Annotated in this window: 187 protein-coding genes (1 of these 187 running past the window's edge); 79 read left to right on the top strand and 108 right to left on the bottom strand. The window is 58.9% G+C overall.

Annotated features, from left to right (window positions below):
- Positions 1-380: 380 nt before the first annotated feature.
- Positions 381-1,577: a Zn-dependent hydrolase gene (locus ACR0FG_RS12585; protein ID WP_480893364.1), complete on the bottom strand. Its 1,197-nt coding sequence runs from the start codon at positions 1,575-1,577 to the stop codon at positions 381-383.
- Between the two features lie 147 nt (positions 1,578-1,724).
- On the opposite strand from ACR0FG_RS12585, the gene ACR0FG_RS12580 reads away from it, so the two are divergent.
- Genes ACR0FG_RS12580 through ACR0FG_RS12565 form a run of 4 tightly spaced genes read left to right on the top strand, consistent with a single transcriptional unit; the run spans position 1,725 to position 5,217 of the window.
- A complete protein-coding gene (locus tag ACR0FG_RS12580) occupies positions 1,725-2,375 on the top strand; it encodes a histidine phosphatase family protein (RefSeq protein ID WP_480893363.1) in 651 nt (216 codons plus the stop codon).
- 11 nt (positions 2,376-2,386) lie between these two features.
- Positions 2,387-3,001, top strand: coding sequence for a glutathione S-transferase family protein (locus tag ACR0FG_RS12575; RefSeq protein ID WP_480893362.1), 615 nt, complete (start codon positions 2,387-2,389; stop codon positions 2,999-3,001).
- 14 nt (positions 3,002-3,015) lie between these two features.
- The gene (locus ACR0FG_RS12570; protein WP_480893361.1) at positions 3,016-4,068 is read left to right on the top strand and encodes a saccharopine dehydrogenase; all 1,053 of its coding nucleotides are present in this window, start codon (positions 3,016-3,018) and stop codon (positions 4,066-4,068) included.
- A gap of 3 nt (positions 4,069-4,071) precedes the next feature.
- Positions 4,072-5,217, top strand: a complete 1,146-nt coding sequence (locus ACR0FG_RS12565) for a saccharopine dehydrogenase family protein (RefSeq protein WP_480893360.1) — start codon at positions 4,072-4,074, stop codon at positions 5,215-5,217.
- On the opposite strand, the gene ACR0FG_RS12560 is transcribed toward ACR0FG_RS12565, so the two are convergent.
- The 5 genes from ACR0FG_RS12560 to ACR0FG_RS12540 all read right to left on the bottom strand — a co-directional run bounded on the left by ACR0FG_RS12560 (position 5,214) and on the right by ACR0FG_RS12540 (position 8,286).
- Complete coding sequence (locus ACR0FG_RS12560) at positions 5,214-6,269, bottom strand: tetratricopeptide repeat protein (RefSeq protein ID WP_480893359.1); 1,056 nt, start codon at positions 6,267-6,269, stop codon at positions 5,214-5,216. The genes ACR0FG_RS12565 and ACR0FG_RS12560 overlap by 4 nt on opposite strands.
- A gap of 234 nt (positions 6,270-6,503) precedes the next feature.
- Entirely contained in the window at positions 6,504-6,704 is a 201-nt protein-coding gene (locus ACR0FG_RS12555) for a DUF1127 domain-containing protein (protein WP_170710920.1), read from the bottom strand.
- A 50-nt stretch (positions 6,705-6,754) separates the two neighbouring features.
- Entirely contained in the window at positions 6,755-6,988 is a 234-nt protein-coding gene (locus tag ACR0FG_RS12550) for a DUF1127 domain-containing protein (protein WP_170710921.1), read from the bottom strand.
- Between the two features lie 122 nt (positions 6,989-7,110).
- Positions 7,111-7,428 carry a DUF3775 domain-containing protein gene (locus ACR0FG_RS12545; protein WP_480893358.1) on the bottom strand — a complete coding sequence of 106 codons (318 nt, stop codon included), beginning with the start codon at positions 7,426-7,428 and terminating at the stop codon, positions 7,111-7,113.
- Between the two features lie 84 nt (positions 7,429-7,512).
- Entirely contained in the window at positions 7,513-8,286 is a 774-nt protein-coding gene (locus tag ACR0FG_RS12540; RefSeq protein ID WP_480893357.1) for a DUF1365 domain-containing protein, read from the bottom strand.
- A 147-nt stretch (positions 8,287-8,433) separates the two neighbouring features.
- On the opposite strand from ACR0FG_RS12540, the gene ACR0FG_RS12535 reads away from it, so the two are divergent.
- Together ACR0FG_RS12535 and ACR0FG_RS12530 are read left to right on the top strand one after the other, a co-directional pair.
- On the top strand, positions 8,434-9,090 hold the full coding sequence (locus ACR0FG_RS12535) for a sigma-70 family RNA polymerase sigma factor (protein WP_480893356.1): 657 nt from the start codon (positions 8,434-8,436) through the stop codon (positions 9,088-9,090).
- A gap of 10 nt (positions 9,091-9,100) precedes the next feature.
- Positions 9,101-9,751, top strand: a complete 651-nt coding sequence (locus ACR0FG_RS12530) for a ChrR family anti-sigma-E factor (RefSeq protein WP_170710925.1) — start codon at positions 9,101-9,103, stop codon at positions 9,749-9,751.
- A 3-nt stretch (positions 9,752-9,754) separates the two neighbouring features.
- On the opposite strand, the gene ACR0FG_RS12525 is transcribed toward ACR0FG_RS12530, so the two are convergent.
- The 6 genes from ACR0FG_RS12525 to ACR0FG_RS12500 all read right to left on the bottom strand — a co-directional run bounded on the left by ACR0FG_RS12525 (position 9,755) and on the right by ACR0FG_RS12500 (position 17,065).
- Positions 9,755-10,984 (bottom strand): DNA recombination protein RmuC, encoded by a 1,230-nt coding sequence (locus ACR0FG_RS12525; protein WP_480893355.1) that lies wholly within the window; start codon positions 10,982-10,984, stop codon positions 9,755-9,757.
- Positions 10,985-11,036: 52 nt separating this feature from the next.
- Positions 11,037-12,887, bottom strand: coding sequence for a DNA mismatch repair endonuclease MutL (gene mutL / locus ACR0FG_RS12520; protein ID WP_480893354.1), 1,851 nt, complete (start codon positions 12,885-12,887; stop codon positions 11,037-11,039).
- A 282-nt stretch (positions 12,888-13,169) separates the two neighbouring features.
- Entirely contained in the window at positions 13,170-14,099 is a 930-nt protein-coding gene (locus ACR0FG_RS12515) for a metal ABC transporter permease (protein WP_480893353.1), read from the bottom strand.
- Positions 14,096-15,301: a metal ABC transporter permease gene (locus ACR0FG_RS12510; RefSeq protein WP_480893352.1), complete on the bottom strand. Its 1,206-nt coding sequence runs from the start codon at positions 15,299-15,301 to the stop codon at positions 14,096-14,098. Before ACR0FG_RS12510 ends, ACR0FG_RS12515 begins: the two co-directional genes overlap by 4 nt.
- Before the next feature lie 3 nt (positions 15,302-15,304).
- Positions 15,305-16,108 (bottom strand): metal ABC transporter ATP-binding protein, encoded by an 804-nt coding sequence (locus ACR0FG_RS12505; RefSeq protein ID WP_480893351.1) that lies wholly within the window; start codon positions 16,106-16,108, stop codon positions 15,305-15,307.
- A gap of 3 nt (positions 16,109-16,111) precedes the next feature.
- Positions 16,112-17,065 carry a metal ABC transporter solute-binding protein, Zn/Mn family gene (locus tag ACR0FG_RS12500; protein WP_480893350.1) on the bottom strand — a complete coding sequence of 318 codons (954 nt, stop codon included), beginning with the start codon at positions 17,063-17,065 and terminating at the stop codon, positions 16,112-16,114.
- Between the two features lie 200 nt (positions 17,066-17,265).
- Between ACR0FG_RS12500 and deoC the strand changes: the two genes are divergently transcribed.
- Genes deoC through ACR0FG_RS12485 form a run of 3 tightly spaced genes read left to right on the top strand, consistent with a single transcriptional unit; the run spans position 17,266 to position 21,470 of the window.
- Positions 17,266-18,255, top strand: coding sequence for a deoxyribose-phosphate aldolase (gene deoC / locus ACR0FG_RS12495; protein WP_480893349.1), 990 nt, complete (start codon positions 17,266-17,268; stop codon positions 18,253-18,255).
- A gap of 48 nt (positions 18,256-18,303) precedes the next feature.
- Positions 18,304-20,637: an aldehyde dehydrogenase family protein gene (locus ACR0FG_RS12490; RefSeq protein ID WP_480893348.1), complete on the top strand. Its 2,334-nt coding sequence runs from the start codon at positions 18,304-18,306 to the stop codon at positions 20,635-20,637.
- A gap of 23 nt (positions 20,638-20,660) precedes the next feature.
- A complete protein-coding gene (locus ACR0FG_RS12485; protein WP_480893347.1) occupies positions 20,661-21,470 on the top strand; it encodes an SDR family oxidoreductase in 810 nt (269 codons plus the stop codon).
- A gap of 20 nt (positions 21,471-21,490) precedes the next feature.
- Here ACR0FG_RS12485 and ACR0FG_RS12480 read toward each other — a convergent pair whose 3' ends face one another.
- The 7 genes from ACR0FG_RS12480 to ACR0FG_RS12450 form a co-directional block, all read right to left on the bottom strand.
- Complete coding sequence (locus tag ACR0FG_RS12480; RefSeq protein ID WP_170710935.1) at positions 21,491-22,801, bottom strand: M16 family metallopeptidase; 1,311 nt, start codon at positions 22,799-22,801, stop codon at positions 21,491-21,493.
- Complete coding sequence (locus tag ACR0FG_RS12475; protein ID WP_480893346.1) at positions 22,798-24,138, bottom strand: M16 family metallopeptidase; 1,341 nt, start codon at positions 24,136-24,138, stop codon at positions 22,798-22,800. Before ACR0FG_RS12475 ends, ACR0FG_RS12480 begins: the two co-directional genes overlap by 4 nt.
- Before the next feature lie 80 nt (positions 24,139-24,218).
- Positions 24,219-24,737 carry a DUF3035 domain-containing protein gene (locus tag ACR0FG_RS12470; RefSeq protein WP_170710937.1) on the bottom strand — a complete coding sequence of 173 codons (519 nt, stop codon included), beginning with the start codon at positions 24,735-24,737 and terminating at the stop codon, positions 24,219-24,221.
- Positions 24,738-24,787: 50 nt separating this feature from the next.
- Positions 24,788-25,258, bottom strand: coding sequence for a signal peptidase II (lspA, locus tag ACR0FG_RS12465; protein ID WP_480893345.1), 471 nt, complete (start codon positions 25,256-25,258; stop codon positions 24,788-24,790).
- Positions 25,258-26,847 carry a bifunctional phosphoribosylaminoimidazolecarboxamide formyltransferase/IMP cyclohydrolase gene (gene purH / locus ACR0FG_RS12460; protein ID WP_480893344.1) on the bottom strand — a complete coding sequence of 530 codons (1,590 nt, stop codon included), beginning with the start codon at positions 26,845-26,847 and terminating at the stop codon, positions 25,258-25,260. Before purH ends, lspA begins: the two co-directional genes overlap by 1 nt.
- A 22-nt stretch (positions 26,848-26,869) precedes the next feature.
- Positions 26,870-28,609, bottom strand: coding sequence for a heparinase II/III family protein (locus tag ACR0FG_RS12455; protein WP_480893343.1), 1,740 nt, complete (start codon positions 28,607-28,609; stop codon positions 26,870-26,872).
- A gap of 88 nt (positions 28,610-28,697) precedes the next feature.
- On the bottom strand, positions 28,698-29,957 hold the full coding sequence (locus ACR0FG_RS12450; RefSeq protein ID WP_480893342.1) for an RsmB/NOP family class I SAM-dependent RNA methyltransferase: 1,260 nt from the start codon (positions 29,955-29,957) through the stop codon (positions 28,698-28,700).
- A gap of 90 nt (positions 29,958-30,047) precedes the next feature.
- Between ACR0FG_RS12450 and ACR0FG_RS12445 the strand changes: the two genes are divergently transcribed.
- Positions 30,048-30,230, top strand: coding sequence for a DUF1674 domain-containing protein (locus ACR0FG_RS12445; protein ID WP_480893341.1), 183 nt, complete (start codon positions 30,048-30,050; stop codon positions 30,228-30,230).
- Here ACR0FG_RS12445 and ACR0FG_RS12440 read toward each other — a convergent pair whose 3' ends face one another.
- The gene (locus ACR0FG_RS12440; RefSeq protein ID WP_480893340.1) at positions 30,231-31,091 is read right to left on the bottom strand and encodes a LysR family transcriptional regulator; all 861 of its coding nucleotides are present in this window, start codon (positions 31,089-31,091) and stop codon (positions 30,231-30,233) included.
- A 99-nt stretch (positions 31,092-31,190) separates the two neighbouring features.
- On the opposite strand from ACR0FG_RS12440, the gene tmpA reads away from it, so the two are divergent.
- From tmpA to ACR0FG_RS12420, 4 genes are all read left to right on the top strand, one after another.
- Entirely contained in the window at positions 31,191-32,327 is a 1,137-nt protein-coding gene (tmpA, locus tag ACR0FG_RS12435; RefSeq protein ID WP_480893339.1) for a 2-trimethylaminoethylphosphonate dioxygenase, read from the top strand.
- Positions 32,324-32,914: a (R)-1-hydroxy-2-trimethylaminoethylphosphonate oxygenase gene (gene tmpB, locus ACR0FG_RS12430; protein ID WP_480893338.1), complete on the top strand. Its 591-nt coding sequence runs from the start codon at positions 32,324-32,326 to the stop codon at positions 32,912-32,914. The genes tmpA and tmpB overlap by 4 nt, the downstream gene beginning before the upstream one ends.
- Positions 32,911-33,579 (top strand): ureidoglycolate lyase, encoded by a 669-nt coding sequence (locus ACR0FG_RS12425; RefSeq protein WP_480893337.1) that lies wholly within the window; start codon positions 32,911-32,913, stop codon positions 33,577-33,579. Before tmpB ends, ACR0FG_RS12425 begins: the two co-directional genes overlap by 4 nt.
- 93 nt (positions 33,580-33,672) lie before the next feature.
- Entirely contained in the window at positions 33,673-34,530 is an 858-nt protein-coding gene (locus ACR0FG_RS12420; protein ID WP_480893336.1) for a hypothetical protein, read from the top strand.
- A gap of 6 nt (positions 34,531-34,536) precedes the next feature.
- On the opposite strand, the gene dapB is transcribed toward ACR0FG_RS12420, so the two are convergent.
- Positions 34,537-35,346, bottom strand: a complete 810-nt coding sequence (dapB, locus tag ACR0FG_RS12415) for a 4-hydroxy-tetrahydrodipicolinate reductase (protein ID WP_480893335.1) — start codon at positions 35,344-35,346, stop codon at positions 34,537-34,539.
- A 91-nt stretch (positions 35,347-35,437) separates the two neighbouring features.
- Here dapB and rbfA point away from each other — a divergent pair, with 91 nt between their 5' ends.
- The 3 genes from rbfA to truB are packed head-to-tail and all read left to right on the top strand — an operon-like array spanning position 35,438 to position 37,533.
- A complete protein-coding gene (gene rbfA / locus ACR0FG_RS12410; protein ID WP_010438628.1) occupies positions 35,438-35,833 on the top strand; it encodes a 30S ribosome-binding factor RbfA in 396 nt (131 codons plus the stop codon).
- On the top strand, positions 35,830-36,570 hold the full coding sequence (locus ACR0FG_RS12405) for a phosphodiester glycosidase family protein (protein WP_480893334.1): 741 nt from the start codon (positions 35,830-35,832) through the stop codon (positions 36,568-36,570). The genes rbfA and ACR0FG_RS12405 overlap by 4 nt, the downstream gene beginning before the upstream one ends.
- A 54-nt stretch (positions 36,571-36,624) precedes the next feature.
- The gene (truB, locus tag ACR0FG_RS12400) at positions 36,625-37,533 is read left to right on the top strand and encodes a tRNA pseudouridine(55) synthase TruB (RefSeq protein ID WP_480893333.1); all 909 of its coding nucleotides are present in this window, start codon (positions 36,625-36,627) and stop codon (positions 37,531-37,533) included.
- Here truB and ACR0FG_RS12395 read toward each other — a convergent pair.
- Positions 37,523-37,678, bottom strand: a complete 156-nt coding sequence (locus ACR0FG_RS12395) for a hypothetical protein (RefSeq protein WP_480893332.1) — start codon at positions 37,676-37,678, stop codon at positions 37,523-37,525. The two genes, truB and ACR0FG_RS12395, sit on opposite strands and share 11 nt — an antisense overlap.
- A 100-nt stretch (positions 37,679-37,778) precedes the next feature.
- On the opposite strand from ACR0FG_RS12395, the gene ACR0FG_RS12390 reads away from it, so the two are divergent.
- The 3 genes from ACR0FG_RS12390 (at position 37,779) to rpsO (ending at position 39,791) form a co-directional block, all read left to right on the top strand.
- On the top strand, positions 37,779-38,282 hold the full coding sequence (locus ACR0FG_RS12390) for a DUF1643 domain-containing protein (RefSeq protein WP_480893331.1): 504 nt from the start codon (positions 37,779-37,781) through the stop codon (positions 38,280-38,282).
- A 95-nt stretch (positions 38,283-38,377) separates the two neighbouring features.
- On the top strand, positions 38,378-39,376 hold the full coding sequence (locus tag ACR0FG_RS12385) for a calcium-binding protein (protein ID WP_480893330.1): 999 nt from the start codon (positions 38,378-38,380) through the stop codon (positions 39,374-39,376).
- Positions 39,377-39,521: 145 nt separating this feature from the next.
- On the top strand, positions 39,522-39,791 hold the full coding sequence (rpsO, locus tag ACR0FG_RS12380) for a 30S ribosomal protein S15 (RefSeq protein WP_008757925.1): 270 nt from the start codon (positions 39,522-39,524) through the stop codon (positions 39,789-39,791).
- A gap of 125 nt (positions 39,792-39,916) precedes the next feature.
- Here the strand turns inward: rpsO and ACR0FG_RS12375 are convergent, their stop codons facing one another.
- A complete protein-coding gene (locus ACR0FG_RS12375) occupies positions 39,917-40,294 on the bottom strand; it encodes a winged helix-turn-helix transcriptional regulator (protein WP_480893329.1) in 378 nt (125 codons plus the stop codon).
- A 181-nt stretch (positions 40,295-40,475) separates the two neighbouring features.
- Between ACR0FG_RS12375 and ACR0FG_RS12370 the strand changes: the two genes are divergently transcribed.
- Entirely contained in the window at positions 40,476-41,246 is a 771-nt protein-coding gene (locus ACR0FG_RS12370; RefSeq protein ID WP_480893328.1) for a nuclear transport factor 2 family protein, read from the top strand.
- 295 nt (positions 41,247-41,541) lie between these two features.
- On the top strand, positions 41,542-42,876 hold the full coding sequence (locus tag ACR0FG_RS12365; protein ID WP_480893327.1) for a tetratricopeptide repeat protein: 1,335 nt from the start codon (positions 41,542-41,544) through the stop codon (positions 42,874-42,876).
- 219 nt (positions 42,877-43,095) lie between these two features.
- Here the strand turns inward: ACR0FG_RS12365 and ACR0FG_RS12360 are convergent, their stop codons facing one another.
- The gene (locus tag ACR0FG_RS12360; RefSeq protein ID WP_480893326.1) at positions 43,096-44,808 is read right to left on the bottom strand and encodes an adenylate/guanylate cyclase domain-containing protein; all 1,713 of its coding nucleotides are present in this window, start codon (positions 44,806-44,808) and stop codon (positions 43,096-43,098) included.
- Positions 44,809-45,007: 199 nt separating this feature from the next.
- On the opposite strand from ACR0FG_RS12360, the gene ACR0FG_RS12355 reads away from it, so the two are divergent.
- Positions 45,008-45,622: a dimethylsulfonioproprionate lyase family protein gene (locus tag ACR0FG_RS12355; protein WP_480893325.1), complete on the top strand. Its 615-nt coding sequence runs from the start codon at positions 45,008-45,010 to the stop codon at positions 45,620-45,622.
- A 65-nt stretch (positions 45,623-45,687) separates the two neighbouring features.
- On the opposite strand, the gene ACR0FG_RS12350 is transcribed toward ACR0FG_RS12355, so the two are convergent.
- A complete protein-coding gene (locus ACR0FG_RS12350; protein ID WP_480893324.1) occupies positions 45,688-47,289 on the bottom strand; it encodes a BCCT family transporter in 1,602 nt (533 codons plus the stop codon).
- 269 nt (positions 47,290-47,558) lie between these two features.
- On the opposite strand from ACR0FG_RS12350, the gene ACR0FG_RS12345 reads away from it, so the two are divergent.
- The 3 genes from ACR0FG_RS12345 to ACR0FG_RS12335 are packed head-to-tail and all read left to right on the top strand — an operon-like array spanning position 47,559 to position 48,680.
- On the top strand, positions 47,559-47,912 hold the full coding sequence (locus ACR0FG_RS12345; RefSeq protein ID WP_480893323.1) for an ArsR/SmtB family transcription factor: 354 nt from the start codon (positions 47,559-47,561) through the stop codon (positions 47,910-47,912).
- On the top strand, positions 47,893-48,315 hold the full coding sequence (locus ACR0FG_RS12340; RefSeq protein ID WP_480893322.1) for an SRPBCC family protein: 423 nt from the start codon (positions 47,893-47,895) through the stop codon (positions 48,313-48,315). The genes ACR0FG_RS12345 and ACR0FG_RS12340 overlap by 20 nt, the downstream gene beginning before the upstream one ends.
- Complete coding sequence (locus tag ACR0FG_RS12335; protein ID WP_480893321.1) at positions 48,312-48,680, top strand: DUF1761 family protein; 369 nt, start codon at positions 48,312-48,314, stop codon at positions 48,678-48,680. Before ACR0FG_RS12340 ends, ACR0FG_RS12335 begins: the two co-directional genes overlap by 4 nt.
- A 1-nt stretch (position 48,681) precedes the next feature.
- On the opposite strand, the gene ACR0FG_RS12330 is transcribed toward ACR0FG_RS12335, so the two are convergent.
- Positions 48,682-49,440, bottom strand: coding sequence for a DUF3299 domain-containing protein (locus tag ACR0FG_RS12330; protein ID WP_480893320.1), 759 nt, complete (start codon positions 49,438-49,440; stop codon positions 48,682-48,684).
- A gap of 266 nt (positions 49,441-49,706) precedes the next feature.
- Between ACR0FG_RS12330 and pnp the strand changes: the two genes are divergently transcribed.
- Positions 49,707-51,857: a polyribonucleotide nucleotidyltransferase gene (pnp, locus tag ACR0FG_RS12325; protein ID WP_480893319.1), complete on the top strand. Its 2,151-nt coding sequence runs from the start codon at positions 49,707-49,709 to the stop codon at positions 51,855-51,857.
- A 232-nt stretch (positions 51,858-52,089) separates the two neighbouring features.
- The gene (locus ACR0FG_RS12320) at positions 52,090-53,220 is read left to right on the top strand and encodes a Fic family protein (protein WP_480893318.1); all 1,131 of its coding nucleotides are present in this window, start codon (positions 52,090-52,092) and stop codon (positions 53,218-53,220) included.
- A gap of 97 nt (positions 53,221-53,317) precedes the next feature.
- Here ACR0FG_RS12320 and ACR0FG_RS12315 read toward each other — a convergent pair whose 3' ends face one another.
- Positions 53,318-53,968: a peroxiredoxin gene (locus tag ACR0FG_RS12315; protein WP_170684281.1), complete on the bottom strand. Its 651-nt coding sequence runs from the start codon at positions 53,966-53,968 to the stop codon at positions 53,318-53,320.
- Between the two features lie 214 nt (positions 53,969-54,182).
- Between ACR0FG_RS12315 and ACR0FG_RS12310 the strand changes: the two genes are divergently transcribed.
- The gene (locus ACR0FG_RS12310; protein ID WP_480893317.1) at positions 54,183-55,622 is read left to right on the top strand and encodes an aldehyde dehydrogenase family protein; all 1,440 of its coding nucleotides are present in this window, start codon (positions 54,183-54,185) and stop codon (positions 55,620-55,622) included.
- 50 nt (positions 55,623-55,672) lie between these two features.
- Here the strand turns inward: ACR0FG_RS12310 and ACR0FG_RS12305 are convergent, their stop codons facing one another.
- Together ACR0FG_RS12305 and ACR0FG_RS12300 are read right to left on the bottom strand one after the other, a co-directional pair.
- Positions 55,673-56,107 (bottom strand): glyoxalase superfamily protein, encoded by a 435-nt coding sequence (locus tag ACR0FG_RS12305; RefSeq protein ID WP_480893316.1) that lies wholly within the window; start codon positions 56,105-56,107, stop codon positions 55,673-55,675.
- 178 nt (positions 56,108-56,285) lie between these two features.
- Positions 56,286-57,128: a bifunctional helix-turn-helix domain-containing protein/methylated-DNA--[protein]-cysteine S-methyltransferase gene (locus tag ACR0FG_RS12300; protein ID WP_480893315.1), complete on the bottom strand. Its 843-nt coding sequence runs from the start codon at positions 57,126-57,128 to the stop codon at positions 56,286-56,288.
- Positions 57,129-57,246: 118 nt separating this feature from the next.
- On the opposite strand from ACR0FG_RS12300, the gene nth reads away from it, so the two are divergent.
- Together nth and ACR0FG_RS12290 are read left to right on the top strand one after the other, a co-directional pair.
- The gene (gene nth / locus ACR0FG_RS12295; protein WP_480893314.1) at positions 57,247-57,891 is read left to right on the top strand and encodes an endonuclease III; all 645 of its coding nucleotides are present in this window, start codon (positions 57,247-57,249) and stop codon (positions 57,889-57,891) included.
- Positions 57,888-58,877 carry an adenosine kinase gene (locus ACR0FG_RS12290; RefSeq protein ID WP_480893312.1) on the top strand — a complete coding sequence of 330 codons (990 nt, stop codon included), beginning with the start codon at positions 57,888-57,890 and terminating at the stop codon, positions 58,875-58,877. The genes nth and ACR0FG_RS12290 overlap by 4 nt, the downstream gene beginning before the upstream one ends.
- A gap of 212 nt (positions 58,878-59,089) precedes the next feature.
- Here ACR0FG_RS12290 and ACR0FG_RS12285 read toward each other — a convergent pair whose 3' ends face one another.
- Together ACR0FG_RS12285 and ACR0FG_RS12280 are read right to left on the bottom strand one after the other, a co-directional pair.
- On the bottom strand, positions 59,090-59,929 hold the full coding sequence (locus tag ACR0FG_RS12285) for a DUF547 domain-containing protein (RefSeq protein WP_480893310.1): 840 nt from the start codon (positions 59,927-59,929) through the stop codon (positions 59,090-59,092).
- Positions 59,926-61,302 (bottom strand): radical SAM protein, encoded by a 1,377-nt coding sequence (locus tag ACR0FG_RS12280; RefSeq protein ID WP_480893308.1) that lies wholly within the window; start codon positions 61,300-61,302, stop codon positions 59,926-59,928. The genes ACR0FG_RS12285 and ACR0FG_RS12280 overlap by 4 nt, the downstream gene beginning before the upstream one ends.
- A gap of 157 nt (positions 61,303-61,459) precedes the next feature.
- Here ACR0FG_RS12280 and ACR0FG_RS12275 point away from each other — a divergent pair, with 157 nt between their 5' ends.
- On the top strand, positions 61,460-62,125 hold the full coding sequence (locus tag ACR0FG_RS12275; protein ID WP_480893306.1) for an NYN domain-containing protein: 666 nt from the start codon (positions 61,460-61,462) through the stop codon (positions 62,123-62,125).
- A 27-nt stretch (positions 62,126-62,152) separates the two neighbouring features.
- Here the strand turns inward: ACR0FG_RS12275 and ACR0FG_RS12270 are convergent, their stop codons facing one another.
- Positions 62,153-62,638 carry an RNA pyrophosphohydrolase gene (locus tag ACR0FG_RS12270; protein WP_480893303.1) on the bottom strand — a complete coding sequence of 162 codons (486 nt, stop codon included), beginning with the start codon at positions 62,636-62,638 and terminating at the stop codon, positions 62,153-62,155.
- Between the two features lie 131 nt (positions 62,639-62,769).
- Here ACR0FG_RS12270 and ACR0FG_RS12265 point away from each other — a divergent pair, with 131 nt between their 5' ends.
- Positions 62,770-64,797, top strand: coding sequence for an FAD-dependent oxidoreductase (locus ACR0FG_RS12265; protein ID WP_480893301.1), 2,028 nt, complete (start codon positions 62,770-62,772; stop codon positions 64,795-64,797).
- A 92-nt stretch (positions 64,798-64,889) separates the two neighbouring features.
- Positions 64,890-65,801 (top strand): AEC family transporter, encoded by a 912-nt coding sequence (locus ACR0FG_RS12260; RefSeq protein ID WP_480893300.1) that lies wholly within the window; start codon positions 64,890-64,892, stop codon positions 65,799-65,801.
- A gap of 11 nt (positions 65,802-65,812) precedes the next feature.
- On the opposite strand, the gene ACR0FG_RS12255 is transcribed toward ACR0FG_RS12260, so the two are convergent.
- Positions 65,813-66,253 carry a DUF4399 domain-containing protein gene (locus tag ACR0FG_RS12255; protein ID WP_480893298.1) on the bottom strand — a complete coding sequence of 147 codons (441 nt, stop codon included), beginning with the start codon at positions 66,251-66,253 and terminating at the stop codon, positions 65,813-65,815.
- Positions 66,254-66,482: 229 nt separating this feature from the next.
- Between ACR0FG_RS12255 and ACR0FG_RS12250 the strand changes: the two genes are divergently transcribed.
- Complete coding sequence (locus ACR0FG_RS12250) at positions 66,483-67,388, top strand: LysR family transcriptional regulator (protein WP_480893296.1); 906 nt, start codon at positions 66,483-66,485, stop codon at positions 67,386-67,388.
- A 70-nt stretch (positions 67,389-67,458) separates the two neighbouring features.
- Here the strand turns inward: ACR0FG_RS12250 and ACR0FG_RS12245 are convergent, their stop codons facing one another.
- The 3 genes from ACR0FG_RS12245 to ACR0FG_RS12235 all read right to left on the bottom strand — a co-directional run bounded on the left by ACR0FG_RS12245 (position 67,459) and on the right by ACR0FG_RS12235 (position 69,815).
- Positions 67,459-68,340: a cation diffusion facilitator family transporter gene (locus ACR0FG_RS12245; RefSeq protein ID WP_480893294.1), complete on the bottom strand. Its 882-nt coding sequence runs from the start codon at positions 68,338-68,340 to the stop codon at positions 67,459-67,461.
- Between the two features lie 96 nt (positions 68,341-68,436).
- Positions 68,437-69,333: a c-type cytochrome gene (locus ACR0FG_RS12240; RefSeq protein ID WP_480893292.1), complete on the bottom strand. Its 897-nt coding sequence runs from the start codon at positions 69,331-69,333 to the stop codon at positions 68,437-68,439.
- Between the two features lie 14 nt (positions 69,334-69,347).
- A complete protein-coding gene (locus ACR0FG_RS12235; RefSeq protein WP_480893290.1) occupies positions 69,348-69,815 on the bottom strand; it encodes a c-type cytochrome in 468 nt (155 codons plus the stop codon).
- Positions 69,816-69,901: 86 nt separating this feature from the next.
- Here ACR0FG_RS12235 and ACR0FG_RS12230 point away from each other — a divergent pair, with 86 nt between their 5' ends.
- Positions 69,902-70,750 (top strand): LysR family transcriptional regulator, encoded by an 849-nt coding sequence (locus ACR0FG_RS12230; RefSeq protein WP_170710978.1) that lies wholly within the window; start codon positions 69,902-69,904, stop codon positions 70,748-70,750.
- Positions 70,751-70,778: 28 nt separating this feature from the next.
- On the opposite strand, the gene ACR0FG_RS12225 is transcribed toward ACR0FG_RS12230, so the two are convergent.
- Positions 70,779-71,165 (bottom strand): hypothetical protein, encoded by a 387-nt coding sequence (locus tag ACR0FG_RS12225; protein WP_480893287.1) that lies wholly within the window; start codon positions 71,163-71,165, stop codon positions 70,779-70,781.
- A 248-nt stretch (positions 71,166-71,413) separates the two neighbouring features.
- On the opposite strand from ACR0FG_RS12225, the gene ACR0FG_RS12220 reads away from it, so the two are divergent.
- Positions 71,414-71,602, top strand: coding sequence for a hypothetical protein (locus ACR0FG_RS12220; RefSeq protein WP_480893285.1), 189 nt, complete (start codon positions 71,414-71,416; stop codon positions 71,600-71,602).
- A 259-nt stretch (positions 71,603-71,861) separates the two neighbouring features.
- Here the strand turns inward: ACR0FG_RS12220 and ACR0FG_RS12215 are convergent, their stop codons facing one another.
- Positions 71,862-72,938: a hypothetical protein gene (locus ACR0FG_RS12215; protein WP_480893283.1), complete on the bottom strand. Its 1,077-nt coding sequence runs from the start codon at positions 72,936-72,938 to the stop codon at positions 71,862-71,864.
- 187 nt (positions 72,939-73,125) lie between these two features.
- On the opposite strand from ACR0FG_RS12215, the gene ACR0FG_RS12210 reads away from it, so the two are divergent.
- Genes ACR0FG_RS12210 through ACR0FG_RS12200 form a run of 3 tightly spaced genes read left to right on the top strand, consistent with a single transcriptional unit; the run spans position 73,126 to position 75,790 of the window.
- Entirely contained in the window at positions 73,126-73,764 is a 639-nt protein-coding gene (locus tag ACR0FG_RS12210) for a PepSY domain-containing protein (RefSeq protein WP_480893281.1), read from the top strand.
- Between the two features lie 38 nt (positions 73,765-73,802).
- Positions 73,803-74,462 (top strand): response regulator transcription factor, encoded by a 660-nt coding sequence (locus ACR0FG_RS12205; RefSeq protein WP_170710982.1) that lies wholly within the window; start codon positions 73,803-73,805, stop codon positions 74,460-74,462.
- The gene (locus ACR0FG_RS12200) at positions 74,462-75,790 is read left to right on the top strand and encodes an ATP-binding protein (RefSeq protein WP_480893279.1); all 1,329 of its coding nucleotides are present in this window, start codon (positions 74,462-74,464) and stop codon (positions 75,788-75,790) included. Before ACR0FG_RS12205 ends, ACR0FG_RS12200 begins: the two co-directional genes overlap by 1 nt.
- A gap of 142 nt (positions 75,791-75,932) precedes the next feature.
- Here ACR0FG_RS12200 and ACR0FG_RS12195 read toward each other — a convergent pair whose 3' ends face one another.
- From ACR0FG_RS12195 to ACR0FG_RS12180, 4 genes are all read right to left on the bottom strand, one after another.
- Positions 75,933-76,958, bottom strand: a complete 1,026-nt coding sequence (locus ACR0FG_RS12195; RefSeq protein WP_480893277.1) for an adenylate/guanylate cyclase domain-containing protein — start codon at positions 76,956-76,958, stop codon at positions 75,933-75,935.
- A complete protein-coding gene (locus ACR0FG_RS12190; RefSeq protein ID WP_170710993.1) occupies positions 76,951-77,292 on the bottom strand; it encodes an Hpt domain-containing protein in 342 nt (113 codons plus the stop codon). Before ACR0FG_RS12190 ends, ACR0FG_RS12195 begins: the two co-directional genes overlap by 8 nt.
- 3 nt (positions 77,293-77,295) lie before the next feature.
- A complete protein-coding gene (locus ACR0FG_RS12185; protein WP_480893275.1) occupies positions 77,296-84,306 on the bottom strand; it encodes a GAF domain-containing protein in 7,011 nt (2,336 codons plus the stop codon).
- A 305-nt stretch (positions 84,307-84,611) separates the two neighbouring features.
- Positions 84,612-85,793 carry an adenylate/guanylate cyclase domain-containing protein gene (locus ACR0FG_RS12180; RefSeq protein WP_480893274.1) on the bottom strand — a complete coding sequence of 394 codons (1,182 nt, stop codon included), beginning with the start codon at positions 85,791-85,793 and terminating at the stop codon, positions 84,612-84,614.
- Positions 85,794-85,932: 139 nt separating this feature from the next.
- On the opposite strand from ACR0FG_RS12180, the gene ACR0FG_RS12175 reads away from it, so the two are divergent.
- Complete coding sequence (locus tag ACR0FG_RS12175) at positions 85,933-87,519, top strand: phospholipase D family protein (RefSeq protein WP_480893272.1); 1,587 nt, start codon at positions 85,933-85,935, stop codon at positions 87,517-87,519.
- Positions 87,520-87,572: 53 nt separating this feature from the next.
- Here ACR0FG_RS12175 and gyrB read toward each other — a convergent pair whose 3' ends face one another.
- The gene (gyrB, locus tag ACR0FG_RS12170; protein ID WP_480893270.1) at positions 87,573-89,990 is read right to left on the bottom strand and encodes a DNA topoisomerase (ATP-hydrolyzing) subunit B; all 2,418 of its coding nucleotides are present in this window, start codon (positions 89,988-89,990) and stop codon (positions 87,573-87,575) included.
- A 102-nt stretch (positions 89,991-90,092) separates the two neighbouring features.
- Positions 90,093-90,665: a TetR/AcrR family transcriptional regulator gene (locus ACR0FG_RS12165; protein ID WP_480893268.1), complete on the bottom strand. Its 573-nt coding sequence runs from the start codon at positions 90,663-90,665 to the stop codon at positions 90,093-90,095.
- A 99-nt stretch (positions 90,666-90,764) separates the two neighbouring features.
- On the opposite strand from ACR0FG_RS12165, the gene ACR0FG_RS12160 reads away from it, so the two are divergent.
- A complete protein-coding gene (locus ACR0FG_RS12160) occupies positions 90,765-91,331 on the top strand; it encodes a carboxymuconolactone decarboxylase family protein (RefSeq protein WP_170710999.1) in 567 nt (188 codons plus the stop codon).
- Here ACR0FG_RS12160 and recF read toward each other — a convergent pair.
- The 6 genes from recF to mutM form a co-directional block, all read right to left on the bottom strand.
- Positions 91,328-92,422 carry a DNA replication/repair protein RecF gene (gene recF, locus ACR0FG_RS12155; protein WP_480893266.1) on the bottom strand — a complete coding sequence of 365 codons (1,095 nt, stop codon included), beginning with the start codon at positions 92,420-92,422 and terminating at the stop codon, positions 91,328-91,330. The two genes, ACR0FG_RS12160 and recF, sit on opposite strands and share 4 nt — an antisense overlap.
- A gap of 59 nt (positions 92,423-92,481) precedes the next feature.
- Positions 92,482-93,603: a DNA polymerase III subunit beta gene (dnaN, locus tag ACR0FG_RS12150; protein WP_170711000.1), complete on the bottom strand. Its 1,122-nt coding sequence runs from the start codon at positions 93,601-93,603 to the stop codon at positions 92,482-92,484.
- Between the two features lie 222 nt (positions 93,604-93,825).
- Entirely contained in the window at positions 93,826-95,208 is a 1,383-nt protein-coding gene (dnaA, locus tag ACR0FG_RS12145) for a chromosomal replication initiator protein DnaA (protein ID WP_170711001.1), read from the bottom strand.
- 546 nt (positions 95,209-95,754) lie between these two features.
- Complete coding sequence (gene rpsT, locus ACR0FG_RS12140) at positions 95,755-96,018, bottom strand: 30S ribosomal protein S20 (protein ID WP_142638226.1); 264 nt, start codon at positions 96,016-96,018, stop codon at positions 95,755-95,757.
- Between the two features lie 229 nt (positions 96,019-96,247).
- A complete protein-coding gene (locus ACR0FG_RS12135; RefSeq protein ID WP_480893263.1) occupies positions 96,248-97,024 on the bottom strand; it encodes an enoyl-CoA hydratase in 777 nt (258 codons plus the stop codon).
- 66 nt (positions 97,025-97,090) lie between these two features.
- Positions 97,091-97,942, bottom strand: a complete 852-nt coding sequence (gene mutM / locus ACR0FG_RS12130; RefSeq protein ID WP_480893262.1) for a bifunctional DNA-formamidopyrimidine glycosylase/DNA-(apurinic or apyrimidinic site) lyase — start codon at positions 97,940-97,942, stop codon at positions 97,091-97,093.
- Between the two features lie 86 nt (positions 97,943-98,028).
- On the opposite strand from mutM, the gene ubiE reads away from it, so the two are divergent.
- Positions 98,029-98,781, top strand: a complete 753-nt coding sequence (gene ubiE / locus ACR0FG_RS12125; RefSeq protein WP_480893260.1) for a bifunctional demethylmenaquinone methyltransferase/2-methoxy-6-polyprenyl-1,4-benzoquinol methylase UbiE — start codon at positions 98,029-98,031, stop codon at positions 98,779-98,781.
- Positions 98,782-100,311 (top strand): 2-polyprenylphenol 6-hydroxylase, encoded by a 1,530-nt coding sequence (gene ubiB / locus ACR0FG_RS12120; protein WP_480893258.1) that lies wholly within the window; start codon positions 98,782-98,784, stop codon positions 100,309-100,311.
- A gap of 97 nt (positions 100,312-100,408) precedes the next feature.
- On the opposite strand, the gene ACR0FG_RS12115 is transcribed toward ubiB, so the two are convergent.
- Entirely contained in the window at positions 100,409-101,584 is a 1,176-nt protein-coding gene (locus ACR0FG_RS12115) for an acetyl-CoA C-acyltransferase family protein (protein WP_170711007.1), read from the bottom strand.
- A gap of 115 nt (positions 101,585-101,699) precedes the next feature.
- Between ACR0FG_RS12115 and ACR0FG_RS12110 the strand changes: the two genes are divergently transcribed.
- From ACR0FG_RS12110 to ACR0FG_RS12095, 4 genes are all read left to right on the top strand, one after another.
- Entirely contained in the window at positions 101,700-102,263 is a 564-nt protein-coding gene (locus ACR0FG_RS12110) for a helix-turn-helix domain-containing protein (protein WP_480893256.1), read from the top strand.
- Between the two features lie 111 nt (positions 102,264-102,374).
- Positions 102,375-103,559 (top strand): glycine C-acetyltransferase, encoded by a 1,185-nt coding sequence (locus ACR0FG_RS12105; protein WP_480893254.1) that lies wholly within the window; start codon positions 102,375-102,377, stop codon positions 103,557-103,559.
- Between the two features lie 14 nt (positions 103,560-103,573).
- The gene (gene tdh / locus ACR0FG_RS12100) at positions 103,574-104,602 is read left to right on the top strand and encodes an L-threonine 3-dehydrogenase (RefSeq protein WP_480893368.1); all 1,029 of its coding nucleotides are present in this window, start codon (positions 103,574-103,576) and stop codon (positions 104,600-104,602) included.
- A 62-nt stretch (positions 104,603-104,664) separates the two neighbouring features.
- Positions 104,665-105,492, top strand: coding sequence for an alpha/beta hydrolase (locus tag ACR0FG_RS12095; RefSeq protein WP_480893252.1), 828 nt, complete (start codon positions 104,665-104,667; stop codon positions 105,490-105,492).
- A gap of 92 nt (positions 105,493-105,584) precedes the next feature.
- On the opposite strand, the gene sigJ is transcribed toward ACR0FG_RS12095, so the two are convergent.
- The 9 genes from sigJ to pip form a co-directional block, all read right to left on the bottom strand.
- Positions 105,585-106,460 (bottom strand): RNA polymerase sigma factor SigJ, encoded by an 876-nt coding sequence (gene sigJ / locus ACR0FG_RS12090; RefSeq protein ID WP_480893250.1) that lies wholly within the window; start codon positions 106,458-106,460, stop codon positions 105,585-105,587.
- Positions 106,457-106,999, bottom strand: a complete 543-nt coding sequence (locus ACR0FG_RS12085; RefSeq protein ID WP_480893248.1) for a hypothetical protein — start codon at positions 106,997-106,999, stop codon at positions 106,457-106,459. The genes sigJ and ACR0FG_RS12085 overlap by 4 nt, the downstream gene beginning before the upstream one ends.
- On the bottom strand, positions 106,996-107,382 hold the full coding sequence (locus ACR0FG_RS12080; protein WP_480893246.1) for a hypothetical protein: 387 nt from the start codon (positions 107,380-107,382) through the stop codon (positions 106,996-106,998). Before ACR0FG_RS12080 ends, ACR0FG_RS12085 begins: the two co-directional genes overlap by 4 nt.
- A gap of 257 nt (positions 107,383-107,639) precedes the next feature.
- Positions 107,640-110,114 (bottom strand): translation initiation factor IF-2, encoded by a 2,475-nt coding sequence (infB, locus tag ACR0FG_RS12075; RefSeq protein WP_480893244.1) that lies wholly within the window; start codon positions 110,112-110,114, stop codon positions 107,640-107,642.
- Positions 110,115-110,122: 8 nt separating this feature from the next.
- Complete coding sequence (locus tag ACR0FG_RS12070; protein WP_480893242.1) at positions 110,123-110,746, bottom strand: RNA-binding protein; 624 nt, start codon at positions 110,744-110,746, stop codon at positions 110,123-110,125.
- Between the two features lie 22 nt (positions 110,747-110,768).
- Positions 110,769-112,379: a transcription termination factor NusA gene (gene nusA, locus ACR0FG_RS12065; protein WP_170711015.1), complete on the bottom strand. Its 1,611-nt coding sequence runs from the start codon at positions 112,377-112,379 to the stop codon at positions 110,769-110,771.
- Complete coding sequence (gene rimP / locus ACR0FG_RS12060; RefSeq protein ID WP_010442531.1) at positions 112,379-112,969, bottom strand: ribosome maturation factor RimP; 591 nt, start codon at positions 112,967-112,969, stop codon at positions 112,379-112,381. The genes nusA and rimP overlap by 1 nt, the downstream gene beginning before the upstream one ends.
- Positions 112,970-113,129: 160 nt before the next feature.
- Positions 113,130-113,951 (bottom strand): ABC transporter substrate-binding protein, encoded by an 822-nt coding sequence (locus ACR0FG_RS12055; protein WP_480893240.1) that lies wholly within the window; start codon positions 113,949-113,951, stop codon positions 113,130-113,132.
- Complete coding sequence (gene pip, locus ACR0FG_RS12050) at positions 113,948-114,925, bottom strand: prolyl aminopeptidase (protein WP_480893238.1); 978 nt, start codon at positions 114,923-114,925, stop codon at positions 113,948-113,950. The genes ACR0FG_RS12055 and pip overlap by 4 nt, the downstream gene beginning before the upstream one ends.
- Before the next feature lie 49 nt (positions 114,926-114,974).
- On the opposite strand from pip, the gene ubiG reads away from it, so the two are divergent.
- Together ubiG and ACR0FG_RS12040 are read left to right on the top strand one after the other, a co-directional pair.
- Complete coding sequence (ubiG, locus tag ACR0FG_RS12045) at positions 114,975-115,721, top strand: bifunctional 2-polyprenyl-6-hydroxyphenol methylase/3-demethylubiquinol 3-O-methyltransferase UbiG (RefSeq protein WP_480893236.1); 747 nt, start codon at positions 114,975-114,977, stop codon at positions 115,719-115,721.
- Positions 115,652-116,251: a hypothetical protein gene (locus ACR0FG_RS12040; RefSeq protein WP_480893369.1), complete on the top strand. Its 600-nt coding sequence runs from the start codon at positions 115,652-115,654 to the stop codon at positions 116,249-116,251. Before ubiG ends, ACR0FG_RS12040 begins: the two co-directional genes overlap by 70 nt.
- A 7-nt stretch (positions 116,252-116,258) precedes the next feature.
- Here ACR0FG_RS12040 and ACR0FG_RS12035 read toward each other — a convergent pair whose 3' ends face one another.
- Genes ACR0FG_RS12035 through ACR0FG_RS12020 form a run of 4 tightly spaced genes read right to left on the bottom strand, consistent with a single transcriptional unit; the run spans position 116,259 to position 118,601 of the window.
- A complete protein-coding gene (locus tag ACR0FG_RS12035) occupies positions 116,259-116,699 on the bottom strand; it encodes a MarR family winged helix-turn-helix transcriptional regulator (protein ID WP_010442526.1) in 441 nt (146 codons plus the stop codon).
- A gap of 15 nt (positions 116,700-116,714) precedes the next feature.
- Entirely contained in the window at positions 116,715-117,545 is an 831-nt protein-coding gene (locus ACR0FG_RS12030; protein WP_480893234.1) for a carbon-nitrogen hydrolase family protein, read from the bottom strand.
- A complete protein-coding gene (gene grxC / locus ACR0FG_RS12025; protein WP_170711021.1) occupies positions 117,542-117,799 on the bottom strand; it encodes a glutaredoxin 3 in 258 nt (85 codons plus the stop codon). The genes ACR0FG_RS12030 and grxC overlap by 4 nt, the downstream gene beginning before the upstream one ends.
- A gap of 37 nt (positions 117,800-117,836) precedes the next feature.
- Positions 117,837-118,601, bottom strand: coding sequence for a double zinc ribbon domain-containing protein (locus ACR0FG_RS12020; protein WP_480893231.1), 765 nt, complete (start codon positions 118,599-118,601; stop codon positions 117,837-117,839).
- Between ACR0FG_RS12020 and ACR0FG_RS12015 the strand changes: the two genes are divergently transcribed.
- Both ACR0FG_RS12015 and hemH read left to right on the top strand, forming a co-directional pair.
- Entirely contained in the window at positions 118,582-119,412 is an 831-nt protein-coding gene (locus tag ACR0FG_RS12015) for a methyltransferase domain-containing protein (RefSeq protein ID WP_480893229.1), read from the top strand. The two genes, ACR0FG_RS12020 and ACR0FG_RS12015, sit on opposite strands and share 20 nt — an antisense overlap.
- A gap of 55 nt (positions 119,413-119,467) precedes the next feature.
- Complete coding sequence (hemH, locus tag ACR0FG_RS12010) at positions 119,468-120,517, top strand: ferrochelatase (RefSeq protein ID WP_480893227.1); 1,050 nt, start codon at positions 119,468-119,470, stop codon at positions 120,515-120,517.
- A gap of 70 nt (positions 120,518-120,587) precedes the next feature.
- Here hemH and ACR0FG_RS12005 read toward each other — a convergent pair whose 3' ends face one another.
- Positions 120,588-120,770 (bottom strand): hypothetical protein, encoded by a 183-nt coding sequence (locus ACR0FG_RS12005; RefSeq protein WP_010442520.1) that lies wholly within the window; start codon positions 120,768-120,770, stop codon positions 120,588-120,590.
- Positions 120,771-120,910: 140 nt separating this feature from the next.
- The gene (locus tag ACR0FG_RS12000) at positions 120,911-121,510 is read right to left on the bottom strand and encodes a L,D-transpeptidase (protein WP_170711025.1); all 600 of its coding nucleotides are present in this window, start codon (positions 121,508-121,510) and stop codon (positions 120,911-120,913) included.
- 168 nt (positions 121,511-121,678) lie between these two features.
- Between ACR0FG_RS12000 and dalA the strand changes: the two genes are divergently transcribed.
- Both dalA and ACR0FG_RS11990 read left to right on the top strand, forming a co-directional pair.
- A complete protein-coding gene (gene dalA / locus ACR0FG_RS11995; RefSeq protein ID WP_170711026.1) occupies positions 121,679-122,194 on the top strand; it encodes a divisome-associated lipoprotein DalA in 516 nt (171 codons plus the stop codon).
- Between the two features lie 210 nt (positions 122,195-122,404).
- Positions 122,405-122,917, top strand: a complete 513-nt coding sequence (locus ACR0FG_RS11990) for a carboxymuconolactone decarboxylase family protein (protein ID WP_170711027.1) — start codon at positions 122,405-122,407, stop codon at positions 122,915-122,917.
- Positions 122,918-122,988: 71 nt separating this feature from the next.
- Here the strand turns inward: ACR0FG_RS11990 and ACR0FG_RS11985 are convergent, their stop codons facing one another.
- The 7 genes from ACR0FG_RS11985 to ACR0FG_RS11955 all read right to left on the bottom strand — a co-directional run bounded on the left by ACR0FG_RS11985 (position 122,989) and on the right by ACR0FG_RS11955 (position 127,765).
- The gene (locus ACR0FG_RS11985) at positions 122,989-123,453 is read right to left on the bottom strand and encodes a PTS sugar transporter subunit IIA (RefSeq protein ID WP_170711028.1); all 465 of its coding nucleotides are present in this window, start codon (positions 123,451-123,453) and stop codon (positions 122,989-122,991) included.
- A 58-nt stretch (positions 123,454-123,511) separates the two neighbouring features.
- Positions 123,512-124,075 carry a ribosome hibernation-promoting factor, HPF/YfiA family gene (gene hpf, locus ACR0FG_RS11980; protein WP_170711029.1) on the bottom strand — a complete coding sequence of 188 codons (564 nt, stop codon included), beginning with the start codon at positions 124,073-124,075 and terminating at the stop codon, positions 123,512-123,514.
- A gap of 252 nt (positions 124,076-124,327) precedes the next feature.
- Entirely contained in the window at positions 124,328-125,086 is a 759-nt protein-coding gene (lptB, locus tag ACR0FG_RS11975; protein ID WP_480893224.1) for an LPS export ABC transporter ATP-binding protein, read from the bottom strand.
- Positions 125,086-125,577, bottom strand: a complete 492-nt coding sequence (locus ACR0FG_RS11970) for an LptA/OstA family protein (RefSeq protein ID WP_480893222.1) — start codon at positions 125,575-125,577, stop codon at positions 125,086-125,088. Before ACR0FG_RS11970 ends, lptB begins: the two co-directional genes overlap by 1 nt.
- 3 nt (positions 125,578-125,580) lie before the next feature.
- Positions 125,581-126,180, bottom strand: coding sequence for an LptA/OstA family protein (locus ACR0FG_RS11965; protein WP_170711259.1), 600 nt, complete (start codon positions 126,178-126,180; stop codon positions 125,581-125,583).
- Between the two features lie 11 nt (positions 126,181-126,191).
- Positions 126,192-127,154, bottom strand: coding sequence for a KpsF/GutQ family sugar-phosphate isomerase (locus tag ACR0FG_RS11960; protein ID WP_480893219.1), 963 nt, complete (start codon positions 127,152-127,154; stop codon positions 126,192-126,194).
- Positions 127,151-127,765, bottom strand: coding sequence for a ribonuclease D (locus ACR0FG_RS11955; protein ID WP_480893218.1), 615 nt, complete (start codon positions 127,763-127,765; stop codon positions 127,151-127,153). Before ACR0FG_RS11955 ends, ACR0FG_RS11960 begins: the two co-directional genes overlap by 4 nt.
- Positions 127,766-127,899: 134 nt before the next feature.
- On the opposite strand from ACR0FG_RS11955, the gene ACR0FG_RS11950 reads away from it, so the two are divergent.
- The 8 genes from ACR0FG_RS11950 (at position 127,900) to ACR0FG_RS11915 (ending at position 134,901) form a co-directional block, all read left to right on the top strand.
- Complete coding sequence (locus tag ACR0FG_RS11950) at positions 127,900-128,163, top strand: metal-sensing transcriptional repressor (protein ID WP_170711034.1); 264 nt, start codon at positions 127,900-127,902, stop codon at positions 128,161-128,163.
- A 3-nt stretch (positions 128,164-128,166) separates the two neighbouring features.
- Positions 128,167-129,396, top strand: a complete 1,230-nt coding sequence (locus ACR0FG_RS11945; protein ID WP_480893216.1) for an MFS transporter — start codon at positions 128,167-128,169, stop codon at positions 129,394-129,396.
- Between the two features lie 35 nt (positions 129,397-129,431).
- Complete coding sequence (locus ACR0FG_RS11940) at positions 129,432-129,860, top strand: Lrp/AsnC family transcriptional regulator (RefSeq protein ID WP_480893214.1); 429 nt, start codon at positions 129,432-129,434, stop codon at positions 129,858-129,860.
- Between the two features lie 72 nt (positions 129,861-129,932).
- On the top strand, positions 129,933-130,589 hold the full coding sequence (locus tag ACR0FG_RS11935; RefSeq protein WP_480893212.1) for a lytic transglycosylase domain-containing protein: 657 nt from the start codon (positions 129,933-129,935) through the stop codon (positions 130,587-130,589).
- A 10-nt stretch (positions 130,590-130,599) separates the two neighbouring features.
- On the top strand, positions 130,600-132,681 hold the full coding sequence (flhA, locus tag ACR0FG_RS11930; protein ID WP_480893210.1) for a flagellar biosynthesis protein FlhA: 2,082 nt from the start codon (positions 130,600-130,602) through the stop codon (positions 132,679-132,681).
- Entirely contained in the window at positions 132,678-133,451 is a 774-nt protein-coding gene (locus tag ACR0FG_RS11925) for a flagellar biosynthetic protein FliR (protein WP_480893208.1), read from the top strand. Before flhA ends, ACR0FG_RS11925 begins: the two co-directional genes overlap by 4 nt.
- Positions 133,448-134,536: a flagellar type III secretion system protein FlhB gene (gene flhB, locus ACR0FG_RS11920; RefSeq protein WP_480893206.1), complete on the top strand. Its 1,089-nt coding sequence runs from the start codon at positions 133,448-133,450 to the stop codon at positions 134,534-134,536. The genes ACR0FG_RS11925 and flhB overlap by 4 nt, the downstream gene beginning before the upstream one ends.
- Complete coding sequence (locus ACR0FG_RS11915; protein ID WP_480893204.1) at positions 134,533-134,901, top strand: hypothetical protein; 369 nt, start codon at positions 134,533-134,535, stop codon at positions 134,899-134,901. Before flhB ends, ACR0FG_RS11915 begins: the two co-directional genes overlap by 4 nt.
- Positions 134,902-134,925: 24 nt before the next feature.
- On the opposite strand, the gene ACR0FG_RS11910 is transcribed toward ACR0FG_RS11915, so the two are convergent.
- Genes ACR0FG_RS11910 through ACR0FG_RS11870 form a run of 9 tightly spaced genes read right to left on the bottom strand, consistent with a single transcriptional unit; the run spans position 134,926 to position 139,452 of the window.
- A complete protein-coding gene (locus tag ACR0FG_RS11910) occupies positions 134,926-135,420 on the bottom strand; it encodes a flagellar basal body-associated protein FliL (RefSeq protein WP_480893202.1) in 495 nt (164 codons plus the stop codon).
- A 9-nt stretch (positions 135,421-135,429) separates the two neighbouring features.
- Entirely contained in the window at positions 135,430-136,149 is a 720-nt protein-coding gene (flgH, locus tag ACR0FG_RS11905) for a flagellar basal body L-ring protein FlgH (RefSeq protein WP_480893201.1), read from the bottom strand.
- A gap of 11 nt (positions 136,150-136,160) precedes the next feature.
- Positions 136,161-136,577 carry a flagellar basal body P-ring formation chaperone FlgA gene (gene flgA, locus ACR0FG_RS11900; RefSeq protein ID WP_480893199.1) on the bottom strand — a complete coding sequence of 139 codons (417 nt, stop codon included), beginning with the start codon at positions 136,575-136,577 and terminating at the stop codon, positions 136,161-136,163.
- Positions 136,574-137,359, bottom strand: a complete 786-nt coding sequence (gene flgG, locus ACR0FG_RS11895) for a flagellar basal-body rod protein FlgG (RefSeq protein WP_480893197.1) — start codon at positions 137,357-137,359, stop codon at positions 136,574-136,576. Before flgG ends, flgA begins: the two co-directional genes overlap by 4 nt.
- Positions 137,360-137,381: 22 nt before the next feature.
- Positions 137,382-138,092 (bottom strand): flagellar hook-basal body complex protein, encoded by a 711-nt coding sequence (locus tag ACR0FG_RS11890; protein ID WP_480893195.1) that lies wholly within the window; start codon positions 138,090-138,092, stop codon positions 137,382-137,384.
- Positions 138,092-138,364, bottom strand: coding sequence for a flagellar biosynthetic protein FliQ (locus ACR0FG_RS11885; protein WP_170711047.1), 273 nt, complete (start codon positions 138,362-138,364; stop codon positions 138,092-138,094). Before ACR0FG_RS11885 ends, ACR0FG_RS11890 begins: the two co-directional genes overlap by 1 nt.
- A 4-nt stretch (positions 138,365-138,368) precedes the next feature.
- On the bottom strand, positions 138,369-138,659 hold the full coding sequence (gene fliE / locus ACR0FG_RS11880; protein ID WP_480893193.1) for a flagellar hook-basal body complex protein FliE: 291 nt from the start codon (positions 138,657-138,659) through the stop codon (positions 138,369-138,371).
- Between the two features lie 11 nt (positions 138,660-138,670).
- Positions 138,671-139,057: a flagellar basal body rod protein FlgC gene (gene flgC, locus ACR0FG_RS11875; protein WP_170711049.1), complete on the bottom strand. Its 387-nt coding sequence runs from the start codon at positions 139,055-139,057 to the stop codon at positions 138,671-138,673.
- Between the two features lie 11 nt (positions 139,058-139,068).
- The gene (locus tag ACR0FG_RS11870) at positions 139,069-139,452 is read right to left on the bottom strand and encodes a FlgB family protein (RefSeq protein WP_480893191.1); all 384 of its coding nucleotides are present in this window, start codon (positions 139,450-139,452) and stop codon (positions 139,069-139,071) included.
- 88 nt (positions 139,453-139,540) lie between these two features.
- Between ACR0FG_RS11870 and ACR0FG_RS11865 the strand changes: the two genes are divergently transcribed.
- The 6 genes from ACR0FG_RS11865 to ACR0FG_RS11840 all read left to right on the top strand — a co-directional run bounded on the left by ACR0FG_RS11865 (position 139,541) and on the right by ACR0FG_RS11840 (position 146,766).
- The gene (locus ACR0FG_RS11865) at positions 139,541-140,887 is read left to right on the top strand and encodes a FliI/YscN family ATPase (RefSeq protein WP_480893189.1); all 1,347 of its coding nucleotides are present in this window, start codon (positions 139,541-139,543) and stop codon (positions 140,885-140,887) included.
- An 82-nt stretch (positions 140,888-140,969) separates the two neighbouring features.
- Positions 140,970-141,809, top strand: a complete 840-nt coding sequence (locus ACR0FG_RS11860) for a flagellar motor protein MotB (protein WP_480893187.1) — start codon at positions 140,970-140,972, stop codon at positions 141,807-141,809.
- An 87-nt stretch (positions 141,810-141,896) separates the two neighbouring features.
- Complete coding sequence (locus ACR0FG_RS11855; RefSeq protein WP_480893185.1) at positions 141,897-143,192, top strand: flagellar hook protein FlgE; 1,296 nt, start codon at positions 141,897-141,899, stop codon at positions 143,190-143,192.
- Positions 143,193-143,213: 21 nt separating this feature from the next.
- On the top strand, positions 143,214-144,665 hold the full coding sequence (gene flgK, locus ACR0FG_RS11850; RefSeq protein WP_480893183.1) for a flagellar hook-associated protein FlgK: 1,452 nt from the start codon (positions 143,214-143,216) through the stop codon (positions 144,663-144,665).
- The gene (locus ACR0FG_RS11845) at positions 144,665-145,675 is read left to right on the top strand and encodes a flagellin (RefSeq protein ID WP_480893182.1); all 1,011 of its coding nucleotides are present in this window, start codon (positions 144,665-144,667) and stop codon (positions 145,673-145,675) included. Before flgK ends, ACR0FG_RS11845 begins: the two co-directional genes overlap by 1 nt.
- Positions 145,672-146,766 carry a flagellar basal body P-ring protein FlgI gene (locus tag ACR0FG_RS11840; RefSeq protein WP_480893180.1) on the top strand — a complete coding sequence of 365 codons (1,095 nt, stop codon included), beginning with the start codon at positions 145,672-145,674 and terminating at the stop codon, positions 146,764-146,766. Before ACR0FG_RS11845 ends, ACR0FG_RS11840 begins: the two co-directional genes overlap by 4 nt.
- 65 nt (positions 146,767-146,831) lie before the next feature.
- Here ACR0FG_RS11840 and ACR0FG_RS11835 read toward each other — a convergent pair whose 3' ends face one another.
- From ACR0FG_RS11835 to ACR0FG_RS11765, 15 genes are all read right to left on the bottom strand, one after another.
- Positions 146,832-147,479, bottom strand: coding sequence for a DUF1523 family protein (locus ACR0FG_RS11835; RefSeq protein ID WP_480893179.1), 648 nt, complete (start codon positions 147,477-147,479; stop codon positions 146,832-146,834).
- Between the two features lie 11 nt (positions 147,480-147,490).
- Complete coding sequence (locus ACR0FG_RS11830; protein ID WP_480893177.1) at positions 147,491-147,757, bottom strand: hypothetical protein; 267 nt, start codon at positions 147,755-147,757, stop codon at positions 147,491-147,493.
- Complete coding sequence (locus tag ACR0FG_RS11825) at positions 147,758-149,095, bottom strand: DUF6638 family protein (protein WP_480893175.1); 1,338 nt, start codon at positions 149,093-149,095, stop codon at positions 147,758-147,760.
- The gene (locus tag ACR0FG_RS11820) at positions 149,092-149,547 is read right to left on the bottom strand and encodes a hypothetical protein (protein WP_480893173.1); all 456 of its coding nucleotides are present in this window, start codon (positions 149,545-149,547) and stop codon (positions 149,092-149,094) included. Before ACR0FG_RS11820 ends, ACR0FG_RS11825 begins: the two co-directional genes overlap by 4 nt.
- 1 nt (position 149,548) lies before the next feature.
- Positions 149,549-151,477 (bottom strand): AAA family ATPase, encoded by a 1,929-nt coding sequence (locus ACR0FG_RS11815; RefSeq protein WP_480893171.1) that lies wholly within the window; start codon positions 151,475-151,477, stop codon positions 149,549-149,551.
- A gap of 54 nt (positions 151,478-151,531) precedes the next feature.
- Complete coding sequence (locus ACR0FG_RS11810; RefSeq protein ID WP_480893169.1) at positions 151,532-152,653, bottom strand: hypothetical protein; 1,122 nt, start codon at positions 152,651-152,653, stop codon at positions 151,532-151,534.
- The gene (locus ACR0FG_RS11805; protein ID WP_480893167.1) at positions 152,643-153,065 is read right to left on the bottom strand and encodes a hypothetical protein; all 423 of its coding nucleotides are present in this window, start codon (positions 153,063-153,065) and stop codon (positions 152,643-152,645) included. The genes ACR0FG_RS11810 and ACR0FG_RS11805 overlap by 11 nt, the downstream gene beginning before the upstream one ends.
- 2 nt (positions 153,066-153,067) lie before the next feature.
- Positions 153,068-154,147 carry a coiled-coil domain-containing protein gene (locus ACR0FG_RS11800; protein WP_170711063.1) on the bottom strand — a complete coding sequence of 360 codons (1,080 nt, stop codon included), beginning with the start codon at positions 154,145-154,147 and terminating at the stop codon, positions 153,068-153,070.
- Positions 154,148-154,343: 196 nt separating this feature from the next.
- Positions 154,344-154,775, bottom strand: coding sequence for a hypothetical protein (locus ACR0FG_RS11795; protein ID WP_170711064.1), 432 nt, complete (start codon positions 154,773-154,775; stop codon positions 154,344-154,346).
- A 205-nt stretch (positions 154,776-154,980) separates the two neighbouring features.
- The gene (locus tag ACR0FG_RS11790; protein ID WP_480893164.1) at positions 154,981-155,448 is read right to left on the bottom strand and encodes an Hsp20 family protein; all 468 of its coding nucleotides are present in this window, start codon (positions 155,446-155,448) and stop codon (positions 154,981-154,983) included.
- Between the two features lie 124 nt (positions 155,449-155,572).
- Positions 155,573-156,391 carry a trypsin-like serine peptidase gene (locus tag ACR0FG_RS11785; RefSeq protein WP_480893162.1) on the bottom strand — a complete coding sequence of 273 codons (819 nt, stop codon included), beginning with the start codon at positions 156,389-156,391 and terminating at the stop codon, positions 155,573-155,575.
- Complete coding sequence (locus tag ACR0FG_RS11780; RefSeq protein ID WP_480893160.1) at positions 156,388-157,173, bottom strand: trypsin-like serine peptidase; 786 nt, start codon at positions 157,171-157,173, stop codon at positions 156,388-156,390. The genes ACR0FG_RS11785 and ACR0FG_RS11780 overlap by 4 nt, the downstream gene beginning before the upstream one ends.
- Positions 157,174-157,290: 117 nt before the next feature.
- Positions 157,291-158,586, bottom strand: a complete 1,296-nt coding sequence (glcF, locus tag ACR0FG_RS11775; RefSeq protein ID WP_480893159.1) for a glycolate oxidase subunit GlcF — start codon at positions 158,584-158,586, stop codon at positions 157,291-157,293.
- A 4-nt stretch (positions 158,587-158,590) separates the two neighbouring features.
- Entirely contained in the window at positions 158,591-159,691 is a 1,101-nt protein-coding gene (gene glcE, locus ACR0FG_RS11770) for a glycolate oxidase subunit GlcE (protein ID WP_480893157.1), read from the bottom strand.
- A 69-nt stretch (positions 159,692-159,760) separates the two neighbouring features.
- Positions 159,761-161,197 carry an FAD-linked oxidase C-terminal domain-containing protein gene (locus ACR0FG_RS11765; RefSeq protein WP_480893155.1) on the bottom strand — a complete coding sequence of 479 codons (1,437 nt, stop codon included), beginning with the start codon at positions 161,195-161,197 and terminating at the stop codon, positions 159,761-159,763.
- A gap of 166 nt (positions 161,198-161,363) precedes the next feature.
- Between ACR0FG_RS11765 and ACR0FG_RS11760 the strand changes: the two genes are divergently transcribed.
- Complete coding sequence (locus tag ACR0FG_RS11760; protein WP_480893154.1) at positions 161,364-161,711, top strand: hypothetical protein; 348 nt, start codon at positions 161,364-161,366, stop codon at positions 161,709-161,711.
- Between the two features lie 3 nt (positions 161,712-161,714).
- Here the strand turns inward: ACR0FG_RS11760 and ACR0FG_RS11755 are convergent, their stop codons facing one another.
- The 4 genes from ACR0FG_RS11755 to ACR0FG_RS11740 all read right to left on the bottom strand — a co-directional run bounded on the left by ACR0FG_RS11755 (position 161,715) and on the right by ACR0FG_RS11740 (position 164,590).
- Complete coding sequence (locus ACR0FG_RS11755; RefSeq protein ID WP_170711071.1) at positions 161,715-162,200, bottom strand: NAD(P)H-dependent oxidoreductase; 486 nt, start codon at positions 162,198-162,200, stop codon at positions 161,715-161,717.
- Position 162,201: 1 nt separating this feature from the next.
- Positions 162,202-162,672 carry a 23S rRNA (pseudouridine(1915)-N(3))-methyltransferase RlmH gene (gene rlmH, locus ACR0FG_RS11750; protein ID WP_480893152.1) on the bottom strand — a complete coding sequence of 157 codons (471 nt, stop codon included), beginning with the start codon at positions 162,670-162,672 and terminating at the stop codon, positions 162,202-162,204.
- 44 nt (positions 162,673-162,716) lie between these two features.
- Positions 162,717-163,076 (bottom strand): ribosome silencing factor, encoded by a 360-nt coding sequence (gene rsfS / locus ACR0FG_RS11745; RefSeq protein WP_480893367.1) that lies wholly within the window; start codon positions 163,074-163,076, stop codon positions 162,717-162,719.
- A gap of 164 nt (positions 163,077-163,240) precedes the next feature.
- Complete coding sequence (locus ACR0FG_RS11740) at positions 163,241-164,590, bottom strand: mechanosensitive ion channel family protein (RefSeq protein WP_480893150.1); 1,350 nt, start codon at positions 164,588-164,590, stop codon at positions 163,241-163,243.
- A gap of 102 nt (positions 164,591-164,692) precedes the next feature.
- Between ACR0FG_RS11740 and ACR0FG_RS11735 the strand changes: the two genes are divergently transcribed.
- From ACR0FG_RS11735 to ACR0FG_RS11710, 6 genes are all read left to right on the top strand, one after another.
- The gene (locus tag ACR0FG_RS11735) at positions 164,693-164,788 is read left to right on the top strand and encodes an isopropylmalate isomerase (RefSeq protein WP_254438069.1); all 96 of its coding nucleotides are present in this window, start codon (positions 164,693-164,695) and stop codon (positions 164,786-164,788) included.
- Positions 164,789-164,832: 44 nt separating this feature from the next.
- The gene (gene leuC / locus ACR0FG_RS11730) at positions 164,833-166,236 is read left to right on the top strand and encodes a 3-isopropylmalate dehydratase large subunit (protein ID WP_170711074.1); all 1,404 of its coding nucleotides are present in this window, start codon (positions 164,833-164,835) and stop codon (positions 166,234-166,236) included.
- A gap of 37 nt (positions 166,237-166,273) precedes the next feature.
- Positions 166,274-166,819, top strand: coding sequence for an HdeD family acid-resistance protein (locus ACR0FG_RS11725; RefSeq protein WP_480893148.1), 546 nt, complete (start codon positions 166,274-166,276; stop codon positions 166,817-166,819).
- 42 nt (positions 166,820-166,861) lie between these two features.
- Positions 166,862-167,467, top strand: coding sequence for a 3-isopropylmalate dehydratase small subunit (gene leuD / locus ACR0FG_RS11720; RefSeq protein WP_480893146.1), 606 nt, complete (start codon positions 166,862-166,864; stop codon positions 167,465-167,467).
- Positions 167,468-167,797: 330 nt separating this feature from the next.
- Positions 167,798-168,628 carry a hypothetical protein gene (locus tag ACR0FG_RS11715; RefSeq protein WP_170711077.1) on the top strand — a complete coding sequence of 277 codons (831 nt, stop codon included), beginning with the start codon at positions 167,798-167,800 and terminating at the stop codon, positions 168,626-168,628.
- Positions 168,625-169,647, top strand: coding sequence for an endonuclease/exonuclease/phosphatase family protein (locus tag ACR0FG_RS11710; RefSeq protein ID WP_480893144.1), 1,023 nt, complete (start codon positions 168,625-168,627; stop codon positions 169,645-169,647). The genes ACR0FG_RS11715 and ACR0FG_RS11710 overlap by 4 nt, the downstream gene beginning before the upstream one ends.
- A 22-nt stretch (positions 169,648-169,669) precedes the next feature.
- Here ACR0FG_RS11710 and ACR0FG_RS11705 read toward each other — a convergent pair whose 3' ends face one another.
- Entirely contained in the window at positions 169,670-170,197 is a 528-nt protein-coding gene (locus ACR0FG_RS11705) for a redoxin domain-containing protein (RefSeq protein WP_480893142.1), read from the bottom strand.
- A gap of 91 nt (positions 170,198-170,288) precedes the next feature.
- Here ACR0FG_RS11705 and leuB point away from each other — a divergent pair, with 91 nt between their 5' ends.
- Entirely contained in the window at positions 170,289-171,392 is a 1,104-nt protein-coding gene (gene leuB, locus ACR0FG_RS11700) for a 3-isopropylmalate dehydrogenase (protein WP_480893141.1), read from the top strand.
- 49 nt (positions 171,393-171,441) lie between these two features.
- Here the strand turns inward: leuB and ACR0FG_RS11695 are convergent, their stop codons facing one another.
- Complete coding sequence (locus ACR0FG_RS11695; RefSeq protein ID WP_480893139.1) at positions 171,442-173,628, bottom strand: transglycosylase domain-containing protein; 2,187 nt, start codon at positions 173,626-173,628, stop codon at positions 171,442-171,444.
- Between the two features lie 259 nt (positions 173,629-173,887).
- Here ACR0FG_RS11695 and ACR0FG_RS11690 point away from each other — a divergent pair, with 259 nt between their 5' ends.
- Positions 173,888-174,226: a P-II family nitrogen regulator gene (locus tag ACR0FG_RS11690; protein WP_170711082.1), complete on the top strand. Its 339-nt coding sequence runs from the start codon at positions 173,888-173,890 to the stop codon at positions 174,224-174,226.
- 30 nt (positions 174,227-174,256) lie between these two features.
- Entirely contained in the window at positions 174,257-175,573 is a 1,317-nt protein-coding gene (locus ACR0FG_RS11685) for an ammonium transporter (protein ID WP_480893138.1), read from the top strand.
- A gap of 66 nt (positions 175,574-175,639) precedes the next feature.
- Here ACR0FG_RS11685 and ACR0FG_RS11680 read toward each other — a convergent pair whose 3' ends face one another.
- The 4 genes from ACR0FG_RS11680 to ACR0FG_RS11665 form a co-directional block, all read right to left on the bottom strand.
- Positions 175,640-176,824 (bottom strand): amino acid aminotransferase, encoded by a 1,185-nt coding sequence (locus ACR0FG_RS11680; protein ID WP_480893136.1) that lies wholly within the window; start codon positions 176,822-176,824, stop codon positions 175,640-175,642.
- Complete coding sequence (gene sseA, locus ACR0FG_RS11675; protein WP_480893134.1) at positions 176,824-177,678, bottom strand: 3-mercaptopyruvate sulfurtransferase; 855 nt, start codon at positions 177,676-177,678, stop codon at positions 176,824-176,826. The genes ACR0FG_RS11680 and sseA overlap by 1 nt, the downstream gene beginning before the upstream one ends.
- Positions 177,679-177,771: 93 nt before the next feature.
- Entirely contained in the window at positions 177,772-178,041 is a 270-nt protein-coding gene (locus tag ACR0FG_RS11670) for a CBU_0592 family membrane protein (protein ID WP_480893132.1), read from the bottom strand.
- Between the two features lie 12 nt (positions 178,042-178,053).
- The gene (locus tag ACR0FG_RS11665) at positions 178,054-178,617 is read right to left on the bottom strand and encodes a helix-turn-helix domain-containing protein (protein ID WP_480893130.1); all 564 of its coding nucleotides are present in this window, start codon (positions 178,615-178,617) and stop codon (positions 178,054-178,056) included.
- 106 nt (positions 178,618-178,723) lie between these two features.
- Here ACR0FG_RS11665 and ilvD point away from each other — a divergent pair, with 106 nt between their 5' ends.
- The gene (gene ilvD / locus ACR0FG_RS11660) at positions 178,724-180,556 is read left to right on the top strand and encodes a dihydroxy-acid dehydratase (protein ID WP_480893128.1); all 1,833 of its coding nucleotides are present in this window, start codon (positions 178,724-178,726) and stop codon (positions 180,554-180,556) included.
- Positions 180,557-180,720: 164 nt separating this feature from the next.
- On the opposite strand, the gene ACR0FG_RS11655 is transcribed toward ilvD, so the two are convergent.
- Positions 180,721-180,871, bottom strand: the end of a protein-coding gene (locus ACR0FG_RS11655) for a sulfotransferase family protein (protein WP_480893126.1). 668 nt of this gene lie beyond the right edge of the window; only the last 151 of its 819 coding nucleotides appear in the window; its start codon lies off the right edge, out of view; it ends in the stop codon at positions 180,721-180,723.

Raw genomic sequence — 180,871 nt, 5'->3', positions numbered from 1 at the left:
GAACCGGCATCTCCCAACCAGCAAAATCAACCAGCTTACCGCCGAGCTCAACGTGAAGATCATACAAAGGCGTGCGTTTGGCGTCAGTCATGGCAGATACCTTCTTTTGTTTCTAGTGGTCGGGACGCATGCCCGTCAGTCTGACCCAAGCAGCATATATTGCAACGATTCAGCCTGGAATTTTAGCAATTCAGTTTCACCGGAACAGACCTGTATACGAGCGTATGCACCAACAATGTTCCTATAGGAAACTTTTTTCCGTTAGGCAACATCCCCTTTTCAGAGCCCCGACAAACACGTTACACTCGAAAACGTCGGACAAACTTGAACGCCGCTTACTGAAGGTCAAAGCCTTGGTAAACCAGTATTTTTGCCATGCCTTATTGCGCAGATTGACCCAAAGATCGAACGGCTTGATCCAGAACGTTCAGACCAGCGATCAAGTCGTTTTCAGAGGTGTCCTCGGCGAAATTGTGGCTGATTCCATCAATTGACGGCACAAACAGCATGGCAACCGGTATCAGGCAGGCCACGTTTGTTGCATCGTGCAATGCGCCCGACGGCATATTTCGCCATTTGCCCGGCGCGACATCTTCAGCAGCCGATTCCAGAGCCGCGCGCAGGGTCTGATCCATTGCAATCGGCTCCAGCCCCAGCAGCCGACCGTAAGACACGGTCTGGCCCATTTCCTGAGCGATCTCTTGCGCGGTTGCGCGAATGATCTCCTCCATGCGTGCTAAACGATCACTGTCGCCATCGCGCCACTGCATCGAGAACCGCGCCCGCCCCGGTACAATCGAGGACGCGTTTGGGTGCAGATCGACACGCCCAATGGTCCAGACAGTCTGCGGTGTCACTACGTTCCGGAACCGGTCATTGATCCGGCTGTTGAATGCCGAGACCGCCTGAAACGCGTCTTTGCGCAGGTGCATGGGCGTGGTGCCTGCATGGTTTTGCTGGCCCTCAAAGGTGATGGTCATATCGCGGATGCCGACGATTTCCGTCACTACGCCGATCTGATCGCCCTGCGCGTCCAAGGCGGGGCCCTGTTCGATATGCATCTCGATATAGCCTGTGAACCGATCCGGGTCGATGAACTCACCGGACAGATCGCTCATCGCTGCCCGCGCATCGCTGAACGTCATGCCGGACGCATCGGTCAGCGTATCGGCACGGTCCAGCGGCAGGGTTCCAGACCAGATGGCCGACCCTGTTGTGACGCCAAAGCGCCCCTCTTCATCCTGAAAACTGACGACCGAGACGGGCCTGTCGCTTGCGCGTGCCACTTCCAGCGCGGCGATGACACCCAGCGCGCCATCCAGCCAGCCGCCTTCGGGTTGGCTGTCGGAATGTGATCCCATCAGCAAAGAGGGTCCATTTGCCAGCCCGAACAGGTTGCCAACAGGGTCATAATGCGGCGTCAGGCCAGCCTCGGCCATGCGACCCGCCAGCCAGCGACGCGCGGCGATATCAGCGTCCGAATAGGCGGGACGGACAACCCCCTTGCCAACTCCTGATGCGCCGAAGCGGCGCAATTCATGCAGGTCTGCAAGAAAACGGTTCGGGTTTAATGTCATGGCAATCCTCGTGTCAGTGCGTCTGACCATAGCGGCAACAGGGTTCGAGGCAATCGGTATGCGAGGGGCTTTTTGCCTTTCCGGTGCGAAACCCCTCTGGTCCCGGCCCGGAACCTGCCCTAAGACTTCGGCGCAAGAGGGACCGACATGTCACATATTACACTGGTGCGCCACGGGCAGGCCAATACTGCGGCGCGCGACGAAAAGAACTATGACAAGCTTAGCGATCTGGGGCATCAGCAGGCGCGGTGGCTGGGCGGGCATCTGCGCGACACCCAAGCGTTTTACCCGCGTGTCTATTGCGGCACCCTGACCCGCCATGTGGAAACCGCCGCCAGCATGGGGCTGAGCGAACCGGTTCGTGACGCGCGGCTGAACGAGATCGAGTATTTCACGCTGGCGCAGCTTTATCAGGACCAGCACGATGTTCCGATCCCAACCGACCGCAAGGGGTTTGTCGACCATCTGCCCAAGACATTCAACGCCTGGGCCAACGGGGACATCCGCAACACGCCCGAGACCTTTGAGCAGTTCGAGACCCGCGTGTCCGATGCCCTGCGCGAGATCGGGACCGAGGGCGGGCCGGCGATTGTTGTGACCTCGGGCGGTTTGATTTCGATGGTGGTGCGGCAGGCGATGGGTCTGGATATCCCTTCAATGGCCCGCGTCGCCCTTGCCATCATGAACACATCGCTGCATCGTCTGCATCCGATTGGCGCACAACTCAGCCCAGTTTTGTTCAACGCCGTGCCCCATCTGGAAGCGCCCGACCGGCACTTTGCGCAAACCCATCTGTAAGGAGGCCCCCGATGCAGCTTTATTACGCCCCTCGCACGATCTCGGTCGCTGTGGCAATCGCGCTGGAAGAGGCCAATCTGGAATACGAGGCAATCAAGCTGGATTTTGCCGGGGGTGAGCAGACCAAACCCGCCTATAAGCAGATCAATCCCAAGGGCCGTGTTCCGGCATTGGCGGTGGATGGTGGCATTCTGACCGAAACTGGTGCTTTGCTGGATTATGTTGCCGCGATTGCTCCGCAAGCCGGGCTGGTGTCCAGTGACCCGGTTCTGGCTGCGCGGATGCGTGAGGTGATGTATTACCTCGCCTCGACCATGCATGTGAACCACGCGCACCGGTTGCGCGGGCACCGCTGGGCCGACAAGAAATCCAGCTGGAAGGATATGAAAGACAAGGTGGCGCAGACGATGACCGCGTCATGCGACTATATCTCGTCCAACGGTCTGCGCGGACCGTTTGTACTGGGCGAGGCCTTCTCGCTGGCCGACGCCTATCTGTATGTCGTCTGCAGTTGGCTGGAAGGTGACGGCGTAGATGTATCAGCCTTTCCAAAGATCCTTGCCTTCCGCGACGCGATGGAGGCGCGACCTTCGGTGCAGGCGGTGCGCGCTGCCGGGATGCTCTGACAAAAGGAATGACAATGACACATCTCTGGGTCCGGGCAGAACAGCGCCCGAACGAGGAACGGGTCGGGCTGACCCCCGAAGGCGCTGCCGCGCTGATCTCGGCAGGCATCCGCGTGACGGTCGAGGAAAGCTCGGTGCGTGCCATCCCGCTGGACGGTTACAAGGACGCTGGGTGCGAAATCGCAGCTGAGAACACATGGCCCGACGCCCCGCGCGATGCGATCATTTTCGGCCTCAAGGAATTGCCCGAGGACGGCACGCCTTTGCCCCACCGCCACATCATGTTCGGCCACGCCTATAAGGGCCAGCATTCGGGCCGCGCTCTGTTGCAGAGGTTCAAGGCGGGCGGCGGAACGCTCTATGATCTGGAATATCTGGTGGACGAAGATGGCCGCCGGGTTGCGGCCTTCGGCTATTGGGCCGGGTATGCAGGCGCGGCTGTGACGTTGAAAACATGGGCTGCGCAACAACGTGGACAGGAATGCCCTTCGGTCGGTGTGTATCCGAGCAAAGACGCCCTGAACTCTGAACTGCTGGGTGAACTGGACGCCACCGGCACGCGCCCAACCGCCATTGTCATCGGTGCGCTGGGGCGGGTGGGCACCGGGGCTGCCGATCTGTGCGAAGCGATGGGCATCAACGTCACGAAATGGGATATGGCCGAAACTGCCAGCGGTGGCCCCTTTCCCGAAATCCTGAACCACGATCTGTTCCTGAACTGCATCTTCGCGCGTCCCGGCACGCCGGTCTTTGTCCCGCGCGAGGCTCTTACTGGCCCGCGCAAACTGACCGCCATTGGCGACGTGGCTTGCGACCCGGACAGCGATTACAACCCGGTGCCGGTCTATGACCGCGCAACAACGTGGGATGCACCCGCCTTGCGCGTGGCTACCGATCCGGTGCTGGACGTCATGGCCATCGACAACCTGCCCTCTATGCTGCCGGTCGAAAGTTCGGAAGATTATGCCGCGCAACTGCTGCCCTCGCTACTGACGCTGACCGATCTGGAAAGCGGCGTCTGGGGACGCGCCGACGCAACCTACAAAACACATATCGAAGGGATCTGAGCGATGACGATTCACTGGTGTGGCACCGGCCTCTCGGCCATTCCCGGCCTGCGCCGTCTGATCGAAAGCGGGCATAATGTCGTTGTCTGGAACCGGACCATTGAAAAGGCAAAGACCGAGGTCGGAGACCTGACTGACGACATCCACGCCTTTAACATCGACGCGCTTAGCGCGGTGTTGAACAAGGGCGACGTGATCGTATCCATGCTGCCCGGCGACTGGCACGTCCCGCTGGCAGAGCTGGCGATCTCCAACGGCGCGAACTTCGTCTCATCCTCCTACATCGCGCCCGAAATGCGCGCGCTGGACGACAAGGCCCGCGAGGCTGGCGTGGCGCTGGTCAACGAGGTTGGGCTGGACCCCGGCATCGACCACCTGATGGCCCATGCGCTGGTCGCCGATTATCGCGCCTCGGATGCGTTCGATGCGCAAAACCACCTGAGCTTCATTTCCTATTGCGGTGGCATTCCCAAGAACCCCAACCCGTTCCGCTACAAGTTCAGCTGGTCACCGCTGGGTGTTCTCAAGGCACTGCGGTCCCCGTCCAAATCCATCCGCGACTATGCCCCGCTGGACGTCGCGCGCCCGTGGGACGCGATCAGCAGCTATATCGCTCCGCTTCCAACACCCGAAAGCTTTGAGGTTTATCCCAACCGCGATTCCCTGCCTTTCATGGTAGAATACCAGTTCGAGGATCACTGGACCGTCAAAGAATTCGTTCGCGGCACCCTGCGCCTGAACGGCTGGGCCGATGCGTGGTCGGATGTCTTTACCGAGATCGAAACCCTGTCCGGCCCGGAAGGTGACACCCGACTGAAAGAAATGTCGGATCAGTTCTGGGCCGAGAACGCCTATGACGAAGGCGAACCCGACCGCGTGGTTCTGTGCGTGGGGCTGAAGGCCGAGCGCGACGGCATCCCGGTCTGGCACAAAACCTATGTCATGGATGCATGGGGCGACGCGCGCGGCAGCGCGATGGCCCGTCTGGTATCGATCCCCGTCTCACTGGCCGTCGAAGCCGTCCTGAACCGCGCCATCCCGGCAGGAGTTCACGCAGCCCCCAGCGATCCGAAACTGGTTCAGGGCTGGATGGCCGAGATCGACACGCTGGCGCAGCACTTGCAGGTGGTGGATCATCTGAGCAGCTAGGAACCACTGTTTTGAGTCAAGACCAACTCGGCCCATTGTAGTTGGTTTTGGCGCACATATTCAGGAAACATGCGGTCCAGATCGGACCTAACCCGCTCTTCCAGTCTACCTTTAGGCGACCCATCACTTTGCAAGCTGATGCAGTCCAACGCGCGGCTCAACACGATGGCTTTTGAGGCAAGATTGCTGGCGTTGCGCCCGTCTTCTATGGTGCTTAGGGCATCTAGGTACCGTAGGTAGATCGTGAACTTCACATTGTGTTTGGTATAGATGTTTTCTTGCGGCGCGCTGGCTTCAGGCTCGGTGGACTGAATTTCACGCCAGTCCGGGAATAGTTCTACCAGGGAAATACCTGTGTCTTCACAGCTGGGCATTTCTTTCGCGCCATAGTCATCGGCAAGCATTCGGGGACACTCAGATCCCGCGGCGCGGCAGGCTTCAAAAAACTTCCTGCGGTCATACGTGTTATTGGGCTCAAGCCGCAGCGCTTGCGCAAAGGCAAGGGCAGAGGCGCGATATTCGTGGTCTTGCAATCTGAAATAACCCGCATAGCTCCACGCCCAACGACCTACAGAGTAGTTGTCGACAGCCTCAAACACCAACTGCCTGAGCCCGCCCCATCGACCCTGACTGCGAAACAGCTTGGCTTTGGTTTCCAGTGAATAGTCATTGCCGGGATCAAGTGTCAGCGCCTGATCTATCATATTCAGCGCATCCGGAAAATTCTTCGTGCGGGCCAGGATCAAAGCCTTCCACTGCCACGGGACAGGGCTTTCGGGATCGGCTGCAACCGCCAGATCCGCCTCGTCCAGCGCGGCATCCCAGTCTTCCTGCAGCATATGCACCCGCATCTTGTGCCGGTGGATCAGCGACCGGGTAGACGGTTCATGCGCTGTCCATGTCAGCAGAACATCGCAAGCGGCGAGTTTCTCCTGTGGGTCAGCTTTGCGGAAATTGCAGGTCTCGATCAGTTTTTTGTGCTCGGCGCTCAGGAAGAACACGCCACCAATGGCCAGAAGAACCAAAACGGTTAGCCAACGGATAAGTTTCAATCTGCGTTTCGGGGAACCAGAGGAGTCTTCGGACGTCATTTAATCAACCAAAAGAATATATGCGCCCAACCCTAGGCAGATTGGTTGAAAACTGTCCATGCCATCGCGAACCGATGGCGGAGAAATCCGGACCTGTGTCATCCCTGCCTGTGATCCCTCAGACCCAACTTACTAAAAGGGCCACTCCGCCCATGCGGAATGGCCCTGTGGGATTGGTCCACCGATAGTGCGAAATCAGATGTAACGCTCGATGGTTTCCTCGATTTCGCTGCGGTTCAGCCCAAGCTCTGCCAGATGTTTGTCAGACAGGCTGTTAAGCTGTTGGGCGGCGCGGACGATATCCTCTTTGATCGAGTTGATCCGCCGTGCCCGGTCAAACAGTTGCAGCGCACTGGGTGGCGGGCTTTGGTCAATGAACTGGGGGACATCCAGCATGGGTGCTACCTCGTAAAACTGGTTGCGTTTTGGCCTTTCGCGGAACGCGATCAAGCCTGTGACGGATAGGGGGCGTTGTGATAAACGCTCTGATAGGCGCGCTGCTTGATCTCGTCGCGCGGGATGCCGATATCCTCAAGCTGGTCGTCGCTAAGCCGTTCGAGGTCGCGGACCGTTTTGGAATAGATCCGACGGCGAAACTGCTCGACCTTGGCGTCGGCGTAATTCGAGAACAGTCCGAAAAATGGGGCTTTCCGGGCGGGTGCTGTGTGGGCGTATGCCATGTCGTTTTCCTCCAAGTTTCAGCGTCTGTGCTGATGATGAACTTGATAAAAGAAGTCGACATTAACGCCGCCCGAGAGCGGGATTAACGTTTATTAATGTTGGCTGAATGACCCGATGGCCCTTACATCAGGTCGCTTTCGACGTCCTCTGCCGAAATGCCCAGCGCATCCAGACCGTTTTCCAGATGGTCCGACAAATGCGGTGTTCCTATCAGGTAGTCAGCGCAAGGGGTCGACGCTTCGGTTTTGGCGGTGGCGATAGCCTCGGCCAGATCCTCGGCAAAAAAGCTTTCACGCCCGACCCACATGACGGCAACCAATTCGGCCTGTTCATCCTCGCTCATGCGGTCGATAAAGGCGCGCAGCTCGCCCTCGGCGCGGTCCAGTTCACGCCCCATCATGGCGACCTGAGCGACTTTTCTTACCGAGATTTCCAGCATTCGACCAACTCCTTGCATTCGCGGTTCGGATCCATCCAAACCACCCCGCAAGGGTGCCGTCTTTGATCTTACGCAAACGCGTGCTCATTGCTGCCGCGACCGGGATAAGAGGCGTGCCGGAGCCGGGACCGAACGAAAGGGCACGAAACGCGCTTTTTTGAACCACAATCTGGCGGCCTGCCACAGGATCAGGGTAAAGGCCCGGCGCGCACCAAAGGGCCGTCGCACCAAAGCCCACAGGATCGCGCGATTGCCAAACTTGTGACGCGTGCCGATCAGGGTCGCGATCAAACCGCCATTGTCCCGAGTGTAGTCGATCCAGACGCCAACCCTGTCGGCGCGGTAGTCAAAACGGAACGTATAGGTTCCCTCGATCTTTTGAAACGGCGACACATGCATCAGTTTGTCGGCGACGATCCGGTTGGAAGGATCGATGGGTGACAGATCGGGTTTGTGGCACAGATAGCTGTGCCTTGTGCCAAAGGTATTCGTTACTTCGGCGACGACGGCATATAGCCGTTCTTTTTCGTCGAAGCAGAACCAGAAACTGACCGGATTGAACACATGGCCAAGAACGCGGGGCTGCGTCAGCAGCATGATGCGGGCGGGTTGGGGCAGCTTCATTTCGTCAAATTGCGCCCGCACCCATGCGACCCCGACCCCCTTGCCCGGTTCACCACCATGATCCCGGCTTCGCCAATTGGTTACATTGGTCCGATTGATCGAGAACAACAGCGGTGTACTCGGCTCTGCCTCGGGATCAAAAAGCACATAGTCCACCGAATAGCGAAAAGCGTTTTCGATCGCGCCTTTCCGCCCGTGATAGGTATGGCCTGCGATATGATCCACCTTGTTCATCTTGTTCTGTTCCAATCGCCCCGTAAGATACTCAGGCGCTTTGATTTTCCTTGAGGTAACGTATCAGAGAATACGCGCTCTGGCGCGTCCCGGATTAAAAGTTTTATTGAAAGTGATCCATGCTTGGGCGCGCCGCGTAATGCGGTTATGTTTATCGAAACGGACAGTGCGACCCTGGATATACCGTCGGCCGATCCCGGTCGTGCGAGCCCGCGGACCGCAAAGACACCTTTCAGGGGTAAATCGGTGAACGGATCGAAGAAATCCTGCGATGCGCGGCAAGAGTGGGTTCAACACATCAGGCGTATCCGGGACACGCAGGATCAGGCGGCGTTTGCCGAGTTGTTTCAGCATTTCGCGCCACGGGTCAAAGCGTTTCTGATCAAATCTGGATCAGACGCGACCACGGCTGAAGAATGCGCGCAAGAGGTGATGGCGACCTTGTGGCACAAGTCGCATCTGTTCGATCCGACCCGCGCGACCGTGGCGACCTGGGTGTTTACGATCGCCCGAAACAAACGCATCGACGTTTTGCGAAAGCAACGCCGGCCCGAACCCGAAGAATTGGGATGGGGCCCCGAGGCCGAGCCGGACCAGGACGACGTCATTGCGCTGCAACAGGAAACCGCGCAGCTGCGCACCGCTTTGACAGCGTTGCCAGAGGCGCAAAGAGAACTGATCGAGAAAGCCTATTTTGGTGATCTGAGCCATCGCGAGATTGCATCGCAGACCGGATTGCCACTGGGCACGATCAAATCACGGATAAGGCTGGCGCTGGACCGCTTGCGCCATGCGATGAACTGAGATGACGAAGATGAGCAAGGAAATCAAACATCACCTGACAGACGACCTACTGATGGCCTATGCCGCAGGATCGCTGCCCGAAGCGTTCGATCTAATGGTCGCCACGCACCTGTCGCTGTGCGACCATTGCCGTGCCCGGGCCGAAAGTTTTGATGCCGTCGGCGGTCATGTTCTGGAAGATCAGGCTGCTTCGTCCCGGATGGACGAAGGCTCACTGGCCGCCACAATGGCATTGATTGCAAAGGGTGCTCCGACTGCCAAACCTGCAAGGCCGTCCTGCTCGGTCCTGCCCGCTCCGCTGCAGGATTATGTGGGTGGCGATGTGAATGCGATCCGTTGGAAATCCATTGGCATGGGGGTCAAACAAGCGATCCTGCCAACAACGCGTGAGGCCACGGCGCGGCTTTTGTTCATCCCTGCCGGATGCGCTGTTCCTGATCACTCGCACAACGGCACTGAACTGACCATGGTTCTGCAAGGTGCGTTTTCGGATGAGGTGGATCATTTTTCCCGCGGTGATGTCGAGATCGCCGATCAGGATCTGCATCACACGCCAACGGCTGACATATCCGAGGATTGTATATGTCTTGCCGTTACCGATGCCCCGCTGAAATTCACCAAGCTGATGCCGCGCCTGTTTCAGCCCTTTCTACGGATCTGAGGCTCAGCCCTCGGTCTTGCCCAAAGGTACGACATTGCTGTGATCGTCGGGAGCGAGCTCCTCGAAATCAAAATTATCCAGCCGTTGCGCCCGACGGCCAGCTTTTTCAGCGCTGATCTTGATTTCCGAGATATCTTTGGCCGCCTGCCCAAAATGGCGGTCGAGGTTCGATACGCGATCCCCCAGTCGATCCACATCCTTGTGCAGCATCCCCAGTTCCTTGCGGATCGCGCCCGCCTGTTCACGCATCCGCGCGTCTTTCAGGATCGCGCGCATGGTGTTCAGCGTTGCCATGCAGGTGGTGGGTGAGACGATCCAGACGCGTTTGGAAAAACTCTCCTGCACCAGTTCGGGGAATTTGGCGTGTAGCTCGGCATAAACCGCCTCGGACGGCAGAAACATCAGTGCCCCATCGGCGGTTTCGCCGTCCAGAATGTACTTCTCGGCAATGTCGTTGATATGCTTGCGCACTGTGCTGCGGAACATCTGCACCGCCGCTTTCAACTCCATATCATTGGTCGACCCGATCAGCGCCTCATAGGCTTCCAATGGGAACTTGCTGTCGATCACGATCGGCCCCGGAGGGTTCGGCAGGTTGATCAAGCAATCCGCCCGCCGCCCGTTCGACAGCGTCGCCTGCAGCTGAAAGCTGTCCGAGGGCAGCGCCTTTGACACGATGTCATTCAGCTGAATCTCTCCGAACGCCCCGCGCGTCTGCTTGTTCGACAGGATATCCTGCAGCGACAGCACATCGCCCGACAGTTTGGTGATGTTGTCCTGCGCCTTGTCGATGGCCGCCAGACGTTCCTGCAATTGCGTCAGCGAGGTCGCGGTCTGCTTTGATGAGCCATGCAGAGATTCCTTCATCCGTTCCTGCATCTCGGCCAGCGCACGCGCAGACTTCATAGCGTTGTCCGCCAGCCGGTCATTCATCTGCTGCTGCACCGAGGACAGGCGGGATTCGACTGTCTGGATCACCTGCACCTGTGCGTTGGCCTGCGTGTCCGAGACATGCTGCAACCCGCCCCGCAACTGCTCCTGACCCTGCCCCAACTGCTGCACGTGCTGGCCCAGATGTGCCATTTGACGGGTCAGCGGCTCGGCCATCCGGGCAGATCGTTGCGATGCGCGCAGAGACAGAAACAACAGCAGCAGGATCAGTGCGACCACACCGCCCACGGTCAGAACCACGGGGTCATTTAGCGCATATTGGGTGCCAGCAATCTCGATCATGTCGCCTCGAATGTTCTTGTTTTATTCTTCATAGCGCCTGCGCGCAAAGGGATCAACTCCGCCCGAACAGACGTTCGATATCGGCCAGTTTCAGTTCCACATATGTCGGTCGCCCGTGATTGCATTGGCCGGAATGGGGCGTCGCCTCCATCTCGCGCAGCAGGGCGTTCATCTCTTCGGCCCGCATCCGGCGACCTGACCGGACCGAGCCATGACAGGCCACGCGACTAAGGATCGCCTCGATCCGCGCCTGTACTGTCTGGCTTTCGCCCTGATCGGCCAGTTCGTCGAGGATATCGAGGATCATCGCCCGTGCATCGACCTCGCCCAGAATGGCCGGAGTTTCGCGCACGGCAATGGCACCTCCGCCGAAGGGCTCCAACGTCAGCCCAAGGCGCGACAAGTCTTCAGCAACGGCCATCAGGCGGGTGCAATCGCCGTCGGACAGATCGACAATCTCGGGGATTAGCAGCGCCTGCGCGGCGACACCATTCTCAGCCATCTGCCGTTTCAGCTTTTCATAGACCAGCCGCTCATGCGCTGCGTGCTGGTCCACAATCACCATGCCATCTGCCGTCTGGGCGATGATGTAATTCTCGTGCACCTGCCCGCGCGCTGCGCCCAAGGGCAAGTCAACCGCCGGGGTTTCGGGCGTGGGGTCAGACACAGGTTCGACAACGCGACCGCTATAGTCTTGAGACATCTCCGCAAAGCCCGGTGCCTGCGCCCGATACGCCACCTGCCGCGCCGCAGGCGAAGGGCGGTCCATCTGATAGACCCGCGCCGGTGCAGGTTGCGCCGGTTCGGGCCGCATCGCGCCCAGCGTCGCATTGGCCACGGTCGAAGACGCCCGGTGCCCCGCCTCGGCCAGCGCGTGACGCAGGGCCGAGACAATCAGCCCGCGCGCAACCCCGGGGTCGCGGAACCGAACTTCGGATTTCGCGGGATGCACGTTCACATCCACCAAGGTCGGATCGCAATCAATGAACAACGCCGCCGCCGGGTGGCGGTCGCGGCTGAGGAAATCGAAATACGCCGCGCGCAAAGCCCCTGTCAGCATCTTGTCCCGCACCGGGCGGCCATTCACGAACAGATACTGCGCAACCGCAGCACCGCGTGAATAGGTCGGCAATGCGGCATAGCCATACAGACGGATGCCTTCTCGGGTGGCATCGATCCGCAGCGCATTCTCGGCAAATTCGCGCCCGATCACGCGCGCAAGTCGAGCGTGCAGAGCATCAAACAGATCACCGTTCTCACGGTCGGCGCGGAAGGTTACGCGACCCTCGCCCCCGCCTGACACATCGCGCAGGGTAAAAGTGATGGCGGGCTCTGCCATCGCCAGACGTTTCACGGTGTCACTGATCGCCTGCGCCTCGGCCCGGTCGGTGCGCATGAATTTCAACCGCGCTGGTGTCGCAAAGAACAGATCGCGCAGTTCGACAACGGTGCCCGCGCGCAGGGCTGCCGGTTTGACCGCCTCCATCTTGCCGCCCGCCACAAGCACCTGCGCCGCCTCGGAACCGGGCACGCGGCTGGTGATGGTCAGGCGACCCACCGCGCCCAGCGACGGCAGCGCCTCGCCCCGGAAACCAAAAGTGTGGATATTCAGCAGATCCGAGCCATCGATCTTGGACGTGGCGTGGCGGGACAAGGCCAGGGGCAGATCTTCGGGTGCGATACCACAGCCATTATCCGTGACGCGAATCAGCGTCTTGCCCCCATCGGCAATGTCGATGGCGATCCGATCGGCCCCCGCATCAATGGCGTTTTCCACCAGTTCCTTGACCGCTGAAGCCGGACGCTCAACAACTTCGCCAGCTGCGATCCGGTTGATCGCCGCATCATCAAGTTGCCGTATCACCGGTCGATTTTCGCCGATATTGGGGTTCGCCTGCGCCATACCCCCAAACCTAGCATGAGCGTGAGCGATTCTGCCACCGAATTGAGATAAAGGCTGCGGTAAAAAACAAGATGTCCGGTCGCTGTAATCACGTCGACAAGGGGGAAGCGAACGTGATGATCAGCGACCGGACATTCCAGTGTGAGTGGTGGTCGTCCTGTTAACAATTGAACAATGGTTAACACGTGCCTGGGAATAAATCTCATTAAGAATGAAAGATTGTTTCTGTTTGGCGAAGTTCAGCCGAGGCTCTGCGGAAGCGATTGGCGTGAATATGCCAAGTCAAGTGGTGCTTGGCGCACCAGAGCGGGTTCGGCAGGGCCCAAACAGGGCAGTCAGCGCAAGAATCACTCCCGACATGGTCGCGATCATGCCCGCAGCGCTGACCGCATCGACGCCACCCAGCCACAACGGCCCGTAACCTGCCAGAACATAGCCTGACACAGCAGAGGTGATCGCAAATACCACGCTCCAGCCGATCTGCGCCTCAAGCCGGTTGGTCATCATCCGTGCGGCGGCCGGGGGGCAGATGAACATGGCGATCACAATGATCGATCCGACCGCGTCAAACGCAGCAACGGCGGCGATGGCTGCGGTGACGACCAGCCCCATGCCCAGCGCCCCGGTGCGAATGCCCATGGTGCGGGCAAAGCCTTCGTCAAAGGTCGATATCTTCAGCGGTCGCCAGAACAGCCATGTAAACAGGACAACCCCAAGCAAGGTCACAGCGATGCGGGGCAGTTCCGGCGGCAAGCCTGCTAGGGCAACCGGGTCCAGCAGCGAGGGCCAACCGGTCGCATCCAGCCAGATCAGGCTTTCAAGATTGCCGTAGAGCGCATGTTCCACGTCCAGATGCACGGTCGAAGTATCGGTTTGTTCCAATAACAGAACACCGCCTGCGAACATCGTGGTAAAGACGACGCCCATCGCGGCCCCGGGTTCGATCTTGCCCAGACGCCGGATCGCCTCGATCATCACCACCGCAACAATGGCCGCCCCGGCTGCGCCCAGCATCATCGGCCAGGTTGAGATTGCCCCGGTCAGCAGGAAGGCCAACACAATTCCCGGCAGCACCACATGGCTGATCGCATCCCCGATTAGGGCCTGTTTGCGCAGCACCAGAAAGTTACCCGGCAGGGCACAGGCGATTGCCGCGAAGGTCCCGATCAGCAAAGGCGTCAGGGACAGAGGGACAAATTCCGCGCCACTCATGTCGCAACTCCTTGCGGGCTGCCGATGCGGCGGTCGACCTCGGCGATCTGGTCTCGGGTCAGGACGGTCTCTATATCGCGTAGCCCGTCATACAGCACAGCGGTTGCCTCATGCGTCTGGTCGGCGCGCACGACGGCCCATCGTCTTTCGTCCCGCAGGGCTTTGGCCGCACGGGCCCGTCCCGCTTCGGTTGGCATGCCATCGGCGCGCAGCAGACCGGCGCGCCGCAGCAGACGCAGGGTCAGTGGTTCATAGATCGTCTGCCCCTGTGCCAGCGCCAGCAACCCCTGTCGGATATGCACCCGTCGCTGAAAGCGCAGGTGGCGCAGAACGGCGGCCAGAACACCCCGCACCGGAGCCAGCAACAGCGAGATCGCAAAAAAGCCAAAGCTGACCAGCACAATGATCGGCCCTGTCGGCAGGTTGGGCGCTGACGCGGACAACGCCGCGCCCAGATAACCCGATAGCCCGCCGGTCAAACCCGCCAGCAAAACCACCCGATCCGCGCGTTCGGACCAGAAACGCGCCGTCACCGGTGGGATGATCAAAAGCGCTACGATCAGGATCAGACCCACGATCTTGAGGCCGACAACGGTAACGGCCATGACCAGCCCCATGATCGCCAGATCGACCCGATTGACCGGCACGCCCCGTGCGGCGGCGTATTCAGGGTCAAAGGCCACCATCATCATCGGACGGCGAATGATCATCACCAGAGCCAGCGTCGCGGCCCCTCCGACCGCGATGATCATCGCATCAGCCCAAAGCATTCCTGCGGTTGAGCCCAGCAAAAAACCCTCGAGCCCGGCCTGCCGACCAACGCCCATGGTTTGAATGACCGTCAGAAGAACGATGCCAAAGCCGAAGAATACAGACAGCACCGCACCGATGGCGGCATCCTCGGCCAGTCGCGTGTTGCGGGTCAGCCAGTTCATGCAAAGCAGCCCGACCCAAGCCGAGATCGCCGACCCCGCGAGCAGGCCCAGAAGATTGCGCCCGTCGCCTCCCAGCGCGACCAGCACCATGAAGGCAAGACAGACACCCGGCAGGGTTGCATGACTGATGGCGTCGCTGACCAACGCGCGTTTGCGCAGAAACAGGAATGTCCCCGTCACCCCGGCAGATATGCCCAGCAACGTCGCACCGATGGCGACCAGCGTGGCGTTATAGCCAAGCTGCAGGGTCAGAGCGTCCCACACCATGTGCTATCCCAATGCGCGCGAAATCTGGTCGATCTGAGCGGTTGCCAGACGACCTCCGTAGGCGGCTTGCAGGGTTTCGGCGGTAAAGGCCTCAGCCACCGGCCCCTCGGCCACTTTGTGCGTGTTGATCAGGAACACATGGTCGAAATAATCAGTGACTGTCGCCAGATCATGATGCACGGCAACCACGGTCTTGCCGGACTCTTTCAGGGATTTGAGCACGGCAATGATCGCCTTTTCGGTCGCGGCATCGACCCCGGCAAAGGGTTCGTCCAGCAGATAAAGGTCTGCGTCCTGCGCCAACGCACGGGCCAGAAACACCCGTTGCTGTTGGCCACCGGATAGTTGCCCGATCTGCCGGTTGGCAAAATCGCGCATTCCCACCCGGTTCAGGCAGTCCATCGCGCAGGACATGTGCCGCGCACGGACACGACCCAGCAAGCCAAGCTGTCGCGACAGCCCCATCAGGACCACATCGATCACGCGGGTTGGGAAATCCCAGTCGACACTGGCCCGCTGAGGCACATAGGCGATCCGCGCGCGCTGCTGCTCCAGCGGCTGACCAAAGACCGTCACCTGGCCCGATAAGGGCTTCACAATTCCCAGCGCAGCCTTGAGCAGCGTCGATTTACCTGCTCCGTTCGGCCCGATAATCGCTGTCATCGCGCCGGGTTCCACGGTCATATCCACCGAGAAGACAGCAGGCTTTTGCCCGTAGGAAACAGTCAGCCCGCGGATGGCCAGCGGGCTGGTCTCGGGCCGCTGGTCTTCGACAGGTTCGCCCAGATCACTGACCAGATCCAGCATCCGTCAAAACCCCACTGACAGTTTTGCATCCATTCCGGCGGCGGGAACATCTCCGCCCAGCGCCCTGGCTATGGTGGTGATGTTGTGATCAAGCATCCCGACATAGGTGCCCTCATAGGTACCCGCCTCGCCCATCGCGTCCGAGAACAGCTCGCCGCCCACTTTGACCTCGTGGCCTTTGGCTGCGGCCCCTTCGATCAGCGCCCGCATGGATCGATCCGAGACCGAACTTTCGACAAACACCGCCGAGATTTGACGGTCGACCAGCAGATCAACCAGTTCACCGATCCGGTTCAGGCCCGCTTCGGACTGCGTCGAGATGCCCTGAATGCCCAGAACCTCGAATCCGAAACTGTCACCGAAGTAGCCAAATGCGTCATGCGCAGTGACCAGCACCTTGTTGTGTTCAGGCACGCTGCCCAGCGTTTGCTGCGCATAAGCTGTCAGCCGGTCCAGATCGGTCAAATGCGCCTCAGCGTTGGCCGCAAAGGTCTCGGCGGCTTCGGGCCGCGCCTCGGTCAGGGCTTCCTGCACTTCGGCCACCACATCGCGCCACAGATCCGGCGTCATCCAGACATGGGGATCGTATTTGTCGGCATAGTCGTCATGGGCGCGCAGGTTCGCCGGATCGATCCCTTCGGCCACCGCAACGACGCTGCGTTTTTCGGCGAGATTGTGGAAAAAACCCTCCATCTGTGCCTCGAGATACAGACCGTGCCACAGAACCAGATCGGCACGGGTCATGGCCACGATGTCGCTGCGGGTCTGGCGATAGGCATGGGGATCGACGCCCGGGCCCATAAGCCCCCTGACCTCGACCTGATCTCCGCCGACTTGACGTGCGGCGTCGGCAATCATGCCGGTCGTGGCAACAACCTGCAAAGGTGCCTGAGCCCAGGCAGCGACGGGCAAGGTTGCCGCAATTGCCATAGCCGCAAGAAAACTGCGCCGAATCATGTTCGACCCTTTCTCTGAGTGACGTCTTTGGAATGAATATGCGAACCATTCGCAACTAAGTCAATGCTATTGAGAATAATTCGCAAGAAGGCGCCTATTTTGTCCATTTGGTCAAAAAATTTTCCGATCCAGCGCCTGCGCATCTTCCATTCGGACGCGTCCCGTGCGATTTTGGCGCAAATCTCCCAAAGGACGCGATGATGGAAACGCAGAGCCCCGTGCGCACCGCGCATCTGCCACAAGTGACCGAACCCCGGAACCCGGGCATGGATCTGGACCTGGACTGGGTGCGCGCCGTGCAGGCCAACACCTCAGCCATCGAACGCAGGGCTGCGACACTGCCCGGTCGTCGGTCGGTAAAGAAGGACTATCAGGCCGCGTGGCTGCTGAAGGCGATCACGATGATCGACCTGACGACACTGGCAGGCGATGACACAGTAGGCCGCGTGCGCCGCCTGTGCGCTAAGGCACGCCAACCGGTTTCGCCCGCAGTGTTGCAGGCTCTGGATATGCCGCCGATTACGACCGGAGCCGTCTGCGTGTATCACGACATGATCGAAACTGCGGTCGAGGTGCTGAAAGGCACCGGCATCCCAGTGGCGGCTGTGTCCACCGGGTTCCCGGCGGGCCTGTCGCCCTTTCACCTGCGCGTGGCCGAGATTGAGGAAAGCGTAAAGGCCGGGGCCGAGGAAATCGACATCGTGATCTCGCGCCGCCATGTCCTGTCGGGTGATTGGCAGGCATTGTACGATGAGATGAAGGCCTTTCGCGCCGCCTGCGGCGACGCCCATGTCAAGGCAATCCTCGCCACCGGAGAGCTGGGCAGTCTGCGCAACGTCGCCCGCGCCTCGGTCGTGTGCATGATGGCAGGGGCGGATTTCATCAAGACCTCAACCGGCAAGGAAAGCGTCAATGCAACTTTGCCCGTGTCGCTGGTAATGATCCGCGCGATCCGCGATTTCTATGATCGCACCGGGTACCGCGTCGGCTACAAACCGGCGGGTGGGATTTCAAAGGCCAAGGACGCGCTGGTTTACCTGTCGCTGATCAAGGATGAACTGGGCGACCGTTGGCTGGAACCGGACCTGTTCCGCTTTGGCGCGTCGTCTCTGCTGGGCGATATCGAGCGGCAGTTGGAGCATTATGTGACGGGCGCGTATTCCGCCGGTCATCGTCATTCACTCGGCTGAGCCTCTGACAAACGTCAGGACAGTGAGTATTTGGGAAAAGATGAAGTCATGAGCGTTAAAGAAATCTTCGAAACCATGGACTATGGTCCTGCCCCCGAAAGCGCTGCCGAGGCTCTGGCCTGGCTGGTCGATCAGGGTGACAAGTTCGGTCACTATATCGACGGGGCGTTCACCAAGCCCGGCAAAGGCTTCGAAAGCCGCAACCCTGCGACCGGTGAGGTTCTGGCCAAGTTGACCCAGGCCAAGCAGGGTGATGTGGACACCGCCGTGGCTGCAGCGCGTAAGGCGCAACCCAAATGGGCGAAGCTGGGCGGTGCAGGGCGGGCGCGGTATCTTTATGCCATTGCACGGCTCTTGCAGAAGTATTCCCGCCTGTTTGCTGTGCTGGAAAGCATGGACAATGGCAAGCCGATCCGTGAGGCACGGGATATAGATATCCCGCTGGCGCAGCGGCATTTCTACTACCACGCGGGCATGGCACAGTTGATGGAGAGCGAGTTGCCTGACGCTGAGGCTTTGGGCGTGTGCGGGCAGATCATCCCGTGGAACTTCCCCCTGCTGATGCTGGCCTGGAAGATCGCGCCTGCAATTGCGATGGGGAACACGGTGGTTTTGAAACCGGCCGAGTATACCTCGCTGACCGCCCTGCTGTTCGCTGATATCTGCTCGCAGGCCGGGCTGCCCAAGGGCGTGGTCAACATCGTCACTGGCGACGGCGCGGTGGGTGAGATGATCGTAAACGCGGACGTGGACAAGATCGCCTTTACAGGCTCGACCACCGTAGGTCGGCGTATACGTGAGGCGACCGCAGGCTCGGGCAAAGAGTTGACCTTGGAGTTGGGCGGCAAGTCGGCATACATCGTGTTCGACGATGCTGATATTGACTCAGCCATCGAAGGTCTGGTCGACGCGATCTGGTTCAATCAGGGGCAGGTTTGCTGCGCAGGCTCGCGCTTGTTGGTGCAGGAAGGCATCGCTGATCACTTCCACGACAAGCTGCGCGCGCGCATGGACAAGCTGCGCGTTGGCGATCCGCTGGATAAATGCATTGATGTGGGTGCGGTTGTGGACCCGGTGCAATTGCAAACCATCAAGGGCATGGTTGACAGCAACACCGCTGGCCATGTGCATCAGGCGGCCTGCGATCTGCCCGAGAACGGCTGCTACTACCCGCCTACGCTGATCTCGGGCCTCGAAACGTCCGATCCGCTGATGCAGGAGGAGATTTTTGGCCCTGTTCTGGTGTCCTCCACCTTTCGCACGCCGGAGGAAGCGGTCGAACTGGCCAACAACACCCGCTATGGACTGGCCGCGACGGTCTGGACCGAGAATGTGAACCTCGCGCTGGATATCGCGCCCAAGCTGGTTGCCGGTGTGGTCTGGGTGAACGCGACCAACCTGTTCGACGCTGCAGCCGGATTTGGCGGTGTGCGCGAAAGCGGCTTTGGTCGCGAAGGCGGCTGGGAAGGGCTGGCGGCCTATACCAAGCCCAAAGGCAAGGCCAAGCCGTTGGCGCGGGTGGAAGCGGTGATGGGCGAAGGTGCCCCAGTCGATCCCATCGATCGTACCGCCAAGATGTATGTCGGCGGCAAGCAGGCGCGGCCCGATGGCGGCTATTCGAAGCCTGTCTGGGGCAAATCTGGCCTGTTGGGCCATGTCGGTCTTGGCAACCGCAAAGACGTGCGCAACGCGGTTGAGGCTGCGGCGGGCGCCAGGGGTTGGTCCAAGACTACAGGCCATCTGCGAGCGCAGATCCTGTACTACATCGGCGAGAATCTCTCGGCCCGCGCGGGTGAGTTTGCTGCGCGTATCGATGCCATGACCGGCAAGAAGGGCGGTGCCAAAGAGGTAGAGGCCTCGATCCAGCGCCTGTTCACCGCTGCGGCCTGGGCCGACAAAAATGACGGTCAGGTCCACGGCGTGCCGATCCGGGGCGTGGCGATTGCGATGAAGGAACCGGTGGGCGTTATCGGCGCGTTATGTGCGGATGAGGCACCTTTGCTGGGTCTGGTTTCGGCCATGGCACCCGCGATTGCGATGGGCAACCGGGTGGTGCTGGTGGCATCCGAGCCCTATCCGCTGGCCGCAACCGATTTCTATCAGATCCTTGAGACCTCGGACGTGCCTGCGGGTGTGGTCAACATCCTGACCGGCACTCATGCGGAACTGGCGAAACCGCTGGCCTCGCATCTGAACGTGGATGCGGTCTGGTCCTTCTCTTCCACAGATCTGTCGAAAGAGATCGAAGCCGTATCTGCCGGGAACCTCAAGCGCACATGGGTCAATAACGCGACGGCAATTGACTGGAGCATGGACCATTCCCGCCGCTTCCTGCAGGCTGCGACCGAGGTTAAAAACATCTGGGTGCCCTACGGCGAGTAGGGCTCCCGTCAGCGGAGGCCCACATGGATTTCTCAGGAAAAACCGTCATCGTCATCGGCGGCACCAGCGGTATCAATCGCGGCATTGCCGAGGGTTTTGCGGCCTCGGGTGCAAAGCTGGCGGTGGCAAGCCGGTCGCAGGAAAAGGTCGATGACACCATTGCCGCGCTGAAAGCCGCAGGCGCAGAGGACGCGATCGGGGCGGCGTTTGATGTACGGGATCCTGAGGCTGTCGCTAAGGGCCTCAAGCAATTTCACGATGCATTTGGTGACTTCGACGTATTGATCTCGGGCGCGGCGGGGAACTTTCCGGCACTGGCCGCCGAGATGTCGGTCAATGCGTTCAAGACGGTGATCGATATCGACCTGATGGGCACAATTCATGTGATGAAGGGGGCCTATCCCTATCTGAAACGCCCCGGCGCCAGCATCATCAATATCTCGGCCCCGCAGTCTTATCTGCCTTACGAAGGTCAGGCCCATGTCTGCGCCGCCAAGGCAGGGGTTGATCAGATCACCCGTACGCTGTCGATGGAATGGGGCGTTGAAGGCATTCGTGTGAACTCGGTCGTGCCGGGGTTCATCGAAGGGACCGAAGGGGCCAAACGCCTTGCGCCCACACCCGATGCCGGAGAAGCCCTACGCCGCGATGTGCCATTGGGCCGCTGGGGGCAGCCCCAAGACGTGGCCAATGCGTGCCTGTTTCTAAGCTCTGATCTGGCGAGCTATATCAGCGGCACGGTTCTGGCCGTGGACGGCGCGCTCTATCAGCGTGGATCGGGCAAATTTGGCCAGATGATGGGACAAATGCTGCGGGATATGAAAAAGGGCTGAGCAACGCTCAGCCCCCCTGTTCAATTTGTGGTCTCAAGACCCACCGGTTTGCCTACCACGGTGAAATGCAGCCCATCCGGATCCAGTAGTTCAGAGGCGACGCGATTTACGTCATCCAGAGTTACCGCATTCACCTTGTCGTTGCGGGTGGCGATGTAGTCGATGGGCAGGCCCTGCATCTGCATTCCAACCATGATGCCAGCGATTTGTCCGTTGCCATCAAACCGCAGCGGATAGGCCCCGGTCAGATAGGTCTTGGCATCGTCCAACTCCTTCTGTGTCACACCTTCGGTCGCGGCGCGCGCCCATTCGGCGCGGATCACCTCGACCGCGTCGGCGATCCGGTCATTGGCGGAAGACACCGACCCCAGATAGACCGAGGCCAGATCTTTGGGCACCAGAAATGTCGAAACGCCATAGGTCAGGCCGCGCTTTTCGCGCACTTCCTGCATCAGGCGGCTTTCGAAACCGCCGCCGCCCAGGATGTGGTTCAGGATGAACGCGGGAAAGAAATCGGGATCGTCGCGATCAATGCCTGCGTGCCCGAACAGCGCGACCGATTGCGGTGTATCGAATTCGACAACACTGACACCGCCCGGGATGGTAACGTCAGCCTTGCCGGGGATCGGTTTGCCCGCTGCGGGCAGGTCGGCCAGCAATTCGTCCAGCAACACGCCAAGCTCCTCGGCGGTAATATCGCCAACAGCACCGACATACATGCGGTCGCGGGCAAAGACACCGTCATAAGCGGCCACCACATCCTCGCGCGTCAGGGCCGATACGCTTTCGATCGTGCCCTTTCCTTCGGTGCCGTAGGGATGATCGCCATAAGCCATTTCCGCGAAATGACGCCCCGCGATGTCATTCGGATCGGTCTGATCGGACCGTAAGCCAGACACGACCTGCGCCTTCACCCGGTCCACAGCGTCCTGATCAAAACGCGGCTCGTGTATCGTTGTGCGCAGCAGATCAACTACCTCATCGCGGTTTTCAGTCAGGAACCGGGCAGAGATCGACACTGTGTCATCTGTCGCGTTATACCGGAACGACGCCGCAAGCGATTCCAGCTCGCGCGCATAGGTCCGGGCGTCCATGTCGCCCGCGCCTTCTTCGATCAGGCCGCTCATCAAATAGACCGCCCCGCGCTTGTCCGGATCATCCAACGAGGTACCCCCGCGGAACCGCAACTCGAGCGCGGTGAAGGGGATCGAGTGATCTTCGACCAGCCACGCTTTGATACCTGCAGGCGAAGTGACCTCTTGGATTTCGATCTCGGCCCATGCGGGCAGAGCAATGACGAAAGCAATCAGCGTTACGAAAAGCCGTTTCATTGAGTCACCTCATCATCGCGCATCAACCATCCGGTGACGGATGTTTCGGGCTGGATCACCTCGCGGGCGGCGGCGATGATATCCTCGCCCGTCACCGCCTGCAGGATATCCGGCCAGGCCTGCACATCCTCGACCGTCAGGCCGCTGGTCAGCGCGCGGCCATAGCGGTTGCCGATGCCGTCCACGTTATCGCGGGCATAGGTCTGGGCTGCGCGCAACTGCATCTTGATCCGGTTCAGATCGTCTTCGTTGACGCCCTCAGCGATGAAATCGGCCACAACCTGATCCATCGCATCCTCCGCCTCTTGTAGCGACACACCCTCGGCAGGGACGACGATCAGGTCAAACGTGGTGTCATCCAGCGAAACGCCGCGATAGAAGGCACCGGCATAGACGACCTTTTGCTGCTCGAATTGCAGCTTTTCGTTCAGGTAGGATGTGGTGCTGCCGCCCAGAAGGTCAGCCAGCAGGAACAAGGCGGCGGCTTTTTCCTGCGCGCCTGCGTCACGCTCGGGAGCCAGATAGCTGCGCTGCACGTAAGGCTGCGCCACGCGCGGGTCTTTATAGGTCAGGCGGCGTTCAGCAGTTTGCGGCGGCTCTTGCGAGCGGACGCGTTCGGGCAGGTCCGGATTGGCCGGGATCACGCCGTAATACTGTTCCGCCAGCGCCTTGACCGCATCCGGTTCGACATCACCCGTCACAACAAGAATGGCGTTATTGGGCGCGTAATGGGTCTGGTAGAACGACAGGGCGTCATCCATGTCCAGTGTTTCCATCTCGTGCCGCCAGCCGATGATTGGCACCCCATAACGGTGATTGAGGTATTGTGCCGCGCTCATCTGCTCACCGAACAGGGCACGCGGGTTGTTTTCGGTGCGCTGGTTGCGTTCCTCAAGGATCACATCCCGCTCGGTCACGATGTCGCTTTCGGTCAGACGGATGTTGCGCATCCGGTCCGCCTCCATCCGCATCATCAACTCAAGCCGGTCGGCGGCGACACGCTGAAAATAGGCGGTGTAGTCATACGAGGTGAACGCGTTGTCATTACCGCCGTTGGCCGCGACGGTTGCTGAGAACTCGCCTGCTTCCAGATCATCGGTGGCCTTGAACAGCAGGTGTTCCAGAAAATGTGCCACTCCGGACGAACCGATAGGTTCATCTGCCGAACCTGCCCGATACCAGACCATATGCTGCACGACGGGGGCGCGGTGATCTTCGATCACCACCACATCCATGCCGTTGTCCAGCGTAAAGGTCGTGACCGCCTCGTGCCCCTCTTTGGCGAAGACAGGCGTCGCGGCCATCAGGGCGGCCGTCAATGCAAGGGCCCGAACCATGGGGCTTCCTCCGTTTCGTTTCAGGTTTCAAACTACGGTGGTGCGGCCGGTGTTCAAGGGCGATGACGGAAAGTTAAGAATTATTCATCGGGAGGAGATGACGGAGTCTCGATCCCCCGTGCCCGCGCGGCGTCTGTCTGTGCATTCGGATCAATCGACTGACGTTGATAGACCTGCTCATACCTGTCGACCGGGAACAGGCGCAGGCCGGTCCAGCGTCCGCGGCGTTTGCGGAAATCTGCATCGTCCTGTTCAACCACCTGCCGCGTGTTGGCAGGCACACCATACCGGCTTGAGGCCGTGACCAGCGCTGCGTCGCTTGACGGTATAGCCGCATTTGGGTTCAGCGCGGCTTCGCTTCCGCCCAATGCAACAACTGCATCGGCCTTGGGCGTCGGGTCGGTCAGATTGCCGCCACCCGGCGTGGGTGCCGGTAGGAATGCATAATCCTTGGGTTGAGTCAGTGGCTTGACCGGCAGCACCGAAAACTCATCCGGTCCTGCGCCCGGCGGCTGCAAATCCCGCAAGCTGCGCTTGGAACAGCCCGCAACAGCAACGGCTGCAAGTGTCAGAACAAGGATGGCGTGCGGCATACGCATTGCAGTCTCCGGCCAGTTTCAGGCGCTTTTATCGCATATATGCGGACAGGTCACGAGGGCTTTTTGCCGTCAAACAGCACCAGACCCAAAGCTCCCGCAAAAATGAACACATCGGCCAGATTGAACACAAACGGGTTGTTAATGCCGCAGCAGGACATGTTCAGGAAATCCAGAACATAGCCGTAAAGCAATCGATCCACGACATTTCCCAAGGCACCGCCGATCAATAGCCCACCACAGATCTGCATGAATCTGTTCGGCGTATTCCGGCCAAGCCAAATCAGAACGCCGACGCAGATGGCGAGGGAAACGCCAATCAGAACCCACCGCGCTGCATCGCTGTTGCCCTGGAACAAGCCGAAATTGATTCCACGATTCTCGCCGTATTTGAACACCAAAAGCGGCGGCAAAACGTCGATATCCCCCTGCGCCACACGCAGGACATGAACGACCAGATACTTGCTGATCTGGTCGATCAGAAACGCGACCAATCCGGCCCAGAGGAGGAGCGGGCTGCGCATCAGTGCCGGAAATGCCGCATACCGGTGAAGACCATAGCCAATCCGGCCTCATCGGCGGCGGCAATCACCTCATCATCGCGCATCGAGCCACCGGGCTGGATAACACAGGTTGCGCCAGCCTCGGCCGCTTCCATCAGGCCGTCGGGGAAGGGAAAGAAAGCGTCCGAAGCGACAGCCGAACCGATGGTCAGCGGTTGCGGCAGGTTTAGCACGTCTGCCATGCGCTCGGCCTTTTTGGCGGCGATCAGGGCAGAATCCACGCGGCTCATCTGGCCCGCGCCGACGCCAACGGTTGCGCCATCCTTAACGTAGACGATGGCGTTGGATTTGACGTGTTTCGCCACTTTCCATGCGAAAAGCAGGTCACGCATTTGTTCGTCTGTCGGGGCTTTTTGGGTGACGACTTTCAGATCATCCAAACCAACAAAACCATTGTCTTTGTCCTGCACCAGCAGCCCACCCGCCACTTGCCGGACGGTTTTGCCGCCGATGGTCACATCGGGCAGGCCATCGGTTGTCAGCAGGCGCAGGTTCTTTTTGGCAGCAAAGATCGCCTTGGCCTCGTCCGAAGCACCGGGGGCAATCACAACCTCGGTGAAAATCCCCGTGATCTCCTGCGCGGTTTCCGCGTCCAAAGGCTGGTTCAGCGCCACGATCCCGCCAAAGGCCGAGGTGCGGTCGCAATCAAATGCGGCTTTGTAGGCCTCAATCAGCGTCGCGCCTTTGGCCACACCGCTGGGATTGGCATGTTTGATAATGGCGCAGGCTGCACCTTCAGCCGGGTCGAACTCGGCCACCAGTTCAAACGCTGCGTCGGTGTCGTTGATGTTGTTATAGCTCAGTTCCTTGCCCTGATGCTGCACCGCGGTCGCCACGCCGGGGCGGCCAGAGCCGTCCACGTAAAACGCCGCCTGTTGGTGGCTGTTCTCGCCATAGCGCAGGGTCTGTTTCAGCTCTCCGGCAAAGGCGCGGCGGCGCGGGGCCTCGGCGGCCAGAGCATCGGCCATCCAGTTCGACACCGCCGCGTCATAGGCGGCAGTACGTGCATAGGCCGTCTGAGCCAAACGTTGACGGAACGCGTACGAGGTCTGACCCTCATTCGCCGCAAGTTCGGACAGCAGCGCGTCATAATCCTGAACATCTACGACTACGTTTACAAAAGCATGGTTCTTTGACGCCGCGCGGATCATCGCGGGCCCACCGATGTCAATGTTCTCGATACAGGTGTCGTAGTCAGCGCCTTTGGCGACCGTCGCCTCGAACGGATAGAGGTTCACGACCAGCAGATCGATCGCGCCGATGCCGTGTTCGTCCATCGCGGCCACATGAGCATCATTGTCGCGCAGCGCCAGCAACCCGCCATGTACCATCGGATGCAGGGTTTTGACCCGGCCATCCATCATCTCGGGGAATCCGGTGATCTCGGCGACGTCCTTGACCTCAAGCCCCGCATCCCGCAGCGCGTGTGCCGTTCCGCCTGTCGACAGCAACTCGACCCCGCGCTCGGCCAGCGCCTTTCCCAGCTCGGTCAATCCGGTCTTGTCGGAAACGGAAAGCAACGCGCGGCGCACGGGGTGAAGGTCGGTCATGGGTCCAAAGGTCCTTTTGGCGTCAGTCGAAATCAGGCTCGTCCCGGTGCAGATCCCGCACAGCATAGGCTGTATCCTGAGCCTTGCTGAGCGTCCACCGGATGCGCGTCGCATACTCCATTGCGCGGCCAGAGAGAACGATCTGTTTTGTCGCGCGTGGCTTCAAGCGACCTTTTTCAAGATAAACGCTTGGTTCGACTGATAACTTTCCGATGTTGTCATGGCGGAAAACCCAGATCTCACCGCTTTTCAACGCCATCGACACCGCAGCCCCCCCCAGATCCAGCGCCGCATCCACGTCGGGATGCAGGTGAAACCGGATATCAAACGCGATGCCTTTGAGGCCGGTTGCATTCATCGCCTTGTCAAACTGCCGCTTGGCCTTGTCGGTCGCAGTCAGCAGAATATCCTCGCCAATCAACTCGCGCCCGTCAAAACGCAGTTCCAGCGTGCGCGCGTGGGTCAGGCCGAACACCTTGGCATAGCCGTCATGCCCCACCATGAACCGCTGACCTTCAAATGCATCTTCGGTGTCGACCGGCACGCTTTGCGGGCCATCGATCATCGCCTCATGTGCGGACCCTTTGACAGGGTTTGAAAGCCGCGCGCTGGAATATCCATCCACGCAGAGGGTCGAATGCGATGGCGTCGCCCGCCCTGCGCGCCGCCAGTCGGCACCAAAACTGTCCCCCGATCCACAGTTCACGATCAAAGGGCGCCGCCCCGAGGTCAATTCGAACGCCACTGTCGAGGCGTGGGCATTATATGACGCTACGCCTGTCGGCGGCGCGCTGGCATCCACGATCACCGTGGTGCGGGCGGCAGTCATACGGGCAAAGCCCATCGCCAAGCCTTCGGACGGCTTGGGCTTGACCCCGCTTTGGGCCAGCGCCTGATCCAGCCTCCCGTCGACCCCGCGCCCGCCGCCATGGAACCGGGCTAGTGCCCCATCCGCATGACGCAGATCGCGCAAGGTCGGGGCAATACGCTTGATCGCCTCGGTCTGCGCGGCTGGGGTGCCCCGACCAACCTCACTCAGCGCCGCAGATGTCCACGACAACAGTGTAAAGACTTCAAGCAACTCTTCAGGGTTTCGGGTCGGGATGCCGCCTTGCGCGTCCACCTGTTTGTCGCATTCCCGCGCCAGCCCCCGCAGGGCTGGGTCGGCCATGGCTTCCAGACCCTCAAGTGCCAAACCAGCTTGAACCAGACCCGCCAGCGCCTCGAACCGGGGCAAACCCGGCGTCGCAGCGGACCAGCGTTTCGACAGGAACCAGGTTTGCTGCGCCAGTGACCGGAAGAACAGCTTGCTTTGCGCTTCATCCGCGCCGCGCAGCAGAAACAAAGCGTGGTTGATCCAGCGCGTCACCCGGCGACCCGTCAGATCGGGGGCCCATCCCGGCCCCTGCCCGCCGCCATGCGCCGCAATCCAGCCCCAGACCCATCGCTGCGCCTTTTCCCGCGCGCGCATGTCACCAACAGCGGCCAGATCGTCCAGCCAGGCAAACCCGTGGCGTTCCTGATCAAACGCGTCGCTGGGGGCTGAAACATCCCAAAGGTCGGTATCCTCGGCCTCGACCAGAAAGCCCGCAAACAACAGGTTGCCGGCTACCAGTTGCCGACCCCGCGCAAACGAGCCGACCGTGCGCGGCTCGGGCTGGCCGACAAAACCGGCCACGGCGCGCCGGCGCTGGCTGAGCCGCGCGTATAGCCGGTTCTGAAACCGGCCCCATCGGTTAGCCATGGTGTCTGATTGTGACATGCCGCTCGTTACTCTGCCCCTGACGCTCTGCTGGCGCCTGAACCAACGATAGACGGGTCCAAAGGTCAAGTCATCGAAAAGCGTGCATTCAGGCGCTTTTGTTCAGGCAAGCGATGTAGAACCCGTCCATTCCACCCTGATCGGGCCAATAATCCGGGCGCAGGCGCAAGCCGCCCTCGTTGGTGGTCCAACCCTTGTCGACGCCTGCAATCCCCAGCGCTGCGCGATTCACTTGCATGTCAGTATGGTGTTCCAGCGCCTCTTCGATCTGAACCTCGCCCTCATCCGGAAGCAGGGAACAGGTGCAATACACCAGCCGCCCGCCGGGTTTCAGCAATGTCCAGGCGTGCGCCAGCATCTGTGCCTGCAACGCGATCAACCCACCAAATTCGGACCCATCCTTCGCAAAGGGCAGGTCGGGATGGCGGCGGATCGTACCTGTGGCCGAACAGGGCGCATCCAGAAGGATCGCATCGTATTGCCCCTGATGCTCAAGCGCATCCCCGGCAATCACATTGGCTGTCAAACCCGTGCGGGCGAGGTTCTCGCGCACGCGCGTCAGCCGGTTTTCCGAGATATCCAGCGCCGCCACCTTGGCCCCGGCCGCCGCCAGTTGCAGCGTCTTGCCACCGGGGGCGGCACATAGGTCCAGAATGCTCTCACCCGCCTTGGGTGCAAGAACCTGCACCGGCAACGCAGCGGCAGCGTCCTGCACCCACCAGTCCCCGCTTTGGTACCCCGGCAAGGCCGAGACCTGTCCTGCGTCCTGCAAGCGCGACGAACCTGTCGGCAGATGATCACCACCCGGTGCCTGACCGCCCGGTTTCACCGTTACATCCAGCGCAGCACCTGCAAAATGCGCAGCCTCCATACCTGTAACGGCATCGCCACCCCATGCCATGATCAGCGGGTCACGCAGCCAATCCGGCAGGCGCGGGATGCGCATTTTGGGCCATGCCTCGGGCCCTTCTGCCGCGACTTTGCGCAACACGGCATTCACCAGCCCCTTGAGCCGACCATGCTTGCGCGACCGTCCGACAATCTCGACCATCGAGTTTACGACACCATGCGCTGCCGCCCCCTGACACAGCTCAACCGCACCCACACGCAACGCGTTGTGGACCGTCAGAGCGGGTGTCCGGTTCAGATGATTTGCCAACAGGCGATCCGCCCGCTCCAACCCGCGCAGGGTTTCCAGCGCCAGACGTTGCGCCCGCGCGCGATCCTCGGGGTCCAGCCGATCCAAAGCTCCGGCGGCAAGGCATTCGGACAGCAAACGCCCCTCACCCAGAATCTGATCCAGCAGATAGATCGCGCTGCGTCGCGCCGCTGTCGCGCTATCGGACATGTGGTTCGCCTTTCCTGTGACCCGCGCCCGCATTGCCAAAGGCGGACGCGGGCGTATATCAAGCGTGTGCCCGGAAAGGAACCCGATGTCATGAGTGATGACCGCAAAGACCTGCCCCCCGCCGCGCAGCGCGCTTTGGCCGAGGCGGAAGAGCGTCGCCGCAAGGCTGAGGCCGAAGCAAAGGCGATGCCCAAAGAGCTGGGCGGTCGTGACGGACCCGATCCCGCGCGCTATGGCGATTGGGAGAAGAAAGGCATCGCCATCGATTTCTGATCAATGCGACGCCTTCAACGCGGTCAGGAAATCCTCGACAAGGGCCCGTTGCTTTTTCGAACGCACCCGATCCTCGGGCCATGTCAGCCAATAGCCGTCACGGGTTTCAAGTTGCGGCAGGTCCAACCGGCATAACTGCCCTGTTCGCAAATGCCCCGAGGCCAGCGGCACCGATCCCAGCACGACCCCCATACCCTGCCGCGCCGCTGCAATTGCGTGGCCCACCGAATCAAAGCTGACACGAGCCGGGGGCAGGTCTGCTATGTCCGCAACCTGCGCCCAGTCGCGCCAACCCGGACGCTCACCGCGCTGGTCAATCAGCGATGCACCCCAATCCGTGCCCGGAGCAGCCATAGGTGCCAATACTTCCCGTGCGATCAGCGCCGCCTCTCGTCCCGGCCACGTCCCGCGGCCATATCGGATTTGCAGCCACGTCTTTTCTTCATCCAGCGAAGATCGACGGGCGACAGAATCCGTCATGACCTGCACCTTGGGCCGCATCTGCAGAAATTGCGGCAGGCAGGGCAGCACCAAGGCGTAGATATGCGAAGACAGTCCTGCGACCCGCAACTCGCGCGGCGCCTTGCCGAACAGGTCTTCGGTGTTGCGTTCCAGTGTTTGCAAACTGTCCTGCACCAGCGGCAGATAGCTTTCACCTTCTACCGTCAGTGATACGCCCCGCGCCTCGCGTACAAACAGGGTGCGGCCCAGCCATGCCTCAAGATTTCCGATGCGTTGACTGACAGCGGCCTGCGTCAGACCGAACTCCCGTGCCGCAGCCGAGAAGCCACCCAATCGCCCGGCGGCCTCGAACACGCGCAGCCAATCCAATGGTGGCAGTCCGATCTTTTTCTTAGCCATAAGATTTTCCAAGCCTCAGTCGAAATAAGGATTAATTGTGTTAATGCCATGAACGGCATATCTCTTCAACCAAAGCCCGCGCTGAACAGGAGAACCCCGATGCTGCGCACCGCCACCTTCGACCCGTCCGTCGTTACCGTTGAATTCGCCGACGGCACCCAATCCCGCTTTCACGCCATCTGGCTGCGCGACAACGCGCTGGACCCCGAAACCCGTGCGCCGGGCAATGGCCAGCGCCTGATCACCATCGGCGACATTCCCGCCGATATCTCGGTCAGCGCGGCACAGGTGATTGATGGCGATCTGACCGTCACGTTCCAGCCCGAGAACAAGACCGTCACCTTCCCCGGCCCATGGCTGGCGGATCACAGCTATGATCGCGAGACGAGCGCCGAATTCGGCCGCATCGCCCCCGGTATTACCACCTGGGAACGCGGCATCGGCGCGCCCAGCGGGGATTGGAACGAGGTTCATGCCTCGGACTCGGCCAAGCGGAATTGGCTGGCCGCAGTGGCCGAATACGGCTTTGCCAAGCTGACGAACGGCCCGACCGAACCCGAGTCGCTGCTGAACGTTGCGGACCTGTTCGGCTATGTGCGCGAAACCAACTATGGCCCCTATTTTGAGGTCCGCACCGAAGTAAACCCCACCAACCTTGCTTATACCGGGCTGGGTTTGCAGGCCCATACTGACAACCCCTATCGCGATCCGGTGCCGACATTGCAGATCCTCTACTGCCTTGAGAATTCAGCTGAGGGCGGCGATTCCATCGTGGTTGACGGCTTTCGCGCCGCGGAACGTCTGCGTGCTGACAATCCCGAGGGCTTTGCCCTGTTGGCCGGCTATCCCGCGCGGTTCGAATACAAAGGCTCGGACGGCGTCTGGCTACGTTCGCGCCGCCCAATGATCGAATTGTCGCCCGATGGCGAGCTGATCGGCATCCGGTTCAACAACCGCTCCTCCGCCCCGTTCGTCGATGTGCCCTTCGACAAGATGGAGGCGTATTACGCCGCCTACCGCCAATTGGGCGACTATATCGACGATCCGGCCATGGGCGTATCGTTCAAACTGGAACCGGGTGAGAGCTTTATTGTCGACAATACCCGTGTCCTGCACGCCCGTCTGGGTTATTCCGGCGCGGGTTCCCGCTGGTTGCAGGGCTGTTACGCTGACAAGGACGGGTTGCTCTCTACGCTTGCAGCGATGGACGCCCAGCAGCAGGAGGCGGCGGAATGAAACCGGATTTCTCGACCCTGAACCGCGATAATATCGTGGCCTTCATCGGTGACATCTTCGCGCGCCGGGGTGGCGAGGAATATCTGGGCGAGCCCGTGACCATGGCTCAGCACATGCTGCAAGGTGCCACCATCGCCGAGCAGAACGGCCAGTCCGAGGAAATCATCGTTGGCGCGTTGCTGCACGATATCGGTCATTTCACGTCCGAGTTCGGCACCTATCACCCCGACGACACCGAGGACCGTCATCACGAGGATGCGGGTGCTGAGGTGCTGGAACAATTCTTCCCCTCGGTCATCACCGATTGCTGCCGGTATCATGTAGCAGCCAAACGGTATCTCTGCGCGACCAAGCCCGAGTATTTCAACCGATTGTCCGCAGCCTCGGTCCATACGCTTGAACTGCAGGGCGGCCCGATGAATGCCAACGAAGTGGCCGAATTCGAAGCCAATCCAAACCTGAGCGAGATCATTCAGGTGCGCTATCTGGACGAAGCAGGCAAACGTGCGGATATGGAGACCCCTGATTTCGCGCATTTCGCGCCGATGGTACAGCGCATGGTCGACAAACATCTGGGGGTCTCATGAACGCGCCCGAATATATCTTTGAAGCCAGCAGCAAACCTTCGCTGCCCTGGCATGAGGTTCCCCTGATCCGCGCCACGGATGCGTCAGTCAAAGGCTATGGCTGTCTGGTTGATGACCCAGATGGATTTGAGATCGAGATCACCCGATGGCCACAACAAGGCTGGCGACCCATCGACGAAGGTACCGGCGATGAAGGCGGCTGGGTCCAAGGCACCTTTAGCGGTGATTGGAAGGGCGATGTTCTTTATGGCGAGAACGAAGCGGTGGGTGGCCACTACGTCCTTGGCTGGTCCACCGATCCGCAAAAAGCACAGGCTGACCGGCAGACCGCACCTCGCGATCAGGTCTTGCTGTGGCACATGAACTACCACCCGGATGGAGGGCAGTTGTTTTACCCCCTCGACAACAAGCCCTTCATCATCCCCGCCGCCCTGCCCGGTGACAATCTGACCCCCGACAAGGTTGTGGCGTTCTGGTGCGACGGCTCAAAGGGGCTCTATATCCATCCCGGTATCTGGCACGAGGGGATTTTCCCGGTCGAAGACAATCAGCGTTTTCTTGACCGTCAGGGAAAGGTTCATGCCCGCGTCAGTGCCGACATCGGCCAGGAATTTGGTGTCTACCTCGCCTGCCCACTGCGCGCGGACAAGATCAAGGATCTCTGAAGATATCCCATTCTGATCGCGCTTTCAGATTCCCTTAACCTTTGCGTCAAACATCTGCGATACTCTCCTTATGGCTGTATGAGGGAGGCGCAGATGGCATTGAACAGACGGAAACTGGTACAGCTGGGAACCGCAGCCACAGCTGGCCTTGTGCTGCCGCGATTTGCCCTTGGTGCAACCGGTCAGAATGAAGCGTTCGAGGCGCAGTTTGCGCAAACCATCCTGGACCTGCAATCTGCCTTTGCCGAGTTTGGTTTCTCGCGATCCAGCCCCCTGTCGATTGTCACCGGGAATGCCGACTACAACGGCGGCCTGCGGCATGATTTCGACCAGAATGCGCTGTCCACCAACGCATTCGTTATCCAGCCGCTTGCCCGTGTCGGCGATGTGGATGAGAAGACCCGCCCCGACGTTCTACCCTTGTTTCACGAAGTCGGCTGCCACCCCGGCGTGGCCAGTGGTCGTGACACAACCGAACTTATGGTGCGCCTTTTGACGGATGAGTTCGGCCTCGATCTATCCCGCATCGCCTTTGTCAGCGTCCCGCAGGCCGATGATATGCGCCCCGTTCTGGACGCCATGAACCTGCCCTTCACCGAAAAAGTCCTGCTGCGTGACGAGGCCGAAGCGCTGGCCGCCCGCGACGCCTCGGGCTTTTTCTTTCCTGACCCTTTGGGTGAGGATTATCTGGTGACAATGGGCGTCTACTACCGCATCGGCGATCAGATGGAGCCCGCGCCCACCGCCTATCCCCCTTCGGCCAACTGGACCGAGATCGGAGAGATCATCATCGGCGGCGAGGTCGCACCGTTGGGTATTTCAATCGGAGCCGAACGGCTGACCTATGCGCTGACGGGGCAGTTCCCGACATGGGATGAACGTCTGGGCGCGCTGTTTGCGCAGGTTGACCAGGACGGTGCGGAACCACCTGGGCTAGCCGCGTTTCGCTAGAAGGATTTACAACCCCAGCACATCCACCATGTCATACTGACCCGGAGCTTTCCCCTGCCCCCACAGCGCCGCTTTCAGCGCGCCGCGGGCAAAGATGGCGCGGTCGGTGGCCAGATGGCGCAGGACGATGCGTTCTCCTGGCGCGGCAAACAAAACATCGTGTTCGCCGACGATGTCGCCTCCGCGAATGGCGTGAAAGCCGATATGGCCACGCTGGCGCGCGCCAGTGATGCCGTCGCGTGCTCGGTCGGAAACGTCTGCCAGATTGACCCCGCGCCCTTCGGCGGCGGCCTCACCCAACATCAACGCCGTGCCCGAGGGCGCATCGACCTTGTGGTGGTGGTGGCCTTCGATCACCTCGATATCGAAATCTTCGTCCAGTGCAGCAGCGACCTTTTTGGTCAGTTGCACCAGCAGGTTGACCCCAAGGCTCATGTTGCCTGCCCGAATGATCACCGCATGACGCGCGGCAGGTTCCAGCGCCGCAATCTGTTCATCCGTCATGCCGGTGGTGCCAATCACATGCACACAGCGCGCCTGCGCAGCCAGTGCGGCGAACTCCAGCGTTGCCTCGGGCGCGGTGAAATCGATGACCGCCTGCGCCTGCGCAAATGCCTCCAAAGGGTCGTCAGTGACCATAACGCCCAATGCCTGCCCGCCCATAGCCGTGCCCACATCCTGACCGATCCAGTCATGGCCCACACGCTCGACCACGCCAACTAAACGCGCCTTGTCGCTGTCGGACACGGTCTTGATCAGCATCTGCCCCATACGGCCCGAAGCCCCTGTGATGACGATCCCCGGAATATGGGTCATTGCTTTCTTCCCCTGTTGCAGTCGGCTCAAAGCCTCCTACCCGGTTCGCGCCCGCTTGGCAAAGCCCCGCTTTGCGCTTAGATCGGGGTTTATGGCAAAGAACAAATTCCACGATGGCCCCGGCCCGTCCCAGCGGCAACTACGTGTCGGCGAACTGATCCGCCGCACCCTGTCCGAGGTTCTGGCGCGCGGAGATGTCCACGACCCCGACCTGAACCGCATGTCGATCACCGTGGGCGAGGTCCGCACCTCGCCTGATCTGAAAATCGCCACCGCCTATGTGCTGCCATTGGGTGGCAAGGGGCAGGAGGACGTGATCGAATTGCTCGCTCGCAACAAGGGTGAGCTGCGGCGGATGGTCGGCAAGAAGGTCGGCCTGAAATTCTCGCCTGATCTGCGGTTTCGGCTGGATGACACGTTTGACCGTCTGGACGACACCCGCCGCATGTTCGAACAGGACGCGGTGCGCCGCGATCTGGACGAGTGATCCGGACAATCGCCACGCTGTGCGCGGTTCTTTGGGCCGCGCAAGCCGGTGCAGTGACCTGCGAGAAGGTCACCCATGAGGACAAACGCTATACTGTTTGTGAAGCCGATGCGTCTGAGGACCTGCGCCTGTTCCTGAACGATGCGGATGGCGATGTGCTTGGGCATTTTTCCTCGGTTAACGAAGTGCTGGCCGCACAGGGCAAACGTCTGGCCTTTGCGATGAATGCGGGCATGTATCATGACGACCGCTCGCCCGTTGGGCACTATGTCGAGGACGGTCAGGAACAGATGCGCGTCATCTCGAACCCCGGTCCCGGTAATTTCGGTCTGCTGCCCAATGGCGTGTTCTGCATCCGCGAGGGGCGCGCTGATGTGTTCGAAACGCTTGATTTCGTCGAACAGGCCCCAGATTGCCGCTTTGCTACGCAATCCGGGCCCATGCTGGTGATCGATGGCGAATTGCATCCGCGGTTTCTGCCCGATTCGACCTCGCGCTATGTGCGCAACGGGGTGGGCACCAGCGCGGATGGCAGCCGGGTGATCTTTGCGATCTCGGATGACTATGTCACATTCCATGAATTCGGCAGTCTGTTTCGGGATGTGCTGGGCACCCCGAATGCGCTGTTTCTGGATGGCAATATCTCTCGCATGTATGACCGGGCGGGCAATCGGTCGGACCTAGGCTTTTCACTGGGGCCGATTGTGGGCGTTGTCGAAGACACCCCCGCAAATTGACAGCGGTAGAGTGATCCGCTAACTCGCGCGCCTTGGCAAGATTCTGGGTGTTATATGGGACGCAAACGCAAGGGCCGCGATATCTCGGGCTGGCTGGTGGTGGACAAGCCTGCGGGCCTGACCTCAACCGCTGTGGTCAACAAGGTCCGCTGGGCGATGGATGCGAAGAAAGCGGGCCATGCAGGCACTCTGGACCCCGAGGCGACAGGTGTCCTGGCTGTGGCTTTGGGTGAGGCGACCAAGACGGTTCCCTATATCACCGATGCCTTGAAAGCCTACACGTTCACTGTGCGTCTGGGGCAGGCCACCAATACCGACGATGCCGAGGGCGAGGTGATTGCCTCAAGCGAAGCGCGCCCTTCGGATGACGACATCAAACAGGCGCTCGGCCCGTTTCTGGGCGAGATCATGCAGGTTCCGCCCAAGTTTTCCGCCGTCAAGATCGACGGCCAACGCGCCTATAAACTCGCCCGCGACGGCGAGGATGTGGAACTGTCCGCGCGGCCTTTGTGGGTTGAGGAACTGATCCTCGTCGACCGTCCCGACGCTGATCACGTCGTGCTGGAAATGACCTGCGGCAAAGGCGGTTATGTGCGGTCCATCGCGCGCGATTTGGGTGCAGCGTTGGGCTGCCACGGTCACGTCAAGGAACTGCGCCGCATCTGGTCCGGCCCGTTCGAGGCCGAGGATGGTCTGACCATCGAGCAGATCGACGACATGGCCAAGACCACCGCTTTGGACGATTATCTGCATCCGCTGGAAACAGGCCTGTCGGACCTGCCCGAGCTGAAATGCACCGCCGAAGGCGCCACCCGCCTGCGCAATGGCAACCCCGGCATGGTGCTGGCCTCGGACGTGGAATACGGCGATGAGGCCTGGGCTTCATTCGATGGCAGGGCTGTGGCTGTGGGCATCTACAAATCCGGCGAATTGCACCCTAGCCGGGTGTTCGTCACCTTGTAGACCTGCGCTTACCTTTGGTTTCGTCCTGAGACAACACAGAAGCCGCCAAAGATTTAATTTCCCTTTGCGTCGGTTTCTTTTTGCCCGAAAGCACTTTTGAAGCCAAAGTTGAAGTTTTGTTGCCTGATTGCTTTTTCGCTGGCATGTCAGTCTCCTATGGAATCACTACCTCATTTCTAATTAGCACAAAACGAGAACATGATCCACATATCGCGGTATCAAAACGAGAGTTGTATAAATCTAGTATGATCACCCGAACCCATACCAAGGGCGATGCGCCCTCGACCGCGATCTACTCCGATTGCGAAAAGTACCGCTATAGCCTGACCCGCGTGTGGGATACGGGCGGGCGCAAGGCGCTGTTTGTGATGCTGAACCCCTCGACGGCGACCGAAGTGCAGAACGACCCTACGGTCGAACGCTGCGAACGCCGCGCGCGGGCGCTGGGGTTCGGGGCGTTTCAAGTCACCAACATCTTTGCCTGGCGCGACACTGATCCGCGCAAGATGCGCGCCGCTGCGGACCCGGTGGGCCCCGAGAACGACGCGGCCATTCTGGATGGCGTTGCATGGGCGGATCAGGTCATTGCCGCATGGGGAACCCACGGCGCGCATCTGGACCGGGGCCCGGTGGTGGAAAGCCTGCTGCGCGGCACCGGGCAGCCTCTATTCCATCTGGGGCTGACCAAGGACGGGCACCCGAAACACCCGCTTTACATCGCCTATACGCAACAACCCGAGCCGTGGTGACAAAGGGTTAACCACGGCAGCAGGTTGCCTTTGACCAACCCGTTGAGACCATGGGATATTTCACACTCGGAGCACCATGCGTTCGGAGGGATCCCATGTTTCTGATCAGCCTGTTTGGACTGGCAGCAGTTGGCGGCGCGGCTTATGCGATAAGCGATGTTTTTACCGTTGAAGATGGCGATGCTGAGGACGAGGAAGAGCAAAGCGAAGAGGCCGAGGAGATACCAACCGGCAACCTACTGGACCCCGGTGAGAATCTCGATGAGCCGCCCGAGCCAGAGCAGGTTTCCGAGGATGAAATCGATGCGGATCCAGAGCCTGTCGAAGACCTTGTTATCGCCGGGCAGGACGGGCCCGATCACCTGAGCGGACAAGGCGGGGATGATCAGATCAGCGGCGGGGGCGGCAAGGATATACTGCTGGGCGGTGCCGGCGACGACCTTATGTCCGGTGATGACGGGCATGATGTGCTGCATGGCGAAGACGGGGACGACATTTTGACGGGCAATGCCGGGGATGACGCCCTGTTCGGTCATTTTGGCGATGACAAGCTGGCCGGTGGCGACGGCGATGACAAGCTGAACGGTGGTCAGGGGGAGGATCAACTGACCGGAGATGACGGCGATGACGCCCTGCGCGGCGGCGGTGGCGAAGACTATCTGACGGGTGGCGCGGGCAAGGATGTGCTGTTTGGGGGCGATGGCGATGACGTGCTGATCGGAACCGATGATCCAGAGGGACCGGGTGCGGATTTCCTGAACGGCGGTGAGGGCGATGATTTCATCCTTGCAGACAGTAGCGATACCGTCACAGGCGGCGAAGGGGCCGATGACATCGCCATCGGCACGCCGTCAGAGGCCGATCCGGTGACAATCATGGACTTCCAGATCGGGCAAGATAAACTGTTGATTACATGGGATAATCATGATGATCCCGAGATCGATATCGAACCCGCTGACGATCAAGACAACCTGACCCGGGTCATGGTCGACGGGCACGAAGTTGCCCGGCTGCTGGGGGCTGAAGATTTAAGTCTGGCCGACATTCAGCTTGTGACCGAGGCGCAGCTGGCACAATTTGCTGCCACGGGATAAGCCCGCAGAAACCCTTTGCCATTCATGCCAAAAGCGCCTATACGCGCCCATCCGCATCGGAATCGGTGCGGTTTTCTCCATGGGCCTGTGCTGGACGACATCCCGGCCTGCGCCATTAACCTTAACCTTTTACAAGGAGACCCCGATGTCGATTACTGCCGCTGAAAAAGCACGCGTCATGAAAGAATTCGCAACCAAGGACGGCGACACCGGTTCGCCTGAAGTTCAGGTTGCCATCCTGACCTCGCGCATCACCACCCTGACCGAGCACTTCAAGACCCACAAGAAAGACAATCACGGTCGTCGTGGTCTGCTGAAGATGGTTGCCCAGCGCCGCAAGCTGCTGGACTATCTGAAGGGCAAGGAAGAGGCCCGCTACCAGGACCTGATCAAAAAGCTGGGCATCCGCCGCTAAGCGCGTTTTGTCCGTTTTGTACAGGGTCTGAGGACCGTTTCTTCCAATTTGTACATCTCTTGCGCCCGCCAACCCGGCGGGCGTTTTTTGTTGGGGCACGTCAATCCGCCAAATCTCGGGCACCCTTAGTCCGGGTGGGCGCGTTCGTATTCCATGCGGGCGGTTTTGACCTGATCCATCTGCTCGTGCGACCAGTAGACCAGCGGCTTGAGCAAGTCCAACAGGCTGCGGCCCAGAGGGGTCAGCGCATAGGACACCGCAACCGGCGGGCCGGGGTCGACGGTGCGGGTCAGATAGCCATCCCGTTGCAGCCCCCGCAGGTTTTCCGTCAGCACCCGCTGGGTGACGTCACCGATACAGCGCTTGATCTCTCCGAACCGTTTGGGCTCATCCTCAAGCGCCAGAATGATGATCATCCGCCATTTGCCCGTGACGTTCGACAGAACGGAACGGATCGAGCAGTTCGAGGCTTCGGCCTTGCTGATGACGCCGATAGGAAGCATTAGGACCTCTAGTGCGATTTGGATACCTGAGGTGATCATACTACCGAACATGGACGACACAAGGGGTTGTTTTATTGGCGGTATCCTCAAAGTAACTTCGTGACTTACAAGTGCGTAATTGCAACATGGTGCGCTTTGAATACTTACTATCACCACAACACGAATCATCAGGAATTGACCCATGACCCCCAAAGAGCTTGTCCTCGCCCTGTTCTCGGCCGCCTTCATCGACCACGACCCCGAGGCCGCGCGCCAGATGGTGAGCGCCGATTACATCCAGCATAACCCGCAGGTGCCAACCGGGGCCGAGGGGCTGATGGGCCTGATCCCGCTGGTCGCACAGTCTGGCATGACCGCCACAACCCATCGCGTGATCACCGAGGGCGACATGGTTGTGCTGCACAACACCTATGACAATGCGGATGCATTTGGCGCATCCTCGCTGGCTGCGTTTGACATCTTTCGCGTAGAAGGCGGAAAGGTTGTCGAACATTGGGACAACCTGCAGCCCGTTCCCGAAACAACCGCGTCCGGGCGCGGCATGACGGACGGACCAACCGAGATCACCGATCTGGACAAGACGCAGGAAAACAAGGCGCTGGTGCTGGGCTTTGTGCGCGATGTGCTGGGCGGTGCCGCGCCCGAGAACGTCGCCAATTACATGGACCCCGAGGTCTACATGCAGCACAACCCGTCGATCGAGGACGGGCTGTCGGGCCTGATGGCGGCAATCGAGGCCTTTGCCGCGCAGGGTATGGTGATCACCAAGTTCGAGCCTCAATTCGCGGTCGCCGAGGGCAATTTCGTCTTTGTGGCGACGGATGCGATCATGGGCGGTGAGCCTTGGGCCTTCTTCGACCTGTGGCGGGTCGAGGACGGCAAGATCGTCGAACATTGGGACGTTGTTTCGCCCATTCCAGCGGAGATGGCGCATGGGAACGGCAAGTTCTGAGGGGTGGATGCTGAGGCAGACCTGCCACCCCTGACAATTTGGGAAAACGCCTGCCGATCCGGCGGGCGTTTTTTTGTTCCATGCGCGCGATAAGGCACCAAGCCCGGACCGGATGCCACGCGCGGGGAGGCTTGTGAAACGAGAGAAGAGACCAGATAGCGGTAGAACAAATGCTGGGTTTGCCGGGTTTGATCTGCGCGGCCTTACTTCGACCATACTTTGCCCGCAGCAATGAGCCCTGAGTTACAATCCCTTTAGTTACAGTTCTTCCCGACAAATGATTCTGCGCCATAAAATGCGTTTGTTTGCCCTGATTGTCGCCGCCTGCATCGTCGGGATGGTTGTTTTTGAACCTTTCAAGAGGTTGGCTTTTGAGAATGCAAACGCGACCTTTGAAGCTTGTGAAAACGCGCGGAAGACCGAAACCGAAGCCGAAGCCTGCGGTGATGCGCTGGATGCGCTCGACACTGCGATATCGCGCTATGGCAACGATGATCAGGCACCAGTTCTTCTAAGAAACCGGGCATGGGTGAAATACCTGCTGGATGATCTGGAAGGATCGCTGTCGGACACCAACGAGTCGGTGAAACTTGATCCGAATTCTGCCTGGGCCTGGTATTGGCGCGGACGTCTGAGCATGCTGGCCGGGGATGTTGAAACGGCGATTGCTGACTATCGGATGTCTTCGAAGGTAGACCCGCTCTATTGCTGGACAGACGCACGATTGAGAAAGATGGCGTATGTGCTGTGGAGAGTTGGAAGGACCGGTCCGTCAGCGTTGAATGAAATTCTAGAGAAACGGAAATACGTTTCACACGTCGCAGATCTGGCTTTCGTCGAATACTTGGCGAACCACGCAGATGGGCCATACAACGCCTCAGAAGAGGTATTGGATCAGTTGACACAATCAACAGATCGCCCTGAGCACCTGACGCTGCTGCTCGCTCGGATCAATGCCCGCTCGGGTCGACAAGATGTTGCGCTCGAACAGCTTGATACTCTGACAGAACACCCGGATCTTTATGACATAATCAGCGAGCAGATGAGAACTCGGCTGTATGAATTGGAGGCCGCCGGGAAGTCGTGCGAAACAGAACAGTTTTCTTTTCTGAACCGAAAGTACCTTTTTCTGTATCAAGATTCACTGGAACTAGAATTCGACATATTGAAGGATCTAGAGAAGTGGGAGAGCGCTTTGGTTTCCTTGGACGAGCTTATCGTTCACCGACCCACCCGACATGTTTATTGGACCAACCGGGGTGAGGTTCTCGACCGGCTCGGACGAGAAGACGATGCATTAGCTAGCTATTTGGAAAATATCCGTTTGGCGAGGCCCGAGAACGACGGTGCCCTAAGAGGCTCTGCGCCAGAGCTTTTGCAAGCCTTATTCCGCGTAGCGTCCATTTACGAAACGCAAGGCCGATCTGCTGAGGCGCTTGTTATTTGGGACGAGTCTCTGTCTGTAGCCCGGACAAGCGTGATCGGATACGTTCAGGAAATGATGGAACTTGCGGGTCACTATGAAGGTGATCACACCAGAATCTACGATGATGAAACCAAAACCGCCGTGCGCGTGTGCCTTGCCGATGCCGAGTGCAACCGGGTGCGACTTCGTCCTCTGACGCGCTGATCGGCGCAAGCGGCACTTGGTGTCGGGCACGCCACTTTGACCATCGGGTGCGGGTCAAAGGTGAGACGCAAAAAAGTCCTCCATTTTGGTGGGCGTTTTCATTTTCTTGATCCGTCGCAGAAACCCAAAGCTGCGATGCGACCTGTGGTGAACCTGATGCCGTCCCGTTAAAGCCGCCCAACCGAACCGGCTGAGCAGATATTTCATAGCGTCGAGGTATTAGTCAGGCAGGCCAGCTTTTCGCCAACCTTCGCGCCAGTTTTCTGAATTGTTCGGGACGGTGAATACGGGCAGCCTGGCCTGTGGCGAAGACGCGGTGATATCCGGACGCAGTGTTTTCAGGTCGTTTACCGCCATCTGCGCAGCATCCGCATCGGGTAAATGGCCAAGGGCTGCGATGAGCATGAGGTGGCTCATGACAAAGCCAGAGCGAACGGCAAGCGCTTCGCGCGCGGCGGCGGCGGCTTCCTCGTATTCGCCAAGCAGAAACAAGGCGCTGGCGCGCGAGATATGCGCCGCGTGTCGCATCGGATCTTTGGGGCTAAGGTCGACCGAATGGGTTGCGTGTTTCAATGCTTCATCGGGACGGTTCAACATACAAAGATTGATCGAAGCCAGCATGTGAACATTTGCGGCGTTCGGATTTTCGGCCAAAGCCTGTTCAAAAGCCGCTCGCGCGCGCGGCAGATCTCGTGCCAGCATCGAGATCGAATGTGCTGCATAAGCCGTGGCGATCCCATCAGCCCGATCACTTAAAAGCACACGCTCTGCGGCGGCCACGGCGGCTTTGGGCCCGTCGCCGATAGGGTCCAACCCCTGCACAAGCCGTTGAATGTGAAGCCACGCCAACAGCCCGGCTGCAGCGGCGTAGTCGGGATCGCGGTCCAGCGCCAGCGTCGCCAGCCGGATGGCTTCGCGGTTGTCCTCATCCGTCAGAAGATGAAAATGCGACTGCGCCTGAAGGTAAAGCTCATAGGCTTCTAGGTTTTTGGTCGGCTTCGTACGGGACCGTTTTGTTTCGGCGTGACGCAAGGATGGCTCAATCGCGGTGATGACCTCTTGCGTGACCTTGTCCTGAAGATCGAAGATGTCATCCAGCACCCCATCGAAGCGATCCGCCCAGATATGGCTGCCGTTTTCTGCATCGATCAACTGACCCGTTATCCTGACGCGCTGACCGGCGCGCCTGATCGATCCTTCAAGCACATAGCGCACGCCAAGGGTCCGGCCGACCTCGCGGATATCGGTGCTTTTTCCTTTGAAAATAAACGATGAGTTTCTGGCAACCACCATCAGCCAGCGAAACCGGGACAGCTCGGTTATGATGTCTTCGGTGATCCCGTCGGCAAAAAATTCCTGCTCGGGATCGCCTGACATGTTGTCAAACGGCAGAACCGCAATGCCGGGGCGCACATCTGCGAGTGTTGAAAGATTGGCGTTCGATCCTTTGGGCCAGCACCAAACACCAACGCGGCGCGTGATGTTTTTCAGTTCTGCCTTGCCGCCTTCGTCGAACCTGGCGGCATCGCTTCGGTCAAGGCTGTGATGGGATATGTCCGAGATAAGTATCTGATCCGGTTCGGCCAGCGCCTCGAGCCGTGCGGCAACATTGATACCGTCGCCAAAGATATCTTCGCCTTCCGTGACCACCTCGCCGGTGTGGATACCGATGCGCAGCCGAAGGTTTCCGGGTTTTTGGCAGGATTGCAGCGCGATTGCGCAGTCAGATGCGTCAGAGGTTGACGGGAATTCAGCGATCCAGCCGTCGCCCATGCTTTTGATCAGGGTTCCCTGATTGGCATCCAACAGCGGCAACAGCGTATTTTCGCGGAAAGTTTTCAAGGCTGCAAGCGTGGCCGGGCGGTCCTGATCCATCAGCGCCGAATACCCTACCACATCCGCCGCCAGCACCGTCGTAAGCCGTCGTTCCATCGAATTCCCCCATCTGACCGCAGGTTAACGCAGCGCTGACGTTCTGTCAGGTCTCTTTGAGCCATGGCCCCGCGCACAGGTTGGCCTGCAATTCGATCGGTATTTTCGGGCTGTTCAATTCCGACCCGCCCCAGTCGCAAATCTTGCAGATTCTCAGAGATCGAGGCGTCAAATGGGCGTGGTATCGGAGTGCGCGAACATGGATCACGACCAACTGTTTCAGAACATGCTGCGGGCGATTGCCGAGGTCTATCAGGCCGAGGAGAACCCGTTCGGCCCTCATACAGCAAGGACGCTGGTTCAGACACCCGCCCCGCGGGTCTTTTCGGCGACGGTTCCGTGCCTTTTGGATGACGGGATCCGCGCGGTTCTTTCTAACAGCCCCCACCCCGCCGCTGCGGCGGCGCTTGGTGCACAGGAGCTGCTGCCCTGGGGGTCCAACCCGGTTGAACAGAACACCGAGACAAATGTCGCCGCGATGATCAGCGTTGCCACCCTGATGGGCCCGGAAGGGCCGATACCGGCCCCGGATGTTCGGCTGGGTTTGGTTTATATGAGGCCCAACAGCTATTACCCGCTGCATCTTCATGACGCGGATGAAACCTATGCGTTGATCGCGGGTCGGGCGCTTTGGACCGCTGGTGATGATGTCAGGATGCGCGAGCCGGGGGATATGATCCACCACCCCAGCCTGATGCCCCATGCGTTTCGCACCGGTCCCGAAGGGTTCGTGGCGTTATGGCGCTGGAGCGGCGATATCAACACACATTCGTACACGTTCATCGAAGCGTCCGAGACGGAATTGCTGGCCTGACATCGACACGGATCAAACGAAAACGCCCGCCAAATGGCGGGCGTTTGAGGTTTATGGTGATCCGTTTACATCTTTGAGCGTTCCGATTTCAGCGCCAGCCACAGGCAATAGCACATGATCAGAACCACCAGCGTAAACGGGATACCGGTCGAGACCGCCGCACCCTGAAGCGCCGCAAGACCGCCACCCAGAAGCAGGGCAATGGCAACCAGACCTTCGAGCGTGCACCAGAACACGCGCTGGATCACCGGAGCGTCCATTTTGCCGCCTGCCGTAATCGTGTCGATCACCAGCGAGCCGGAATCGGACGAGGTGACAAAGAACACCACGATCAGGACCAACGCGATGGGGGCAACGATGCCATAGAGCGGCAGTTCCTTCAGGAAGCCGAACAGCGCGCCTTCGGGGGCATAGCTGTCGATCACCGTGGCGCGAACGCCGTCTGCTCCGCCTGCGTTCAGCATGTCGATGGCGGCACCGCCAAAGGTCGACATCCACAGCGCACAGACCGCCGTGGGGGCCAGCAGGGCGCAGAGAATGAACTCACGCACCGTGCGGCCCTTGGAAATGCGGGCGATGAACATGCCGACAAAGGGCGACCACGCGATCCACCACGCCCAGTAGAACGTCGTCCAGCCGTGGAAGTAACTGGTGTCTTCACGCCCGAACGGGTTCGACAGTGCAGGCAGATGCAGCACATAATCCGTCATCACGTTGAAGTAGCGCGCGATGGCTGTACCGACGCCGGTGACAACGATGACGAATATGAACAGGCCCACGGCCATGATCATGTTGATCTCACTCAGCCGCTTGACGCCTGCATCCATGCCCATCAGGACCGAGCCCAGCGCGATCAGCGTGATGCCGATGATCAGCAGGACCGTGACGGTCGGGCTGGGTTCGATGCCGAACACCTCATTCAGGCCAGCCGCAACCTGTTGCGCGCCCAGACCCAACGAGGTGGTCAGACCGAACAATGTGGCAAACACCGCTAGCGTATCGATGAGATGGCCCCACCAGCCCCAGACACGCTCGCCCAGGATCGGGTAAAACGCAGACCGCAAAGTCAGCGGCAGGTCGAGGTTATAGGCAAAGATCGCAAGGCTCAGGCCAACGGCCGCATAGACCGCCCAGCCTTCGAGGCCCCAGTGGTGAATCGTACCGACGATGCCGATATATTCATTGCCCGGAACCGCGATATCGATGCCCAGCGGGCGTGCGTTGCCACCTTCGGCAAAGTTGTAATAAACCGGCTCCATCACACCGAAGAACAACAGCCCGATGCCGATACCGGCGGCGAACATCATCGCGATCCAGCCGGCATAGGAATAATCGGGCTTGGCGTCCTTGCCACCGATCCGCACCTTGCCCACCGGCAGGACGATCAGGACCAGACAGAACAGGGTGATTGCATCAACCGACAGGACCAGGAACCAGTCAAACGTGCTGGTCAGCCAGGGCCGGAGCCAGCCAAAGAATGTGGCCGCTGCCTCCTGATTGGCCAGTGCGATCAGGACGAACGCAAAGATCAGGATGCTTGAGATCAAAAAGACCGGGTTGTGGATATCCAGACCGAAGGGCCGGACATTGTCTTGCCCCAGCTCGTATTCGGTCTCGAAATCATAAATCCGGGGATCCGGATCCAGCATTTTCTTGGTTTGTGTCATTCGCTTGCCCCTCTGTTCGCGCAGTGCAAGCGCCAGGGAATTCGACCAGCGGACGGGAAGAGTATGTTATCCCTTGGCGCAGTTCCGTCATGTCGTCCGCGGGTTTCGTGGTAACAGCCTACACGGGCATCGAAATTTCGCAAAATGCATTCCGTGTCACGAATGTTAGCGGCTTAAGCAGGTGCGTCTTGTGTCTGGGCAAATGCGGGGGAAGCGTGTTATTCACCCATATGGTTGACTGAAGCAGTAAAAGGATATAATTCATCCAAATGGTTGAACGAGAGACTCGTCCTGACCTGAGCGCCATACTCAAGGCTGCATCCGACCCGACCCGCCGCGCGATCCTGACGATGCTGGCGCAGCAAGGGCCGTTGCGGGTGACGGATATCGCGCGGCGGTTCGAGATCAGCCTCAACTCGGTCTCGAAGCACATCAAGGTGCTTGAGAATGCCGGGCTGGTGCAGCGCCGGACGGAATGGCGCGAGCATCTGATCGAGGTGCAGATGGGACCCTTGTCAGCCGTGGATGACTGGTTCGCCGGACTGCGTTCGATCTGGGCGCTTCGGCTGGACGCTCTGGAAACCGCTTTGGAGGACCCTGACGATGACGGAACTGTCCCTTGAGATCACCCGCGCCATCCCGCACCCGCCGGAAAAGGTGTTTGATGCGTGGCTGGACCCGAACATGCTGGCCCGTTTCATGCTGCCCGGACCGGGCATGTCGGTGCCCGAGGCGCAATCGGATGCAAAGGTGGGCGGACGGTTCAGGATCATCATGCGCGCGCCCGAGGCCGGAGACCTGCCGCATGAGGGCGAATACAAGGTGATCGACCGGCCCAACCGGCTGCAATTCACCTGGAATTCCCCATACAGTCAGGACGATTCCACCGTCACGCTGGATTTTATCCCCACCGGCAATGGCACCGAGTTGCGGCTGCACCACATCCGCTTTCCATCGCAGGAAAGCCGCGACAATCACGAGGGCGGCTGGACCCGCATTCTTGAGGCACTGGAGGGCGCGCTATGATCAACTGGCTGGCCCTTGGAGCCGGGGTGATCGCGGCATTTCTGCTGGGATGGCTGGTTTATGGCCCCGTCGGATTCCAGAAACGCTGGGCCGAGGGCACGCGGATCGATCCGACCCCGCCGGATGCCCCGCCTTTGCCACAGATGGCGGCGCAAATCGTTTTCCTGATCCTGCTGGCTGCGGTGATCGCGGTGTCCGAGACGACCAACAGTCTGGGTCTGGCAGTGCTGGCCATATTGGCGGTCGCGGCACAGGCGGCCTCGGTCGGGGCGTGGGCGCAGAAAAGCGGTTTCGCCATCGCGGTCGATGCGGGCTATGCGCTGGGCTGTGGCGTGGTGATGATCCTGGCGCAGGCGATTCTGTAAGTCAGTCGGCCCGCACCGCACCGCCGGTCTTGTTGTGGCCTGCGGCAAGGATGCGGTCGATCAGGCGGCGCTGGGCTGCTTCGGCATCCTCGGCGCTACCCAGATCTTCGGCCGCGGTGGCATCCAGTTGGAACGTCGCACGCATCGGCATCAGCCCGTCGACCACGACCATGCTCTGTTCCGACGGCGCAATCGACAGCACGCCGGTCAGGCGCACCGGAGCGTGGATGGCCGGGGGTGTCCAATCGTCGGTCAGCCGGACCCGGATCATCTGGTTTGGCGGCGGCGGAGGCATATGACTGCACATGCCGCGTTCGGGCACCAGATAGGCAACCGGGCGTCCATCTGCATCGGGCGGCGCGGGGATTGCATAGCCTGTCACCGAGACAACCTGCCCGTCATGGGCCGGATTCCCCGCCTGCCCTGCACGTTCCCGCCGGTCGATCACCGCCTGACGCTGATCCAGAAGCCAGTCGACATCGATCCGGTCCTGCGCCAGCGCGTCTTCGGTTTCAAACAGCAGATCCTGCCATTTGCGGCGTTCTTCATGACTGCCCGCTTCTTTTTGCAGACGCGCGCGCAGACGAACCACGAACAGGACATCATCAAACTGTTCAGGGCTGAGATCGCGGAACGGATCGTCAAAGCTCTGCACCGCAGGATCGGGCAGGTCGGACCAGTCGAGCGGCACCGGCGTCGTCGCCAGTGCGGTTCCGCTGGCCAGCAGCATTACTGAAACGATCCATAGCCAAAGAGTCATCCCGTTCCCCTGCACATTTCAACGAGAATTGTAGAGGGATTCACACGCGCCCGTCCACCGCTGGCAGATCACAAGCGGGACAGCCGCTTGGCCGTGTTCGCTTCCCCTTTCCTTCCTGCGCATTCTCATGTATGCGCGCGGTATCTGAGAGGTTGTGCCCTGACCCCGGCACTCAGACGAAAGTAAAAATGGGGTCGGCGGCAATGGGGCCGCCATGCAAACCGGAGACCCGCAGGGGCGGGAGTGCTCCGTTCTAGGATACGCATATGTTTGATGTAACGAAGAAATCAATGCAGTGGGGCGAAGAGACGCTGACACTGGAAACCGGCAAGGTTGCCCGTCAGGCTGACGGCAGCGTGATTGCCACGCTGGGCGAAACCAGCGTCATGGCGAACGTGACCTTTGCACGGGCTCAAAAACCGGGTCAGGACTTTTTCCCGCTGACCGTTCACTACCAAGAGAAATACTATGCTGCCGGCAAAGTTCCGGGTGGCTTCTTCAAGCGCGAGGCGCGCCCGACCGAGAAAGAGACGCTGACCGCGCGTCTGATCGACCGTCCGATCCGCCCGCTGTTTGTTGACGGCTTCAAGAACGAAGTTCTGGTCATGTGCACCGTGCTGTCGCACGATCTGGTCAATGATCCCGACATCGTTGCGATGATCGCGGCATCCGCTGCTCTGACAATTTCCGGCGCGCCGTTCATGGGCCCGATCGCCGGCGCTCGCGTTGGTTTCGTGGATGGCGAATACGTCCTGAACCCGACCGTGGACGATATGCAGGACCTGCGCCTGAACCCAGAACAGCGTCTGGACCTGGTTGTTGCAGGTACCAAAGACGCCGTGATGATGGTGGAATCCGAAGCCTATGAGCTGTCCGAGGCCGAAATGCTGGGCGCGGTGAACTTCGCGCACGCGCAGATTCAGCCGGTGATCGACCTGATCATCTCGCTGGCAGAAGACGCCGCGAAAGAGCCGTTTGAGTTTGAAGCGCCCGACTATTCGGATCTCTACGCAGCCGTCAAAGCCGCCGGTGAAGAGCAGATGCGCGCCGCGTTCGCAATCACCGACAAGCAAGAGCGCACTGCCGCTGTTGCCGCTGCCCGTGAAGCGATCAAGGAAGCGCTGACCGAAGAACAGCTGGAAGACGGCAACCTGGGTTCCGCGATGAAAAAGCTGGAAGCTGGCATTCTGCGCGGCGATGTCGTCAAAGGCGGCAAGCGGATCGATGGTCGTTCGACCACCGATATCCGTTCGATCGTTGCAGAAACCTCGATGCTGCCGCGGACCCACGGTTCCGCCCTGTTCACCCGTGGTGAAACGCAGGCGCTGGCCGTGACCACGCTGGGCACGGGTGACGATGAGCAATTCATCGACGCGCTGCATGGCAACTTCAAATCGAACTTCCTGCTGCACTACAACTTCCCTCCGTATTCGGTTGGTGAAGTTGGCCGTGTGGGTGGCCCGGGCCGTCGTGAGATCGGCCACGGCAAGCTGGCATGGCGCGCGCTGCAGGCGGTTCTGCCTGCGGCGACCGACTTCCCCTACACGATCCGCATCGTATCCGAGATCACCGAATCCAACGGCTCCAGCTCGATGGCGTCGGTCTGCGGCGGTTCGCTGTCGATGATGGACGCAGGCGTTCCGCTGAAAGCACCGGTTGCCGGTGTGGCCATGGGTCTGATCCTGGAAGATGACGGCGATTATGCCATCCTGTCCGACATTCTGGGTGACGAAGATCACCTGGGCGATATGGACTTCAAAGTGGCGGGTACCGAAAACGGCATCACCTCGCTGCAGATGGACATCAAGGTTGCGGGCATCACGCCCGAGATCATGGAGAAAGCCCTGGCGCAAGCCAAGGACGGCCGGATGCACATCCTGGGCGAGATGGGCAAAGCCCTGTCCGAGACCAACGAGTTCTCGGTCCACGCCCCGCGCATCGAGACCATGAACATCCCGACCGACAAGATCCGCGAAGTGATCGGTTCGGGCGGTAAGGTCATCCGCGAAATCGTCGAGGTTTCGGGTGCCAAGGTCGACATCAACGACGACGGCGTGATCAAGATCGCCTCGCCCGATGGTGAATCGATCAAGAAGGCCTATGAGATGATCCACTCGATCGTCGCCGAGCCGGAAGAGGGTCAGATCTATACTGGTAAAGTGGTCAAGATCGTCGACTTCGGTGCGTTCGTGAACTTCTTTGGCAAGCGCGACGGTCTGGTCCACGTGTCCCAGATCGAAAACCGCCGCCTGAACCATCCGTCGGATGTTCTGAAGGAAGGTCAGGAAGTAAAGGTCAAGCTGCTGGGCTTTGACGATCGCGGCAAGGTCCGCCTGTCGATGAAAGTGGTCGATCAGGAAACCGGCGAAGAGATCGTGCCTGAGAAGAAAGAAAAGAAAGAGGAAAGCGCAGAGTAATCTGAGCTTTCATCGCTAAGACGAAAGACCCCGGTGGAAACGCCGGGGTCTTTTTTTGTTGTGCTCGTAAACCGCTCTTGTACACAACAAGCTCGCTTGATGTTTCTTCATACCTCCCAAAACGGCTTGTTGTTCAAAACAGCCCACTTTGGGCACAACAAGCTTGATTGACGGAGTCACATCAACTACAAACCCTTTTGACGTATTCAATCGGGCATTTCGAGCACAACAAATGCAATTCATATCCACAGAAGATGCGATTCAATACCACTACGGGCGATTTCCGCCCGCAGAATTGGATTTCGCCAAACTGATAGACCCTGTTTTCGAGGCAACCGGGGCTCTTGCACGCTATGACCAGATGCTGGCGGCCATGCACAACAGCGAAATTTTATTGGCCCCGCTCCGAAATCAGGAGGCCATCGTCTCATCGCGTATGGAAGGCACCATCTCGACATTGGACGAGATACTTCAGATCGAAGCCGATCAGGAAGCGGGCGATACCGATGCGTTTAATCGTTATCGGGCGGATGCGGTTGAAACCCTGTTGTATGCGCGTGCCATGCGCATGGTCCAACGTAAGATGAACGATGGGCAAGCCTTGTCACCTTTCTTGATCCGGTCGGCCCACCAAATGCTTTTGTCATTTGGCAGAGGTGCAGCCAAATCACCTGGAAGCTACAAATCGGAACAGAACTACATCGGAGAGAAGAGGCGGCAATCCGTCTCTTTTGTCCCGATCAGCCCGGACCGGCTTGAGAATGGGATGAACGATCTGTTTACCTACATCCGGAACGACACGGTCACACCGCTGATCCGGACTGCGGTGGCTCATGTCGAATTCGAGGCGCTACACCCGTTCGAAGACGGAAACGGCCGGATTGGCCGCATCCTCATAACACTGATGTTATGGGAACTTGGGATAATCCGCCAACCGCACTTTTACGTCTCGGCTGTATTGGAAGAGTACAGGGACGATTACATCGACATGATGCGGGATGTATCGGCACACAACGCCTGGACCGAATGGGTCAGGTTTTTTCTGGAATCCCTGCGCGAACAGGCCGAGCGCAACATTTCCACAGCCGAAAGCATCTTCTCACTCTATGACGAGATGAAAGAGCGCTTCCGGCACGAATTGAACAGCCCGTGGGCCATGAACGCCCTTGATTTTATGTTCACTAACCCGCAGTTCAGAAACAATCGCTTCACCAACATGAGCGAGATACCCTCGCATGTTGCGATGAACTTCACGCGCAAATTGCGTGACGCCGATCTTATTCGACAAGTGATACCCGCATCCGGTCGGCGCCCCGCCATGTATGCATTTGAACCACTTATCGAAATTGTCAGACAAGCCTGACACGATCCCCCGCTTCATCTGTCTAAAAATATCCTCGGGGGGAATCGCGCCCTCAGGGCGCGATGGGGGGCAGACAGCCCCCCTGACCCGGTCCAACTCAGGACGGCGCCTTGGTTTTGCGCAGGTATGGAAAGATCGTCTCGAACTCGCCGAATTTTTCCTTGGCTTCGTCATTCGATACCGCAGGCGGAATGATGACATCCTCGCCCGGCACCCAGTTGGCGGGTGTTGCAACGCCCTTAGCGCTCATCTGCAAGCCGTCCAGTGCGCGCAGGATCTCGGCAAAGTTTCGGCCCACGGTCATCGGATAGGTCATCGACAGTTTCAACTGCTTGTCCGGCCCGATGATGAACACGGATCGCACGGTGGCGCTGTCGGCAGGGGTACGGCCATCGGGCAGGTAGGCCTCGGCAGGCAGCATGTCGAAGGCTTTCGACACGGCCAGACCATCGTCGGCGATGATCGGAAAGCCGGGGTTGGCGTTTCCGTAAGCCTCGATGTCTTTCTTCCACTTCTTGTGATCCTCAACCCCATCAACCGAAACGCCGATCACCTTGGTGCCCCGCGCGGCCCATTCGTCGTTCAGTTGCGCCACGGCCGAGAACTCGGTGGTGCAGACGGGGGTGAAATCCTTGGGATGCGAGAACAGGATGGCCCAGCTATCGCCAATCCAGTCATGGAACTGGATTGTTCCCTGATCGGTTTCGGCGGTGAAATTTGGAACGGTGTCATTGATGCGCAAACCCATGGGGCATCTCCTCTGCTGGTATGTGGACCGAGTCGGTTGCTGCAAACTTAGTCACTTTGGCGCTGGGTTAAAGCTTTCAGTCCTGACGTAGGGTAAATTCATATATCGCGATGCCCGGATCAAAGCTTTCCCTTGCCGCGCCCTTGCAGCGGTGACAGAGTGTCCGGTAAAACCGACCGATCGGTCGAATGTAATGTGATGCGGAGGCTCTCTCATGATTGAAAAACGTGATTTCTACATCAACGGCCAATGGGTCTCACCCGCCGCGGCCAACGACTTTCAGGTTATCAACCCGTCGACCGAAGAACCCTGTGCAGTGATTTCGTTGGGCGCGCAGGCCGATACCGATGCGGCCGTGGCAGCAGCCAAAGCGGCATTGCCCGGCTGGATGGCGACCCCGGTCGAAGACCGTATCGCGCTGATGGAAAAGCTGGTCGATATCTACAAGACCCGTTCCGACGATCTGGCACAAGCGATGTCGCTTGAGATGGGCGCGCCGATTGACATGGCCCGCACGCAACAATCGGGCGCGGGTATTTATCACCTGAAAAACTTCATCCGCGCCGCCAAAGCGTTTCAATTCGAGCGCCCCTTGGGCGATCACGCGCCAAACGACCGGATCATTTATGAGGCCGTGGGTGTGGCTGCCCTGATCACACCGTGGAACTGGCCGATGAATCAGGTCACGCTCAAGGTGGGTGCGGCGGCGATTGCGGGCTGCACGATGGTTCTGAAACCGTCCGAGCAAAGCCCGCTGAATGCGATGATCTTTGCCGAGATGATGGATGAGGCGGGTTTCCCCGCTGGTGTGTTCAATCTGGTCAATGGTGACGGTGTGGGCGTGGGCTCGCAGCTATCCGGTCATCCGGATGTGGATATGGTCAGCTTCACCGGCTCGACCCGCGCGGGTACGGCGATTTCCAAGAATGCTGCCGATACGCTGAAGAAAGTGCATCTGGAACTGGGCGGCAAGGGCGCCAATGTGGTCTTTGCCGATGCCGACGAAAAGGCCGTCAAGCGCGGTGTGCTGCACATGATGAACAACACCGGCCAAAGCTGTAACGCCCCCAGCCGGATGCTGGTGCAGCGTCCGATCTATGATCGGGCGGTCGAGACCGCGGCGGAGGTGGCCAACAAGGTCTCGGTCGGGTCTGCCATGGAGGAAGGTCGCCATATCGGTCCGGTGGTGAACGAGGTGCAGTGGACCAAGATTCAAGACCTGATCCAGAAGGGCATCGACGAAGGCGCGCGTCTGGTCGCAGGCGGCACCGGGCGGCCCGAAGGTCTGAACAAGGGTTATTATGTGCGCCCTACGGTTTTTGCCGATGCCAACAACCAGATGACCATCGCGCGCGAGGAGATCTTTGGCCCGGTCCTGACCATGATCCCGTTCGATACCGAAGAAGAGGCGATCGAGATCGCCAATGACACGCCCTATGGGCTGACCAACTATGTCCAGACGCAGGACGGCACGCGCGCCAACCGCATGGCGCGGCATCTGCGGTCGGGCATGGTTGAAATGAACGGCCAATCGCGCAGCGCGGGCTCTCCGTTCGGGGGGATGAAACAATCGGGCAACGGGCGCGAGGGCGGTGTTTTCGGGCTTGAGGATTTCCTTGAGGTCAAGGCCGTCGGTGGCTGGGCTGCGGAATAATTCTTGACCTCAAATGGTGAAAAGGGTGGGGCCAAAAACCCCGCCCTTTGTCATTCGGGGCGCACGATCAGGTGCGGCTCACCATCCGACGTGTGCCGGACCGAGCGGCCATCCCAGCCAACCTCACCTGTGACACGCTGCCGATAAGACGAGAAGCTGTCAAAACGCACAACGTCCACCGGCGTATCAAATTGCAGCGTGATCCTGCGATGGGCACCATCGCCCAGAACCGTCAGTCCCCGGATCTCGGCCTTGAATGGCTGACCCAGATAGCGGCCCGAAACCCGGTCACCGACGCGCAATTGCATCCGGTTACCGGCTTGGGCGTGCAGCGTGTTCCAGTCGCGTGCACCGTATTGATGGGCCAGCATCTCGAGCGCCTCACTGTGGGACAGCTTTACCCCGGTGTTACGCAGGGTGTCCCGCAGCCTTTTGGCCTGCGATTTCAGATCGCCTAGTGGCGGTATGTGGTTTGGTTTCGTCATCATTTGCCTCGTTTCTTAAAACGGGCGCGAATTCAGGACGGGGTTCGCATTGCCATCCGCGCGCCGGGAAGGGGCAACAGATGTAGTGTTCAACCGGGTTTCACCAAAGCCAGAGGCCGCGAACGGCAGGAGACCCGAACCTGCGGCGGCTTCTGACACCAAGGGCCGTCTTTGTCAATCAGGCGTCGGCCTGCGCTGCCTCATAGGCCAGCATCGCGCGCTTCACTGGCAAGCCCCAGTGATAGCCGCCTAAACCACCGGATTTGCGCAAGGCGCGGTGGCACGGGATCAGCCAGCTGACCGGGTTGCGGCCCACTGCCGTTCCCACTGCACGCACGGCCTGCGGGGAACCCACCCTCTGCGCGATCTCGGAATAGGTCGTGACCTGTCCCGAGGGGATGTGCATCAGCGCCTCCCACACCTTGATCTGAAGGGGCGAGCCGATCAGATGCAGAGGTGTCTCGGACCGGTCGGTGCCAAACGCGCCTTGCACCCATGGGTGCAGGCGCGCGGAATTTTCCAAAAATTCCGCTTTCGGCCAACGTGAAACCATATCCTCCATCGCCGCCGCTTCGCCGGTCTCGGACCCGAAGGCGATACCGCAGATGCCCTTGTCAGTGCCCATGACCAGAGCGGGGCCAAAGGGGCAATCGAACCAGCCCCAATAGATCCTGAGGCCTTCGCCCCTGCGGGCATATTCTCCGGGGCTCATGGATTCCCATTTCAGGAACAGATCATGCAGCCGTCCACTGCCCGACAGCCCGACGTTATGCGCGGTTTCCAGCGTCGTGAACCGTTCGCGCAGCAGTGCCTTGGCGTGGCCCAGTGTCAGGTATTGCTGATACCGCTTGGGCGACACGCCCGTCCAGCGCGAGAACAGGCGCTGGAAATGGGCGGGGCTCATGTCCATCTGGCGGGCCAGTTCATCGAGGCTGAGCCCCTCGCCGCCCTGATCGATCAGATCAATAGCCCGGCGCATGACGTTGTAGTGGTATCCGCTTTCGGGGGTCTGGACGTTCATCGGTCTCACCTCTTTGTCTGGGGTAAACCATAGCGCGCGGGTCACGGCCCCGCGACCCGGAACTTGCGCATTGGCTTTGGGCTTGTGTCATGGCCCCTTGGTCGGCATTAAGGCGCGGATGGCAAAGCAACTTGATTACCACACGATCCGCGAGATCTTTACGCGTTTTCACGACGCCGACCCCGAACCCAAGGGGGAGCTGGATCACGTGAACGTCTACACTCTGGTCGTTGCCGTGGCGCTGTCGGCGCAGGCCACCGATGCAGGCGTCAACAAGGCCACGAAAGAGCTGTTCAAGATCGCCGACACCCCGCAAAAGATGCTGGATCTGGGCGAGGAAGGTCTGACCGAACATATCAAGACCATCGGCCTGTTCCGCCAGAAGGCGAAGAACGTGATCAAGCTGAGCCGTATTCTGGTCGAGGACTATGGCGGCGAGGTGCCAAATTCACGCGCGGCGCTGCAATCGCTGCCCGGTGTCGGACGCAAGACCGCCAATGTGGTGCTGAACATGTGGTGGCGCTATCCGGCGCAGGCGGTGGATACGCATATCTTTCGCGTCGGCAACCGATCGGGCATTTGTCCCGGCAAGACCGTGGATGCGGTGGAGCGCGCCATCGAGGATAACATCCCAACCGATTTTCAGCTTCATGCGCATCACTGGCTGATCCTGCATGGACGCTATCACTGCAAGGCACGCAAACCGCAGTGCCCGACCTGTATCATCCGCGATCTCTGCGAATTTGAGGATAAGACCCAATGAAAACCTACCAGCTTGTCGGCATCGGAAATGCCGTGGTGGACGTGATTTCCCAGGCCGATGACAGCTTTCTTGAGCTGATGGGCATCGAAAAGGGCATCATGCAACTGATCGAGCAGGAGCGCGGCGAGGTGCTGTATGCCTCGATGGAAGGCCGGGTACAGACGCCAGGCGGCTCGGTCGCCAACACCATCGCCGGGGCCGGTGCGCTGGGACTGGATGCCGCGTTCATCGGGCGGGTGCATGATGACGCTTTGGGCCGGTTCTATGCGGATGCGATGAACGAGGACGGGGTCGATTTCGTGAACCCGCCGGTCCCGGGGGGAGAGCTGCCGACATCGCGCTCGATGATCTTTGTCTCGCCCGATGGCGAGCGGTCGATGAACACTTATCTTGGGATTTCGTCGGAACTGTCGTCGCAAGACGTTTCCGCGGAAGTGGCGGGCAACAGTCAGATCATGTTCCTTGAGGGCTATTTGTTCGACAAGGAAAAGGGCAAGGCCGCGTTTCTAGAGGCGGCGCGCACCTGTCACAAGGGTGGCGGCAAGGCGGGGATCGCGATTTCCGATCCGTTCTGCGTGGAACGCCACCGGACGGATTTCCTGTTGCTGATCGAGAACGAATTGGATTTTGTCATCGGCAACGAGGCCGAGATCAAGTCGCTGTTCGAAACCGATGATCTGGAAGAGGCTTTGGCGAAGACTGCGGGGATCTGTCCGTTGGTTGTGTGTACGCGGTCGGGTGATGGCGTGACCGTTTTGCATGACGGCCAGCGTGTTGACGTGCCGGTGCAAAAGGTGGTGCCGGTGGATGCGACCGGCGCGGGCGATCAGTTTGCCGCCGGTTTCCTGTATGGCATGGCCACCGGGCGCGACTACGAGACCTGCGCGAAGATCGGCAATGTCTGCGCCCGCGAAGTGATCAGCCATATCGGGCCGAGGCCCGAGGCGAATATGCAGGAATTGCTGCGGGCGGAAAGCTTGCTGTAAAAAGCTGAGCCGCGCGATTGCCAGACCGTGGGATGGCGACCAACCGGCTGAGCGAGGCGCTTTATGCCAGCCAAACACTGCCACGATATTGCTGTTTGCGACGGTGCAAAATCGCCAGCCCGTGCGGGCGGTGTCGTCCATTGGGCTCGAACCAATGGCGCCGCAATGAACGACCGATCGCGCGGCGGCCTGACGGCCTTGATTCCGCGCGTTTATGACCCCGTCGCCGCGTCGTTTAGGGCCCAATCGTATTCATAGGCACTAACCCAAGGCGTTTGCTGCAACCGCACCCGCAGTTCCGGCTCGGCCGCTGTTTCCAGATAGGCAATCACCGCCTTTTGGTTCATCCCAAAATCCTCGCGGAACCAGATGTAGATTTTGGACAGGATCAACCGCCCGCGATCATCGAACCGCACCCCGCGCGGATCGTTGACATAGGCGCGCTCGGCGTTGGCTAGGTCGCGTTCCAGCGTCTGCGCCTGCCATGCTCGGTCCATCAGGTTGGGGCACCCCACTGCGGCACAGTTCAGGGCATAGTGAATGCGTGGCTCGTTGAATGTGGGGCGGATGATGCGGTGTTCGATCTCGTTGAGCGTCAGCGTCTGCCCGGCAACCGTTGCCAGAGGCCGGTCCCATGGACCAAAGGAAAACGCCCCATCGGTGATGTCGCGGATCGAGGCCACGGGGTAGTTCTCGAGGATCAGATCCACCGTCAGCGCATTATAAAGGTTGATCCAATAGGCCAGCTGCTGATTGCGGCCGAGCGTGGCGGGATCAACCGATTGCAGGTCGCTTAAATAGCGGTCCAGCCGCGCGCGGTCGGTTTGCGACACCTGCCCATAGGCCACCCGGTTCACACCCTGCGCATCCGGCGCGACATAGCGGTTCAGAAAGACGCTCCAATCGCGATGATCAACCCGCTCGCCCGGCGGCGGCGCGGCGCGGGTCAGGGCGGCGTTTTCAAGGGGGGCGGCGGCGGGAAGGGCCAAACGCTCGACACTGGCGCAGGCGGCTAGCAGGGGCAAAAGCAGAAGGATCAGCAGGGGTCTCATGAAGCGGCCTTTCGTTTGGCACGGCGCGCGCGCAACTGGCCCTTGAGCTTTTTCAGCGGGGCCTGCGCGGGATCGTTCAGGTCAGGCAGATCCGGGCTTTGGGACAGGTCTTGCGCGGCGGCGTTCCACCAGCGCGGACCATCTGCGCCATCCACCCGGTCGGAGGCCGCAAGATGCAGGTCGCGCTGCGCGTTGTGGGCGCACATCGACAGTGGACCGTTGGCGGTGGCGACCATAAACACGCATGAGGCGCAGCGGTCATCCTCGAGCGCGTCAGCGGCCATGAAGTTATGAATGAACACCGCCTGCCGTCGCACCGGGCCGCGTAGCAAACCAGTGCCCAGCGTCAAGGCGCAGCCCACCAGATGCACAGCGGCGCGCAGGGCCAGAGCCGGATGGCGCAAGACCAGCCGCCGCAGACTGTCGCGGATATCAAGATGACCATCCTTCGATTTTTCCTCTTGCTGCAGCGCGTCGATCACCCGGTGCACCAGACGGCGGTTCGAGAGAACCGATTTTGCCCGGCCCCCGGCGGTCAGCACGCTGGCATAGCGGTTGCAGCGCGAATGGCCCACAGCGGCGGTGTCGAAATGCAGCGGGGTCTCGTACCCCGCTTCGACCGCGCGCATCACGCTGTCCTGCGTGATCGCATCGGGGCGCGCGCGCAACACGCCGCGCCCGGTATCGGCCTGCATCTGGAACGAAACAAAGGCGACCTCGGGCCGGTCGCGCAAGAACCGCGCCAGCGCGGGCAGTTCGTCGAAATTGCCTGCAAAGACGGTGGTATTGAACAGGATGCGCAGACCCAAACCGCGCGCGCGGCGGATATAGGCGCGGCGGACGGTGTTCAGATCCGCCTCGGTTTCGAACCCGCTTCGTTCCTGTGTCAGATCGACGTGAAAGGCCACATCGTCCAGCCCCGCCGCCGCCAGCCGGGTCAGGGCGGCGCGGCTGGCGCGGATACCGTTGGTCATCAGGCATGACCGCATCCCCAGACGGCGGATTTCGCGGCACAGCGCCTCAAGATCCTCGACCTTGCGCAGGGTCGGATCGCCGCCCGTCAACTGCACCGAGACGCCCGGGCCATAGTGGCTGTGGATCGTGGCCAGCCGCGCGAACAGGACCGAGAGGGGGGGATCATAGGTCATCTCGGCCCGGTCCGAGAGGTAGCAGAGCGTGCAATCCAGATTACAGCGCTGCGTTACCTCAAGCGCGACGCAGGCGATGGGATAGAACCGGCCAGCGGTCTGGCCGGGGCCGTATTCGCCTGCGGATGTCAGCCCGCCGCGCAAAGGCGCACGGCGGTCGGTGCCGTGAAACCGGCGGCCGGAGGGGGTGCAGTGGGTGAAAAGGTGATCTGAGGTGTCCTTCATAGGTCATGAGGCTAGGGGCAGGCCCGCTCTCGCGCCACGGCCCCTCACGGCGATTTGTCAGATCATGAGGTCGGGGTGATCAAAGCCGCCCGGGTCAAAATTCTGCCTCAAAACGAGACTAGAAAGCCGAAATTGAATCAAGAGATTGAGATCGCGGATGACAAGACGGGCCGCTTTGCTGGTTGACGGGGATAACCTGAGCCCAACCTATCAGACCCAAATTTTGAAGACGGGACGGCAGTTCGGTCAGATCGATATCGCGCGCGTCTACATGAACGCTCAGCGGTGTTCAGGCTGGCATGACGCGCCCGCCTTTCGCCTGTTTCACAGCGGCACGGGGAAGAATGCCACCGATATCTTGCTGGCGATCGACGCAATCGAGCTTGCCTTGCAAAAGAGTATCGATGTCATTCTGATCGCCAGTTCGGACGGCGATTTCACGCACCTGCATAGCAGGCTGCGCGAGCATGGGCTGACCACCGTGGGCATTGGCGAGGAAAAGACGCCGCAGGCGCTGCGGGTCAACTGCTCGGAATTTGTCGCGTTAGGCCCCGACCGAGGTGCCAAGCCGATTTGCAACGCGGTGCAGCCGCCATCCGATCTGGACAGAAATATCCGGGGTGTGATTGCCGCCAACAGCAAGAACGGAAAAGGCATTCCAATCGCGGACCTGAACATCCGGATGCGTCGTCAGCATGACATCAGGATCAGCACTTACCCCGAGAAGACATGGCACGGCTATCTGGCTGCCCGCAAGGACCTGTATGATCTGGACCCAAAAGGGCCGGACGCGCATGTGCGTTTCAAACCCGGTGGGTTTTAGGGGCAAAGACAACGGCTGCGCGGTAACTCAGCCCAAATATTCCGCAAACGCCGCAACCACTTGCTGATATACCTCGCGCTTGAACGGCACGATTTCGGCGATCAGACGGTCGGGCTCCTGCCATTTCCAGTGGGTGAATTCGGGGTGGTCAGTGGCGATGTTGATTTGGTCGTCGCGGCCTGTAAAGCGCATCAGGAACCATTTCTGTTCCTGCCCGCGATAGCGGCCTTTCCAGATTTTGGGCACGATGTCATGGGGTAGGTCATAGGGCAGCCAGCCGGGGGTCTCGGCGATGATCTGGACAAGGTCAGCGGTCACGCCGGTCTCCTCGTACAGCTCACGCAGGGCGGCGTCGCGCGGGTCTTCGCCCTTGTCCACGCCGCCCTGAGGCATTTGCCACGCGTCCTTGTGGCGGTCGTTGCGCTGGCCCACGAAAATCCGACCGTCGGCATTCATCAGCATCAGGCCGACGCAGGGACGATAGGGCAGTTTGGCGATCTGGTCGGGGGTCATGCGGGGCCTCATGGGTTGTTCGGCCCTTCTGTATCAAGCCCCACCCCGGCGGCAAAGGGTATGACGTTAGGTTTCGCGTGACAAAGGTAATGCGCCCGTCAATCTTGGCCGAAATTCAGGGAGAGTTCGTCATGACCGCGTACCCAAATATGCTGGCCCCGCTGGATCTGGGCTTTACCACGCTGAAAAACCGCGTGCTGATGGGGTCCATGCATACAGGGCTTGAGGAAACCGGCGACTGGAACCGGGTGGCCGAGTTCTATGCCGACCGGGCGCGGGGCGGCGTGGCGCTGATGGTGACGGGTGGGATTGGTCCGAACCTTGAGGGCTCGGTTCTGCCGGGGGCGTCGATGATGACGAATGACACCGAGGTCGCGAACCACTCGATCGTAACGCAGCGGGTGCATGAGGCGGGTGGCAAGATCGCGATGCAGATTCTGCACGCGGGTCGCTATGCCTATGGGCCGAAATGCGTGGCGCCCAGCCCGGTGAAATCCCCGATCTCTCCGTTTCCGCCGCATGAGCTGGATGAGGAAGGGATCGAGAAGCAGATCAGCGATATCGTCAACGCCGCCGTGCTGGCGCAGCAGGCAGGGTATGACGGGGTCGAGATCATGGGGTCTGAGGGGTATTTCCTGAACCAGTTCCTTGTCACTCATACCAATAAGCGTACCGATCGCTGGGGTGGGTCTTATGAGAACCGGATGCGCCTGCCCATCGAGGTGGTGCGGCGGGTGCGCGAAGCCGTGGGCACGGATTTCATTATCATCTATCGGCTGTCGATGATTGATCTGGTGCCCAATGGCTCGACCCATGACGAGGTAGTGGAACTGGCGCAACGGATTGAACAGGCCGGGGCAACGATCATCAATACCGGCATCGGATGGCACGAGGCGCGGATACCGACGATTGCCACATCCGTGCCCCGTGCGGCGTTCGCATGGGTGACGAAAAAGCTGATGGGCAAGGTGTCGATCCCGGTGATCACATCCAACCGGATCAACACGCCTGAGGTTGCCGAAGAGGTTCTGGCGACCGGCTGTGCCGACATGGTCTCGCTGGCGCGCCCGATGCTGGCGGATGCGGATTTTGTGAACAAGGCGATGGCCGGTGAGGCGGCAAAGATCGCGCCTTGCATTGCCTGCAATCAGGCTTGTCTGGATCATACGTTCAGCGGCAAGCTGACATCCTGTCTGGTCAATCCGCGCGCCTGTCATGAGACCGAATTGGTGATTGGCAAAGCCGAGGTTGCCAAGACTGTCGCCATCGTTGGCGCTGGTCCGGCTGGCCTGTCCACCGCGATGACAGCGGCCCAGCGCGGGCACGACGTGACCCTGTTTGATCGCGCCGATGAGATTGGCGGACAGTTGAACATGGCCAAGCAGGTTCCGGGCAAAGAAGAGTTCTGGGGTCTGGTCGATTGGTATCGGGCCATGATCCGCGACCTTGGTGTCCGGCTGGAATTGGGGCGCGCCGTGGGGGCCGATGATCTGATCGGGTTTGACGAGGTGATCGTTGCGACGGGCGTAACTCCCCGCGACCCCGGGATCCCCGGTCAGGATCGCGACAATGTTCTGAGCTATATTGACGTGCTGCGCGGTGGGGCACAGGTTGGCAACTCCGTCGCCGTGATCGGCGCGGGTGGCATCGGCTTTGACGTGTCGGAATTTCTGCTGGAGGACGGCCATAGCGCGACCACCGATCTGCCGTTGTGGATGAAGGAATGGGGTGTGAGCGACCCGGCCGAACATCGTTCGGGTCTGGCCCCGGAAGGTCCGCAACCAGCGGCACCGGCCCGTCAGGTCACGCTGCTGCAGCGCAAGGCGCAGCGGCACGGCAAGGGGCTGGGCAAGACGACCGGATGGATCCACCGCGCGACGCTGAAGATGAAGAACGTCAATTTTGTCGGCGGCGTGAATTACGAGCGGATCGACGATGACGGCCTGCATGTCAGCTTTGGTGAAGCCCGCGAAAACCCGACTGTGATCGCGGCGGATACGATTGTGCTTTGCGCCGGACAGGTCTCGGATCGCGGCCTTGCGGATGATCTGACGGCGCGCGGGATCGCCTGCCATGTGATCGGCGGTGCAGATGTCGCCGCTGAGCTGGATGCCAAGCGCGCGATTGATCAGGGTACCCGGCTGGCGGCGCAGCTATAGCCCCTTTTTCAGCCGCTCCGTGTCGGTATTTGCTTTGAACACGGATGCAGAGAGCTTAGACACATGCAGGTTGATCTGAGGAAAAACCTGCCATGGTGTTCACCACCATCCTGACCGGACTTGCGCCAAGTTTTCTGATGGTTGCGCTGGGCGGATTGATCCGGGCGCGGCTGTCGGACAGTGCATGGCAGGGTCTGGACAAGCTGAACTTTGAAATCCTGTTCCCTGCGTTGCTGTTTGTGGCCGCCAGTCAGCGACCCATTGCCGTATCGGACGTTTTGCAGATCGGTCCGGCGGTCTGGGCGATCCTGATTGTCGCCATGCTGCTGGGATGGCTGGCGCGTCCGCTTGGGCCGCCGCGGTTTCTGGACTTTGCCGGAGCGTGGCAGACCACCTGGCGGTTCAACTCGGCCATCGCGTTGGTGGCGTCCCAGACGATTGCCCCGGGCACGCTGGGCGAAATGGCGGTGGCGATCGGGATGGCGGTACCGGTTGCAAATATGCTGGCGGTGATCGTGCTGTCGCGCGGCGGAAGCCTTGGGTTCGTTCAGACCGTCCTGAAGGTCGTCCTGAACCCGTTTTTGCTGGCGAGTGTGCTGGGCGTCACCGTCGGGTTGACCGGGATCACCATCCCTGCCCCTGTGCTTGCGCCGCTGGACATGGTTGCGGCGGCCGCCATCCCGATTGCCCTGATTTCCATCGGAGCGACCATGAACTGGAGCGCGCTGGCAAAGGTGGATCGGTTCAGTGGGTATGTCTGCCTGACGCAACTGGTGCTGGTACCCGGGGTGACATTGCTGGGCTGCCTGATCATTGGCGGCACCAATGAGCTGGCCCCGGTTCTGGTTCTGTTTGCAGCCCTACCAACGGCGTCCGCTGCACATATTCTGGCGTCCGGGTTCGGGGCCGACAGACAACTGGTTGCGACGCTAATCGCGCAATCAACGCTGCTGAGCGCGGTGACATTGCCGTTCTGGATACTCGGCCTCAAAACCCTGTTCTGAAAGATCCGCGCTTATTCGACGTTGATCGTAATCACATCGGACACAATGGGCGTGGCGTGCGGGACATGTCCGGCGTCGCCCAGCACCAACTGCAGCGTGTGCGGGCCCGGGCTCAGGTCCAACGTTACCTCGGTCTGCCCACCGCCGAAATGCAGGTGATTGTCATCCGAAGGCAGCCCATAGGCCAGTTCATCGGCGCCGTCTTCGCCCTGACCCAGCGGTGGGCGATCAACCAGAAGGTGATGATGACCGGTGTTTTCGGCCTCGGTCCCGGCGGGGGCCACGCCCATGCCGCTGAGGCCAAAGACCACTGTGACAGGCGATGTCACGGTGTCGCCATCAGACAAATTCACGAAATAGACCTTTGCATCCGGATTCGAGGGCGTTTCGCCCCCGGCCCAGGCAAACGGGGCGGCCAGGATCATCGCCAGAGCTATCAGAATTGTTCTCATCATCTCCTCCGTGGTCACAAAAATGCCATTCTCAACATAACACAATTGGGGCGCGGGTTTGAAATTTCAGCCTTTTTTCCGAGCAGGCCCCAATGTTTTCTGCCGCTTTTGCCGTTTCCCAACCGCAAACGATCCGATTCAAAACCCTGATATTATCCCATGTCTGCCCTGTTCTCGCCCAGATTGATCGCGAAAGTGAGACAACGAACAGAAGACCTGGGGTACGAGAATGGATCGACTGACTGAAATGGAGGCCTTTTCCAACGTGGTGGACCAGGGTGGCTTCACCGACGCGGCCAAGAAAATGGGCATCTCCAAATCAGCCGTGTCCAAACACGTCTCAAGTCTTGAGGCGCGATTGGGTGCGAGGCTGCTGAACCGGACCACACGGCGGGTATCCCCGACCGAGATCGGGCTGGCCTATTACGACCGTGCGCGGCGCGTTCTGAACGACGCCGGTGAGGCGGATGCGCTGGTGACGTCGATGCAATCCGCCCCGTCGGGCCTGCTGCGGATCAGTGTTGCGACGGATTTCGGGGTCAATCACCTGTCGCCGGTTCTGTCGGATTTCCTGTCGGCTTACCCCGAGATCACCGTCAACATGGTGCTGAACAACCGCTATGTTGAATTGATTTCCGAAGGGTTTGATGTGGCCGTGCGCATTGGTGAGCTGGAAGACAGCACGCTGCGTGCCCGCAAACTGACCGAAACGGTCAAGCGCATGGTAGCGTCGCCGAAATACATCGAACAATTCGGCCATCCGCAAAAGATCGACGATCTGAACGAACACAAACTGCTTCATTATTCCAGCCAGTCCTCGGGCAGTGTCTGGAAGCTGACAGCACCGTCCGGCGAAAAGCGTCAGGTGCGCACCGCCGGCTGGCTGAGTGTGAATGACGGCCAATCGCTGCTGAACGCTGCAATCTCGGGGCTGGGGATCGCTTATTTGCCCAGCTACCTCTATGCCGAGGCGCTGAAATCGGGCGAGGTTGTGGACGCGATGCCGTCGCTGCCCGACGAAGTACAGGGCGTCTATGCGGTATACCCGCCGGGTCGCTTTACACAGCCAAAGGTCCGGGCCTTCATTGATTTCCTCGTCGAGTCCTTTGCCGAAAAAGGCCCGATGAACTGGTAGAGTTCTCCCACGGCAACTGTAACCCGCGCGGACTTGCGCGGGTTTTTTTTGGACTAGCGCCAGATAGGGTTCAGGGCGCGCCGCCCCCGTCGCCCTGCAGTTCGTCATCGGGTTCAAGGTGAATGACAAAGACCGAGCCCGGGTACAACTTCCCCAGTGCGTCTTCGATATCGTTACAGATATCATGCGCTGCACTGACTGACATTTTGCCGTCGACGACCAGATGAAACTCGACAAAGATCACATTCGCGGATCTGCGTCCCTTGAGGTCATGATATTCCAGCGCAGATCCCAGATTGGCCTCGATAGCACCCGAGACGATCTGCAGGTCATGATCGGACAGGCTGGCATCCATCAGCCCGTCGACTGATGCGCGGATAACCTTCCATCCCTCCCACAGGATGTTGAGCGCAACCAGAATCGCCAGGATCGGGTCCAGGATCAGCCAGCCGGTGGCCAGTGCAAGCAAAAGCCCCACAACAACCCCCACCGAGGTCATCACATCGGTGAAGATATGCCGCGCGCTTGCCTGCAGGGCGGGTGATCCGGCGCGCCTGCCGGTCTTGAGCAACAGATAGGCCCATGTGCCGTTCACGCCTGTCGCGATGATATTGACGGCGATCCCCGCCAGCGGCATGTCATCAAGATGCGGGTTCGGAAGCGCAAGCACCGCCTCGCGGATAATCAGAAACGCCGCAAGGACGATCAGCGCGCCTTCGACTACGGCGGACAGGTATTCTGCCTTTTTGTGCCCGAACGGGTGGTTTTCGTCAGGCGGAATGCTGGCCACCCGCACCGCGAAATAGGCCAGCAGGGCCGCGGCGACGTTGACCGTGGATTCCATCGCATCCGACAGCAGCGCGACCGAGCCTGTCAGCCACCAGGCCAGCAGTTTCAGCGCCAGCACCGCGAGGGACACGGGGATGGACCAAAGGGCAAATTTCTGTGTCATCTGGCCATGCGCCTTGATCCAAGCTTTTGAAGACTGTGCAGACGTTTTGGTGAATGCGTTTTTTAGCAGCCTAACACAAGAGGTCAGGGAAACAGGCTAGGGGCGCTGACCGGGCTGTGCAGGAACGGCTTTCAGATAAGCGGCGATGGCCAGACGATCATCATCACTCAGCCGCGACGTGTTTTCAATCACCTCGGCCATTTCTCCTCCGGCGCTGTCGTAGTCGGGGGTAAAACCGGATTTCAGGTATTCGGCTATGTCAGCCTCGGACCAGTCGAGTTGTTCGGGGGTCAGGCCGGGGATACGCCCCTGCCCGCTGGGGTTTGGGGCGCCAGTCAGCCAGAGGTCACGTTTCAGCCCGCCAAGAGCGTTTCGCGGCGTATGGCATTCGGCGCAATGGCCCAGCGCCTCGACCAGATAGCGGCCCCTGAGTTGTTGGTCGGTCAGATCGCCATCAACCACCCAGTCCGGTTGCAGATGCAACAGCTTCCATCCCCCCAGCCCGCGCCGGATGTTGAAGGGAAAGCCGACCTCATGCGGATCCGCTTTGGCGGCTACGGCAGGCAGGGTGCCGAGGAAGGCGTGGAGCGAGACAATGTCGGCCATCGCCATGTTGGCGTAGGAGGTATAGGGAAAGGCCGGGTAATAGTGCTGCCCGTTGGGCCCGGTTCCGTGGATCAGCGCATTGGCCAGATCCTGCGCGGACCATGCGCCAATTCCTGCATCAGGATCGCTGGAGATATTGGGGGCGATGAAGGTACCGAACTCGGTCGCGAACCGGTGACCACCGGCAAGTGCCAATTTGTCCTCGGCCTTAGGTGCGGAATGGCACGAGGCGCAACCTGCGGCGTAGAATACCGCCTCACCCCGTTCGAGATCCGGGGTGAGACCTGCAAGCTGCGCCTGATCCACGCGCTGAGGTCGGGTCAATACCAGACCGGTCAGAACGATCAGACCTGCAACACTGGCGGCGAACAGTAAAAAGCGCCGCACGGGTCAGTCCCTTTTTAGTTTTTCGGGGCTCTGTAGGCCTTGTGACATGATGAACAGCTTCCACCCAGATCGCCCATTGCCGCTTTGAGGGCATCAACATCCTGCCCTGCGGCAGCCTGCATCGCAAGTGCGGCGTCCGCCATGGCCTGCCCCTTGGCACCGACATCGGCGAAATTTTCCCAGATCGCGGGCAGCGCGCGCGAGGATGGATCAGATACGTTGTCGGACCCAGCTGGCCACATGGCGGATTGGTCAAGCTGCGTCAGAACCACCAGATTGTTGGCCGCCTGAGTTGCCGCTTCGGCGTTATAGTCTACCTCGCCCTTGGCCATGCCGCCAAGCGTGCCCAGATTGAATGCATAAAGCTGCATGATCGAGGTGCGGGCTTTCACGGCTGCATTTTCACTTTCATGCGCGATGGCGGTTCCGATTGCGGCAATCGACAACAGACTTGCCGCGAAGATCAAAGATTTCTTCATCATAGTATGTCTCCCTGCTGAATAACCGGAAGTGTAGCTTGAACGAATTTTCTTGTAATTGTTTGTTATTCGGCATTGCCTGTTAATTTATGAACAATCGCAACTGGGATGACATCCGCTATGTGCTTGCCGTCAGCAAACACGGATCGCTGAATGCGGCGGCGGCGGCGTTGGGTGTGACACATGCCACGGTCCTGCGCCGGGTGGCCGCGTTTGAGGCGCGCAATGACTGCGTGATGTTCCACAAAAGCACAACGGGATATACCCCCCTGCCCGAAGGTCGCGCCATTCTGTCAGCGATGGAAAGCGTCGAGGATGCGGTTCTTTCGGTGGACCGCGCGATTGTGGGGGCAAACCGCGCGCCCGCGGGTCATGTACGGATTGCGTCTACGGACAGTCTTTGCCAGCTTGTCCTGCCTCGCATCCTGACCGAGATTTCCCGGCTGTATCCCGACCTGGAGCTGACCTTGTTAAGCGGCAACAGCCATCATGACCTGTCGCGGCTGACCGCCGATATCGCCGTGCGTCCCTCGGCCCAGTTGGACGAGGGTCTGGTCGGGGAACGTGCGGGCGCGTTGTTGATCGGGGCCTATGATGACGGCCACCCGGACCGCCCCTGGCTTCGCCTTGACGGGGCACTGAACCGCTCGCTTCCGGCGAAATGGCTGGCCGAGCATGTGGATGCCGCAGAAATGGCCAGCGGGGCGGACAGTTTTCTGGTGCTGCAGGAGATGGCGGCGTCTGGCGTGGGTAAGACGTTTTTGCCCAGATTCATTGGCGATGCAGACCCCCGGCTGCGCAGATCGCGCGGGGCGGACCCCGATATCGAGGTGCCCCTGTGGGTCGCGACCCTTGAGGAAATCGCCCGCACGCCCAGATTTGCCATCGTTCAGCGGGCTTTGGCCGAGCGCATCCCCAAGGCGCTGGCCGAGGCGTAGGGCTGGATCGTTTGACGGGCGCGTGCGGTCAGTTCAGCACATCCGCGATGGCACCGATCAGGTTCAGCACCTCGTGCGTTTCGCGGTTCACCTCGTAAACATAATCTCCGGCCCGAACGTAATATCCGTTGCGACGCAGGCCCCAGCGCCCGGGATTGTCGATCGGAAAATATCCATCATAGATGTAGTCGCCCCGGCGATACTTTTTCGCCTGACCGGGCGGAACGCACGGGACCGCCTTTTTCGCCAGACCCGGTGGGCAGTGTCCGGCTTTGGATTTCACCTGAATCGGAGTCATCATACGCGCCTGATCGGCGGCCCCGAGGGTCAAATCCCGGAACCCGCCCCCTGCGCTTGCCACCGACGCGACCTGCGCAGTCAGTGCTATCGTCAAAATCCCAACGGTCTTTTTCATCGTGAACGCCTTCCTGAGTTTCGTGCTCCAGATATGCTTTTGCGCGGGCATTGGCGAGCGCATAGGCGGGGGACCGCCTGCGGACTGGAGCCACCCGATCATCGATCGATCCGTTTGTCCTTATTTCGCGAACAACATTAACTGAACGTGAACAATGTATTCTCAGAGTGTTCAACCAGACTAGTGCATAGTGATCTTGTTGGATTGAACGGGCGATGCCCGATTTGATTGCAAACAAGGGGAAAAGCATGATCAAGCCTGCCTTTGTGACTGAAGACTCCAGCACATCCGCTGTGATGCAGACATCCGGGAAAATTGACCTGGATCGTTTGCCGACAACGACCAAATCGAGCAGTGGTCGCTTCCCTCCTATCGAAAATGCATTAGCAGAGATCGTTACCAATACGCGGCTTTTTGAGGCACAAAAAAACGTCTGAAGGCAGTTCAGCAAACCCCCGCACAATTCCCGATATTCGTCCTAGATACCGGAATTGAAGACTAAACCCCGCCCTGTCCCAGGGGCGGGGTTTCTTTATGTGGAAGGCTGATTGGGGATTCCGAAAGCCATAGCCCGGAAATGATCCGGGCCAGCCGCTTCCCACCCCTGTGAAGCATATGGCTGGCCCGGTTTTCAGCACGTCCGTGAGCAGTCAGCACTGAAAGGTGATATCGATCCCGTGGTCCGTTGACCTGTGGTTACAGGCCCAGAAGCGATCTGACTTCTGCCTCGACGGCATCGGTGACCGGTTTGTTGGCCGCAGCTTCCAGCGCCTCGCGCTCGGCCAGGTTCTGTTCTTCAACCTGATCGGCCAGATCCTGAACCTCTTGCTTTGCGTCTTCGTAGTCGACCGCAGCCTGTCTTTCGTCATTCAGGTTCTGCGCTTCTTCAACCGAGCTATCCAGTTCGGCGCGCGCATCGGCGAGTTGCTCTTCGATCTCGGGGTTGGTTCCACCGGCGTCTTCCAGCGCCTGCTCAAGCTCATTCACCTTTTCCTGATTGTCCTGAACATCGTTCAGAGCGGTTTCCAGTTCCTGTTCGATCTCGGGAATCGTCCGCTCGGGTGGCTCAAGTCCGGTGAGTTCTTCCAACTGCTTGGCAAGTTCTTCGCGCAGGGGCTCTCCGTCCAGAACCGTGTCGCGGTAGTTGGCAATGCGCCCGACGCGCGAGTTTGGCGATGCATTGGCCAGCGCGGTCTCGCTTGCATTGGCGGCATTCAGAGCACCCAACTCTGATGGATGGGCCCCTAGCAGTGCAGCCATCTTATTGCCTTTGGTCCGGATTGCCGGGCGCACCGATTCTTCGACGATCACGGTTTTCGAGGGCGCCTTGCGCGTTGTCGTCTTTTGCTTCGAGCTTTTCCCCGAGGTCGTCGCGGTGCGCGTTTTGCCCTTGCCGTTGAAGAATTCCTTTAGCGAAAAGCCACCGGATTTACCGGATGCGGACCGCGAGGATTTGGATTTGGACCGCCCGCCGCCGGATTTACCCGCTTTGCGCCCCCCGCGGCTTTTGTCGGCCCCGTTTCCGCCACCTTTCTTACCGGCCGAGCTGTGATCGCCGCCACCGCCCTTGCCACCACTATTGCCATTGCCGCCGCCATTGCCCTTGCCGCCGCCGTTACCTTTTTCGCCGCCATTGCCCTTTCCTCCGCCATTGCCCTTGCCTTCTTTGGCAAAAGCAACGTCCGGAGCGGCGATGGTGGCAACAATTGCAGCCGAGCCCAGCAAGGCGATGGCCACGGTCGAAGCTCTCAGCAATCCCAAAGTGGTTTTCATATCGATCTCCTTGTCGGAACGGGCTCGCCGTCCGACGCATTGTGTTCAAGTGTCTCGATTCGCAAACGAATCGACCATCCTTGCCCTCATTTAACTTGAGGGTGCTTGAACGCAGGGCTAACTGCTTGTTCATCGTCGGTTCACGTCAAACAACGTAGTCTTGAGCGCGAAGATTATGAGGGTTCTCATGCGTGCAATGGCATTTCTGATGGCTGCAAGCCTGCTTGCTGCTCTGCCCGGTGGGCAGGCGGCTGCCGACGCGCGCGAACTGAAGCAGGGCGAATTGCGCAGGGCGACGCTGACGGGCAACACCATCGGGCTTAAGCGGGTCATCAAAGGCGTCGAGAAAGCCTATGGCGGCACCCCGGTCGATGCCCGCGCGTTTCAGTCCGATGAGATCTATTATCGCATCCTGGTCAAGAAACCGAACGGGAAGATCGTCAGCGTGATCGTGAACGCGCAAACCGGGGCGGTTGTTTCCAACCGATCCAGCGTGGGCCGCGAGATATCGAAAGCGGCCCGGTCCAGTTCTGCCAAATCCACGAACAATCGCAACACCAACGCTGCGCGCGGGGCTTCGTCCAACCGCGGCAATGCCGGCGGCAACAGCAATCGCGGCGGCAATGGCAATGGCAACGGTGGCGGTGGCAACAGTGGCGGCAACGGTAACGGTGGTGGCAACGGCGGCGGTAACGGGAATGGCGGCGGTAACGGTGGTGGCAACAGTGGCGGTAACGGCGGCGGCAATTCCGGTGGTAATGGGGGCGGAAACTCCGGCGGCAATGGCGGCGGAAATTCCGGTGGCAATGGTAAGGGCAAAAAATAGGGCTTAAACCAGAGCGGTTGTGACTGTAGCTTTTAGAAATGAGAGTACTTCTAGCTGAAGATGAACCGCAGCTTTGCGAGCAGATCAAAAAGCTACTGGGGGCTGAGGGTCGCGTGGTCGACGTTGCCCAGAACGGAACCGACGCCCTGCACATGGGGGCCACCGAACCTTATGACATGATCATACTCGATATCGGTTTGCCCGAGCGCGACGGTATTTCCGTTCTGCGCGAATGGCGCAGTGCGGGCGTCAAGACGCCGGTTCTGATCCTTACCGCCCGGGACGGCTGGAGCGAACGCGTGGACGGGCTTGACGCGGGCGCGGATGATTACATGACCAAGCCCTTTCATATGCCGGAACTGGCGGCGCGCGTCCGGGCAATTCTGCGTCGGCAAAGCGGTCAGATGAACCCGGTTATCGAAATGGGAGAGGTTTCGCTGGATACGCGGAACGGGCGCGTCAGCGTTGGTGGAATCCCTGTCGATCTGACCGCGCAGGAGATCGCGGTTCTGACCTATCTTGCGCATAATATCGGGCGCATGGTGTCCCGGACCGAACTGTCCGAACATATTTACGAGTACGACGGCGACAGGGACTCGAACACGATTGCCGTTTTCATAACCCGCCTGCGCAAGAAGCTGGGCCCCGACCTGATCACGACGGTTCGAGGACGCGGTTACATGATCGATACCGCCTGATGCTATCGCTGCGCCATCGTGCCTTGCTTGGCGGTCTGGCCACTGGTGCACTGTCTGTCGGCGTTGGTACGCTGGTCGTGTTTTCCTATATCAATACGCGCGTTCTGGAACAGTTCGACGAGACTCTGCGCGACAGACACACCCAGCTTGTCGTCGGGTTGAGTGCCACCACGGATGCCCCTGATGCGTTGCGCGACCTGATGTTTGACCCGGCCTATGGCACGCCCTATTCCGGCAGGTACTGGCAGGTTACAGATGGCAACGGGGCCACGTTCACCTCGGCGTCCCTGTTTGACGAAACGATCGCCGAGCCCGTGCGGGCGGGCCAGGACGTTACGGTCTGGAATACCACAGGCCCCGATCGCGAGGCTGTGCGCAGCGCCTTTCAGAAAATCACGTTTGAGGACGGAACCGAATGGGGCGTCACCGTCGCCGAAAGCCGGCTTGAACTGATCAGCGAGCGGCGTGCGGCGCAAAGCAACCTTCTTCCGGTCTTTGGTCTGGTTGGTCTGATTGGTGTCGCAGGTTCGCTTTTGCTGATGTCGGCCATTATCGGCCCCCTGCGAAAGCTGCGCGCGGACGTGATGCATCGCTGGGATAAAGGCGACGATCTGCGGCCCGAAGACTATCCGGAAGAGGTTTCGCCGCTGGTGGAGGATCTGAACCAGTTGCTGACTCGAAATCGCGAGATTGTCACCGGCTCGCGGCGACAGGCGGCAGACCTGGCGCACGCGCTCAAGACACCGACCGCAATACTGCGAAACGAGTTGACCAGCCTGTCTGAGACCGGAGCAGATACCAAGCCGGCCGAGGACGCTCTGGCCCGGATCGACGCACAGCTTACACGTTCGCTTGCGCGGATGCGTGCATCAAACACCGGCGAACTGACCCATTCCAGAACGGACCTGTCGCATTCGGTCGAAAGACTGTCGAGACTGTTTTCCGTCATGACCGAGCGGGAGGGGAAAACGCTTGTTACAGAAAGCGAGGCCGGTCTTTGGGTCAGGATGGATACTCAGGACATCGAAGAAGTGATCGGAAACCTTCTGGACAACGCGCTCAAATGGTGTCGGTCAACCATTCGCATCGCCGCAAAACGCGGCGCAAGCGGCATCGAGATCTGTATCGAGGATGACGGGCCCGGAGTTCCGGAGGAAGCGCGAAAAGGGGTGCTTCGGTCCGGCGAGCGGCTGGATACCTCAGTCAGCGGCACCGGATTGGGTCTGGCCATATCCGTTGACCTGTTGAACGCTTATGGTGGCAAGCTGAAATTAGGCACATCTGCAGATCTTGGCGGTCTGGCTTGCCGGGTCCAAATCCCGACATGAGCTGACCGGGGATTTGCGGCAACAGGCCCGCCCGGTTCCAACGATACGGCCTGGTGTCACGGGGCTTCAAAGGACTGATTTTTGCGCTACAATCGTGAAACTGATCAAACTTATGGGTGCCTGCATAACATTGCATGAATGGTCATAGCGCATGGATGTCGAACGGATCGGAGAAACCTTTGATCATGGTTCCACCAAATGTCTCCAACACGGTTGCCCCTTCCAGCAGGCCGAACGTTTCTTGATCAATCAATATCCGGCTTCCTGTTTTCTGTGTTTCTGACTCAAGGCGCGCAGCTAGGTTTACGGTTGATCCGATACAAGTATACGTGGCCCGATTGTCCGTTCCGGCATAGCCGGCCACGACTTCACCCGTCGCTATTCCGATGCCGATTTTCAAGTCGCTTTTCCCTTCAGTACGCCGTTCGAGATTTAACATCTCGATCATGTTGTGCATTTCATGACCTGCCGCCACCGCGCTTTGCGCAGTATTGGGCAGTGGTTGCGGAACTCCAAAGAGAGCCATCAAACCGTCACCCAACATCAGGCTGACAATTCCGCCATTGCTGGTAACTGCCTCGAACATCAACGTGTAGAACGTGTTGAGCAGGTCAATTGTTTCCTCTGGCGCGAGATTTTCAGACAAGGTCGTGAAACCGCGAATGTCACAGAAGAGGACTGAAGCATTGGCACGCTTGCCACCTATGGCAAAGCCGGACTCTTGCAGGTCTTGTGCGACCTCCGTTGTTGCAAAGCGCTCTAGCAGACGCTTCTGCTCGTCCCGGAGTCTTTTCTTTTCAAGGCCGCTGGAGACGCGCGCACCAAGAAGTGTCTTATTGACCGGTTTTGGCAGGTAGTCTTCCGCACCCAATTCGATACAGCGCACGACATTGTCGAGCCCCTCAACAGATGACGTCACGATCACCGGCAGATCACGCAGGTCGGTGTCTGATTTGATGGCTTCCAGAACCTGAAAGCCGTCCATTTCAGGCATTTCGATATCCAGCAGAAGCAAATCAAACGGCTGGCTAGACAACATCTCCATTGCGACCCGGCCGTTTTCCGCAACCGATGCCTGGTGACCCAAAAGCTCAACGCTGCGCGACAACAGCAAGCGGTTCACCTTGTTGTCATCGACGATGAGCAAATGACCGGGGGCGTCAGACATCAATCAGGCTCCGTAAAGCAGCTGCAGCAATGGTAAGGTCGGTTTCCAACGCCGTCGCGTCTGTAAGGTCTCCGACCTCAGGCAGCTCTCCGAGCTCGATTTTCCTGGCCCGTTCGGCAAGAGCAATCGCCCCAAAGGTATTGGCATTCGACTTGATGGAATGCGCAGCACGGCGGTATCGGTCGGCATCAGCCGCGCCCGCAGCCGCTTTCAATTCGTCAATCATGCCAGGCGCTTCGTCGAGAAAGGTGTTCACAAGCTCGGCTGCAAAATCTTCGCCTGTAGCGTCTTTCAGCTCCATGAAGATTTCATGATCAATTGGGCTGTTTGTCATGGATCACCTTCTTATTCTGGGGGAATTTAACAGGGCTTCAATGAGGACCGGTACGCGGATCGGTTTGGTGATATAGTCGTCCATCCCTGCTTTCAGGCACATCTCACGGTCGCCCTGCATGGCGTTCGCGGTCATCGCAACTATGCGAGGACGACTGCCATCCGGATGCGCTTTGTTGATACGGCGAGACGCCTCAAGCCCGTCCATCTCAGGCATCTGCACATCCATGAAAACGATATCGTATGTTTGCCGGTTGACGCTTTCGACCGCTTCAACACCATTGCTGGCCAAATCCGCGCGATATCCCATCTGTTCCAGCAGTCGCAGCGCAAGTTTCTGGTTCACCAAATTATCCTCGGCCAGCAAAATCCGCAGCGGATGTCGCGTTGCCATATCCGGATCTGTTTGGGGTTTGCCCTGAGGTTTGGACGGCTTCACGCGCACCTTTTCAGTCGCGAACAATGTGACCAGGGTATCGAACAGGTGGGATTGGCGCAGAGGTTTGGCAAGGTTGGCGGCAAAGAGCCCATCTTCCAGATCTATGTCGCGCGGGCCGAGTGAACTGAAAAGGATGAGTGGCAAGCCTGGTTTCTTGGCGCGAACCCTTTTGGCGAGCTCTTCTCCATCCATGTCAGGCATATGCATGTCGAGAATGGCCAAATCGAACTCGACGCCTTCTTCAAGTATGCGCAGCGCCTCTGACGGAGATCCACACGTCGTGGTCTGCGTGCCCCATTTCTCGGTTTGCAGAGAAAGGATTTTACGATTGGTGGCATTGTCGTCCACCATCAAAATTCGCTTGCCTTCGAGTTCTGGCTGAACGCCAACAAGACTGCGAGAAGACGATTTAACTGGCTTTGCAGGTTTGGCCTGGATCTTGAAAACGAAGGTGGACCCGCTCCCTTCGCCATCGCTTTCGGCCCACATGGTCCCGCCCATAAGTTCCGCAAGACGCTTCGAGATCGCAAGACCCAGACCAGTGCCGCCATATTTTCTGGTCGTTGAACTATCTGCCTGGCTGAATGACTGAAATAATCGGCTCATACCTTTTTTTGATAGGCCGATTCCAGTGTCTCGGACTTTGAACATCAGTTCGAGCGATCCCTGCACCTTCGCAGATTGTTCAACAGACAGAACCACTTCGCCGCTCTCGGTGAACTTCACTGCGTTAGAAAGCAGGTTCAGCAGAATTTGCCGCAATCTGGTCAGATCCGCGCTAATCGCCAGCGGTAGAGCGTCATCGAACTCATAGGCTAAATCCAGCTGTTTCTCGGCGGCTTTACCGCTGACTAAGTCGAGTGCGCTTTCTATGCATTCGCGCAGGTCGAACGGATGGTTTTCGATATCCATCTGCCCCGCTTCAATTTTCGAGAAGTCGAGGATCTCATTGATGATACCCAACAGCGCGTCACCACTATCGCGGATGGTGTTTGCATAGTCGCTTTGCTCGGCATCCAACTCTGTGTCCATCAACAGGCCGCTCATCCCGATTACCGCATTCATCGGCGTGCGGATCTCGTGTGACATGGTGGCCAGGAATGCGCTTTTTGCTTCGTTGGCAGTTTCAGCAGCCTCGCGCGCTTCCTCAGCTTCGCGGAAAAGGCGTACGTTTTCGATGGCAATAACAGATTGATCGGCAAATGACTCGGCCATTGCAACATCGTCATCCGAGAAGGGTGTTTTGGATTTCCTGATGAAATAGAGGCCGCCCAGACACTTGCCTCCGCGCATCAATGGTACGCCAAGGAAAGCTTCAAAACCGCTTTCTTCGTGAAGCTTCTTTGCCAACCGCGGCAGGTCACCCGACGACAAATCATGCACATGCATGGTTTTTCCAGACAGCAATACGGACGACAAAAAATTGTCATGCGGATCCAGCGGGTGCCGGGTTCTTCCGAAATCACGTATCAGCCCCTTGGGCGAGGCCAAAGCCACTTGCCACCAGAAACTCTCATCCGACAACGCCGCACCGGCCATGTCGCACGAAACAAGCCGTGTCGCGGAATCTACGATCACCTCAAAAACAGGCGTCGTATCCGTCGGCGATTGACTGATCACCCGCAATACATCAGCGCTCGCAGTCTGACGTGCCAAGGACGCCTGAGTTTCATTAAACAGGCGAACATTTTCCAGCGCGATGATGGCCTGATCCGCGAAGGACTCGGCAATGGCGACTTCATCTTCGCTGAAAACTTTGGCCGTCTTTCGGATGAACACCAAGGCACCGAAACATTCCGTCCCCCGCATCAGAGGCACTGTCAGCGAAGACTTGAACCCTTTCCTGCGGATGATTTCCTGATCGCGTGGGGGTAGCTCATCGGACCGCCACTCGGGCAAATGCAAGGTCTTGCCGTTCTTGATTGCCTTGGACGGCAAATTGTCTTCGGGATCAATTGGCAGGCGCTCGGTCCACGTGATTTCTTCGACGCCATCTGGTGTCGCGGCGGCGATTTGCCAGAGTTCAGTCTTGTTCGCCTGAATAGCAATCGACAGGTCGCAATCTATGAGGGTCGTCGCCAGCGCGACAATCTTCTCGAAAACCGGCTTGGTATCGGTTGGGGATTCAGAAATAACTCTTAGAACGTCCGCACTGGCGGTTTGGCGGGCAAGCGCGGTTTGCGTATCGTTGAAGAGTTGCGAGTTCTGAATGGCGATAATCGCTTGGGACGCGAACGTCTCCATCTGCTTGATTTGCTTTTCGTCAAAAGCCGCAGTGGTTCGGCTTCCCATGCTGATAACGCCAATTGTGTCACCATCTCGGATCAGTGGCACGGAAAGGACGGATCGATAGCCTTCGAGATTGGATTTGAGCAGCGGATCGTAATTGGGGTCAGCTTGCGTATCTTCAACATAGTCGGCCCGTCCATGCAGAAGCGCACGTGCCGTGGCTGAAGTTTCCCCGGGCTCAAAAGGATGCGCCTTCAAAAAATCCGCGAATTTGCCCGACAAATTGTGCCCGGCAAAATAATGGTACTTCCCGTCTTCGGGTGTCTTAAGCGCCACGAAGGCATCCTGCAGGCGACAAATGCGGGACGAAACGGCCAGCAACGCCTCCAGTACGGGCTCCAATGCGTCAGGAGATCGGGAAATAACTTCGAGTACCTCGCTTGTGGCTTTCTGGTACGCTAACGATTCCTCAACTTCCTCGGTTCGGGCCGTCACCTCATCGAAAAGATGCGCATTTCCAAGCGCAATTACCGCTTGCGAGGCGAAGGTTTCAACCAAAGCTATCTGCTTGTCCGAGAACGCCCCAATTTTTGAATGAGCAAGTGAAATCACGCCGAGCGTGATCCCATCCTTTACCAGCGGAACCCCTAAAGCCGAACGAAATCCGGCACCCAGTGCTTCTTCTTTCCAAGCATAATCCGGGTCGTGCTCAAAATCTTCAATATACACCGTCTTGCCTGTCAGCGCGGCGCGTCCCGTGGTCGTGCCCTTGTCTGGAACAAGCACCTGACGGGTTATGACGTCGTAATGAGCTGCGGCAGAATTATGGGTCGCAGCAATGTCGTAGACTCCGGTTTCTTCATTCAGCAGTGCGACGTAAGACGCCTCGGGTTTGCAGATGCGAACCGCCACTTGCAATATAGCTTTGAGTACGGGATCGAGTTCGTTTGGCGAGCGCGAGATCACTCCCAGCACTTCAGACGTGGCTGTTTGATAGTCGAGCGCCTCTTCGACCTCTGCAGTGCGCGCCTGCACTTCTTTGAACAACCGGGTGTTGTTGATGGCGATCACGGCCTGGGACGCGAATGTCTCTAACAGGTTGATCTGTTTTTCACTAAACGCCCCGGATTTCCGGTGTGCCATGACGATAACACCAACGGTCACGCCATCGCTGACCAAGGGGACGCCCAGCGTGGTGAGGTAATCGCCGATCTCTGCCGCCACTTTCCATGTGTAGGTCGGATCCTTGCGCGTGTCTTTGATATAGACGGTCTTGCCATGAAGGGCCGTGCGGCCGATGCACGAACCTTCCTCTGGGGCTATGGGGTTGTCTGATAAATAGCTTAAAAACGCATCGCTCACGTTGTGGGACATGGCCACACGGTACAACCCATCGTCAGCATCCCGCATTGCGAAGAATGCATATTCCGGGTCGCAGATACGTGAGGAAACTTCCAGGATCGCATCCAGAACCCGTGGAAGATCGTTAGGCGAGCGAGAGATGACATCCAATACTTCGGACGTGGCAGTCTGGTATTCCAGTGACTGCACGACTTCGGCAGTGCGTTCCTCGACTTCGCGGAACAGGTTGGCATTCGTAATGGCGATAATCGCTTGGTCGGCGAATGTTTCTAATAACTGAATCTGCTTGGTGGAAAATCCCGAAACCTCGGTTGACCCGACTGAAATTACACCTACGACAACGCCATTCTTGACCAACGGGACGCCGAGCACGGACCTGTATTCCCCGACGCCGCTTTCTTCCATCCAAGTATAAGACGTCTCGGTTTCGACATCTTCGATATAGGTGGTGCGTTTCGACAGAATGGCACGCCCGCTTACACCGCTTTCATCAGGTGAAATAGGATGCGCTTTGACGTATTCCGCAAAAGTCGTGTCCTGCGTAAGTATCGCATGAACATGAAAGAGCTGATCGTCGGGGTTCAGCATCGCTACATAGGCATCCTGCAATTCGCAGATGCGCGACGCTTCTTTGAGGATAGCGTCGAGAACGGGCGCCAACTCATTTGGTGACGCCGAGATCACCCGCAGCACTTCGGATGTAGAGGTCTGGTATTCCAAAGCTTGCGTTACTTCGGCTGTCCGATCCTGAACTTCGCGGAACTGGCGGACGTTTTCCATTGCGATCACGGCTTGAGCCGCGAAGGTTTGGACCAGCGCCACATCATCATCTGAGAAAGGCGCAACCTCACGGCGATAGAGGACAATTACACCGAGACCCAGGCCATCCTTCATCAACGGAACCGCCAGAACCGAGCGGGCCCCTTCAATCTCGACCATCTGAACCCGTTTCGGGTCACGATCCCTGAGGTAAAGGGGATCGTTCGCGATATCGTCCTGGCGAATGACCTCGCCATCGATCATCGGTTTGATCGCAATTAATTCAGTGCGCGTAAGCGGCTCCTCAAAATTTTTGAGCGCTTCGTCAAAATCGGTTCTCGCACCAATATTGGCTGGGATCGTTGCGATTCCGCGTTCGTGATCAGCCACACATAAGAAGGCGAGCGGCGCTTTGCACAATCGGCTGGAGTTTTCGAGAATGCTTTGGAAGACCGGCCCTTCGTCGTCGCGGCTGCGGCTGATGACTTCGAGGATTTCTCGGGAGGCTTTTTCCCGCTCAAGTCGTTCCTGAACCTCGCGAAACTGGCGCGTGTTCTCGATGGCAATGACGGCGTGTTTGGCGAACTCTTCAATGAATTGTACGTCGGGATCAGAAAACGGGCGGACTTCGCGGCGGCTGACCGCAATCGCACCAATCGCCTGTTCCCCTTGCATCAACGGGACTACAACCCGTGACCTGATGCCTTCGACCTCGACCATTTTAACGGCGGTAGGATCACCCGAACGGTAGAAATCGGTGTCAACAATATCGGCAACGCGTACGACCTTACAATTTCGTATCGCTGCGGCAGCCGTGATGGAACCATCAAGCGGCCACTCTTCTCCTAATTGGAGGTCGGTTCTGTTGTGACCCCATGCTCCTGCCAGTCGAATATGGGTTCCAGCAGTGTTGACCAAAAGAAGTGCCGCCTGATCCGCGTCACAGATTTCCGTAGCCTGCTGCAGCACCGCTTCAAAGACGCGTGCATCGTTGTCCCGGCTTTTGCTGATGACACTCAGAACCTCCTGCGTCGCCGCTTGGCGTTCCAACTGGGTGTGCAGCTCTTTCATTTGACGGGTATTGTCGATTGCGATCACAGCCTGGGCCGCAAAGCCCTCGACCAAGGAAATCTCGTCGTCGGTAAAGGGTCGCACCTCACGCCGGTAAATCCCGATGACGCCTACCGGATCACCATTCGACGACATCAAAGGAACTGTCAGAAACGAACGGACGCCTTCCTCGTCAACCAATTGCCGGCGCCAAGGATCCCCGTTGATATAGTGATCAGTCTGGCGCAAATCGACATTGTGAATGACCCGCGCTTTCCGCACGGATTCGGCGATCTGTAAATTTGAGTCCAAAGACCAGCGATCCACGCCGACCTCGTAAGTCGCCAATTGCTCGCCAAAATGGGCCGCATATTCAAGATGCGTTCCTGCCTCATTTAGCAGGCTCAACGTGGCTACGTCTGTTTCGCAAAGCCGGGCCGTGTTTTCCAGGATCGTCTGAAAGACCGGCGCTTCATCGTCCCGAGACCGACTGATCGTCTCAAGCACATCGCGCGTTGCCCCCTCACGAGCCAGACGGACCTGCAACTTGCTAAACTGGCGAACATTTTCAATTGCAATGACCGCCTGCGCGGCGAAGGTTTCAACCAGCTGAACTTGATCGTCGGAGTAAGGTCGCACCTCATCCCGTGCCAGCATCAGACATCCGATTGCACTGCCCGCCACTTTCAAAGGAACAAACAGATTGCTTCTGCACCCATGCGTGTCGACAATGAGCTTAAAGCGCTCATCGCCCGATTTGTGGAAATCGGTGTCGCCCATGTCGACAACACGCCTGGTCTTACCGCTGAGAATAGTGTCCGTCACGATGGAGTTGCCTGGCTCCATCGTGTATTTGCCGTCGAGCCATAGCTGCTGAATATCCGGGTGCAGATTGACGCTGGCAATCAGTTGCTGACGCGCATCCCCTTCTTGCCCGAGAACCAGACCTGCAAAAATGGCATCGCAGAGATCTTTTGCCAGCGTTACAATCAGGTCGCATACTGGCTGAATGTCATCCTTGGTCTCAGAGATCGCCTGCATGATCCGCGCAGTAGCTTCGAACCGCGCCTGCTGATCATCTGCGCTGAGCCCCCCACTTTGCGCAGACGACGCCGAGCTTTTCGTCTCTTCCGATGTCCTCTTTCCACCCACCTGCGTTCGCAGCTCCTGCGCCAACTAATGAAACACACACAAGACCAGAGTTTACTGGGCATAAGATATAAGTCACAGAGTTTCTTTGCAGGCAGTATTCAATGCGCTTCGGGCGATCAGGATATTCTGGCTAGACCCATCGACCCTGCGCCAGCAAACCAGAACTCAATGATCTGTTAATCCGCAACCGGGTTGGACACGACGCAGATCAATAAGGCTACGGTCCTCGCGATCGAACAGGATGCCCCTAACAGCTGCCTCAGATAGGTGGGTCGATAGTGCAGCGGGGCACTGCAAGGATTGAATTAGCTCCTGAAAACAAAAGCACATCAATTTGCCTGATCAGAGAGACTGAGAACACGAAAAATCTGCACAGGATTGCCGATGCCCTTCAGTTCCCGTTCTCCCAGTTCTTCGGTCTCGACATAATCTTCTATGTCCAGAAGCGCCCGTTGGTTTAATAGGATCTGCCCGTCGCTGGCAAAATCGCAAAGCCTTGATGCAGTGATCACCACACCGCCGATAGCGGTGTAGTCGGCACGACCATGAAACCCAATAAGCCCAAGCGTCGCGTAACCGCTGCTGATCCCGATACCCAGGCCCATCGCATGACCAAGTTTCTGCCAGGGTGCTCGTATTCCTTCGAAGGCTTCGTTTATTGCTGTGGCCAACCGCACGGCTTGCAGGACGGGTTTATCGCAGGGAACCGGATCATTGAAGAACACCATCAACCCATCTCCGGCTCGGTATCCAATTGTTCCTTTGTGCCGGGCAACAAGTTGACCAACCTCATCGTGGAATTGCTGCAGAAGAGTTATGACATCTTCCGGCTCAATCGCTTCGGAAATGGCGGTGAAATTCCGGATATCGCAGAAAAGGCAAGAGATATACTGACGATGCGTTTTGAGAAGCTCGTCAGAGTTTTCTTCGACGACAAGCTCTGCCACCTGAGGAGCAAGGAATTGTTTGAGTCGCCCCAGCCTGTCAATCTCGCCTTCCTGGCGCCTTACCTTCTCGGTCAGTCTTTCGTTCAAAGCTTCTATTTCATGCGTCTGGTTTCGAACCGTGTGGTTTAACGCATCGAGAATGAAGTTCTGATTCAGCAATGCCGCAATCACCAAAAGCACATAGGCGAGTGCTTCGACGCGTTCGTCATAGCCGAAATACAGCGTGACAATCAGGATAGCAGCAGCAATCCCACCGAGGACGAGTGGAAGCTCTTTGGCATGTCGTTTCCGATCTCTCCATAAGAAACTAACCGCCAGCAATGCAAACACCCACATGAGCACCGCTTGCGCATGTGGGTTTATGGAAAGTGCATCGTAGCCAATCAGATAGGTCAGCAATATCCCGGAATAGCACGTAGCCAAAGAAGCGAGTGCAGCCACAACGGCTCCGATCCCGATTGGCATCGAAATTCTGAATTCCTCTGTTGCCACACCCATACCATCGGCTACAGCACGCGACGAAGGTTCCGCGGCAGAGTTATTTCTGTATTCGGGTTCAGGCATGGTCCTCGTTTGCGCTTGGTTGCCGATAGAGTACGTTTGAATTGAGGTTGCGTCAAAAAACAAACCTGCATGAGGCAGTTGAGGGTTTCATCAAATCAACAACGACCAGCGAAACGACTTCAAGCTTCACAGAACAAACTTGCAATCACCCGTCTCGGCGTTGTCACCTAGGACATGGGGACGGAGGAAGCTGATGGTCCGATGGAAGTTCGTGGTTTGTATTTTATGCGCGTTGACCCTTGTTGCTTGCGCTCCCAAAACGCGCACCTATGAAAAGACGGCATCGGTTTCGCTGCCTGCAGACTCGCGCTCAGCTCTTGGTCGGGCAGCCAACCGGCTTGGCGATCCCAAAGACGGTCGGTCGGGGGTCAAGCTGATCAGTGACGGCGAGGAAGCTCTTGTCTCAAGGCTTTTGCTGGCTGCCGCGGCCGAGAGAACGATAGACGCCCAATACTACCTTCTGCACGACGACCCCACCGGTCACCTGTTTGCCGCCAGTCTTTTGCAAGCGGCAGATCGGGGTGTTCGTGTCAGGTTGTTGCTGGACGACATGGATACGTCCAGCTACGACGCGATGACCGCGGCGTTGGACAATCACAAGAATATTGAGATCAGGTTGTTCAATCCGTTCTGGCGGGAACAAAGCCTGTTGATCGCGGGGCTGACGGATTTCAAACGCATCAATCGAAGAATGCACAACAAATCCATGACAGCCGACAACGTGTTCACGATTGTGGGTGGGCGAAATATCGGCGCCGAGTATTTTCTTGCACGGGAAGAAATGAACTACGCTGATCTGGATGTGCTGGCCGCAGGCCCCGTTGTACGCGAGGTGTCGCGCAGCTTTGACTCTTACTGGAACAGCGAGTTCGCGGTTCCGGCTCGTGTGGTCGTTGGAGAACCTCAGGATTTTGACCTTGGCGATGCGCGCAGCAGGTTGAACGAACTGGTCGAGGAAGCGAAGCAAACCCAGTACGGTGCGGCCCTCAGAAAGTCTGCACAAGAAAACTTTTCAGATGGTGCCCTGTCACTGGATTGGCTGCCTGCGAAACTTTATGCTGATCCACCTTCAAAAGCCGCGGGGATTGAGAATTCTGGTCCTGTTCTTGCATCTCAACTACTTCCGTATTTTGAGAATGCCAGCAGTGAGGTGAATATCGTCTCTGCCTATTTCGTGCCGCGCAACGACGGTGTGAAATGGCTGACCGAACTGGAAAGCCGCGGGGTCAACGTAAAAGTCGTAACCAATTCGCTTGCATCCAACGATGTTGCACCCGTTTACGCGCATTATGCCAAGAAACGCCGAGCACTTCTGCGCGGTGGAGTAGAACTCTATGAGCTGCGACCGGACGCCTATCAGGTCCAACGCCGAGGTATTAACTGGGCTCAATCCAGGTCAGGCCTGCATTCCAAGGCATTTGCAGTTGATGGCCGATACTTGTTCGTCGGGTCATTCAACTGGGACCCGCGGTCTGTCAACATTAACACCGAGATGGGAATTTTGATTGACTCGCCAGCTTTGACTGCACAGTCCATGGGTGCCTTGGACGACGCGCTACCCGCATACACATATAACGTGACGCTCGAGAATGCGGGTCAGCTTAAATGGGCGACAAGAGGCGACGATGGCAACGTTATCGTATATCACTCAGAGCCGACAGGCTCGACCTGGGATCAAATAGTTGCAGGATTTCTAGGTATTTTGCCTATTGGTTCACAGCTTTAGGTTTTTGGCGGATATGGGGTGCGCGAAGTGGTATGCGCGCACCTACAACGGCTTCAGAAATCGAGATTCTCGACGCTTAATGCATTCTGTTGAATGAACTCGCGTCTTGGTTCCACGACGTCGCCCATCAGCTTGGTGAACAGGTCATCAGCCTCGACCATGTCATCGACGCGCACCTGTAGCAGGGTGCGGGCGTCGGGGTCGAGGGTGGTTTCCCACAATTGATCGGGGTTCATTTCGCCCAGACCCTTGTAGCGCTGCAGCGACAGGCCCTTTTCGCCCTCTTCCAGAATGGCACGCAGCAGGTCCAGCGGGCCGTGGATGATCTGGCTGCGGTCGCGGCGGATCAGGGTGGCCGAGGTGCTGTAGACCTCTTGCAGGCTTTGGGTGAAGCTGCCGGTCTTGCGCGCCTCGCCCGAGCGCAGCATGGGGCCGTCCAGCGTGCGGACCTCTTCAACGCCGCGCAGGATGCGGGCCAGTCGGATGCCATGGTCCTGCGTGATCCGACCTTGCCAGCCGCGCTCGTACTCCAATGCGATCAGGTCAAGCCGGGCGGCAACCTTGTCAGCGACACCTTGCAGGTCGGCATCCACGGCACCGGGCACGAAGGCGCCGGCGACGGCGGCCTGCTCCAGAATGTGACGCGGGTAATGGGTTGGGAAGGCGTCCAGAACCCGTTTCAACTGGCGTGCCTCGTCGACCACGCGGGTCAGGTCCTGCCCGATGATTTCCTCGCCCGAACCCAATTTCAGTACTGCGCCCTCGACGCCCTGATTGATCAGGTAGTCATCCAAAGCGGCTTGGTCTTTCAGATAAACCTCTGACTTCCCACGAGAAACCTTATAGAGCGGCGGCTGCGCGATATAGAGATACCCGCCCTCGATCAGTTCCGGCATCTGGCGATAGAAGAAGGTCAGCAACAGGGTGCGAATGTGCGCGCCGTCCACATCCGCATCGGTCATGATGACGATCTTGTGGTAGCGCAGTTTCTCGATATTGAACTCATCGCGGCCAATGCCGGTGCCCAGCGCCATGACCAGATTGCCGATCTCCTGCGAGGACAGCATCCGGTCGAACCGCGCCCGTTCAACGTTCAGGATTTTACCACGCAGGGGCAGAACCGCCTGAGTCAGACGGTCTCGGCCTGTTTGGGCGGAGCCACCTGCCGAGTCCCCCTCGACCAGAAAGACCTCGGTTTTCGAGGGGTCTTTCTCAGAACAATCCTTCAGCTTCCCGGCCAGATAGTTCACATCCATCGCCGTTTTGCGGCGGGTCAGTTCGCGGGCCTTGCGGGCAGCCTCGCGGGCCAGCGCTGCCTCGATGATCTTGCCGACGATGGTTTTGGCCTCGTTGGGGTTTTCCTCGAACCACTCGGCCAGTTTCTCGTTCATCAGACCTTCGACCGCCGGGCGTACCTCAGAGCTGACCAGCTTGTCCTTGGTCTGGGATGAGAATTTCGGATCGGGTACTTTCACCGACAACACGCAGGTCAGACCTTCGCGCGCGTCATCGCCGGTGAAACTGACCTTTTCCTTTTTCGCGATCCCACTGGATTGCGCATAGTTGTTGATCGTGCGGGTTAGTGCACCCCGGAAACCGGCCACATGCGTACCGCCATCACGTTGTGGGATGTTGTTGGTAAAAGGCAGCACCGTCTCGTGATAGCTGTCATTCCACCACATGGCGATTTCGACACCAATCTCGTCGCGCTCGCCTTTGATATAGATCGGCTCGGGCATCGCAGCCGTCTTGGACCGGTCGAGATATTTGACGAATTCCTTAACGCCGCCTTCGTAGAACAGCTCAGTCTCCAGCCGTTCTGCGGGGCGTTCGTCGATCAGGATGATCCGCACACCCGAGTTCAGGAAGGCCAGTTCGCGCAGACGCTTTTCCAATGTCTCGAAGGAATACTCAAGGTTCGAGAATGTGTTGGTCGAGGCCAGAAACCGCACCTCGGTTCCGGTGCGGTCGCCGCATTCGCCCACAACTTTCAAATGCTCGGCGGTTTCGCCACCTTCGAACCGCGCCACGTGCTCCTTGCCATTGCGCCAAATGCGCAGTTCCAGCCAATCGGACAGGGCGTTCACAACCGAAACGCCAACCCCGTGCAGACCGCCTGAGACCTTGTACGAGTTGCTGTCGAACTTCCCGCCCGCATGTAGCTGGGTCATGATAACCTCAGCCGCGGAAACGCCCTCTTCGGGGTGGGTATCCACCGGAATTCCACGCCCATTGTCGCTGACCGAGACGCTGGAATCGGCGTGGATTTTCACCGTCACATGGTCGGCGTGACCGGCCAGAGCCTCATCAATTCCGTTGTCGACAACCTCGTAAACCATATGGTGCAGACCCGAGCCATCGTCGGTGTCCCCGATATACATGCCTGGGCGTTTGCGAACCGCCTCTAACCCTTTGAGAACTTTAATGGAATCTGCGCCGTATTCCTGGGGTGCCTGTGCGTCTTCGGACATTCCGTCAGTACCTATATTATTTTGGTAACTTATACGTTTTCTGGTGGGGATTGTCACGCTATCCCCCAAGATTTTGTGCCACTTGTCGTCTTTTCCGGCAGATCACAGCCGGTCAAGGTCTGCGGCGATATCAGCGGCGATTTCGGCGGCGTTCACGTCCTTGCGTTCGGCTGACAAACGCAGGCCCAGAAGGTCCGACTGATACCGCGCGGCCAGTCGGTCGGGGTCGTGATCCGGACCAATTTCACTTGCCTGCTGCGCGCGGCGAAACAGGGTGGCAAAGCAGGCTTTCATCTCGGCCATATGTCCGCTGGCCTTGTCCGCCAGATCATGCCCTTTGGCCTGCAATTCCGCATATGTCTTCGCTAGCATACAGGCCCGTGCCGGCATTTCGGCCTCATCAATCACCACATGCGGCTGCGCCTTTAGCGCGTCAAGCGGCCCCAGCGCATCCGCCATTGCCATCAACCGCGCCACTCCGTCCTGCGCATAGCGTTCAAGCGTCAACGCATAGAGCGCATCTTTTGACCCGAAAGCCGCGTAGAAGCTGCCCGGTTTCAGCTTCAATTCCCACTCAAGATCCTTCAGCGAGGTTCCGGCCCACCCCTGACGCCAGAAGATATCCCGCGCCTGCGCAATCAGCGCGTCTCGGTCATAGGTCGGTTTTCGCGGCATCAATTTCACCAATTCTTGAACGATTGCTCAAATATATACTTGAGTGATCGCTCAAGAAAGATTAAATCTGCCTCACCGCGCCAGAAAAGGAGTTCCCACATGGCTGATTTTCCTTCGCACGACCTGACAACCGCACCCGAAGGGTCCAAACCGTTGCTGCAAAAGTCACAGGCCGCGTTTGGCCGTCTGCCCGGCCTGCACAAGGTCATGGCCGAAAGCCCCCAGCACCTTGAAGGCTATCAGGTTCTGCATCACCTGTTCCTGCAGACCGATTTTGACAATGACGAAAAAACTGTCGTCTGGCAGACGATCAATGTCGAAAATGAATGCCACTATTGCGTCCCCGCCCATACCGGTATCGCCAAGATGATGAAGGTCTCGGACGACATCTCCGAGGCCCTGCGCAACGAAACCCCGTTGCCGTCAGCCAAGCTTGAAGCTCTGCGCACCTTTACCCTGCAAGTGATGGAAACCCGCGGCAACCCGACCGACGCCCAACTGCAAGCCTTCTTTGACGCAGGCTATTCTCACCGCGCCGTTCTGGACGTGGTTCTGGGCCTGGCGCAAAAAACCATGTCGAACTACGTCAACCACATGGCACAAACTCCGGTCGACGAGGTGATGCGCGGTTTCATGTGGGAACGCAAAGTCGGCGAACCCGCCTAAGAGACGACCGAGCCTTCGCCGCTGTCATTGACAGTCAGCGTCTGGACCCGGTCCCCCAATTCCGCAAACAGCTCAGGCCCGGTGCCCGTCATCCAGGCCTGAGCGCCCAGCGCGCAAATCTCATCGTACAGCGCCGCCCGCCGTCCCGCATCAAGATGCGCGGCCACCTCATCCAACAGCACAATCGGCGGCGCGCCCACCATCCCAGCCAGCGCCCGCGCATTGGACAGGATCAACGAGACCAGCAGCGCCTTCTGTTCCCCGGTCGAGCAATCCTTGGCCGGAACTCCCTTGGCGGCAAAGACCCCATACAAATCCGACCGATGCGGCCCCACCAAAGTGCGCCCTGCCGCCAGATCGCGAAACCGGCTTTCATCCAAGGCTTCACGCAAGTCCTCTGCTGTTTCAGGCATCGCACCTTCGGTCTGCACCAATTCCAGGTCCGCAGCCGGAAACGCGGTTTCGGCCTGCTCCTGAGCCATCTGCAGATGCTCCAACGCCGTCAGACGGGCTCTATGGATGCGATACCCGGTTTCGGCCATCTGCCCCTCCAATGCCGCATACCAATGCGCATCCCGGACCTGTTCCTTCAGCAGTCGGTTCCGTTCGCGCATCGCCTTTTCATAGGTCAACGATGCCTCGGCGTGCGACGGATCGAAACTCAGCGCAATCCTGTCCAAGAACCGCCGCCGCCCCTCAGCCCCTTCAATCCAGAGCCGGTCCATCGACGGGATCAGCCAAACGACCCGCGCCAGCTTCCCCAGATCGATCTGTGTCGCAGACTTCTCATCAATCCGAACCTGCCGCGCCGCGCCGCCTTCAGACCAGGTCTCGATCTCATAGGCCTGCCCCTGCACGTGCAACAGTCCCGACAGTTTCCAGCCCAGCGCTTCGGGCCGCCGAGTCATTTCCGCCGCGCTGGCCCGCCGCATCCCGCGCCCTGGTGAAAACAGCGACACGGCTTCCAGAATATTGGTCTTACCGGCCCCGTTCGGCCCATGGATCGCCACCGGCCGACCATCCAAAGACAATCGCGCCAGCTTATGAGACCGAAAATGCGAGACCGTAAGTTCGGTCAGGGCCAATCCCATGACCCCTCCCTTCATCTTTTCAAAAATACTCCCGCCGGAGGCATCGCGCGCCAGCGCGATCAGACGCGCATCGGCATGACCACATACACCGCGCTCTGATCATTGCCTTCACGCATCAGGGTCGGATCACCGGCCGAGTTGAACATGAATACCGCATTCTCACGATCGACCTGAGACGCAATCTCCAGCAGATATTTGGCGTTGAACCCGATCTCCAACCGCTCATCGCCATAGGCCACGGCCAGTTCTTCTTCCGCGGCACCACTGTCCGGTGCATTGACCGACAACACCAATTTGTCTGCGTCCAACTGCAGCTTGACCGCGCGCGAGCGTTCCGAGGAAACCGTCGCAACGCGATCAACGGCCTGCGCAAATTCGGCGGCATCTACCTCCAGCTTGCGGGTGTTACCCTGCGGGATAACGCGGGTGTAGTCCGGGAAGGTGCCGTCGATCACCTTGGATGTCAGCGTGATATCGGGCGTCGCAAAGCGCACTTTGGTTTCGCTGACCGAAACGGCGATGTCCATCTCATCGTCTTCCAGCAGCTTGCGCAGTTCACCCACGGTTTTGCGTGGCACGATCACCCCCGGCATGTCCGCGGCGCCATCCGGGCAATCCGCATCGATGCGCGCCAGACGGTGGCCGTCGGTGGCCACACAGCGCAGCACTTTGCCACCATCCGAACCGTCGGTGACATGCATATAAACGCCGTTCAGGTAGTACCGTGTTTCTTCCGTGGAAATCGCGAATTTCGACTTGTCGAACAACCGCCGCAGCAGCGCAGCCGAGGCGGTGAAGTTCGATTGATATTCCGAGGACGCCATCACCGGGAAATCTTCCTTAGGCAGCGTCGCCAGCGAGAAGTTCGAGCGCCCGGCCTCAACCGTCAAACGCCCTGCCGCGCTGTCGGCGGTCAGCGTCACAAGCGCACCGTCGGGCAGTTTGCGGACAATCTCGTGCAGCGTCGTCGCCGCCACGGTTGTCGAACCCGCTTTCTCGACCTGAGCAGGGGCCTTGTCGACCACTTCGATATCCAGATCGGTGGCGCGAAACTGCACCTGATCGCCTTCGGCCTCGATCAGCACATTTGCGAGGATCGGAATTGTATTGCGCCGTTCAACAACCGATTGGGCCTGCGAAACGGCCTTGAGAAGGGTGCCGCGTTCAATGCTGATCTTCATACCCTCAATTCCTCTGACTTGCGTGCCGAAACAGGCGGGACTGGCACGTTAGCGGTTCCACCCTGAGGCACAAGGATTTTTTACGGATTTCTGGGTTGGAATGCCCGATGCGTCAAGAGGCGCGTGGTCCTTCCGACACAGTTCACGGCGGACCGTGGGCTATAGCGCACAAAAAACGCCCCAGGCATCAGACCCGGGGCGCGTTCGCTTTGAGGCGGCGTTTTAGGCTTCCAATGCCCGGCGCAGCATCTCGACATCTTCGGCGATCTGGCCATCGGTCAGCTTCAGTTCCTCGATGCGTTTGACGCCGTGCATGACCGTGGTGTGATCACGCCCGCCAAAACGGCGACCGATTTCCGGCAGCGAGCGGCTGGTCAATTGCTTGCACAGATACATCGCCACCTGTCGCGGGCGCGCATAGGACCGCAGGCGTTTCGGGCCGATAATGTCGGACATGCGGATGTTGTAATACTCCGAGACCTTGCGCTGGATTTCCTCGACGGTGATCTTGCGCTCGGACATGCGCAACACGTCGGCCAGACAATCCTGCGTCAGGTCCATATCGATCTCGCGGCCCACCAGCGAGGCAAAGGCGAACAGACGGGTCAGCGCGCCCTCGAGCACGCGAACATTGGTCGAGATCCGCTGCGCCAGATATTCCAGCACGCCGTCCGAGATGGTCAGGCCGGGATAGGTGCTGCTGTATTGCTGTACCTTGTTCTGCAGGATGCCCAGACGCAATTCGTAGTCGGTTGGGTGCAGATCAACGACCAGACCACATTGCAGGCGCGATTTCACGCGGTCTTCAAGGTCCTTGATTTCACCCGGCGCGCGGTCGGCCGAGATGATGATCTGCTTGTTCTGGTCCACCAACGCGTTGAAGGTGTGAAAGAACTCTTCCTGCGTCGAATCCTTGCCCGCGATGAACTGCACGTCATCGACCATCAGCACATCGACCGAGCGGAACAGATGTTTGAAATCCATCATACGGCGTTCACGCAGCGCCTGCACAAAGCGGTACATGAACTGCTCCGCCGACAGGTACAGAACGTTCAGTTCGGGATGGCGGGTTTTCAGCTCCCACGCGATGGCGTGCATCAGGTGCGTCTTACCCAGACCGACGCCCCCATACAGCACCAGTGGGTTGAACGTCACGGGACCACCTTCGGACACGCGGCGCGCAGCAGCATGTGCCAGTTCGTTGGGTTTACCAACAACAAAACTGTCAAAGGTAAAGCGCGCGTCCAGCGGGGCCGCCTGCAGCGCCTCAAGCGCGTTGCCGGCCATATCCGATGCAGGCCGCGCAGGTGCCGCTTCGGGGGCAGGTTGCGGTGACTCGGTCTGCGCTGGCCGTGTCGCGGAATTGGCCGCGGTTTTGAAGGATAGGCGCTGGACGGATTCGCCTGCCGTGTTCAATTCATACAGAATCAGATCAGCAAAATTCTGACTGACATAGTTGCCCATGAAATTGGTCGGAACCGAAAAGATAGCGACGCCATCCTGCAGTTCCTCGAATTCAAGAGGTTCGATCCAGGTTGTAAAGTTGTTCTGTCCCACGGTCTTCAACAACTTGGTTCGAAGTTTTCCCCATTTCTCTTGTGTCATACGGCGCCTCACGCATCCCATTCTTTATTAGCCTGTCGGCCTTATTGATATGGCCCGGTTTCCCGGTTCTATTGCGTTCACGCACAAGGCTATCCTGTCGCCAGACCGAATTATGTCTGGCGGGCGGATAGGTGATGATGACGCAGACAACAGTCTTTGCAGCCCCGCAGCAGGACCGCACCCGAAACACGGGCGACGCGTTACCATCCAAATTGTCGACAGGGCCAAGATCACCGGAAACCCGAGACCCGTAGCAGATCGTCCGTCCGGCCAAGGCCGGTTATCGAACATTCGTCCCTGCGATCATCCTGATGCCCGTCAGTCAGATCACCGGAACAGCCTGTCCCCCCAAGCGAGTGAATCGCTGAAACAGTGGTAGCAAGAGGCTACCCGTCGCGGCAATGAAACTCTGATATTGACTCGGGGTTCGGGCCGAAAGAATCTCTCGGTTTCGTGAAGGCGCGGTATTCTGGCAACAATGAAAAAGGCGCCGCACATGGCGACGCCTTTTTCGAAGATCAACGCTTGACGCGTTTTCCCACAGAATCAGCCCAGCGCTTTGACGCGCGCCGACAGGCGCGACATTTTCCGCGACGCGGTGTTCTTGTGGAAAACGCCCTTGGTGACGCCGCGCATCAGTTCAGGCTGAGCTGCGCGCAGGGCCGCGGTTGCTGCGTCCTTGTCGCCAGATGCGATCGCTTCTTCAACTTTACGCAAATAGGTGCGGATGCGCGAACGGCGCGCTTTGTTTACGGCGAAACGCTTTTCGTTCTGACGGGCGCGTTTTTTTGCCTGGGGCGAATTTGCCATGTGACTTTGACCTTTGTTCGGTACGGTTATCTTGGGTTGCGCGCCACGGGAAATATCCGCACCGGATCAGTAATCACGAGTGTGAGTCGGGCCAGGCGGGCCGCACGCGCATGTATAGCGGCGCTTACTATCCAAGTTGTCCGGGTTTGCCAAGCCGATTCTTCTGCAGCATATGGCGGGTATGAAAAAGGCAGGCAAAAGCCCGCCTGATTGCCTGCCCTGCCGACGTCTACTTGTCGCGGAACTGAGCCGCGCGTTTTTCCAGAAATGCGGCCATACCCTCTTTCTGGTCTTCTGTAGCAAACATCGAGTGGAACACCCGGCGCTCGAACAGCATCCCCTCGCTCAGCGGCAGTTCATAGCTGCGGTTGACAGCCTCTTTGGCGGCCATCGCAGTCAGCTGGGATTTCTCGGCAATCTTCTGCGCTACACCGGTGGCCTCATCAATCAGCTTCTTCGAGGGTACGACCCGGCTGACCAGTCCTGCGCGTTCCGCTTCGTCGGCATCCATAAAACGGCCCGTCAGATTCATGTCCATCGCTTTGGACTTGCCCACGAACCGTGTCAGGCGCTGGCTGCCACCAAGGCCTGCGATCACCCCCAGATTAATCTCGGGTTGACCGAACTTGGCCGAATCCGCCGCAATGATGAAATCGCACAGCATCGCCAGTTCACAGCCACCACCCAGTGCGTAACCAGCCACCGCCGCGATGATCGGCTTGCGGATGGCAGTGATCCGATCATTGGCGTCGGCAAACAGGTTGATGTTGAACACATCGACATAGCTCATCTCGGACATCTCTTTGATGTCCGCCCCTGCCGCAAACGCCTTGTCCGAGCCGGTGATGACGATGCAGCGCACCTTGTCATTGCTGTCAGCCTCTTCCAGCGCGGTGCACAATTCTCCCAGCAACTGGGTGTTCAGCGCGTTCATCGCATCGGGTCGGTTGAGCTTGATAAGGGCGACGTGGTTTTCGATTTCGACGATGATCGTCTCAAAAGCCATGGACTGAGAGCTTTCGGTTGTTCCGTTCAGATACGATTCCTTACCACGCGCATAGGCTGGATCAAGTTATCTTTGGCATTGCGCGCAATAGAAAGATGAGCGACCGGATTGGGTGATTCTCTTGATCGATGCACCACAACCTTCGGTCCGACAGGGTTCGCCTTCGCGCCCATAGACGTCGAAGCTGTGCTGAAAATATCCAAGTTCTCCATCGGCTTGGCGGAAATCGCGCAGGGACGAGCCACCCGCCTCAATGGCATCTTGCAGCACTTGTCGGATGATCGGCACCAGCGCCGCAACACGGGGCGCAGAAATCTGTCCGGCCTTGCGGCGAGGCGACACACGGCCACGATAAAGTGCCTCACAAACGTAGATATTGCCCAATCCCGCAACGATTCCCTGATCCAAAAGCGCGGATTTGACCGGAGTGTTCTTGCCTTTGAACGCATCAATCAGGTGCTGTTCGTGAAAGTCATTGCCCAAGGGTTCGGGTCCCAGAACCGCGAGCAGCTTGTGCTGCTCCGCCGATTCCGTCGTCAACAAATCCATCGCGCCGAACCGGCGCGGGTCATTGAAGGTGACCCGCGCACCGTTGGCCATGTGAAACACCACATGGTCGTGCTTTTGCACCGCCGGGTGGTCGTGCACAAACTGCCCCAATGGGTCACCAGACACCGTCATCCGCCCCGACATACCCAGATGGATCAGCAATGTTTCTCCACTGCTGAGATCGGCCAGAATATATTTCGACCGCCGCCGCAGGCGCAGAACCTGCTGTCCGGTCAGCCGCTCGGCCATTCGTTCAGGAAACGGCCAGCGCAGATCCGGGCGGTTCACATCCGCCCTTTCGATCACCACCCCTTCCATCGCAGGGGACAGGCCGCGTCTTACTGTCTCGACCTCGGGCAATTCGGGCATTACTTGGCTCCCATTCCAAAGGGCCGCATTGTGCCCGCCTCTCATGGCCCTATAACAGAGGCGAAATTCGACGAACGGCAAGGCAAATGTCCGACTACAGCGACAAGACAACTCATTTCGGGTTCGAAACCGTGCGCGAGGCTGAAAAGGCCGGGCGTGTTCAGGGCGTGTTCAACTCGGTCGCCTCGAAATACGACGTGATGAACGATGTCATGTCGATGGGCATCCACCGGGTCTGGAAAGACGCGATGATGGACTGGCTCGCCCCGCGCCCCGGTCAGCGGCTGCTGGACGTAGCAGGGGGGACCGGAGACATTTCCTTCCGCTTCCTCAAGCGCGCGGGTCATGGTCATGCTACCGTTCTTGACCTGACCGAGCCGATGCTGGTCGAAGGCCGCCAACGGGCCGAAGCCGATCAGATGGCCGACAGCCTGAACTGGGTTGTCGGCGATGCGATGTCCCTGCCCTTCGAGGACAACACATTCGACGTCTACACCATTTCCTTCGGCATCCGGAACGTGACCCGCCCGCAAGAGGCGTTGAACGAGGCCTACCGCGTGTTGAAACCCGGTGGCCGCCTGATGGTGCTGGAATTCAGCCAGCTACCCAATGACGGGCTGCAAAAGCTCTATGACCTCTACAGCTTCAACGTCATCCCGCGCATGGGCAAGCTGATCGCGAATGACTATGACAGCTATCAGTATCTGGTCGAATCGATTCGCAAATTTCCCGATCAGGAGACTTTCCTGAACATGATCCGCTCCGCCGGGTTCGAAAACGCCAAATACCGCAACCTGAGCATGGGTATCGCCGCACTGCATTCGGGCTGGAAAATCTAGATGCGCGGCCCTCACAACATTATCCGCCTGATCCGCACGGGTGCCACGTTCGAACGCACAGGCGCGATGAATGTGGTGTTGGACGCGTTCGAAGCTCCGCGCGCCGTTCGCATTTTGGCCCATGTTCTGGGAAAGCCCTTCCAATGGCTGGGCTATAAGGGCGACCCCACAATGCCGCCCGCAACACGCGCGCTGACGGCTTTGGGTCCGGCCTATATCAAGTTCGGCCAGATCCTGTCGACACGGCCTGACGTCGTGGGCAACGAACTTGCCGAACAACTGCGCGTGCTGCAGGACAAGTTGCCCCCCTTTTCCCGCGACGAGGCCATGACCGAGGTTGAAAAAGAACTTGGACAGCCTGTTGCAGACATGTTCTCGGAATTCAGCGAGCCGATTGCTGCGGCGTCCATCGCACAGGTTCACAAGGCAAAACTGACCAGCACCGGCGAAGACGTGGCCGTCAAAGTCCTGCGCCCCGGAATCGAGCGCGCGTTTCGCAAAGACGTTGATGCGTTCTATTTCGCGGCCCGCATCGTGTCCCTCTGCGCCCCCGGCGCGCGCCGGCTGCGCCCGATGGAGGTGATCGAACATTTCGACGGCGTGGTGCGCGGCGAGCTGGACCTGCGACTCGAAAGCGCCGCCGCGTCGGAATACGCCGCCAACACCAGGGACGACGCCGGATTCTGGCTGCCGCCCGTCGTCTGGTCCCTGTCTGCCCGCCGCGTCATGACCCTCAGCTGGGCCGATGGTATTCCTCTGGGCGAGAATGACGCGCTGGATGCCGCAGGCCACAATCGCCGCGATCTGGCGGAACGGGTCCTGCGCCTGTTCCTGCTGCACGCCCTACGCGACGGCTATTTCCACGCCGATATGCATCAGGGTAACCTCAAGGTCGCCGCGAACGGCGATATCATCGCCTATGACTACGGCATCATGGGCCATATCGACGAATACACCCGCCGGGTCTATGCCGAGATCCTGTTCGGCTTCATCCGCCGCGACTACAAACGCGTGGCCGAAGTGCATTTCGAAGCAGGATACGTTCCTGCAAACCAGGACGTCGACGAATTCGCCCGCGCCCTGCGTGCGGTCGGAGAGCCCATCTTTGGCATGGACGCCTCTCACATCTCGATGGGCCGCCTGCTGAACTACCTGTTCGAAGTGACCGAGCGTTTCGGCATGGAAACCCGCACCGAGTTGATCCTGCTACAACGCACCATGGTGGTGGTCGAAGGCGTCGCCCGTTCGCTCGATCCGCATATGAACATCTGGGAAGTCGCGCGCCCGGTGGTCGAGGATTACATCAAGCAATCCATCGGTCCCCGCGCCGCCCTGCGGGACTTTGGCAAAACCGCTTTGGTGCTGGCCCGGTTCGGCCCGCGCCTGCCCGCGCTGGTGGAAAACGCCCTGATCGCTCAAACCCAAAAGGAAGAACCAAGGGGCAACACGCTACTCTCAGCAATCCTGCCCGCGGCAATCGGCGCAACCGTCGGGGCGGCCGTCGTCCTTCTGATCGCCGCCCTCAGCTAATCCCGATCCGCCCCTTCATCTGTCTATAAGTATCCTCGGGGGGAATCGCGGCCTGCCGCGATGGGGGGCAGACAGCCCCCCCCTGCAACGGTTCAGGTCAGAGCCGCTCGATGGCAAGGGCGATCCCTTGCCCGCCGCCGATACACATTGTCACCAAAGCTTTCGACCCGCCAACACGCTCCAGTTCATACAACGCCTTGAGTGTGATGATCGCCCCCGTGGCGCCAACCGGATGTCCAAGGGCAATCGCGCCCCCGTTGGGGTTCACCTTTGCCGCATCCAGACCCAGTTCCTGATTGACCGCCAAAGCCTGCGCCGCGAAGGCTTCATTGCTTTCGATCACATCAAAATCCTCTGCCGACAGGCCCGTCTTGGCAAACAGGTTCTGCACCGCCGGAACGGGGCCGATCCCCATCACCTCGGGGCGCACTCCGGCATGGGCATATCCCAGCACACGCGCTTTTGGCTTCAAACCGGCTTTCTCAGCTGCATCCGCCGTCGCCAAAACCATCGCCGCCGCACCATCGTTGATGCCCGAGGCATTGCCCGCCGTCACACGCCCGTCCTTCTTGAACACCGGACGCAACCCGGCCAGCGCTTCGGCAGTCGTGGCCTTGGGGTGCTCATCAACCTTGAAATCCACCATGTCCCGCTTGACCTTGACCTGCACCGGCGCGATCTGGCTGTCGAAATGCCCTGCCTCAATCGCCGCCGCTGCGCGTGTCTGGCTGGTCATGGCAAACTCGTCCATCTGCGCGCGGCTGATCTGATGCTCGTCGGCCACATTCTCGGCCGTCACGCCCATATGCCCTGTCCCAAACGGACAGTTCAGCGCCCCCAGCATCATATCCAGCGATGTGACATCGCCCATCTTGGCGCCCCATCGTGCCTGAGGCACGATATAGGGGCTACGCGACATGCTCTCGGCCCCGCCTGCCACGGCAAAATCCGCATCGCCCAGCATCAGGGCCTGCACCGCTGACACAATCGCCTGCGCGCCTGACCCGCACAGACGGTTCACATTCATTGCAGGGGTACCGTTCGGAATTCCCGCCTGCATCGCCGCGACGCGGGACAGATACATATCGCGCGGCTCGGTATTGATCACATGACCAAACACTACATGCCCGATCTGCGCGCCCTCAACCCCGGAGCGCTCCAGCGCTGCTTCGGTCGCCACGGTGGCCAGATCAATCGGCGCGGTCGAGGCCAGCGCACCGCCAAAGGTGCCAATCGCGGTGCGCGCACCATCGAGAATAACGATATCGGTCATGTCTTTCTCCTCCAGGATTCGGCAACAGTATGCACCTGCAGCATCTCCTGTCCTATGGGACGTCCCGTCACGGACGGAATTGACATCTGCTCCGGCAACCCGCATGGATTCCGTCATGACGGACAATTCAGACGATATCCTGACACGCCTGCCCGCCCGCTTGAAAGAGGCCCGCCGCGCCAAGGGCCTGTCGCTTGAGGCCGTGGCCAACCTCAGCGGCGTGTCACGATCCATGGTCAGTCAGATCGAGCGGGGCGAAAGCAGCCCCACAATCTCGACCTTGTGGAACCTGACCCGCGCCCTGCAGGTGGACTTCGCCGGGTTGCTTGAGGATGGCGAAAGCGTCGACCGGATCGAAGTGCTGCGCAGCGCCGAAGTCCCGAGCATCGACAATATGGGCGAAAAGTGCCGGATTCGCATCCTCTCCCCCCCGGAAGAGGCCGGTGGGCACGAGGTCTATGACATTCAGTTCAACGCCGGCGGAGCGCTGAACAGCCAGCCCCATGCCCGCGGTGCGCGCGAACAGCTGACCGTGCTTGAGGGGACGGTGCGTGTCACCTCGGGCAGCGCCGTGTCCGAGCTTGGGCAGGGCGACACTGCCCGCTATGCGGCGGATATCGCACATTCCATTTGCGCCGACGGCCCGGCGCGGGTGTTTTTGATTGTCAAAAACGCCTGACACCGGCAAATATCCGCCTTCACGGAAATTTTTCCTCCATACTGTAATTCTTCTATTTGGGAATTATATCCGCTATGTTAGATACGCGACTCAGACAAACCGGAGGCCGCCATGGCAGATGCATTCCTGTCCCACATCACGGACACCCTCGCGCAGATCGAAGCGGAAGGGCTTTATAAGCGCGAACGCATGATCACCTCGCCTCAAGGCGGTGAGATTACGGTGGGCGACAAGCAGGTTATCAACCTGTGCGCCAACAACTATCTGGGCCTGGCCGATCACCCCGCGCTGATCGAGGCCGCCAAGGGCGCTATGGGACCGAAAGGGTTCGGCATGGCCTCGGTCCGGTTTATCTGCGGCACGCAGGATATTCACCGCGAACTGGAGCAAAAACTGGCGCAATTCCTGAACAAGGACGATGCTATCCTGTTCGCCGCCTGTTTCGATGCGAATGGCGGGCTTTTCGAGCCGCTGCTGGGACCCGAGGACGCCATCGTCTCGGACAGTCTGAACCACGCTTCGATCATCGATGGGGTTCGCTTGTGCAAGGCGAAACGCTATCGCTATGCCAATAACGACATGGACGATCTTGAGGCGCGGCTGAAACAGGCACAGGCGGATGGCGCGCGGCATATCATGATTGCGACCGATGGCGTGTTTTCGATGGATGGCTATCTGGCCAATCTGCCGAAAATTCGTGAACTGGCCGACAAGTATGACGCGATCGTCATGGTCGATGATTGCCACGCCACCGGCTTCATGGGGCCGAACGGGGCCGGAACGCCGGATCATTTTGGCGTTGATGTGGACATTCTGACGGGAACCCTGGGCAAGGCACTTGGGGGAGCCATCGGGGGCTACATCGCCGGGCCGCAGCCAGTGATCGACCTGTTGCGGCAACGGGCGCGGCCCTATCTGTTTTCAAACTCGCTGCCACCCTCTATCGTCGCCGCGGGGTTGGAAGCCATCCGGCTGGTCGAAGAGGGCGACATGCTGCGCGCGCAACTGTTCGGCAATGCCAAATACTGGCGTGCTGGTTTGGAGAAGCTGGGGTTTGATCTGCTGCCCGGCGAGCATCCGATCATTCCGGTGATGCTGGGCGAGGCGACGCTGGCGCAGGAGATGGCGGCAAAGCTGTTTGACGAAGGCGTCTATGTCTCGGGCTTTTTCTTCCCGGTCGTCCCCCGCGGACAGGCCCGGATCAGGACGCAAATGAATGCAGCCCTGACACGGGACGAATTGGACCGCGCATTGGCCGCCTTTGGCAAGGTTGGCAAAGAGCTGGGGGTAATCTGATGCGACCCAATACGATGAAAGCGCTTGAGAAATCCAAACCTGAAGAAGGGTTGTGGATGGTGCAGGCCCCGGTTCCCGAGATCGGCCCCGACGAGGTTCTGATCCGTGTCAACAAGACAGGCATCTGCGGCACAGACATTCATATCTGGAACTGGGATGACTGGGCCGCCGCGACAGTGCCGGTGCCGATGATCACCGGGCATGAGTTCGCCGGTGAGATCGTCGAGATCGGCCGCAATGTGACCGGGCTGACAATCGGTCAGCGCTGTTCCGGCGAAGGGCACCTGATCGGCACCGACAGCCGTCAGAGCCGCGCGGGGAAGTTCCATCTAGACCCCGGCACACGGGGCATCGGGGTGAACGAACAGGGCGCGTTTGCGCAATATCTGAAGCTGCCCGCGTTCAACGTCGTCCCCCTGCCCGACGACGTGCCTGATGAGATCGGAGCGATCCTGGACCCGCTGGGCAACGCGGTGCACACCGCGCTCAGCTTTGATCTGCTGGGCGAGGATGTTCTGATCACCGGGGCGGGGCCCATCGGTATCATGGCTGCAGCTGTGGCCCGGCACGCAGGCGCGCGCAACGTGGTGATCACCGATATAAACGCCGACCGGCTGAAACTGGCCGAACATGTGGTGCCAACGGTGCGCGCCGTTGATGTCTCGCGCGAGGAACTGAACGACGTCATCACCGAGTTGGGGCTGAAAGAGGGCTTTGACGTTGGTCTTGAAATGTCGGGCTCGCAAATCGCGCTGGATCAGATGGTCGAGGCTCTGGTGATGGGTGGAAAGATTGCCCTGCTGGGGATTCCGCCCGGGAAGTCCCCTGTCGATTGGTCACGCATCGTGTTCAAGGCGATCACCATCAAGGGCGTCTATGGCCGCGAAATGTTCGAGACCTGGTACAAGATGATCGCCATGTTGCAGAACGGTCTGGATGTCAGTCGCGTGATCACCCATCAGATGAAGGTGGACGATTTCGCCGAAGGATTTGCCGCGATGAAATCCGGGCAATCGGGCAAGGTGGTGCTGGACTGGACCTGAAAGCGGTTGATTTCGCGCGCAGGCTGAACAAGGAATACCCTAACCAAAAGTGAGGGTATTCGATGCTGTATCGCGGATTTTCACAATCGGAACTGGAACAGGAATATGCGCCCAGTTCGATGGTCGGCGGCGATCTGACGCCGTATCTGGCCAGCTATGCCGCACTGAGCGCACAGGCGCGGGCCGATCTTGAGGTACGCGAGAACCTCGCCTATGGCGACGACCCGGCACAGGTGCTGGATTTCTTTCCGGCCAAAGGGGCGGGCGCGCCGCTGCACGTGTTTATCCACGGCGGCTACTGGCAGGCCCTCAGCCAGCGCGAGTCGGCAATGATGGCCCCGGCCCTGATCGAGGCGGAACACTCTCTTGCCACGCTGAACTACACACTGGCCCCGGATGCGCGTCTGGGTGACATGATCGACGAATGTCGCAATGCGCTTCTGTGGCTGGCGGCAAACGCATCCGCTCTGGGGTTCGATCCCTCCCGCGTAACCTTGTCTGGGCACAGTGCCGGCGCGCATTTGGCCAGCATGGTCATGGCGACCTCAGCCGATGCGCTGGCGCGCGCGGGTCTGCGGGTGCGCGACGTAATCCTGATCAGCGGGGTCTTTGATCTGGAACCGATCCGGCTGACTCCGGTGAACGACCCGCTGCAACTGACCCCGGTCGAGGTCAATGATCTGTCTCCGATCCGGCACCTGCCCCGCCCCGGCCCACGCTATCACGTGACCGTGGCAGACCGGGACACGCCCGAATTCATCCGCCAAAGCCGCGAATATGCCGAGGCCCTGCGCAAGGGCGGCCATTCGGTCAGTTTCGATTTGCAGAAGGGGATGCATCATTTTGACATCATCCTACATGCGGGGACGTTTTTGGCGGGATCGCGGTAGTCAGAGGCGTTTGCTGCGGTGTCAGGAACGTTTGGTTTGAGTCCATTCTTATTGTCTTCCGCCGCGCAGCCAAAGGCGCTATGGCGCTTCCCTTATTGCTTAATCACTCCAAGCTTGTCTGGGTTTCTCATAATATAAAGCCACCCAATCTTGCCACTTTGATCAGGTGCAAGTGTTGTGATGGAATCCAGCTGCCCGAATTGATACCGCAAAAAGGCGGGTTTGGTATTCACGGATGCTATCCGCGTCGTCCAGCCTGATTCATGCCGCGTCTTTTCGTATAGGGCGCGGAATACTTGCAGAATCTCGGTGCCCCCGATCAATGGACGCCGCGCGGCACGTCTTTTCGCCCCGCCGTCAGAAAATGCAACGGAATCAGGCGTTAGCAACGACAGAGCGGTGTCGAAATCTTCGGCCATGATCGCCATGAAAAAGCGCTGGCTCAAATCTGCAACTTCTTCCGGAGTCGCATCAAAACGGGGACCGGAGTCCTGCAACTTCTTTTGAGAGCGACTGACAAGTTGGCGACAGGCAGCTTCAGTCGCGCCAAGCGTGCCCGCAATCTCAGAGTAGCTGGCGTCGAATGCCTCTCGAAGAATGAACGCCGCACGCTCTCTTTCAGTGAGCCGCTCCATGGCCCACAGCAATGCTAACTCGCATTCCTGAGCAAGTTCAAATTGATGCACAGGTTCAATCGTTTCACATTGAAACAATGGTTCGGGGAGCCAGGGGCCGACATAGACCTCGCGTTGTCGGTGCGCGGAGCGCAACGTGTCGATGGCGATATTCATGGCGACCCGGCGCAGCCAAGCCGCAGGGTTGTCTATCTGGGCCGTATCAGCTTCTGACCATTTCAGCCATGTGTCCTGTACAGCGTCCTCTGCCCCTGCCCGTTCACCTAGCATGCGATAGCACATTGATATCAATTTTGAGCGCTCCGCTTCAAATATTGCTGCAACCGCGTTCATGATTGATCCAATACCGCTATCGCCTCGTTCTCAACATTCACGCGGCTACAGATTTGACCGAAGCCAATGCCACGTTTTAACACCGGGTAAATCCGCCCACTTGATGCCGCAAAAGATGCAGCGGTGACCGTCATTGCGCCAAAGCGCACTTCAATTTCCTTTCGAAGGCTATCCAGTTCGGGGGCGTCGGCAATCGCCGCCCGAGAAAAGCGGAAACCGAGACCGACATCTCCTGCCGCCGTCGCATCGCCTTGAAGGCAATCCGTGATTTTGTTTGCCGGAACTCCTGCCTCAAGCGCCATATCGACGATCAGTTGTACACACGACCCGCAATCACCATCTAACGTCGATCCAAGCATTGCGCCTGCCCAGACGTTTTGAGCTTCTTTAGGGCCACGAAATTGGCTGTAAAACGGTAGCACAGAAAGCCGTAGCCCCGCCCATGCCGACGTATCAGCAATATAGCTCATGTAGCTCGTATCGTATTTGTATCGCGCCCCGAAGCTCTTAAAACCTATTTTTAGAAGCGTGCGGATCATGTTTTCGTCCCCTCTGACTTCAGATTGACTGCCGAAATGAGCCCAGCAAAGGCGGGTACCTGAATACCTACCAGGTTGGTGAGGGCAACCAGATCCATCGGAGTGCCGCGATGAAGCCATATCCACACATGAAACAATGCATGGAGGACAAGCCAGGACGCGCCGCAGACTCCAGCTGATTTGTCAAGTTTGACCCCAGCCCAGATCAACGCCACCCCGCTTGTCAGATAGGCAAGGGCGACATCCTTCGCAAAATGAAAGTTCATTGGTCCTGTTTGTTCCACCCCTGGTACCGTAAGATACCAGTGCTGTGTAGCGGTCCACATATAGGTCGCAAGAAAAACGGAAAGCCCTCCGACTCCGATCAAAACTGAACTTCGCATTTTATCTCCAACTTTGAGGTTTCAGAGATAAGACGATCCAGGTTCAGAGTTTGTGACGTAATTAAGAAAAGAAACCTTTGGCACAACTGAAGCGAAACAGCGCTTTGTCCGCACAGAAGACCTTCGGTCATTGTCCCCTTGGAGTAAGAGCACGATTAAACCAAGCCAAATTTTCGTTGGAATTAGACAACTTCCGGCAAATCAAAAAAAACGGCGACCCAATAGGCCGCCGCTTTCCGTTTCATTTCAAATCCCGATCAATCCAGCGTCCGGGTGACCTCTTCGCGTTCGAAGATTTCGATCACGTCGCCTGCGCGGATATCGTCGTAGTTTTCGAAGGCCATACCGCATTCCTGACCCGACTGAACCTCGGCCACTTCGTCCTTGAAGCGCTTGAGCGTCTTCAGCGTGCCTTCGTGGATCACCACGTTGTCGCGCAGCAAGCGGACACCGGCGGAGCGGCGGGCGACACCTTCGGTGACCAGACAGCCAGCAACCTTGCCGACGCCGGTGACCTTGAAGACTTCGCGGATCTCGGCGTAACCGATGAACTTTTCGCGGATCTCAGCGCTCAGCAGGCCGGATGCGGCGGCTTTCACGTCATCCACGAGGTCATAGATCACCGAGTAATAGCGGATCTCGACACCTTTCTGGTTCGCGGTGTTCCGGGCAGATGCATTGGCACGGACGTTAAAGCCCATGACCGGCGCGCCCGAGGCTTCGGCAAGGCCCACGTCCGTTTCGGTGATCGCACCAACGCCCGAGTGCAGAACGCGCACGCGCACTTCGTCGTTGCCGATTTTCTCCATCGCCTGAACGATGGCCTCGGCAGAACCCTGCACGTCGGCTTTGACGAGGATCGGCAGCTCGGCCACGTTCTCGTCTTCTTTGGCCTTTTGCATCAGCTGCTCAAGGGTGGTCGCGGCACCCGCGGCGGCGCGTTTGTCCTTGGCGGCTTGTTCGCGATAGGCGGCAATCTCACGGGCTTGCGCTTCGGTCTCGGTGACGTTCAGAACGTCGCCCGCTTCGGGGGTGCCATTCAGACCCAGAACCTCGACCGGAACCGAGGGACCAGCCTCTTTGACGCGGTCGCCCTTGTCGTTGATTAGCGCACGGACCTTACCGTATTGCTCACCCACAACAAAGATATCGCCCTGACGCAGCGTGCCGTTCTGAACCAGAACGGTTGCGACGGGGCCGCGGCCCACATCCAGCTGCGCCTCGATCACAGCACCTTGGGCGGCGCGGTCGGGGTTGGCTTTCAGTTCCAGAATTTCGGCCTGCAGCGCGATGGCTTCGAGCAGTTCATCGAGGCCCTGACCGGTTACGGCCGAAACCTCAACGTCCTGAACCTCACCCGACATCTTTTCGACGATGACTTCGTGCTGTAGCAGGTCGGTGCGGACTTTGTCGGGGTTCGCCTCGTGCTTGTCGATCTTGTTGATCGCCACGATCATCGGCACCTCGGCCGCTTTGGCGTGGTTGATCGCCTCAATCGTCTGCGGCATCACCGCATCGTCGGCGGCGACAACCAGAACCACGATATCCGTAACCTGAGCACCGCGCGAGCGCATTGAGGTAAAGGCCGCGTGGCCCGGAGTATCCAGGAAGGTCAGCGTGGTGCCGCCATCGGTTTTCACCTGATAGGCGCCGATATGCTGGGTAATCCCACCTGCCTCACCGGCTACAACGCGCGCATCGCGGATTGCATCCAGCAACGAGGTTTTGCCGTGGTCAACGTGACCCATGATGGTAATGACCGGCGGACGCGGCTGTAGATCGTCATCGCTGTCTTCGACCTCTTTGATGACGTCTTCAACATCCGAATCGGAGACGCGGGTCACCTTGTGGCCAAACTCTTCGATGATCAGTTCAGCGGTGTCGGCGTCGATGGTCTGGTTCTGCGTGACCATCATGCCCATCTGCATCAGCGATTTGACAACGTCAGCCACGCGTTCAGCCATACGGTTGGCCAGTTCCGAGACCATGATCGCCTCGGGCAGTTGCACGTCGCGGATCACCTTTTCCCGCTCGACCGTGCCACCCATGGCTTTTTGGCGCGCACGTTCTTGCTTGCGCTTCATCGCTGCCATCGAGCGTTGGCGGTTGCCCTCGCCGCCGGTAGCCTGACCCAGAGTCAGCTTGCCGGAACGGCGGTTGTCGTCACGGCCCTTGCCACGGCCACGCTGTTCGCGTTCGCGATCCTGCTTGCGCGGAGTCGCTGCAGGAGCCGGTTTATTGGCCGGACCGCGTGCGGCTTTGGGTTCTTCCGGGGCCGGGGCAGCGGCTGCGCGTTTGGCGGCTTCTTCCGCTTCCTTGCGCTTGCGCTCTTCCTCTTCGGCCTTGGCGCGGGCTTTTTCTTCGGCCTCGCGCTGTTCGCGTTCCTTAGCCTCTTGTTCCGCACGGCGACGGGCACGTTCTTCTTCACGCGCCTTTTCCTCGGCCTCGCGGGCGGCGGCCTCTTCGGCCTCGCGGGCCTTGGCGGCCTGCAACGCTTTCATCCGGCGTGCCATTTCCGCATCGGAAATACCCGCTGGACGGCGCGACGGATCACCCGAGGGCGTAGCGCTGCCACCAGGTTTGGTCGCGCCCGGCTTGGGTACGACCACGCGTTTGCGTTTGGTCTCCACCACGACATTCTTGGTGCGTCCGTGGCTGAAACTCTGTTTCACATTTCCGGGGCGCGCCCCGCCACGAAGACCCAATGTCTTTTTGCCGTCATTCTCGCTCATAAAGCTTCTTACCCTTCCGTGCGGCCCTTGCCGCCGTCATCCGTTTCGCGCAAGCCACGCAGGCGCTGCGCTTCCTCTACAACACGTTTGGCGAGTCCGCCAGAGGCCAGCGCCGCATGAATCACGGTTTGGCGCCCAAATGCCGCCCCTAACTCGTCCGCGGTCAGCCAACCGATATATTTGCCGAAGTGCGGCGTGCTGAGTTTCGACTTGCCGCGCCCCGACCCATCGCTGGCCTGAATCAGCACACTTGCCTCTTCCCGGTCCAGCCAGGTCTTGACCTTTTCATACCCAGCAACCGCATCGCCGGACTTGCGCGCCAGGCTGAGCAATTCAACCACACGGCGCGCGATCTGTTTTTCGACCTCATCGGTCAGGTCCTTCGACGTGCTGACCTGCGCTTTGAACCCGCGCGAGAACAGTTTCTTGCCAACGGCCTTGTCCAGCGCGGCGCGATCCGCCGCCACGTAAACCCCACGCCCCGGCAGTTTCGCCGCAACATCGGGGTAAACCTGACCATCCGGCCCCGTCACAAAGCGGATCAGCCCGTATTTGGGCTGAACCTCGCCCGTGGCGATGCACTTGCGCTCGGGGCCTTCCGACCGATCCTTATGGACGCCACCGCGACCCATGTGCGCCACCCGAGGCCTGAGATCAGGCCTCGGCCTCCTCTGCGACTTCACCGTCTTCTTCGGCCTGCTCCAGTTCGGCCGGATCAACCCAGCCCAGCATGATGCGGGCGGTCATGACCAAGTCCTGTGCCTCTTCCAGCGTTACGCCAAAAGGCTCCAGAACACCGTCATCCTTGATGCGTTCGCCATCGACCGTGGTCCAGCCACCGGCCAGTTCCCAGTCGGCGCAGGTTGCGAAGTCTTCCAGCGTCTTCACATCGTCCTTGGCCAGCGCCTCTACCATCTGGGGTGTCAGTCCTTCGAAGTCAATGAGGCTATCCTCGGCCCCCAGCGCACGGGCTGCATCCAGCGCCGCTTTGGCCTGTGCCTCAAGGTAATCCCGCGCACGCGCCTGAAGTTCCTGCGCAGTACCTTCATCGACGCCGTCGATCACCAGCAGTTCGTCAATCTCGACATAGGCCACCTCTTCAAGGTTGGTGAACCCTTCCGAGACCAGCAATTGGGCAAAGAACTCGTCCAGATCCAGCGTTTCCATGAACAGCTGGGTGCGGGCTTCGAATTCCTTCTGGCGACGCGCCGATTCTTCGGCTTCGGTCATGATGTCGATGTCGAGACCGGTCAGCTGGCTGGCCAGACGCACGTTCTGACCGCGACGGCCGATGGCGAGGGACAGTTGTTCCTCTGGAACCACAACCTCGATCTTGCCGGCTTCTTCGTCCAGAACCACCTTGGAAACCTCGGCGGGCTGCAGCGCGTTCACCAGGAAAGTCGGCTGATCTTCGTTCCAAGGGATGATGTCGATCTTTTCGCCCTGCAGCTCGTTCACAACGGCCTGCACGCGGCTACCGCGCATACCAACGCAGGCACCGACGGGATCAATCGAACCATCATACGAAATCACGGCGATCTTGGCGCGCGAACCGGGGTCACGGGCCACGGCCTTGACCTCGATGATGCCGTCATAGATTTCCGGCACTTCCATCTTGAACAGTTCAGCCATGAATTCCGGCGCGGTGCGCGACAGGAAGATCTGATGGCCACGCACTTCGCGGCGAACCTCTTTGATGTAGGCGCGCACACGGTCATTCGGGCGATAGCTTTCGCGGCCGATCTTGTCGTTGCGACGCAGAACGGCCTCGGCGCCGCCCAGATCGACGATGACATTGCCGAATTCCTCGCGCTTGACCGCACCGTTGATGATGGTGCCTGCACGATCCTTGAATTCTTCGTACTGACGGTCACGTTCGGCTTCGCGCACCTTTTGCAGGATCACCTGCTTGGCGGACTGCGCCGCGATCCTGCCCATTTCAACCGGTGGAACTTCTTCGACGAAGACGTCACCAACCTCGGGCGCTTCCATGTATTGCTTGGCCTGCTCGACAGTCATCTCGGCCTGGTAGTTCTCAAGCTCTTCATCCTCGACCACGGTGCGGACGCGGGTAAAGGTCGCCTTGCCGGTCTTGCGGTCGATGGAGACACGAATGTCCATTTCCGCGCCGTAACGGCTCTTGGCAGCACGGGCGAGCGATTCCTCCATCGCTTCGACAACCAGACCGGGGTCGATCATCTTTTCGCGGGCCACGGCCTCGGCGGTCTGCAGCAGCTCCAGCTGGTTGGCTGAGGTGATTGCCATCAGTTCGTCTCCTCTTCGGACCCTTCGGTCTCAATCTCGTCGAAAGCGTTTTCGTTCAGGGCACCGGCGTCTTTGCGCTGGCGCAGCATTTCCTTGATCAGATCATCGGTCAAAACCAGCTTGGCGTCGCTCAGCCAGTCGAATTGCAGACCGATGGTGATCGTCTCATCCCCCTCGGGAATGTTGATCAGAACCTCATCCCCTTCGATCCCGGCCAATTCCCCCTTAAAGCGACGGCGGCCATCGATCAGTTCAGCGGTTTCGATCTTGGCCTCATACCCTTCGAATGTCTCAAAATCCTTGAGACGGGTCAGCGGGCGGTCGATGCCCGGGCTGGAGACCTCAAGCGTATAGGCATCCAGGATCGGGTCTTCGACATCCAGCGTGGCGCTGACCGCGTTGGAAATCTCGGCGCAGTCATCGACTTCGATACCGCCATCAGGCTTGTCGGCCATGATCTGCATCGTTGTGGTCTTGCCGCTCATCAGGCGAATGCGCACGAGTTCGTACCCCAGATCTTCGATCACGGGGGTGATAATCTCGGCCAGACGCCGGTCAATGGCAGCTTTGGCAATCAGGTCGTTTGTCATTCAGGTTCTCTACCCAGTCGTCGGGCACAAAAAAACGGGCGCGCGGCCCGTCGAATTTTCCGGTGGAACTTTGGACCAGACGTCCAACGTGCCGCTGTTGCAAATGCATATACGCAGGAGTTTCCGAGTCTGCAACCCCCGGCGCAAATCGTGATCGGATTTACGCCAGCCACCACCGCTCGGCGATGCGACCATCGTCCAACGCCTGCCCCTGCCCGATCTGGCGCGGCAGGCCCACATGCGCGGCAACGGCCAGCGCCATGCTCGATTCATCGGGCAGATACCGCAGGCCACGCGTGGCGCGCAACGTGCCGCTTTCGGGCAAGGCAGCGATATCGACGAAACCGTCACGCAGCGCCTCGGCCCGCACATTTGCGTCTGGGATCACGATGATCTCAATCGCATCCGCCCAACCTGCAAGGCCATCTTTGTAGTGGCCTGCTATTTTGCGGCCCAGAAAATGACGCTCATCCTCAGCCCGTTCAACCCGATAGCACCCGGTTCCGTTCGCAGATTGCAAAGGCGTCACGGCCTGTCCGCGACGCGTGACCACAAACTGACTATCGGCCAATCGGAATGGCAACCCCGGATCTGCTTCGGTAAGTTCAAGCCGCACGCGGTTTGGGGCCAAAGCCTCGGCCTGTCCGAGCGTGGCGAGCGTTGCCACCGCGTCCTCGACGGTCAACGGCTGATCATCGTGAAAGCGAACGTCATCGCGCAGATCAAAGGCCCAGACTCGGGCCTGCGCGTCGGTTTGCCAGCCTGTTGCCAACTCACCTCGCAGCGTGCCATCGGGCGCAATCTCGGTCAGCGTGTCAAACACGGCACCGCGCGCCACTTGTTCCAGACTGTCATCGCGGGGCACCGCCAGACGCAACGTACCGCCCTGTTTGGGCGTATCTGCAAGCGACGCTCCGGTCGCTGCCAGCAACGCGGCCGCTGCACCGGACGTAAACAGGGCACGGCGGTCGATCCGGGTCATTCCGTCCCCTCCGCCACGCGATCCATGATGCGGACCAATTCAGCGCTGATACCCGGCTCGGACAGGGCATGGCCTGCGTTACGCACCATCCGAAGTTCTGCATTCGGCCAGCGTTGCGACAGGTTCCACGCGGCTTGCGGCGGGCAGATCATGTCGTAACGACCCTGCACGATATGGCCGGGGATATGTTTGATCCGGTCCATATGCGCCAGAAGCTGACCATCAAACTCCATAAAACCACCATTGGTGAAATAGTGGTTTTCAAGCCGGGCGAATGTCCGCGCATATTCGCCGGGGCTTTCGCCCACCGATCCGTTTGTATGGATCGAGGCCAGCGCATTTTCCCAATGCGACCAGGCGCGGGCATAAAGAATCTCGGTCGCGCGGTCGCCGGAAAACAGGCGCTTGTTATAGGCTTTGATCGAGTCCTTCTGTTCCGCGTCGGACAGTAGCGCGGTGAATTTCGCCCATTGCTCGGGCCAGAACTTGCCTGCGCCGCCGCCATAGAACCAATCCAGCTCGGCATGCGTCGCCAAAAACACGCCGCGCAGTACCAGACGGTTGACGCGGTCGGGATGGGTCTGCGCATAGGCCAGCGCCAGCGTCGCCCCCCAGCTGCCACCAAAGACAATCCAGTCCTCGATATCAAACAGCGTGCGCAGACGTTCGATATCCGCAACCAGATGCCAGGTGGTGTTGTTCTCAACAGATGCCGTGGGCCGCGACCGGCCACACCCGCGCTGATCAAACAGAATCACCCGATAGGCCTGCGGGTCGAAATAACGCCGCATCGCGGGGCTACAGCCGCCACCGGGGCCGCCATGCAGGATGACCACCGGAATCCCGTCAGGATTACCGCATTGTTCCACGTAAATACGGTGCCCATCGCCCATATCGACCATGCGCTGATCGAAAGGATCGATCGGCGGGTACAGATATTGAACTGCGCGCTTTTGGTCCGGGTACTTGTCCATTATGGCCCTATATAGTCCTTAAGACGTAAAAGAGCATACGGAGACAGGAATGCAAGCGCATCCGAACACGGTTGACCCGTCCGAGATCGCAAAATTTGAGGCGATGGCGGCGGAATGGTGGGACCCTCATGGGAAATTCAAGCCGCTGCACATGCTGAATCCGTGCCGTCTGGACTATATCACCCAGCAAATCGCCGGGGAGTTTGACCGCGACCTGACCACACCGAACCCGTTCGAGGGCCTGCGCCTGCTGGATATCGGCTGCGGCGGAGGGCTGCTGAGCGAACCGATGGCGCGTCTGGGCGCGACGGTCGTGGGTGCAGACGCCGCCGAGGGCAACTTGCCCGTCGCCCGCATTCACGCCGAGCAATCGGGCCTACAGATCGACTATCGCCACACCACCGCCGAGGACATGGCCGCTGCGGGCGAGCAATTCGACGTGGTGCTGAATATGGAGGTGGTCGAACACGTGGCCGACCCTTTGGGCTTCCTGACAGCCTCGCAACAATTGCTGAAACCGGGCGGGTTGCTGATCTGCTCGACCATCAACCGCAACCCGAAATCCTATGCTATGGCCATTTTCGGGGCCGAGGTCGTCATGCGCTGGCTGCCCCGCGGCACGCATGAATGGAACAAGTTTATAACCCCCGAAGAGCTGTTCGACCTGCTGCGTCAGGCCGGGCTGGACCCGGTGGACCGCAAGGGGTTCGTCTTCAACCCGATCCTTTGGAACTGGTCGATCTCGGACCGGGATCTGAGCGTGAATTATGTGACGGCGAGTGTGAAGGCGGAGTAGGATGGGTTTTTAACCCATCTTGCCTGTGGTTTCCGAGAATTGATGATGGGTTAGAAACCCATCCTACGCTTAATCAAAATAGCTTTTTTGGCTTTAATTATATGAAGTTTGCCCCGCCTGAAGAAACGCCAAAGACACGTGAGAGCCTCGGCTCAATTCTGGCATTCGCATTTATTATGTTCTGGCTTGTAGGTATGTTTTCCGCCTTCAATGGCTTGGCCTGCAAGAGCGATCGCAACGAAGGTAAAGTCAAACTCGGTTTCTGTAATGTCGCACTTGTAAGTAGTGCTTGGGCTCGGCTGACGCCTATTGGGCAAGCTAGAGGATCAATCATAAACCTTGAACGCGGCATAGCTCTTTCGCAATTGGGCCGGAATGAAGAGGCAGAAGCAGCATTCGAGCGCGCGATTCGATATGCACGCTCCGTCGCTCAGCGTTCATGGGAAACAAAGCTGTACGATAGGATGAGCGCTATAAACGATAAGATCGTTACAGACATATGGGAGCAGGTCGTTACAGTGACCAACTAGGTCTCCGCTACTCGCCCTCCAACTGCAACCGCAAATCCCTCAGCACGGGCAACGTACTGCGGACGCGTTCCAGCCCCAGCTCTCCGACTACGCGGTTGATCAGCGGGGCAATGGACGAAATCGCCTGATCGCGGGCGCGGCGGCCGGCGGGGCTGATGGCGACCATCTTGCGGCGGGCGTCGTCCCAGTCAGGGCGGATGTGGATGTATCCAGCCCATTCCAGCTTGGCCAAGGTGTTGGTCATCGCGCCACGGGTCACGTGGAACGTGTTGGCCAGTTGCGCCGGGCTGCGTTCGTCTCCGACAAAGACCAGATGGTTCAGCACTGAAAAATGCGAGATTTCCATGCCCTTGGGCAGCACCCGGCTAAGCCGGTTGCGCAGCAACTGATCAGCGGTCAGGATCTCGCTGAACAACGTGACTGCAAGGGCATTTTTCTCGTCCGTCATAAGTCCGGTTCTGGATCAGGGCCCGTCAAAGGGCCGCAGGTGAGTCAGTGAGGGCACGCGGCGGCGCGCCTCTGTCACAGAACTATCATCCAAATCGAAAATGTGAATGCCCGGATCGGTGCCTGCGTCGATCAGCACCTCTCCCCACGGGGCGACAACCATGCTGTGGCCGTGGGTGTAGCGTGTCTTGCCGTGCGTTTTCGGGTGCTCTCCGGTCTGGGCGGGCGCCAGCACCCAACAGCCGGTCTCAATCGCCCGCGCGCGCAGCAGTGATTGCCAATGCGCCGCCCCCGTGACGGGCGAAAACGCGGCCGGGACGGTCAGGATGCGCGCACCCGCCTGCGCCAGCGCGGCATAGAGATGCGGAAAGCGGATGTCGTAGCAGATGCTCAGGCCAACCGTGCCGAAATCGGTCTGCGCAATCACGGCCCGGTCGCCGGGGCGGTAGTTTTTTGATTCGCGGAAGGTCTCGGATTCCGTGACCTGCACGTCGAACATATGGATCTTGTCATATCGCGTCACGATCTGCCCCTGTGGGTCGATCATGAAGGACCGGTTGGCAAAGCGGCCATCGGCGTCGTGGGTCTTGATCGCCAGCGAGCCGATCAGCAGCCACACGCCCAGCGCGGCGGCCTGATCGCGCAGGCCCGCGAGCGTGATGTCATCTTCTTCGTGCTGCAAAACCGCGCGCTGTCGCGTGGTGCTGGTCGAGACGCAGTTCGTTACTTCGGGCGTCAGGATAAAGCGCGCGTCCTGATCTGCCGCCTCTGCCATCAGGGCGCGCACCATATCGAGATTCTCGGCCGGATCGTCCGACGAAGTGATCTGCAGCAGTGCGGACTTCATGCCGCCAGCAGACGATCCAGCTTGCCCTGACGCTCGAGTTCATAGAGGTCGTCGCAGCCGCCCACATGCTGCGTGCCGATGAAGATTTGCGGCACGGTGCGTTTGCCGCCTGCGCGCTGGATCATCTCGGGCTTGCGCTTGGGGTGTATCAGCACGTCGACTTCCTTGAATTCGACGCCTTTCTGTTTCAGCAACCGTTTGGCCGCGTGGCAAAAGCCGCAGAGCGGCGAGGTATAGATTTCTACGGGTTTCATATTCCGTCCCTTCGGGTTTCGCACAATCTTGGGCGAATTAGGCATCCTTGGCAACGCGCGCCAGAGCCAACACGAAAATATGATTTGCCCCTGCGGCCTGACACACACGGGTGCAAGCCGCCAGCGTCGCGCCCGAGGTCATGACGTCATCGACCAACAGAATATCGCGATGCTTCATTCTGCCAACCCGCCTCGGATGTGGCGCGATGGCATTTGCCAGAACACCCGCGCGCTGATCCGCGGTCTTGCCATCCAGAACCGGCGTTCGGCGGTTACGAACCAACAGGTCCGGACAACACTCCAACCCCGTGGTGCGGGCGAGATGCTGGGCCAGCAAGGCTGACTGATTGTATCGCCGTTTCAGCAGGCGGGTCCAATGCAGCGGAACGGGTGCGACCAACAGGCCCGGTCGGAGCAAGCCCTGCCCTGCCAGTTCCATCCATCGTGCGGCAGGGCGCGCAAGCTCGGGCCGGTCGCCATGTTTCAAGGCCAGGATCAAGGACCGTGCCTTGCCTTCGTATAGCAGTGCAGCCCGTCCGTCGCGCCATGGTCGCGGCGCTTTCAGACAATCGTCGCAGTCTATACGGAACCCGTCCCGCGCACCCGGCAGAGGCACGCCGCAGCTTTCGCAGATGGTACCACCGATAAAGGGCGTATCCCGCCAGCACGAACCACAGAGGCCAAAATCTGAGGCCGTCAGATCACCGCATGATATGCAGCGGGGTGGATAAACAAGTTCGACAGCTGTTTGAATCCGTTGCCGGATGCGATACCTGCGGCTTATGAAATTGCCCGCGTCCAACACGCCCTCATTATTTGACCGGCAGGCCCTTACCCTGCATCGCGCCCGCGCCCGCGTCGAAGACCTGTTCCTGCATCGCACGGCCATGGACGAGGTGCAGGATCGTCTGTCCATGGTTAACAGGACCTTTACGGCCCCTGCGATCGTGAGTTCCTTTCCACAGATTTGGGCCAATCTGCTTCCCGATGCCTGCATGGTGGCGGATGATGACGTGCTGGACCTGTCGCAAGGGGCCCATGATCTGGTGATTCACGCCATGGCGCTGCACTGGGCGAATGATCCGGTTGGACAGTTGATTCAGTGTCGGCGCGCCTTGCGCCCGGATGGGCTGTTGCTTGTGGTGTGTCTGGGCGGGGAAACCCTGCATGAATTACGCGCAGCCCTTGGGCAGGCCGAAGTCTCGATTGCCGGGGGCCTCAGCCCGCGCGTGGCACCCATGGCAGAGCTGCGCGATCTGGGTGGGTTGCTGCAACGCGCAGGGCTGGCTTTGCCGGTGGCAGATTCAGTCCCTCTGAAGGCCGAGTATCGTGACATTTGGCATCTGATGCGGGATCTGCGGGCCATGGGCGAAACCAACGCGCTGAGCGCGCGGCTGCGGCACCCCACCCAACGCGCCGTGTTTGACGCAGCGCAGACTATCTATGCAGAACACTTCGCAGCCCCGTCCGGCCGCCTGACGGCAACCTTTGATCTGATCTGTCTGACAGGCTGGTCGCCCGACGACAGCCAGCCCAAACCCCTTCGCCCCGGATCGGCGCAAACGCGTCTGGCGGATGCGTTGCGAACGGATGAAACCAAACTGCCCGATTGACGGCGCAGCATTTCCGTTTATCTCAGGCCGGAACAGAAATCTCAGGAAGCTTCAGATGTTTGATGCCACTCGCCCCGCACATGCGCCCACGGATCATCCCAAGGTCAAGATGGGTCGCGTCGGCATCCTGCTGGCCAATCTGGGCACGCCTGATGGCTACAGCTATTGGCCAATGCGGCGGTATCTGAACGAGTTTCTGTCGGATCAGCGCGTCATCGACTATCCCAAATGGAAATGGCAACCGATCCTGCAGGGGATCATTTTGACCAAACGGCCCTTTAGCTCGGGCGAGGCGTATAAGTCGATCTGGAACCATGAAAAGGGCGAAAGCCCCCTGATGACGATCACCAAGGATCAGACCGCCAAGCTGCGCGATGCGATGCAGGCGCGGTATGGCGATCAGGTGATGGTCGATTTCTGTATGCGCTATGGCAATCCGTCGACCAAGTCCAAGGTCCGGCAGATGGTGGCCGAGGGGTGCGACCGCATCCTGTTCTTCCCGCTTTACCCTCATTACGCCGGGGCCACGACTGCCACTGCAAATGACCAATTCTTCCGCGCTCTGATGGAAGAAGCCTGGCAACCCGCCAGCCGCACGGTGCCTGCCTATTTTGACGAGCCGGCCTATATCGATGCGTTGGCCACCTCGGTCGAGCGTGCCTATGCCACGATGGAGACCAAGCCGGATACTCTGGTCTGTTCCTACCACGGAATGCCCGAGCGATACCTGCAGCAGGGCGATCCTTATCACTGCCAATGCGTGAAAACCACAAGGCTGCTGAAGGAGCGGCTTGGCTGGTCGGATGATCAGCTGGTTTCAACCTTCCAGTCCCGCTTTGGCCCGGAAGAATGGCTGAAACCCTATACCGTCGAACATGTCGCCGATCTGGCGCGGCAAGGCAAAAAGAACATTGCCGTTATCGCCCCTGCCTTTTCAGCCGATTGCATCGAAACGCTGGAAGAGATCAACGAAGAGATCAAAGAAAGCTTTGAAGAAGCCGGGGGCGAGAGCTTTAGCTATATCCCCTGCCTCAACGACGATGATTCGCACATCGCGGCGCTGGGCAAGATCATTCAAAACAATCTAAAGGGATGGCTGGACTAAACGCGCCGCCTGAAAACGAAAAAAGGCGGTGGATTGCTCCACCGCCTTTTAGATCGTATGTCTCGTCGACTTAGCTTGCTGCAACAGCTGCGGCAACTACAACCAGCAGGATCAGCGGCAGGATGATGCCCTGCGACGAACCTTGGGTTTCTTCGACAACAACAGGTGCCTCAACAACTGGCTCTTCCAGGTTACCGGCATATGCGGTCGAAGCAGCAGCAGTCAGTGCAGCAGCGAGAACGAGTTTCTTCATAATTAACCTCCAGAATTTGCGCGAATCCATTGATCTGGAACGCGCATCCAAGACTTACCTCGTGGTTTTTTCTAATCAGCAATGCAAAGGGAATGCAATTGCAACTTACGGGAAAAGCGGGTTCACGCGCCAAAATGTCGTCAAATTAGCAACACTTGCGTGCCAACCTTCGCCATTCCAAACAGCTCTGCAATGTCCTCGTTGAACAGACCAATGCACCCGTTGGACGATCTGCGACCGATTTTACGCGTATCGTGGGTTCCGTGAATGCGGTAGTATTTCCAGCTCAGGTACAAAGCATGTGTTCCCAACGGGTTATCGGGCCCCGGTGGAATATGGTCCGGCCATTCGGGATTGCGCTTTTTCATCGACGGCGTCGGAGACCAGCTTGGCCCTTCGACCTTGCGGATCACGCTGGTGCGGCCGCGGCGAGTCAATTCCTCGGTCAGTGGCACGGATGAGGGGTAGAGTTTGTACACCGATTGATCATCTGACCAATAATGCAGCGCCCGCGAGACGGTATCGACCAGGATCGCGCCGTTATTGGTGTTCGAGAAATAGGGCCGCCAGTCAAGCGCCCGGAATCCCGACACGTTACGGCGCACCTGTGGTTCCGGCTCGGGTGCAGGGCGCAGCGGATCGCCGGGAATATACTGTGCAACGGCGGGTGAGGCGAGGCTGGCAACGGCCCCTGCCATGAACCCGCGGCGGGACGGTTTCAAAATATGCTTTTTGACCATATCGGGCGGTCCTTTTGTATGAGACAGCAGAAATCAGCCGCATTCTATGGCCAGAATGCTTCAGTCGCAAATCAAACCGGCAGAATCATGCAGGCTAAGGCCATTGTACATTTGCCCCGGGGCGTCAGGCAGGCTATTTCCCTGTTCGACACAAAAATCAGGCCCATCATGACGCGTATTCTTTCCCTTCTTATGATCTGTTTCGTCGCTTTGGCGGCATGTACCGATTCGCGCACGACCGCGTTGGGGGCAGATGGCAGGCCGCTGCCCTCGGTATACAAAATCCGGGGAAACCCGGAAAAGCTGCAGTTCCGGATGCTGGATTCGGTCAATGCTCTACGTCAGGCGCAGGGCCTGCAGGCCGTTCAGCTGAATTCAAGCCTGAACGCCGCTGCCGCGACCCATTCCAAGGACATGGCGCGCCAGAATCGCCCTTGGCATTTTGGTTCGGACGGATCATCGCCGATCGACCGGGCCGCCCGCGCCGGGTATTTCGGGACATTCCTGGGCGAGGCGATTTCCGAGACCTATGAGACCGAGACCGAAACACTGGCCGCCTGGATGCAGGAGCCGGGACCGCGCGCCGTCATCATGGATCCCAAGGCAACGCAGATGGGCTTCGCCTGGCATCAGGAAGGTGGCGGCAAGATCTGGTGGACGCTGGAAATGGGAACCGGCGGCTGATTGGTCTGCATGGCGGATAGCTCGTTATGACGTCCGGAATTCCGGATTGGCGATTTGTCCACTGGTCCCAAAGCTCGATGGCCTGACAAAAAAAGACGTGGCTCTGTCTACGGATTTTGATGACAATCCGGGTGTGTGCGAATAGCCTGCGTTCAACCACAGGTCGAATGTGGCATTCACATAGGCAAATTTTGATAGGATTGTTTCAATATGGCAAATTTCGACGGGCTTTCGGCGGGCAGCGATCTGACCGAGGTTCTGACCTTGTTTCCGCGAAACTCGGAACGGCTTGTTCGTCTTCTACACGACATCATGTGCGCAAAGGGCGAATTGACGAGAGGCGAGCGTGAGGCCATCGCGGCATTCGTTTCGCAGCAGAATACGACCCCCTATTGCACCTTTTACCATACCGTTTTTGCAGAGGTATTCTCGGGCCCTATCGCAGAAACGCATGAGCGTATTCAACCCTTGCTGGACTATGCGCTGTCGCTGCACAGCAAGAATGGCACTGAGATTCGCGAAGCTTATAATGCAGCGCGACAGGCCGGGTGGAGCGAAAATGCGGTCTACGAGGTTGTCGAGGTCTGTGGCATCTTCAACTTCGTCAACACAATCGTTCTGGCCGCCGGTCTGGATGCGCCCGAAGGATTGTCCGGACCGGCACCGACACTTGAAGGGCTTGAACGGTTCTACGAAGCAACCGCAGATGCGATTGCCAGCTGACAACCAACGAATTTACGGGTTTGGAAGGATCCAGGCGGCCACAGGCCGCCGGAAATTCGATCTTTATGGGCCTATGCGGCCTGCATCGACTGCGCTTCGGTCAGAATCGCATAAAGCTTGACCGGGTCCGGGTTGGCCCGCAGCTTGGCGCAAACCGTTGGTTCGCGCAGGGTGCGCGACACAAGAGCCAGCGCCTTGAGATGTTCGACACCCGCCTCGTCCGGTGCGAAGAGGGAGAACGCCAGATCCACCGGTTGCCGGTCAACGGAACCGAAATCAATGGGCTTCTCCAGCAGAATGAACACCCCTGAAACCGCTTCGATTTCAGGCAGGCGCGCATGAGGCAGGGCCACGCCATGGCCCACGCCGGTCGGTCCCAGACTTTCGCGTTCAAGCAGGTTTTCGACAATCGCCTGTGCATCCAGCGCCAGTGTAGCCGCAGCAATATCGCCGATTTCCTGAAACAGCCGCTTCTTGCTGGACGCGGCTGACAATACACGCACTGCTTCGGGCTTCAGTATGCTCGAAAGCTCCATGATCTCGCTCCGTAGCGGCCCCCTGACCCGTCAGAGGGCGCTTTGTTATCTTTGCCTGTTACGGATCGATCCAGCCGATATTGCCGTCCTCGCGGCGATACACGACATTCAATCCGTCCTTGCCTTCATTGCGGAACACCAGCACCGGCGCACCGGCAAGTTCCATCTGCATAACGGCTTCACCAACACTCAGCGATGGGATCTTCGTCTCCATCTCAGCCACAATCATCGGCTGCAACGAATCGGGCTCATCCGCCGAATCCGATTCGTCAGAGGCGAGGATATAAGAGGACGCGCCAAAGAGTTCAACCGGCTCGGACCGATCCTTGTGGTGATCCTTCAAACGTCGCTTGTAGCGACGTAGCTGGGTTTCCATCTTGTCGCAACAGCCCTCAAATGCCGCGTAGATCTCGGTTGCGTGGGCTTTGGCCTGCGCCGTCAGTCCGGTGGATAAATGCACCGTGGTTTCGCATACATATTCATGCGCCGAACGGGAAAAGACGACATTGGCGTCAGTTGGTCGCTGAGCATATTTGCCCACGACCTCGCCCAGTTCGGTCTGCACATGGGTCTGCAGGGCCGCACCGATGTCGATCTGTTTTCCGCTGATTTGGTAACGCATGTGGTCTCCTTCACAATTCACACCCATTCTGACGTCGCGTTTCGCGACGGACCTGTTTTTATCGGGTGGGGGGTATCGGCCTTTTCTGCGGTTGCTGTTGCCCCGGCCCTTTCGCGAAGGGGGATCGAGATCCAAACTGGAACCGAAGAAATGCCATGCACCAATTGAGGCAAGAGACGACGGAAGAGTCAATCAAAACAGGTGCGGAAATTCGAGATTTCTGACATATCCCGAGCGCCTTTTGGCGCAACCTCATGAAATACGGAAGTTTTCACCCAGATAAACGCGGCGCACATTTTCGTTTTCGACCACTTCGTCCGGTGAGCCCGACATCAGAACCTGCCCGTCATGCAGGATGTAGGCCCGATCGACGATTTCGAGCGTTTCCCGCACGTTGTGATCCGTAATCAGCACGCCGATACCGCGCTTCTTCAGATCGGCAACCAGATGGCGAATATCGCCCACACTGATGGGATCAACCCCCGCAAAGGGTTCGTCCAGCAGCAGGTATTTCGGATCAGCGGCCAGGCAGCGCGCGATTTCAACGCGGCGACGCTCTCCGCCCGACAGGGCAAGCGCTGGGGCGCGGCGCAGATGTTCGATCGAGAAATCCGACAGCAACTCTTCCAGCCGTTCCTTGCGGCGGTGGGCGTGTTTGACGGTGATATCCAGCACGGACGAAATATTGTCTTCAACGCTCATGCCCCGGAAAATCGACATTTCCTGCGGCAGATACCCGATGCCCAGACGGGCGCGGCGATACATCGGCAGGGTGGTAACGTTCTGGCCATCAATGGTGACGGTTCCGGCTTCGGGGAAAACCAGACCGGCGACCGAATAGAACGTAGTGGTTTTGCCCGATCCGTTCGGACCCAGCAGCGCAACGACCTCAGACCGGTCCAATGTCATCGAAACATCCCGGATCACGGTTTTCTTGCGATAGGATTTGCGCAGCTTTTCGATCCTGAGACCGGACGAACCTTCGGCAACTGAGAGTTGGGGGCCAGCCATCAGTTGCCACCCGGCTGCAGGATTGTCTTGACCCGGCCCGACATGGTGGCCAGCCCGGTGGTCAGGTTGGCGATCATCTCGTCACCGCTGATGACACTGGGGCCTTGGGTCAGCAGCACATTGCCCTTCATCTCGATCACGCCGGATTCGATGGTGTATTCCGCCCAATCCCCTTCGGCTGCGTCCGGAGGGCTGACCAGCACCACGTTTTCCGTCGCCTCCATCCGTTCGATGGCGGATTGTGCTTCGTTGTAGATGACCAGAACCCGTTCCGCCGTCAGACGCATTTCGCCTTGAATAACAATGACATTGCCCAGAAACTCGGCCGAGCCATCCTCTTGATTCACATTGAGTGTCTCGGATGTGACCTCGACCGGCAGGGTCGGGTCCGCGTTTGGTGAGCCGAACGCCACCTGAGCCTCTTGCGCCGCAGCGGTTAGGGCACCGAAGGCCAGCGCAAGGGTAACAAAGGCGACGCGTACATCAAACACAGGTTATCTTTCAGCTTTTTGCGGTTCGTATATCAGTTTCACGCCGTCTGTAAAAAGAATATGGACGGGTCCGTCCTTTTTTTCCGTGCCAAAGGTCATGCGACCTGCGGTAAAGTCACCGATTGGGCCAGTTCCATCAACCTGTCCCGGCGTATCACCGCGAATTTCGTCCAGCGATGTGTTCAACAGGTCAGTTGTAACCTGAAGGCCATCCGCCGTGGTGATCACCACGTCACCAACAAAGGTCGCTGTGCCCTTGTCGGGTCGGATCGTACCTTCGTTCGACACCATGGTGATCCTGCGCCCGCTGTGCAGGTTATAGCGACCATGAATTTCGGAGGCTTTGGGATTGTCGCCTTTCTGTCCCTGGCTGGCCTGACGCGCCTCGACCCGGACTTCTTCGCCTTTGCGGGTCACGCCTTTGTAGTCGGGCAGTGTGACGACCTGATCCGAAAGGCGCTGATCTACGATGTCGCTGGAAAACGGACCGGTACCGTTGGTGTCGATACTGCGCGACAGCAGGAAAACGGTCGCAAGCAGAAAGATCGCCGCCAGCGGCAACAGCACCTTGAAGAACTGCACCATACGGGAATAGCGATCCACCTCGGCCCCCTTCACCCCAGTCCGACACGCAGACAGTCATGGATGTGCAACAGCCCCTGCGCCTGACCATCGGCCTTGGGGTCGACCACGAACAAAGAGGTGATCTTGCGGTCATTCATGATCGCAACAGCCTCCTGCGCGAGAGCATTCGGTGGAATGGTCAGTGGGTTGCTTGTCATGACGTCATCGACATTGCGGTCGAGCAGGCCGTTCATATTGCGGCGCAAGTCGCCATCGGTGACAATTCCCAGCAGGCGACCGGTCTTGTCGGTCACGCCGACGACGCCAAAGCTCTTCTGGCTCATCACCAGCAGTGCTTCGCCCATCGGCGTGCCGCTGGGAACGACAGGTGTATCCATATGCATCAGGTCGCGCACCTTGCTCAGCTGCGCCCCCAACTTGCCGCCGGGATGGAAGTCGCGGAAATTCTCGGGCTTGAAATCGCGGTATTTCATCAACGCAATCGCCAGCGCATCGCCCATCGCCAGCGTCAGCGTGGTTGAGATTGAGGGCACCATGCCATAGCCGCAGGCCTCTCCCATCGACGGGATCAGCAGATGCACGTCGGCCTGTTTCATCAATGTGCTTTCGGGCTTGCTGGACAGGCCGATCAAAGGCATCCCGAACCGGCGGGTAAACGCCAGCAGATTTGCAAGCTCCGGCGCTTCGCCCGAATTCGAGATTGCCAAAACCACGTCGCCCTTGGACACCATGCCCAGATCGCCATGACTCGCTTCGGCCGGATGCACGAAATAGGCCGGCGTTCCGGTACTGGCCAGCGTCGCTGCAATCTTGTGCCCGATATGACCGGACTTGCCGATGCCGCTGATAATGATGCGCCCTGTTGCATTCAGAATCATCTGCACGGCTTCGGCAAAATCCTCGTTCAGGCTATCGGCCAGAACATCCAGCGCGCGGGCCTCATCGGTGACGACCTGACGCGCAGTTTTCAGAAAGGATTCGGAATCTGTCATGAGTGTGCAAAAATATCCGTTTCGGGCCAACCGGCGAGGTCCAGCTTCGCACGCATTGGCAAGAAGTCAAAACACGCCTGTGCCATCTCGGTCCGGCCTTCGCGGACCAATCGCGCGTCCAGCGCTTCGCGCAGACGGTGCAGGTACAAGACGTCCGAAGCCGCATACTCCAACTGCGCCTCGGACAGGGTTTCTGCGCCCCAGTCGCTCATCTGCTGCTGCTTCGAGATATCGACGCCGATCAATTCCTGACACAGGTTTTTCAGCCCGTGCCGGTCGGTATAGGTGCGCACAAGGCGGCTGGCGATCTTGGTGCAATAGACCGGCGCGGCCAATGCGCCAAAGGCGTGATACATCGCGGCAATATCGAAGCGTCCGAAATGGAACAGTTTCAGCACATCGGGATTTTCCAGCATGGCGCACAGGTTGGGGGCCTGCGTCTGGCCATTTTCGACCTGAACGATATGGCTGTTGCCATCGCCGCCCGACATCTGAATGACGCAAAGGCGGTCGCGATGCGGGTTCAACCCCATAGTTTCGCAATCAATGGCCACGACCGGGCCCATATCCAGCCCGTCCGGCAAGTCATTTTTATACAAGTGGTTCGCCACGCGCGTCTTCCTTTATGCGGTATCGCCCCCGAGATAGGAGGTTTGGCAGGCAAACTCAACGCTATCGGCACGACCACGCCTGACACAGTTTGCTGAGGTTGACTTTATCCCCTAGGGGAGGATAGGGTTACTACATGTCCGAATACACGCACCAATCCCACCCTCAGATCACCGCGCGCCTGAAACGCGCGCATGGGCATCTGGCCAAGGTCATCGCCATGCTGGAGGATCAGGCCCCCTGCCCCGAGATCGCCCAGCAATTGTTTGCTGTGGAAAAGGCGATCACCAACGCCAAACGCGTGCTGATCCATGATCATGTCGATCATTGCCTCTCGGCTGCGCCCGAGCGTGCAAAAGCCAACATCGACGACTTCAAGACCATAACCAAATACCTGTGACCGATGCTGGGCGTTCTTCACAACCGGACTTACCGCCACCTGTTCGGGGCACAGCTTGTTGCCCTGACGGGGACCGGGCTGGCCACCATTGCGCTGGGTCTGCTTGCCTATGATCTGGCGGGCGATCAGGCCGGGCTGGTTCTGGGCACTGCGCTGACGATCAAGATGTTGGCCTATGTAGTCGTCGCACCGCTGGCGGCGGCCTTTGCCGAACAGGTGGACCGGCGCAGGATGCTGGTTGCGCTGGATCTGGTGCGGGCTGCCGTTGCCATAGGTTTGCCCTTTGTCTCTGAGGTCTGGCAGGTCTATGTTCTGATCTTTGTGCTGCAATCAGCCTCGGCCGGATTTACGCCTGCGTTTCAGGCAACGATCCCGGACGTGCTGCCCGACGAAAAAGACTACACAAACGCGCTGTCCCTGTCGCGGCTGGCCTATGATCTGGAAAGCCTGCTCAGCCCGATGCTGGCGGCAGTGCTGCTGATGGTGGTGAGTTTCGACAGCCTGTTCTGGGGCACCAGCCTTGGCTTTGTTGCCTCGGCCCTGCTGGTTCTGTCGGTTGCCCTGCCCTCACCCAAACCGACAAAAAGGCGCGGCATCTATAACCGAACGACCCGCGGTATCCGCATGTATCTGAGGACAGAGCGCCTGCGTGGTTTGCTGGCGCTTAGCTGGGCTGCGGCGGCGCTTAGCGCGATGGTTATCGTCAACACCGTGGTCATCGTGCGTTCGAACCTTGGCCTACCGGAAAGCGCCGTTGCCATCGCATTGGCCGGGTTCGGCGGCGGATCGATGCTGGCTGCCTTTGTGCTGCCGCGTCTGCTGGACAGATTTCCCGAGCGGAACGTCATGCTGACCGGAGCGGGGATATCCACCAGCACCATGGCCGTGGCGGCGCTGTTTTCGGGTGCTGGGCCGCTGTCACTCGGTCTGCTCACGCTGCTATGGGCCTGTATCGGCTTTGGCTATTCGGCCACCCTGACCCCATCGGGGCGGCTTTTGACCCGCTCGGCCCCGCCCGAGGATCGTCCGGCGCTTTTCGCGGCCCAGTTCACCCTGTCACATGCCTGCTGGCTGGTGCTGTATCCGCTGGCCGGATGGCTGATGACGGCGTTTGGCGTCGCGGTTGCACTGACCTGCATGTCTATAGCCTCGCTCATCGGTCTGTGTCTTGCGCCGCTGCTCTGGCGGCCAGAACATCCGAAAACAGCGCAAACGCAACCTGACAAGCCTTGAGCAAGGGCAATCTTCTGCACTAAACCGAAATGACCATGGATCAGCTTGACCGCCGCATCATCGCCGCCCTGCAACACAATGCCCGGGATTCCACCACGCATATCGCCGCGAAGCTCGGCGTGGCTCGCACGACGGTGCATGAGCGTATCAACCGAATGCAGGAACGCGGTGTTATCGCGGGCTATTCGGTCATCCTGCGCGAGGCGGAAGATACTCCCAAGGTTCAGGTCATTGTCCTGCTGGAGGTTCAGCAGAAGGAAACCCGCCGCATCATCAACCGGCTTGAGGCATATCCCGAGGTCAAGCTGTGCCTGTCGATCAATGGAGATTTTGACCTGCTGCTGTCAGCCGAAGCGCCTCGGATCGAGGATCTGGATATTCTGGTGGACGAACTGGCGAAAATCCCCGGCGTGCTGAGAACCAATACCAGCGTCGTCTTCGGTCGCCGGATCGATCGGAACTGAACAGGCGATAACGCTCTGTAAACCGAATGACGGCTAGTTTGACGGGACTGAATCACTTCCCGGACCGGCAGAATGCCCAAACCCCTGATTGCGCTGCTTTTGTATTTCGTCGCTGCTACTGCGGTGGCTGCGTCCACCTGTGATCAGGCTGCGGAACGCGCCGCGCGCGCAGAAGGCGTTCCGCTGGATGTGCTCAAGGCGATCACCCGCGTTGAAACCGGGCGGTCTCGCGACGGGCAGCTGCAGCCCTGGCCATGGGCCATCAATGTCGAAGGACAAGGTTACTGGTTCACGTCCGAACATGAAGCCAAGGCTTATGTCTTTGAGATATTTAAAGCTGGCAAGCGCAGTTTCGACATCGGGTGTTTTCAGATCAACTATCGCTGGCACGGCAAGGCGTTCCGGTCCATCGACGCGATGTTCGACGCGGACGAAAACGCCCGCTATGCGGCCCGTTTCCTGAGCGAGCTTTATGCTGAACTTGGATCATGGCCCGCCGCCGCAGGGGCCTATCACTCGCGCACGCCAGATCTGGCGCAAGCGTATCGGCGCCGGTTTCAGGCGGCTCTGGCAGCGTTGGATGGTGCGCACCCATCGCATTCGACCGATCCCTTTGCCGGGTTAGCGAGCCCGCTGATTCCGTTGGCGCAGGACCGGACGCGGCGTGGCCTGCTGGGATCACTGGTGCCGGCCTCGGGTTCTGCACAAGCCTTTATCGCCTTCAACTAGGATACAGCCTTTGCCCCGGATCGACATTCGCACCCTGTTTTCGCCGACCGTTCTGCTGGCGCTGGCGTTGATGACCGTCATCGTGATGATGATCCTGCCGATGCCTGCATGGGTGTTGGACGTAGGTCTGGCGGCCTCATTCGCGCTGGCGATCCTGATTTTTACCCTGACCCTGTTTATCGAACGGCCACTGGATTTCTCGTCCTTTCCGACGATCCTGCTGGCCTCGCTGATGTTACGGCTGTCGCTGAACGTGTCCTCGACCAAGCTGATCATCGGTCAGGGGCACACGGGCACCAACGCTGCCGGAGATGTCATCGAAGGCTTTGCCCAGTTCGTCATGGGCGGTAGCATCTTTCTGGGGCTTGTGGTGTTCGGCGTCCTGCTGATCGTGAACTTCATGGTCATCACCAAAGGTGCCGCCCGCATGGCCGAAGTCGGTGCGCGCTTTGCGCTGGACGGAATGCCCGGCAAACAGTTGGCCATCGACAGCGACATGTCAGCCGGGGCCATCGACCACCAGCAGGCGAAAGAACGGCGCGAGCTTGAGCAGCAGGAAACGACGTTTTTCGGCTCACTCGACGGTGCGTCGAAATTCGTCAAGGGCGACGCGGTTGCCGGTCTGCTGATTACCTTGCTGAACCTCGTGATGGGGCTGGTCATGGGTGTGATCGTGCATGGTATGCCGGTCGGGTCTGCCTTTGAAACCTATGCAATCCTGACCGTGGGCGATGGGCTGGTGTCGCAAATCCCGGCGGTGATCATCTCGATCGCGTCAGCGCTGTTGCTGGCACGCGGAGGCACACAGGGCGCGACCGACAGCGCGATTTTCTCGCAACTGGGGCGGCATCCGGCAGCGTTGGGAACGGTTGCCGTGCTGATGGTCCTGTTTGCCTTGGTGCCCGGGCTACCATTTTTGCCCTTCATTCTGGGCGCTGGCGTTTTGGGTTACGCGGCCTATGCCATGTTTCAGACGCAGAAAACCGAACCGGACACGGCGCAAGCCCCCGAGGCCGAGGCCCCGGTTTCGCAAGCCATCGGCGACATTCTGGACCTTGACGATCTGCATCTGGAGTTCGCCCCCGATCTGGTCAGCATGGTGCTGAACCCCGGCACTGGACTGGATGCGCGTATCGCCAATATGCGGACTTATGTGGCGTCCAGCTTTGGTCTGATCCTGCCCGAGATACGTCTGACGGACCGGTCCGATCTGCCCATTGGTACCTATGTGATCAAGGTCCACGGGGTTGAACAAGCGCGCGGAGTTCTGAATTCAGAGTTGGTGCTGGCTCTGGTGCAGGACGGCGCGGATCTGCTGCCCGATGGCACCGATGTGACCGAACCGGTCTATGGAGCCCCAGCGCGGTGGATTCTGCCCAAGGATCAGGAAACCGCCGCGCTGAACGGAGCAACAATCGTCACGCCGCCGGAAATCCTTGCCACCCACCTGCTTGAGATCATCAAACAGAATTTCCCGCGCCTGCTGACGTTGAAATCTCTGCGACGGCTGCTGTCGGAAATGACCCGCCTCAGCGATCCGGTCCGGGCCGAGGCCAATCGCAAGCTGCTGGACGAATTGATTCCCGACAAGGTTCCGATGGACACGCTGCACGCGGTTCTGCGCTTGTTACTGGAGGAACGGGTGTCCATCCGAAACATGGCCCTGATCCTTGAAAGCATCGCCGAGGCGCGCCTGACCACAACGCAACCCGAAAGCATTTGTGAACTCGTCCGCCAGCAGCTTGGCTTTCAGCTGATCGCCGACATGAAACGCGAGGATGGATCGATCCCACTGATCCAGCTTGCGCCAGAGTGGGAGGATACGTTCTCAACCTATCAAATCGATACCCCCAATGCCGGGGCCGACGTGGCGCTGCCACCGAACCTGTTCAACAAGTTGGCCGATGGTGTGACCGAAACGGTGTCGCAATCCACCGAACACGGGCTGTTTCCCGCCGTCGTGACCTCGACTCGCCGCCGCCGTTTGCTGCGAACGATCATGCAGGCCCGGGGCATAACCAACCCGGTTCTTTCCTTCGAGGAAATTGGGCTGGACGCGCGGCCTGCGTTGGTCGGAACCGTCCCGGCGTGATTGCCCTACCACCAGACCTTTTGCCAGTGATCGGTGGCGGACTGTGGCACCTGTTCGCAGTCTTTTTACGGGTCAGCGCATTGGTGTCCCTTTTGCCCGCATTTGGAGAGCGCAGCATTCCGGTGCGGGTCAAACTTGGGGTCGCCGTGGCCTTTGCGCTGATCGCCGTGTCCGCCGTTCCCCAGCCCGAGACCGCACCTGGATTGTTGAACTTAACCATGATCGTGGGCACCGAGGTACTGACCGGTCTGGCGTTGGGGACCGGGTTGCGCCTGTTTGTTCTGGCGCTGCAAACCGCCGGATCGATTGCAGCGCAGGCAACATCTTTGTCACAAATTCTGGGCGGGGCCGCGGTCGAGCCTGTTCCCGCCATGGGCTATTTCCTGACCCTTGCCGGGTTGGCGCTGGCCGCGCTGATGGGTCTGCACGTTCATGCAGCACAATTCGTGATCCACAGCTATGTGCTGTTCCCAATGGGAACTGTGCCCGCCGTCCCGGATCTATCGCACTGGGGGGTCCTGCAGGTGTCTCGCAGTTTTGCGCTGGCATTTGCCCTGGCGATGCCGTTTGTGATCGCATCTCTGATCTACAATCTGGCCATGGGCGTCATCAATCGGGCCATGCCGCAACTCATGGTGGCCTTTGTCGGGGCACCCGCAATCACCTTTGCGGGCCTATTTCTGCTTTTTGCAGGTGCGCCGCTGATCTTGTCGGTCTGGTCCGAAGCCCTGTTCACATTCATGGCGAACCCTGTCGGCGGCCTTCCATGAGCGGACAGGATGATGACAGCGACAAATCCTTTGAACCGACGCCGCAAAAACTGCAAAAGGCGCGGGAAAAAGGCGAGATTGCAAAGTCCAACGACCTGTCGGTGGTCGCGGCCTATGTCGGCTTGCTGGTCGCCTTGCTGCTGGCCGGCCAGCATATGGCTCGCCATCTGGGCACGACGCTGGTTGTTCTGATCGATCAGCCCGACCGGCTTGCGACGCTGCTGGTGTCAGGCCCCGCAACGGCTCTGGTTGCGGGTCTGTTGAAATCGGCACTGCTGCCGGTTGCCGCCCTGTTTGTCCTGCCCGCTGCAGCCGTATTTCTGAGCCTGATTGCCCAGCGCGCTCTGGTCTTTGCACCCAGCAAGCTCAGGCCGAAATCCTCACGGATATCGCTTGTTTCCAACGCAAAGAACAAATTTGGGCGCGGTGGTCTCTTCGAGTTCGCCAAAAGTATTGTCAAACTGATAATCTACGGCACTTGCCTGGCTTTATTTCTACATGCGCATCTGGCCGAGATCCTTTCAGCCAGCGCCACCCCTGCTCAATCATCGATTGCACTGATGATGAACCTGCTGATCCGGTTCCTGTTCATCGTGGTCTTCATCGCACTGGCAATCGGCGTGGTGGACTATCTCTGGCAACACGCAGAACATATTCGCAAGAACCGCATGTCGCGCAAAGAGATTCAGGATGAAACTAAGGATGCCGAGGGCGATCCGCATGTGAAACACCAACGCCGCCAGCGGGCGCAAGAGATTGCCACCAACCAGATGATGTCCGAAGTTCCACAAGCCGATGTGGTGATCGTCAATCCGACCCACTACGCCGTAGCACTGAAATGGTCGCGGGCGGCGGGGGCGGCTCCGGTCTGTGTTGCCAAGGGGGTGGATGAAGTCGCCGCCGCGATCCGCTCTGCGGCAACCGATGCGGATGTTCCGATCCACTCCGACCCCCCCACCGCGCGCGCGTTGCACGCCACCGTCGAGATCGGACAGGAGATCGCCGAGGACTATTATCGCCCGGTCGCGGCCGCCATTCGCTTTGCCGAAGCGATGCGCAAAAGAGCCAAGGGACAAATTCGATGAAACACGCACATTTGTCAGACCTCAGAACCGTGAGTGAGGCCATTTTTCAGAAAAAATATCAAAGCCTTCAACCGCTTCTATTGGCAGAAGCCCGGATTGTGCAGCAGTTGGCGCGGCTGGATGCACAGGTCACTCAGGTGAGCACCGATGCGGCGAGTTCGACCGGGTATCGCGTGAGTGGAACCGACATGCTCTGGCACCGATGGGAAGCTGCCACACGGAGTCAGTTGAACATGGAACTGGCACGGCTGCGGGCGCAGAAACTTGCGGCAATGGACAACCTTCGTTTGGCTTTTGGCCGTACGCAGGCGGTGGCAAGCCTCAGCCGTAAGATGCAGTCAAAAACCCGGCACCACACCGGGTAGGCCCGTTGCGGCGCCGCAGAATCGTCAGGTGTCCTGCCGGTTGACGCTCAGGATCAACACGCGTGAGATATCCTGCCCCAGCTCCTTACGCGCCACTTCAAGCAGAGACCGGCGCAGGGTGGCAAGATTGTCAGAGGTGGTGAAACTGCCATCGAAGCCACCGATGTTGGCATGGTCAAACAGGACTTGCAGGAACCCGTCGCGCAGTCTGGGCTCCATGTCGTAAAACGTCTCGGCGATCCCTGGATTGGCCTCAAGGCTCAGGGTCATTGTCACCAACGCCGTGATCTCATCATCCGCAACCACGGGAACCACAAATTGCTTGGTCAGCTTCAGGTACTCGTAAGCCTTGGCCGCGTCGTCCTTTTGCGGCTTGTCCGGTTTGGGTTTCTTGGCGTCACTTTGGTCGGTCTCGGCCCCGGCCAAATCAGACTTGGCTGGTGCCAGCGCCAGCCCTGCGCCCACGCCAACAGCCAGACCAACGATCAAAAAGACAAGCGGAAAGAGTTTTTTGATCACGTCATCACCTCAGAACGGCAGCAGCGTATCAAGGACCTGCTGCCCATAGCGCGGCTGCTGCACATCGGTGATCTGCCCGCGTCCGCCGTAAGACACGCGCGCGGACGCGATCTTGTCATATGTGATCTCGTTCTGGCGCGAGATATCCTCGGGGCGCACATAGCCCGACACCAGCAACTCGCGCAGCTCAAAGTTCACCCGTAGTTCCTGCGTGCCGGAAATCGACAGGACGCCATTTGGCAGAACATCGACCACCGTCGCGGCCACCCGAAGCGTCAGCTTTTCCTTGCGTTTCACCGCCCCCTTGCCTTTGGTTGACGAGGTCGAGTCAATCGACACCGCCTCATCCAGCGAGGCTCCATCCTGCCAGTTTCTGGCGGCGCGCTGCGGAAAGCCGAAAAAGCCGGGCACAGCCAGACTCTCTTTTCCGGTACGAGATCGATTGGTGTCGTTCGAAATCTCGGCCTTTTCGTCCAGTTCGATCACGACGGTCAGAATGTCGCCCTTCTTGATCGCACGTTGATCGCCCAGCAAGGAATTTTGCCCGCCGCTCCAGAGCGATGCCTGATCGACGGTCCGCTGCGGCTGATTGTGCAACGGCAATCCGGGCCAGAGCATGGCCACATGTTCGGGTGATTCATTTGTCGGCGTTAGGCTGGGCGGTTTTCCCAGATGATCCAACCGGCCACAGGCCGACACGGCCAGTGTAACAAGAACAAGCGTTTTCATTCGTTTCGACATCACTCTACCTCGACTTGGCCATCTGGCCGGATTACGCCTGTTACAGTTGTGCGGGACGACAGATTCATGACCCTAATCCGCTCGCCCACAGCGCCACGCCCTAACGCCCGGCCTTCGGCGGTGATCGACAAAAAAGCCCGTCCGAAAACCAACGTGACAAGATCGTTGCGATCGACGACTGCAGGCGGACCCACATCCGACAACTGGATGGGTCGGCCCGGATACAACGCGACCCGTGCCTCTTGCCCGATCAGGGTCGAAAAACTGGTCGCGGCACCCACATTTTCCACTGCTTTCAGTTCCAGGTCTTGAGAACGGATCACCTCTTTGGCACGGATCGTACGGGTCGGCACGACGATCTCGGCCTGCGCCAATGCGGGCAACATCGCAAGGATCAGGATAACAACGCGCATCATCGCACCTGCGTGGTTGCGCCCATCATCTGATCAACGGCGCTGATGACTTTGGCGTTCATCTCATACCCACGCTGCGCTTCGATCAGTTCCGTTACTTCGCGCACCGCGTCGACCGAGCTGTCCTCAAGGTAACCTTGTCGCAATGTTCCCAGACCGTCCTGACCTGGCGTGCCGACCACGGGCGCACCAGAGGCTTCGGTTTCCTTGAACAGGTTGCTACCGACGGCTTCCAAACCTTTGGCGTTGGAAAAGCTGGATAGCGTGAATTCACCCAGCAACTGACCTTCAGCAGAATCGTCGAAGTAGGCATAAACTTCACCTTCAGCATTGATCGAAATCGATCGCGCGTCGTCCGGGATGGTGATTTCGGGCGCGACGGCAAACCCGTCGGACGTCACGATCAATCCTTCGGCTGATCGTTTCAGGCTGCCGTCCCGCGTATAAGCCGATTGGCCATTGGGCAGCGTCACCTCAAGATAACCGCGCCCTTCGATCGCGACATCCAGATTGCTGCCGGTTTGCGACAGCGCGCCTTGCTCCAACTGAACCGTCACCGCCGAGGGGCGCACACCCAGCCCAAGCTGAATACCCGTCGGCAGCACCGTCCCGTCCGAGGCATTCACGGTGCCCGCACGTGCCATCTGCTGATAATGCAGATCAGCAAACTCAGCGCGGCGGGCGTTGTAACCAGTAGTGTTCATGTTCGCCAGGTTGTTCGAGATCGTCTCGACCCGCATCTGTTGCGCCGTCATTCCTGTGGCTGCGATCTTCAATGCCCGCATATTCGTATCTCCTGTTTTCCAATCAACGCATCAATGCTTTGAGTGCGCCGCGCACACGTTCGTCCTCGGCCTCGAGAAAGCTTTGGCCCAGCTCATACGCGCGCTGAATTTCAACCAGCCGCGTAACCTGCTCGATTGCATTGACATTCGATCCTTCGAGAAAGCGACGCAGGACGACGGGGCTTTCGACCGGTTCGACATCGCCGCCGGGGTTGAAAAGCGTGCTGCCTTCGCGGACCAGATCACTGGCGTTTGCAACCCGGTACACGCCGATCTGCCCCAGCAATTGACCATCGACACTCAGGGTGCCGTCGCCGCCAACATCAATCGAAGCGGCGTCCGGCGGGATAAAAACCGGCGCGCCATTGCTGTCCATCACGCGATACCCGTCCATCGTCACCAGATCGCCATCCACATTGGATGCAAAGCTGCCCGCGCGGGTCAGACGGTTGCCATTTGGGGTTTCGACCATAAAGAAACCATCGCCCTCGATGGCGAAATCGAACCCGCCACCTGTTTCGGTCAGGACACCTTGCTGCAACGCCGTATTGCGCACTTCGGCCCGGCTCATGGACAGGGAAGGATTCTGCGGCAAGTCCTGAACGAACTCGGAAAATACCAATCCCTGCTGCCGGTATCCGGTGGTGTTTGCGTTGGCGATGTTGTTTGCCACCAGCCGCATTTCCTTCATCAGACCAGATTGGCGCGACAGGGTGACATAGGCGGTATCCATCAACGACCTCCTGCAATCAGTGGAACAAGGGTTCCGGTAAAAAAAGTCACCAGCGTTTGGGTCATGAAACCCATCGAAATCCAGAACACGATGACAATAGCGATCAGCTTGGGCACAAAGGTCAGCGTCATCTCCTGCACCGAGGTCAGCGCCTGAAACAGGCCGACCACAAGGCCAGACACCAGCGCAACCGCAAGAATCGGGACCGAGGTTATGACCGCGACCCACAGCGCCTGACGGACAATGTCAAAGAACAGACCTTCGCTGAGCATCGCGTCAGACCGGCATCCGAAGAATTTCCTGATAGGCTTCGACCACCTTGTTGCGCACAATCACGGCCGTTTCGACAGCCAGTTCGGTCTGCGCCAGCGCCTGTACCAGCGCGTGCGGGTCGGCCTGCCCGACCATCGACGATTGCGCCATCTGCTCGCTGTGTTTCAGCGTCGCGGCAAAGTCCTGAAATCCGGCGCGCAGGCCCTGTGCCATCCCAGCATGATCGGGATCGGCCTGCGTGGCGGGGCGGGCACCGGTATAGTTCTGCGCCGCAGTCAAAGATCGGATATCCATTCTGGTCGTCCTTATTTTCGAAGTAAATCCATCAGAGCCGACGACATCTGCCGGGTCTGGTCGAACATTTTCAGGTTGGCCTCATAGCTGCGCTGCGCCTCGCGCGCGTCGGCGATCTCGATCATCAGATCGACGTTCGATCCGCGGTAATGGCCAGAGTTGTCTGCCATCGGATGACCGGGGTCATAGATACGGCTGAGATCGCTGCGGTCCAGTTTCACCCGCCCCGCTTGCACCATGTTCTGTCCGTTCGTTTCGACGGATTCAAACGGCACCGTCTTGCGGCGATAGCCGGGCGTATCGGCGTTCGAGATATTCTCGGAAACATGCCGCAACCGCGCAGCCTGCGCCCGTAACGCGCTGGCCGAGGCGGTGAGGGAATGCGAAAAATCACTCATCACGAAACCCCTTACGCACGGCCCAGACTGGAGCGCAGAATGCCGATGGACGAGCGATAGATCGCAATGGCGCGATCATGTTGGCGCTTGACCTCGACCGCTTTCAGCATCTCTTGTTCGAGCGATACACCGTTGCCGTTCGGATCACCGGACGCATCGATCACATGCTCAGCCCATGGCTGTTCCCCGGAAATATCACCATTCAGATGGCCTGCGCGCGTCGCGGCCATCCCGGCTTTGGTGTTTTCAAAGGCGGTTTGAAAGGCTTCGATATCGCGGGATCGATATCCCGGCGTATCCGCGTTGGCCATGTTGCGCGAGATGACGGCCTGCCGTTGCCCTGCATGGGTTGCCATCGCGTACGCTGTCTTAAAGACGTTCAAATCAGTGAACATCGGGGCTTCTCCCTCGATCAATTTCAATCAAGGCTTAACCCCGATTCCTTTAGAAACCGTTTTCGACACACCAGTTGGAGACTCTGCGATGACCGATCTTGATCCAATGCTTCTAAAGTACGAATTTGACCGACTTTCAGCGGTGCGGCACATGGGGCGGGTCTCGGGCGTTGGGAAAGGCGTGATCGAGGTTGAGGGCCTGACCGATCTCGCGCGAATCGGCGACCATCTGATCCTACAGCGGCGCAGTGGCCCCGATCTTGCGGGCGAAGTTCTGCATGTCGATGCTGACCAAATCCACATGTTGCCCGGTGCCGCCCCCAATGGGGTTTGCCTGGGGGACCGGGTGTTTCTTGAGCCCGTTGCAGCGTTTGCGCCCGGGATGCATTGGCTGGGCCGGGTCGTGGATCCCTTCGGTAAGCCGCTTGACGGCAAGCCGTTGTTGGGTGGGGCACACGCGCGCGATATCATGCAGGCGGCACCCGCAGCTGTAACCCGAAAACCCCTGGGCGCGCGTATGGCGACCGGGTTGGCGATGCTCAACACCGTTCTGCCGATTGTGCGCGGCCAGCGCGTGGGCCTGTTCGCCGGGTCCGGTGTTGGCAAGTCGACGCTATTGGCGACGATTGCGCGATCAATGAACGCGGACGCTGTGGTGGTCGCCCTGATCGGCGAACGCGGGCGCGAAGTGAACGAGTTTGTCGAAAAGGCTCTGGGCGCTGACGGGATGAAGCGATCAATTGTCATCGCCGCAACCTCGGATCAATCCGCATTGGCCCGCAGACGCTGCGCTTGGTCGGCCATGTCGGCGGCAGAATATCTGCGCGATCAGGGTCTGAACGTACTGTTTCTGGCAGATTCGGTGACCCGCTTTGCCGAAGCCCACCGGGAAATTGCCGTTGCAATGGGAGAATCACCTTCGTTACGCGGGTTCCCCCCATCCGTGACACCACTAATTGCGAATTTATGTGAGCGGGCAGGCCCCGGAACGCAGGATCAGGGCGACATCACGGCCGTATTCAGCGTTCTGGTCGCGGGATCGGACATGGATGAGCCTGTCGCCGACATCCTGCGGGGCGTTCTGGACGGGCATATTGTGCTGAACCGGGACATTGCCGAACGCGGGCGTTTTCCAGCCATCGACCTCAACCGGTCAGTGTCGCGCAGCCTGCCAGAGGCCGCGACCGAGGAAGAAAACCGTTTGATCGCGGAAACCCGGAAGCTGATAGGCAGCTATGAACAGTCCGAGGTCATGATCAAGGCTGGTCTATATGCCGAAGGGGCCGATCCCCTGCTGGATCAGGCGGTGAAAGTCCATGCCGAGTTAGACGATTTCTTCGGCAAAGCAGATCCAGAAGGCATCGAGAATAGCTTCAATCGATTGTCTTTGATACTGCGTCGCGCCCTCGCAGGTGCACCCAGGCCTGCCCTGTAACTCTGAACAGTTTTAAGTGTTAAGCCCGCTTTAAGACCTACGCTGCTACCCCGATAGTCGGGTGATAGAAAAGGTGGTGGAGATGGGTGCGCAATCAAATGCGGCGCCAATCATCATCAAGAAGAAGCGTGTGTCAGGCGGCGATGGTCACCATGGCGGCGCGTGGAAGGTCGCGTATGCGGACTTTGTGACGGCCATGATGGCCTTCTTCATGTTGATGTGGCTTCTAAACGCAACGACCGAAAAGCAACGCAAGGGTCTGGCGGATTACTTCTCGCCAACGATCCCTGTCAATCCGGTGTCAGGGGGCGGCGACGGGGCTTTTGGTGGCGACAACATGTTCTCGGAAAAAACCATGGTCATGGACGGATCTGGTGCCAGCAACCGCAATCCGACCGAAGCAAAACAGGCGCGCGGCTCAACCGGTGTGGACGCGAAAGGCGGCAGCAAGGGCGTGCACGAGGATTTCTCGACCCTTGAGGACCGCCTTCTGGGACGCAGCGGTGAAAGCATGGTGTCCAGCAAACAGTTGCAGCACATCGTTACCCGCGTCACGGACGAAGGGTTGGTGGTCGAGCTTTTTGATACCGAATCTCAGCCATTGTTTAAGCCCGGCACGGCGAAACCAACCGAAATGCTGAGGGCGCTGGTGCTGTTGGTGGCACGATCTTCGGACCTTGTGACCAACTCGATCGCTGTGGAAGGACATGTTCGATCCGCCCCGGTGGTTTTGGCCAAAAATCCGGTTTGGGACCTGTCAACGTCCCGCGCGCAAGTGGTGCGCCAGTTGCTGCAGGACAAGGGAATTCAACCGATGCGACTGGACCGGGTGGTCGGTCATGCAGATCGCGATCTTGCGATTGAAAACCCGATGGGCATCCGCAACAACCGGATCGAGATCATCTTTCTTCGCCGCCCCTAAAACCGAAGATTTTATCTGTTAGCCCGCTGTTAAGGGCCAGCGCGTTACCTGTTGCATCAACGATAGACGCAACGGAAGGGTGTGCCGATGACGATCTCCTCTTCGCTGAATGCCGGTGTAGCCGCGCTGAAGGCCAATGCCAACAAGCTGGCGACCATATCTGATAACATCGCGAACTCTTCGACCTTTGGCTACAAAAGGGTCGAAACAGATTTTCATTCGATGGTCACATCTGGCCAGGGTGGCAGTTATTCCGCGGGCGGGGTCAGAACCACAAGTCAGCGGCTGAATGATCAGCGGGGGTCGCTTGTCACCACGAACAACTCGACCGATCTGGCGGTGCGCGGACGGGGAATGCTGCCGGTGCGGCCCAGCTCGCAAATCGGCACGGCATCGAATGAGATGTTGCTGACGACGACCGGCTCGTTTCGCACCAACGAAGAAGGGTATCTGGTCACGGAATCCGGGCTTGTACTGCTGGGCTGGCGCGCAGCGGCGGATGGCTCGATCCCCAGTGTCCCTCGCGATACGCCCGCTGCTTTGGAACCCATCCAGCTGAGCGTCAATCAATTGTCGGGTGCTCCAACCACGTCAATGAATCTGCGCATGAACCTGCCTGCCACCGCAACGGATGCAGGTGCGCCGGGCGACTCGCAGCCCCTGTCGATCGAGTATTTCGATAATCTGGGCAAATCCGAGAGCGTGGATATCGAACTGGTGCCCACCGTTCCGGCCTCGGGCTCCAGCAACGAATGGACGATGACGCTGCGCGATTCCGCGTCCGGCGGTACCGTGATCGGGGAATACACGCTGACATTCACCGACAGCCGGTCCGCCGGAGGTACTTTGGCCAGTGTCGCAGCGGTGTCCGGCGGGGCATATGACCCGACGTCCGGCAGCGTTATCGTCAACGTCGCCGGAGGGCCGATGGAAATCAATATCGGCCAGATTGGTGACGCCGATGGCATAACGCAGCTGTCGGACACGTTTGCGCCGGTCTCGATCACGCGCGATGGGTCGGCCGTGGGCACGATGACCAGCGTCAAAGTGGATGAGAACGGGTATGTCTATGCGCAATACGACACCGGGGTCAGCCGCCGAATGTTCCAGATTCCGCTGGCCGATGTACCCAATCCAAATGGCCTGACCGCTCTGGACAGCCAGACCTATGCCCCATCCCGCGAAAGCGGCACCTTCTTCTTGTGGAACGCAGGCGAAGGCCCGACAGGCGCACTGATATCCTTCGCGCGTGAGGAATCGACCACCGATGTCGCGACCGAACTGACCTCGATGATCCAGACGCAGCGCGCCTATTCCTCAAGCGCCAAGGTCATTCAGACCGTCGATGAGATGTTGCAGGAAACCACCAATATCAAACGCTGAGTCAAGTAAAGGAGCGGTCCCATGAACATGTCGACAGCTTTGAATAACGCTTTGGGCGGCCTGACGGCTGCCAGTCGCGGGGCAGCCGTGGTTTCGGGAAACATCGCCAATGCCCTGACCCCTGGTTACGCCCGTCGGTCGCTGGAGCTGGCGACCAACCAAATCGCGGGCCATGGCGTTCGGACGGTCGGCATCACGCGCCATCAGGATCCCGTCCTGACCGCCAACCGGCGCGCAACGGATGCAGATCTGGCGCATCACTCTGCCCTGTCGGAGTTTCATGCAAAGTTCGAACGCTTTGTCGGTCCGCCCGGACAAGCCACCTCTGTCTCGTCCCGCCTGTCCGACTTTGAAAATAGCCTCATCACCGCGGCCAGCCTGCCCGATTCGACCGAGCGTCTGGATCAGGTCGCCCGCAGCGCACGCGCGCTGTCGGATGGTCTGAACGCCGCGTCGGAAAACCTGCGGCAGATACGCTCGGACGCTGACCGCAAGATCGGGGCGCATGTCGCAACGCTGAACCAGACGTTAAAGGACATTGAGGAACTGAATGCCCGGATCCCTGCCATTCGCAATTCGGGTGGCGATGTCGGGGCATTTCTGGATCAGCGGCAGAGGTTGATCGACAAGATCAACGAACTGATCCCGGTGAATGTGATCGCCCGGGAAAACGACCGCGTCTCGATCTATTCCGACGGGGGTCTGATCCTGTTGGAGGGGCGGGCGGCCGAGTTCAATTTCACCACCACCGGTGAAACGCGACCGCATATGACGGTGGCGAACGGCCTGCTGTCTGGGCTGGACCTAAATGGAAATCCCGTTCGCATCAATGGCGAGACCTCCCAGATTCGCGGCGGCGCTCTGGCAGCACAGTTCGAGATTCGCGACACGCTGGCGCTTGATGCGCAGGTGCAGCTGGACGCCGTTGCGCGCGATCTGATCGAACGGTTCGAAACACCCGGTTTGGATCCCACCACTGGACCAGCCGATCCGGGCCTGTTTACGGACAACGGCAACCGGTTTTCGGCAGCGGCCCCTGTGGACCTTGCATCCCGGATAAGCCTGAATGCGGTGGCCGACCCCGAGGCAGGTGGGAACAGTTGGCGGCTGCGTACGGGCCTTGGGGCCGCAGCACCCGGCGATCCCGGAAACGCTGTGCAACTGCAGGCCTTCAGCGCAGCACTGGAAACTGCGCGCCCCGTCGCGGGCACCGTCTTTGGCACGGGGAATCTGCGCGCCGCCGAGGTCGCCGAAGCGCTACTGTCCAAAGCCGGAGCCGAAGCACATACCGCCGAAACACGCAAAACCTTTGCCAGGACTGCGCAAACCGAAATGGCCAGGATCGAGGCAGAACAGGGTGTCGATACCGACACTGAACTGCAAAGCCTGATGCAAATCCAACAGACCTACGCCGCAAATGCGCGGGTCATCTCGGTGGTGGATGAGTTGATGGAATCGCTGTTGAGGTTGTGATGATGAAGATGAACTCTATCGGGGATCTGGCGCGCAACATGGCCCTGCAAACCCGCAGCGTCGCGATCAAAAATCGGCTTGATACCCTGACCTCGGAAATGTCTTCGGGCAGTGTACAGGATGTTGCGCACCATCTGGGCGGCGACTATTCACAACTTCTGCATATAGACCGAAGTCTTGAGAGGCTGGAGGCCTTCAGAATCGCCACGTCCGAGACACGTTTGTTCACGGACGCGATGCAGCAAAGCCTGAAGCTGGTCAATGGCTCGGTCAGCGATGTATCAACCTCGCTTTTGTCATTTGCCACGGCAAACCAGAGCATTACTCACGATCACGCCTCGGACCTGGCCCGCAACAAGCTGGAAACGATGATGTCTGCGCTCAACACGCGGGCCGGTGGGCGCAGCCTGTTTTCGGGAACCGCAACGGATGTGTCGCCGTTGGCGTCAGCTGACGATCTGCTGAACGCGTTGCGAACCGAACTGACCGGACTAGCAACGGCAAGCGACATACGACAGGCCGCCGAGGACTGGTTTAATGACCCAGCGGGATTCGAGACCGTGATCTATCGCGGATCGGATACTGGCCTTGCCCCGATGCAGATATCTGAAAATGAACGGATCAATCTTCCGATAAAGGCCGACGATCCGGAATTCCGGGCCGCGCTGCGCGATGTTGCCGTGGCTGCGCTGGTTTCGGATAATACGCTGAACCTGCAACCTGATCTCAGAAACGCCTTGTTCAGACAGATCGGCGCGGATTTGGCCAACAACAGCAATGAGCTTACTAAGCTGCGTGCCAGGGTGGGTGCTGCCGAGGCACGAGTCGAACAGGCCGCCACGCGCGACGCAGCTGCGCGGACCAGTCTACAGCTCAGCCGTAACAATCTGATCGCCGTCGATCCGGCTGATACGGCAACACAGTTGAAAGCCGTACAATTTCAACTGGAAAGCCTCTACACCGTCACCGTTCGCAATGCGAACCTTTCTCTTGTGAATTTCCTGCGATGAAAACTCTTGCACTACTTTTGATCCTGTTGCCAGGACTGGCAACCGCTGGTGCGATCCGCCTGAAAGACCTGGTGGATTTCGACGGTGTGCGCGGTAATGACCTTGTGGGCTACGGGCTGGTTGTCGGGCTCAACGGAACCGGGGATGGGCTAAGAAATTCTCCGTTCACCGAAGAGATCATGTCGAACATCCTTGAACGTTTGGGTGTCAACGTGACCGGCGAGGATTTTCGACCCAAGAACGTCGCTGCGGTGCTAGTAACAGCCAGTCTACCGCCATTTTCACGGGTCGGAAGTCAGATCGACGTGACCGTTTCCGCCATCGGCGACAGCAAAGGCCTGCTGGGCGGGACGCTTGTGATGACCCCGCTCAACGCAGCCGATGGCCAGATCTATGCTGTGGCGCAGGGCACGGTTCTGGCCGGCGGCGCGGTGGCCGAGGGCGAGGCAGCATCTGTCGTGCGTGGGGTCCCGACCTCGGGCGTTATCCCATCAGGCGCACGGGTCGAGCGTGAGATTGATTTCGAGCTTTCGGCACTAACCCAGCTGCGACTTGCCCTGCGCGAACCTGACTTCACTACGGCGGGCCGCATCGAAGCTGCGATCAATACCGAGTTCAATCGCGCGGTCGCCTTGATGCGTGATTCTGGTACTGTTGAATTGAACATCGCAGCAACGCAGGCCGTGTCCACCGCCCATGCAATCGGCCGTATTGAGAACATTCTGGTTCAACCGGAAACAAAGGCGCGCGTCGTGGTCGATCAGCGTTCGGGCACAATTGTCATGGGGCAGGATGTGCGCATCTCTCGTGTTGCCGTTTCACAGGGCAACCTGACATTGACGGTCGAAGAGGCACCAATCGCGGTACAGCCAAACCCCTTTGCACGCGGCGAAACAGTCGTCGTTCCAAGAACAATAGCGGGCATTGAGGAAGAGGAAGGAACCGGCCTTGCCGAAATTCCCGAAGCGGCAACCTTGTCAGAAGTTGTTGCAGGACTGAATGCATTGGGGGTGTCACCCCGTGACATGATCGACATATTGAAAACGATCAAGGCGGCTGGGGCGCTCCACGCAGAGTTTATCGTCAGATAAGCGCCCGTGCTAACCTTTGTCCAAGCTTTGATTGCGTTTCCTTTGACAGGTCCAAAAGACCAGCTTTACTTCGCTTTCCAGCTATCCAGCCAACGGCGGAACCGGCCTCGCTTTTCTTCTATTGCATCACCGGCTGCATAGATCCCATCCTCGACGCTTTCCAGCATCGGGTCAATCCGGCGCTGCCGGAACCGGCGCCAGCGCACCCAAAGTGCCCAGACGATCGCGAAGAAGACGGTTAGGAAAATGATATTGAACCACGGGATAATCCGAACATCCGGGCTGTCCACCGGGCGCACTGATACGACGTTGGGGAAGATCGACATCAGTTGGTTGCGCCAACCATAATGGCGCAGCACGACCCATTGCGGATTATCCGCGGTTGAGACCAGATTGGTCAGCTCAGCCTGCAGGTTCGAACTGTCGAGTTTGAAATAGGGTGGCCAGCCCCATCCGGTATCTTCGTTGCGATAGACACGCGGTTTGCCGTTGGGGCGGAAGGTCTCTACGAAACGCACATCGCGATTCACGGTTTGTGCAGTTTCCTGGCCCGTGTCTTGTTGCGCCCAAAAAATCGAGTTCTCACCGAAATCGACCCGGCGCACCTCGGTTTTGACGATCCGCACCACGTCCTGCTGCGGTAATGTATATTCCAGTACCGAGGCGACAAAGCCCCAGAAAACTATGATGAATACCCATTTGACATAGACCATCTATCCGGCCCTCATTTGAAATTTGTGATATAGATAAGCAGGGCAATCGCCCCAAGCGGGACGACATAGACCCCCAGTAACAGTTTGCGGCGAAACGAGTTGTCGTATTTCTTAAGCCCACGCGCGACAAAAGCATCCCGGTCGCCGGTCATCCCCTTCTTGTCCCAATGCGCAATCAACTTGCGGCGGCGCACCAGGCGAGAATAAATCGAAAGCCCGACATAGATCACAGTCAAAACGATCAACAACGGGATCAGGAAACGGATGGCAACGATCATTCAATTCCTCCCAACAGCGCCCCAGGGGCCGACCCGCGCGATGATATCTTCCGTGACACGGTCATCGCCGCTCATATCCGGTTCATGCCCGAACAGCGCGGCGCGGGCCCCCGACTTGTCCACCTGATACTCGCGCGCGAGGAAGTCGGCAACATAGGCTTTTTTTGCCTCGGGCCAGGTTTTGTAGGTGCTGTAGAACAACTCTTTGTGGCAGATGAACATCTGACGCGGATCCAGCGGGGCCAGTTCCGCCAGCAGCATGTTCACCAGATCGCGGTTCGGCGTATTGGCCGCGCGCAGCGTGTAGAAATAGGCCGGATGGTCCGAGGTGATGCGCGGCCACGGCCCTCCGTCCGTTGCCCAGCGCAACAGTTGCGCAAGCCCGTGATACGCCTCGGGCAATTGATCCGCATGGTTCCGGGCGAGACGACGCATATCGCTGCGATCCAGCCCGGTCAGATCGACCTCGGCATCTGCGGCGGCGGCAACGGTCAAGAAATCCATCTTTTGTTGCAGGATCGCTGCCGAATCCACGCCCCGCGCTTCGATGATCGTTTCAACCAGATTGTTCAGCCCCAGGAATTTGGCGATCTGGTTTCTTTGTGTCCGACCAAAAACATACTTGATCGGCAAATCGTCAGGTCGTTCGCCCATGCAAATCGCTGCCGGATGGTCTAGATCCGGAAACAGGTAGAGCCCACCGAAATGCGCCGTCCAGAAATTGCGTTGTTCAAACGCGGTGTGGCGCAGACGCACCGGGTTGCGTGTCACGTCGCCGGTTTCCTTGGCGGTTTCGATCATTTTCGCGATCAGCACATCGTCGAACCAGGCGTCCTCTTCGGTTTTGAACCGTTCGACCATGCCCGCCAACTGCTCGGCCTTGCGCAGCGTGCCGCCTGCGGTATCGGCCTCAATTTCAATCTTTTTGATATTCAACAAATCAATCGGCGTGGTGAGTTTGATGACTGAGTTCACCAGCTCTCCGGCCACCGCATCGGTGGCGGTCAGGGCAAACAACTGCGCCTCGTTCATCTCGATGAATTCACGCAGGATTTCGCGCGAGGTCGAGAATTTGACGTTCAGCAAAGGCGCGCGTTTCTGCTCGGTCGTCAGCAGAATGAACTGCCGATTGACCCCGTTGGGGTTGAGATAAAGCTCGTCCTCCAGCTCAATCCCCACCTCCGGCGAATAGCCCGAGATATCGACATGGAAATCCGTCAAGGCCGTGGTCTTGCCCGCCAGATGCTGCAGCGCGCGATTATACCGCTCGACCAGAGCCGGGCTGGAGATGTGGACGAGGTTGCCGAACATCAGGCCTTTTTCGATGAGGCGGATCATTTCAACCTGTCCTTCGAATTATGGCGCGTGCGCGCTTCTTTAATGCGGCCATGCTGAGCACTTATTCGACTTTGCATTTCTCGCTGCGAATCAATATCTTCAGCGGCTGCGCGACGCCCTAAAGAGTGGTTCAACAGGCAGACCGCAACGCTCGAAACTACAATCAGCAGTAGGAACTCAGCCCCTCCTTCAGAGCCGGTAGAAAGAAGAAGGAGCCAGCCCCACAAACTCAGAACGGTCGGAACACTACCGAGCCCTTCCGAAAGTATTGATGAAAGAATGACCGGCCCAATGGGTACCACAATGAATACAAGTAGCAAACTTACAAGCACCGCTCCCATTCCGGTGTGTTCGTCACTTTTCAAACGAAGTTTTCCGGCGTGCCAACCCACAACCGCTGAAATCGCGACGGTTAATAAATAATACGCAACAAGCGGTAGAAGATCATCCATTTCAGTCCCCCTCCAAATACCGCCGCTTGGCCTCTTCCATCCGGCCCATCTCACGCACTGCGTTTTCGATGGCGACCTCGTCGCTCTTGTCTGCATAACGGAATTCGCTGTCGGCGTAGCGGTTGATCTCCTGGATCACCATCTCGACCGTGATCGGCTGGCGAAGGTCCTCGATCATGGCCTTTTTGGTGTCGTAGTCGCGGAACAGGAACAGGTCGGGGTTTTCCATCCACTCGTCGGGCAGTTCGAAATCCATCGCGCGGACCTTGACCGCGTCGGTGATGTTCTTGATCGCGCGGCCGGTGAACCGCTCGTCCGCTTGTTGGATCGCCTTGAGGTAGGTGCCCAGCTTGGCGATGGTGTCCATCTGGCCGATCTCGCCGGAGACACGGTCATAGACCTGCAGCAAGGCATCCTCATGCGGGCGCGAATGGCTTTCGAAACTGGCGGCGACGGCCTTCTTGATCTCCTGCGCGGCATAGGCGTCGTGTTCGCCCAGCGGGATGTCGTGGTTGCGGCCCATCAGCAGGTGCAGGATGTCGATGTAATCCTCGCGCGTTTGCGGCCCGTCCACCAAAAACCGCGCGCCCGCTCGTTGGCGCAGAGCGTCGTCCACATTCTCGGGGTAGTTCGAGAACATGCCAAAGGTGCAGTTGCCGCGCACAACAGTGTTGGCGCCCGCAAAGCTCTCCATCAGAACAGCGGTGATTTCCAACTGTCCGGCTGACGATTGCCGGTCGCCGCGTTTGCCCGCCAGTTGGTCGATATCGTCGATGGTGCCGAAGCCGATAACCGAGGGGTCGATAATCGTGTTGATGAAGGCCTTGGCGTTCTGGCCGGATTTGCCCTGATAGCTGTCGATATTGTCGGTGCTCAGGTTCTGATAGCGGAACGGATAGCCGGCGTTCTGGCAATAGTCGTTGATCAGCCCGGCCATCATCTGGATCAGGGTGGTCTTGCCGGTACCCGGTTTGCCATCGCCCATGAAGGTAAAGATGAACCCGCCGAGTTCCGCAAACGGGTTCAGGCGGCGGTCGAAGTCATAGGCCATCACCATCTTGGCCAGCTTCATCGCCTGATATTTGGCGATATGGTTGCCGACCACCTCGTTCGGTTTCTTGAACGTCATGGTCAGGGTGGTTGATTTGGCCTTCGATGCCGGCTCAAATCCGCGGATGGTCAGATCGTCGGCCTCGATATGCCAGGCGGCGTTTTGGAACGGGGTCAGGTGGCCTGCGGACTGCGCGCGCAGGGCGGCTTTCTCCATCAATTGCTCGGCGTAGGCACTGGTGGCCGCGATCAGATGCGCATCGTCGGGGGCGTGTTTGGCCAGAGTCTGATCCAACTCCCACAAGGCCCCATGCAGGGCAAGCTGGCCGTTGTCGGTCAGAACCTCTTCGACCTCGCCCAGATCGACCGTGGCTTCACCCAGATGCGAGGACATCAGATAGGCCAAAGCGTTGCCAAACGTGTGCAGAGTGATCAGCGCCTCAGCCGTCAGCAATTCCGAAAACTCGGTCTTGCGCGCGGCTGGCAGATCCCCGGCCAGATTGGCGCGTTTCAAATCGGCCAGAGGGGTCTGTTCCGCATAGGCCTCGGCCACCGCCAGCGAGATGGCAATTGCCCGCCGAATGGCCTGCTGCGCAGTGGCCTGCGGCGGCGAAACCAAAGCATCGCCATCATCCGAGGCCTCGATCCGTTCGACCAAATGCACCCCATCTGCCCGCGCCGTACGCCGTGTCACCAACCCCGGCGTGGTTGACCGGAACCGGCGCCCGGATGACACCCCCGGCGAGCGCTCCACGGTCGCCTCAACGGCTTTGGCAATCCGCGGCGCGTGCTCGAACCCATTCAACAAGGCTGTCGCCGCCAGGTAATGCTTGCGAATATCAGCCTCGCGCAATTCCATCTGATCTGACGTCAAACTCATCTCAAAAACCACCCTTGCTTCATCTTTTCAAAAATACTCTCGCCGAAGGCGAAACTAATACCTCAACACCTGCCCCGACTTGCTGACCACGAACTTGCGCACATCCGCAAAGCCCGGCGGGTTGCGTTCAGCCAGCACCTGAAACGGACGCTGCGGCAGGATGATCGAGCGCTGCGTGCGCGTCGCCCCGGTCTCGGCCCCTTGCCCGCCAAACGGGTCCAAGGCAAAGACCTCGCGATCTACCGTGCCAAACCAGCCTGAGCGCTCCTGAACCACCTCTTCGCTTTCCAGTTCTTCGGTGGTCCATGCCAGCGCCCAGTCTTGCCCCTCGGGCGCCTGCGCGTCCTCCAGAACTTGCCGCAAAGGCCCGGACTGCTCGGTATAGGCCGAGGAATACATCGGCCCCACATGAATGCGGCGCAGATGTTTGGGGTGCAGGTCGTGAAAATCCTGATCGAAGCCCTTCGCAATCGTCACCAGTTTCAACCCGCCTAGCGATTGCGCCATCAGGTGGGCCTGCACTTCGGGCCAGCGGCGCTGATCCTTGGGCAGGGCCGTCTTGCCACTATCCTCCAACTGCATCAGGTAGATGACCGGCAGGTTGATCTGGCTATCATAAACCGCCCAGTGGATCATGAACCTGCGCCGCTCGCCCTCATTCCCGATCCAGTGACATTCGGGATCGTTGCGGGCCCAGAACAGCTCTCCTTTCAGCAATTCCTCATAATAGAGCCTTTGGGACAGCGCGAATTGCAGCTTGGTGGGGATGTCCTGATCGCCAATGATCGTCCGCACCATGTCGGTTTTCAGCTCGTCGGCTGACGGCATATTCGCCAGATGCACCTGCGCCTGCTGCGCGTCATTGGCCATCGTCAGCAGCTCAGCCGCCACCGGAAACCCGCTGTCGCGCTTGTCCATGGCAAGGCTACCAAAGAACCGCCCGGTATCGCGCCCGACCAGCAGGTATTTCATGGAAAGCGCGCGGAAGGTGTAGAGCAGCCCCGAAAGGTAGCGCGACACGATCCGCACCTCTTGCTTGCTGATCGCGCCCTCAGCCTCCATCGTCGCGGCCACGCGCAGGAGGTGGACGGTGATCACCTCGAATTTACGGAAATAGCGGCGCGAAGCGAAGGTGTCGGTCAGGCCGACATGGTCTTGGGTGGGGTTAGCTGGCAATTGCTTTCCCCCACAGTCTAAGAACGTCCGCAGACGCTATCTGGCGTTGTTTGCGAACAGAACCAATTAAATCCGCTGGAGAATAGTGGTGAGCGCGTTGCCAGATAATTCCACATTTCTGAACTATGCCAACATAAGCAGGGCCGACAAACCTCGCTACTTGCCAAACGAGAAAGGCCAAATAAATTGGCGACAGCAATATTAGTGAAACTACCACCGCAGTTTCGTTGCCACCGGTAATCCAAAACGTAACCGCAAAGCTAATGGCGAATACCGCCATCAAAGGTAGCGCAAAGAGAAAGTACCACCCCCCGATGTATGCCATTGCAAGCACTGCACCGAAGATACCAATAACCCAACGAAGGGGCGACCAACCTAACTGCTCTGACCGGCTTGCATTCAATCGGCCCAAGCTCAACCCCCATACAAATTCTTATCATGCTTCTCGACAATCGAGGCGAACCGGCGGGCAAAGCGTTCATCCGCCTTGGCCTTTTTCTCCAGCACGTCGCGGGCAAAGACCATGTGGTCCTCGTGCGCCTCAAGCATGTCAGCCATTTTCTGGTTGGTCGCGGTGCCGATGGCGGCCATGGCGGTTTGCGCCTCTTGGTCCGTCTGTACGCCGATCTCGTTGATGCGGTGGGCCACATCCTGCTGCTGCGCGGTTTTCAGCGACTTGGTCAGGGCGTCATACAGCACCACTCGCTGTTGCGTGTCTGTCTGCAGCTTGTTGATCAGCACCATCTGCGTCGCCGCCTGGTTCTGCAGGGAATCGACCCAGGTCTTGCCCTTTTCGATATAGCGTTCCAGCGTCTGAGATTTGGCCAGCTTGACCTGCTCTTCCTGAACCTTGGCGTTGTATTGCTTGTTCAACTCGGCCAATTCAGTCTCTAACTGGGTGCGCGCGGCGGCATCCTGTTCGACGCTGATCTTGTTCTCAAGCGTGATAATCGTCGGGTCCATGCCTTGGATCTCAGCCCGCAGGGCCTCCAGCTCAGCCACGGTGGCCTCGCGATCATCCAGCGTAACGGTCAGGTTGTCCTCGACCTTCACGCGCTGTTCTTCCAGCACGGAAAGCTGCCCTTCCAGCAGTTTCACGATTACGTCCGATTTGGCAATCAGGTCCTGCAGCTTGTCGTCGATATTGGCGGTGCGCATACGCTCCTGCCGCATGGATTCAGATTTGGCCTTGGCGAAGATGCCGACAAAGCTCTCCCACCCGGTTTTCGACCGCATCTCGTCGAAATCTTTGGAGAACGCATTGGTGACGTCGTCCAGCCCCATGATCAACTCGGCGATATTGGCGTTCATCACCTCGGTATGGGCGTGCACGTCTTCAAGCGTGGCGTTTTCGATATCGATATCCGCCTCTGACGTACCGATCTTGGCACGTGCCGCTTCGATCCGCGAGGTCAGCCCTTCGATCTGCGACTGGCTTTCGCGCACCTTGGCCTGAGTTTCCTGAATCAACGCATCAAATTGCTGGTTCGACATCTCTGCTATCCCTTTTTTTGTTATCTACCCAATAAGATAGGCAATGTTACATCTATTTACATCCCTTCGGATGCTAAATTCCCGCAAAGATTGGCAAATTCGGGAGGGAAATGAAAGGCGGCACGGATAAACTCCGCACCAGCACAGACAGGCGCGTCACAGATGCAACGTTTGGGTAATTACCCCCAACGCCCTATCAGTAATGGGAATATCTGAAATTCACGACTTCGTCGTTCTGGATGGCGCAATGGGCTTTGATATAGCTGCGCTGATCATTGCTGTCCTTGGATCGGGCCACTTCCAGATCGATCAGATCAATCCCATCGGAATTTGTCGTGTAAGATAGCGTCCGTTCGAAATCTACGGCGTAATATCCCTGATTGGTCATCGCGGCATGAGTCCGATGCATACACAGCCCGACGTCATTTTCCTCTTCCGAGACATGCGGGTGTTTGTGATATTTCGATCCGTGCTTGTGATGATGTTCGGCGATTGAAGCCCCCAAAACGCCAAGCGCAACCCCAGCGATCACGGCACCGGCATCATCCGCTTTGGCCGGAGCCGAGATCAGTGAGGTCAATGCAAGCGCGGTTGTTGTAATTCCGGCGAACAGGTGATTGGGACGCATGGGCAGTTTTCCTTTTCCTATCTGCGAAAGTTGAAAAAGATCAGCAGGATGTTCGGAAAAGTCTAACCCGGTAACGGCCAAACGCACCAGAATTTTAGGCGCACCGTCGGCATTCTTAATACAATTCGCCCCGCGTCTGGAGGAACGCGGGGCGTGTGGTGCGATAATCCTAAGAGGCGGGACTATCGCCGCGTGGTCGGTGGCCTCAGTTCACGGCCTTGGCGTCGACCACATCCTTTTCGATCGCATTGGCCGAGGAAATCTCGATCCGGCGCGGCTTGAGCGCTTCAGGCACTTCGCGCTTGAGATCGATGTTCAGCATACCGTCTTCATGGCTTGCACCGGTGACGCGCACGTGATCGGCCAGCGCAAAGCGGCGTTCGAACGCGCGGGTGGCGATGCCACGATGCAGATAGCTGCGCTCTTTCTCGTCGGCGGCTTTCTTGCCGGTGACAATCAGGGCGTTTTCCTTGACCTCGACCGACAGGTCGGACTCCGAGAATCCGGCGACAGCAATCGAAATCCGGTATGTATCGGCATCTGTCTTTTCGATGTTGTAGGGCGGATAGCTGGGCTGCGCCACGTCGTTGGTCAGAACGCGATCCATCATGTCTGCGATCTGGTCAAAGCCAATGGTTGCGCGGTGCAGCGGTGCAAAATCAAAACTACGCATGTGTCGTTATCCTCATCTGAGCGATTTACGATGTCGCGCCCTCCGTTCGGACAGGCGCTGGTGAGTTCCGGACCCCGATATTGGCGATCCGGTAAAACTCAGATGGGTAGAGGAATGAGACAGTTCAAGACCCGCCCGCACTGATGAATTTCGCCCCCGAACTGGACTTGTCTGCCCCAGGCTGCAAACGTCGGATCGTGGCCAGTGGCTTTGGTGCGTCGCGACGCAGGATCGCCTTGAGTTCGGACACCACCCCAGACAGTTCCATTCCATAGCCGACCTTTCTGCGGCCGTCCCAGCCCACGGCGGACACGACCGACAGGATTTGCCAGCGCGGTCCGGTTTTAGCCAGAATGGCTGACCCCGACGACCCGAATGTCACGTCGCAGTTAAAACTGATGAGGCCCTCTCCACGCCCCAGGATGTTGCATGACCGCTGACGTGTGATCGCCTCGGCCCGGCCACGCCCATAAGATGCGACGCTGATCTCGCTGCCCGAAATGCGGCCACTGTGCAGCGCAAACGGGTTGGCAATAGAATAGGGGATTGGCTCCTCCAGCCGCATCAGAGCCACATCAACACGGATGCGTGGCGCCGTCACCCGCCTGTTGGCGACAAAGTCGGGATGTGAGGCGATTTGGATCACCTTACGATCTGCAAGTGACTCACCATCGCTCAGCCCGGCGCGAAACGTCACTTTGCCGGGCGGATAGGGCTTGCCAGTGGCCTTGTCCAAGGCACAATGCGCTGCGGTCAGGACGAGATCTTTGGCAATCAGCGTTCCGGTGCAGAATCCCTGATCGCCTATGTCCAATCGCCCGACGGCCTCCCAGCCATACAGATCATCGCGATCGGTCAGGCGCCGCTGATTGCTCAGCTGCGCGTGCGATGCGGTTGCGGCAAAGCTAAGAATAACTGCTGTTTTTATTAGAATTCGGATCATGGTTTCAAAAATCTCGCACCAATGTTTTTGCTTGAATTATCGTGAGACGCCGAATGTCCACGGCCTGCATTCAATTCGGCCTGCAACAGTTCCAGCGACTCTTCCAGCGCCGTACCCAAGGCAACCCGGCTACCGCCCATCTCGGCCTTAGCGGCGACGACGGAGACAATGCGCGGCCGCTCCTGCGCGAATGAGAAGATCGGCGCGCCCGACGCACCAAAATCGACATTGCAGGACATGATCAGAACCCCGGACTGACGCGCCACGACCGAGCAGACCTCTTGCAAAGATGGCGCTTCGGCGCGGTCATGCGCGTAGGATACAACGCCCACATCCTCTCCGCGCGCAGGTCTGGATCCGGTCTCAAAAGGAATGACCGACGTGTTGCGGATCGGCTGCCCCAACTCAATAAGGGCAATGTCGTACCGAACGCGATCTGCCGTGGCATCTGCGTTAAAATTGTATCTCGGATGAATAACCGTCCGCTGCGCCGCCCGATAAGCCGACGCATGACCCAGACGCCAGCCCGCCAAAAACTCAATACGGGCGGGATCGACCCTCTTATGGGTGACTTTGTCGAACAGGCAATGCGCCGCCGTCAGGACCAGAGTGGGTGAGATCAGCGCACCCGTGCAAAACCCGGTTCCATCAATATTCAGACGGCCGACAGCCATCCAGTCGCGCCCGGAATCGCTGGTCTTCATACTTTTCAGGCCGGAATCCTGCGCCATGGCCACCAGCGGCAGCACCCCAAGGGCAATGGCTGTAATCCATCTGCGCACGCAATTCTCCGGTCGGTTATCCGACCATCGGTGTTAAAGGCAGGGTGGGGCGAAAATAGGGCAGATTGGACCTTTGCCAGAAATAGCCGGATCGGTGCGCGAAAGCTGCAATCAGCGTTAATGGGCGTTCTCTGTCAGTGCACGCGGCTTGGGGCCTCCGGTCGCCCAGTCCAGCAGTTCGACCGTATGCACGACGGGGATCTCTGTGCCCGAACCGATCTGCATCATGCACCCGATATTTCCTGCTGCGATCACATCGGGAGATTTTGCTTCAAGCGTTCGCACTTTCCGCGCCCTCAACTGGCCTGATATTTCGGGCTGCATCAGATTATACGTGCCGGCAGAACCGCAGCACAGATGACTATCAGCGGGCTCTAACACAGGGAATCCCGCGCGTTTCAAAAGGGTTTTGGGGTGTGATTTGACCTGTTGGCCATGCTGCAAGGAACAGGCGGCGTGATAGGCTACTTTCATCTGTTTGCTTCCCCCCTCGGGCATGTCCAGACGCATCAACACTTCGCTGATGTCCATCGCAATCGCCGAGACACGCTGCGCATCTTCAGCCAGCGGATCATTGCGAAACATATGGCCGTAGTCCTTTACCGTGGTTCCGCAGCCCGATGTATTGATGACGATCGCATCCAGCCCCGACCCATCCATCTCGCGGGTCCAGGCGCGGATATTGTCCGCCGCAGAGCCATGGCTATGCTCTGTTTTGCCCATGTGGTGGGTCAGCGCCCCGCAACAGCCCGCGCCTTCGGCCACCACGACCTCGCATCCCAATCGAGTCAAAAGGCGGATCGTGGCGTCGTTGATATCGGTGTTCAGCGCCCTTTGGGCACACCCTGTCATCAGCGCGACACGCAGCTTGCGCGGTCCTTGCGACGGAAAACTCTGCGGGTCGTCGTTCCGACTAACCGGCGGGATGTGCTTGGGCGCCATGTCCAGCATGGCCCGCAATCGCGCATCCGGCATCAGAAACCGAAAAGGACGCCCAAGCTTGGCGCCGATCAACGCCCAGCGAAACCGCATGGGATAGGGCAAAATCTGCGCCAAAACCCAACGTAGAACACGATCCGACAGCGGGCGCTTATAGGTCTCTTCGATATAGGCCCGTGCGTGGTCGACCAGATGCATGTAGTGCACCCCGGAAGGACAGGTTGTCATGCAGGCCAGACAGGACAGGCAACGATCAATGTGTTTGACCGTTTTGTCATCCGGCACCCGCGCGTTCTCCAACATGTCCTTGATCAGATAGATACGCCCACGCGGGCTGTCCAATTCATCCCCCAGTACCTGATAGGTCGGGCAGGTCGCGGTGCAAAAACCACAATGCACGCAGCTGCGCAGAATAGCATTCGACCGTTCGATGGCCGGATCTTTCAACTGCTCGTCGGTAAATTTCGTCTGCATCACTCTACCCCATCAGACCCGGGTTAAACACAGAACGCGGGTCGAATTTTGCCTGAATTGACTTTGTTAGAGCCTGAATCGCAGCATTCTCTGGCTGAAATCGCCCAAGCCGGTCATAGGTTTCGGCCTCAGCCCGCACCAGTGTCGCGTGCCCATCGATCTCGCCTAGCCGCGCGCGCAGATCGGTGCCGCTTGGCATCAGAGCCCAGATCAGCCCGCCACCCCAGTCAAACAGGATGGCCTCGGCCTCAAGCCTTGCTGCTATTTCCGGCGCATCCCCCGGTTTCACCGACAAACGCCAGATGTCGCCGCTTGTTCCTTCGAACTTCCTCGCATCGCGCAACCCGGCCCACAGTGCCGCAGACCCGGCTTGCTTGGATACATCGCCAAACTCTGCCAGATCACCCTGCAACCGGCCGCATCGATAGGCGACCGAGTCCTCGAACCCTTCAATCCTCACGTAGGCAAGGCCCGCGTCAGGGTCATAAGCTGCCCCGCTGACCTCAAACGGGGAACACAGCGCCTTAGACAAGGCGCGCACCGCGACGCTTGGATCAGGAACCTGAACCGACAAGGTCGCGCTTGCCTCGGGCTTCGGTAACACCTTCAGCGACACTTCCGAGAGAACCCCCAACGTGCCCCATGATCCCGCCATCAGCTTGACCAGATCATAGCCGGTGACGTTCTTCATCACCCGCCCACCATTCTTGATGACCTGTCCTGTCCCGTCGACAAACCGCACGCCCAGCAAGAAATCGCGGCAAGCACCCGACAATATCCGGCGCGGCCCCGAGATATTGGCCGCAACTAGCCCACCTATGGTCGGCGCACCCGACGTTCCCAGCAGGGCTCGGTAATCTGCCGGCTCAAAGGCCAATTGCTGCCCTTCCGCGTCTAGCGCAGCTTCGATTTCAGCGACGGGGGTACCTGCCTGCGCCACCAGCGTCAGCGCGCCCGGTTCGTACAGAGTGATCCCCCGCAAACCCCCTGTCTGCAAAACGACGCCGGGCCCGCTGACGCCGCGCGTGCCACCTCCGACAATCCGAACCGGAGCACTCAGCCCGGTCACCGCTTCGGCCAACTCAGCCTCTGTCTCAGGTCTCATCCGATATCTTCTTCTGTTCAAAAATACCTCGGGGTGAATTGGCCCACCGGGCCAAGAGGGGCTGGCCCCTCACCCCGCTTCTCGTCGCGCTTCGGTCAGTTGCAGGGGAAACACCTTGGCCGGATTCAGCAACCAGCGCGGATCAAACACGTCTTTCACAGCCATCTGCGCTTCGAGATCCTGCAATGAATATTGATGCGTCATCAGATCCCGCTTTTCGATCCCCACCCCATGCTCACCTGTCAGGCATCCGCCCGCATCGACGCAAAGCTTCAGGATTTCAACGCCAAACGCCTCGCATTTCTCAAGATCGCCGGGCTTGTTGGCATCAAACAGGATCAGCGGATGCATGTTCCCGTCGCCTGCATGAAACACATTACCAACCGGCAATCCGAACTCGACGCTCAATTCGCCGATCCGGCGCAGAACTGAGGGCAGCGACGAGACAGGGATCGTACCGTCCAGACACATGTAATCGTTCATCTGACCCATTGCGCCAAAGGCTGATTTCCGCCCCAGCCAGATTTTCGCGCTTTCCTCGGGCGATTGGCTTTCGCGCAGTTCCACTGGTTTGTGACGCTTTGCAATCTCAACGATCTTGGACAATTGCGCATCAATTTCGGCATCCGAGCCTTCGACTTCGACGATCAACAAAGCCGTACAATCCGGATATCCCGCGTGGGCAAAATTCTCGCAGGCCCTGATACAAAGCGTATCCATGAACTCGATTGCCACCGGTAGAATGCCTGACTTTATGATGTCCGAGACACAGTGCCCTGCCACCTCATTGTCATCGAACCCCATCAGCACGGGCCGCGCGCCCTCGGGTTTGCGCAGGATGCGCAGGGTTGCCTCGGTCACAACGCCCAATTGCCCTTCCGAGCCGCAGATAAGTCCCAACAGGTCCAAGCCGCCCGAATCCAGATGCGCGCCACCGATATCAACCACGCTCCCGTCCATCAGAACCATTCTGACACCCATCAGGTTGTTTGTGGTCACCCCGTATTTCAGACAATGCGCACCGCCAGAATTCATCGCGATATTGCCCGCAATTGCGCAGGCCAATTGTGAGGATGGATCCGGTGCGTAAAAGAAATCCTCTTCTTCGACAGCACCAGTCACACTGAGATTGGTGCGGCCGGTCTGAACCCGAACAAACCGATTGTCGTAGTCCGTCTCGAGCACTTCGTTCATACGCGCAATGCCCAGGATTACGCTATCAGCGGTCGGTAGCGCGCCCCCGGCCAAGGACGTGCCGGATCCGCGCGGTACAACAGGCACACCCTCATCATGGCAAATGCGTAACACATCCGACACTTCTTGCGTAGTTGATGGCAGAACAACCAACATGGGAGGGCACCTGTAGGCCGTCAGGGCATCGCATTCATAGGCGCGGGTTTCCGCAGGTTCGTGGATGATCGCATCATTGGGCAGTACCTGATGCAACCGTGCCAAAAGCGCTTGCTTGCTGGCCAGGACGTCCGGGTTTGGCTGCGGCATTTCCATAGCTGTCTCTCCATTTGGTAAAATAATATTACCAATTTTTGATTTTTGCAAGCACCTATCCCAGGAACCAAAGCGCCACCGCTTGGCCAACAAAACCAACGATTTGCCGATAAACAGGCACACACTCGTGATAGAAACACTGCGCATCAAACGTTAGGGTCTTCTCATGCGACATGTGATTCTCGGCCTTCTTTTGGCCAGCCCCGCCCTTGCCGATCCGCCTGTCATCGAAGAAGTTTCAGCCACCAAAAGCGGCGATACATGGCGGTTCGATGTCACGATCCGGCACCCGGATACAGGGTGGGACGATTACGCTGATGGCTGGCGTGTGTTGGACATGGAAGGGGCCGAGCTGGGTATGCGCGTTTTGCATCACCCTCACGTCGACGAACAGCCCTTTACGCGATCATTGAGCGGAGTCGCGATCCCCGAGAGCGTAACGCAAGTACAAATTCAGGCGCGGGACAATGTGGGCGGTTGGAGTGAAAGCACCACCATCGTCGATCTGGACTAGGGCTCAAAACACTCCAAGACTCAGACCGGCGGCCATCGCGGCCCCAATCTCGCGACATTTCTCAAGTTGATCTTCGGGGATGATCTTTTGCGCCAATATCGCCTCGGGCGTCTGCGCAAGGGTGCGAAGGATCAATGGCGGCTGCACCTCTTTCAATCGCCAGCCGGTGGCAATGCGAGCGGTCTGGCGGGCCGCGTTCTCTCCGTCTGACCCGGCACAGATCATTTGGGCATAGGGTCGTCCTTCGATTCGACCGAGTACCGGGTAATAGCTGCGGTCAAAGAACTCTTTCATCAGACCCGAAATCGCCGCCAGATTCTCGGGCGCGCAGAAGATGTAGCCATCAGCGCCCAGCAAATCTTCGGGTCCGGCCTGATCAGCGAACTTCAGAACGGTGTCTGCCTCGGCCTGCGCAGCCTCGGCCGCCGCTTCGGCCATCTGCCGTGCGCCGCCGGTGCGCGAATGGTAAACGATCAGTAGCTGCGCCATATCAGACCCGGTGATAGGGGCCGCCCGACAGAATAGTTGCGGCCCGGTAGAGTTGTTCGGCCAACATCACACGGACCAGCATGTGGGGCCAGACCATCGACCCGAATGAGAGGGAAAAATCGACTTCAGCCCGCAGTTCAGGGTCTATTCCGTCGGCTCCGCCGATGATCAGTGCCAGATCCTGCCGCCCGGCATCGCGCCAGTCGCCCAGCTTTTTGGCGAAATCTGGGGAAGACATGACCCGTCCGCGTTCGTCCAGCGAACAGATCACAGCACCCTTCGGCAGGGCCTTGCGCAGCAGCGCGCTCTCGGCCGCCATGCCTGCGTTCTTCTTGTCCTCAACTTCAATTACCCGCGCGGGACCAAGGCCCAGGCCACGGCCGGTCCGTTCAAATCGGGTCAGGTAATCGTCAAGCAGGGATTTCTCGGGTCCGGCGCGCAATCGCCCGACCGCAACTATGCTGATACGCATATCTCTCTCGCCTCCGGCCTGTTAATTCAGACCGGGATGGCGCCTCAGTTCGTCGAGGCGCTGCCGCCTGCAGGAAGCCACATCTTTTCCAGCTGGTAGAATTCGCGCACTTCGGGGCGGAAGATATGGACGATGACGTCGCCCGTATCGATCAACACCCAATCGCCGGCATCCTTGCCTTCGACCTTCGAGGTGAATCCGAATTCCTGCTTGATGCGATCTGTCAGCTTTTCCGCCATGGCCGAGACCTGACGGGTCGACCGACCCGAGGCAATCACCATGTGATCCGCAACCGAGGATTTGCCCTGCAGGTTGATCTGCACGACGTCTTCGGCCTTGTCATCGGAAAGTGAGGAAAGGATACGTACAAGCAGCTCATCGCTGATTGACTGAGAGTGGGCCATCACTGAGGCCCCGTCTTCGGCGGGCAAACCCGCCTGGGTATGTAGAGACAGGACATAGTCCTCCTTTGCTGCGCGCCGCACTTTCCCGGCGCCGGGGTATTATTAAGGTAACAAGGGGAATGCAACATTTCAATGAACGGGCGCGACAGGGCCGCAACGTCTGCTCACTCTTTGGCGATCTGTTGCTGCTCTGCGTCGGGCAACAGCCGGACTTCGCGCTGCGGGAAGGGAATCGAGATGCCTTCAGCCTGAAACGCATCCCAAAGCGCCAGATAGATATTGCCCCGGATATTCGTCAGCCCCTTGGTCGGGTCGCTGATCCAATAGCGCAGCACGTAGTCAACGCTGCTGTCGCCAAAGCCAGTGATGTGGCAGACCGGCTCGCGAGAACCGCCTCCCAGCACCCGTGCCACGGATTTGGCGGCGCGGATCGCCGTCGCACGCACTTTATGTGGGTCGTCCGAATAGCTGGCCCCGAAATTCAGATCCAGTCGAACGAACTTGTCCGAATGCGACCAGTTCACAACCTGATTGGTGATCAAATCCTCGTTTGGGATCAGGTATTCCCGCCCGTCGCGCGTCACCACCGAAACATATCGCGCACCCAGCGCGTTGATCCAGCCGAACGTATCCCCAAGTGAAATGACGTCGCCCGGTTTGATGGAGCGGTCCATCAGGATGATGATGCCCGAGATCAGGTTCGACACCACCTTTTGCAGCCCGAACCCTATCCCCACACCAATCGCACCGGACAGCAGGGCAATCCCGGTCAGGTCGAAGCCAAGGGTCCGGATCGCGGCCAGAAAGACCGCGCCGTACAGCAACACTTGTATACCCTTGGCCAGAAGCACCTGCATCGACGGGGTGATGTCGTCATTGCTCATCAACCCCCGTTCAGCGGTGCGGGTGCCGATGCGGGCCAGCGTCAGCAGAACCCCGATCAGCAGCGTTGCCTTGAGGATCCCCAGCGTCGAGATGTGCAGGTCGCCGATGGTTATGGCCACACCGTCCAGAAACTCGGCCACATCGTCAGTCAGGCTCAGGGCAACCAGCGTGGCGTATATCCACATGGCCCATTTGAATATCCGCCGCAGGGTCCGGTTGCGCACCAGCCGCGCAACCAGCGCAATGATCAGCCACGCCAGCGCCAGCGTCGCCACCACACCGATAAGATAACTGCGTGAGGGCCAGGTGATATGCTGCATGAGCAGATACAAGGCCCAGGACATCAGCACGAAATAGACCAGCGTCAGCCGTTGCATCAGTTGCACCAGGGTGCGTAGCCGCCATTTCGGCCAGCCGGTGCGCGACCGCGCCCAAACCTGCCACCGGCGCTGCGTACCCAGTTTCAGCGCAAAGGCCAGCGCCCAAAGCAGCAAAATAATGACCAGCTGATGCTGACGCCAGCCGGGCGTAATCACCAGTTCGACAAGGTTTTCAAATTGCGCGGAAAAGCCCGCCACCATGTTGTTGTAGAGGTCCGACAGCGAGCTGGGGATCAGATCCTGATTCATGATGCCAGATTGAACAGCGTTGCGCCGCGATGCAAGCCCGCGATCGGATTGAACCTTGATTGACGGCAAGCCCCGATATATCTGATCGGCATGAGACTCAATGTGGCCCAACAGCAGAATCTGGAAGATCGCGCGCGCCTGCGCGAACGGTTCTTTGGGGCTGCCCGCACGGTTCTGGCCCGGCTATCCGCGGCCTGAGCTACCTCGCCAGCCATTTCTCATTTACACACGGGAGAGGACCGATGTCCCCCAAAACACTCTATGACAAAATCTGGGATGCCCATGTCGCGCACGAAGCCGACGATGGCACCTGTTTGCTGTATATCGACCGCCATCTGGTGCACGAAGTCACCAGCCCGCAGGCCTTTGAAGGACTGCGCATGGCGGGCCGCAAGGTGCGCGCACCGGAAAAAACCATTGCCGTGCCGGACCACAACGTACCCACCACGCCGGATCGTGTGAACGGGATCGAAAACCCGGAATCGCGCATTCAGGTTGAAGCACTCGACAAGAACGCCAAGGATTTTGGCATTCACTATTACCCGGTCCACGACGTCCGTCAGGGCATCGTGCATATCGTCGGCCCCGAACAGGGCTGGACCCTGCCCGGCATGACCGTTGTCTGCGGTGATAGCCACACCGCGACTCACGGCGCATTCGGCGCTCTGGCGCATGGCATCGGTACCTCCGAGGTTGAGCACGTTCTGGCCACGCAAACCCTGATCCAGAAGAAATCCAAGAACATGAAGGTCGAGATCACCGGCAAATTGCAGCCGGGCGTGACCGCCAAGGACATCACTCTGGCTGTGATCGGTGAGACCGGAACCGCTGGCGGCACCGGCTATGTCATCGAATATTGCGGCGAAGCGATCCGTGATCTGTCGATGGAAGGTCGCATGACCGTCTGCAACATGGCAATCGAAGGCGGCGCACGCGCGGGTCTGATCGCCCCGGATGAGACCACGTTCGAATATGTCAAAGGCCGTCCACACGCGCCCAAGGGCGCCCAGTGGGAAGCAGCGATGGACTGGTGGAAAACGCTCTACACCGACGAAGGCGCGCATTTCGACAAGGTTGTGACCCTGCGCGGCGAAGACATCGCGCCTGTTGTCACCTGGGGCACCAGCCCCGAGGATGTTTTGCCGATCACCGCGACTGTGCCGCACCCCGAAGACTTCGAAGGCGGCAAGGTCGACGCGGCCCGCCGTTCGATCGAATACATGGGTTTGGAAGCCGGTCAAAAGCTCAGCGAAGTCGAAGTCGACACTGTCTTTATCGGATCCTGCACAAATGGTCGGATCGAAGACCTGCGTGCGGCGGCGGAAATCCTTAAGGGCAAAAAGATCAAGGACGGGATGCGTGCCATGGTCGTACCCGGCTCGGGTCTGGTGCGGGCGCAAGCCGAAGAAGAAGGACTGGCCGAGATCTTCAAAGAGGCTGGTTTCGAATGGCGTTTGGCTGGATGTTCCATGTGCCTGGCGATGAACCCCGACCAGCTGCAACCGGGCGAGCGTTGTGCCGCAACCTCGAACCGCAACTTCGAAGGGCGTCAGGGCCGCGGTGGACGTACCCATTTGCTGAGCCCCGCGATGGCTGCCGCAGCGGCGATCACGGGACGGCTTACAGACGTGCGAGAACTGATGTAAGAAGCTCTCATATCTAGATATTTGATGGAGAGACAAAATGAGTGATTGGGTCAAATGGCTGCTGTTGGGGCTATTGTCCATAGCGTTCGGCATCTTCGTGCTGGGCGCGCCGGTGGTGGCGTCCGTCGCAGTGACCGTCGTGACCGGTATTCTGCTGCTGATCGCGGGCGCGTTGCAGATCGCCGGCGGTTTCACCGTTGAAGGTACTGGCAACAAGATCCTGTCGCTCATCATGGGTGCGGTCATGCTGTTTCTGGGCTGGTCCTTTCTGGATCACCCGCTGCAGGGCACGCTGACACTGGCGACTGTGATGCTGATCCTGTTCATGGCAGGCGGCATCGCGCGGGTCATTCTGTCGTTCCAAATGAAAGGAACACAGTTTTTCTGGCCTACGATGATCTCGGGCATCTTGTCGATCGTGCTGGCCGGTATCATCTGGTCTTATGCGGCAGCAGAACCGGCAGCCTTGCTGAGCCTTTTGGGCATCCTGCTGGGCATCGAGATGCTGTTCAACGGGTTCGGCCTGATCTTCATGGCGTTCTTCGTCAAGAACGCACCCAAAGACGAAACAAAAGAAGCTTAAACGCGAGGCACGGGCGCGGCCCTACCCCGCAGGAGTGTAGACATGGAAAAGTTCGACAAAGTCCACGGGGTGGCCGCCCCAATGCCGCTGATCAATATCGACACCGATATGATCATCCCCAAAGTGCACTTGAAAACCATCAAACGGTCCGGCCTTGGCGTCGTGCTGTTTGACGAGATGCGCTATCACGATCATGGCGGCGAGAATGAAGATTTCGTTCTGAACAAACCCGCCTATCGCAACACCGAGATTCTGGTGGCCGGCGACAATTTCGGCTGCGGCTCATCACGCGAACACGCGCCTTGGGCGATCAAGGATTTCGGCATCAAGGTTGTGATCTCGACCAGCTTTGCTGACATCTTCTTCAACAACTGCTTCAAGAACGGCATCCTGCCAATCGTGGTCGAGGAAGAACACCACGCGATCCTGATGGAAGACGCCCATAAAGGTGAAAACGCCCGTATGACCGTTCATCTGGAGGATCAGCAGATCACGACATCGGACGGCGTGGTGATCGAGTTCGACATCGACCCGCACCGCAAACATTGCCTGCTGAACGGTCTGGACGATATCGGGCTGACGATGGAAAAAGACCACCACATCGACAAATTCGAGGATCACGCAAATCAGGCCCGCCCCTGGGTATGATTCTGGGGACGATTCTGTGGATACTCAACCTAACGGGGTCGCAAAGGCGGCCCCGTTCGCATTCTTGGGGTTAAGGATCCCGCAACCACAACATGTAGGGTGCTGATTTCAATACACGTCGGATTTGCGTCGGAAATGATGCAAAGGCGCACCAGTTTTGCCATCATTTTGCCCGAAACACAGTGTTTTCTGCCCCTTGGCTTGAGCAGTCAGTTCAATGCCGCCACTGTTGACGGAAAAGAGGCATCCGTCAAAAAAAGAGCGGCGGGCACAAGTTGGAACCAAGTTGACACAGAATCGACTGGTCCGGTTTGGAAAAGGGTTCGGATAGTGATTGCACGCACAACGGGGGCGGCGATACGTGGTCTATTGGTGGCACTTTTGGTGCTCACTCCTGCACTGTATCTGCCGGCATCCACTCAAAACGGGACAGAGATCGTCGTCTTTCTGGCGATCCTCGCGTTTATCCTGACCTTTTCGGAATACAATTCCGCATTTCCCAGCCTGATCGAATTTCGTGACGCACCCCCCGTCAACCGACTGCGTTTTGTTGGCCTGATGACGATGGTCATGTTCCTGACGCTGATCTGCAAAAACGCCTATGCACCCACCGCGATGACCGGCATGGCGTATTCGACGGGTCTGATGATCGCCAATGTCGCTGACTTTCCCTATTCTCCTGTGCGTCTTGTTGTTCTGATGCTGCCCTCTGATGCGGCCGCGCCGCTGGTGGAACTGGTCCGTATCTCGGCCGGGGTTGCCTATGTGGCGGCGCTGGTGACGATTGCCAGCTTTGCATATGCCGTGAAACTGCGCGGCTGGCCGACCGGAAACGGCGCCTTCAATGTCTGGACAAACCTGCCGCTATTCGATCCCACCAAGGGCGGTGACGTCGTCGCGCGGTTGCAGCGGGATGGCCGCCTGAACATCTCGATCGGGGTGTTGCTGCCGTTTCTGATCCCCGCACTGATCAAGATGCTGTCAGCGGTGATCGACCCGATCGCGCTTAGCAACCCGCAGACCCTGATCTGGACCCTCAGCGCCTGGGCATTCCTGCCTGCCAGCATGATCATGCGTGGCATGGCCACCCTGCGCATCGCCGGGCTGATCGTGGAAAAGCGCCGCGCCTATTCGACCTCCGAGGCCACCCAGACTGCATGATCCGCGCGCTTGTCCTGACGCTGTTGCCGTTGGCGGCGCAGGCGGAGACGATACGCATCGCCACATTCAACGCCGAACTCAGTCGGGATGGACCCGGCCTTTTGCTGCGTGACATTCAGCGCGGCGATCCACAGGTTACTGCCGTAGTTGAAGTTCTGGCCGCGACCCGCCCAGATATTGTTGCCTTGCAGGGCATCGACTGGGATCTGGACGGGCTTGCTCTGGACGCGCTGATATCAACGCTGAAAGTCGCGGGCCTGCACTATTCTCATCAGTTTGCAGATCAACCAAATACCGGGCTGGAAACCGATCTCGATCTCGACGGTAACGGCAAAACTCACGAACCCCGAGATGCACAGGGCTGGGGGCGGTTCACTGGCCACGGCGGGATAGCTGTTTTGTCTCGCTTTCCCATCTCGGCCCCCGAGGTCACTTCGTTTACCGATCTGCTCTGGCAAGACCTGCCCGGCGCGACGCTGCCTGAAATCAGCGGCGCCCCGTTTCCATCCGAACAGGCGCAAGCGGTTCAGCGTTTGTCTTCGACCGCGCATTGGATGATTCCGATCGATACACCAGTGGGGCAGATGAACCTGATGACATTCCACGCAACACCACCTGTTTTTGATGGCCCCGAGGATCGCAACGGGCTGCGCAATCGCGATGAGACACGCCTTTGGTCCTTGCTGCTGGATGGTGCATTGGGTCCTGCACCCAAAGACCGTTTCGTCATCGCCGGGGATGCCAATGTAGACCCACATCTGGGCGATGGGCGCAAGGACGCGATTGAGGCTTTGTTATCTGATCCGCGTCTGCAGGATCCTCAGCCAAAGACCCCAGAAGGGTCTTTGACCACGGTGACATGGAAAGGAGTAGGAGACAGGCGGGTGGACTATGTTCTGCCCTCAGCTGAATGGGTGGTAGAAGATGCGGGTATCTACTGGCCCGAAACCGAGGGCCACGAACCAGCGGCAAGCGCCAGTCGACACCGTCTTGTCTGGGTCGATCTGAGCGTCAACTGATCCACAGCCCCGCCGCGCTTGTCTACAGCGGACCGGTGTAGGTACCACGCGCGGGATAGTTATTTGCCAGCGTGAATTTCAACCCGCCAACAATGTCCGACATGGGTGGGCGGGCAAATGGCGTGGTCTGCTGCCAGACGTAGTACAACGTCTGGTCTGCCGCGACATAGAAATGCCCGGGCTCGGCAAACAGGGCAGGTTCTGCACTGCCTTCGCGCGCCACCGAGATGTTCAACCCCCAGACATCCCGCGCCGCAGCCAGTGGCAGGCTATGGCCCACGCGCAGCCTTGAAATCCCGGCCTTCTCGACCGTTTCAGCCGCGCGTTCAGCCGTATCCGTGGTGATCATGATCACCTCGACCCCCAACTCGGCGAAATCGTCCAGTGCAGCTTCGACCTCGCCCATCTGGCGGATGCAGATCGGGCAATGCAGGCCGCGATACTGAATCACCAGTGTCCCGTTTTCACCCGTGTCGGTTGCAAGATCAAAACTGCCATGGCCCACGGTTTCGATTTTCAGGCCAGGGGCGGGATTTCCGGGTGTCAGCATGTGTTTTCCTTTTGATTTGGCGGGTTCGTCTCATTGACCCGGTGCCGCGCAAACGCTAGGGCGAATGCAACAAAACGCAAGGAGACCTTTCATGTCCAACCCCTCGCTCCTCATCCTGCCCGGAGACGGAATTGGCCCGGAAGTTATGGCCGAAGTGCGCAAAGTCATCGATTGGTTCGGAACCAATCGCGACCTTCACTTTGACGTGAGCGAGGATCTGGTCGGCGGTGCAGCCTATGACGCGCATGGCAAACCCCTGTCGGATGAAACCATGGCCAAGGCACAAGAGGTTGACGCGGTTCTGCTGGGTGCCGTGGGCGGCCCGAAATACGACGATCTGGATTTCAGCGTCAAACCCGAACGCGGCTTGCTGCGCTTGCGCAAGGAAATGGACTTGTACTCGAACCTGCGCCCGGCTCAGTGCTTTGATGCGCTGGCGGATTTTTCCTCGCTGAAAAAAGACGTAGTTGCCGGCCTCGACATCATGATCGTGCGCGAACTGACCTCGGGCGTCTATTTCGGCGAGCCGCGTGGTATCTTCGAGGAAGGTAACGAGCGAGTGGGCATCAACACCCAGCGGTACACCGAATCCGAGATCGAACGCGCCGCGCGCTCTGCCTTTGAACTGGCAATGCGTCGAAACAAAAAACTGTGTTCGATGGAAAAAGCCAACGTGATGGAGGCCGGTATCCTGTGGCGCGAGATCGTGGACCGTGTCGCGCAGGACTATCCCGAGGTAGAGCTGACCCATATGTATGCCGATAACGGCGCGATGCAGCTGGTACGCGCGCCCAAGCAGTTTGACGTGATCGTCACCGACAACCTTTTTGGCGATATCCTGTCGGATTGTGCCGCGATGCTGACCGGCTCGCTGGGGATGCTGCCCTCGGCCAGCCTGGGCGCACCGATGGCCAATGGGCGTCCCAAGGCGATGTACGAACCGGTACACGGCTCGGCCCCCGACATTGCGGGTCAGGGCAAGGCCAACCCGATCGCATGTATCCTCAGCTTTGCCATGGCGTTGCGCTACAGCTTTGATCAGGGTGCCGAAGCAGACCGTCTGGAGACTGCCATCGAAAAGGTTCTGGCCGATGGTGCGCGCACGGCAGACTTGCTAGCCGATGAAGGCGTAACGCCAATCTCGACCTCGGAAATGGGCGATGCAATTGTCGCTGCATTGAACGACAGCCTCTGAGAACCTTAGCAGGCGGCGTTTATGACGCCGCCTGACGCTACGATTGGCCTCAATTGCCGAAGATGTCGTTTAGCAACTTGTTCACCGCACGTTCAAACCCGCCCTGTTTGCGTCGCTGCTGACGTTTGGGCTGTGCGACCTGAACAGGCGGGTCCGGCGCCAGCATCGGCAATGGCGTGGGCGTCATGCCTTCGGTCACGCGCAGCATGGTTTCCTTCCAGATTTCCGCTGGCAACCCTCCGCCGGTAACCCCGGACAACGGAGTGTTATCATCGTAGCCCATCCAGACCCCCGCCACATAATCGGCAGTGAACCCAATGAACCAAGCATCGCGTGCGGCCTGTGTTGTTCCGGTCTTGCCCGCAACCTGCCACCCTGGCAGCTTGGCGCGACCGCCGGTTCCTTCGGACACAACCCTTTCCATCATCCAGGTCAGTTGCTTGGCGGCCTTGTCATTGATGACACGCTCACCAATACCGGTCGTCGTTACCATCATCGGGGTTTCGTCCCCCAACAGTTTCAGTTCGGTCAAACCATAGGGCTCAACCGCCGACCCCCCGTTCAGAATCCCTGCATAAGCGCCGGTCATCTCGATCAGCGTGCTTTCCGACGCGCCCAGTGCCAATGCCGGACCTTCGGCCAGATCGCTTTGAATACCAAACCCCGTGGCGACCGTGCGAACATTCTCTAAACCAGCGATATCAGCTACTTTCACCGCGGGAATGTTCAGCGAATTCTTCAGCGCATCCGCCAATGTCACCCGGCCATAATACTTGTTGGTATAATTCTTGGGACACCACTGACCCGATCCGGGAATATTCCAGCAGGTGGCTTCATCCATAACCGTATCAAGCGGCGAGTAGCCCAGTTCCAAAGCCGTCGCATAGACAAACGGCTTGAACGAAGACCCGGTCTGCCGCAACGCCTGTGTCGCACGGTTGAATGCGCCTGATACGCGCGTCTTGCGCCCACCGACCATCGCCCGCACCGCGCCATCGGCAGACATCACAACGATCGCGGCCTGCGCCTTTGAGCCTTCGCGCACTTTCTCCTGAAAGATGAACTGTAGCGCTTCTTCAGCTGATTTCTGCAATCGCTGATCCAGCGTAGTGCGGATGACCACATCTTCGGTTGTGTTGCGGGTGAAAAATTCAGGCCCGCTCGCCATGACCCAATCGGCAAAGTAGCCGCCAGCGCGCGCCGCGGCAGCCTCGGACAGTTGCGCCGGTCTGCTGCGCGCCTCGCTGGCTTGTGCGGCGGACAGGTAACCCTGATTTTCCATCAAACCGACAACCAGGCGCGCCCGGTCCTGCGAGCGTTTGAGGTTGTTGGTCGGCGCATATCGCGTCGGCGCAACCAGCAACCCGGCCAACATTGCTGCCTCAGAAGGGCTGACCTCGGCTGCTGAGATTCCAAAGTAGCGCTGACTGGCGGCTTCGAACCCACGTGCGCCCGCGCCAAGGAAGGCGCGATTCAGATAGATGGTCAGAATCTCATCCTTGGAATACTTGACCTCCATCGCGATGGCATAGATCGCCTCTTTGGCCTTGCGCCACAGCGACCCCTGACGGCAATCTGATTCATAAGCAGCCTCAGACTCCCAATCCTCGGGCACATAAGGAACGCCCAGACATAACAGCTTGGCGGTCTGCTGCGTGATGGTCGACCCGCCGTGGCCTGACAGCGGCCCACGGCCTTCGCTCAGGTTGATGCGGACGGCGCTGGCAACGCCGCGCGGGCTGACGCCAAAATGGCGGTAGAACCGTTTATCCTCGGTCGCGATCACTGCATTTTTCAGATGGGGTGAGACTGTATCGGCGGTGATCACACCTCCGAATTGGTCCCCGCGCCAGGCGAACACCTTACCTTCGCGATCCAGCAAAGTAACCGACCCCCGCGCGCGTCCATCCAACAGCGCATCCACATCCGGAAGCGTCGAGTAAACCACCCCGACAGCAATCGCCAAAAGCAACGCGGCAATTGCCCCAACTCGCCAGGTCAAGCCCCAGATCAATCGCCAGATCCAACGGAACATTCGACGGAAGATGCCCCCACCCTTGCCGCCTGAACTGCGTCGCGTCTTCCTGCGCGCAGACTTGCGCGTTGTGGTCTTGCGCGCCGTCGCTTTTTTGCCTGCCGGTTTGGCAGACCGCTTGGCCGTCGCGGGCTTGCGCCCCTTCGACGGGTATCGTTTTTCCGCGACAAGTGGCGACTTGCGGCGCTTGGACTCAGTCATGCTCAAACTCTGCCCGATTTTGCTTTTGCATCATCATACCCTGACCACACAGCTATGTAGAGGTGTGAAATTCCGGTATTTCCCCTCACACAAATGCCCAATATTTCAACATGCCGTGCAATTTGTGCAAAAAATGTGCAACTTTACGCCGATTTTCCTGGCGCCCACACCCTGAAAACATTTCCTACCCGGCCCAGTCACGCTCTTTTTCTGCAGGTGCAAACAAACGGGTTCTACCCGGAAAGCAGAGGGGACAGAGGTGAAACTGATCATAGCGACAATCAAGCCATTCAAGCTGGAAGAGGTGCGCGAAGCCCTGACCGACGCTGGCGTGCGCGGCATGATGGTGACCGAGATTAAGGGCTTTGGCTCGCAATCGGGCCATACCGAAATCTATCGCGGGGCCGAATACGCAGTGAATTTCGTACCCAAAATCAAACTGGAAATCGTGGTGCCCGCCACCATGGCCGACCAGATCGTGGAAACCATCTCCAACACCGCCAAGACCGGCAAGATCGGCGACGGCAAGATATTCGTCCTCGATGTCGAGCAGGCGCTGCGCGTGCGGACCGGGGAAACCAACGAGGACGCGCTGTAAGTCGCGCATCCGCAAAAGGACCAAGAACAGATGAAACTAAACCGTATTCTTCCCACAGCCGCCGTGCTCATCGCCTTTCCGGCTGCGGCTTTCGCTAACGATCCTCCGTCTTCAATGGAGGATGTGGGCTATATCTTCACCACGCTGCTGTTCCTGATGGCAGGGTTTCTGGTCTTCTTCATGGCGGCTGGCTTTGCCATGCTCGAAGGCGGGCTGGTGAGATCCAAAAACGTCGCCATGCAGATGATCAAGAACGTGGCGCTGTTTTCCTTTGCCGCGATCATGTACTGGCTGATCGGCTTTAACCTGATGTATCCCGGCGACGGCTGGACCATCGCGGGCTGGCTGGGGCCGTTCTTCTCGACCACCCAGCTGGACCCAGTCGGCATTGGCCCTGATGCGGCTGCGCTGGACTATGCCTCTATCGGGTCTGATTTCTTCTTCCAGCTCGTTTTTGTGGCAGCAACCGCGTCAATCGTGTCCGGTGCGGTAGCTGAACGGATCAAGCTGTGGCCGTTCCTGATCTTCGTCATCGTGCTCACCGGCATCATGTACCCGATTTCCGGCTCGTGGAAATGGGGTGGCGGCTGGCTCGATGCGCTCGGCTTCTCGGATTTTGCCGGATCGACCGTGGTTCACTCGGTCGGTGGCTGGGCAGCGCTGGCAGGCGCCCTCATCCTTGGCCCGCGTATCGGCAAGTACAAGGACGGCAAGGTTCACCCGATGCCCGGTTCAAATCTGGCGCTTGCGACATTGGGAACGTTCATCCTGTGGCTGGGCTGGTTCGGCTTCAACGGTGGCTCGCAGCTGGCGATGGGCACCGTGGGCGATGTGTCGGACGTGTCGCGCATCTTCGCCAACACCAACATGGCCGCAGCTTCGGGCGCAGTTGCAGCCCTGATCCTGACCCAGGTTCTGTACAAAAAGCCTGACCTGACCATGGTACTGAACGGCGCGCTGGCCGGACTGGTTTCGATCACTGCCGAACCGCTGGCCCCGACCCTGTTCGGTGCGCTTTGGATCGGTGCAGTCGGTGGCATCATCGTGGTCTTCGCGGTTCCGATGCTGGATAAGTTCAAGATTGACGACGTCGTTGGTGCCATCCCGGTTCACCTCTTCGCGGGTATCTGGGGCACCATCGCCGTGATCTTCTATGGCGAGGCCAGCCTGATCACGCAGCTGACCGGCATCATCGCTTACGGTGTCTTCACCTTTGCAGGCGCGCTGATCCTCTGGACCGTCCTCAAAGCCACCCTCGGCATCCGTGTCAGCGAAGAGGACGAGATCAACGGACTGGATATGGCCGAACTGGGTATGGAAGCCTATCCCGAGTTCTCGAAGGGTTAATCACCTTCGTCCGAAAACAAAAACCCGGGCGTTCGCGCCCGGGTTTTCTTTTGCCTGCAAGTTGGTTTAGACGCCGACGTCCACAATCGCCTTGGCCAGAATCGGCACCGTGTCGGCGTTCAGACCAGCGATGTTCAGGCGGCTGTCGCCAACCATGTAAATACCGTGATCGTTACGCAGTTGCTCGACCAGTTCGGGCGAAGCACCCAGGCGCGAGAACATGCCACGATGCTGGGCGACAAAGCCAAAGCGGTCAGACCCGCTCTGGCGTTGCAACTCATCGGCCAATTGCTGACGCAGGCCCAGCATGGACAGGCGAATTTCTTCCAGTTCAGCCTGCCAATCGGCGCGCAAGGCGTCATCGTTCAGGATCGTGGTCACCACACGCGCGCCGTGATCGGGTGGGAAGGAATAGTTCTGGCGGTTCAGGAAAGCCAGCGTCGACTGGTTCAGTGCCGTTTCCGCCGCATCATCGCTGATCGCCATCAGCAGGCCGGTGCGCTCGCGGTAGACACCGAAATTCTTGGAACAGGACGCCGCGATCAGGCAGCGTTTGACAGATGAAGCCACCAGTCGGGTCGCCTGCGCGTCTTCCTCAAGGCCGTCGCCGAAACCCTGATAGGCAATGTCGATCATCGCCACGAGGCCAAGGTCGTTGATGACGTTCACGACCTCTTGCCATTGCACCATGTTCAGATTGGCACCGGTGGGGTTGTGACAGCACCCGTGCAGCAGCACCACATCGCCCGCCTTGGCGGTCTTCAGGTCCGCCACCATACCGTCGAAATCAACGCCACGGGTCTCACCATCGAAGTAACGGTACTGAACCGTTTCCATCCCCAGATAGTTCAAGATCGACAGGTGGTTCGGCCATGTGGGGTTTGACACAAAAACGCGGGCGGCAGGGTTGGCCATGCGGATCATCTCGAACGCCTGACGGCAGGCGCCGGTGCCGCCGGGCGTTGCCACAGCGGCAATATTGGCGCGGGGCACGGACGTTCCGAGGATCAGACCGATCATCGCATCGGCAAAGGCCGGATCACCGGCCAGACCGGTATAGGCCTTGCTCTCTTGCTCTTCGACCAGACGGCGCTCGGCGGCTTTGACTGCGCGCATTACGGGCGTGACTCCTTCGGCGTTTTTGTAGACACCGACACCCAGATCGATCTTCTTATCGCGCGGGTCGTCGCGGTACATCTGCATCAGCGCCAGAATCTTGTCGGCGGGTTGGGGTTTGAGGTTCTCAAACATCAGGTCTCTCCGGTTGCGACGGGCAGGGTCGGGAAGGCACCCCATTCCGCCCAGGAGCCGTCATAAAGCGAGTGGTCTTTCTTGCCCATGCGTTCCAACGCAAGGCTGAGGATCGCGGCGGTCACGCCCGACCCGCAGGATGTGATCGCAGGCTTTGAAAGGTCGACCCCGGCACCCTCGAACACGGCGTGGCAGTCTTCGGGCGATTTCATCGTGCCGTTCTTGTTCAGCAATTGTCCAAAGGGCACGTTGCGCGACCCCGGGATGTGTCCTGCGCGCAGCCCCTCGCGCGGTTCGGGTTCGGTCCCGGCAAACCGCGCCGCCGAGCGGGCGTCGATGATTTCGTGATCCGCCAGTTTCGACGCAGAGGACACCTGCGTGACGTCCCGGACCAGATGGTTCTGAACGCGTACGGTCATATGGCGGTCACGGATGACAGGTGGCTGGTCTTCGACCGGTCGGCCTTCGGCTTGCCATTTGGGAAAGCCACCATCCAGTACGGCGATGTTTTCCTGTCCCATCAGGCGGAACAACCACCAGACCCGCGCTGCCGACATCAGGCCAGCGCCGTCATAAACGACGACCTGATGACCGTCACCCACACCCATCGCCCGAAGGCGCGACATGAACTTTTCAACCGGAGGCGCCATATGCGGCATGTCCGAGCGGTGGTCCGAAATCTCATCGATATCAAAGAACCGTGCGCCGGGGATATGGCCTGCGTCATATTCGGCCTTGGCGTCACGCTTTTGCGAAGGCAAGTACCACGACCCGTCCAGAATCCGCAGATCAGGGTCTTTGATATGCGCGGCCAGCCAGTCCGTGGACACGAGCGTTTTTGGATCGTCCTGCATCAAAGCCTCCCCAAAGCGAGCTTGAGTTGTCCCTATACGCGGCAGGGTATGGGTTCAAGGCTGGATAGCGCTAGCGCTGCCCAGGGACAGGATTTACCGAGTACGCCGAAGCCTGAAATGCTGAATGATCCCGATCAGACTGATGATGATCCAGAACCCTTCGATCAGCATCGATGCCAGATTGAAATTGTAGACCAGAGAATAGACGATCAGAACCGACCCCAGCAGGTTGACCACCGGAAAGGCCAGATCGTCCGAGTTCATCATCCGCATCTGGGTCGCGAAATACGCGGCAACCACGATCAGCGCTCCGACCGATCCCACAGCATCGACGATGGTCAGATTACTTAGCAATGCGGTCATTTAAACTGATCCCTAAATATCGGTCTGACCCGTGGCCAGCTCAGCCGGCTGGAAATAGTGATGCATGTTCAGAAAGGCTGCCCCCTCTGCCCCTGCGCGGTAGCCATGCGGCAAGTCTGCGGCAAAGCGCAACCCTTCTCCGGCCTGTAACGAGGTCCACTCGCCATCGCGCAACACGTCAAGCGCGCCGTTCAGTACAAAAACCTCTTCGGTCACACCTGCCGCATGGGCCGGGGATTCGTGGCTTTGGTTCGATGCCAGTTCAACATGAAAGGTTTCGGCGCCCAGCGCCGGATCAAATGGGAAAACGATTTTGACCTGAATGCTGCCCGGAAAGGTCACCGTTCGAAACACACCCTGCGCGCTTTGGTTCGACGTGCCGATCAGCGCGCTGAGCGGAACCCGAAACCCTTTTGCGATCTTCCAAAGCGTCGCGATTGTCGGGCTTGATTCGCCACGCTCGATCTGGCCCAGCATGGCTTTACTGACACCCGTCAGCTCGGCCACTTTGGATAGACTGAGGCCCGATGCCGCCCGCACATCCTTTAGTTTCAGCGTGATTTCGTCCGATTCCATATCCGCGCCCTGCGATTTGTCTTGTACGTTATAACGCACATATGCTACGTGCGTTATAACGTACGCACCCCGGATATCGCAACCCGGGCAAAAGGGAAACAGCATCATGCCAATGTACCGATCCAGAACCTCGACCCATGGCCGCAATATGGCTGGTGCGCGCGGCCTGTGGCGCGCAACCGGAATGGGCGACGATGATTTCGGCAAACCGATTATCGCCATCGTCAACTCTTTCACGCAATTCGTGCCGGGCCACGTGCACCTGAAAGACTTGGGCCAGATGGTCGCGCGCGAGGTTGAGGCCGCCGGTGGCGTCGCCAAGGAATTCAACACCATCGCCGTGGATGACGGCATTGCCATGGGTCATGACGGGATGCTGTATTCCCTGCCCTCGCGCGAAGTCATTGCGGATTCGGTCGAATATATGGTCAACGCGCACTGCGCCGACGCAATGGTCTGCATCTCAAACTGCGACAAGATTACCCCGGGTATGTTGATGGCCGCCATGCGTCTGAACATCCCTGCGATCTTTGTCTCGGGCGGGCCGATGGAGGCCGGCAAGATCGACATCGCCGATCTGGACGTGAAAAAGATCGATCTTGTAGACGCGATGGTCGCGGCCGCCGATGACAAATACACCGACGAGCAGGTGAAACATATCGAGGAAAACGCCTGCCCTACCTGCGGGTCATGTTCGGGCATGTTCACCGCAAACTCGATGAACTGTCTGGCTGAGGCGCTGGGACTGGCACTGCCCGGCAATGGCTCGACCTTGGCGACCCATTCGGATCGCAAAGAGCTGTTCCTCGAAGCCGGTCGCCGCATCGTCGAAATCACCAAGCGCCACTATGATCTGGACGAAAAAGGTTTCCTCCCGCGTGAGATCGCGACCTTTGAGGCGTTCGAGAACGCCATGAGCCTGGATATCGCTATGGGCGGGTCCACCAACACCGTGCTGCACCTGCTAGCCATCGCACATGAGGGCGAGGTGCATTTCACCATGTCCGATATGGACCGCCTGAGCCGTCAGGTTCCCTGTCTGTGCAAGGTCGCACCCAACACCGAGAATGTGCATATGGAGGACGTCCACCGCGCCGGGGGCATCTTCTCGATCCTCGGCGAACTCAGCCGCGCAGGACTGCTGCACGAGGGCTGCCACACGGTGCATTCCGGCACGATGGGCGAAGCGATTGCCAATTGGGACATCAAGATCGCCAATAACCCAAAGGCGCAAGACCTGTTCAAAGCCGCCCCCGGCGGCGTCCGCACCACGCAGGCGTTCAGCCAATCCAACCGCTACAAAGAGCTGGACACCGACCGCGAAGGAGGCGTGATCCGGTCCAGGGAACACGCCTTTAGTCAGGACGGCGGTCTGGCGGTGTTGTTCGGCAACATCGCGCGTGACGGCTGCATCGTCAAAACCGCAGGCGTAGATGAGAACATCCTGAAATTCACCGGGTCGGCCTATGTCTGTGAAAGCCAGGATCAGGCGGTCAACGATATCCTGACCGGCAAGGTGAAAGAAGGCGACGTGGTGGTCATTCGCTATGAAGGGCCACGCGGCGGACCGGGTATGCAAGAGATGTTGTATCCGACCTCGTACCTGAAATCGAAAGGTCTGGGTAAAGCCTGCGCTCTGCTGACCGATGGCCGGTTCTCGGGCGGTACTTCAGGTCTTTCGATCGGTCATGTCTCACCCGAGGCAGCCGAAGGCGGCGAGATCGGGCTGGTGCAGAATGGCGATACGATCGAGATCGATATACCCAACCGAACCATCCATCTTGCTGTATCGGATGAAGAACTGGCCGCCCGGCGTGAGGCACAGGACGAAAAAGGCTGGCACCCCGAAGCACCGCGCAAGCGTAAAGTGTCCACGGCGCTGAAAGCCTATGCGAAACTGGCGACCAGCGCGGCAAAGGGTGCCGTACGTCAGGTATAAAGGCTTGAGCGGCGGGATGCTCCCGCACCCGCTACGTGCCATCGGCTGCGCCGATACCCCTTGCGGGTTTGGGCCCGGCGCCGCGCAAAGCGCGACGCCGGGCCCAACCAGAGGAGATGTCTCGTCAGAGACATTGATGATGGGCGGGAGCCTTCCGTTTCGGATCAGTCACCCAGTTTGGCGTGAACTTCGTCCAGATCGATCTCTCCCACCGGCATTTTATTGGCGGGGTTTTCGAAATCGTATTTGAACAGTTCGAAATCCTGTTTGTAGATTTCATAGACCAGGTGCATCGAAAGATCGTCAAAGTAATCT

It is taken from the genome of Ruegeria sp. E1 (assembly GCF_056534225.1).
Note: the sequence above shows the minus strand (reverse complement) of the source record. Positions and strands in the feature narration are given on the sequence as shown.

Excerpts from the sequence above, each read along its gene's own strand:
- ACR0FG_RS12585 (WP_480893364.1), bottom strand. The coding sequence starts at position 1,577 with ATGACATTAAACCCGAACCGTTTTCTTGCAGACCTGCATGAATTGCGC.
- ACR0FG_RS12580 (WP_480893363.1), top strand. The coding sequence starts at position 1,725 with ATGTCACATATTACACTGGTGCGCCACGGGCAGGCCAATACTGCGGCG.
- ACR0FG_RS12575 (WP_480893362.1), top strand. The coding sequence starts at position 2,387 with ATGCAGCTTTATTACGCCCCTCGCACGATCTCGGTCGCTGTGGCAATC.
- ACR0FG_RS12570 (WP_480893361.1), top strand. The coding sequence starts at position 3,016 with ATGACACATCTCTGGGTCCGGGCAGAACAGCGCCCGAACGAGGAACGG.
- ACR0FG_RS12565 (WP_480893360.1), top strand. The coding sequence starts at position 4,072 with ATGACGATTCACTGGTGTGGCACCGGCCTCTCGGCCATTCCCGGCCTG.
- ACR0FG_RS12555 (WP_170710920.1), bottom strand. The coding sequence starts at position 6,704 with ATGCTGGATGTCCCCCAGTTCATTGACCAAAGCCCGCCACCCAGTGCG.
- ACR0FG_RS12550 (WP_170710921.1), bottom strand. The coding sequence starts at position 6,988 with ATGGCATACGCCCACACAGCACCCGCCCGGAAAGCCCCATTTTTCGGA.
- ACR0FG_RS12545 (WP_480893358.1), bottom strand. The coding sequence starts at position 7,428 with ATGCTGGAAATCTCGGTAAGAAAAGTCGCTCAGGTCGCCATGATGGGG.
- ACR0FG_RS12540 (WP_480893357.1), bottom strand. The coding sequence starts at position 8,286 with ATGAACAAGGTGGATCATATCGCAGGCCATACCTATCACGGGCGGAAA.
- ACR0FG_RS12535 (WP_480893356.1), top strand. The coding sequence starts at position 8,434 with ATGTTTATCGAAACGGACAGTGCGACCCTGGATATACCGTCGGCCGAT.
- ACR0FG_RS12530 (WP_170710925.1), top strand. The coding sequence starts at position 9,101 with ATGAGCAAGGAAATCAAACATCACCTGACAGACGACCTACTGATGGCC.
- ACR0FG_RS12525 (WP_480893355.1), bottom strand. The coding sequence starts at position 10,984 with ATGATCGAGATTGCTGGCACCCAATATGCGCTAAATGACCCCGTGGTT.
- mutL (WP_480893354.1), bottom strand. The coding sequence starts at position 12,887 with ATGGCGCAGGCGAACCCCAATATCGGCGAAAATCGACCGGTGATACGG.
- ACR0FG_RS12515 (WP_480893353.1), bottom strand. The coding sequence starts at position 14,099 with ATGAGTGGCGCGGAATTTGTCCCTCTGTCCCTGACGCCTTTGCTGATC.
- ACR0FG_RS12510 (WP_480893352.1), bottom strand. The coding sequence starts at position 15,301 with ATGGTGTGGGACGCTCTGACCCTGCAGCTTGGCTATAACGCCACGCTG.
- ACR0FG_RS12505 (WP_480893351.1), bottom strand. The coding sequence starts at position 16,108 with ATGCTGGATCTGGTCAGTGATCTGGGCGAACCTGTCGAAGACCAGCGG.
- ACR0FG_RS12500 (WP_480893350.1), bottom strand. The coding sequence starts at position 17,065 with ATGATTCGGCGCAGTTTTCTTGCGGCTATGGCAATTGCGGCAACCTTG.
- deoC (WP_480893349.1), top strand. The coding sequence starts at position 17,266 with ATGGAAACGCAGAGCCCCGTGCGCACCGCGCATCTGCCACAAGTGACC.
- ACR0FG_RS12490 (WP_480893348.1), top strand. The coding sequence starts at position 18,304 with ATGAGCGTTAAAGAAATCTTCGAAACCATGGACTATGGTCCTGCCCCC.
- ACR0FG_RS12485 (WP_480893347.1), top strand. The coding sequence starts at position 20,661 with ATGGATTTCTCAGGAAAAACCGTCATCGTCATCGGCGGCACCAGCGGT.
- ACR0FG_RS12480 (WP_170710935.1), bottom strand. The coding sequence starts at position 22,801 with ATGAAACGGCTTTTCGTAACGCTGATTGCTTTCGTCATTGCTCTGCCC.
- ACR0FG_RS12475 (WP_480893346.1), bottom strand. The coding sequence starts at position 24,138 with ATGGTTCGGGCCCTTGCATTGACGGCCGCCCTGATGGCCGCGACGCCT.
- ACR0FG_RS12470 (WP_170710937.1), bottom strand. The coding sequence starts at position 24,737 with ATGCGTATGCCGCACGCCATCCTTGTTCTGACACTTGCAGCCGTTGCT.
- lspA (WP_480893345.1), bottom strand. The coding sequence starts at position 25,258 with ATGCGCAGCCCGCTCCTCCTCTGGGCCGGATTGGTCGCGTTTCTGATC.
- purH (WP_480893344.1), bottom strand. The coding sequence starts at position 26,847 with ATGACCGACCTTCACCCCGTGCGCCGCGCGTTGCTTTCCGTTTCCGAC.
- ACR0FG_RS12455 (WP_480893343.1), bottom strand. The coding sequence starts at position 28,609 with ATGTCACAATCAGACACCATGGCTAACCGATGGGGCCGGTTTCAGAAC.
- ACR0FG_RS12450 (WP_480893342.1), bottom strand. The coding sequence starts at position 29,957 with ATGTCCGATAGCGCGACAGCGGCGCGACGCAGCGCGATCTATCTGCTG.
- ACR0FG_RS12445 (WP_480893341.1), top strand. The coding sequence starts at position 30,048 with ATGAGTGATGACCGCAAAGACCTGCCCCCCGCCGCGCAGCGCGCTTTG.
- ACR0FG_RS12440 (WP_480893340.1), bottom strand. The coding sequence starts at position 31,091 with ATGGCTAAGAAAAAGATCGGACTGCCACCATTGGATTGGCTGCGCGTG.
- tmpA (WP_480893339.1), top strand. The coding sequence starts at position 31,191 with ATGCTGCGCACCGCCACCTTCGACCCGTCCGTCGTTACCGTTGAATTC.
- tmpB (WP_480893338.1), top strand. The coding sequence starts at position 32,324 with ATGAAACCGGATTTCTCGACCCTGAACCGCGATAATATCGTGGCCTTC.
- ACR0FG_RS12425 (WP_480893337.1), top strand. The coding sequence starts at position 32,911 with ATGAACGCGCCCGAATATATCTTTGAAGCCAGCAGCAAACCTTCGCTG.
- ACR0FG_RS12420 (WP_480893336.1), top strand. The coding sequence starts at position 33,673 with ATGGCATTGAACAGACGGAAACTGGTACAGCTGGGAACCGCAGCCACA.
- dapB (WP_480893335.1), bottom strand. The coding sequence starts at position 35,346 with ATGACCCATATTCCGGGGATCGTCATCACAGGGGCTTCGGGCCGTATG.
- rbfA (WP_010438628.1), top strand. The coding sequence starts at position 35,438 with ATGGCAAAGAACAAATTCCACGATGGCCCCGGCCCGTCCCAGCGGCAA.
- truB (WP_480893333.1), top strand. The coding sequence starts at position 36,625 with ATGGGACGCAAACGCAAGGGCCGCGATATCTCGGGCTGGCTGGTGGTG.
- ACR0FG_RS12395 (WP_480893332.1), bottom strand. The coding sequence starts at position 37,678 with ATGCCAGCGAAAAAGCAATCAGGCAACAAAACTTCAACTTTGGCTTCA.
- ACR0FG_RS12390 (WP_480893331.1), top strand. The coding sequence starts at position 37,779 with ATGATCACCCGAACCCATACCAAGGGCGATGCGCCCTCGACCGCGATC.
- ACR0FG_RS12385 (WP_480893330.1), top strand. The coding sequence starts at position 38,378 with ATGTTTCTGATCAGCCTGTTTGGACTGGCAGCAGTTGGCGGCGCGGCT.
- rpsO (WP_008757925.1), top strand. The coding sequence starts at position 39,522 with ATGTCGATTACTGCCGCTGAAAAAGCACGCGTCATGAAAGAATTCGCA.
- ACR0FG_RS12375 (WP_480893329.1), bottom strand. The coding sequence starts at position 40,294 with ATGCTTCCTATCGGCGTCATCAGCAAGGCCGAAGCCTCGAACTGCTCG.
- ACR0FG_RS12370 (WP_480893328.1), top strand. The coding sequence starts at position 40,476 with ATGACCCCCAAAGAGCTTGTCCTCGCCCTGTTCTCGGCCGCCTTCATC.
- ACR0FG_RS12365 (WP_480893327.1), top strand. The coding sequence starts at position 41,542 with ATGCGTTTGTTTGCCCTGATTGTCGCCGCCTGCATCGTCGGGATGGTT.
- ACR0FG_RS12360 (WP_480893326.1), bottom strand. The coding sequence starts at position 44,808 with ATGGAACGACGGCTTACGACGGTGCTGGCGGCGGATGTGGTAGGGTAT.
- ACR0FG_RS12355 (WP_480893325.1), top strand. The coding sequence starts at position 45,008 with ATGGATCACGACCAACTGTTTCAGAACATGCTGCGGGCGATTGCCGAG.
- ACR0FG_RS12350 (WP_480893324.1), bottom strand. The coding sequence starts at position 47,289 with ATGACACAAACCAAGAAAATGCTGGATCCGGATCCCCGGATTTATGAT.
- ACR0FG_RS12345 (WP_480893323.1), top strand. The coding sequence starts at position 47,559 with ATGGTTGAACGAGAGACTCGTCCTGACCTGAGCGCCATACTCAAGGCT.
- ACR0FG_RS12340 (WP_480893322.1), top strand. The coding sequence starts at position 47,893 with ATGACGGAACTGTCCCTTGAGATCACCCGCGCCATCCCGCACCCGCCG.
- ACR0FG_RS12335 (WP_480893321.1), top strand. The coding sequence starts at position 48,312 with ATGATCAACTGGCTGGCCCTTGGAGCCGGGGTGATCGCGGCATTTCTG.
- ACR0FG_RS12330 (WP_480893320.1), bottom strand. The coding sequence starts at position 49,440 with ATGACTCTTTGGCTATGGATCGTTTCAGTAATGCTGCTGGCCAGCGGA.
- pnp (WP_480893319.1), top strand. The coding sequence starts at position 49,707 with ATGTTTGATGTAACGAAGAAATCAATGCAGTGGGGCGAAGAGACGCTG.
- ACR0FG_RS12320 (WP_480893318.1), top strand. The coding sequence starts at position 52,090 with ATGCAATTCATATCCACAGAAGATGCGATTCAATACCACTACGGGCGA.
- ACR0FG_RS12315 (WP_170684281.1), bottom strand. The coding sequence starts at position 53,968 with ATGGGTTTGCGCATCAATGACACCGTTCCAAATTTCACCGCCGAAACC.
- ACR0FG_RS12310 (WP_480893317.1), top strand. The coding sequence starts at position 54,183 with ATGATTGAAAAACGTGATTTCTACATCAACGGCCAATGGGTCTCACCC.
- ACR0FG_RS12305 (WP_480893316.1), bottom strand. The coding sequence starts at position 56,107 with ATGACGAAACCAAACCACATACCGCCACTAGGCGATCTGAAATCGCAG.
- ACR0FG_RS12300 (WP_480893315.1), bottom strand. The coding sequence starts at position 57,128 with ATGAACGTCCAGACCCCCGAAAGCGGATACCACTACAACGTCATGCGC.
- nth (WP_480893314.1), top strand. The coding sequence starts at position 57,247 with ATGGCAAAGCAACTTGATTACCACACGATCCGCGAGATCTTTACGCGT.
- ACR0FG_RS12290 (WP_480893312.1), top strand. The coding sequence starts at position 57,888 with ATGAAAACCTACCAGCTTGTCGGCATCGGAAATGCCGTGGTGGACGTG.
- ACR0FG_RS12285 (WP_480893310.1), bottom strand. The coding sequence starts at position 59,929 with ATGAGACCCCTGCTGATCCTTCTGCTTTTGCCCCTGCTAGCCGCCTGC.
- ACR0FG_RS12280 (WP_480893308.1), bottom strand. The coding sequence starts at position 61,302 with ATGAAGGACACCTCAGATCACCTTTTCACCCACTGCACCCCCTCCGGC.
- ACR0FG_RS12275 (WP_480893306.1), top strand. The coding sequence starts at position 61,460 with ATGACAAGACGGGCCGCTTTGCTGGTTGACGGGGATAACCTGAGCCCA.
- ACR0FG_RS12270 (WP_480893303.1), bottom strand. The coding sequence starts at position 62,638 with ATGACCCCCGACCAGATCGCCAAACTGCCCTATCGTCCCTGCGTCGGC.
- ACR0FG_RS12265 (WP_480893301.1), top strand. The coding sequence starts at position 62,770 with ATGACCGCGTACCCAAATATGCTGGCCCCGCTGGATCTGGGCTTTACC.
- ACR0FG_RS12260 (WP_480893300.1), top strand. The coding sequence starts at position 64,890 with ATGGTGTTCACCACCATCCTGACCGGACTTGCGCCAAGTTTTCTGATG.
- ACR0FG_RS12255 (WP_480893298.1), bottom strand. The coding sequence starts at position 66,253 with ATGAGAACAATTCTGATAGCTCTGGCGATGATCCTGGCCGCCCCGTTT.
- ACR0FG_RS12250 (WP_480893296.1), top strand. The coding sequence starts at position 66,483 with ATGGATCGACTGACTGAAATGGAGGCCTTTTCCAACGTGGTGGACCAG.
- ACR0FG_RS12245 (WP_480893294.1), bottom strand. The coding sequence starts at position 68,340 with ATGACACAGAAATTTGCCCTTTGGTCCATCCCCGTGTCCCTCGCGGTG.
- ACR0FG_RS12235 (WP_480893290.1), bottom strand. The coding sequence starts at position 69,815 with ATGATGAAGAAATCTTTGATCTTCGCGGCAAGTCTGTTGTCGATTGCC.
- ACR0FG_RS12230 (WP_170710978.1), top strand. The coding sequence starts at position 69,902 with ATGAACAATCGCAACTGGGATGACATCCGCTATGTGCTTGCCGTCAGC.
- ACR0FG_RS12225 (WP_480893287.1), bottom strand. The coding sequence starts at position 71,165 with ATGAAAAAGACCGTTGGGATTTTGACGATAGCACTGACTGCGCAGGTC.
- ACR0FG_RS12220 (WP_480893285.1), top strand. The coding sequence starts at position 71,414 with ATGATCAAGCCTGCCTTTGTGACTGAAGACTCCAGCACATCCGCTGTG.
- ACR0FG_RS12215 (WP_480893283.1), bottom strand. The coding sequence starts at position 72,938 with ATGAAAACCACTTTGGGATTGCTGAGAGCTTCGACCGTGGCCATCGCC.
- ACR0FG_RS12210 (WP_480893281.1), top strand. The coding sequence starts at position 73,126 with ATGCGTGCAATGGCATTTCTGATGGCTGCAAGCCTGCTTGCTGCTCTG.
- ACR0FG_RS12205 (WP_170710982.1), top strand. The coding sequence starts at position 73,803 with ATGAGAGTACTTCTAGCTGAAGATGAACCGCAGCTTTGCGAGCAGATC.
- ACR0FG_RS12200 (WP_480893279.1), top strand. The coding sequence starts at position 74,462 with ATGCTATCGCTGCGCCATCGTGCCTTGCTTGGCGGTCTGGCCACTGGT.
- ACR0FG_RS12195 (WP_480893277.1), bottom strand. The coding sequence starts at position 76,958 with ATGTCTGACGCCCCCGGTCATTTGCTCATCGTCGATGACAACAAGGTG.
- ACR0FG_RS12190 (WP_170710993.1), bottom strand. The coding sequence starts at position 77,292 with ATGACAAACAGCCCAATTGATCATGAAATCTTCATGGAGCTGAAAGAC.
- ACR0FG_RS12180 (WP_480893274.1), bottom strand. The coding sequence starts at position 85,793 with ATGCCTGAACCCGAATACAGAAATAACTCTGCCGCGGAACCTTCGTCG.
- gyrB (WP_480893270.1), bottom strand. The coding sequence starts at position 89,990 with ATGTCCGAAGACGCACAGGCACCCCAGGAATACGGCGCAGATTCCATT.
- ACR0FG_RS12165 (WP_480893268.1), bottom strand. The coding sequence starts at position 90,665 with ATGCCGCGAAAACCGACCTATGACCGAGACGCGCTGATTGCGCAGGCG.
- ACR0FG_RS12160 (WP_170710999.1), top strand. The coding sequence starts at position 90,765 with ATGGCTGATTTTCCTTCGCACGACCTGACAACCGCACCCGAAGGGTCC.
- recF (WP_480893266.1), bottom strand. The coding sequence starts at position 92,422 with ATGGGATTGGCCCTGACCGAACTTACGGTCTCGCATTTTCGGTCTCAT.
- dnaN (WP_170711000.1), bottom strand. The coding sequence starts at position 93,603 with ATGAAGATCAGCATTGAACGCGGCACCCTTCTCAAGGCCGTTTCGCAG.
- dnaA (WP_170711001.1), bottom strand. The coding sequence starts at position 95,208 with ATGACACAAGAGAAATGGGGAAAACTTCGAACCAAGTTGTTGAAGACC.
- rpsT (WP_142638226.1), bottom strand. The coding sequence starts at position 96,018 with ATGGCAAATTCGCCCCAGGCAAAAAAACGCGCCCGTCAGAACGAAAAG.
- ACR0FG_RS12135 (WP_480893263.1), bottom strand. The coding sequence starts at position 97,024 with ATGGCTTTTGAGACGATCATCGTCGAAATCGAAAACCACGTCGCCCTT.
- mutM (WP_480893262.1), bottom strand. The coding sequence starts at position 97,942 with ATGCCCGAATTGCCCGAGGTCGAGACAGTAAGACGCGGCCTGTCCCCT.
- ubiE (WP_480893260.1), top strand. The coding sequence starts at position 98,029 with ATGTCCGACTACAGCGACAAGACAACTCATTTCGGGTTCGAAACCGTG.
- ubiB (WP_480893258.1), top strand. The coding sequence starts at position 98,782 with ATGCGCGGCCCTCACAACATTATCCGCCTGATCCGCACGGGTGCCACG.
- ACR0FG_RS12115 (WP_170711007.1), bottom strand. The coding sequence starts at position 101,584 with ATGACCGATATCGTTATTCTCGATGGTGCGCGCACCGCGATTGGCACC.
- ACR0FG_RS12110 (WP_480893256.1), top strand. The coding sequence starts at position 101,700 with ATGACGGACAATTCAGACGATATCCTGACACGCCTGCCCGCCCGCTTG.
- ACR0FG_RS12105 (WP_480893254.1), top strand. The coding sequence starts at position 102,375 with ATGGCAGATGCATTCCTGTCCCACATCACGGACACCCTCGCGCAGATC.
- tdh (WP_480893368.1), top strand. The coding sequence starts at position 103,574 with ATGAAAGCGCTTGAGAAATCCAAACCTGAAGAAGGGTTGTGGATGGTG.
- ACR0FG_RS12095 (WP_480893252.1), top strand. The coding sequence starts at position 104,665 with ATGCTGTATCGCGGATTTTCACAATCGGAACTGGAACAGGAATATGCG.
- sigJ (WP_480893250.1), bottom strand. The coding sequence starts at position 106,460 with ATGAACGCGGTTGCAGCAATATTTGAAGCGGAGCGCTCAAAATTGATA.
- ACR0FG_RS12085 (WP_480893248.1), bottom strand. The coding sequence starts at position 106,999 with ATGATCCGCACGCTTCTAAAAATAGGTTTTAAGAGCTTCGGGGCGCGA.
- ACR0FG_RS12080 (WP_480893246.1), bottom strand. The coding sequence starts at position 107,382 with ATGCGAAGTTCAGTTTTGATCGGAGTCGGAGGGCTTTCCGTTTTTCTT.
- infB (WP_480893244.1), bottom strand. The coding sequence starts at position 110,114 with ATGAGCGAGAATGACGGCAAAAAGACATTGGGTCTTCGTGGCGGGGCG.
- ACR0FG_RS12070 (WP_480893242.1), bottom strand. The coding sequence starts at position 110,746 with ATGGGTCGCGGTGGCGTCCATAAGGATCGGTCGGAAGGCCCCGAGCGC.
- nusA (WP_170711015.1), bottom strand. The coding sequence starts at position 112,379 with ATGGCAATCACCTCAGCCAACCAGCTGGAGCTGCTGCAGACCGCCGAG.
- rimP (WP_010442531.1), bottom strand. The coding sequence starts at position 112,969 with ATGACAAACGACCTGATTGCCAAAGCTGCCATTGACCGGCGTCTGGCC.
- ACR0FG_RS12055 (WP_480893240.1), bottom strand. The coding sequence starts at position 113,951 with ATGACCCGGATCGACCGCCGTGCCCTGTTTACGTCCGGTGCAGCGGCC.
- pip (WP_480893238.1), bottom strand. The coding sequence starts at position 114,925 with ATGGACAAGTACCCGGACCAAAAGCGCGCAGTTCAATATCTGTACCCG.
- ubiG (WP_480893236.1), top strand. The coding sequence starts at position 114,975 with ATGCAAGCGCATCCGAACACGGTTGACCCGTCCGAGATCGCAAAATTT.
- ACR0FG_RS12035 (WP_010442526.1), bottom strand. The coding sequence starts at position 116,699 with ATGACGGACGAGAAAAATGCCCTTGCAGTCACGTTGTTCAGCGAGATC.
- ACR0FG_RS12030 (WP_480893234.1), bottom strand. The coding sequence starts at position 117,545 with ATGAAGTCCGCACTGCTGCAGATCACTTCGTCGGACGATCCGGCCGAG.
- grxC (WP_170711021.1), bottom strand. The coding sequence starts at position 117,799 with ATGAAACCCGTAGAAATCTATACCTCGCCGCTCTGCGGCTTTTGCCAC.
- ACR0FG_RS12015 (WP_480893229.1), top strand. The coding sequence starts at position 118,582 with ATGAAATTGCCCGCGTCCAACACGCCCTCATTATTTGACCGGCAGGCC.
- hemH (WP_480893227.1), top strand. The coding sequence starts at position 119,468 with ATGTTTGATGCCACTCGCCCCGCACATGCGCCCACGGATCATCCCAAG.
- ACR0FG_RS12005 (WP_010442520.1), bottom strand. The coding sequence starts at position 120,770 with ATGAAGAAACTCGTTCTCGCTGCTGCACTGACTGCTGCTGCTTCGACC.
- ACR0FG_RS12000 (WP_170711025.1), bottom strand. The coding sequence starts at position 121,510 with ATGGTCAAAAAGCATATTTTGAAACCGTCCCGCCGCGGGTTCATGGCA.
- dalA (WP_170711026.1), top strand. The coding sequence starts at position 121,679 with ATGACGCGTATTCTTTCCCTTCTTATGATCTGTTTCGTCGCTTTGGCG.
- ACR0FG_RS11990 (WP_170711027.1), top strand. The coding sequence starts at position 122,405 with ATGGCAAATTTCGACGGGCTTTCGGCGGGCAGCGATCTGACCGAGGTT.
- ACR0FG_RS11985 (WP_170711028.1), bottom strand. The coding sequence starts at position 123,453 with ATGGAGCTTTCGAGCATACTGAAGCCCGAAGCAGTGCGTGTATTGTCA.
- hpf (WP_170711029.1), bottom strand. The coding sequence starts at position 124,075 with ATGCGTTACCAAATCAGCGGAAAACAGATCGACATCGGTGCGGCCCTG.
- lptB (WP_480893224.1), bottom strand. The coding sequence starts at position 125,086 with ATGGCTGGCCCCCAACTCTCAGTTGCCGAAGGTTCGTCCGGTCTCAGG.
- ACR0FG_RS11960 (WP_480893219.1), bottom strand. The coding sequence starts at position 127,154 with ATGACAGATTCCGAATCCTTTCTGAAAACTGCGCGTCAGGTCGTCACC.
- ACR0FG_RS11950 (WP_170711034.1), top strand. The coding sequence starts at position 127,900 with ATGTCCGAATACACGCACCAATCCCACCCTCAGATCACCGCGCGCCTG.
- ACR0FG_RS11945 (WP_480893216.1), top strand. The coding sequence starts at position 128,167 with ATGCTGGGCGTTCTTCACAACCGGACTTACCGCCACCTGTTCGGGGCA.
- ACR0FG_RS11940 (WP_480893214.1), top strand. The coding sequence starts at position 129,432 with ATGGATCAGCTTGACCGCCGCATCATCGCCGCCCTGCAACACAATGCC.
- ACR0FG_RS11935 (WP_480893212.1), top strand. The coding sequence starts at position 129,933 with ATGCCCAAACCCCTGATTGCGCTGCTTTTGTATTTCGTCGCTGCTACT.
- flhB (WP_480893206.1), top strand. The coding sequence starts at position 133,448 with ATGAGCGGACAGGATGATGACAGCGACAAATCCTTTGAACCGACGCCG.
- ACR0FG_RS11915 (WP_480893204.1), top strand. The coding sequence starts at position 134,533 with ATGAAACACGCACATTTGTCAGACCTCAGAACCGTGAGTGAGGCCATT.
- flgH (WP_480893201.1), bottom strand. The coding sequence starts at position 136,149 with ATGAAAACGCTTGTTCTTGTTACACTGGCCGTGTCGGCCTGTGGCCGG.
- flgA (WP_480893199.1), bottom strand. The coding sequence starts at position 136,577 with ATGATGCGCGTTGTTATCCTGATCCTTGCGATGTTGCCCGCATTGGCG.
- flgG (WP_480893197.1), bottom strand. The coding sequence starts at position 137,359 with ATGCGGGCATTGAAGATCGCAGCCACAGGAATGACGGCGCAACAGATG.
- ACR0FG_RS11890 (WP_480893195.1), bottom strand. The coding sequence starts at position 138,092 with ATGGATACCGCCTATGTCACCCTGTCGCGCCAATCTGGTCTGATGAAG.
- ACR0FG_RS11885 (WP_170711047.1), bottom strand. The coding sequence starts at position 138,364 with ATGCTCAGCGAAGGTCTGTTCTTTGACATTGTCCGTCAGGCGCTGTGG.
- fliE (WP_480893193.1), bottom strand. The coding sequence starts at position 138,659 with ATGGATATCCGATCTTTGACTGCGGCGCAGAACTATACCGGTGCCCGC.
- flgC (WP_170711049.1), bottom strand. The coding sequence starts at position 139,057 with ATGAGTGATTTTTCGCATTCCCTCACCGCCTCGGCCAGCGCGTTACGG.
- ACR0FG_RS11870 (WP_480893191.1), bottom strand. The coding sequence starts at position 139,452 with ATGTTCACTGATTTGAACGTCTTTAAGACAGCGTACGCGATGGCAACC.
- ACR0FG_RS11865 (WP_480893189.1), top strand. The coding sequence starts at position 139,541 with ATGACCGATCTTGATCCAATGCTTCTAAAGTACGAATTTGACCGACTT.
- ACR0FG_RS11860 (WP_480893187.1), top strand. The coding sequence starts at position 140,970 with ATGGGTGCGCAATCAAATGCGGCGCCAATCATCATCAAGAAGAAGCGT.
- ACR0FG_RS11855 (WP_480893185.1), top strand. The coding sequence starts at position 141,897 with ATGACGATCTCCTCTTCGCTGAATGCCGGTGTAGCCGCGCTGAAGGCC.
- flgK (WP_480893183.1), top strand. The coding sequence starts at position 143,214 with ATGAACATGTCGACAGCTTTGAATAACGCTTTGGGCGGCCTGACGGCT.
- ACR0FG_RS11845 (WP_480893182.1), top strand. The coding sequence starts at position 144,665 with ATGATGAAGATGAACTCTATCGGGGATCTGGCGCGCAACATGGCCCTG.
- ACR0FG_RS11840 (WP_480893180.1), top strand. The coding sequence starts at position 145,672 with ATGAAAACTCTTGCACTACTTTTGATCCTGTTGCCAGGACTGGCAACC.
- ACR0FG_RS11835 (WP_480893179.1), bottom strand. The coding sequence starts at position 147,479 with ATGGTCTATGTCAAATGGGTATTCATCATAGTTTTCTGGGGCTTTGTC.
- ACR0FG_RS11830 (WP_480893177.1), bottom strand. The coding sequence starts at position 147,757 with ATGATCGTTGCCATCCGTTTCCTGATCCCGTTGTTGATCGTTTTGACT.
- ACR0FG_RS11825 (WP_480893175.1), bottom strand. The coding sequence starts at position 149,095 with ATGATCCGCCTCATCGAAAAAGGCCTGATGTTCGGCAACCTCGTCCAC.
- ACR0FG_RS11820 (WP_480893173.1), bottom strand. The coding sequence starts at position 149,547 with ATGGATGATCTTCTACCGCTTGTTGCGTATTATTTATTAACCGTCGCG.
- ACR0FG_RS11815 (WP_480893171.1), bottom strand. The coding sequence starts at position 151,477 with ATGAGTTTGACGTCAGATCAGATGGAATTGCGCGAGGCTGATATTCGC.
- ACR0FG_RS11800 (WP_170711063.1), bottom strand. The coding sequence starts at position 154,147 with ATGTCGAACCAGCAATTTGATGCGTTGATTCAGGAAACTCAGGCCAAG.
- ACR0FG_RS11795 (WP_170711064.1), bottom strand. The coding sequence starts at position 154,775 with ATGCGTCCCAATCACCTGTTCGCCGGAATTACAACAACCGCGCTTGCA.
- ACR0FG_RS11790 (WP_480893164.1), bottom strand. The coding sequence starts at position 155,448 with ATGCGTAGTTTTGATTTTGCACCGCTGCACCGCGCAACCATTGGCTTT.
- ACR0FG_RS11785 (WP_480893162.1), bottom strand. The coding sequence starts at position 156,391 with ATGATCCGAATTCTAATAAAAACAGCAGTTATTCTTAGCTTTGCCGCA.
- glcF (WP_480893159.1), bottom strand. The coding sequence starts at position 158,586 with ATGCAGACGAAATTTACCGACGAGCAGTTGAAAGATCCGGCCATCGAA.
- glcE (WP_480893157.1), bottom strand. The coding sequence starts at position 159,691 with ATGAGACCTGAGACAGAGGCTGAGTTGGCCGAAGCGGTGACCGGGCTG.
- ACR0FG_RS11765 (WP_480893155.1), bottom strand. The coding sequence starts at position 161,197 with ATGGAAATGCCGCAGCCAAACCCGGACGTCCTGGCCAGCAAGCAAGCG.
- ACR0FG_RS11760 (WP_480893154.1), top strand. The coding sequence starts at position 161,364 with ATGCGACATGTGATTCTCGGCCTTCTTTTGGCCAGCCCCGCCCTTGCC.
- ACR0FG_RS11755 (WP_170711071.1), bottom strand. The coding sequence starts at position 162,200 with ATGGCGCAGCTACTGATCGTTTACCATTCGCGCACCGGCGGCGCACGG.
- rlmH (WP_480893152.1), bottom strand. The coding sequence starts at position 162,672 with ATGCGTATCAGCATAGTTGCGGTCGGGCGATTGCGCGCCGGACCCGAG.
- rsfS (WP_480893367.1), bottom strand. The coding sequence starts at position 163,076 with ATGGCCCACTCTCAGTCAATCAGCGATGAGCTGCTTGTACGTATCCTT.
- ACR0FG_RS11740 (WP_480893150.1), bottom strand. The coding sequence starts at position 164,590 with ATGAATCAGGATCTGATCCCCAGCTCGCTGTCGGACCTCTACAACAAC.
- leuC (WP_170711074.1), top strand. The coding sequence starts at position 164,833 with ATGTCCCCCAAAACACTCTATGACAAAATCTGGGATGCCCATGTCGCG.
- ACR0FG_RS11725 (WP_480893148.1), top strand. The coding sequence starts at position 166,274 with ATGAGTGATTGGGTCAAATGGCTGCTGTTGGGGCTATTGTCCATAGCG.
- leuD (WP_480893146.1), top strand. The coding sequence starts at position 166,862 with ATGGAAAAGTTCGACAAAGTCCACGGGGTGGCCGCCCCAATGCCGCTG.
- ACR0FG_RS11710 (WP_480893144.1), top strand. The coding sequence starts at position 168,625 with ATGATCCGCGCGCTTGTCCTGACGCTGTTGCCGTTGGCGGCGCAGGCG.
- ACR0FG_RS11705 (WP_480893142.1), bottom strand. The coding sequence starts at position 170,197 with ATGCTGACACCCGGAAATCCCGCCCCTGGCCTGAAAATCGAAACCGTG.
- leuB (WP_480893141.1), top strand. The coding sequence starts at position 170,289 with ATGTCCAACCCCTCGCTCCTCATCCTGCCCGGAGACGGAATTGGCCCG.
- ACR0FG_RS11695 (WP_480893139.1), bottom strand. The coding sequence starts at position 173,628 with ATGACTGAGTCCAAGCGCCGCAAGTCGCCACTTGTCGCGGAAAAACGA.
- ACR0FG_RS11685 (WP_480893138.1), top strand. The coding sequence starts at position 174,257 with ATGAAACTAAACCGTATTCTTCCCACAGCCGCCGTGCTCATCGCCTTT.
- ACR0FG_RS11680 (WP_480893136.1), bottom strand. The coding sequence starts at position 176,824 with ATGTTTGAGAACCTCAAACCCCAACCCGCCGACAAGATTCTGGCGCTG.
- sseA (WP_480893134.1), bottom strand. The coding sequence starts at position 177,678 with ATGCAGGACGATCCAAAAACGCTCGTGTCCACGGACTGGCTGGCCGCG.
- ACR0FG_RS11670 (WP_480893132.1), bottom strand. The coding sequence starts at position 178,041 with ATGACCGCATTGCTAAGTAATCTGACCATCGTCGATGCTGTGGGATCG.
- ACR0FG_RS11665 (WP_480893130.1), bottom strand. The coding sequence starts at position 178,617 with ATGGAATCGGACGAAATCACGCTGAAACTAAAGGATGTGCGGGCGGCA.
- ilvD (WP_480893128.1), top strand. The coding sequence starts at position 178,724 with ATGCCAATGTACCGATCCAGAACCTCGACCCATGGCCGCAATATGGCT.